Source organism: Tunturiibacter empetritectus, assembly GCF_013410875.1.
In the GTDB taxonomy this organism is placed as follows: domain Bacteria; phylum Acidobacteriota; class Terriglobia; order Terriglobales; family Acidobacteriaceae; genus Edaphobacter; species Edaphobacter empetritectus.
This window is the reverse complement of record NZ_JACCCU010000002.1, coordinates 515,366-746,051: the sequence shown is the minus strand read 5'-3', so window position 1 is coordinate 746,051 and position 230,686 is coordinate 515,366. Positions and strand designations below refer to the sequence as shown.

The 230,686-nt window shown below is 57.6% G+C and carries 169 protein-coding genes, 2 tRNA genes and 3 rRNA genes (2 of these 174 cut by a window edge); 76 read left to right on the top strand and 98 right to left on the bottom strand.

Going from position 1 to position 230,686, the window contains the following annotated elements; all coding sequences use genetic code 11:
• Positions 1 to 882, bottom strand: the 5' portion of a protein-coding gene (gene trxB / locus HDF08_RS15300; RefSeq protein ID WP_179639481.1) for a thioredoxin-disulfide reductase. 72 nt of this gene lie to the left of the window's left edge; the window shows 882 of its 954 coding nt (coding positions 1-882); its start codon is at positions 880 to 882; its stop codon lies off the left edge, out of view.
• An 84-nt stretch (positions 883 to 966) separates the two neighbouring features.
• Here trxB and HDF08_RS15295 point away from each other — a divergent pair, with 84 nt between their 5' ends.
• The 4 genes from HDF08_RS15295 to HDF08_RS15280 all read left to right on the top strand — a co-directional run bounded on the left by HDF08_RS15295 (position 967) and on the right by HDF08_RS15280 (position 6,543).
• Positions 967 to 1,167: an allantoinase gene (locus HDF08_RS15295; protein ID WP_179639480.1), complete on the top strand. Its 201-nt coding sequence runs from the start codon at positions 967 to 969 to the stop codon at positions 1,165 to 1,167.
• An 88-nt stretch (positions 1,168 to 1,255) separates the two neighbouring features.
• Positions 1,256 to 2,053 carry a hypothetical protein gene (locus HDF08_RS15290; protein WP_179639479.1) on the top strand — a complete coding sequence of 266 codons (798 nt, stop codon included), beginning with the start codon at positions 1,256 to 1,258 and terminating at the stop codon, positions 2,051 to 2,053.
• Complete coding sequence (locus tag HDF08_RS15285) at positions 2,040 to 4,982, top strand: IPT/TIG domain-containing protein (protein WP_179639478.1); 2,943 nt, start codon at positions 2,040 to 2,042, stop codon at positions 4,980 to 4,982. The genes HDF08_RS15290 and HDF08_RS15285 overlap by 14 nt, the downstream gene beginning before the upstream one ends.
• 181 nt (positions 4,983 to 5,163) lie before the next feature.
• Entirely contained in the window at positions 5,164 to 6,543 is a 1,380-nt protein-coding gene (locus HDF08_RS15280) for an NAD(P)/FAD-dependent oxidoreductase (RefSeq protein ID WP_179639477.1), read from the top strand.
• Positions 6,544 to 6,641: 98 nt separating this feature from the next.
• Here the strand turns inward: HDF08_RS15280 and HDF08_RS15275 are convergent, their stop codons facing one another.
• Together HDF08_RS15275 and HDF08_RS15270 are read right to left on the bottom strand one after the other, a co-directional pair.
• Positions 6,642 to 7,511 (bottom strand): aldo/keto reductase, encoded by an 870-nt coding sequence (locus tag HDF08_RS15275; protein ID WP_179639476.1) that lies wholly within the window; start codon positions 7,509 to 7,511, stop codon positions 6,642 to 6,644.
• 3 nt (positions 7,512 to 7,514) lie between these two features.
• On the bottom strand, positions 7,515 to 8,390 hold the full coding sequence (locus HDF08_RS15270; RefSeq protein WP_257031166.1) for an MBL fold metallo-hydrolase: 876 nt from the start codon (positions 8,388 to 8,390) through the stop codon (positions 7,515 to 7,517).
• Between the two features lie 188 nt (positions 8,391 to 8,578).
• On the opposite strand from HDF08_RS15270, the gene HDF08_RS15265 reads away from it, so the two are divergent.
• Entirely contained in the window at positions 8,579 to 9,652 is a 1,074-nt protein-coding gene (locus tag HDF08_RS15265; RefSeq protein WP_179639474.1) for a YihY/virulence factor BrkB family protein, read from the top strand.
• A 117-nt stretch (positions 9,653 to 9,769) separates the two neighbouring features.
• Here HDF08_RS15265 and HDF08_RS15260 read toward each other — a convergent pair whose 3' ends face one another.
• Positions 9,770 to 11,545, bottom strand: a complete 1,776-nt coding sequence (locus tag HDF08_RS15260; protein WP_257031165.1) for a M61 family metallopeptidase — start codon at positions 11,543 to 11,545, stop codon at positions 9,770 to 9,772.
• Positions 11,546 to 11,678: 133 nt separating this feature from the next.
• On the opposite strand from HDF08_RS15260, the gene HDF08_RS15255 reads away from it, so the two are divergent.
• Both HDF08_RS15255 and HDF08_RS15250 read left to right on the top strand, forming a co-directional pair.
• Entirely contained in the window at positions 11,679 to 13,730 is a 2,052-nt protein-coding gene (locus HDF08_RS15255; protein WP_179639473.1) for a M13 family metallopeptidase, read from the top strand.
• Positions 13,731 to 13,819: 89 nt separating this feature from the next.
• The gene (locus HDF08_RS15250) at positions 13,820 to 15,268 is read left to right on the top strand and encodes a sodium:solute symporter family protein (protein ID WP_179639472.1); all 1,449 of its coding nucleotides are present in this window, start codon (positions 13,820 to 13,822) and stop codon (positions 15,266 to 15,268) included.
• A 77-nt stretch (positions 15,269 to 15,345) separates the two neighbouring features.
• Here the strand turns inward: HDF08_RS15250 and HDF08_RS15245 are convergent, their stop codons facing one another.
• The gene (locus HDF08_RS15245; protein WP_179639471.1) at positions 15,346 to 15,591 is read right to left on the bottom strand and encodes a hypothetical protein; all 246 of its coding nucleotides are present in this window, start codon (positions 15,589 to 15,591) and stop codon (positions 15,346 to 15,348) included.
• Between the two features lie 66 nt (positions 15,592 to 15,657).
• Positions 15,658 to 15,912 (bottom strand): hypothetical protein, encoded by a 255-nt coding sequence (locus tag HDF08_RS15240; protein ID WP_179639470.1) that lies wholly within the window; start codon positions 15,910 to 15,912, stop codon positions 15,658 to 15,660.
• A gap of 238 nt (positions 15,913 to 16,150) precedes the next feature.
• Between HDF08_RS15240 and efp the strand changes: the two genes are divergently transcribed.
• Positions 16,151 to 16,726, top strand: coding sequence for an elongation factor P (gene efp, locus HDF08_RS15235; protein WP_179639469.1), 576 nt, complete (start codon positions 16,151 to 16,153; stop codon positions 16,724 to 16,726).
• A gap of 98 nt (positions 16,727 to 16,824) precedes the next feature.
• Entirely contained in the window at positions 16,825 to 17,736 is a 912-nt protein-coding gene (locus tag HDF08_RS15230) for an acyl-CoA desaturase (RefSeq protein ID WP_179639468.1), read from the top strand.
• Between the two features lie 100 nt (positions 17,737 to 17,836).
• Here HDF08_RS15230 and HDF08_RS15225 read toward each other — a convergent pair whose 3' ends face one another.
• The 3 genes from HDF08_RS15225 to HDF08_RS15215 all read right to left on the bottom strand — a co-directional run bounded on the left by HDF08_RS15225 (position 17,837) and on the right by HDF08_RS15215 (position 22,384).
• The gene (locus tag HDF08_RS15225) at positions 17,837 to 18,172 is read right to left on the bottom strand and encodes a hypothetical protein (RefSeq protein ID WP_179639467.1); all 336 of its coding nucleotides are present in this window, start codon (positions 18,170 to 18,172) and stop codon (positions 17,837 to 17,839) included.
• A gap of 33 nt (positions 18,173 to 18,205) precedes the next feature.
• Complete coding sequence (locus HDF08_RS15220) at positions 18,206 to 20,857, bottom strand: serine/threonine-protein kinase (protein WP_179639466.1); 2,652 nt, start codon at positions 20,855 to 20,857, stop codon at positions 18,206 to 18,208.
• A 372-nt stretch (positions 20,858 to 21,229) separates the two neighbouring features.
• Entirely contained in the window at positions 21,230 to 22,384 is a 1,155-nt protein-coding gene (locus HDF08_RS15215) for an alginate lyase family protein (RefSeq protein WP_257031164.1), read from the bottom strand.
• A 316-nt stretch (positions 22,385 to 22,700) separates the two neighbouring features.
• Between HDF08_RS15215 and lepB the strand changes: the two genes are divergently transcribed.
• A complete protein-coding gene (lepB, locus tag HDF08_RS15210) occupies positions 22,701 to 23,501 on the top strand; it encodes a signal peptidase I (protein WP_179639465.1) in 801 nt (266 codons plus the stop codon).
• 45 nt (positions 23,502 to 23,546) lie between these two features.
• Complete coding sequence (locus HDF08_RS15205) at positions 23,547 to 25,265, top strand: AsmA family protein (RefSeq protein ID WP_179639464.1); 1,719 nt, start codon at positions 23,547 to 23,549, stop codon at positions 25,263 to 25,265.
• 489 nt (positions 25,266 to 25,754) lie between these two features.
• Here HDF08_RS15205 and HDF08_RS15200 read toward each other — a convergent pair whose 3' ends face one another.
• The gene (locus HDF08_RS15200) at positions 25,755 to 27,713 is read right to left on the bottom strand and encodes a M1 family aminopeptidase (RefSeq protein WP_179639463.1); all 1,959 of its coding nucleotides are present in this window, start codon (positions 27,711 to 27,713) and stop codon (positions 25,755 to 25,757) included.
• Complete coding sequence (gene rlmB / locus HDF08_RS15195; protein ID WP_179639462.1) at positions 27,710 to 28,495, bottom strand: 23S rRNA (guanosine(2251)-2'-O)-methyltransferase RlmB; 786 nt, start codon at positions 28,493 to 28,495, stop codon at positions 27,710 to 27,712. The genes HDF08_RS15200 and rlmB overlap by 4 nt, the downstream gene beginning before the upstream one ends.
• 169 nt (positions 28,496 to 28,664) lie before the next feature.
• On the opposite strand from rlmB, the gene HDF08_RS15190 reads away from it, so the two are divergent.
• The 4 genes from HDF08_RS15190 to HDF08_RS15175 are packed head-to-tail and all read left to right on the top strand — an operon-like array spanning position 28,665 to position 31,037.
• Positions 28,665 to 29,300: an RNA polymerase sigma factor gene (locus HDF08_RS15190; protein ID WP_353070356.1), complete on the top strand. Its 636-nt coding sequence runs from the start codon at positions 28,665 to 28,667 to the stop codon at positions 29,298 to 29,300.
• A complete protein-coding gene (locus HDF08_RS15185) occupies positions 29,297 to 29,680 on the top strand; it encodes a hypothetical protein (protein ID WP_179639460.1) in 384 nt (127 codons plus the stop codon). The genes HDF08_RS15190 and HDF08_RS15185 overlap by 4 nt, the downstream gene beginning before the upstream one ends.
• Positions 29,677 to 30,225, top strand: coding sequence for a zinc ribbon domain-containing protein (locus HDF08_RS15180; RefSeq protein ID WP_179639459.1), 549 nt, complete (start codon positions 29,677 to 29,679; stop codon positions 30,223 to 30,225). Before HDF08_RS15185 ends, HDF08_RS15180 begins: the two co-directional genes overlap by 4 nt.
• Before the next feature lie 8 nt (positions 30,226 to 30,233).
• Positions 30,234 to 31,037 carry a LytR/AlgR family response regulator transcription factor gene (locus HDF08_RS15175; RefSeq protein WP_179639458.1) on the top strand — a complete coding sequence of 268 codons (804 nt, stop codon included), beginning with the start codon at positions 30,234 to 30,236 and terminating at the stop codon, positions 31,035 to 31,037.
• Positions 31,038 to 31,806: 769 nt separating this feature from the next.
• Here the strand turns inward: HDF08_RS15175 and HDF08_RS15170 are convergent.
• A complete protein-coding gene (locus tag HDF08_RS15170) occupies positions 31,807 to 32,475 on the bottom strand; it encodes a BON domain-containing protein (protein ID WP_179639457.1) in 669 nt (222 codons plus the stop codon).
• A 759-nt stretch (positions 32,476 to 33,234) separates the two neighbouring features.
• Positions 33,235 to 33,849 (bottom strand): outer membrane beta-barrel protein, encoded by a 615-nt coding sequence (locus tag HDF08_RS15165; RefSeq protein WP_179639456.1) that lies wholly within the window; start codon positions 33,847 to 33,849, stop codon positions 33,235 to 33,237.
• Positions 33,850 to 34,031: 182 nt separating this feature from the next.
• Between HDF08_RS15165 and HDF08_RS15160 the strand changes: the two genes are divergently transcribed.
• Complete coding sequence (locus HDF08_RS15160) at positions 34,032 to 34,295, top strand: hypothetical protein (protein ID WP_353069633.1); 264 nt, start codon at positions 34,032 to 34,034, stop codon at positions 34,293 to 34,295.
• A gap of 22 nt (positions 34,296 to 34,317) precedes the next feature.
• On the opposite strand, the gene HDF08_RS15155 is transcribed toward HDF08_RS15160, so the two are convergent.
• Positions 34,318 to 34,908: a hypothetical protein gene (locus tag HDF08_RS15155; RefSeq protein WP_179639454.1), complete on the bottom strand. Its 591-nt coding sequence runs from the start codon at positions 34,906 to 34,908 to the stop codon at positions 34,318 to 34,320.
• 26 nt (positions 34,909 to 34,934) lie between these two features.
• Between HDF08_RS15155 and HDF08_RS15150 the strand changes: the two genes are divergently transcribed.
• The 3 genes from HDF08_RS15150 to HDF08_RS15140 all read left to right on the top strand — a co-directional run bounded on the left by HDF08_RS15150 (position 34,935) and on the right by HDF08_RS15140 (position 42,734).
• Positions 34,935 to 35,264 (top strand): Mpo1-like protein, encoded by a 330-nt coding sequence (locus HDF08_RS15150; RefSeq protein ID WP_218884718.1) that lies wholly within the window; start codon positions 34,935 to 34,937, stop codon positions 35,262 to 35,264.
• Between the two features lie 241 nt (positions 35,265 to 35,505).
• Complete coding sequence (locus HDF08_RS15145; protein ID WP_179639453.1) at positions 35,506 to 42,168, top strand: Ig-like domain repeat protein; 6,663 nt, start codon at positions 35,506 to 35,508, stop codon at positions 42,166 to 42,168.
• 35 nt (positions 42,169 to 42,203) lie between these two features.
• Positions 42,204 to 42,734, top strand: coding sequence for a hypothetical protein (locus HDF08_RS15140; RefSeq protein ID WP_179639452.1), 531 nt, complete (start codon positions 42,204 to 42,206; stop codon positions 42,732 to 42,734).
• A gap of 79 nt (positions 42,735 to 42,813) precedes the next feature.
• Here HDF08_RS15140 and HDF08_RS15135 read toward each other — a convergent pair whose 3' ends face one another.
• From HDF08_RS15135 to HDF08_RS15085, 11 genes are all read right to left on the bottom strand, one after another.
• The gene (locus HDF08_RS15135; RefSeq protein WP_179639451.1) at positions 42,814 to 43,923 is read right to left on the bottom strand and encodes a glycoside hydrolase family 130 protein; all 1,110 of its coding nucleotides are present in this window, start codon (positions 43,921 to 43,923) and stop codon (positions 42,814 to 42,816) included.
• Positions 43,924 to 44,051: 128 nt separating this feature from the next.
• A complete protein-coding gene (locus tag HDF08_RS15130; RefSeq protein WP_257031162.1) occupies positions 44,052 to 44,408 on the bottom strand; it encodes a hypothetical protein in 357 nt (118 codons plus the stop codon).
• A gap of 167 nt (positions 44,409 to 44,575) precedes the next feature.
• A complete protein-coding gene (locus HDF08_RS15125; protein ID WP_179639449.1) occupies positions 44,576 to 45,202 on the bottom strand; it encodes a response regulator in 627 nt (208 codons plus the stop codon).
• Positions 45,195 to 48,167, bottom strand: coding sequence for a sensor histidine kinase (locus HDF08_RS15120; protein WP_179639448.1), 2,973 nt, complete (start codon positions 48,165 to 48,167; stop codon positions 45,195 to 45,197). The genes HDF08_RS15125 and HDF08_RS15120 overlap by 8 nt, the downstream gene beginning before the upstream one ends.
• 78 nt (positions 48,168 to 48,245) lie before the next feature.
• Positions 48,246 to 48,572, bottom strand: a complete 327-nt coding sequence (locus HDF08_RS15115; protein WP_179639447.1) for a c-type cytochrome — start codon at positions 48,570 to 48,572, stop codon at positions 48,246 to 48,248.
• Positions 48,569 to 50,716, bottom strand: a complete 2,148-nt coding sequence (locus tag HDF08_RS15110) for a tetratricopeptide repeat protein (RefSeq protein ID WP_179639446.1) — start codon at positions 50,714 to 50,716, stop codon at positions 48,569 to 48,571. The genes HDF08_RS15115 and HDF08_RS15110 overlap by 4 nt, the downstream gene beginning before the upstream one ends.
• A 173-nt stretch (positions 50,717 to 50,889) precedes the next feature.
• Positions 50,890 to 52,704, bottom strand: a complete 1,815-nt coding sequence (locus tag HDF08_RS15105; protein WP_218884717.1) for a CRTAC1 family protein — start codon at positions 52,702 to 52,704, stop codon at positions 50,890 to 50,892.
• A 222-nt stretch (positions 52,705 to 52,926) separates the two neighbouring features.
• Positions 52,927 to 54,663 carry a CRTAC1 family protein gene (locus HDF08_RS15100; protein ID WP_179639445.1) on the bottom strand — a complete coding sequence of 579 codons (1,737 nt, stop codon included), beginning with the start codon at positions 54,661 to 54,663 and terminating at the stop codon, positions 52,927 to 52,929.
• Positions 54,660 to 56,549 carry a CRTAC1 family protein gene (locus HDF08_RS15095; RefSeq protein WP_179639444.1) on the bottom strand — a complete coding sequence of 630 codons (1,890 nt, stop codon included), beginning with the start codon at positions 56,547 to 56,549 and terminating at the stop codon, positions 54,660 to 54,662. Before HDF08_RS15095 ends, HDF08_RS15100 begins: the two co-directional genes overlap by 4 nt.
• Positions 56,550 to 56,719: 170 nt before the next feature.
• The gene (locus HDF08_RS15090; protein ID WP_179639443.1) at positions 56,720 to 58,549 is read right to left on the bottom strand and encodes a tetratricopeptide repeat protein; all 1,830 of its coding nucleotides are present in this window, start codon (positions 58,547 to 58,549) and stop codon (positions 56,720 to 56,722) included.
• 16 nt (positions 58,550 to 58,565) lie between these two features.
• Complete coding sequence (locus tag HDF08_RS15085; RefSeq protein ID WP_179639442.1) at positions 58,566 to 59,150, bottom strand: hypothetical protein; 585 nt, start codon at positions 59,148 to 59,150, stop codon at positions 58,566 to 58,568.
• Positions 59,151 to 59,230: 80 nt separating this feature from the next.
• Here HDF08_RS15085 and HDF08_RS15080 point away from each other — a divergent pair, with 80 nt between their 5' ends.
• Entirely contained in the window at positions 59,231 to 61,747 is a 2,517-nt protein-coding gene (locus tag HDF08_RS15080) for an amylo-alpha-1,6-glucosidase (RefSeq protein ID WP_179639441.1), read from the top strand.
• Positions 61,748 to 61,801: 54 nt separating this feature from the next.
• On the opposite strand, the gene HDF08_RS15075 is transcribed toward HDF08_RS15080, so the two are convergent.
• Entirely contained in the window at positions 61,802 to 62,674 is an 873-nt protein-coding gene (locus HDF08_RS15075; protein ID WP_179639440.1) for a GNAT family N-acetyltransferase, read from the bottom strand.
• A 192-nt stretch (positions 62,675 to 62,866) separates the two neighbouring features.
• On the opposite strand from HDF08_RS15075, the gene HDF08_RS15070 reads away from it, so the two are divergent.
• Positions 62,867 to 63,673: a class I SAM-dependent methyltransferase gene (locus HDF08_RS15070; RefSeq protein ID WP_179639439.1), complete on the top strand. Its 807-nt coding sequence runs from the start codon at positions 62,867 to 62,869 to the stop codon at positions 63,671 to 63,673.
• Positions 63,674 to 63,689: 16 nt separating this feature from the next.
• On the opposite strand, the gene HDF08_RS15065 is transcribed toward HDF08_RS15070, so the two are convergent.
• From HDF08_RS15065 to HDF08_RS15055, 3 genes are all read right to left on the bottom strand, one after another.
• Positions 63,690 to 65,486: a glycoside hydrolase family 13 protein gene (locus HDF08_RS15065; RefSeq protein ID WP_353069627.1), complete on the bottom strand. Its 1,797-nt coding sequence runs from the start codon at positions 65,484 to 65,486 to the stop codon at positions 63,690 to 63,692.
• Positions 65,487 to 65,513: 27 nt separating this feature from the next.
• On the bottom strand, positions 65,514 to 67,373 hold the full coding sequence (locus HDF08_RS15060; protein WP_257031161.1) for a glycoside hydrolase family 13 protein: 1,860 nt from the start codon (positions 67,371 to 67,373) through the stop codon (positions 65,514 to 65,516).
• A gap of 74 nt (positions 67,374 to 67,447) precedes the next feature.
• Positions 67,448 to 68,644, bottom strand: coding sequence for a GntR family transcriptional regulator (locus tag HDF08_RS15055; protein WP_179639438.1), 1,197 nt, complete (start codon positions 68,642 to 68,644; stop codon positions 67,448 to 67,450).
• A gap of 510 nt (positions 68,645 to 69,154) precedes the next feature.
• Between HDF08_RS15055 and HDF08_RS15050 the strand changes: the two genes are divergently transcribed.
• The 6 genes from HDF08_RS15050 to HDF08_RS15025 all read left to right on the top strand — a co-directional run bounded on the left by HDF08_RS15050 (position 69,155) and on the right by HDF08_RS15025 (position 80,429).
• Positions 69,155 to 72,862, top strand: coding sequence for a TonB-dependent receptor (locus HDF08_RS15050; protein WP_179639437.1), 3,708 nt, complete (start codon positions 69,155 to 69,157; stop codon positions 72,860 to 72,862).
• Positions 72,863 to 73,062: 200 nt separating this feature from the next.
• On the top strand, positions 73,063 to 74,040 hold the full coding sequence (locus HDF08_RS15045) for a tetratricopeptide repeat protein (RefSeq protein ID WP_353069622.1): 978 nt from the start codon (positions 73,063 to 73,065) through the stop codon (positions 74,038 to 74,040).
• 306 nt (positions 74,041 to 74,346) lie between these two features.
• Positions 74,347 to 75,867, top strand: a complete 1,521-nt coding sequence (locus HDF08_RS15040; RefSeq protein WP_179639435.1) for a tetratricopeptide repeat protein — start codon at positions 74,347 to 74,349, stop codon at positions 75,865 to 75,867.
• A gap of 77 nt (positions 75,868 to 75,944) precedes the next feature.
• Entirely contained in the window at positions 75,945 to 77,711 is a 1,767-nt protein-coding gene (locus HDF08_RS15035) for a tetratricopeptide repeat protein (RefSeq protein WP_179639434.1), read from the top strand.
• Positions 77,712 to 78,106: 395 nt separating this feature from the next.
• Entirely contained in the window at positions 78,107 to 79,789 is a 1,683-nt protein-coding gene (locus HDF08_RS15030; protein WP_406703567.1) for a CRTAC1 family protein, read from the top strand.
• A gap of 58 nt (positions 79,790 to 79,847) precedes the next feature.
• Positions 79,848 to 80,429, top strand: a complete 582-nt coding sequence (locus HDF08_RS15025) for a YceI family protein (protein ID WP_179639433.1) — start codon at positions 79,848 to 79,850, stop codon at positions 80,427 to 80,429.
• 109 nt (positions 80,430 to 80,538) lie between these two features.
• Here the strand turns inward: HDF08_RS15025 and HDF08_RS15020 are convergent, their stop codons facing one another.
• The 3 genes from HDF08_RS15020 to HDF08_RS15010 form a co-directional block, all read right to left on the bottom strand.
• On the bottom strand, positions 80,539 to 80,715 hold the full coding sequence (locus HDF08_RS15020; RefSeq protein ID WP_179639432.1) for a hypothetical protein: 177 nt from the start codon (positions 80,713 to 80,715) through the stop codon (positions 80,539 to 80,541).
• A 43-nt stretch (positions 80,716 to 80,758) separates the two neighbouring features.
• Positions 80,759 to 81,301, bottom strand: a complete 543-nt coding sequence (locus HDF08_RS15015; protein WP_179639431.1) for a hypothetical protein — start codon at positions 81,299 to 81,301, stop codon at positions 80,759 to 80,761.
• A gap of 185 nt (positions 81,302 to 81,486) precedes the next feature.
• Positions 81,487 to 81,747: a GlsB/YeaQ/YmgE family stress response membrane protein gene (locus HDF08_RS15010; protein WP_179639430.1), complete on the bottom strand. Its 261-nt coding sequence runs from the start codon at positions 81,745 to 81,747 to the stop codon at positions 81,487 to 81,489.
• A gap of 339 nt (positions 81,748 to 82,086) precedes the next feature.
• On the opposite strand from HDF08_RS15010, the gene HDF08_RS15005 reads away from it, so the two are divergent.
• Complete coding sequence (locus HDF08_RS15005; protein ID WP_179639429.1) at positions 82,087 to 82,821, top strand: MgtC/SapB family protein; 735 nt, start codon at positions 82,087 to 82,089, stop codon at positions 82,819 to 82,821.
• 106 nt (positions 82,822 to 82,927) lie between these two features.
• Here HDF08_RS15005 and HDF08_RS15000 read toward each other — a convergent pair whose 3' ends face one another.
• The 3 genes from HDF08_RS15000 to HDF08_RS14990 form a co-directional block, all read right to left on the bottom strand.
• Positions 82,928 to 83,476 (bottom strand): cupin domain-containing protein, encoded by a 549-nt coding sequence (locus HDF08_RS15000; protein ID WP_179639428.1) that lies wholly within the window; start codon positions 83,474 to 83,476, stop codon positions 82,928 to 82,930.
• A 414-nt stretch (positions 83,477 to 83,890) separates the two neighbouring features.
• Positions 83,891 to 84,640: a hypothetical protein gene (locus tag HDF08_RS14995; protein ID WP_179639427.1), complete on the bottom strand. Its 750-nt coding sequence runs from the start codon at positions 84,638 to 84,640 to the stop codon at positions 83,891 to 83,893.
• A 70-nt stretch (positions 84,641 to 84,710) separates the two neighbouring features.
• The gene (locus HDF08_RS14990; protein ID WP_179639426.1) at positions 84,711 to 85,055 is read right to left on the bottom strand and encodes an STAS domain-containing protein; all 345 of its coding nucleotides are present in this window, start codon (positions 85,053 to 85,055) and stop codon (positions 84,711 to 84,713) included.
• Positions 85,056 to 85,447: 392 nt separating this feature from the next.
• Here HDF08_RS14990 and HDF08_RS14985 point away from each other — a divergent pair, with 392 nt between their 5' ends.
• On the top strand, positions 85,448 to 86,344 hold the full coding sequence (locus HDF08_RS14985; RefSeq protein ID WP_179639425.1) for a hypothetical protein: 897 nt from the start codon (positions 85,448 to 85,450) through the stop codon (positions 86,342 to 86,344).
• Between the two features lie 35 nt (positions 86,345 to 86,379).
• Here the strand turns inward: HDF08_RS14985 and HDF08_RS14980 are convergent, their stop codons facing one another.
• Entirely contained in the window at positions 86,380 to 86,580 is a 201-nt protein-coding gene (locus HDF08_RS14980) for a hypothetical protein (RefSeq protein WP_179639424.1), read from the bottom strand.
• A 231-nt stretch (positions 86,581 to 86,811) separates the two neighbouring features.
• Here HDF08_RS14980 and HDF08_RS14975 point away from each other — a divergent pair, with 231 nt between their 5' ends.
• The gene (locus tag HDF08_RS14975) at positions 86,812 to 87,099 is read left to right on the top strand and encodes a hypothetical protein (RefSeq protein ID WP_179639423.1); all 288 of its coding nucleotides are present in this window, start codon (positions 86,812 to 86,814) and stop codon (positions 87,097 to 87,099) included.
• Positions 87,100 to 87,263: 164 nt separating this feature from the next.
• On the opposite strand, the gene HDF08_RS14970 is transcribed toward HDF08_RS14975, so the two are convergent.
• Both HDF08_RS14970 and HDF08_RS14965 read right to left on the bottom strand, forming a co-directional pair.
• A complete protein-coding gene (locus HDF08_RS14970) occupies positions 87,264 to 89,675 on the bottom strand; it encodes a CHAT domain-containing protein (protein ID WP_179639422.1) in 2,412 nt (803 codons plus the stop codon).
• Positions 89,676 to 89,687: 12 nt separating this feature from the next.
• Positions 89,688 to 91,778, bottom strand: a complete 2,091-nt coding sequence (locus tag HDF08_RS14965) for a glutamine--fructose-6-phosphate aminotransferase (protein WP_179639421.1) — start codon at positions 91,776 to 91,778, stop codon at positions 89,688 to 89,690.
• Between the two features lie 236 nt (positions 91,779 to 92,014).
• On the opposite strand from HDF08_RS14965, the gene HDF08_RS14960 reads away from it, so the two are divergent.
• The gene (locus HDF08_RS14960; RefSeq protein ID WP_179639420.1) at positions 92,015 to 93,214 is read left to right on the top strand and encodes an acetate/propionate family kinase; all 1,200 of its coding nucleotides are present in this window, start codon (positions 92,015 to 92,017) and stop codon (positions 93,212 to 93,214) included.
• A gap of 75 nt (positions 93,215 to 93,289) precedes the next feature.
• On the top strand, positions 93,290 to 95,710 hold the full coding sequence (locus HDF08_RS14955; RefSeq protein ID WP_179639419.1) for a phosphoketolase family protein: 2,421 nt from the start codon (positions 93,290 to 93,292) through the stop codon (positions 95,708 to 95,710).
• Positions 95,711 to 95,794: 84 nt separating this feature from the next.
• On the opposite strand, the gene HDF08_RS14950 is transcribed toward HDF08_RS14955, so the two are convergent.
• Positions 95,795 to 99,127 carry a TonB-dependent receptor gene (locus HDF08_RS14950; RefSeq protein WP_179639418.1) on the bottom strand — a complete coding sequence of 1,111 codons (3,333 nt, stop codon included), beginning with the start codon at positions 99,125 to 99,127 and terminating at the stop codon, positions 95,795 to 95,797.
• 624 nt (positions 99,128 to 99,751) lie between these two features.
• Here HDF08_RS14950 and fabF point away from each other — a divergent pair.
• Positions 99,752 to 101,002: a beta-ketoacyl-ACP synthase II gene (gene fabF, locus HDF08_RS14945; protein WP_179639986.1), complete on the top strand. Its 1,251-nt coding sequence runs from the start codon at positions 99,752 to 99,754 to the stop codon at positions 101,000 to 101,002.
• Between the two features lie 5 nt (positions 101,003 to 101,007).
• Here fabF and HDF08_RS14940 read toward each other — a convergent pair whose 3' ends face one another.
• Together HDF08_RS14940 and HDF08_RS14935 are read right to left on the bottom strand one after the other, a co-directional pair.
• Positions 101,008 to 101,826, bottom strand: coding sequence for a glycosyltransferase family 2 protein (locus HDF08_RS14940; RefSeq protein ID WP_179639417.1), 819 nt, complete (start codon positions 101,824 to 101,826; stop codon positions 101,008 to 101,010).
• A gap of 98 nt (positions 101,827 to 101,924) precedes the next feature.
• Entirely contained in the window at positions 101,925 to 102,677 is a 753-nt protein-coding gene (locus HDF08_RS14935; RefSeq protein ID WP_179639416.1) for an FkbM family methyltransferase, read from the bottom strand.
• Positions 102,678 to 102,924: 247 nt separating this feature from the next.
• On the opposite strand from HDF08_RS14935, the gene HDF08_RS14930 reads away from it, so the two are divergent.
• Positions 102,925 to 104,472, top strand: coding sequence for an MFS transporter (locus HDF08_RS14930; RefSeq protein ID WP_179639415.1), 1,548 nt, complete (start codon positions 102,925 to 102,927; stop codon positions 104,470 to 104,472).
• Between the two features lie 8 nt (positions 104,473 to 104,480).
• On the opposite strand, the gene HDF08_RS22200 is transcribed toward HDF08_RS14930, so the two are convergent.
• Positions 104,481 to 105,716 carry a beta-ketoacyl-[acyl-carrier-protein] synthase family protein gene (locus HDF08_RS22200; RefSeq protein WP_179639414.1) on the bottom strand — a complete coding sequence of 412 codons (1,236 nt, stop codon included), beginning with the start codon at positions 105,714 to 105,716 and terminating at the stop codon, positions 104,481 to 104,483.
• Positions 105,717 to 106,166: 450 nt separating this feature from the next.
• Between HDF08_RS22200 and HDF08_RS14920 the strand changes: the two genes are divergently transcribed.
• Both HDF08_RS14920 and HDF08_RS14915 read left to right on the top strand, forming a co-directional pair.
• A complete protein-coding gene (locus tag HDF08_RS14920; RefSeq protein WP_179639413.1) occupies positions 106,167 to 106,745 on the top strand; it encodes a hypothetical protein in 579 nt (192 codons plus the stop codon).
• A gap of 44 nt (positions 106,746 to 106,789) precedes the next feature.
• Positions 106,790 to 107,683, top strand: coding sequence for a class I SAM-dependent methyltransferase (locus HDF08_RS14915; protein ID WP_257031159.1), 894 nt, complete (start codon positions 106,790 to 106,792; stop codon positions 107,681 to 107,683).
• Positions 107,684 to 107,847: 164 nt separating this feature from the next.
• Here HDF08_RS14915 and HDF08_RS14910 read toward each other — a convergent pair whose 3' ends face one another.
• The 5 genes from HDF08_RS14910 to HDF08_RS14890 form a co-directional block, all read right to left on the bottom strand.
• Positions 107,848 to 109,293 carry a PP2C family protein-serine/threonine phosphatase gene (locus HDF08_RS14910; protein ID WP_179639411.1) on the bottom strand — a complete coding sequence of 482 codons (1,446 nt, stop codon included), beginning with the start codon at positions 109,291 to 109,293 and terminating at the stop codon, positions 107,848 to 107,850.
• A 55-nt stretch (positions 109,294 to 109,348) separates the two neighbouring features.
• The gene (locus HDF08_RS14905) at positions 109,349 to 109,606 is read right to left on the bottom strand and encodes an acyl carrier protein (RefSeq protein WP_179639410.1); all 258 of its coding nucleotides are present in this window, start codon (positions 109,604 to 109,606) and stop codon (positions 109,349 to 109,351) included.
• Between the two features lie 88 nt (positions 109,607 to 109,694).
• Positions 109,695 to 110,888 carry an NAD(P)/FAD-dependent oxidoreductase gene (locus HDF08_RS14900; RefSeq protein ID WP_179639409.1) on the bottom strand — a complete coding sequence of 398 codons (1,194 nt, stop codon included), beginning with the start codon at positions 110,886 to 110,888 and terminating at the stop codon, positions 109,695 to 109,697.
• A 45-nt stretch (positions 110,889 to 110,933) separates the two neighbouring features.
• The gene (locus HDF08_RS14895; protein ID WP_179639408.1) at positions 110,934 to 112,010 is read right to left on the bottom strand and encodes a type III polyketide synthase; all 1,077 of its coding nucleotides are present in this window, start codon (positions 112,008 to 112,010) and stop codon (positions 110,934 to 110,936) included.
• Positions 112,011 to 112,171: 161 nt separating this feature from the next.
• The gene (locus HDF08_RS14890) at positions 112,172 to 113,053 is read right to left on the bottom strand and encodes a hypothetical protein (protein WP_179639407.1); all 882 of its coding nucleotides are present in this window, start codon (positions 113,051 to 113,053) and stop codon (positions 112,172 to 112,174) included.
• Between the two features lie 471 nt (positions 113,054 to 113,524).
• On the opposite strand from HDF08_RS14890, the gene HDF08_RS14885 reads away from it, so the two are divergent.
• On the top strand, positions 113,525 to 114,250 hold the full coding sequence (locus tag HDF08_RS14885) for a PEP-CTERM sorting domain-containing protein (RefSeq protein ID WP_179639406.1): 726 nt from the start codon (positions 113,525 to 113,527) through the stop codon (positions 114,248 to 114,250).
• 129 nt (positions 114,251 to 114,379) lie between these two features.
• Here the strand turns inward: HDF08_RS14885 and HDF08_RS14880 are convergent, their stop codons facing one another.
• A complete protein-coding gene (locus HDF08_RS14880) occupies positions 114,380 to 115,351 on the bottom strand; it encodes an SDR family oxidoreductase (RefSeq protein WP_179639985.1) in 972 nt (323 codons plus the stop codon).
• Between the two features lie 389 nt (positions 115,352 to 115,740).
• Here HDF08_RS14880 and HDF08_RS14875 point away from each other — a divergent pair, with 389 nt between their 5' ends.
• A complete protein-coding gene (locus HDF08_RS14875) occupies positions 115,741 to 117,108 on the top strand; it encodes a nucleotide sugar dehydrogenase (protein ID WP_179639405.1) in 1,368 nt (455 codons plus the stop codon).
• A 138-nt stretch (positions 117,109 to 117,246) separates the two neighbouring features.
• Here HDF08_RS14875 and HDF08_RS14870 read toward each other — a convergent pair whose 3' ends face one another.
• From HDF08_RS14870 to HDF08_RS14825, 10 genes are all read right to left on the bottom strand, one after another.
• Positions 117,247 to 123,612: a beta strand repeat-containing protein gene (locus HDF08_RS14870; protein WP_179639404.1), complete on the bottom strand. Its 6,366-nt coding sequence runs from the start codon at positions 123,610 to 123,612 to the stop codon at positions 117,247 to 117,249.
• Between the two features lie 899 nt (positions 123,613 to 124,511).
• A complete protein-coding gene (locus HDF08_RS14865) occupies positions 124,512 to 126,290 on the bottom strand; it encodes a hypothetical protein (protein WP_179639403.1) in 1,779 nt (592 codons plus the stop codon).
• A gap of 152 nt (positions 126,291 to 126,442) precedes the next feature.
• Positions 126,443 to 129,421 carry a putative Ig domain-containing protein gene (locus HDF08_RS14860; RefSeq protein WP_179639402.1) on the bottom strand — a complete coding sequence of 993 codons (2,979 nt, stop codon included), beginning with the start codon at positions 129,419 to 129,421 and terminating at the stop codon, positions 126,443 to 126,445.
• Between the two features lie 566 nt (positions 129,422 to 129,987).
• Positions 129,988 to 131,193 carry a glycosyltransferase family 4 protein gene (locus HDF08_RS14855; protein ID WP_179639401.1) on the bottom strand — a complete coding sequence of 402 codons (1,206 nt, stop codon included), beginning with the start codon at positions 131,191 to 131,193 and terminating at the stop codon, positions 129,988 to 129,990.
• A complete protein-coding gene (gene pelF / locus HDF08_RS14850) occupies positions 131,190 to 132,356 on the bottom strand; it encodes a GT4 family glycosyltransferase PelF (RefSeq protein ID WP_179639400.1) in 1,167 nt (388 codons plus the stop codon). Before pelF ends, HDF08_RS14855 begins: the two co-directional genes overlap by 4 nt.
• A complete protein-coding gene (locus HDF08_RS14845) occupies positions 132,331 to 133,125 on the bottom strand; it encodes a polysaccharide deacetylase family protein (RefSeq protein WP_179639399.1) in 795 nt (264 codons plus the stop codon). The genes pelF and HDF08_RS14845 overlap by 26 nt, the downstream gene beginning before the upstream one ends.
• A 170-nt stretch (positions 133,126 to 133,295) precedes the next feature.
• Entirely contained in the window at positions 133,296 to 133,544 is a 249-nt protein-coding gene (locus HDF08_RS14840; protein ID WP_179639398.1) for an acyl carrier protein, read from the bottom strand.
• A complete protein-coding gene (locus HDF08_RS14835) occupies positions 133,510 to 135,459 on the bottom strand; it encodes an HAD-IIIC family phosphatase (protein ID WP_179639397.1) in 1,950 nt (649 codons plus the stop codon). The genes HDF08_RS14840 and HDF08_RS14835 overlap by 35 nt, the downstream gene beginning before the upstream one ends.
• The gene (locus HDF08_RS14830) at positions 135,449 to 135,820 is read right to left on the bottom strand and encodes a serine O-acetyltransferase (RefSeq protein ID WP_179639396.1); all 372 of its coding nucleotides are present in this window, start codon (positions 135,818 to 135,820) and stop codon (positions 135,449 to 135,451) included. The genes HDF08_RS14835 and HDF08_RS14830 overlap by 11 nt, the downstream gene beginning before the upstream one ends.
• A gap of 418 nt (positions 135,821 to 136,238) precedes the next feature.
• Positions 136,239 to 137,768, bottom strand: a complete 1,530-nt coding sequence (locus HDF08_RS14825; RefSeq protein WP_179639395.1) for a lipopolysaccharide biosynthesis protein — start codon at positions 137,766 to 137,768, stop codon at positions 136,239 to 136,241.
• A gap of 465 nt (positions 137,769 to 138,233) precedes the next feature.
• On the opposite strand from HDF08_RS14825, the gene HDF08_RS14820 reads away from it, so the two are divergent.
• From HDF08_RS14820 to HDF08_RS14810, 3 genes are all read left to right on the top strand, one after another.
• Positions 138,234 to 139,340 carry a glycosyltransferase family 2 protein gene (locus HDF08_RS14820; RefSeq protein ID WP_179639394.1) on the top strand — a complete coding sequence of 369 codons (1,107 nt, stop codon included), beginning with the start codon at positions 138,234 to 138,236 and terminating at the stop codon, positions 139,338 to 139,340.
• A gap of 172 nt (positions 139,341 to 139,512) precedes the next feature.
• Entirely contained in the window at positions 139,513 to 140,742 is a 1,230-nt protein-coding gene (locus HDF08_RS14815) for an O-antigen ligase family protein (RefSeq protein ID WP_179639393.1), read from the top strand.
• A 57-nt stretch (positions 140,743 to 140,799) separates the two neighbouring features.
• Positions 140,800 to 141,963, top strand: coding sequence for a glycosyltransferase family 4 protein (locus tag HDF08_RS14810; protein ID WP_179639392.1), 1,164 nt, complete (start codon positions 140,800 to 140,802; stop codon positions 141,961 to 141,963).
• Between the two features lie 54 nt (positions 141,964 to 142,017).
• Here HDF08_RS14810 and HDF08_RS14805 read toward each other — a convergent pair whose 3' ends face one another.
• From HDF08_RS14805 to HDF08_RS14795, 3 genes are all read right to left on the bottom strand, one after another.
• The gene (locus HDF08_RS14805) at positions 142,018 to 144,315 is read right to left on the bottom strand and encodes a tetratricopeptide repeat protein (RefSeq protein WP_179639391.1); all 2,298 of its coding nucleotides are present in this window, start codon (positions 144,313 to 144,315) and stop codon (positions 142,018 to 142,020) included.
• A 121-nt stretch (positions 144,316 to 144,436) separates the two neighbouring features.
• Positions 144,437 to 145,099 carry an exosortase C-terminal domain/associated protein EpsI gene (locus tag HDF08_RS14800; RefSeq protein ID WP_179639390.1) on the bottom strand — a complete coding sequence of 221 codons (663 nt, stop codon included), beginning with the start codon at positions 145,097 to 145,099 and terminating at the stop codon, positions 144,437 to 144,439.
• A complete protein-coding gene (locus tag HDF08_RS14795; protein WP_179639389.1) occupies positions 145,096 to 146,004 on the bottom strand; it encodes an exosortase/archaeosortase family protein in 909 nt (302 codons plus the stop codon). The genes HDF08_RS14800 and HDF08_RS14795 overlap by 4 nt, the downstream gene beginning before the upstream one ends.
• A 464-nt stretch (positions 146,005 to 146,468) precedes the next feature.
• Between HDF08_RS14795 and HDF08_RS14790 the strand changes: the two genes are divergently transcribed.
• From HDF08_RS14790 to HDF08_RS14765, 6 genes are read left to right on the top strand one after another with little or no spacing between them, the layout of a single operon-like run.
• Entirely contained in the window at positions 146,469 to 147,173 is a 705-nt protein-coding gene (locus HDF08_RS14790) for a polysaccharide biosynthesis/export family protein (RefSeq protein ID WP_257031158.1), read from the top strand.
• A gap of 8 nt (positions 147,174 to 147,181) precedes the next feature.
• Positions 147,182 to 148,513: a BamA/TamA family outer membrane protein gene (locus tag HDF08_RS14785; RefSeq protein ID WP_179639388.1), complete on the top strand. Its 1,332-nt coding sequence runs from the start codon at positions 147,182 to 147,184 to the stop codon at positions 148,511 to 148,513.
• A 9-nt stretch (positions 148,514 to 148,522) separates the two neighbouring features.
• Positions 148,523 to 150,055 (top strand): GumC family protein, encoded by a 1,533-nt coding sequence (locus tag HDF08_RS14780; protein ID WP_179639387.1) that lies wholly within the window; start codon positions 148,523 to 148,525, stop codon positions 150,053 to 150,055.
• Position 150,056: 1 nt separating this feature from the next.
• Positions 150,057 to 150,974, top strand: coding sequence for an ExeA family protein (locus HDF08_RS14775; protein ID WP_179639386.1), 918 nt, complete (start codon positions 150,057 to 150,059; stop codon positions 150,972 to 150,974).
• Positions 150,971 to 151,954 carry a CpsD/CapB family tyrosine-protein kinase gene (locus HDF08_RS14770; protein ID WP_179639385.1) on the top strand — a complete coding sequence of 328 codons (984 nt, stop codon included), beginning with the start codon at positions 150,971 to 150,973 and terminating at the stop codon, positions 151,952 to 151,954. Before HDF08_RS14775 ends, HDF08_RS14770 begins: the two co-directional genes overlap by 4 nt.
• An 18-nt stretch (positions 151,955 to 151,972) precedes the next feature.
• Positions 151,973 to 153,349 (top strand): TIGR03013 family XrtA/PEP-CTERM system glycosyltransferase, encoded by a 1,377-nt coding sequence (locus tag HDF08_RS14765; RefSeq protein WP_179639384.1) that lies wholly within the window; start codon positions 151,973 to 151,975, stop codon positions 153,347 to 153,349.
• Positions 153,350 to 153,573: 224 nt separating this feature from the next.
• On the opposite strand, the gene HDF08_RS14760 is transcribed toward HDF08_RS14765, so the two are convergent.
• Positions 153,574 to 154,668, bottom strand: a complete 1,095-nt coding sequence (locus HDF08_RS14760; RefSeq protein WP_179639383.1) for a sigma 54-interacting transcriptional regulator — start codon at positions 154,666 to 154,668, stop codon at positions 153,574 to 153,576.
• A gap of 507 nt (positions 154,669 to 155,175) precedes the next feature.
• Here HDF08_RS14760 and HDF08_RS14755 point away from each other — a divergent pair.
• The 3 genes from HDF08_RS14755 to HDF08_RS14745 are packed head-to-tail and all read left to right on the top strand — an operon-like array spanning position 155,176 to position 157,501.
• Complete coding sequence (locus HDF08_RS14755; protein WP_179639382.1) at positions 155,176 to 156,621, top strand: sigma-54-dependent transcriptional regulator; 1,446 nt, start codon at positions 155,176 to 155,178, stop codon at positions 156,619 to 156,621.
• Positions 156,516 to 157,127 carry a DUF6982 domain-containing protein gene (locus tag HDF08_RS14750; protein WP_179638961.1) on the top strand — a complete coding sequence of 204 codons (612 nt, stop codon included), beginning with the start codon at positions 156,516 to 156,518 and terminating at the stop codon, positions 157,125 to 157,127. Before HDF08_RS14755 ends, HDF08_RS14750 begins: the two co-directional genes overlap by 106 nt.
• A 29-nt stretch (positions 157,128 to 157,156) precedes the next feature.
• A complete protein-coding gene (locus HDF08_RS14745) occupies positions 157,157 to 157,501 on the top strand; it encodes a cupin domain-containing protein (RefSeq protein ID WP_179639381.1) in 345 nt (114 codons plus the stop codon).
• A 129-nt stretch (positions 157,502 to 157,630) separates the two neighbouring features.
• Here HDF08_RS14745 and HDF08_RS14740 read toward each other — a convergent pair whose 3' ends face one another.
• A complete protein-coding gene (locus HDF08_RS14740) occupies positions 157,631 to 158,572 on the bottom strand; it encodes a branched-chain amino acid transaminase (protein WP_179639380.1) in 942 nt (313 codons plus the stop codon).
• A gap of 64 nt (positions 158,573 to 158,636) precedes the next feature.
• Here HDF08_RS14740 and HDF08_RS14735 point away from each other — a divergent pair, with 64 nt between their 5' ends.
• The 3 genes from HDF08_RS14735 (at position 158,637) to HDF08_RS14725 (ending at position 161,186) form a co-directional block, all read left to right on the top strand.
• On the top strand, positions 158,637 to 159,317 hold the full coding sequence (locus HDF08_RS14735) for a MarC family protein (RefSeq protein WP_179639379.1): 681 nt from the start codon (positions 158,637 to 158,639) through the stop codon (positions 159,315 to 159,317).
• Positions 159,318 to 159,452: 135 nt separating this feature from the next.
• Complete coding sequence (egtB, locus tag HDF08_RS14730; protein ID WP_179639378.1) at positions 159,453 to 160,853, top strand: ergothioneine biosynthesis protein EgtB; 1,401 nt, start codon at positions 159,453 to 159,455, stop codon at positions 160,851 to 160,853.
• Positions 160,854 to 160,994: 141 nt separating this feature from the next.
• Entirely contained in the window at positions 160,995 to 161,186 is a 192-nt protein-coding gene (locus HDF08_RS14725; RefSeq protein ID WP_257031157.1) for a DUF5522 domain-containing protein, read from the top strand.
• Positions 161,187 to 161,191: 5 nt separating this feature from the next.
• On the opposite strand, the gene HDF08_RS14720 is transcribed toward HDF08_RS14725, so the two are convergent.
• The 4 genes from HDF08_RS14720 to HDF08_RS14705 form a co-directional block, all read right to left on the bottom strand.
• Positions 161,192 to 162,085, bottom strand: coding sequence for a tetratricopeptide repeat protein (locus HDF08_RS14720; RefSeq protein WP_257031156.1), 894 nt, complete (start codon positions 162,083 to 162,085; stop codon positions 161,192 to 161,194).
• Between the two features lie 81 nt (positions 162,086 to 162,166).
• Positions 162,167 to 164,383 (bottom strand): VWA domain-containing protein, encoded by a 2,217-nt coding sequence (locus tag HDF08_RS14715; RefSeq protein ID WP_179639376.1) that lies wholly within the window; start codon positions 164,381 to 164,383, stop codon positions 162,167 to 162,169.
• Between the two features lie 17 nt (positions 164,384 to 164,400).
• Positions 164,401 to 167,943 carry a TonB-dependent receptor gene (locus HDF08_RS14710; RefSeq protein WP_257031155.1) on the bottom strand — a complete coding sequence of 1,181 codons (3,543 nt, stop codon included), beginning with the start codon at positions 167,941 to 167,943 and terminating at the stop codon, positions 164,401 to 164,403.
• A complete protein-coding gene (locus tag HDF08_RS14705) occupies positions 167,943 to 168,788 on the bottom strand; it encodes a hypothetical protein (RefSeq protein ID WP_179639375.1) in 846 nt (281 codons plus the stop codon). Before HDF08_RS14705 ends, HDF08_RS14710 begins: the two co-directional genes overlap by 1 nt.
• A 157-nt stretch (positions 168,789 to 168,945) precedes the next feature.
• On the opposite strand from HDF08_RS14705, the gene HDF08_RS14700 reads away from it, so the two are divergent.
• Complete coding sequence (locus tag HDF08_RS14700; RefSeq protein WP_179639374.1) at positions 168,946 to 169,677, top strand: VIT1/CCC1 transporter family protein; 732 nt, start codon at positions 168,946 to 168,948, stop codon at positions 169,675 to 169,677.
• On the opposite strand, the gene HDF08_RS14695 is transcribed toward HDF08_RS14700, so the two are convergent.
• Complete coding sequence (locus tag HDF08_RS14695) at positions 169,638 to 169,886, bottom strand: hypothetical protein (RefSeq protein ID WP_179639373.1); 249 nt, start codon at positions 169,884 to 169,886, stop codon at positions 169,638 to 169,640. The genes HDF08_RS14700 and HDF08_RS14695 overlap by 40 nt on opposite strands.
• 696 nt (positions 169,887 to 170,582) lie before the next feature.
• Complete coding sequence (locus tag HDF08_RS14690) at positions 170,583 to 171,134, bottom strand: DUF4337 domain-containing protein (RefSeq protein WP_179639372.1); 552 nt, start codon at positions 171,132 to 171,134, stop codon at positions 170,583 to 170,585.
• Between the two features lie 937 nt (positions 171,135 to 172,071).
• Here HDF08_RS14690 and HDF08_RS14685 point away from each other — a divergent pair.
• From HDF08_RS14685 to HDF08_RS14650, 8 genes are all read left to right on the top strand, one after another.
• Positions 172,072 to 173,571, top strand: a 16S ribosomal RNA gene (locus HDF08_RS14685).
• Positions 173,572 to 173,871: 300 nt separating this feature from the next.
• A tRNA-Ile gene (locus HDF08_RS14680) sits at positions 173,872 to 173,948 on the top strand.
• Positions 173,949 to 173,983: 35 nt separating this feature from the next.
• A tRNA-Ala gene (locus HDF08_RS14675) sits at positions 173,984 to 174,059 on the top strand.
• A gap of 397 nt (positions 174,060 to 174,456) precedes the next feature.
• Positions 174,457 to 177,407, top strand: a 23S ribosomal RNA gene (locus HDF08_RS14670).
• Between the two features lie 181 nt (positions 177,408 to 177,588).
• Positions 177,589 to 177,705, top strand: a 5S ribosomal RNA gene (gene rrf, locus HDF08_RS14665).
• The 16S, 23S and 5S rRNA genes sit together here with 2 tRNA genes alongside, the layout of an rRNA operon.
• Before the next feature lie 1,077 nt (positions 177,706 to 178,782).
• Positions 178,783 to 180,321 (top strand): serine hydrolase domain-containing protein, encoded by a 1,539-nt coding sequence (locus HDF08_RS14660; protein ID WP_179639371.1) that lies wholly within the window; start codon positions 178,783 to 178,785, stop codon positions 180,319 to 180,321.
• Between the two features lie 78 nt (positions 180,322 to 180,399).
• A complete protein-coding gene (locus HDF08_RS14655; RefSeq protein WP_179639370.1) occupies positions 180,400 to 180,930 on the top strand; it encodes a hypothetical protein in 531 nt (176 codons plus the stop codon).
• 216 nt (positions 180,931 to 181,146) lie between these two features.
• Complete coding sequence (locus HDF08_RS14650; RefSeq protein ID WP_373563203.1) at positions 181,147 to 182,091, top strand: SAM hydrolase/SAM-dependent halogenase family protein; 945 nt, start codon at positions 181,147 to 181,149, stop codon at positions 182,089 to 182,091.
• Positions 182,092 to 182,149: 58 nt separating this feature from the next.
• Here HDF08_RS14650 and HDF08_RS14645 read toward each other — a convergent pair whose 3' ends face one another.
• Genes HDF08_RS14645 through HDF08_RS14625 form a run of 5 tightly spaced genes read right to left on the bottom strand, consistent with a single transcriptional unit; the run spans position 182,150 to position 187,718 of the window.
• Entirely contained in the window at positions 182,150 to 183,985 is a 1,836-nt protein-coding gene (locus HDF08_RS14645) for a DUF4097 family beta strand repeat-containing protein (protein WP_179639369.1), read from the bottom strand.
• A gap of 3 nt (positions 183,986 to 183,988) precedes the next feature.
• Positions 183,989 to 185,251 (bottom strand): B-box zinc finger protein, encoded by a 1,263-nt coding sequence (locus tag HDF08_RS14640; protein ID WP_179639368.1) that lies wholly within the window; start codon positions 185,249 to 185,251, stop codon positions 183,989 to 183,991.
• Positions 185,248 to 186,270, bottom strand: coding sequence for an anti-sigma factor family protein (locus tag HDF08_RS14635; protein ID WP_179639367.1), 1,023 nt, complete (start codon positions 186,268 to 186,270; stop codon positions 185,248 to 185,250). Before HDF08_RS14635 ends, HDF08_RS14640 begins: the two co-directional genes overlap by 4 nt.
• A 33-nt stretch (positions 186,271 to 186,303) precedes the next feature.
• Entirely contained in the window at positions 186,304 to 187,122 is an 819-nt protein-coding gene (locus HDF08_RS14630) for an RNA polymerase sigma factor (protein WP_179639366.1), read from the bottom strand.
• 56 nt (positions 187,123 to 187,178) lie between these two features.
• Entirely contained in the window at positions 187,179 to 187,718 is a 540-nt protein-coding gene (locus HDF08_RS14625; RefSeq protein WP_179639365.1) for a superoxide dismutase family protein, read from the bottom strand.
• Between the two features lie 166 nt (positions 187,719 to 187,884).
• Here HDF08_RS14625 and HDF08_RS14620 point away from each other — a divergent pair, with 166 nt between their 5' ends.
• Together HDF08_RS14620 and HDF08_RS14615 are read left to right on the top strand one after the other, a co-directional pair.
• Positions 187,885 to 189,360 (top strand): S10 family peptidase, encoded by a 1,476-nt coding sequence (locus HDF08_RS14620; RefSeq protein ID WP_373563202.1) that lies wholly within the window; start codon positions 187,885 to 187,887, stop codon positions 189,358 to 189,360.
• Between the two features lie 151 nt (positions 189,361 to 189,511).
• Entirely contained in the window at positions 189,512 to 190,780 is a 1,269-nt protein-coding gene (locus HDF08_RS14615; protein WP_179639363.1) for a hypothetical protein, read from the top strand.
• 244 nt (positions 190,781 to 191,024) lie between these two features.
• Here the strand turns inward: HDF08_RS14615 and HDF08_RS14610 are convergent, their stop codons facing one another.
• Positions 191,025 to 191,996, bottom strand: coding sequence for a hypothetical protein (locus tag HDF08_RS14610; protein WP_179639362.1), 972 nt, complete (start codon positions 191,994 to 191,996; stop codon positions 191,025 to 191,027).
• Positions 191,997 to 192,071: 75 nt separating this feature from the next.
• Positions 192,072 to 192,686: a thymidine kinase gene (locus tag HDF08_RS14605; RefSeq protein ID WP_179639361.1), complete on the bottom strand. Its 615-nt coding sequence runs from the start codon at positions 192,684 to 192,686 to the stop codon at positions 192,072 to 192,074.
• A 423-nt stretch (positions 192,687 to 193,109) separates the two neighbouring features.
• Here HDF08_RS14605 and HDF08_RS14600 point away from each other — a divergent pair, with 423 nt between their 5' ends.
• A complete protein-coding gene (locus tag HDF08_RS14600; protein ID WP_179639360.1) occupies positions 193,110 to 195,197 on the top strand; it encodes a S53 family peptidase in 2,088 nt (695 codons plus the stop codon).
• A gap of 155 nt (positions 195,198 to 195,352) precedes the next feature.
• On the top strand, positions 195,353 to 197,092 hold the full coding sequence (locus HDF08_RS14595; protein WP_179639359.1) for a hypothetical protein: 1,740 nt from the start codon (positions 195,353 to 195,355) through the stop codon (positions 197,090 to 197,092).
• A 243-nt stretch (positions 197,093 to 197,335) separates the two neighbouring features.
• Here HDF08_RS14595 and HDF08_RS14590 read toward each other — a convergent pair whose 3' ends face one another.
• From HDF08_RS14590 to trpD, 7 genes are all read right to left on the bottom strand, one after another.
• The gene (locus tag HDF08_RS14590) at positions 197,336 to 198,100 is read right to left on the bottom strand and encodes a class I SAM-dependent DNA methyltransferase (protein WP_179639358.1); all 765 of its coding nucleotides are present in this window, start codon (positions 198,098 to 198,100) and stop codon (positions 197,336 to 197,338) included.
• An 84-nt stretch (positions 198,101 to 198,184) separates the two neighbouring features.
• Positions 198,185 to 198,625: a VOC family protein gene (locus HDF08_RS14585; protein ID WP_179639357.1), complete on the bottom strand. Its 441-nt coding sequence runs from the start codon at positions 198,623 to 198,625 to the stop codon at positions 198,185 to 198,187.
• 26 nt (positions 198,626 to 198,651) lie between these two features.
• The gene (locus HDF08_RS14580) at positions 198,652 to 199,047 is read right to left on the bottom strand and encodes a VOC family protein (protein WP_179639356.1); all 396 of its coding nucleotides are present in this window, start codon (positions 199,045 to 199,047) and stop codon (positions 198,652 to 198,654) included.
• A gap of 82 nt (positions 199,048 to 199,129) precedes the next feature.
• Positions 199,130 to 199,645: a DUF4142 domain-containing protein gene (locus tag HDF08_RS14575; protein ID WP_257031154.1), complete on the bottom strand. Its 516-nt coding sequence runs from the start codon at positions 199,643 to 199,645 to the stop codon at positions 199,130 to 199,132.
• 92 nt (positions 199,646 to 199,737) lie between these two features.
• The gene (locus HDF08_RS14570) at positions 199,738 to 200,106 is read right to left on the bottom strand and encodes a YbjQ family protein (protein ID WP_179639355.1); all 369 of its coding nucleotides are present in this window, start codon (positions 200,104 to 200,106) and stop codon (positions 199,738 to 199,740) included.
• 195 nt (positions 200,107 to 200,301) lie between these two features.
• A complete protein-coding gene (locus HDF08_RS14565) occupies positions 200,302 to 200,643 on the bottom strand; it encodes an L-rhamnose mutarotase (RefSeq protein WP_179639354.1) in 342 nt (113 codons plus the stop codon).
• Between the two features lie 53 nt (positions 200,644 to 200,696).
• Positions 200,697 to 201,767: an anthranilate phosphoribosyltransferase gene (gene trpD / locus HDF08_RS14560; RefSeq protein ID WP_179639353.1), complete on the bottom strand. Its 1,071-nt coding sequence runs from the start codon at positions 201,765 to 201,767 to the stop codon at positions 200,697 to 200,699.
• 102 nt (positions 201,768 to 201,869) lie between these two features.
• Here trpD and HDF08_RS14555 point away from each other — a divergent pair, with 102 nt between their 5' ends.
• The gene (locus HDF08_RS14555) at positions 201,870 to 202,721 is read left to right on the top strand and encodes a VWA domain-containing protein (protein ID WP_179639352.1); all 852 of its coding nucleotides are present in this window, start codon (positions 201,870 to 201,872) and stop codon (positions 202,719 to 202,721) included.
• 118 nt (positions 202,722 to 202,839) lie between these two features.
• Here HDF08_RS14555 and HDF08_RS14550 read toward each other — a convergent pair whose 3' ends face one another.
• Positions 202,840 to 203,271: a hypothetical protein gene (locus HDF08_RS14550; RefSeq protein WP_179639351.1), complete on the bottom strand. Its 432-nt coding sequence runs from the start codon at positions 203,269 to 203,271 to the stop codon at positions 202,840 to 202,842.
• Positions 203,272 to 203,538: 267 nt separating this feature from the next.
• On the bottom strand, positions 203,539 to 205,152 hold the full coding sequence (locus tag HDF08_RS14545) for a B12-binding domain-containing radical SAM protein (protein WP_179639350.1): 1,614 nt from the start codon (positions 205,150 to 205,152) through the stop codon (positions 203,539 to 203,541).
• A gap of 276 nt (positions 205,153 to 205,428) precedes the next feature.
• On the opposite strand from HDF08_RS14545, the gene sucC reads away from it, so the two are divergent.
• Together sucC and sucD are read left to right on the top strand one after the other, a co-directional pair.
• A complete protein-coding gene (sucC, locus tag HDF08_RS14540) occupies positions 205,429 to 206,607 on the top strand; it encodes an ADP-forming succinate--CoA ligase subunit beta (RefSeq protein ID WP_179639349.1) in 1,179 nt (392 codons plus the stop codon).
• A complete protein-coding gene (gene sucD / locus HDF08_RS14535) occupies positions 206,607 to 207,482 on the top strand; it encodes a succinate--CoA ligase subunit alpha (protein WP_179639348.1) in 876 nt (291 codons plus the stop codon). Before sucC ends, sucD begins: the two co-directional genes overlap by 1 nt.
• 419 nt (positions 207,483 to 207,901) lie before the next feature.
• On the opposite strand, the gene HDF08_RS14530 is transcribed toward sucD, so the two are convergent.
• Positions 207,902 to 210,733: a M16 family metallopeptidase gene (locus tag HDF08_RS14530; protein ID WP_179639347.1), complete on the bottom strand. Its 2,832-nt coding sequence runs from the start codon at positions 210,731 to 210,733 to the stop codon at positions 207,902 to 207,904.
• 149 nt (positions 210,734 to 210,882) lie between these two features.
• Here HDF08_RS14530 and HDF08_RS14525 point away from each other — a divergent pair, with 149 nt between their 5' ends.
• A complete protein-coding gene (locus HDF08_RS14525; protein ID WP_257031153.1) occupies positions 210,883 to 212,634 on the top strand; it encodes an alpha/beta hydrolase in 1,752 nt (583 codons plus the stop codon).
• 211 nt (positions 212,635 to 212,845) lie between these two features.
• Complete coding sequence (gene egtD / locus HDF08_RS14520) at positions 212,846 to 213,880, top strand: L-histidine N(alpha)-methyltransferase (RefSeq protein ID WP_179639346.1); 1,035 nt, start codon at positions 212,846 to 212,848, stop codon at positions 213,878 to 213,880.
• 1 nt (position 213,881) lies between these two features.
• Here egtD and moaC read toward each other — a convergent pair whose 3' ends face one another.
• The 10 genes from moaC to HDF08_RS14470 form a co-directional block, all read right to left on the bottom strand.
• Positions 213,882 to 214,445 (bottom strand): cyclic pyranopterin monophosphate synthase MoaC, encoded by a 564-nt coding sequence (moaC, locus tag HDF08_RS14515; protein ID WP_257031152.1) that lies wholly within the window; start codon positions 214,443 to 214,445, stop codon positions 213,882 to 213,884.
• Positions 214,446 to 214,454: 9 nt separating this feature from the next.
• Positions 214,455 to 215,690 carry a molybdopterin molybdotransferase MoeA gene (locus HDF08_RS14510; RefSeq protein ID WP_179639345.1) on the bottom strand — a complete coding sequence of 412 codons (1,236 nt, stop codon included), beginning with the start codon at positions 215,688 to 215,690 and terminating at the stop codon, positions 214,455 to 214,457.
• 101 nt (positions 215,691 to 215,791) lie between these two features.
• Positions 215,792 to 216,985: a tetratricopeptide repeat protein gene (locus tag HDF08_RS14505; protein WP_179639344.1), complete on the bottom strand. Its 1,194-nt coding sequence runs from the start codon at positions 216,983 to 216,985 to the stop codon at positions 215,792 to 215,794.
• A gap of 94 nt (positions 216,986 to 217,079) precedes the next feature.
• Positions 217,080 to 217,772 carry a 7-cyano-7-deazaguanine synthase QueC gene (gene queC, locus HDF08_RS14500; protein WP_179639343.1) on the bottom strand — a complete coding sequence of 231 codons (693 nt, stop codon included), beginning with the start codon at positions 217,770 to 217,772 and terminating at the stop codon, positions 217,080 to 217,082.
• A complete protein-coding gene (locus HDF08_RS14495; protein ID WP_179639342.1) occupies positions 217,762 to 218,094 on the bottom strand; it encodes a putative signal transducing protein in 333 nt (110 codons plus the stop codon). The genes queC and HDF08_RS14495 overlap by 11 nt, the downstream gene beginning before the upstream one ends.
• A gap of 20 nt (positions 218,095 to 218,114) precedes the next feature.
• Entirely contained in the window at positions 218,115 to 218,930 is an 816-nt protein-coding gene (locus HDF08_RS14490; protein ID WP_257031151.1) for a DUF3108 domain-containing protein, read from the bottom strand.
• Positions 218,931 to 219,002: 72 nt separating this feature from the next.
• Complete coding sequence (locus tag HDF08_RS14485; protein WP_179639341.1) at positions 219,003 to 219,578, bottom strand: methyltransferase family protein; 576 nt, start codon at positions 219,576 to 219,578, stop codon at positions 219,003 to 219,005.
• Positions 219,575 to 220,720: a glycosyltransferase family 9 protein gene (locus HDF08_RS14480; RefSeq protein ID WP_257031150.1), complete on the bottom strand. Its 1,146-nt coding sequence runs from the start codon at positions 220,718 to 220,720 to the stop codon at positions 219,575 to 219,577. Before HDF08_RS14480 ends, HDF08_RS14485 begins: the two co-directional genes overlap by 4 nt.
• Before the next feature lie 4 nt (positions 220,721 to 220,724).
• A complete protein-coding gene (gene lpxK, locus HDF08_RS14475) occupies positions 220,725 to 221,786 on the bottom strand; it encodes a tetraacyldisaccharide 4'-kinase (protein WP_179639340.1) in 1,062 nt (353 codons plus the stop codon).
• Complete coding sequence (locus HDF08_RS14470) at positions 221,783 to 223,078, bottom strand: 3-deoxy-D-manno-octulosonic acid transferase (RefSeq protein WP_257031149.1); 1,296 nt, start codon at positions 223,076 to 223,078, stop codon at positions 221,783 to 221,785. Before HDF08_RS14470 ends, lpxK begins: the two co-directional genes overlap by 4 nt.
• Before the next feature lie 133 nt (positions 223,079 to 223,211).
• On the opposite strand from HDF08_RS14470, the gene HDF08_RS14465 reads away from it, so the two are divergent.
• From HDF08_RS14465 to trmFO, 3 genes are all read left to right on the top strand, one after another.
• Entirely contained in the window at positions 223,212 to 223,838 is a 627-nt protein-coding gene (locus HDF08_RS14465) for a hypothetical protein (protein ID WP_257031148.1), read from the top strand.
• Positions 223,839 to 223,854: 16 nt separating this feature from the next.
• The gene (locus HDF08_RS14460; protein WP_179639338.1) at positions 223,855 to 224,382 is read left to right on the top strand and encodes a GNAT family N-acetyltransferase; all 528 of its coding nucleotides are present in this window, start codon (positions 223,855 to 223,857) and stop codon (positions 224,380 to 224,382) included.
• Positions 224,383 to 224,469: 87 nt separating this feature from the next.
• Positions 224,470 to 225,822: a methylenetetrahydrofolate--tRNA-(uracil(54)-C(5))-methyltransferase (FADH(2)-oxidizing) TrmFO gene (gene trmFO / locus HDF08_RS14455; RefSeq protein WP_179639337.1), complete on the top strand. Its 1,353-nt coding sequence runs from the start codon at positions 224,470 to 224,472 to the stop codon at positions 225,820 to 225,822.
• A gap of 51 nt (positions 225,823 to 225,873) precedes the next feature.
• Here the strand turns inward: trmFO and HDF08_RS14450 are convergent, their stop codons facing one another.
• Both HDF08_RS14450 and der read right to left on the bottom strand, forming a co-directional pair.
• Positions 225,874 to 226,191 (bottom strand): hypothetical protein, encoded by a 318-nt coding sequence (locus HDF08_RS14450; protein ID WP_179639336.1) that lies wholly within the window; start codon positions 226,189 to 226,191, stop codon positions 225,874 to 225,876.
• Positions 226,192 to 226,397: 206 nt separating this feature from the next.
• Complete coding sequence (gene der / locus HDF08_RS14445; RefSeq protein ID WP_373563201.1) at positions 226,398 to 228,317, bottom strand: ribosome biogenesis GTPase Der; 1,920 nt, start codon at positions 228,315 to 228,317, stop codon at positions 226,398 to 226,400.
• Between the two features lie 123 nt (positions 228,318 to 228,440).
• Between der and yoaA the strand changes: the two genes are divergently transcribed.
• Both yoaA and HDF08_RS14435 read left to right on the top strand, forming a co-directional pair.
• Positions 228,441 to 230,489 (top strand): DNA repair helicase YoaA, encoded by a 2,049-nt coding sequence (yoaA, locus tag HDF08_RS14440; RefSeq protein ID WP_179639334.1) that lies wholly within the window; start codon positions 228,441 to 228,443, stop codon positions 230,487 to 230,489.
• A 46-nt stretch (positions 230,490 to 230,535) separates the two neighbouring features.
• Positions 230,536 to 230,686 carry the 5' end (the start) of a glycoside hydrolase family 13 protein gene (locus HDF08_RS14435; RefSeq protein ID WP_373563200.1) on the top strand. 1,649 nt of this gene lie beyond the right edge of the window, so only the first 151 of its 1,800 coding nucleotides appear in the window; it begins with the start codon at positions 230,536 to 230,538; its stop codon lies beyond the right edge, outside the window.

The window sequence follows — 230,686 nt, the reverse complement described above, 5'->3', positions numbered from 1 at the left end:
GGCCTGGCGGTAGCGGCGATCCTGGATGTCTCCGCAGGCGAAGACGCCGGGGATGATCTCGCCGTTATGGGTGGTGAAGACGTTGTTGCGCGTCTGGATGTAGCCCTCGTGGTCGACGTCGATCATGCCGCGGAAGGCTTCGGCATTGGGGATGTGGCCGATGGCGAGGAACATGAAGGCGACGGGCAGAACGTACTGCTCGCCGGAGACCTGATTTTTGACGCGGAGGCCCTTGACGTCCTTCTCTTCTACGCCGAGGACCTCTTCGACGACGGTGCTGGAGAGGAAGCGGATGTTGGGGTGAGCCATGGCGCGGTCGAGCATGATCTTGGAGGCGCGGAACTTCTCGCTGCGGTTGATGATGGTGACCTTGGTGGCGAAGCGGGTGAGGAAGAGAGCCTCTTCCATGGCGGTGTCGCCGCCGCCGATGACGGCGATCTCCTTGCCTGAGGCGAAGAAGCCGTCGCAGGTGGCGCAGGAGGTGACGCCGTGGCCGATGAGGGCCTGCTCGGAGGGGAGATTCAGCCATCGTGCGCTGGCACCTGAGGCGATGATGAGGGTGCGGGTGTGGATGGTCTCCTTGCCGAGGTTGAGGGCAAAGGGACGCTTGGTGAGGTCGATGGAGCTGAGATGGGCGAGGCGGAGTTCGGCGCCGAAGCGGACAGCCTGTTTCTTCATGTTCTCGATGAGGTCGGGGCCTTGCACGCCCTCGGGCCAGCCGGGAAAGTTTTCAACCAGGGTGGTAATCGAGAGCTGGCCGCCGGGCTCGTGGCCTTCGAGGACGAGCGGCTTGAGGTTGGCGCGGCCGGTGTAGATGGCGGCAGTGAGTCCGGCGCAGCCTGAGCCGAGGATGACAGTGTCGTGCGTTATGTTTTCGGGCATATTAGCTCCACTAGTGTAAATGCGCCACGGGGGGAAAAGATGCAAAGCGGGGTTTTTGGCGGGATTAGTGAAACAATTGAGACTATGGCAAACCTGACCCTGGTGTATGGAATGAGGCTGTTACCTGCGGATGAGATCGCGTCCGTGGGCGAGGCGCCCGTAACCCTGAAGAACGGCAACGAGGCGCATGTGACGCTGCATGTGCTGGAGGGCAGCCGGGAGCAGATTGAGGCGCAGCTGCGGATGAGCATCGACGCGTTCTTCGACTTCTACCCGGAGATCTAGCTGCAAGGTGGCGCAGTGTACGGAAACAGGACAACCGTTCGTAACGTGACTCTCCTGACGAAGAACAAGGAGAGGACGGAGGGACGGGATGGCCTGCATGACTGGGATGCTGCGAGTTTTTTTTCGGCTGCGCGCCGTTGCTGTGACTGCGCTGCTGGCGGCTTCGATGGCCTGGGGCCAGGCGGCTCCCTCTGCGGGAGCGCAGATGGTTACGGATGTTCTACACGAGATGTCGGACCGGGCAGGCGTCATCTTCATGGGGCAGGTGCTGGCGGTGCGGCTTCCCGTCGGTGTTGGGCCAGCGTCAGGGGTCGTCGAGGTTGATTTTCGCGTCGATGAGGCGATTCTTGGGTGCAGAACCGGCCAGCCGTACAGGTTGCGGGAGTGGGGCGGGCTTTGGGCCGGTGGCGCTGAGCGGTATCGCGTGGGACAACGCCTGCTGATGCTGCTGCATGCTCCGAGCGCGGGCGGGATGAGCTCGCCGGTTGAGGGGCTTGATGGAGCTATTCCGATTCGCCAGGGCGCGGGGGTGAGCCCGGGGAAGGCCGGTGTCATGGCGGAGAGTTTGGTGGCTCCGCCATCTTCGTCGTCGTTTGTCGACCTTCGATGGCTGGGCGCGAGGTTGCCGCGTACGGTGACTTATCGCAGTGAGGCGGTGAGGCCAGCGAGTACGTTTCCTCAGCTGGGTGCGACTGGGCCGGGTGCGACTGGGCAGCAGGCCGGGCAGATGGTCGCAGCGGGATCGATTGGCAGGGACGTATCGCCGGTTCAGCCGCTTGGATACACCAATGCGTCGGATGCATCGACCCCCGCGCAGCAGGCTTCGGTGGATGTGGTGCTGGGGTTGTTGAACTCGTGGCAGAAGGCGCAGCATGTCACGCCCTGACCCCAGCTTACGAACTCGAACCGAGATACGACGGCAGACTCTTTGGGCGATGGCGATCTTGTGGTTCGCGAGCGCGGCGACGGTTTGGGCCGGTGGGCCGCGCTGGGTGACGGGGCCGCCGTACTTTACGACCTCCGGGGTTCCGGTGGTCTGGTACACGAATCAGCCGCTTTATTTTACGGACCCCGGCGATCTGAGCTCGAATGTGAACCATGCGGCTGCGGATGCTCTTGTTGCGGCGGCAGCCGCGGTGTGGAATGTTCCGACCGCGAGCCTGGTGCTTTCGCACGGTGGCGTGCTCGAGGAGCATGTGAGCGGAGCGAATGCTTTTCTCGGATCGAATGGGCCAATCTTTCCGGCGGATGTCGAGAGCAGCAACTACCTGGCCAAGCAGATTGCTGTGATCTACGACAGGGATGGTTCGGTCACGGATCTTTTGCTGGGCAGTGGAGCGAGCGACCCGTCGGGGTGCCTGCAGAACGGCGTGACCGAGAGCGTTGACTCGATTGTGCCGGCGGGTTTCATTCAGCACGCGATTCTTATCCTCAATGGCCGATGTGCCGGGCCTGCACCTCAGCAACAGATGCAGCTGCAGTACCAGTTGATGAGGGCGTTTGGGCGCGTGCTTGGCCTGGGTTGGTCGCAGACCAATGACAATGTCTTTACTGACAGCCCGCAACCTACGGTCAACCAGGCGCTGTACTGGCCGGTGATGCATCCGATCGACATCATCTGCGGCCCTTACACCTACCAGTGCATGCCGCAACCGTTTACCTTGCGGCCGGACGACCTGTCGGCACTGGCGCAACTTTACTTCATCGCTCAAGGGCAGGCGGGCCCGGGGAAGCAGGACAGCCTGCTGAATGCGAATGAGCTTAACGGTCATATGAGTTTTCCGGGCGTGGAGGGGATGCAGGGGGTGAACGTCGTCGTACGTCGATGGCCGCAGTTCACGCTGCTGGCGCAGATTGAAGACTGGTACGTTGCTTCCGGTGTCTCGGGTTCGTTGTACCGTCAATCGAATGGCAACCCGGTGACGGGTACGGATTCGTCCATGGCAGGGAGTCAGGGGACCCAGGACTCGTGGTACCAGGGATATACGTTGATTCAACGAATACCGATGCTCCCCGGCAGCTGGCAGCAACTGATTCTGGAGACCGAACCTGTCAATCCGCTGTATATGGGGCAATATGCGGTGGGACCTTACATCGCCAATACCGTGGCACCCTCCGGCTCGGACCCGGTGCTTACTGAAGGAATCTACGGCAGCTACGCGCAAGCGCATCTCGATTGGGAGACTGACAATCCAGTGACCGCCTGCAACTCTGGCACGGACGGGACGGAGGCTGCTCCCGCGGCAGTGCCGGCGCAGGGATGGTGGCAGGATCAGCTTTGCGAGTATGGGCACTCTGCGTGGTCTTCGCTCTCGGTCAAAGCCAATCGCTCGTTGACGGTTGAGGTGACGGCGGAAGATGAGCAGGGGTTCGCGAGCAACGTAAAGGCGATGCCGGTGATCGGCGTGTGGAACGCGACGGATGCGCTGGGCTCATTGCCTGGAGTTGCCAGTGCAGGTGAGGCCTTTAATGGCGAGGCAAACGGCATGACCAGGCTGGCCACCTCGTTTACGCAACCGAATCAGTTACGAATTGGGATCGCCGATCAGCGTGGCGATGGGCGGCCTGATTTCAACTATGGGGCGCGCGTGCTCTACGCAGACTCGTTGAGCCCAGCCACGATGAACGCGTCGGGAGGCGTGATTACCATCACGGGAATGGGCTTTCGCACCGGAGATACGGTGACCGTCAATGGGGTTGCAGCAACGGTTTCGAGTTGGACTGCGAACACGATTGTGGCGACGGCACCTTCGATTCATGCTCTGGGGTCCACGACCGGGCTGGTGGCCGATGTTGCTGTGACGGATCTGTCTACCGGGGGGACGACGGTGATGACGCAGGCGCTGAGCTACGCCGCACCGGTGCCTGTGATCAGCCTGGTGAGTGCGCCATCGGGCCTGGTGCAGCTTGGACTGAGTGCTGCGACGCCTTTTGCGGTGAGAGTGCTCGACGGCGATGGAGTGACTCCTGTAGCAGGTGAGGCTGTCACGTTCACTGCGACGGCGGGAACGGTGCAGTTCGCTACTTGTGGAGCGGCCAGTTGCACTGTCAACACGGACGCGAACGGTATGGCGTCGACGCTGGTGACTCCGTTGAGTTCGAGTACGATTGCGCTGCAGGCGGCTGGAGTCGATGGCATGGTGGCTGCTTCCTTCATGACGGCGGTGCGCGTTCAAACGGCGACTGCGGTGCAGGCGATGGAGTACATTGCTGCGGGCACAACCTTTGCATGGACTCCACAGGTCAGCGTGAGCGATAACTTTGCCGCTACTGCAGGGGTGCCGGTTGGCTGGCAGACGACTTCGGGTGTTGTGTCGGTGGCGCCGGCCAGCTCTGTGGTGAACTCGCAGGGGATTGCGCAGACGGTTGCGACGGCTGGCCCGTTGGCGGCGGGTGCTGAGGCGACGCTCTCTGGCTGTGCGTGGACGAACGTCTGCGATCCGTTTACTACAGCGGGCGTGGATCTTGCGGACCTGCGGGTGATCGCGGTGAGCGGAGCCAATCTGATTGTTCCGGCGAATGGAACAATTGTGCCGGTTGTTCTGCAGGTTACGGATACGGCGTCTCATCCTGTTGGGGGGGCTGTGGTCCAGATCTTTGAGACTGTGAGTGCCTGGCAACCGGCGTGTCCGAATCGGGGGCGTTGTCCTATCGCACCTGTGCTTGCCTCCTCGCAGTCTTTTGCTGTCTCGGACGCGAACGGACTGTTGACGGTTGTTCCGCAGCAGATCCCGGGCATAGCTGAGACGACGAACCTCGCCGTGGGTACAGGCACACAGGGCTTCCTCTCGCTTACCTTGCAGAAACAGCCCTAATTTTTATTTATCGAGTCTTGATCCTCTATTCTTTGATCTCCGATTCTTTTTGGTGTAAAGATTCGCTTTTTTGTAACCCCTTTGGGAGAAGATCGTCGAAGGAAGCAGAAAATTCCGGCAACGCCGAACAGCTCAATTCGGCATCAGATAGTGGATATGTCACACCGAGGAGCCTTGAACGATGGCGGTATCAACGGCAACAGGAAGCGGACCGGTACGAAAGCGAGTCGTGATTCTGGGCGGAGGCTTTGGCGGGGTCAATGCGGTGACGGCGCTGGGTAAACTGCCAGTCGATGTCACTTTGGTGGATCGCAGAAACTACTATCTGTTTCAGCCTCTGCTGTACCAGGTTGCGCTGGCGGTGCTCTCGCCTGCCGACATTGCGCAGCCTATCCGCACGCTGGTGCGGGATCATCCGAATGTCGATGTTCTGATGGATGAGGCTGTGGGCATTGACCTGGCGCAGCAGCGGGTTCATCTGAAGACCGGCGTGCAGCTTGAGTACGACTACCTGATCCTTGCGACGGGGTCGACGCACTCTTACTTCGGCAGGGACGACTGGGCCGTGCTTGCGCCGGGACTGAAGACGGTCGAAGATGCGACTGAAATTCGGCGGCGGGTGCTGCTGGCCTTTGAGCTGGCAGAGCGGCAGATGATGGAGACCGGAACACATCCAGCTTTGAACTTTGTGATCATCGGCGGCGGCCCGACGGGGGTGGAGCTTGCCGGGGCTATCAGCGATATTGCGCGGCTTTATATGGCGCGGGACTTTCGTCATATCGATCCTTCGATGGCGCAGGTTCTGATTCTTGAGGGCGGGCCGAATATTCTTGCCGCCTATCCTGAGGATCTGCAGCAGAAGGCTTTGCAGCAGTTAGCCGAACTTAATGTGAAGGTGCGCACCGGCGCTCATGTCAGCGATGTGCAGCCCGGCTATGTGATGGTCGGCTCAGAGCGGATCGACGCGGTGGTTACGCTATGGGCGGCGGGCGTGCAGGCTTCGCCGCTCGGAAAGATGCTGGGTGTCGAGATTGATAAGCGTGGTGCGGTGTTTGTAGATGGGCATCTGAATCCGCCGGGGCATCCGGAGATTTTTATCTGCGGTGATCTGGCTCACTTCGAGCAGGACGGGAAGCAGGTGCCAGGTGTGGCGCAGCCTGCGATGCAGATGGGCCGTTATGCCGCAAAGCGTATAGGAAGGCTGGTGGCCGCGGGGCTCGGCAGCGATGGGAGCGGCAAGGACGAACAGTTTCGCTACTTTGATAAAGGGGACATGGCGACGATCGGGCGCAAGGCGGCTGTGGCCAAGATCGAATGGCCGTTCAAGGCTCACTGGAGCGGCTTTCCAGCGTGGATGACGTGGCTGGTGGTTCACATTTTTTTTCTTATCGGCTTTCGCAATCGGCTTAGTGTCTTCAGGCAGTGGGCGTGGACGTATCTTACCTTCAGCGATGGGGCGAGGCTGATCACCGGCTCGCAGGAGCTGCCGGGGTGGAACTCGCAGGAGGACCTCGTTGGGGCTACGACGAAGCCACTGGATATGAACTCGCCGAAGACGTAAAGACCTTTGAAGCCAGGCGTAATTTCTGCGTAGCTTTTTGAAGAAAAGAAAAGAGCCGTGCGGTGGCGGCTCTTTCAGCGTGAACATGGAGTTCGCTATTATTTCGCGGAGTCTTCGATCTCTTTCCATTCGGCTGCAGACAGCTTGACGTCGGCTGCTGCCACGTTCTCTTCAAGATGCTGTACCGAAGTTGTGCCTGGGATGGGCAGCATGACCGGAGAACGATGGAGCAGCCATGCGAGGGAGAGCTGCGAGACAGTTGCGTTGTGTTGCTTTGCGGCAGCGTCGAGCTTGCCTCCCGGTTTGGCCAGTTTGCCTGCTGCTACGGGGAACCAGGGGATAAAGGCGATCTTGTGTTTGTCGCAGTACTCGACGACATCTTCATGCTGGCAGTCGCCGATGTTGTACTGGTTCTGCACGCTGACAATCTCAACGACCTTGCGGGCCTGATCGATCTCGTGGGGCTTTACTTCACTCAAGCCGATGTGGCGAATCTTGCCTTGCTGCTGAAGTTTTTTGACTGCACCGAGGGAGTCTTCGACGGGAACCTTGGGGTCAATGCGGTGCAGCTGCCAGAGGTCAATTCGTTCGACCTTCAATCGGCGCAAGCTCATCTCAACCTGCTGAGTCAGATACTCCGGCCGCCCTACCGGCAGCCATCTGTTTGGGCCCTGCCTGGTCAAGCCGCCTTTGGTTGCAATGACAATGCCACTCGCATAGGGAGACAGGGCTTCGCCGATAAGCTGCTCACTGACATCAGGGCCGTAGGAATCTGCGGTGTCGATAAAGTTGATGCCGAGCTCGACGACATGCTTAAGTACTTTCTTTGCGCCTTCTATATCTTTGGGCGCGCCCCAGACTCCGTCGCCGGTGATCCGCATCGCGCCGTATCCCATGCGATTGACCGTAAGATCCCCGCCTATCGAAAATGTTCCACTTGCTTTCGCATTTACTGTCGAAGTAGCCATACGTTATCGGATGCTGGCTGCCGGGCAAAGGTGCATCGTCTCACCCTCGGCGAGAATTTTTATTTTTCCTTTAATGCCCAGCCGCTCGCCCTCTGCTTCCAGCCTTTGCAGGGGTTCTTCCATCGGCTCGCGGCCCAGACGGAAGGTGCCATAGTGCATCGGCACCATTTGCTGTGCACCGAGTTCAACGAAGCCTCGTACAGCCTCCTCCGGGCTGGTGTGAACGGAGCGGTAGGTATCGGGAAAGTAGGCGCCTATGGGCAGAAGGGCTACTTCAGGTTTGAGTTTTGCACCAATCTCCCTGAATCCATCGAAGTAGGCGGTGTCGCCGGAGTGATAGACGGATTGGCCGCCGCCTTCTATGACATATCCGCCGTAGCCGCGATGGGTGTCGCGAAACATCCTCGCGCCCCAGTGCTTGCAGGGAGTCATCGTAACTTTCAGGCCCTGTACCTCGATCTGGTCCCACCATGCCAGGCCGTGGATCCTGGAGAAGCCTAGTCTTTCGACGAGATCCTCCACGCCGCGGGGTACTACGACCTCGGGGGTCTGGCCGGTCAGCCTGCGCGTTGCGCGAATAACGCGGCGGAGGGATGCCATATCGAGATGGTCCATGTGCGCGTGCGTGAGCAGGACCACATCGATGGGAGGAAGTTCCTCGACCATGACGCCCGGTCGCCGCTGTCGTCGAAGTACGATCAGGCGCTTTGAAAAGACCGGATCGACGAGCAGCTTTCGTCCGTTAACCTGCAGGAGAAACGAGGAGTGTCCGATGAAGGTGACTCCGAGCTCGTCTGGTTTTACCAACTGCACTGGCCGGGGAGTTCCGGTCATTGGCTGCTCGTGGCTCTCGCGCACCAGCCGCCAAAGCTGCTCCATCTTTCTCACCGCAAACGGCCGACCTCGCCATGTTCTATGCATTCATCTCACCAATAATTGGATGCTCGATCGTGATGTTATGCATTATTAGCCAGTGGAAAACGAGGTTTCCGCGGCTACCTCTTCGACAAGCGAGGCATCTACCTTGCGAGAATGCCTGCTTTCAGGGCCCTCGATATGCCGGTTCAATGAGCAAATCAGGGGCGATAGGAGCCGTAATCTCTTCCGGGGAACCCATACTCGATCCGGCTCACGGCACTCGCGTAGAGCGGCGCATCTGGGATCTTGTGTCGCGTTCCCCGCTTCACTCCCTATGGGATCTTAGAGGGATTCCGATCAAAGTAGTTGCGAAGCATACCTGGACTGCCTTCTTTGACGATAATCTCGTCGGACGTGCGGCGGAGCTAGGTTTCTACTTCATCTTCGCGCTCTTTCCCAGCCTCGTAACGGCTACTGCGCTACTCGGGCTCGCTGCGCGTTCGGCCTCCCATATCTACTACTCTCTGTTGGGTTATCTTTCGATTGTCCTGCCGCACGATGCGATGGGGATGGTGCTTGAGACCTTCAACCAGACTACGACTGCTACGACCAGTGGGAAGCTAACCTTCGGCCTGGTAGCCGCGATATGGAGCGCGTCTGTCGGGTTCTCCGCGATTCAAGATTCGCTGAATGTTGTTTACCGCGTCAAAGAGACTCGATCGTACTTCGCCGCAAGGCTGTCCGCGATTGGCGTGACCATTCTGCTCATGGGTCTGGTTACGCTGATACTGGCCTCCCTGCTGGGCGCAGACTTCTTCGCCCGGCTCGCCCATCTACATATCAACGTGCGCTTTGCGGCGGCGCTGGCGGCGGTTACGGTAAGAGGGATCGGCTGGCTCCTCGCGGCTGTTCTACTGTCGCTCTTTTTTGCGGTCATCTACTATTTTGCGCCGGACGTGAAGCGGAGCCAGTGGCATTGGTTTACTCCGGGTGCGGCCATCGGCATCGTCGGGTGGCTGCTAGCCTCAATGGGTCTGCGGCTGTACGTCCATCTCTTCAATAACTATTCGGTGACGTATGGCTCCCTTGGCGCGGTCATTATCCTTCTTACATGGTTTTATCTGACGGGTCTGATGCTCTTGCTGGGGGCTGAGATCAATAGCGAAATAGAGGCCGCCGCAGCGGCGAAGCGTCTGCTCGTTGCTGAGCAAAGCGGCCTCACCATTGCGGCGGCTCCTGGTTCGCCGGTTTCGATGTCGAGTGCTCCGAAGCCCGCCGCTTGATTGAGCGGATATTACTTTGCTGCAGGTTTCAGAATATCGTCCAGGCGATCCGGAACTGCAGTGACGCGTTCCAGCGTGGGATAACGTTCGCCTTCGTGATAGTCGAGTTTAACGACTTTATAGTAGCCAAGTGTTCAAGAGGATCAACTCAACTGCTGGACCAGAACCCTTCGCATCGTGAATCGCAGCTTTGAGCACATCGGGGGAGTAAGCTCGGCCGTTGACGGCGACGATCTTCATCCCTGGGCCAATACCGCTCTTGTCGGCGACTCCGCCCTTGAGAACATCGGAGATATTCCCAACCTTGTTCGCATGCAGGCCGATGGAGTACCAGAAGTTGAAAGTTTCTGACTGCTGATCTTCAAGCGTGCTCCAAGCGTTCGGCTTGTCGGTATAGCTGAGCTTATAGCCTCCATTCTCTAGACCGCCTAGTGGCGCGTGATAAGAGTTTGAGTCAAGGCGACTCCGCAGAAACATAACCCAGTCGTTCGCGACGACGCTATTCAGTCCCGCGACCACATCGTCAAAGGTGTAGGGCACAACCTTCGGTCCCGTGTCTCCGCCGAGCCCGTGGAACTTCGCGACGAAGTCGTCGATGGTTTTTTTGCCATTGGTCATCTTGCGGATGGTGGTGTCAACATCGAGCCAGACAAGTTCGCCCTCGTCGTAGTAGTCCACGCTAAGCCGCCAGTTGTCCCATCCGCCACCCGCGGCATAGAGGGTCTGCGCGGCAGTTGCGGTGTCCTGAATGTCGCGCCAGGTGCGGCCCGGACGATTGTCATACTCAGCGGCGATGGTGGAGAGCCGCTGCTTATATTGGTCGGGTGTCCAGATGCCGCAGCGCGCAGCGAGCACGTCGCCGAGGTACTCGGTCAACCCTTCGTAGACCCAGAGGAGATCGCCCTCCATCGGCTTCTGGTAGTTGCTGGTGGCAAGCCCAGCGGGACGACGGTACTTGGCGTTCCAGCTATGGGTGAACTCGTGCGGAAGCAGCAGGCCGTCGAGCACAAACTCGCGATCGTCGGTGAAGGTCGTTGCCATCACGCGGTCGTCGCTGGACTGGTGATGCTCAAGGCCGAAGTGCGCGACCTCGTCGCTGAGCGTGACGAGGAAGTGATAGGAGCCGTAGTGGCGCGACTTGTAGAGAGCGCCGGTCTCGCGCACCAGCTTGTCGAAGTCAGCGATGTGTTCCTTCGAGAGGTTGAGCTGCTCGGGGCCATCGGCGGCCATGTCGAGATAGTGTTTAGGCGAGATCTCCGGGGCGAGGGGAATCTCGCGGAAGTAGCGTCCGGCGAGGACCGGCGAGTCGATGAGTTGCTCGAGGCTGACAGTTTTGAAGTTTGAGGTCTGGCCTGAGCCGCCATCTTTATCCAGCGCGGTTCCGAGATTCCAACCACTCGGCAGCTTCACAGAAGGCGTGAACATTACCTTGTCTGCGTCGGTGTCGGCGGGGTAGACGAGCAGCGTATTCCAACTAAGTAGCGCGAGATTTTCGCTGGTCGATCCGCCTGCGGAGAACCCTGAGAGTGCGGAGGAGGCGAGGAAGTCGATCTTCATCTCAAGCTGCGTAACGCCCTGCGGGACGGTGAGGTGATAGGCAAACATATCCACCTTGTCGCGCTCCCACTTTACGGGCTGGCCGTTAGCGGTGATGAAGAATCCGGCCATATTTTCGATGGGGCCGGTCGGTCCGTGCTCGCCTGGAATCCACTTGGGATAGACGACGGTCAGCGGCCCGGCTGTCACCGGCATGACCTCGGTTGCGTGAAGGATCTTTCGGGGAGCGTCTGTGAGATCGACACTCAAGGTAATCGGCGCGGTCTGCGCTCCTGCTACCAAACTGCTTACGGCTGCGGCCAGAGCTGCTCCGGCACACTTCTTCCAACTCATCATTGTTTCGCCTCTCCACGCTGCTGTTGTTGTACGAAATCAAGTCTAACCTGCCTGAATCTGAGGTGCTTTCTTGAGCACGGAACTTGGCGTAAGACTGGATTTTGAGGGTAGGATGGTGCACACAGGAGAACCCATGCCTTCGAAGATTCCGGTAGCCCTGGCGGCCACTGCACTTTTGCTCGCCGCGATCCAGCTTCCCGCGCAACAGGCGGTTCAGCCCCTTGAATCAATGCCGTATTCGCCATCGCTTGACCTTTCCAGTCTGGATCGCAATGCGGATCCGTGCACCGACTTTTACAAATTCTCCTGCGGCGGTTGGGAGAAGAAGAATCCTATCCCCGCGGACCAGTCTGGCTGGAGTGTCTATGCCAAGCTCGGCAACGAGAATGAGCAGTTTCTCTGGGGCATTCTCGAAGCAGATGCGAAGGCCGCGAACCGCGACGCCGTGCAACAGAAGGTCGGCGACTACTTTGCCGCCTGCATGAACACCTCGACGATCGATGCGCTCGGCGTGAAGCCTGCGCTGCCGGGCCTCGCGCGCATCGACGCCTTGAAGACGCGGCCCGAGCTGGTGGCGGCCATCAGCTCGCTGCACCATGAGTATGCAGGTAGTTTTTTCTTCGACTCCGGCACGGATCAGGATGCGGTTGACTCTTCGGTTGAGATCGTGGCGCTGAGTGCGGGTGGACTCGGTCTGCCGGATCGCGATTACTACCTGAAGACCGACGACAAGAGTGTGAAGCTGCGTGAGCAATATGTCGCTTACATTCAGAAGCTGCTCACGCTGGGTGGGGAATCTTCCGACCAGGCAAAGTTCGACGCGGATGCGACTCTGCGCGTTGAGACGGCGCTGGCCAAAGCTTCGCTGACGAGGGTGGAGCGGCGCGACCCGCATAAGACGTATCACATGATGACGATTGCCGAGCTGAGCAAGATCGCTCCTGCCTTCGATTGGCCGCACTACTTTGAGACGCAGGGTGCGCCTGGGGTCGCGAAGCTGAACGTCGCGCAGCCTGAGTTCATGAAGACAGTGCAAGCGGAGCTTACGACCGAATCTGTCGAGGCACTCCGTGGCTATCTGCGATTTCACTTTCTGACCGCTGCAGCGCCCTACCTTGCTCATCCTCTACAGCAGGCTGACTTTGACTTTTATTCGACAACGCTGCGTGGCGTTCCTGCCATGCCGCCGCGTTGGAAGACCTGCACGCGTGGAGTGGACCGAGACCTGGGCGAAGCACTAGGTCAGGAGTTCGTCAAACGCACGTTCTCTGCCGACACCAAAGCCAAGACGCAGCTGATGACGGAGCAGATCGAGACCGCCATGAAGCAGGAGATCGAGAATCTGAACTGGATGAGCCCCGCAACCAAACAGGAGGCTCTGCGCAAGCTGCATGTGATTCGCAATAAGATCGGATACCCGGACCAGTGGCGCGACTACACCACGCTGGAGATAAAGCCCGGCGACTACATCGGCAATGTCGTGCGGTCCTATCGCTTCGAAGACGCACGCCAATGGCACAAGCTGGGCAAGCCGGTAGACCTGAACGAGTGGGGCATGACTCCGCCCACGGTCAACGCCTACTTCAATCCGCAGATGAACGACATCAACTTTCCTGCAGGCGTTCTGCAACCGCCGCTCTACGACACGAAGCTCGATGATGCTCCAAACTATGGAAACACCGGCGCGACCATCGGCCACGAACTCACGCACGCCTTCGACGATGAGGGCCGGCAGTTCGATGACAAGGGAAATCTTCGCGACTGGTGGACGGCGGCCGATGCCAAGGGCTTCGAGGATCGCATCAACTGCGTTCGCGATCAATACGCGCAGTACATCGTTGTGGACGACATTCATATCAACTCGAAGCTGACCAGCGGCGAAGACGTAGCCGACCTGGGCGGGACGCTGCTCGCCTACATCGCCTGGAAGAAACAGACGGCCGGGCAGCAACTGGCAAGCGCAGACGGATTCACTCCGGATCAGCGTTTCTTTGTCGGGATGGCGCAATGGGCCTGCGAGAATGAACGTCCGGAGGTGCTGCGGGTTCGCGCCATCACGGACCCCCACTCGCCGGGCTACGCGCGCATCAACGGGGTGGTCTCGAATATGCCTGAGTTTCAGAAGGCCTTCAGCTGTAAAGCAGGCCAGCCTATGGTGCACGCTCCAACCTGCAGGGTCTGGTAAAAGCTTCCTGCCGCCGACGGCTTCGCGATCGTATCTGCGAGGCCGTCGGTGCAGAAACAAGCTGCCAGACAGTACACTGACCTAACCTAATGAATCTCTACGCGATCGTTCTATCAGTTATTGTCGTAACTCTGCTCACGGTCTCGCTCACGCGTCTTGGCAAGGTGAAGACCAAGGCTGACTACCTTGTGGCGGGCCGCTCGCTGCCTGCCTTCGTGCTGGTCTTCACGCTGTTGTCGAGCTGGATCGGTTCGGGGTCGCTGCTTGGTGGAGCTGAGAATGCCTATAAGCACGGCTTCGCGGCGCTTTGGCAAGGCGGCGGCGGCTGGGCGGGCCTGCTACTGATCTACTTCATCGCGCCGCGTGCCAGAAAGTTTGCGCAGTTCACCATTCCCGATCTCCTGGAGGCGCGCTATAACCAGGCAGCGCGGGTTCTTGGGGTCGTTGCAATTCTCTTCTGCTACACCGCGGTCACCAGCTATCAGTTTGTCGGCGGCGGCGATATTCTGCACCTGATCTTCCCCGACCTGATCACCCCCGACTTGGGCAAATATATTATTGCTGCGTTCGTAATCGTCTTTACGGCGATTGCCGGTATGGCTTCGGTCGCATATATGGATGTTGCGATCGGCCTGCTCGCCACCTTTACGATGCTTATCGCGCTGCCTATCCTCCTTCATCACGCAGGTGGTTGGTCGGCGATCCATGCGAGCCTTCCTGCAACACACTTCCAGGTGCTGGGCGATCTCACGTTTATCCAGGGGCTTGAGCTGTTCCTCCCCACCTGCCTGCTGCTGCTTGGCAATCAGTCGATGTATCAGAAGTTTTTCTCTGCCAGGTCGGAGAAGGATGCCACACGCGCGGTAGTCGGCTGGATCATCGGCACCGTCATCCTGGAGACTGTTATCGTCGCGCTCGCGGTCACCGGCTCGAGCCTTTTTTCTAGCGGGGAAGTTCATGCACGCCCCCGCGAGATTCTCGCTTACCTTGGGCTTCACGGTTTCTCTGGCTCGGCGCCGCTTCGCCTGCTGGGGGCGCTGCTGATGGGAGCCATCTTCGCGAAGATTATCTCTACTGCGAACAACTGGCTCTTTTCACCATCGACCAACCTGGTCAACGACATCTATCTCCGCTATATCAATCCGCAGGCTTCGAACACAAAGACTCTCGCGGTCTCTCGTCTGATGGTGGTCCTGCTTGGTCTGTGGGCGCTCTACCAGTCGCTCCATATCGAGTCGGTGCTGAAGAAGTCGCTCTACGCCTACACGATCTATGGCGCTGCTTTGACGCCGGTTATCCTGGCCACCTTTTACTGGAGACGCGCGACTGCAGCGGGTGCGGTGGCTAGTATTGCAGTGGGCACCTTCGTTACGGTCTTCTGGGATACCGGCTTCGTCCACTCTCATCTTCCGGCGGTGGTCAGTGAACGCGACGCTATTCTTCCAGCTCTGGTCGCCTCGCTGCTGTGCCTGATCGCTGTCAGCCTGTTGACGAGCCCACCGACGGAGAAGCAGCTCCAACCCTTCTCAGAAGCCTGACGGTGGTTCATTCGCAGTCTATTCATGACGATGATCGATACTGATTCTTCACTTCCAGTGAAAACAAAGTTCCGTAGTCAAGCGCAGTCGATCAGGGCTGCATCGAGATTGAGGATGCCGACCAACCATAAATCAATAGACGCGTAAGAAGAGCCGGATTCACCAAACTTCAAATTCACGGAAAAGTGAATTTGCACACTCACTTTTTTCAGTCTGCTGCATCCTATCCCAGTACACATTTTCATCAGGAGATTTTTATGGCACTTGAGACCCGAACCTTCGACTTCAACGCAACCTTCTTCCCCTTGGGTCTGGATTTCCATGCCGCCTTTGAAGACAGCCCCTTTGGTCCCCTTGATGCACCCGGTCAGTACTCCACGTCCGAATCCTTAAACGTCGCAAAGAAAGCACTCGATGAGGAGGATGAGGACGACGACGAGGAGGATGAGGAAGAAGACGACAAGGAGGATGAGGACGAGTTCGAGGATGACGACGAAGAAGAAGATGAAGTAGAAGACGATGACGATGAATACGAAGATGATGACGAAGAAGATGACGACGAAGAAGAAGACGACGACGATGATGATGAAGATGTAGACGAGCTTCAGGTTGGACGAAGGCGCTAACCTTGTGGTCAAAGCCAAGGTAGGTCAAAGCCAAGGTAGGTCAAAGCCAAGCTGTCGCGACTGCGATGGATGCATCGCAACCTGGTTGCGACAAGCTAATTCTGCAGACGAGTCTGCCTGAATTCCATCTCCCACTTCTTTTGAAGATGCGGCAAGCTCGACACTTGGCAAGGCATGGCCCTGCTATCCTAAGGGCACCTTCAACCGGCACAAGCCCGTTCTAGGATCTCGCTCTCGATTGGTATTCAAGAAAACTATGGCTGCACTCATCGACGCCATCGACGTGAAACGCAAGATGTTCTTCGAGTTTGAAAATGCTCCCTTCTGCTGTCTGGAGTCGGATATCTCCACCCCGACGGCCCGCGGCGGCCAAACGCTGGTCCGTCTCAGGATGCGCAACATGCTTACCCGCGCGGTCTTCGATAAGACCTTCAAGGCCAGCGACAAGTTCAAGGAGCCGGATCTCGAGACGGTTGGAGCATCCTATCTCTACAGCGACGGAGATGGCTCATACTTTCTGGACCAGGAGAGCTTTGAGACTCTCTCCCTCAGCGGCGAGATGGTAGGGGATGCTCTGGACCTGATGATCGAGGGAATTCTAATTCAGATCGACAAATATAACGGCAATCCAATCGGCCTGCAGCTACCGATGCAGGTGGAGCTATCGGTCACCTACACCGAACCAGGCGTTCGCGGCGATACTTCGAGTGGAAGCGTCACCAAGCCAGCGAAACTCGAGACAGGTGTGGAGATTCGCGTCCCGTTGTTCATCAAAGAAGGCGAAAAGATCAAGGTGAACACAGAGACGCGAGAGTTTGCCGGGCGGGCCTGACTCGTCGCTGCTTTGCCTCAACTATTACCGAACTGTTACCTGCGCCCTATAGCCATGCCTCTCTTCGGGCGTTAGCCTCCAAATTAGAGGCAGGCGCCATGGCAACTCTTGTAACGCAACCGCAAAAAGCTGACAGTTCCCCAATCGTCGAAGTGGTACAGGCAAAGTCGGCCGAGTTCAACTGGGTCTTCTTCGTCGTCATCGCAGCATTTCACGTAGGAGCCGTAGCGGCGCTGTTTACCTTCCATTGGTCTTGTCTCGCCGTGTTTCTGGTGATGTGGGTCTTCGGCCAAAACGTAGGTATCGCCATCAGCTATCACCGCCAACTCACGCACCGCGGCTTCACCACGCCAAAGTGGTTGGAGTACGCCATGGCTATCTGTGGCACCATGGCGCTGCAGGGCAGTCCTACGTACTGGGTCTCCGTACACCGTATGCACCACCAGTACACCGACAAGCCGGGCGATCCGCACTCTCCCCGCGACGGCAAATGGTGGTCGCACATGGGCTGGATCCTGCGCGGCTCTCTTCACAGCGAGACCACCACGCTCTCCCGCTATGTCCCCGATCTGGAACGCGATCCCTTCTACCGCTGGCTGGCGGTCTGGCACTGGGTCCCGATCACCCTCGCAGGCGCTGCTCTGCTGGCTGGCGGCACTGCTCTGGGCGGATGGAAGCTGGGCCTCTCCTGGCTGCTGTGGGGAACATTTCTTCGCATCACGATTGGCTTTCACACCACGTGGCTGGTCAACTCGGCGACGCATCTGTGGGGCTCACGCCGCTTCATCACGCGCGACGACTCGACCAACAACTGGTGGGTCGCCCTCTTAACCGGCGGGGAAGGCTGGCACAACAATCACCATGCGCATCCCGTATCTGCCAGCCACGGCATGGCCTGGTGGGAGCTGGACTTCAACTACTGGGGCATCAAACTATTGGAAGTGCTCGGTCTGGCGAAGAACGTGAAAGTGACGCATCTCGCGCATCCCGATCGGGTCAACGAGCTTTGACCTCACGGCATAATCTCAAACGGCATACACACAACGGTGCTCGAGGAAGTTCGCGAGCACCGTTGTGTGTATGCCGTGACTATTTACTGCTCAAACCAGGTCAGCTATTTCCGATCGTTCCACCATCGACGTGTATTGTCCCCGGAGTTGATGTCAAATCAGGCTGCTTAACGCCGTCAGGCGTCCAGCTAAAGGTATAGGTTTTTCCTGCAGCATAAGGGTTAGGCTCGGTTCCTTCCGGATAATTTGTGGTGTTCGGCCATGTTTCATTCTGTTTCAAGGTTTTGGCATGGGGAAGATGTGGGCAGAAGTACTTCGAATAGGTGCTGGCGAAGGCACCCGAGACTTGAGCGACAAACTGAAGGGTGTCCGTAGCTCCAATATTGATTTCGATTGGATCGGTTGAATCAGTAAGAGAGACAACAACAATAGACAAGATGGTTCTCCTTGTGAGGTTAGTGTTTTCGGGTTAGAGTGACGATTTGCCGGTATGAAGTCCAGCATCTCGTAAAAGGTCCTGCATCTTCGGCTCATCCTGAAGTTTGTCGAGAGAAAAGCCCTTACGGATGGCGATCTGAAGATACTTAACAGCTTGTTTGCGGTCACCACACAGTTCGTAGGCTATAAAAATTTTAGACAGTACGTCTGGGTCGTCCGGTGCCAACGCCAACGCGGTCTGGACGTGTTCCAAAGCCTTCTCCCGCATCCCGTCCTCCGCCTGCATGATCGCCAGTAAGGATTGCGCCTCGGCATCTTGCGGTTTCAGCCGGATATTCTGTTCTAGCAGCGGTGCCATTCGTCTCCTGACAGCCTCCGCCTTTGCGCTGTCTCCACTCCGCTCGTAGTCGATGAGCAGGTTATTCCAAACCATGTAATCGTTCTCGTTTATTTGCAGAGCTTTCTCATTGATCTCTGCCGATTCCTTATACCTCCTCTGCGCAAGGTAAAGGCTCGCCAGATTTGCATACGCCGGATAACTTGGTTCGAGGGCGATTGATCTCTTCAGCGCCTGCTCGGCAGCCGGAAGTGCCGCAGCGTCTCCCGAATCGATATAGGTTGCGCCCAGATTGAGATACACCTCCGCGTTGTCCGGAGTCATCTCAATCGCTCTCTGCAACGCTTTGATCGCTTCGGGGAATCTTCCCTGGCGATCATAGAAGTTGCCGATCCGGTTGTAGCTCTCCCAATCGTCCGGCTTCAGCGCGACTGCCTTTTTAAACGCAGCTTCTGCATCGGGGACGCGGCCGGAGCGCTCATAGGCGCGCGCCAGTCCCCGCACCGCCAGCGCGTTTCGTGGGTCGATCGCGAGGGCATGTTGAAACTCCTGCAGCGCAAGGTCCCGCTTCCCCCTTACGTCGTGAATTTGCCCCAGGGTGACGTAGGCCGCAGGCAGACTGCCGTCGAGCTGGATCGCCCTCTCAAGGTTGCCCTGGGCTTCATCCAGCCAGTGTTGATCTTTGTCCAGTTGATACTTGAGCCGATAGGCCTCTCCAAGTTGACCGTAGCCAAGCGCAAACTTCGGATCGGTCTTGATCGACTCATTCAGTTGGTTGATCGCCCGATCCAGGTTTCCCGCTTTGTCGTAACGCTGCATATAACCCAGCGCAGTCAGGTAGTTCTCATACGCCGCAGGCACAACCGATCCGCCGGTATTGTGCAGCATCTCGGCGGAGACAGGCAGGTTCATCAAGTGCGCCAGTCGTGATACTGCTTCATCCTGCAGCGCAGAGAGATCTCCAGCCTGATCCACTACATCGACCGAACCGATTAGACGAAGATTCTCTGTATTGATCAGGTTGAGGTTGAGGTTGATGGCGGTTCCATCGCGCCGAATGCTCCCGTTGATCACCAGATTTGCGCCAAGCGTTTTGAGTGCGGCAGCGGGGTCCGTCACCTTGAGACGCCGAATCTCACTCGCTGGAATGACCCATAGCGCCTTGTTGCCAACATCAAGGTTGGAGAGCTTCCCGGACAGCGTATCCACCAGGCCCTCGCTCAGCGCGTCGTTCTCCGGATTGTTCCCAATGTTGGTAAAAGGAAGGACTGCGATGTGCTCTTCCCCCACGCTTATGCGGAAGCCAAAAAGTCGGTTGCGGACTTGGGGAATGAAAAACAAACTAGCCAATAGAGCAAGCCCACAGAGTCCGAGGCCCAGCGGCAGCCATCTGTTTCGAGGCTTCTGTGCCCTGGACCAGGTAGAGACGGAAGCCTGCTCCACATACTTGCGGATGTCATGGGACCGATGCGTGGTCTTTCTGTCAGTCGCTTCTTTCCGGCTGGTGGAATCGTTCGAAAGCTCTGTTCGTGCGGCCTGTAGATCAGCCAGCATCTCGGAGCAATGCTGATACCGCTTCTCGGCGTCCTTCGAGAGAGCGCGATAGATAATTCCCTGCAGTACGGTCGGCAAACCATCAAGCGACTGCGGCGGCTCATTGAGGATCGCAACCAGAATCGCCGGAATCGCACCGCGCTCAAAGGGATTTCGCCCTGTCAGCATCTCGGCCAGAACGACTCCGAGGGACCATATATCTGTTCGCTGATCGGTTCGATGGCCCAGCGCCTGCTCCGGCGAGACGTACTTGATCGATCCTACGATGCCGCTCGCGGTCGCCGTCTCGGCGCTCATCAGACGAGCCAAGCCAAAGTCGACGATCTTGACAGACCCTGAGTTCGCCAGCATCACGTTTGACGGCTTGATGTCGCGATGCACAATCTGATGCGCATGAGCTTCGCACAGCCCGAGCGCAATCTGAATCGCAACATCGACAGCCTCTATCGAGCTCAGCGGACCTTTGCCAATCCTTTGCGCCAGAGAGAGACCATCATAGAAGCCCATCACAATAAATGCACGGCCATCCGCCGTCTCTTCGATGCCGTGGATGACGCCGATGTTCGGGTGATCGAGGGACGAAGCCATTCGTGCTTCGAGAACAAAGTACTCCCTCTCCCGAACGTCAGCATTCAGCAGAGTGGGTAGAAATTTGAGCGCAACCTGACGCTCGAGCTTGGAATCCCATGCACGATAAACCACACCCATTCCGCCGGCACCGGCGATGCCCAGAATCTCGTAGTTATTCCCAACCAGTTCTCCCAGGGGGAGAGCGTTATTAACCTCTGCCATTTAAATTCGCTCATGCTCAGAAATAGGAGGCAGTTATTCAGGCTCGAAACCCTCCTAGGGTATCACTCGGGATCGCGTGAGCTGCAATGAGGCCTTGGCGTTGAACATTGCTTTCAAGACTGTCCTGCCAGACGGGCCTCCTGCGCGGAGGGCGGGCGTTCGCACGCCTTTTTAGAGCTTCGCCCGGTCCTCCCGTTGGTCGGAATCATCTTCCTCGCGACCAACGGGAGCGCCAACCGAAGGGGTATACAAGTCACGAAGTGACCGCCCCCGCGCGGGGCGCCCGTCCGGCAGGACAGCTTCTGACGGTACGAAGTCATCAAAAGTAAATCTTTGCAGCAAGCTGACCTGTCCGCGATCTTTGTCGCTCTGCTACACCCACAACAAAGGCTGGCGAACCGGATAGTTGCGAATGATCTCTCTGTCGGTGGGGTCCGGATCTTCGGTCTTCCAAAGCGAGACATACTCCAACTTTTCGCAGGCGAGTCCTGCGAACAACAGCCCTGGAGAGCGCACGGGCAGCGAGTCAAAGTGCTCCACATCCTTCGGATAGGGCCACGTGCTCTTATCCTTCAAGTAGGGATAGAGAAACTCCGCTGCCTTACAGAGTCCGCGCCCGTCGGCGAGCTTGAAGATCGTCAAATCCTGCCCGGCGCCCTTGAGCGATTGGCAGAGGCAGGCCATCACGTCGAAGTTAAAGATGGAGTAGCTGTAAGGCTTGGTTCGCGCCAGCTCCTTGGGGAAGGAGCCATCCGCTCCTAGCTGATTCGGCAGAAGAATATCCGTGTATTGCCGATGCACCTGGCTGCGTGTCTCTCCATCTCCAATCAGCCGCGCGAACTCCGCCGCCTGCAACGCCCAGCACATCGCATGATTGTTCAAAGCATCCCGCTCCTTCTGTCCCTTGTCGCTGGTCTTCATCCATTGGAGATAGTCCCGGAACCAACCCATGAGAGCCGTCGTCTCTTCCTTTCGAAGAAACTTGGCCGCAACCAGACTCGCTGCGCGGGCCACCTCGACGAGGTGAAGCGTGTCGATGATTCCGTAGGAGCGGCCGGTGGAGACGCCATGAACTCCCTGCGAGAACTCCAGGTTCGGATTCATGCGCGTCTCAGACGAGATGAACCATGCCCGCAGGTGGTTGCAGGCACTCTCTCCATAGCGGCGTTCTCCCGTCAATAGCCATGCCGACGTCAACGCCGGCATCTGGATTGAAAGCGCAATCATCGCCTTCCTGTGCTCGTTGAAGTTATCGGGATTGCTCTGGCCGTCCCGATTGATAAACGGGCCATTCGGATCCTTGGGGTTCGGCCAGAAGTAGTCCGCCTGCGAGAAAAAGTCATGAACGCCTCCCGGGCTGCGATCGGAGTGATATGAGGTGATCGTCACCGGCTTCTGCGTCAGATAAAGTGTTCCCGCCTTCAGGATCCGCTCGCGATCAGTCTGGGCGACGAGTCGATAGGCATCGCTTTTTGTCGTCCCTGCAGCGAGCCCGCGTAAAAACCCTCCAGACGAAAGAGCGCTCAAAGCGATAGCTTTGCAAAACCGGCGCCGGTCGATTCCTGATGGGGAAGTCCTTGAGGGCAAAATCGTCGAGGGCGAAATCATAGAAGGATAGATTGTCTTTCTCACTTCATCTCCTGGTGGTTCAGCGTTGGCCCACGGCACACTCCTCGTCGAAATGCGTCCTTGGCCAGTGACCAACCGTCTGTTACATCGCTGACTCGCGTTAAATCGTAGAAAGATTATAGTTCGCACTTTGGACAAACATGTAGATAACTCCCACTCTCCATCAGCGATACACTAATAGCTGAATCCATTTGAGGACGCTGGAGACCCAGTCTTGCCCGAAACCATCACCACCGAAGCCACCACCCCCGACGTCGCCCAGCAGGAGCAGGCCGAGACTCCACTCGAGTCCCTCGCCTCCATCTGCACCGTCCTCGCCATCGGTCTCTTCGTGATGACCTTCATCTTCCAGAACTTCGAGATCCCCTCCGCCTCCATGGTGCAGACCCTGCTCATCGGCGACCACGTCCTGGTAGACCGCATCTCCCTCGCCCCACCCGCAAAGTGGGCGCCCTTCACCTTCTATCGCGATGTCCGCCGCGGCGACATCATCGTCTTCTTCAAGCCCGGCGAGCCGGACCTCTTCCTCGTCAAGCGCACCATCGGCATCCCCGGCGACCGCATCCATCTCCGTAATGGCGTCGTTTACCTCAACGGCGTCGCGCAAAACGAGCCCTACGCCGGCATGCCCGCCAACGACGACAATCCCCAGCACGCCTTCGATCCCTACCGCGACGACTTTCCCGCCGTCCCGCCCGACAACTACGGCAACGTCACCGCCAGCTGGGCCTACGAGCTTCCCAACCACATTCAGGATGGCGACCTCATCGTCCCTCCCGGCAAGGTCTTCGCTATGGGCGACAACCGCACCGAAAGCCTCGACGGCCGCTACTGGGGCTTTGTCCCGCGCGAAAACATCGTAGGCCGCCCCCTCTTCGTCTACTGGTCCTTCCAAACTCCCGCCGACCAGATCAACAAGCAGAGCATCGGCGAGCGCCTCGGCTTCATGGGCCACATCATCGTCCACATCTTTGACGAGACACGCTGGAAGCGCACGCTTCATCTCATTAAATAGAGGTCCCTCTGGCACGGCCTAACCCACCACGCCGGACCATCGTTCATGCACGAAGCTGATCCCATCTACGAGCACTCGCTCGCCCCCAGCGACGCCGCGGACGCAGACACCGCTCCGTCCCTCAGCACCCACATGCTCCGCCGCCTGCTCTACCTGGCCTTCGCGGTTCTTGCCGTCATGCTGCTCGTCCTGCTGCCTCCTTACATCAGCGTCAACCGCTATCAGCGCCGCATCGCCACGAGCATCGGCGACAGCCTCGGCCGCCCCGTCCATCTCGACAAGGTCTCCCTCAACCTCCTCCCCCTACCCGGCTTCACGCTCGAAAACTTCGTCGTTGAAGAAGACCCGGCCTTCGGCTCCGAGCCCGTCATCCGCGCCAACTCTGTCCGCGCCACCCTTCGGCTCAGCTCCCTCTGGAGCCGCCGCGTCGAGTTCTCCACCATCAGCTTCACCGACCCCAGCGTGAACCTCGTCCACAGCTCCTCAGGCAAGTGGAACCTCGAGAGCATCCTCCTCCACGCCGCCCACATCTCCGCCGCGCCCACCGCGCAGAGGCAAGCCGGCCCCGCCCCGCGCTTCCCCTACATCGAAGCCACCGGAGCCCGCCTCAACCTCAAACTCGACCGCGAAAAATCCCCCATCTCCCTCACCGAAGCCGACTTCGCCCTCTGGCTCCCCGACCCCCAGCAGTGGCATCTCCGCCTCTCCGCTCACCCCCTCCGTACCAACACCGATGTCACCGACACCGGCATCCTCGAGCTCGAAGGAACCCTCAGCCGCGCCCCCTCCCTCGGCCAGGTCCCGATCAACCTGCGCGGCACCTGGCATAACGCTCCTCTCGGCGGAGTCAGCCGCTTTCTCCTCGGGCGCGACGCCGGCCTGCGTGGCGAAATGACCCTCACCGCCAACGCGCAGGGCACCGTCAGCAACAGTCAGATACAAACCCGCCTCCGCCTCACCGACGCCCGCCGCGCTGACTTCGTGCCCGCCCAACCCATGAACATCGATCTCCAGTGCCTGGGCGAAGCCAGCGGCGACTTTCACGCCTTCGACGACCTCCGCTGCAGTTGGCCTCCCGCCGGCTCCCCCAACCCTTTCAACGACGCTCCCATCCTCGCGGTCACCGGCTCTGTTCCCGATCTCCTCAACCCGAAGTCCGCCAACCTGCAGATAGGAACCCCTGGCCTCCCCGCCGCAACCCTCCTCGATTGGCTGCGTGTAGCCAGCGCTCGCGTTCCTGCCAATATCGCAGCCGCAGGTGCCCTCACCGGCAATCTCTCCTACGAGCCCGCCCCCGGGTCATTGCCCTGGAAGGGCGATCTCCTCGTCACCAACGCCAGCCTCATCAACCCCCAAGCGGGCGCTACCTCTCTGGTCATCGGGGATGTCGCCCTCCACTCCACCGTGCAGGCCTCCACTAAAGCCGCACCGGGCAAATATCGCAAACCCGCCCCTGCCATATCCGATGGCTTTCAACTGGTTCCTGTCTCTCTCGCTCTCGGCGGTAAGGATCCCGCAACCCTTGAAGGCCACCTCAACGCCGCGGGCTGCACCTTTCATCTCACGGGCATGGCCTCCACAGCACGTCTGATAGCTCTCGCAACTGCGCTTCCGCAGCTAGGCGATGGCCTCGCCGAAATCCTGCCCACCAACCGCGCCACCGGCCCCTACCGCATCGACCTCACCGCCACCCGGCCCTGGGGCCAACCCCAAACCTGGACCGACACCTCACCCCACCTTCCAGCTCCCCGACCCCATCGCTAGCTTTTCCTTTTTGCGCGCACTTGCTCTTACATCTCCACCCTACACAACACACATCGTCATTCTGAGCGAAGTTGCTCACGCCTTTGTGAGCAACGCAGTCGAAGAATCCCCGTATTTCGCATTTGCCGTTGCCTGTGTCCTTTTTGCCTTGTCTTTGTCTCTGCGTGTCCTTTTAGTTGTCGCGTCGCTTGTCGCTGCTAAAAATTCCTGTCAAGCCCCTCAATCACCTAACCCAAATCCACACAACAAGATACACGTGGCGTATTAGTTATGGTCAAACCTCTATAATAAAAACAACAAACAAAAACCCGGCAAATCGCTTGGGTTTTCCTATTTAATCCCGTAACTCGTTTGATTGCAAGAATCTGGGCGCAACTCGTTTGGAATGACATATTTACAGAGAGTTATTACCTGTAAATATATGAAAATAGGAGACTTACACGCTGGCAATAGGGGGGGGGAGGGGGACCCCTCCCGGAAAAGGAGAAGTCAATGCGCCACAATCTGCTTGGTATGGACCGAAGCCGTCACCTCCGGCACGCTGCCGTCATTGACGATCACCTCATCCGGCGTCCCCTCGAACACCAGCCGGGTCGACGCGCTCGACCGTCCCGCGATCCGCAGCCTCTGCGTGGAGGTCAACGTCCCCGACCGCACCGTCACCGGCACCTCCGCCGCCGCGTCCCCGTCGTTCTTCACCTCTACCGACACCAGGAACCCCTTGCCCTTGTCTCCAATCTTGTCGAGAGCACGAGGCGTCACGTTGGCGATGCTCAGGTCCGGCAGCCCGCGGTCGCGATACACCCAATCGTCAAAAAACCACGCCAGATCCCGTTTGGCGCTTCGTTCCAGAACCCGCTGAAACTCCCTCGGATCGCTGTCCATCTTGTCGGTCCGATAGGCCGCGAGCGCCCGCTTCAACGCATCGTCACCCACCACCGACCGCAGCATCCAAAGCACAGCCGCAGCCTTGGTCCGGTAGTAGACCTCATCGCTGGCCAGAATCAGGCTTTGCCCGGCATCGGAGTCGGAGGCGCCTGCCGACGAACTGGACGACGTTCCACTCGGCATTCCAACGGACGAGCCGGAAGAAGGACCAGGTTCCACCAGGGCCAGCGTATTCGCCGTCTGTTGCAGTTGCTTCACCGCAACCTTGCGCCCCTGTGCCTGCTCAACCCAAAGCAGCGAAGCGAACTGCGCCACACCCTCATCCAGCCACACATGAGCCGAGCCGAACCAGGCATGGCTCAGCGAATGCACCAGCGAAGGAGCCAGCACCTCAGCCGTCGCGGCACGCATCGGCACCACCAGCAGAGCATCGTCCTCAAACGGCTGCCCCGCATGGTCGAGGATGTTCAGCATGCGCAGCGGACCTGCTCCCAGCCACTCGGCCAGCAGCGGCTGCACCTTCGTCGAGGCCGCACTATAGCTCGGCAGCGCGTCGTAGTGGTCGGTCACCGCCGAGATCAGGCTGTTGTCCGTCACAGTACCCGCCCGGTCAGTGATAAACAGACTCGGCGAACGAAATCCCAGCGGCCGCTCGGTGAACTCAGCCGTAGCCACTCCCGGCGACTCAGCCACCGGCAGATTCTGATTCTCACTTACCTTCACCAGCTGCTCGCGCCGACCACAGAAGAACGCAGCGTCCGGCGCATCGCCGACGTACTCCACCGTCAGCCGCATACGCACCGTCGCCTCGGCCTGCCGCAGCTTGTTCAGCCCGACACTCTGGAACAGCTTCGCTCCATCGCCCAGAAACACCGGTGCCGCAGCCGTCGGATACCACAGAACATTGCCGAACCCGCGCAGCGCCGTTCGCTCCGCACCGATCAGATCCCAGTCCGCATTGGCTGCCTGGTCGAGCGGCGCGCCAATTCGCTCCAGCCGCTCCGCCGACTGCACCACCTCGCCGGAGTAGAAGCCCGTCAGCGCAAGGCTCGCACCCGGCTCGAGCGGCTGAGGCAGAGCAACCACAGCCTCGGTCGCCTTGCCCGTGTGGTCGGCATCCGTATCGATCGCATGTTGCGTGAATGTGAGAGGAGCCACACGCCCCTCACTCTGCACCGCAAAACTCTCCCAGCTCAGAGCCGAAGAGATCTGAAACACCAGCCGCGTGAGAGGCGCCTTCCCGGTGTTCTTCACGCCGAACCTCGCATGAACCGCAAGCTTCGACTCCGCGGGAGTCAGATGCACATCGAGATCATACGAGGTGAAGGTAAGCGACGTCCGCTCCGCATCGGTGACCTCGACTGCCACCTGATTTACCGGCGGCTTCTCCTTCTCCTTGGCCTCCGGCGAATCCAGATTCCGATCGAACAGCACCTTCCCTTGCGGCGGAGGAGGCGAATCAGCAGGTGGAGCCTCCTGGGCCGGCGCGAAACTCACTCCAAACACAGCCGCCAGAATGAGCCAGCGGCCTCCAGCCGAAACAACAGAAAAACTCTTCAAGATCCCAATCCCTTACGTTCTTTCACAGGCTTTCGTGCAGGCGGAGCTGCAGGTTGACGCCGTTGCCGCATCGCCTCATACATCACAATCGCGCCCGCAACCGACACATTGAGCGACGACACTTGTCCCGCCATCGGAATCCGCAGCAGGTGATCGCAGGTCTTCTTCACCAGGTCGTGCAGACCAGCGCCCTCGCGCCCCAGCACCAGAACGCAGTCGCCCTTGAAGTCATAATCGGTGTAATCCGGCGTTCCGCGCTCATCCAGTCCAAGAACCCAGACGTGCTTCTGCTTCATCTGCTCGAGCGCACGAACCAGGTTCGTCACCCGCGCGATCCGCACATGCTCCGATGCTCCCGCCGAGGTCTTGGCGACCGTCGCGGTCACCGGAGCTGAACGCCGCTCCGGCAGAATCACGCCATCGACGCCCGCTCCATTCGCAGTCCGCAGCAGCGCCCCAAGGTTGTGCGGGTCTTCGACACCATCGAGAGCCAGGAAGAATCTGTGGTGTCCCTCCGCCTTCGGAGTCAGCAGGTCCTCGATCCCCAGGAACTTACGCTCCCGCACCACCGCCAGCACGCCCTGATGTGCATCCGTCCGTGCCAGCCTGGTCAGCTGGTCCCGAGACTCCAGCGACACCCGAACCCCAGCTGTCCGGCACAGCTCGATCAGCCTCTCCAGCCGCTCATCCCGGCGCTCCCGCGCCACACTGACATGGTCAAGCTGCCGCCCCCCGGCCCGGATAGCCTCCTCAACAGGGTGCAGCCCATAAAGAACTTCCATTCCTCAAGTCTACCGCCCCCACCCGGAGAAAGGCAGCGAGGCCTTAGAATGTCTAAAGTAGGGGCGGCCCTACGGACAGAATCCAGGATCTCTCAAAGGAATCTCTCTTTTTATGAACCGTGTGGGCAAAAAGCGAGTCTTGTTCGACTCGAAGAACGTCTCTAGCAATGTGCAAAATGGTTCCATCTCGCTCGCCTCAACGCTTGGTGCTCAAACCTCAAGCGAGAATGCGGCGATTGCTCAGGGGTTAAAGAGGCAGAGTCCGGAACTTCTGGATACGCTTATTGAGCTCTATCAGCACCGTCTTCTTCGTTATCTGCTCTTCCTTACAGGGAAGCGTGAAGTTGCCGAGGATCTCTTTCAGGAGACCTGGATGAGGGTTCTACTGCGGGGAGCGCAGTACAACGGTAAAGCACGCTTCGACACCTGGCTCTTTACTATTGCGAGAAATCTGGTGATAGACCTGTCGAGAAAACGCGTGATGGCGAGTCTCGACGAGATGAGTGAAGGGAAAGATGACGATCGTCCTTTTGAGGTCGCGATGTCAGGACCTTCCCCGCTCGAGCAGTTTCAATCCCGCGAAAACTGCGCTGAGGTCGGCGAGGTTTTACTCAAACTGGAACCCAGCTATAGAGAGGTTCTGGTGCTTCGATTTTATGAAGAACTGTCATTGGAAGAGATCGCTACTGTAACCCGGGCTCCCTTATCGACGGTGAAGTCCAGGCTTTATCGCGGCCTGGCAACTTTGAAGCCGGAGATGGAGCAGCTTCGATCCTCTCGGTCCCATGCAGAGGTTGGGATATGAGCGACGCCTTCGAGAGACCGTTGTCGCAAGACGCTTCTGGATCGGTTCTCCGGGACGAAGTGACGGATTTGCGGATGGGCGCTCGTGCGTCTGTGGTCAATCGAACTCATCGTGTGGTCCGGGAGCGCGCGAAGGCGCTTGCAGTGCGGCGCAATCGCATTCGAAGCCTCTGGATTCCGCTGGCAATCTGCTCCTCGCTTTTTGTTATTATTTGCACCGCCGTGTGGAGTGCGCTAGATGCGTACGACGTGACACCGACTGGTGTTCCCGATGCGAGTAATCAGTTTTTAGTTCTCTGTTTGTGGTTCTTTCCTGTGTCGATGGCTTTGCTCGCTTTGGTATTGTTTCACCGTGCCCGTAAGCGCGAGGTGGCTGGATGATGAGGTTTTGGGGTCAGGAGTCGGATCGATTGCAGGGCACCCTGGCACGGGGCGACGATGAGTTGAGCATGATACCGACCTGGTCGGTGGTGCTGGCCATCTTGGTGTTTGGGGCGGTGCAGTATCTGTTCCACGGCGTGTTGCCGCACCATAAGCATGAGCTGCTGCCGATGCGGCTGCTGATGGGATACTCGTGGGGGACGGCGTTTGCGAGCTATGTGCTGCTGGTGGGGTATGTGAGCCGCGATGTGCGGCGGCGGCGAATGCCGGCTGGATTGTGGATGCTGATTGTGGTGGTGCTGCCGGGCGGGATCGGAGCTGTGGTGTACTTCCTGCTGCGGCAGCCGATGCTGATGCCTTGTCCGCACTGCAGTACGGAGATTACCTCGAGCGTGCACTTCTGTCCGCAGTGCCAGTTCCAACTGGCTCCTGTGTGCGGCCGCTGCTTCCGCGGGGTGCAGATTACGGATGTGTATTGCACTCAGTGTGGACATGATCTGGCTGAGGACCATGCGCCGGCGCGACTGCGCGTATATAGTGACTAGTTGCTAGCATGTCCCTGACTGCACTCATCATCGATGACGAACCTCTGGCCAGGCAGGAGCTGCAGTATCTGCTGGAGCGCGCGGGTGGGGTTGAGGTTCTGGCGCAAGGGACCAACGGGATTGAAGCGGTGGAGCTGATTCGGACGCATAAGCCGGATCTGGTGTTTCTGGATGTTCAGATGCCTGGACTTGACGGCTTTGGCGTACTGAAGAAGCTGCTGGACCGGAAGGTTCCGATGCCTGATGTGGTATTTGCTACTGCATTCAATCAATATGCGGTGCGCGCCTTTGAGGTGAATGCCATCGATTATCTGCTGAAGCCCTTCGATCGAAAGCGGGTGATGCAGACGATCGAGAAGGCGCAGGCGCGGAAGGTGGCACCTGCGGGGCCGGGGGACCTAGGGCTAGAGACCGGGGCCAAACTGGATGCGCTGCTGCGGCTGGTCGAGGAGCAGACCCAGACGCCGAAGGCCAACTCCGGCAAGGTGATCGTCAGGGCACAGAGCCGTTTGCTGCTGGTGGATCAGCGCGAGATCTGTTTTGCTTCGATCGAAGAGGGCACGATCAGCGTGGTGACCAAGGCGGTGGAGGGACACTCAAACTGCAGAACACTCGAGGAGCTAATGGATCAGCTCGACCCGGAGACGTTTTGGAGGGCGCACCGGTCGTATGTGGTGAATATTCAGCACATACGGGAGGTGGTGCCGTGGTTCAAGTCCAGCTATCAGCTGCGGATGGACGATTCCCAGAAGACGGAGATCCCGGTGAGCCGGGCACAGACGAAGCGATTGCGGGAACTGTTCAATTTGTAGGGGTGCTACCCCCCCCTATTACCCGCGTGTAAGTCTTTTGTTTTAAATGGTTTACGTGGTGTCTGTGTCTCCAAAATATTCATTCTAAATGAGTTACCTGCAGATTCGTGCAATCAAAGGAGTTAGCTGGCTGACCCTCCTGTTGTTAGGAGCACAAAGCCCCGCATTGGCGGGGACTTTTTTCCTCTCTTATTATAGCGATTTGACTGTAACTAATGCGCCACGTGCATCTTGTTGAGTGGGCTTGGCTTAGGTGGTTCTGGGGCTTGACAGAAATTTGCCAGGGACAACGATAATAGCAATCTTTCGCTTCCGCCCTTATGGGCTTTGCTCCGGCATGACACCCTAACGAGCGAAGAACACTCACGGGGGACCTCGCCTTCTGCAGAGAGGTGCCGCTTGCGGGGGTTGGTTCTTGCGGCACGGCTGAAGCGTTACCCTTAAGCGAAACAGGCTCTACCGCAGATCCCCTTTGGGGATGACAACAAAAAAGACACAGGCAAATGCAAAGACGAAATACGGGGATCCTTCGCTACGCTCAGGATGACGCACGAATAATTGAAGCCGCTGATGACTCACAAATGATTGAAGCCGCTATTGATAACGGAAACAGCAAAGGCAAATGCTGCCGGTTCTTCGATTGCGTTGCTCACAAAAGCGTGAGGAACTTCATTCAGAATGACAGTGTGTTTTCTGGGGGCTTGGGTTCGTTTGATGCGGGAGCCAGTTTTGGGACGGCTCCCGCATTGGGACGAGGGTTGGAGTAGTTTTATTTCTCTTTTAGTTTGGAGGCGGAGCCCTGGACGATGAGGTCGTTGTCGACGCTGAAGGCGCCTGGGGTTGAGTTTGCCTGCATTCCGGCGATGGAGGAGTCCATCTGGTTGAGCACGACGCCGTAGAGGGTGACGTTGCCGTTCTTCACGATGATGTGGATGGCGTGGAAGCCCATAGGCGGGGTGTTGGTGATGCCGCCGGCGGCGAGCGCGATTCCTGCTCCGGGCCCGATGGCGCGGCCGATGTTGCCCTGGTTGGCGTTATATTTGCGTAGCGAGGGCTGGGTGTAGATGCGGTTGTAGACGGCGGCGCGGATGCGGTCGTCCATTGGGGAGTTGGGCAGGACCTCGATCTGGTTGTCGACGGAGTCGATGCCCTGAATGCCTTTGACGGCGTTTTCGGCGTCACTCTTGAGGACGGGGCGGGAGGCGTAGCCTTTAAGGACGAGCGTTTTGCCGTGAATGCCGAAGGTAAGCCAGTCGAAGACTCCGAGGTTGGAGAGGCCGGCAAGCTTTTTCTGTACCTGCTGGACGATGCGGAGGGTATCTTCCTGCGACCAGGTGGGACCGGGCGTGGGTTCCTGGGCGATGATGGATGGGGCAGAAAGGGTGAAGACGAGAGATGCAGCAAGTGCCGGGAACACGCGACGGGTTAAGCGGGTCATCGATTTCTCTCCGGTTGTTTTGAATTTTGACTTCCGGCAAAAAGATACGCTATGGCAGAGGGCGAGTCCAGAGGGTGGCGATTTGGGTGGGCTTGTTCTGGAGGACGAGGTGTTTTCTGGTGGCGGTGAGGGTGAGGAGAAAGCCCCCCTGGGGTGGCATCGGAAAGACGGATGACGACAGTGGCGAGGACAGCCGGCGAGGAGGGCAAGGCAACGGCAACGGCAATGTAATGTCGCTTCGCCCTTCGGGCTTTGCTCCAGCCTTCGGCAGAGAGGTGTTGCTTGCGTGCGTTGGCTCTTGCGGCACGGCTGAAGCCGTGCCCTTAAGCGAAACAGATTCTCTTTAGCTCGGAAAGCCTCGATTCTCAATGGCAAACGGCAAAGGCAGATCCCCTACGGGGATGACAACAAAAGTACAAGCCAAAGCAGCGACAACAGCAAAGGCAGAGGCAAACGCAAACGCAAAGGCAAACGCAAACGCAAACGCAGATCCCCTTCGGGGATGACAACAAAGGGACAAGCAAAAGCAGCGACAACAGCAAAGGCAGTGGCAAACGCAACGGCAAAAGCAAAAGCAAAGGCAAACGCAGATCCCCTTCGGGGATGACAACAAGGGGTGATGGTTCTGCGCGGGCGGCGATTTGGGCGCGGCTTGTTTCGAGGATATTGGCGAAGTGGTGCGCTTCATAAGCCGCGGTCGTTACAGATTATGGGTCGCGACTACATAAGATGAGGGCGGTTCTATAACTTGGGTTGCGGCTACATCATGTGGCGATGGTGCGGGTTGAAGTCGAAGAGGTAGACGACGCCGAGGGTGGTGGCTTTGGGATGGATGCTGCCGGAGGGGACGGCGGGGGTGTTCCAGTGCTGATACTGGAAGTCTACTTTGACGGCGAGGTGATGGGTGAGGCTGTAGTCGAGGCCGACGCCGGGGGAGAGGACGAGGGTGTTGGAGTTGAGGTAGCGGAAGTTGCCGAAGATGTAGCCGCCCCTAAGATAGTCGATTGCGCCGCGGCCGATGAGGAAGTTGGCATAGGGGTGGAGGCGGCCGAGGGGATAGTCGATCTTGGGGCCGAGGAGGAAGTTTTTCTGGCTGCTGGTGGTGCCTTCGTCGATGGGGTAGGAGCCGCGGATCTCGGCGGCGGGGTGGAGGCGGCGTAAGGCGAGGAGGGTGATGTCGGCGCCGGCGGTGATGTCGAGGTTCTTTCCGCCGGCCAGGTTGGTGAAGGTGCCGGTGGCTCCGGCGAAGGTGGAGAGCTGAAGCTGTTGGGTCGCGGTGGGAGAGCTTTGTGCGTGTGCGTTATGGGCCGGGAGACATGGCAGAGAGAGCGTGGTGAGCAGGATCAACCGGGTCAATGACTCTTTAAAGTTCATTCGATCCTCTGCTCTCTCTTCTCTCTTGGTCGAACGCAACGCATGGCTCCGAACGCAGGCCGACTTCCTGAGCGAAGCGGGGGAGTTCACGGTCTTCGCTGAAGGAGTTATCGGCTCGTTGGCCGCAAAGCTTACTTCGTCTCTGTGCCATACTTTGGCTGATGGGACGATGGAGTGGGCGGGTGGTTCGATTGCTGGTGGCGCTGGCGGTTGCGGCCGGAGCGTTGTGGGTGGGGGATTGGGCGGTGCTGCGGGTGCGCGTCTCGCATGGGACGGCTTACGGGGTGGTGCAGGTGAACCAGTTTCTGGCTACTCCGTTGAAGGGCAGCAAGGTGGAGTACGACTATATGGGCACAGCTCCGGTGACGTGCAGCCGATCGATCTTTCCGCAGCAGGGGAATGAGGCGTGCTGGTGGCTGGAGCGGCACAGCACCCAGTGGCAGTGATGCACGGCGGGAGCGAGCGCGGCTAGACTTCGAAGAGTATCTGGACGATCTGCCTGGAGAGATCTTCGGGTTGATGGAAGCGCTTTGGGTTGTCGCCGAAGGAGTCCTGGAGGTAGAGGGCGTCGTCGTCGGTGACCTGGAAGGCGAAGTGCCGGGTTTTGCGATCGATGGCCGGGTCGCCGGCGATGCCTAGGCCTTTGGCGTAGTCGAGGAGGATGACCGAGTCCTGGTGGGTGATGAGGGCGTCGAACCAGGGGAAGCGGCTGCGGGTGAGTTTGATCTCTGCGGGCTTGATGGTTTGGATGGTGGTGTCGGAGGCGGTGACGTCGCCTTGAAGCTGGCGCTTGATCTCGGTGATGTCCTGTTCGAGAGTGAGGACGAGGGTGGTGAAGAAGGGTTTGCCCTGAGTGGTGATGATGCCGGCCTGGTGCTGGGAGCGCCCGTATTGTTCGGCAGCTTCGTGGGACTTTTGCTTGATGTCCTGGGCGAGATTCTCGATCCACTCTTTAGCCATGCTGACAGTTGCTCCTTCACCCGTCGCTTCGCCTGAGAGGCTTGCGATGTGGATGTTTAAGGTTTGACGGCGGCGAGGCGGGAAAAGCCGCTTGGCCATGATGTGGAGGATTTTGATTGCGGGCGGTGAGGAGGCGAGCGTATGGTGTCGCCATGCTTGGTGGACGTAGCTGGGAGAGCTGGATTGCGGAGTATTCGGAGAGCCACCAGCATCCGCTGAACAGGCTGACTCATACGTTTGGGATACCGATTATTATGCTGTCGCTGCCGGTGATGATGGCAGCGATTGTGTGGCACCGATTGCTGTGGGTGGGAGTTGGGCTGTTCTGTTTTGGGTGGCTGCTGCAGTTTGTAGGGCATGCGATTGAAGGGAAGCCGCCGGAGTTTCTGAAGGATTGGCGATTTTTGCTGGTGGGGTCGCGCTGGTGGGCAGCGAAGATGCGTGGGAAGGCCTAGGCTCTTCGAGTAACTCGGGTAGGTGATGCGAACTGGGGGCAGATCCGGCGACTGGCGATAGAGGCTTGTGAGCCTTTGTCGCAGATCTCGTGCAACTTACGGGTAATGTCCCATTGTTACGAAAAAACCTAAAGTCATGATTACCAAAGGGTCAGTGTTCCATCTTGCGATCTCTGGCGTTTCTTCCCCGACTTTGGAGCCACGTCGCAACCTTATCTCCGTTGAGCTCCTGAGGTAAAACATGCTCGCTCCTGTTCGATTTGATAGAAACTTTTTCTGCCGCTTCGGTGATCTGATCCTCCCAACTTGTACACGCCGCGAGGGACGGTCTCGGTTTACAGCGAAGTTATACTTCTGCTTCGCGCTTATCCTGTTTGGCGTTCCTGCGACTCACGCTTACGCCTCTCCTGTGACATTGCCGGGGGTGACGGCGGTTGGAAGCACGTCCGCTGTTCAGACGGTATCGGTTGTCGTGACGGCGAATGGTCAGTTGGGGAAGGTGAGCGCACTTACTGGAGGAGTTGCCAATCTTGATTTTGCTATTTCGGGGGCTGGCTCCTGTTTGACGGGAAGTACACTTGTTGTGGGGCAGACGTGCAGTTTTCCGGTTACGTTCAGTCCTAAATATCCTGGACAGCATATTGGTGCGGTCGCTCTATTTGACGCTTCGGGATTGCCGCTAGGAGATACGTGGCTGGTGGCGACGGGTGGCGGCCCGCTTGCGTTGTTTATTCCTGGCATCATCAGTACGGTCGCCGGGGATGTGTCGTGGATCTACCGTGGAGACGGGCAGCCAGCTACGTCTTCTCCGATCTTTCTTCCATTCGGAGTGGCGGTGGATCCGGCGGGAAACATGTTCATTGCCGATTCGAGCAACAATCGCATTCGGCGGGTGGATGCGGGTACGCAGCTGATGTCGACCTATGCTGGGAACGGCAGCGCAGGTAACAGCGGCGATGGAGGCCTGGCGACGCTGGCTTCGGTCAGCCTGCCGACTTCGGTTGCACTTGACGGTGCGGGCAATCTCTACTTTGCCGATAGCAATAATCATGCGATTCGTAGGGTGAGCGCGGCTACGGGAGTGATCACGACGATAGCGGGCGTTCTGGGAGCACAAGGGTACTCGGGCGACGGCGGGCTTGCAATTCATGCCCACCTGGATACGCCTGATTCAGTTGCGATCGATCCGGCGAAAGGCTATCTCTATATTGCGGACAGTGGAAACAATCTGATCCGGCGCGTGGATCTTTCTACCGGGATTATCTCTGTGTTCGCGGGGAACCGTGTGGCAGCTTATGCCGGGGATGGAGGGCCGGCGGTAGGCGCGAGTCTAAACGGACCGTGGGGTGTGACGGTTGGTCCTGATGGCCAGATTTACATCGCCGATCAGAACAATCACAGCGTGCGTAAAGTCGCGCTGGATGGGACGATTTCAACCATTGCGGGGAATGGAACTTCGGGGTTCGCGGGCGACGGCGGCCCAGCGAGCGCTGCTGTGCTGGATAGTCCGGCGGCGACAGCGATCGACGCGGCAGGAAATATTTATATTGCCGATGCAGGCAACAACAGAGTTCGTAAGGTGAATGCTGTTACAGGTGAGATCGATACGGTGGTGGGCAGCAATCAGGAGTCCTTTAGTGGCGACGGTGGGCCGGCGACTGGAGCGGGCATGTATGGACCCTATGGAATGGCGCTCGATGGATCGGGAAATCTTTATGTCAGCGATGTGTTCCACAATCGGATACGCCTGGTCAAGAGCATCAATGCGGTTCTGAATTTTCCGACGATCCGGGTGCAACGCGTTTCGGCAACACAGGATGAAGAGCTTGAAAACGATGGGAACGCGCCACTGAATATCTCCAGTCTGAATCCAGGAGTGAATACGCAGCTGGATCCTGTTGCTACAACCTGCTCGACCAGCGTGGCGATGGCTTCGGCTTTGAATTGCATCATCGGGGCTCAGTTTGCGCCGACGGTGATTGGCAACACGGTTACGGGAACGATTATTGTTACATCGGATTCGCCGACCAGTCCGCAGACGATCACTCTCAGTGGTAAGGTTTTGACGCTCGATCCATCGACCATCACGTTGAACACAAGCGGCTCTCCCTCTGCCACGGGGGCGCTGGTTACGTTTACTGTCGCGGTGACGAGCACTGGAGTGACACCGACCGGCATTGTTACTTTTCTTGATGGGGCGGCGACGATTGGGACCGCTACGCTCAATAGCGCCGGCGTGGCGCTATTTCCGACGCAAAGCCTGGCGAGTGGGACTCACATTATTACGGCGAGCTATGCGGGCGATTCGAATACCGCGCCGGGTACCTCTACCTCCGTAACTCAGATTGTCAAGGATGGGACGTCGGTTGCGCTGTCGTCGAGTCTCAATCCTTCCTCTCCGCAGGTCAGTGTGACTTTTTCAGCGCTCGTTGTGGGGACGTCGGGAGTTCCTACTGGGAGCGTCAGGTTTCTCGATGGGGGAGTTCTCCTGGGGACGGTGAATTTGGATGCAACGGGAGCAGCTAGTTTTAGTACGTCCACGCTGAGCGTTACGACCCATCGCATTACGGCGAGCTACAGTGGAGATGCCAATTCGATCGCGAGTACGTCGAACACGGTCAATCAGATCGTGGTCGCTTCTTCGACTGCGACCACCCTCACTACCAGCAACCCGGATGTATCTTTTGGGACTGCTGTTACCTTTACGGCGAACGTGACGGGAAGCGGATCTGTAACGCCAACCGGCACGATTTCCTTTCAGGAGGGCACTACGGTTCTGGGTACGTTGACCCTGGACATTCATGGCGCGGCTGCTCTTACTCTTTCCACTTTGTCTGTTGCGGCGCACTCGATTCGTGCCGTGTATGGAGGCGATGCAAACAATGGCGCTAGCTCCTCCGCGCCGGTGCAGGAGACCATCGAGCAAATCAATACTACGACGGCGGTCACTTCAAACGCGAGCACAGCGCCCGCCGGATCGAGTATTCAACTGAATGCGACGATCACACCTAAGTCATCGGTCCCATCGAGCCCGATCACTGGAACCGTGACGTTTATGGATGGGACGACGACACTTGGCGCTGCGACGGTTAGCGGGGGTACGGTGACGATCACTCTGAACTCGCTGGCAGTTGGGCAGCACACGATTTTTGCGATCTACGGCGGATCTTCCATCTATGCCGGGAGTATCTCCACCACGATTGTGCAGAAGGTGCAGCAGGCGGTCACGTCGGGCACGCTGATTGCGTCTGCCAACCCGTCGATCGCGGGGAAGAGTGACACGCTCACTGTTTCGATCACGAGCAATGGAGGCGTTCCTACAGGCGTTGTGACGTTTATGGATGGAACGACGGTGCTTGGTACGGCGGCTCTGAATGCGCAGGGCGTCGCGAGCTTTACGGTGCCTTCTTTCTCCACGGGAACTCATTCGATTACAGCCGTCTATGGAGGAGATAACAATAACCTTGGAACGACTCCCTCGTTGACTTTGACGGTGCAACAGGCGACAACGGGAGTTGTGCTTTCGACCTCTGGAAGCCCATCCACAGCGGGGTTGCCGGTTACTTTGAGCGCTACTGTGACGGGGAATGGATCCGCTCCTACTGGATCGGTTACTTTCTATGACGGCTCGGCTGCTTTGGGTTCGAGCCCAATCAACGCGGCAGGGCTTGGCACGATTTCGCTGTCTACTCTGACGGTTGGGCCTCATACTTTGACCGCAGCCTACTCCGGAGATGCTTATAACGGAACGAGTACGTCGCCTGCGATTACGCAGGTTGTTGTAAAGGCAACGACGACCACCACTCTGACTGCGAGCGCTTCGACGACACCGGTTGGAGCTCCCGTGACGTTCACCGCTACGGTGGCGGGTAGTTCGGGAGCGTTGAGTGGAACCGTCCAATTTATGGATGGCTCGACGGTGATCGGCAGCCCTTCGCTGGCGGCAAACGGAACGGCGGTGTTAAGTATTTCGACGCTGATTGTCGGACAGCACATTATCACTGCTGTTTATCTTGGCGATACGAATGATGCCGGCAGTACTTCGGCGGGCCTGACTCACATTGTTTCGCCGGTCACCGGGGTTGCGCTCGCGTCGAGTCAGAACCCTGTAAGCGCCGGCGCCAATGTGACGTTCACGGCGGCGGTTGGGGGTTCGGAGCCTGCGCCGACCGGAGTGGTTACCTTCCATGACGGATCGGCTACGCTGGCGGCGGTCACGCTGAATGCAGCTGGCGTTGCGGTCTTCAATACGACGAGCCTGGCTTTAGGAACGCACATCATTACTGCATCGTATGGTGGAGACGCTAACAATAATGCGGCTCTTTCTTTGCCGTTGAGCGAGTCGGTGCAGCGCGCGACCACTCAGACTTCGATGGCGGTCAGCGCGGTCACCTCAACGGTGAACTCTACGGAGACTTTGACTGTCACGGTTACAGGATCGGGCGGGATCCCCGGTGGACAGGTTACGTTCCTTGATGGCACCGCTGTGATCGGGACGGCAATTCTCAGCGCAAATGGTTCTGCGAGCCTGTCTGTGTCGAATCTCTCTCTCGGCCAACATACGCTGTCAGCTAGTTACGGTGGAGACACGAACGATGCAGCTTCCTCATCTCCGGCGCAAACGATTACGGTGAACAAAGGTGCGCCTGGTCTTACGTTGGTTTCAAGCAGCAACCCTTCCATAGCGGGACTTCAGGTTGTCTTTACCGCCAATCTTAGCGGAACGACTGTTGCTCCGACCGGCAGCGTTACGTTCACTGATGGCACGACGGTGCTTGGTTCTTCGCCGATTGCCGCGAATGGCAGCGCTAACTTCTCGACCTCGAGTCTCTCGGTCGGGCAGCATACGATCGTAGCGACTTACACCGGTGATGCGAATAATAGTGCTGCCAGTTCGCCGGGTGTTGTGGAGACGATTCAACCGTCGACGAGCACGGTCACGCTGAGCAGCAATAAAAACCCTGCGCTGATTGGAGACGCGGTTACGTTCGCGATGACGGTGAGTGGGACGGGATCTCAACCAACCGGCACGGTGATCCTCCGCGACGGGGCGAACAGTATCGGGACGACGGCGATCGGCGCGAGTGGCCTGGCTACGCTTACTGTGTCTAACTTGACGATTGGGGCGCATACGCTGATCGCGACCTACAACGGCGATTCGAGTCATCCTGGCAGCGTGTCGGGACCTCTGCTCCAGACGATTTTGCAACCGACTGCCAGCACTCTCATTTCAAGCAGCAATCCATCGTTGTCGGGTACCCCAGTGACGTTTACAACCGTGGTATCAAGCAGTGGCGGTTCGCCTGTTACGGGGTCTGTCACATTCCGCGATGGGGCGGTTATTCTCGGGACGAGCATCGTGGGGGCATCGGGGACTTCGACGTTCACGACGAATGCTTTGAGTCCGGGGCAACACTCGATTGTTGCGACTTATAGCGGCGACAGCGTGAGCCAGACGAGCAGTAGTCCGGTGCTGGTCCAGACGGTACAGAACAGCGGCACGACGACTGTGCTGACTACTTCGGGAACGCCCTCGATTGCGGGCGCTCCTTTGACTCTTACCGCGCAGGTGACTGGAAAGGGCGCGGCCCCCGCGGGTCCGGTGAGCTTCGAAGATGGGACTACGGTGATCGGGACCGCTTCGGTGGGAGTCAACGGCATTGCGACTCTTACGACGTCTTCGCTTGCTGCTGGTCAGCATATTCTGCTCGCAATCTATGAGGGCGACAGCAACACTTTGACCAGCACCTCTAATCCTGTGTTGCAAAACATAGAACAACGCACTGTCGTTGCGCTGACTGCGGTCAGTAGCCTGGGGACAATCAGCGGGACGAGTTCGGGAGGCGCTCTGATTGGCAATCCGATTACCTTTACCGCTTCGGTGACTGGCAGCAGCACAACCCCACCCACGGGGTTGGTCACGTTGTCAGATGGCTCTACTATTTTGGGGACGGCGAGTGTTAATGGCTCTGGGCTTGCAACATTCAGTGTTTCAACGCTTGCGCTGGGTCCACATACTTTGACTGCGACCTATGCCGGGGATACGCAAAACTTTCCGGGTACCTCGCCGGAGTTGACTGAAGTAGTGCTGCTGCATACTTCCAAAAATACTCTGACGATCTCTTCGAGTCCCGTGATCGAGAATCAACCGTTTACTCTGGTTGCGACCTTGCAGGGCGATGCTGCTGTGCCGCCGTCTGGTACGGTGGTGTTTAGCTCTGGGGGGAAAACGCTTGGCAGCGCGACTCTGAACGCGTCGGGCATTGCTACTCTGACTACGACCCTGGGGCTGGGGACCTACACTCCGATCGCTACTTATCAGGGAGACTCGCAGTATCTGGGTTCGGTGTCGAGCGCTGTGTCTTTGACGGTGATTCAAGCGACCAACTTCACGATTAGTTTGAATCCTCCGGCGATGCAGTTGAAGACGACGCAGCACAACACGATTCAGTTGACGCTGACTTCGATCCAGAACTTTACGGATGTCTTGTCGCTTGGATGTGTGGGCCTGCCGCGAGCGGCGACCTGCACGTTTACTTCTGACCAGGTGTCACTCGATGCGAACGGGCACCAGACGATCAGTCTGACGATTGATACAGGTTCGCCGCTGACTGCGGGGAGTATTGCAAAGGCCGACGAACCATCCGCTAGCCGGATTGCGCTGTGCTTCCTGCCGGGCGGGCTCATCCTCGGGTTGTCGCTGCTGCGTTCGCGACGTGCCGGTAAGCTGCTGAGCGGCCTTCTGCTTGCGTTGCTCTTTACCGGGGCGATGGCGATCACGGGTTGCGGCGGACTTGATGTACATGGAACTCCTGCAGGGACCTATACCTTCAATGTGACTGCTATCGGCGCCAAGACGGCGGTGACACAGTCTGCTCCGATGACTTTGACGGTGACCCAGTGATCGATTGGTCTGGTCCAGGACATCTCCGAAGATCGTTGCGGAAGCTTGTTGTTCTGCTGTTGCTTGCCGCTGCAACGTCGGCTCTGCACGCACAGGCGCTGCCGACGGCTACAGGGCCAGGGCCGCGGTGGATGGTTGGCGGGACTTACTCGTTCTTTGCGGCAGACTATGGCAAGCGTGACCTTGGCGGAGGGTCTGGCTTTGTCGATTACGCTCGTTCGGAGAGGATCAGCTACGAGGCTGAGGTTCGCTTTCTGACCATCAATGAAGAAGTTGGTACACATCAGTCGACTTACCTTATCGGGGGAAAGTTTCCCTATCGCAGGCGGTGGATGACTGCGTACGGCAAGATTCTTATCGGGGATGGGCGCTTTCATTTTCCGTACGATTACGCGGACGGCAGTTACTTTGTGCTTGCTCCGGGCGGTGGTGTAGATCTGGCGCTTGGAAACAGTCGGTACAGCGTTCGGCTTGTCGATTTCGAGTATCAGTGGTGGCTTAATTTTCCGTTCGGTACGCTGCGGCCTTATGGGGCCAGTACTGGAATCGCCGTTCACTTCCATTAGGCGGATTGAAACAGGTTTGTTTCGTCAGACCCTCAATTGGATATGCGGCTTTTTATTGCTATGAGGGAGTGAGTGCTATTTATTTATTGGGCGCCGTGACGACGGATACCAAAGAGTCGGCACAACCGTAGTAGAGAAACCAGCTGTTGTGAAAGTAGACCAAGCCTTCTGAGAAGGTTGTGCCCGCAGCGTATTGTCCTGTTTTCTCATATGGCATGGTTGGCCTGAGTACCGGATGCTCCGTCTGTTCGACGAGATGCGAGGGATCGCTGCCGCTAAAGAGCGCTTCGCCTACGGCGTAGGCATTCGGACCGAGATCTGGATCGCCTTCCCTCGCAGAATTTTTTCCGTTATACAGAACGACGATTCCTCTAGCAGTGAGGACTGGTGGCGGACCTGTTTCTGGGAAGGTGCTGTCGAAGTGTAACGGACGCGGGCGAAGGATCTCGATGGGATCACCTTGAGCGTTTTCTATGGGACTCCAGTGGATTAAATCGGTGGAAGTGGCCAGATGGATGGCACCCTCTCCCCAGTACATCCAGAACTTCCCGTTAATTTTTGCGGCAATGAGTCGTCCGTTGTCTAAACGAGTTACGATTCCTGCTGATTTGTACTTGAGCTGGTCATACTTGCCGTTCGATGCGCCTGCAAATGCCGGACCGTGTTTGACCCAATGCGTCAGGTCGGCTGAGGTTGCGATTCCCACGGAGTAGGTACTGCGATTCCATTGGGTGTAAGTGAGGACATAGCTGCCATCTAGTGTTTCGACGATCCGCGGATCTTCGACACCACCGGGCCATTCGCGAGATTGCTGCGCGTCTTTGGATGGGTAGAAGACCGGCTCAGATCGCCGCATGAAGTGAATACCGTCTTTACTCTCCGCCAGACCGAGCCGTGAGGTATGTTCGCCAATCTGCATCGTCCCGGAGTTATCTTCTGCGCGGTAGAGGACGTATATCTTGCCGTTGCGAACGATTGCTGCCGGGTTGAAGGTGTGGAGGGTCTCCCAGTTAACCAGGGCTCCGAGCACAGGATCGGTGAAGATGGATCGCGGACGAGGAGTGATGACCGGATTGCCGTTCGCTGGGCGTGTGAATGGGCCGATCTCCCATGTGGCCGCACTCTGCGCCTGGAGCACGTTCGCGACGAATAGTGTCACCACGACAATTACCACGCGATCAATTTTCATGCTGACTAAAGTACAGTGCTTGTGCACTGATAACAAGCTCTCGTTCCTCGGTGTCGATTACAGACTGTTGCGCCCGATGGTCAGGTCAAGATGTCTCTCTTCGTTTCGGCGGATCGTCATTTTGTGGGTTACTTTTCCAGGACGTAGGGGATTGCGAAGCGGCCGATTTGAAGGATTGAGTTGTTTGAGGGCGGCCAGATGCGAAAGGACTCTACACGTGATCCCGTTGCCAGACGATGAGCGGTGACGGTGCCCTGTTCCTTTCCTGTCACGGCCTCGTAGAATTTGACGACGAGGTCGTCTTCACCACGCTGCCATCCGATGACGTAGCTGCCGGCGGCGAGTGAGATGTCTCCGAAGGTGACGGGGGACTGGACTAAAAGGTAGTGGGAGTATTTTCCGTCAGCGGAGTACCCAGCAGTGATGAGGACAACCCCTGCGATGATCTTTCCGCGTGCGTCGATGATACCGGAAGCGGTGCGCATTTCTGTTTCGATGCGCTCCTTCTCGACTGGTGCGCGGGCGGGCAACACAGCCTGTAGTTCTGAAGGCGTCGCGGCGCGCCAGGATGATTTTGATTGCGATAAGGCGACTGAAGAGAGGCTAACGATCAGAAGGAAAGCTAAGAGAGCAGACTTTATTGGTTGCGTTGTCATTTGAGATGTACGATACCCCGCTGGAGAGCTACGGTTGCGGCGTGAGTGCGATCGCTGACGCCAAGTTTGCCGAGCAGGCTGTTGATGTGTGACTTGACGGTGGCTTCGCTGATCTTCAAGTCGGATGCGATCTCTTTGTTAGCGCGGCCGGCTACTATGCGCTCCAAGACTTTCAGCTCGCGATTGGTTAGGGGCTGCGTGCTCATCCGTTCGGCGAGTTTCTCTGCGATGGCGGGAGAGATCAGCGTCCTTCCGCTGTGAACTGCCTGGATGGTGGAGAGGAGCTCGTCAACGGTCATTCCTTTGAGGAGGTAGGCTTTTGCGCCGGCCTGGAGGGAGCGGAAGATATCTTCATCTCCGTCGAAGGTGGTGAGGACGATGAATCTTGCGGTGGAGTCGTCGGCACGAATCTTCAGGATGGCGTCGACTCCGCCGAGGTTAGGAAGCTGCAGATCCATCAACGTGATGTCGGGTTTGAGGGTGCGGTAGAGCTCGATGGCTTGGAGTCCGTCACTGGCTTCACCTACGACTTCAATGTTGGCCATGATGCTGAGCAGAGCAACGAGGCCCTGCCGTACGACGTGATGGTCATCTACTACAAGGATTCGAATGCGTTCAGCCATGGGTTGCTGTCTCTTTTCCTTCTGCGATGTGCGCTTCGAGGATGACGGTCGTGCCATCTTCGGGAGAGCTCTTTATCGTCAGTCGAGCATTAATTTGAGCTGCGCGTTCGCGCATGCCTTTTATTCCGAAGTGGCCGTTTGCTGAGAGATGCTCTTCGGCAAGCGAAAATCCGCTGCCGTTGTCGGAGATGCGTAATGTTAACCGAGTTGAATTGTAGTTGAGGTCTGCGGATACCTGAGTCGCGTTTGCGTGGCGTGCGGCATTCGCCAGAGACTCCTGGGCGATACGAAAGACCTCATCTTCAAAAGACTGGGCGAGAGGGCGGTAGGTGCCGGAGATATTGAGGCGGGTGTTGAGTTTCTTTTGGCTCCACTGTTCTGCAAGCTGCGTGAGCCGGGTGGGTAGGCTGTTCTGCGCAGTAATCGCGCGAAGATTCCAGATGCTGCGACGAGCGTCGGCAAGCCCCTCCCTGACGTAAGTTCTGGTGCGGTCGACCTGCTGGCTGGCGGCGGAGACTTGCGACTGAGCCAGCAGCTGAGAGGTGAGTTCGAGTTGTACGGAGACACCGACGAAGCTTTGGGCCAGGGTGTCGTGGATCTCGCGGGCCACACGGTTTCTCTCAGCGAGAACTGCCTGGAACTGTGATTCAAGCCGCCGAACGCGGAGGCGATAGAGGGCAAGCGCGATGGCGGCGATGAGAAGAAGAAGCAGCAGGAGAAACCAGAGGGTGCGATAAAAGTGCGGCCGCACAGAGAAGGAAATTTGAGCTCCGATTTCATTCCATACGCCATCGTTGTTTGCTGCTTGCACGCGAAAGCGATAGTGGCGCGGCGGGAGATTGGTGTAATAGGCGATACGACGTGAGCCGGCGTCGGTCCATTGCCTGTCGAACCCCTCGAGAATATAGCGGTAGCGAATCTTGGCAGGAGCTACGTAACTGAGGCCGGCGTATTCGAACGCAAAACTGGCATGGCCGGGGGCAATATTTTTCTCGGTCGCTCCTAGGGGAATCTCAACACCATCTACCGTAAATTGCTCGATGACGACTGGGGGAGGGATGAGGTTCTCGATGAGGTGGCTAGGATCGGCAACGGCAACCCCTTTGCGGGTGGCGAAGAGGAGCATTCCTTCTGTAGTTTTCCATGCAGAGGGATGACCCGCGCCGGAGGCTTCTTCGGTTGGCATGCCATCGGCGCGGCCATAAGAGACGGGATGAGGATTGCAGGTTGAAGACGAGCCGCATTTGACAAGCGCTGAAGCGGAGACGCGCGTGAAGCCTCGACCTGAACTTAGCCACAGGTTGCCGTGGCTGTCTTCGAGGATCGAGTCGATGGTTTGGGGCAGATCGTCTCGATGCAGCGGCGCGAAGCCGGCGGCGGGGGACATGACGCTGAGTCCAGCTGCTTTCGTTCCGATCCAAAGTGTGCCGGTTGGATCTTCGGCGAGAGAGGTGATGGTGTTTCCGGAGAGCCCATCTTTTGTAGTGAAGGTTGTGATGTTGCCTCTTCGGAGGCGCGAGAGTCCATTGAGTGTTCCTATCCAAAGGTCATGTTCGGAGGTGGCATGAGATCGGAGCAGAGCGCCTACGAGGTCACTTCCGAGACCGTCGGATTGAGTGAGAGTGACGAACTGGTTGTTCTGCCAGTGCGCCAGGCCGCGGCGGGTGCCGATCCAGAGTGAGCCGTCATCGTCGCTCAGCAGAGAGCGAATGAGGTCATCAGGTAGCCCGTCGGCAGAGGTGTAGGTTCGAACCTTCGCGCCCTCGATACGGTTCAGGCCGTCGGGGGTGCCGACCCACATGCTGCCGTCTCCAGCCGGGGCTAAGGTAAGGATGGTTTCGCTGAGAAGGCCGGTGCGGGTAGAGAGATGCTGAACGTTTTCCGCTTGCCAGCGGTTGAGGCCATCGCTGCTGGTGCCTGCCCACAGAGCGCCGTCGGATGCCTGTGCGATGGCCGTGATTGGGAGGTCGGAGAGGGCAGGAATGGCGCGGAAGTTTTTGTGCCTCAGGATTTGCAGGCCGCTGGTCTCTGTTCCTACCCAGAGATTTCCCTCTTCATCCTGCATGAGGGAGAGGATGCTGTCGGAGCTGAGGGCAGGGACGGGTTGTGGATGGTTGTTGATTTTGTCCAGGGTGAAGAGGCCTTTGTTGGTTCCTATCCATAGTTGGTTTTGATAGTCGACGAGAGAAGACTGTATGTGCGCAGCGGCCAGATCGCGGCTTAGTGGGAGTGTTCGGGTTTGGCCATTCTGCAGGACTGTGATGCTGGTTGCGGTGCGCAACCAGAGGCTGCGGTCGCGGAAGAAGCCGAGGCCTGTAATGTCTTTTTGCGCTGGGATAGAGTTGAGTGGTTGAGGAAGAACTCGGCCGCTTTGATATTGAAAGATTCCGGAGTTCGATGCGATCCAAACGCTGCCGTCGCGAGCGGTGGCGATTGCAGATGGGGCGGCGAAGGACGGAAGAGAGATGGTGGTGAAACGCTGACCGTCAAAGCTGGCGAGGCCATCTGTGGTGAGGATCAAGAGAGTGCCATCTTCTGCGGCGGCTAGGTTGAGGATGCGGCCAGTGGGTAATCCGTTCGCGGCGGAGTAACGGTGAAACGTTCCTGCCGAGTATCGGAGGAGACCGTCGGAGGTTGCGATCCAGAGTGGGCTGGCGTGGCTCTGAGCGAAGCAGCAGATGTCATCGCTGGTGATTTCGGTAGTGGTTTCGTGGTTGAAGACTTTGAAGTCGATGCCATTGAACCGAGCAACGCCGCCTTCGGTTGCGATCCAGATGTACCCGTCGGTGGACTGGAAGATCTGATGGGCGCTGTTTTGAGGAAGGCCGTTTTCCGTAGACCAGGATTGATAGCCGAAGTTATTCAGTGACTGGGAGTGTGCGGAGAGAGAGAGTACGGCGATTCCGCACGAGGTCCAGATGAGGGAAGAACGCACGACGAGATGGAGGCGCGAAAGTAAGTTCATGCGTAGGGTCGATACGTTCGAAAGCATGATGGACGGAGTCGCTTCAGCTTGGATGATACGTCCTCTGTCCGGGAGTACTTATGGATATTTCGGCTTTTTGTCACGGCAGGAGTGGAGGTAGGCGACGAGGTCATCCACTTCAGCCGTCTTCAGGATGTTGGCGAAGGATGGCATCTCTCGTCCCCCCTGAACAATCTGCGTTCTGATCTGAGTTTTGTTGAGCACGCGTCCTACCCCGGAGAGGTCGGGACCCTTGTCGCCGCCCACGTTGCGGATCGTGTGGCAGTGTTGGCAGCCGTTATTTACAAACAATGCTGCTCCGCGCTGCTTCGCGGACTCGGCGAATGCCGGGAGACAGGAAACGGCTGCGAGGGCAAAAAAGAGTGCAGAGCGCAGCAGATTCATCGAGCAGATGTTCCGGTGTTGGCGGCGGGCTCGACGGGGGAATCTGTGTGTGTGTGCCAGGGTACGGTCTCCGATGCGATTTCGTTGTGTTTGCGCAAGAACTCGAGCGCGTAGGTGCTGGCTGTGGGATCGTCTTTTTGATCTGCGAACATTGCGGCTTCGTGAGAGGCCTTATCTTTCATGCCGAGACGGCGGTAGACGATGGAGAGGATGTAGTGGGCAGCGAGATCGTCTGGGTCGATGGATTGGAGGGTCTCGTACTCTGTGCGAGCTTCGTCGTACTTGCGCTGCTGATAGAGTGAGAAGCCTAACTCTTTATGGGCGTCACGTGAGTTTGGAAATTTTTCGATGACCTGGCGAAGGTCTGCGATGGCGTTGTCAACCTGGCCCTGGTTGCGTTCGACTAGTGCGAGGTAGTACAGAGCGCGCGAGTTGTGAGGGCTGAGAGCGAGAGCTTTGTTGAGACTGGCGCGGGAGGCGTCGTAGCGCTCCCACTGGAAGTTGGCGATGGCAATGTTGATAAAGGCGTCGGCATAGTCGGGACGGAGTTTGGCGACCTGCTCGAACGCGCGGCCGCTCTCTGCGTACTGTTGTGCGTCCAGCATGGCGATGCCGTAGTTGTTCCATCGCATCCAGAGTTTGTTGTCCTGCGGGTCGACCGCGGGGGGATTCTCGCCGAGGGTGAAGGTGCGTGTGCGCTCGGACATGGCAACGACGGGCATCTCGTAGTGCTTGCCCATTCCGAAGTCCATGAAGTGCTGATCGAATCGGCGATAGTTGACCCGCGCGGTGACGGTGATGGGACCGGCTGCGTCCGCGGGTACTTTGAATTGGTAGCGGACGAGCTGTGATCGGCCTGAGGCGATGGTGTTGTTGTAAGCCACCACGCGATTATCCCAGACCTGGTGAAGATCGTTGATGGTCCCTTTGGTGTTTACGAGGCGATTGGTGAAGCTGTGTGCGCGAGGGTCTAGGTCACCGTTGGGTTGGATCGCGCCGGAGTGCATCAGGATACGGCCGGAGGAATCTTTGGCCTCGAATTCGACCCAGCTCTCGTACATATCGCGCTGCTCGGGTACGTGGCTGTGTGCGATGCCTTTGTTCTGAATGATGATCGTGGTGGTGAGGAGGTCGCCGGGCGAGACGGTGAAGTTGTCGCTGCCGAGAGGCGCGATGATCTTGCCTCCGTTTCTCTCGAGGCCGAAGATGTCGACGTTGAAGACACCTGCTTTGAGGAAGGCTATGGTCTTCTCCATCTGAGTGTCGTAGTTGTAGAACTTTGGAAGAACAGTGTTGGCACCTAACCATCGGTGAGAGGCAAGCTTGCCCTCTTTCGCGCCGGAGTCGGAGGTGGTGAGAGCTTCGCGGGTCATGTGGCAGGTCTGGCAGGTGGAGACCTGGTCTTTTACGTAGAAGGGAAGCGGCGACTGTTTTGCGAAGGAGGAGAGCTGCCACTCGTCGGAGAGGAAGATGGCGCGCTGCCATTTGTAGTCGTTGAGTTGTTTGGGGAGGGCGGCCTTATGACACGCAGCGCAAAAGTTGCTGGTGCGATAGAAGTCCTTCATGACGGCTTTAGAGTGGCGGTCGAGATGGGCGAGAATCTCCTTGTCGGAGACCTCGCCGTAGATGGGTTGATTGTTTTCGTCGAGCAGAGCTGCGGGCTGCGCGAGAACGTAGCTTCCTGTGCCGCGGGCGTCAACCTTCTGGATGGAGTGACAGACGGTGCAGGTGATTCCGTCTTCGTCGAACTTGCGATTTACCCGGGAGCCCTTGGTTAGCGCGCCAGAGACGAGGGCGATTGGGTTGTGACAGCCTTCGCAGTGGCGGGTGTATTCAATGCCCTTTTCCGCAGTGAGCAGGTTTGTGTTTCTGATGTACCAGGGGGCGCGAAAGGAGTTGGCGTGAGCGGACTGACGCCATTCTGTATGCGCTTCCTGATGGCAGTGGCTGCAGTATTTGGCAGTGGGGAAGGCTTTGGGGTTGATGAACTGGCCGGTTTCGGTGGTTGCATTTGACGGGAGGAAGGGCTGATCGGCGCCGAATCGAAAGTTGTAATGTTGTTTGACTGATTCGGTATAAACCTCACGTTGCGTGGGGGTCGTGACAGCATCAGATGCGAGAGCTCCATCACTTTTCAAGGCCATGAAAAATGAGGCGATTGCGCCGCACAGCACTGTACAGAGAAAGATGCGACCGATCCGGCTGTAGGGCAATTTCATAGCAACTGTGAATTCTATTGAAGCGGTAAGACTGTTAGCCATCCTCTTACGGGCTGATAGAGATCTCAACCAAAAGATTGAGTGGGGAGGGATGGAAGTTAGAGTCTTGCTCCTTTACCTTCTGCCAGAGTAACGATCTGGTCAACCTTGGTAACTGCGAACTTTTCTTTGACTCCGCTTGGCCAGCGAACTTCAACGGAGTCGATGGTTGTGATGTCGCCGAGGCCGAAATGCACGCGCGGGTCGTGGGTGGAGGCAAAGCTCCCACCAGAGGTAACGTCTCCGCGTTGTCTCTGGGTTCCCGCGGTGAGATAGACCGTGGCGCCGATGGCGTCTCTTGGGCTCTTTGGACCGCCTATCAGCTTCAGTTCGATCCAGTGGTGATGGTCTTGCGAGACGTTGCGGAGCAGGCCGGGGTGACCATCGAGGGAGTTGATGACGACATCCAGCTTGCCGTCGTTGAAGAGATCTCCGACCGCCATGCCGCGGCCAACGTAGAGGCTTGCGAGCGCGGTGCCTTCGACTGCAGGTTCGAAATCAAATTTTTTACCCTCGATGTTGTGAAAGAGGAGCGGTCGTTCTGCCCAGGTGGTCCCCCAGGATGTGTGATCGACCTGCGGATAGACGTGGCCGTTCGCGATGATCAGATCTTTCCAGCCGTCGTTGTCGAAGTCGAGGAATGCGGTCCCCCAGCCGAGAAAAGGAATTGTGGGTTCGGCGATGCCCATCTGATAGCTGATATCGGTGAAGTTGACGTCGCCGTCGTTGCGGTAGAGCGGGTTGTAGTCGTCAGAAAATGTGGTGTTGTAGATGTCGAGCAGGCCGTTATTTCGGTAGTCGCCAGTGGCGATGCCCATTGAAGCGGTCTCGCGGCCGTTCTCATTGAGTGCGTATCCGGAGGCGTAACTCACGTCTTCGAAGGTGCCGTCGCCTTTGTTGATGTAGAGGTAGTTCGGCGTTGAATCGTTCGCGACGAGTAGGTCGGGCTTGCCGTCGTTGTTGACATCGACGAAGACAGAGGCGAGACCGTAGAAGCCGTTTTTGTCGGAGACACCGGCTTTCTCGCTGACGTCAGTGAAGGTCCCGTCGCCGTTGTTGTGGAAGAGGTGGTCTGGCTCTCCCTTGAGACCGCGCGGACCGCACATGACCTTCTCGCCGCGAAACTGGCAGAAGCTGTAGGAGACCTCCTTGCCGCCAGATCCGGGCTGATTTGCGAGGTCGTAGTGAACGTAGCCGGGAACAAAGAGATCGAGTCGCCCGTCACCGTCGTAGTCACCCCAGGTGGCGCCGGTGGACCAGTTGCCAAGACTGACACCAGCTTTCTCTGCGACGTCGGTAAAGGTTCCGTCGTGGTTGTTGTGGTAGAGACGATTTTTGCCGAAGTTGGTGACGTAGATGTCGGGCCAGCCGTCATTGTCGTAGTCCGCTATGGCGACGCCGACGCCCCAGCGGTCATTGGTGACGTGTGCCTTCGCGGCGACGTCGGTAAAGGTACCGTCGTGGTTGTTGTGGAAGAGAGCGGCGTGGGGGGGTGTTGCTTTGCCGCTGATAGCGTCGGAGGTGGAACCGTTGACGAGATAGATATCGAGCCAGCCGTCGTTGTCGTAGTCGATGAGTCCGACGCCGGAGCCGATTGTTTCGATGATGAATCTTTTTTCGGGCGTGCCCATGGTGTGGATCCATGAGGCCAGTCCGGCTTTTGCGGCGATGTCCTGAAAGATGACTGGGCCACTCTTTACGAAGCCTCCGGCAGTGATGGGTCTCTTCTCTTCGTCGAGGACTGCGCGGTGAGCTCCGCCGGTGTTTGATCCTCCTGTTGCCGGAGCCTGGCCGCCCTCTTGAGGCTTGTCAGATTGCGCGTCGGAATGGGAGTTCGGGGATGTGGACTGAGCGATTGATGCCGCTGTGCTCAAAAAAAGTGTCGCGTAGAGAGCAAAGGTAATGGAAGGTGAACAATGGCGAGAACGATGGTGAACGGTCACGAGCGTGTCCTTATAGTCTTCCAGTTTCGAATTCGCAGGAGAAGCTAAGTCCTTCGTCTCTGCATCGGTTTGCCGGATGGTTGATGCAGCATCATGTCTACCATAGACCCCGAAAGAGTGGGTTGAGAGCACTGTTTTGCACTATCGCTGTTTTTAATTTGCCGATGGCACCCGGCCATCTCCCTCGGTCAGGTCGATCATGCGATCCACCGACGCGGGAGGGTCAAAGATCTCCATCTGGCCGTTGGGCCAGCGAATTTGAATGCTCGTGAGGTGCGTCTCCGTGCCGAGGCCAAAGTGGAGACGGAGATCGCTTGACGAGTTGTAACTGGAGCCGCTACGAACCTCGTCTACCCAGAGGCGCTTTGCGGATTTCAGGGTTACGCGCGCGCCAATGGCATCACGGTTGGAGGATGTACCTCTGAGATGAAGGCCGAGCCAGTGGTTCTGATTCCTCGCGAGGTTGACTAAAAGCATTGGACGATCGCTCAGGTTGTTAATCACGGCTTCGAGGCGTCCGTCGTTGAAGAGGTCCGCGATGGCAAGGCCACGGCTGGAGCGTGGGTCGACGAGCCCGGGGCCGGAGGTCTTGCTGATGTCGCGGAACTTTCCGTTGCCCAGGTTGTAGTAGAGGAGGCGAGGCTCGCGATAGGACGAACCTAGTTTGGCGGAGTCGACCTCGGGATAGACGTGGCCGTTCGCAACGAGAAGGTCGGGCCAGCCGTCGTTGTCGACATCGGCGAACATGGCGCCCCAGCCGAGGGCATCGGTGTTGATGCCAAGCCCTGCGGCGAAGGTCATGTCGGTATAGGTGCCGTCGCCATTGTTGCGATAGAGGGTGGAGGTGTCGTCGGAGAAGTTGGTTTTGAAGAGGTCGAGTCTGCCGTCGCCGTCGTAGTCGGCCGTGGTTGATCCCATCCCGGCCTGTTCGCGGCCGTCTTCGTTGAAGGCTACGCCGGCGTCGGCGGCAGTGTCCTTGAAGGTGCCGTCGTGGTTGTTTCGATAGAGGATGGCGGGTGTGGAGTCGCAGGCGACGTAGAGATCGGGCCAGCCATCGTCGTCGTAGTCGAGCGTGGTGATGGAGAAGCAGTAGTGGCCTTGTGTTCGTTCGAATCCACTGGGCTTGCTGACGTCTTCGAACTTTCCGCCGCCAAGGTTGTGGTAGAGGATGTTCGGTGCGCTCTCGAGGCCGCGTGGACCGCACATGACGGGCACTCCCTTCCAGATGCATCCTGAGGTTTGGCCCGGTGTTGGAGTGCGGGCAAGATCGAAGTGCACGTAGTTGGCGACGGCCAGGTCCAGCTTGCCGTCGCGATCGTAATCGACGAAGGCGCAGCCGGTGCCCCACTCCTTGCCTGTGCCGGCGACGCCTGCCTGCTCGGCTACCTCTTTGAAGGTTCCATTGCCCTGGTTGTGGAAGAGGCGGTTTTTGCCGTAGCCGGTGACGTAGATGTCGTCGAATCCGTCGTTGTCATAGTCTCCAACGCATGCTCCTTGCCCCCATCCAGTGGAGACCAGGCCTGCCTTTACGGTGACGTCGGTGAAGGTTCCGTCGCGATTGTTGTGGAAGAGATGATTGGTTGGCTTTGCCTGGCCGGCTGCAGAGGTTGTGCCGGGCAGGTTCGTGCCGTTGACGAGAAAGATGTCGGGCCAGCCGTCGTTGTCGTAGTCGAGAATGGCGACGCCGGAGCCGGTAGCCTCGATGATGTAACGCTTGGATTCGACGCTTCCGTTGACATCGCGAACAGTGATGCCAGCCTTCAAGGCGACATCCACAAACCAAGCGGGGGGAGGATGATCGGTCGTTGGCGGATAGGGCTGCTGCTCTCCGAATGCGGTCGCCGCAAAGAAGAAGATGGCCGCGGTTCGAAGAAAGGAGCTAAGCTTCATGGCTTTGGGGTCGTTGCTGGAGTGGTTGACGCTTTAGATTGCGAGGAGGCGCCCATGGCAACTGTCTTCAGAATCTTTCCGCCCTCTTGAATGACATAAAGATGATTGGCCGCAAGGTCTGTGAGTTTGTCGGTTGTGCCGGAGGGCCACTTGATTTCGACTGAATCTGCTTTAGCGGAGTGGTCGAGGCCGAAGTGGATGCGGAGATCGTTCTGGGAGTAGTAGCTGCCGCCGCTTCGAACTTCGTCGATTTGGATAAAGGGTTTGGCACCGTCTGGTGTTGCGGTTGTGACGCTGATCTTTGCGCCGATGCCGGAGAGGTTTGACTTTGTGCCTACGGTGCGGATCTTGATCCAGTTGCGGCCAGTCGTCGATTCGCAGCGGAGCAGCTGGGGAAGGCTGTTGATGCAGTTGACGACCACGTCCACTACGCCGTCGTTGTCGTAGTCGCCGAAGGCGCAGCCTCTGCCGGGGGCGGGTGTTGTGATGCCTGGACCACCTTGCGTGGTCACCTCTTCGAACTGCCCGTTGCGGAGATTGCGGTAGAGGTACTTGTGTTCGGCGTAGGGCGCGTCGATGGCGGTTCCGTCGACCTCGGGATAGACGTGGCCGTTGCAGATGAAGATGTCGGGCCAGCCGTCGTTGTCCATATCGAAGAAGCCGACGCCCCAGCCGAGATAGCGGGTGTTGACGCCGAGTCCGGACATGTAGGTGTGGTCGTCGAAGTTCCCGTCGCCGAGGTTGACGTAGAGGGAGTCGGTGTCGCCGGCAAAGTTCGTCTTGACGATGTCGAAGTGGCCGTCGCGATTGAAGTCGCCAATAGAGACGCCCATGCCGGCCTGCGGCTTGCCGTCGGGTGAGTAGGCGATGCCGGACTCAATGGCCACATCTTTGAAGGTTCCGTCTTTCTGATTCTGGTAGAAGGTGGCGGCGGTGGAGTCGTTGGCGACGTAGATGTCGGGCCAGCCGTCGCCGTCGATGTCCGAGACAGCTACAGATAAGCCGTAGGTGCCGATGGTCTCCCACATTCCGGATTTTTGTGAGACGTCGGTGAAGGTTCCGTCGCCGTTGTTGCGATAGAGGATGTTCTTGCCGCCCTGGAGACCGGGAGGACCGCAGGCTACCTGAATGCCTTTGTAGGCGCAGCCGGCGGCTTCGGGGAGGGGAGCTGTCTTGATGTCGAAGTCGATGTAGTTGGCGACAAAGAGGTCGAGATGGCCGTCGCGATCGTAATCGATGAAGGCACAGCCGGAGTTCCAGCGCGTCTTTGACTGGAGCAGGCCAGCCTTCTCGGTGACGTCGGTGAAGGTTCCGTTGCCATTGTTGCGATAGAGAACGTTCTGACCGTAGTAGCTGACGAAGAGATCGTTCCAGCCGTCGTTGTTGTAGTCGCCGACACAGCAGCCCTGACCCCAGCCAGCGCGGCCTACGCCAGCTTTGAGGGTGACGTCGGTGAAGGTGCCGTCGCGATTATTTTTGAAGAGGCGAGAGATGGGTTCCTGCCCCTTGGGAAAGCCGTCGAGCCGCGTGCCGTTGACCAGGAAGATATCGATCCAATCATCATGATCGTAGTCGTAGAAGGCCACGCCGCAGCCAGTGGTTTCGAGGAGATATCGATTTTTGTGTTCGCCGCCGTAGATCGTCTTTGCATTGAGTCCGGATTGACGCGCTACATCGATGAAGCTGATGCCGAGAGGAGTGCCTGCGACGGGTGAGGGAAGGAGTTTGGGAGCGGGTCGGGGTACGGCGTCGTAGGTGGGGCGCGATCCCATCTGCTGGGCCGGTTGAGAGGTTTGCGGCGCTGCCAGAGCCAATACGTCATCAAGCGAAAGAACCAGTGCGGTGGTCGAAAGCGAAGTAAGAAAGTTACGGCGAGACCAATTCAAATGGATGCTCCTGAGACAATGGCCCGGTACTGGCGTTCGAGGCTCTCTTCGCCGTGGTAATTGTAATCACAAAATCGAAGACGATTGAAAGAGTCTTGAAATCTGTGCGCGGTGTAGAGAATCTTTACGTGCTAAGGCAACAAACGCTTGTGAGTACCGTAGTGTCGATTCTATGGGCGAGCGGAAGGTGCCTCGCCTGGGGTGGAAGTATTCGCGAGAAGTTTTTTTGCTTTCTGTCGCTCTAGCGCGGCATCAGCGCTTCGTCCCTGCCTGTCGAGAGCGTCGGCCAAAACGGAGTGAGGCTCGCTGTAGTTCGGATCTGCATCGACTGCGGATTGCAACTGTGCGATTGCCTCGGCAATCTGACCTTGCTTGAGCAGAGCCTTGCCGCTATCGAGGGCAAAGTTGGCACGCTGGCGGCTGACAGCGATACGGCTGAGGGATGCGGCTTTTTTCCGTTCGGCTGCAGCGCCTTCAGAGTCTCCCTGCTGGCTGAGGATGGCGGCAAGGCTGATGTGTGGACTGGGCTGGTTGGGCAGAAGATCGATGGCAAGTCTCAAGGCGGCTGCAGCCTTTTCGGGATCGTTGTTATTTTTATAAACATTGCCGAGCAGCGCCCAGGCCTCACCGTTGTTGGGGCGCAGCGTGGTGACATTCTCCAATTCGGTCTGCGACTCTGCGAAGCGTCCGAGCTGCATGTAGAGTACGCCGAGTGTGTAAGGCGGATCAGGCAACCTGGGATCGAGTCGTTCGGCGCGTACGAACTCCGCGATCGCTGCGTTTGGATCGTCTTTCAACTTCAACGCCAGCCCAAGATCGTAGTGGAGATGTGAGTTGTCGGGTTCGACCAGGAGGCCTGCACGAAACTGCTCTATGGCGTGGTTGAGATCGCTCTGTTGAAGATAGGCGACGCCGAGGTCTTGGCGCAGGGTGGGATTTTTCTCATCCAGTACAAGAGCTCGAAGGTAGAAGAGGATGGCGCCCTTGGCGTCGCCTGTCTGCACAAGAGCGAGTCCGAGGTTTGTGAGTACGGCAGAGTCCTGCGGCCGGGCGGCGGCGACCTGTTGAAAGAGTGGAATAGCTTCGCGGGGATTGTCGTTCGCCTGAAGGGTAAGGGCGAGTTCGTACTTGATGTCTGTCGAGGCAGGATCAACAAGCAGCGCATGCCGAAGGACGGTGAGGGCCTTCTCTTCCTGTTCGTTCGCCCGTAGGGCGCGACCAAGTTGCAGCATGTATTCGACGTTTTCTTGAGAGATGTCATTGGCTTTGGTGAGTTCGCTGACTGCGTCTGCAAGGTTGCCTTGATTGAGAAAGACGGAGCCGAGGTGGTAGTGCGCGGATGCGAGCGATGGCTCCAGTGAGATCGCACGCTGAAACTGAACGGTGGCGTCACTGTAGGTTTGCTGCTGCGCGAGGACGGTGCCCAGGCTATCGTGCAGGGCAGCGTTGTCAGGGGAGCTATTGAGAGCTGCCTCCAAGTTTTTTTGAGCGGTGGCAGGCTCTCCCGTTGCTGCGAGGGAGGCGGCGTAGGCGATGGAGGCCTGTGGCGTGAGTGCCTGTACTGCATCGCTCTTCGTTTCGTTGAAGAGCTGAAACATCTGCACTGATTTTTGGTATTCCCGTAGCTGAGAGTAAGCGATCGCCAGGTTAAGGGTGGCATCTGAGTTCTGCGGATCGAGTTTATGCGCCTGTTCGAGTTGATCGGCAGCGTATGGGAGATCTCCCTCAGCAAGTAGTACGGTGCCAAAGGCGCTGTGGCCAGCCGCGACCTCAGGAGCTAATTTGACGACTTTTGCGAACTGAATGTGGGCGGAGAGTAGATCGTTTTTAAGATAGGCTGCGGACCCGGCACGAAATGCCTCTTCGGCCTCTTTCACTCTGTCGGTTGTAAGGGTCTGTGACGAAGCTGCCGGTGCGGAATTTGTCTGTGCCTGCGCCAGGGGAATCATCGTCGCGAAGGCGATACATCGCAGAAGCGGACGTGTCGGAAAGAGTTGCATCTGAGCCCGATTGTAATTACGGATGGAGGGAAGTGGGGTTGGTCGTTTTAGCTGGCGTCTGCGTAAAGTCGACATAGTCGCGACCGCCATAAAGGCGATATCCGGTGCCGTTGGGCGCGGTCAGGATCTGTAGAGGAGTCGGGCGGTGGAGGGTGGCGTCTTTGGTGGTGGGGGCGGAGAAGAGATCGTGGCCGCCGATGTCCATCACGACGAAGGTGTTGCCAGCAACAAAGCCGCAGCCGTATGCTCCAGGCCTGAGCGTGTGTCCTTCGATATCGATCGATGCCTCAGTGATGAGATAGGCCTGATATTTCTCCTGCACCGAACTGGAGTAGCCTGCGGTATCCACTAGTGCGACTAGAAGCAGCGCGTCTTTCGCAAATTGCACTCCGCTGGAGTTTCTGGATTGAATAGGCGCGCTCTGACCTCGGAAAAAGACGGTGGCGGGCAGGAACTTTGCTGCTTCAGCCGCAGTGAGGGTCTTGGATTCAGCGATGGTGGCTGAATCCTTCTGGTATCGACCGGCCAGTGGAGATGCGGCGTGTCCGAAGGAGATCGCGATAGCCAGCAATGAGAGGGAGCACAGGAATCTACGAAGCATGTGCGGCATCTTATCAGTCGCATCGTCGTTAGAGAACACGGCAGCATGTAGACTGGTGGTCTTTTGAGGTGGAGGGGCCGATGAGAGCTGCGTTTGCCGGGGTGGTCATGCTTGGGGGAATTGCGGCTGCGCAAACAGGGGCTCTGCGGCCGGTCGATGCTTTTCCTGTGGCCGATGGCGCGCTGACGATTCGACGTCACGTTGAGACCGGGAAGCCATTTACCGTGGCGGGGACCCGCGGCGTCATACTGGGGCAGCAGGAGGGGACTTTTGAAGCGTGGGTGTTGCCAGTCAAGCTGCTTAGCCACTTAGCGATTCGAGCAGAGGTAGAGGGCTACTCAGTGCCGATCGATCTAAATGCGGGTGCGGCGGAGATCGAGGTATCTCCCGACCACACCGTAATTACGTATTCGCATATTGCCTTCACGGTACGGCAGATCATGTTTGCGCAAGACGATGCGGAGGATGGGACGGGCGCGGTAGTGATGTTTCAGATCGACTCGACGAGGCCGATGGATTTGACCTTCAGCTTTACTCCGGAGATGCGGCCGATGTGGCCACAACGCAGCCAGGGAGTTCCGTCGGCGGAGTGGGTGAAGCAGCAGGATGGCGGGTTCTATGTGTTGCATACCGACTTCCCGAATCTCGCGGGAGCTGTGGCGATGCCGAATACTCAGCCGGGGATTCTGGCTCCCTATCAGGAGAAGCCGCGAGTTTACCCGCTGGAGCTGAAGCTGCACTACGATCCGAAGCGGGATACGAACCGCTACTTCCCGTTGCTGATGGCGATGGGAGATACTGTGGAGACGGCGACGAATGCCGCGCTTCAGGGGAAGCTGGAGCGGTTGAATGCTACTCTGCCGCAGGTGTATGCGAAGCATGCGGCGCGATATGCCGGGATGAGGGACAGCCTGACGGCGATTAGCACTCCGGATGCTGGATTGAACGATGACTTCGCCTGGGCTGAGATGTCAATTGAGCAGTTGAGGGCGAAGGCGCAACCAAGTGGGGAGATTGGTCTGGTTGCGGGATATTACTCGTCGGGCGATTCGGCGAGGCCTGGATTTGGCTGGTACTTTGGGCGCGACAGCTTGTATACACTCTATGCCGTGAATGGCTTCGGCGACTTCGGGTTGGTCCGCGACGAGCTTGAGTTCCTGATGAAGCGGCAGCGTGAGGATGGAAAGATCATGCACGAGTATCCGCAGACCGCGGCTTACTTTGACTGGAAGAACTTCTCTTACGCTTACGCTGCTGCTGATTCGACGCCGCTGCTTTTGACGGCGATGCTGGACTACGTACGGACCAGCGGCGATGTCGATTTTCTTCGGAAGCATCGGGAGACTGTTGAGAAGGCGTGGCGTTTTGAGACGACCCATGACACCGATGGTGACGGGATCTACGACAACTCTCAGGGGACCGGATGGGTGGAGAGCTGGCCGACCGGGATGCCGCATCAGGAGATCTATCTTGCGCTGCTGGATCAGCAGGCTTCGGCTGCGATGGCGAAGCTGGCTGGGCTGCTGGAGGACAAGGCAACGGCTGACTCTGCCGGTGCGCGGGGTGTCGAGTTAGCGAAGAAGATTGAGGCGGAGTACTACGATGCTTCGCGGCAGGCTTATGCGTTCAGCCGGAACGCTGATGGGTCGCTCGACCGCGCTGCTACGGTCTATCCGGCGATTGCATGGTGGGACGGCGGTGAAGGTTTGGCTCATGCGCAGGCGAGCTTTCGGCGGTGGGCTTCGCACGATTTTTCTACCGACTGGGGCCTGCGGGATGTCGCCGAGAGCGATCCTTTTTATGATCCGATCAGCTATCACCAGGGGTCGGTGTGGCCTCTGTTTACCGGGTGGGCGTCGGTGGCGGAGTACCGTGCGGGACATTCGCTGGCTGGGTACGCGCACCTGATGCAAAATGCGGATCTGACTACGGCGCAGGATCTTGGCGCGGTGACGGAGTTGTTGTCGGGTACGTTCTTCCAGCCTTTCGGGCGCAGCACGAGTCATCAGCTCTGGTCTTCAGCGATGGTGATTACTCCGATGCTGCGTGGTCTGTTTGGTGTCGATGTGGACGGGCTTGCAAACTCCATTCATCTTGATCCGCATCTCCCTGCTGACTGGGACCATGCTGCTGTCGATAGGCTTCATGTGGGTGCGTCTATTTGCTCGCTGGAGTACCAGCGTGAGGCGCGTGGCCTGGTGGTGAAGGTGAGTACGCTCTCTGGCCCGACGGTTCGGCTGGCTAGTACGGTGAAGGGTTCGCGGGCTTCGGCAGCTGGTTCGTCGGTGGTCTTTGCTTTGCCGGCGGTTGAGGTTGTAGTGCCGCATGGGTTGCCGCTGCCGGGAGCGCGGACGGCGCAGATGAAGGTGCTGAGCGAGGTCTCGGAGGCGCACTCGATGAAGCTGGAGTTCGAGGGACAGGCGGGCACGACCGTCGAACTGACGGTTCGGCGGAATGTGGCCAAGCTGAATCTCCACGTTGAAGGTGGAACGATTGTGGATGCGGCAGCCGGCAAGGGTGATGGGTTGGAGAAGCTGGTGGTGAAGTTTCCGCAGGGTACGGGGTATCAGCAGAGTGCTGTGACTTTGAGCTGGTAAAGGTATGCGTGCCGCCAGCGTTCTCGATGGATCGAACAGTGTGCCGGGCGGAGACTAGAACAGTATGGACGGCAGCCAGGAGCCGGCGGGATCGTTATACAGCCCGACGCTCATCAGCGTCATGGGCTGAACCACTCGCAGACCATTCTGCAGGCACCACCGCAACAATGCGCTATTGCGAGAGGGGACGAGGATTCCAGGACCGGCAAAGGAGTCTGCGGAAGCGATCAACGCCTGCATATCCGGATTTGTCTCCGATGATGAGTGGCCAAAGAAGGCGAGATGGGTTGTGTATCCGGTAACGCGCCCTTCTCGTTCGACGACCAGGGCTGTGCCTCGCGAGATGGCCTGTTGCAGGTCGACGGCGCGATCGAAGCCATGAACGCGGCGAGAGAGCGAGTTGCAGGCATCTTCGTCGGTCGGAGTAGCGGGCCGCACCTGGCATCCGGGAACGCTGCGCTCGCGAGTCTGTCCCTGCAGGCAGCAGAGCGGCTCACGGACGTCGAAGCCGCAGGAGGTATAGAGGGAGAGGGAGCGATTGTGAAAGGCCGCCTGGACCAACCGTACTCCGGCGGCTCCGCGATCATGGGCGCGATTCATCACGGCCTGCATCAGCAGACGGCCGACACCCCTGTTCTGTACCGCGGGGTCGATCGTAATGGGTCCGACGCCGCGGATGATGGAGCGCTCGTCAAGGACGTTGCTGCCGACGATCTGGCCGTCGATCTCCGCCACAACGCAGTAACAGTTGGGGTCTGAAAACATCGAGGAGATGGCACGTATCGCCATCTCAGGTCGGGGGAAGTCGGGTGGAAAACCATGAGCAGAGCTGATGGCAGTAAAGGCGTCATAATCAATCTGCCCACAGGTTGCGGCATCTTCGGCTGTGGCAGATCTGATAACGACAGACGTATCTTTCGACGGCATCGTGAAACGCCTCCAGTTTTGTGCGAGAAGTCTACCAGCGCAGCATTCAGCGTATAGGCCAGCAGAAGCAAGCTCAGCTTGTACATAATCAGGCTCGTTTGACTTTACGTCTTTTTGAAAATTCCAAAGTAGGTTGCTAGTCTGTTAGCCAATTCATCCACCAATAGAAACAGGCTGAGGAGGATCTCTAACGTGTCACAGAAAGTGGATCTCTATGACAGTGCATATGGAAATTATGTGTCGGATACGTACCGACATGTGCGCATCGAGACCTACGGCGAGGATTTTGGGCAAACAAGCTGGGTTACAACGGAAGAATCCAACGAAATCCCCCAACTGCTGGACCTGAGACCCGATTCGTTTGTGCTGGAAGTGGGGTTCGGTTCGGGTGGCTATGCGTTGCACCTTGCGGAAAAGGTGGGCTGCCGTCTCGTCGGGTTAGATATCAATCCATTGGGAGTTCGCAATGCGAACCAACTTGCGCTGGCAAGAGGCCTTGGTTCAATGGCCCGTTTTGAGCAGTGTGACGCTTCGAAAAATCTGCCTTTTGACGACGACAGCTTTGACGCTGTGTTCTCGAATGACGTTTTGTGCCATCTTCCAGGACGTCCCGAGGTGCTGGCTGAGATGTTTCGCATACTGAAGCCCGGCGGACGGATGCTGTTCAGCGACGCTCTGATAGTTGGCGGATTGCTTTCCAACGAAGAGATCGCCACGCGCAGCTCGATTGGTTTTTATGTGTACAGTCCGCCCGGAGAGAATGAACGACTCCTCGAGCGAGCAGGGTTTCGCCGGATCCGCGTAACCGACACAACCGAGAGTGCATCTCGGGTGGCGAAACAGTGGCATGATGCACGGGAGAAAAGGAAAGAGGAACTGGTCGCAGCGGAAGGCGATATCAACTTCGAGGGGCTGCAGCGGTTCCTTTCCTGCGTACATACCCTAACGGGCGAAAAGCGCCTACTGAGGTATCTGTACTTTGCGATTAAGGAATCGTGAGATGATCGGCCAGTGTTTACTGGACCTCTGCGATCCAGGTGGCGTACGGTGCGAGGGTGACGGGCTTAGTGAGTGGGGCGTGATTGATGACGGGGTCGTTGGTTTCGAGGGTGGCGGTTGCGCCTTTGGTGAGGCCTAACGCGGCATAGTCGTATTTCAGAGTTTGGGGTTTGCCGGAGAAGTTGAGCGCTACGAGGACAGAGGGTTTGCCGGGTGGCCCTTGGCGCAGGTAGGAGAGGACCTCTTCGTTGGGATTGAGGACGGTCATGCTGCCTGCGTAGAGGGCTGGGTTGGTGCGGCGTAGCTCGATGAGACGTTTGTACCAGTTGAGCATGGACTCGTGGTCGGGTGACTCGACGGCGACGTTGACGGTCTTGTAGTCGGGCGCGACGGGGAGCCAAGTGGTGTTGGCGGTGCTGAAGCCTGCATTCTTCGAGTCGTTCCACTGCATGGGAGTGCGTTCGCCGTCGCGGCCTTTTTGTTTGGGCCAGCCGGTGATGCCTTCGGGGTCTCTTACGTCTTCCACGCGAGTGGGAGTTGTGGTGACCATGCCGATCTCGTCGCCGTAGTACATCTGCGGGGTTCCTCGTGAGGTGAGGAGCAGAGTTGCCATCATGCGTGCGATGCGGGCCTTCATGGCGGGATCGGTGACGCCGATGCTGTAGCGGTCCCAGATGCGGTCCTGATCGTGGTTGCCGAAGAAGAAGTAAGGCTGGCCGTGAGCGGGGTTGTTCTCTACCTCTTTGAGGAGCTCGCGGAACTTTGGCGCGGAGAGCTCGTTGACGTCGGCTACCTGGAAGTCCATGGGGAGCTGGACCTCGTCGTTGTTGGCGCCGTACATCTTGGAGAGCTCGAAGATGTTGGGTTCGTCCGCTTCGCTGATGAGGACAGGATTGCCGGGGTATTGGTCGACGACCTTGCGCATCTCGCGGAGCATGTCATGAACTTCGGGGAGGTTGTCCGTGTATTTGTGAACGATGTTGGGGTCGCCGAAGGCGTTGGTACCCGGAAGGATGGGGTCGTCGTGGAGGTTGGGATCTTCGAAGAGGCGGGAGACGGCATCGATGCGGAAGCCGTTGACGCCTTTGTCCATCCAGAAGCGGAGGACGTCCATCATGGCCTTGATAACTTCGGGGTTGCGCCAGTTGAGGTCGGGCTGCTGGACGTAGAAGTGGTGGTAGTAGAACTGCTTCGTGGTGGCGTCGTACTCCCATGCAGAGTGGCCGAACCAGCTCTGCCAGTTGTTCGGGGGGGTTGGTTTGCCGTCGGCGGTGAAGCCCTTGGGGTCGCGCCAGATGTACCAGTCGCGTTTGGGATTGGTGCGGGAGGAGCGTGATTCCTTGAACCAGGCGCTCTGGTCAGAGGTGTGATTGGGAACGTAGTCCATGATGACGCGGATGTTGCGGCGTTTGGCTTCCGCGGTCATGTGCTCGAAGTCGGCCATGGTGCCGTACTGGGGATCGATGGCTGTGTAGTCGGCGATGTCGTAGCCGAAGTCGATCTGCGGCGACGGATACATGGGGCTGATCCAGATGGCGTCGATGCCGAGCTGCTTGATGTAGTCGAGACGGGAGGTGATGCCTTTGATGTCGCCAATGCCGTCGCCGTCGGTGTCCTGAAAGCTTCGGGGGTAGATCTCGTAGATGACGCCGTGCTTCCACCAGGGGTCGGCGGTGGTGTTCTTCTGGTCGGCTGCGGGGGGGGCCTGAGTTGCAGTTTGAGCAAACGCGCCCGGTAAGAGACTACCGAGCGCGAGGGCTGCACAGAGGAGGGAGTTTGCAATGCCTGAAGTGCGTAACGGCGTTTTGTTCACGAGCGACCCCTTTAGGCGTAGCTGTAGCTATTTGCTGGAGCCGATCTGGCCAATCTGTCCAATCCACGACGCGTACGGCGGTAGCGTGATGTTCTGCAGGCTGGTGTTTTGTTTGAGACCGGGTGCATTGGTAAGGACCGTGGTCACCGCCTTGCCGGAGCCGCTCGCTTTGCCGAGATCGAGCGAGATGGTCTGGGGTTGAGCGGTGAAGTTGAGCGCTACGACGACTGAAGGATGGCCGGCGACGCCTTCGCGAAGGTACGAGAGAACAGATGGATTCGACTCATCGAGTATGACCTGTTTTCCGTCGCGAAGTGTGGGATCGCTTTTGCGCATTGCGATGAGCTGCTTGTACCAGTTGAGGAGCGAGTCGGGTTCGATCTCTTCCGCCTTCACGTTGATGGTTGCGGAGTTGGATGGGACGGGAAGCCATGTGGTTGATGATTCGCTGAACCCGGCGTTCTTGGAGTCGTCCCATTGCATGGGTGTGCGCTCGCCGTCGCGGCCTTTTTCCTTTGGCCAACCTGTGACGCCGATGGGATCCTTCACATCTTCTTTGCGCTTGGGTGTCGAGGTGACCATGCCGAGCTCTTCGCCGTAGTACATGAGCGCGGCGGAGCGGGAGGTGAGGAGGACGGCTGCGAGGATTCTAGCGATGGCCTGATTGTGCTCACTGTCGCTGTAGCGATCCCAGGAGCGGACGTTGTCATGGTTGTCAAAGACGAAGAGGGGTTGCGAGCCATTGAGCTTGGTCTCGGCATCGTTAAGGAAGGTGCGAAAGCTTGCGGCATCGAGCTTGTCGTGGTCGCCGTGGAAGCCGAGGAGCATGTCCATGGGGAGTTGCAGCTCATCGTGCTTTGCGCCACCGTACCACTCGTTGAGCGCGGCGGTATCGGGAAGATAGGTTTCGCCGATGAGGACGCGGTTGCCGGGATATTTTTCTACCATGGTGCGCATGCGGCGCATGACATCGTGAACGTCAGGGAGATTGCTGGTGTAGATGTCTTTGAGGTTGGGATCGCCCTGGGCGTTGATGCCTCCAGCCTCGGGTTCGTTGCGGAGTTTGGGGTCTTCGAAGAGAGTTGGGATGGCGTCGAGGCGGAAGCCGGCTACGCCGCGGTCGAGCCAGAAGCGCATGGCGTCGAAGCAGGCCTTCTCGACGGCGGGATTGCGCCAGTTGAGGTCGGGCTGCTGCTTGTAGAACTTGTGGTAGTAGAACTGATGGACGGCCGGGACCCACTCCCATGCCGAGCCGCCGAAGCCGGAGACCCAGTTGTTGGGCGGGACGCGGCCTTCGTGCTCGAAGCGCTTTTGATAGGCAGTGACGTTGGGGCCGTTGGCGGGAACGCCGTCGTTCCAGACGTACCAGTCATGCTTGGGGTTGGAGCGAGAACTCGCGGAGTCGATGAACCACTGGTGTTTGTCTGAGGTGTGGTTGAGGACCATGTCGAGGATGACGCGAATGTTTCGCTGTTTGCCCTCGGCGATGAGGTGGTCCATATCGGCGACGGTGCCGTACTGCGGGTCTACGGACTGGTAGTCAGAGATGTCATAGCCGAAGTCGACCTGGGGCGAAGGATACATGGGCGCGATCCAGATGGCGTCGATGCCGAGGCTTTTGAGGTAGTCGAGGCGCTGAGTGATGCCGTTGAGATCGCCGATGCCGTCGCCGGTGGAGTCCTGAAAGCTGCGGGGATAGATCTCATAGAAGACGGCGTGCTTCCACCAGGGACCGTCATTATGTGTCGCGGCGGCGACGGATGAGGGCTGCGGTGTCTGACTGAGCGCGTGGCTGCCGTAGGTCCAGAGCGCGCTGGCGGCAAGGATTGCGAGCACACGCAGCCAGCTTGAAGTAGATGTGTTGGAACGGCGTAACTTAATCGTCAAAACAGGCCTCCGGGGAGTTCGCAACACTATAGCATTCGGGATGCAGGCTGCGACCTAAGGATATGGCATTTTGATTAGGTGAGTTTGTGAGTCGGGAGGGGATGGGTTCCACACGAGCTGCGCAGGACTGTTTTTGTCTGTAAAAGAATGTCGCGGGTGGGGAGGTCGGGTTTTTCGAGTCGCTGCAGCATGGTAGCAATGGCCATGGCGCCGATGTCGGCACAGTTCTGATGCTGCGTCGTGAGCGGCACAGGGAGGAGGCTCGCGTATTTCACGTCATCAATTCCGACGATGCGGATCTCCTCCGGGACGCGTATTCCGCGAGCAGTAAGACCTTGCATGATGCGGGCCGCAGTGATGTCGTTGGCGCAGACGATGGCATCCGGATGGCAGTCTTTGAGTATGGTCTGGAGAAACTTCGGATCTTCCGGATCGCCGAGGCGAACGAGGTCCTGTTGCTGGTTGCCTCCTCGCGCGAGCAGAGCCTCTCGATAGCCGGCGATTCGTCCGTGAACCGTCGAGGCCGAGAGGCGCCTGGCGACGAAGGCGATGCGTTTGGCTCCGTGCTGAAGCAGATGTTGCGTAATGAGAAAGCCTGCGCTGCGATTGTCGATGCCCACGAGGTCATACTTTGAGCGGCGGGGATACGGAGCGTAGCACCTGTCCAGCAGCACCACGGGGATTCCTGCACGATCGAAGGCAGAGGCGATGCGGCGGTTGACGATGTCTTTTTCGGGAGTGAACTCGAGCGGCGCAAAGAAGACGCCTGAGACTCTTTGCGCGATGTACTTATGGCAGAGCTGCTCGGCCTCCTTCTGCTGCTGGGCGAACTCGCCCATGGAGTGCCCCCACAAGAGGGAGTGCGGCCGTGAGAGAGGCGACCGCATCATGCCGTTGCAGATGGGCTCGAAGATTTCGGTTCGGCCGAGATCGGGAATGAGAAGCCCGAAGACATGATCGGCCGAGGCAAGAGGTGCGAGAACGTGGGTGCCTGCGCCTGGTCGTCGCGATACCAGGCCCTGCAGCTGTAGTTCATGAACGGCTTTAGCCACCGTGATGCGTGAGGTGTTGTAGCGCTCTCCGAGTTCGGCTTCGCTGGGAAGACGTTCTCCGCGACGAAGGGTTCCGGCTTTGATGGCGGAGTGAAGATCCTCAAAGACCTGGCGATACTTTGGCGTAGCAGAAGAGTCTTTTTTGTTGCGTGACCTGGGTTGCGATTCGACGGCTGGCGACGGCGAGGTGTCGATTCGGTGGACCGGCTTCTTCTTCATGTCGTCAACCCCGACGGATTGGTTTGAGGTCTGTCGCTAATGTATAGACAAACTTGTCTTCCGACGAGTTTGGAACTCAATTCGTTACTTTGAATGTGGTCAACCTTTTGATTGAGATTTTACTGCACCTGCGACATTGCTGGGTTTGTGAAAAATTACGCTAAACGTATATCTATCAGCAATTTATCGGTCTTATAAAACAAAACTACAGTAAGATTACCGAGCTAAAGGTAGGACCAATTTCTTGAATCTTCTTCATACTTTTCATAAAGATTTGTCCTGTCAACAACTTGCAAATTATTAACAGCTCTAGGTCGTTGACATTGTCTCGAGGCCGCGAGTATTTTTCGGTTCGATTCAAAAGGTCAGGAACTTCGGGTTTGAAAGGGCGACATTTGCCCTGACTACGTCGTGCAAGATTGATGCCGTTTGAATTCTGAAGTGATGTTCGGCAGCACTCAAAGATGATTGCCAACAGTTAGCAACGTGAAGCACTTTTGGAGGTTTGCAATGAGATTTGTGATGCGCGCAACAGTGGGGTTGGTATTTGCCGTGTGTGCTCTGGCGTCTTCGCCGGTGGCATATGGCCAGGCAGTTTACGGATCGATCTTCGGCTCGGTGACGGATACCACGGGCGCAGCGGTCCCAGGGGCGACTGTGACGGTGACCGACGAGGCCAAGGGCACAACTGTCACGGCAACCTCCAACGGGAGTGGCGAATTCACTATTGAACACTTGATTCCAGACCTCTACGACGTGAACGTGACCGCGCAGGGTTTCAAGGGATTTGAACAGAAGGGTATTCAGCTCTTTGCCGATACGTCGACCAAGGTAGTAGCGGCCATGACGGTCGGAGGTTCGGATCAGACTGTGGAAGTCGATGCAGATCAGGTTCCGCAGTTGAAGACTGACCGCGCGGATGTTTCTACAATCTTCGGCTCGAAAGAAATTGGCGATCTGCCGGTTGGTGGCCGGAACTTTACAAACCTTCAGCTTCTTCTTCCGGGTGCGCAGTTGCTTGGCTGGAGCCATGCTCCAGATGAAAACCCACAGGGGAGCGCCCAGATTCAAGTCGATGGACAGGCCTTCGGTGGCGTTGCTTTCATGCTCGATGGTACCGATAACCAGGATCCAATTCTTGGAATCATCGTGGTGAATCCGAATCTTGATTCACTTTCCGAGACCAAAATAACGACGCAGAACTTCGATGCAGAGTTTGGTAAGGCTGTCTCGTCGGTGGTGACTGCGCAGACGAAGTCCGGTTCAAATAAATTCCATGGTTCTGCTTTTGACTATCGCACCAGCACTGCAAACCTTGCGAAGGATCCCTATACACAGTTCCCTGCCGAGGGCGGCAACGCCGGCAGCGCCATTGCTCCAGGTCTGAAGAATTTGTTTGGGGGATCGATTGGTGGTCCGATTTGGAAGGATAAGTTCTTCTTCTTTGGCGACTACCAAGGTGCGCGTCAAAGAGTAGGAACCACCTCTTCGACCATCGTCCCTACTTCCCTGGTTACCTCCTCGTGTCTAAGTGGAAATGGTTGCAATTTCAGCGAATTTGTTAACCCTGGGTTAGGCCTGAATTACCCGGTGTATCACAACGTCGACGGCGCCTCGGTGCAGTATCCGGGGAATGTCGTACCACAAAGTGACCTTTCTGCTCCGGCCTTGAATTACATCAAGGCCATCGCACAGTACGCTCCAAACAAGATTGGGGCCAGTGGTTTGCTTGACACCTATGTCCAAGGTGGAACAGGTATCTTTAACAGCAATCAGTGGGACGTGCGATTGGATGGACAGATTACACAGAAGGCGCACGCTTTCGTTCGCTTCAGCCGGTTTACAGATACGCTGACTGGAACCTTGCTTCTTGGAGCGGCTGGAGGCCCAGGCTTTGGCCTTGGTGGATATGGTGGAAACTCCACAGGCGCAAACGACAGCGTGGCGTCGGGTATGGACATTGCTGTGAATTCAACACTCGTCACAGACTTCAGACTGGGCTACTACCGCTATAACATCATCGATTCGAAGTTCGACGCTGGAACGACGGCGGCCTCTGATCTCGGATTCGGCGGTCTCAATACGGCGGACCCTATTACCAGCGGTCTACCGGGCTTTCAGATCAATACGTTTACCGGCAATACTCAGACAGAGTGGGGAGCCGGTCTTAACATCAATCGCTGCAACTGCCCCCTGATTGAAAAAGAGGACCAGTATCAAATTGTTAATAACTGGACTAAGACAATTCGCAATCATGCCGTAAAGGTTGGAGTTGATCTTCGCTATGCACGAAACCTTCGGGTGCCGAGCGACAATGACCGCACCGGACTATTCAATTTCAATGGAAATGCAACTGCGCCCTCTGATGGTACGACTCCGGGCCTTGGCTTCGCCTCCTTCGTAAAAGGGGATGTAAATACCTTCAATCGATACGTCAGCACCTCGACCAACGCGAAGGAATTCCAGAAGCGTACGTTCTTTTATCTGCAGGACACCTGGCGCACGACCTCCAAGCTGACGCTCAATTTGGGCGTTCGTTACGAGCTCTACTTCCCTGAGGATGTCAACGGAACCGGCAACGGCTCTCTTCTAGATCTGACGACCGGCTACCTACACGTAGCGGGTGTTGGGGGCGTTCCAACTAACATGGGCTGGGGCGCAGCGAAGAACGCCTGGAATCCACGTGTGGGTGTGGCGTACCAAGCGACCGATAAGACTGTCGTACGCGCCGGCTATGGCAGAAGCTTTGATTTAGGCGTATTCGGCTCAATCTTCGGTCACGTCGTAACCCAGAACCTCCCTGTTCTTGCGAATCAACAGATTACGGCAGCGGGTTCGAACGCTGCCAGTTATGTCCAGCCGTTTGATCTCACAACCGGGCCTGTAGCAAATCAAACAGTTACAGTTCCTTCCAATGGTCTGCTGCCGAATCCTGGCTACGCCGTCAACACGAAAGCTCGTCCTAACCCTCTGAAGCTTCCAACACTTGATGCCTGGAATCTAAGTGTCCAGCAGTCCATTACGCCGACCTTGTCTTTGACAATGGCTTATGTGGGCAATAAAGGAACTAATACCTTAAGTGCAGGTGATGGAAACAACACAAATCCAAATGAGCCAGGGATCTTTCTACCGGCGGCAGACAGCGTGACGGGAACTCCGCTGCACTACGATCCGGCCGGCGGCAACTGCTGGCCTCTCGGTCCTAACTGCACGGCGGCTAATGTCATCAATTCCGCGACCGGAGCAGTATCTTCACAGAATTTCCTAAAACGCTACTATGGCGGCAGTGTTGCGGCTTGTAAGGATCCGAACTATTCGCAGCCCACGGGTGAAGGTCTCGCTCCAGGCGCTTGCGGATGGAATCAGCCCATCTCCTACTATGGAGACAACCAGAATACTCACTTCAATGCATTGCAGGTGACTGTAGCTAAGCAGATATCTCATGGGCTTTCATTCACAGCGAACTATGCCTGGCAGCGTGGGTTCAACTACAACAACAGTTATGCTACCTGGTTGAAACAGGCTGCCTATGGGCGCGACGATTCGATTCGTGAGCAACAACTGGTTGTTTACGGTCTCTATGAGCTACCCGTGGGTCGAAACAAGCTGTTGCTTCCTAACTCGAACCGAATTGTGGATGAGATTATCGGCGGATGGCAGCTAAGTCCGGTACTCAATATTTCGAGTGGTTTACCGTATAGCCTTTCGATGGCTAACTGCGCGTCTTCGGTTGGCGGAAGCGGGATCGGTGACAACAGTGGTCACCCCACTGCGGCACCATGCTATCCGAACGGTAACCCAGGAAATTTCCATCCCAAACAGGGTAGCTTCAACCCGGTCAGCCACTCCAGGCCGTACTTCACTGCTCTTCCGGCCTTGTGTCCCGCATCGGGAGCTGGTTCGGGTGGCTTTACTTGCCCGGGCCTGGATCAGATAGGAAACACGGGCCGGAACAGCAACTTCGGTCCGCATTTCTTCAACACCGACCTGGCAGTCCAAAAGACCTTCCCGATCAAGGAAAGCATCTCGGCGATGTTCAGAATGGATGCGTTCAACGTCTTCAACTACATCAGCTCAGGTACCCCGAATGGCAACTCTAATAGTCTCGCTATCGATAGTAACGCTGCCATCACAAATGGTATCGGAGGCAACGGTATAGGGCCTGTTGGGGCATCTAGTCCGCGCCAACTTTCGTTTACGGCGAGAGTCACCTTCTAGCCGAACGAATTGTGCGAAGAGGGGAGCTTCGGCTCCTCTCTTTTATTTTGAGTTACACTCGGTCCAGATCTTTTATGTGTCACCTGCTCAAAGTGGTTCTATTTCGTTGCTTCACTTTTTCTGCGGTGCTGTCGCTGCCATTTGGGTTTGCGCAAAGTTCGACGCCAACTTTGCCAACAGAACCGACGCCTGAGACAAGGGTGTCCGCTCCAGGAGCTGCTTCTGGCGATGCTTCGCTCAACTTGGTGCAGTTGCGGGCGATGATCGATCGGGGGCGTACTGAGGATGCTTTGAAGAAGTTGGATGTGCTGGCTGCAGAAAAGCCGGTGCAAGCAGGGGTCTATCGGGTGCGGGGGTTGGCACTGTATTCGCTGAATGATTTTACGGATGCCGATGTTGCGCTTACGAGTGCGCTAAAGCAGGACCCCCATGATGAAGAGTCGGCGCAGTTACGAGGCCTGACGCTGTTTCGCATGGGGCGGCCTGCGGACGCGATTCCTCTGCTCGAGTCCACGTCCAGCTGGACAACGCAGACCAAAATCGATCCTAACTATGTGCTCGCACTCTGTTATATCGACACCAATCAGTATGACAAGGCGCGTGCGGCATTCGCGACACAGTATGGCTTTGCTGCTGATTCGGCAGCGGCCTATCTTCTGGCTGCGCGAATGCTGCTACGGCGAGATGGCCTGCCAGTGGCGCAGCAGTTTGCTGCGAGGGCGCTGGAGTTAGACCCGCAGTTGCCGCTGGCCCATTTACTGCTCGGCGAAGTCGCGCTCGCCGGAGAGCATCTGGATACGGCGATCGCGGAGTTTGAGAAAGAACGGAGCCGTAATCCGCTGGATGGGAGCATCTACGATAGGCTGGGGGACGCGTATAGCCGGTCGGGGGACTATACGAAGGCTCAGCAATCGTTGCAGCGCGCGCTGTTGTTGGAGCCGAATTCGACGGGGCCTTATATTCTGCTTGGTAAGGTTTTACTGAAGCGACAGGATCCTGCCAGCGCGTTGATGTATTTGGAACGTGCCGAAAAGATGGACTCGAGCAACTACATTACGCATAGTCTGTTGGGACAGGCGTATCGATCGCTGGGCAGGACAGGGGACGCAAGTCGAGAGACCGAGATCTCGCACAAGATACAGGCAGCGAACGAACCCAAACTGGAAACGCTTCATTGAAGATAAGGGGCATGCTTGTCGCGGAAGAAGCCAATGCGGATCACATCGCAAGACAGGTCTTCTCGGCGCGATGGCGGATCGTTGCAGAAGCAAGTAGCCTGGCATAGGTCGGCGCGAGGCCTCAGTCGTTTCGTGGTAACGGCTGTGGTCGTTCTGTTGGTTCTTTTTTTTGGGTTTTCTAAGACAGGGGTTCGCGCTTCCGGCACTGATCAGGCGAAGGCTGATGGGGCTGTAACTTCGGCAAATCCCGATGCGATATGCGCGGGGTGTCACCGGGAGATCTACGAAAAATATGAACGAACTCCAATGGCGCGAGCTAGCGGGACTGCCATGGAGGGTTTGCTGCAAGGCGGCTTCCTACATACTGCTTCCGGAGTTCGCTACAAGGTGTTTTCCCGGGACGGCAGAGCCTGGATGTCTTATGACCGCGATGATGCGCCGGAGATATCGAAGGAGCGATCCGTTCTGGATGGAGAGAAAGAGCTGCTCTACTTCATAGGGTCAGGACATCGTGGCCGTACTTATCTTTATGAGGTGGAAGGGGAGTGGTTTGAGATTCCCATCAACTTCTACGGCAAGAGACAGTTGTGGGACATGGCTCCCAACTATGGCTCTGCGAAAACTATGCCTGCGGCTTTGCCGGTTGATTCGAATTGTCTCCATTGTCATGCTTCCTCGGTGCAGATAGCATTGCCTGGGGCGCGCAATCGCTATGAGGGGGCACCGTTCCTGCAGGGTGGGATCGGATGCTCTGCCTGTCATGGGGAGGCAGCGAAGCATCTGGAGGAGCAGGGGCGCGGGCCTATTGTGAATCCCGCAAAGCTGGATACCGCCAGAAGGGATAGCGCTTGTCTTCAGTGTCATCTTGAGGGAAATGTGGCTATCTACCGGGCGAGAAAATCGCTTGCGGATTTTCGAGTAGGGGATGATCTTGCCGACTATGTGGTTTATTCCGTCAGGGCAGATGCAAAGACTGGTGGCAGACGGGCAAGTAGCCAGTATGAAGCGCTTTTGCGGAGTGCCTGTAAGGCCGCTAGTGGAGACAAGTTGACCTGTACGACCTGCCACGATCCACATCGCTCCCCAAGCGCGGAGGAACGAGTTAACTACTTTCGCGAGAAGTGTCTTACCTGTCATACGGGCGTGAAGATGGCGACGGCACACCATCCCGAGCAGAGGGATTGCGCGGTATGTCATATGCCTACGCGCGAGGCCGCAGACATCTCTCATGAACAGGTGACTGATCACGATATTCAGCGTCACCCGCACTCAACAACGCCGATTGCGCGACTTCTGGATACTGCTGAGGCGGACGATTTGGTGCCGGTGGGAAGGGTATCGGCCGGCGATCGGGAGATGGGATTGGCGTATGCGCAGCTGGCCGCGAGCGGAAACCAAAAGGATGCGGAGAAAGCTTTGCGGCTGCTGCTGAAGGCAGAGAGAGAGGGATCGAGTGATGTCGAGTTGCATACGAAGCTTGGACTGATTGAGCAGATGTCTGCGGACAACAACGATGCTCGCAGAGAGTACGCGGCTTCCTTGAAGGAAGCTCCCTACGATGCTACGGCGCTGGGGAATCTTGCGATTCTGGACGCGGTCTCGGGGCACACGGCTGATGCGGTTAGTCTGCTGCAACGAGCGATCGATGCGGACCCCAGTCAACTGACGGCTGGGTTGAATCTGGCGTTCATCGAGTGCAGGGTTGGTAACAAGAAGAAAGCGTTACAAATACTGACAGGACTGACTCGGTTTGATCCCGATGATCCGACACTTCGCAAGTTTCTTTCGTCCGGCACGTATGCTGGCGAGCGATGCAGTCTTCTGTAGGGAGCGCGCAGGACAATAAGTGCAAGCGGGGAAGAGATTTGGCGTTTCATTGAGGAAGATGTGAAGAGATAGATCGTATGGGTAGGTTTCCTCAGAATGAGTTTGTTGCGGTGAAGGCGATATTGATTGCATGGATGGCGCTGTCGAACGCCGCTCTTTCGCAAGAGCCTTCGGCTGCGTTGAAGAAGGCGGATGCGGCGTACAGGGCAGGTCAGGCTGCGTTGGCTCAAAGAGATTTGAACGCCGCACAGGCTGACTTTGAGCAGGTAGTTAGACTCGCCCCGCAGGCCGAGCAGGGGCACAGTGCGCTCGGGGCAGTTTTGGTAAGCCGGGGGCTTGTGAAGGAAGGCATTGATGAGCTTGAAAGAGCGCTGGCGATAAAGAGCACAGACAATACTGCACAGATGAATCTTGCGATGGCGTATGAACAGATCGGTTTGCCGGCGAGGGCGATTCCATTATTTTCCAAATGCGAAGCAGAGGCGCGGCTCGAGAGGCGCACGCTGCCGCCTTACGTCCTCGCCGGATATGCGCGTGCGCTTGCGGCAAATCGTCAGGTTGGGCTTGCTGTGACAAAGATGAAAGCTGCGCTTGCCGCAGACTCACAGAACGCTGAGCTTCACGATGAGCTGGGTTCGTTGTATGCGCGGCAAAAAGATTGGCCTCACGCACGAGAGGAGTTTGTAACAGCCGTTGAACGTAATCCCAATCTTGCGGTCGCGCATTTGCATCTTGGGCTGGCGATGCAGGCCCTAGATGAAAAGGATGGGATCTCTGAGTTGATGCAGGCAGCACAACTGGCTCCGCAGGATGCGATGATTGCGTTTGAGTATGGCAAGGCGCTGGCGGCAGATGGAAAGGACACAGAGGCGATTCTGGCGTTCCAACATGCTCTGGAACTCGCGCCGGGCACCACTGCGGCTTCGTATCAGTTGGCTCTCGCGTTACAGCGGTCGAACAGAGCGCAGGATGCGATTGTGCTGCTGAAGAATGTAGTCGCCGCAGAGCCGGACAACGCAGAGGCGATGACGAACCTTGGGATGGCGCTATGCCAGGTGCAACAGGCGAAAGAGGCGGTGCCGATTCTTGAGCGCTCGATTGCAATTGCACCTGAGAGTGGGACGGCGCATCAAGACCTTGCGGCCGCTTATGTGCAGTTGAGCCAGTTTGGCGATGCGGTGGTGGAACTGCACCAGGCGTTGAAGCTGGCTCCTGACGCCCCTCAGCTGCACTACAACCTGGGTCTTGCGCTGAAGATGCAGGACGATGCGGCGGGCGCTATTCCTGAGCTGGAGACCGCGCAGAGGCTTGATCCGTCGGCGGCCGAGGCTCCTTATCTTCTGGGTGTGCTCTACATGCAGACCGGGCGGTATGAGGATGCAGCGCGTGAGATGAATATCTCGTTGAAACTTCGTCCTGAGAACGGAGATGGATGGGCGACGCTGGGAAGCGTCTACGACAAGTTGAATAAACTACCCGAAGCCACGTCGGCACTGCGAGAGGCAATCCGGCAACTTCCGGGGCAGCCCGATCCGCATTTGACGCTCGCGGGTGTGCTCGTCAAACAAAACCAGCCGGGTGAGGCTGCAACGGAGCGCAGAAAAGCAGCAGAGCTGATGCGGAGCAACATGAATCGTCAGCGCGCGGAGGTTGCTACCAACGCTGGAAACTCTGCGTTGAAAAACAACGACGTGGAGGGCTCGGTTACACAGTTTCAAGATGCATTGAGCTATGACGCGAACTACGCTGAGGCTCATCTTGGTCTTGCGGCGGCTCTCGACAGGAAGGGTAAGACCGCAGAGGCGGCGGCTGAACGTCAGAAGGCTGCGGCGGTGAAGCCTTAGCTGGCCTGTCGTAAGCCGGCGTAGAGTATTCCCAATTGCTGCTTGAAGGGCTTGTGTACAGTGCGTTGGAGCGTTCGCTATAATTCGGCGGACAGGGAATGGATGGCTTGTTACTGGCGTAACGCTTACAGTTGGCATACATCAACTCGCTGCATGTTATTCCCACTGAAACCAGGGTCACTTTGAGAACAGGATTCACTGACTTGAATCGCCGTAGATTTATCCGATCCCTTAGCCGAACCGCACTGGTGTTGCCATTTGCGGATATTCTGGCGCTGGCTTCGCCGTTGCAACAGCAGGCCCCGCCGCCGCCAAAAGGGATAGGTCCGCAAGAGCGCAGCTATGATGCGAAGACTGCTCCGCCTCCGCCTGGCGAGAGGTCTCCGATAGAGGATATGCCGCTTGGGGTAAGTTTTTTCGATGTGGCAAAAGAAGCTGGTCTGACAAGCAAGACGATCTACGGTGGGGAAGCAAAGAATAAGTATCTACTAGAGACGACGGGGTGCGGGTTGGCTTTTTATGACTACGACAATGACGGATGGCTCGACCTATTCCTTGTCAATGGGTGGCGCCTGGAGGGGTTTCCTGCGGGACAGGAGCCACGATGCCATCTCTTCAAGAATAATCGGGATGGAACCTTCACGGATGTCACCGCCGGCTCCGGCCTGGAGCACAAGACCGGCTGGGGGCAAGCGTGCTGCGTGGGGGACTATAACAACGATGGCAACGACGATTTATTTGTAACTTATTATGGTCAGAATGCGCTGTACCGGAATAACGGGAATGGAACCTTTACCGATGTGACGCAGCAGGCGGGCCTGATGCAGCCTGGGCCAAAGGTGCGTTGGAATACAGGATGCACGTTTGTGGATTACGACCGCGATGGGCATCTCGATCTGTTTGTCGCCAACTACGTCGACTTCGATCTGAAGACCGCGCCTTTGCCCGAGGATGGACCGTGTACGTATAAGGGGATACTGGTGGCGTGCGGTCCGCCGGGGCTGGCTGGCGGCAGGAACATCCTGTATCACAACAACGGTGATGGAACCTTTAGTGACGTTAGTGAGAAGTCGGGGATGTGGACTGCGGTAGGAACCTATGGGCTTAGTGTGGCCGCATCGGATCTGGACAATGATGGCTGGCCTGATATCTATGTTGCAAATGATTCGGCGCCAGCCACGCTCTATCTGAATCAGAAGGATGGAACCTTTCGCGATATCGCGATCGAGGCCGGGGCCGCGTTGTCGGCTGAAGCTAAACCCCAGGCGGGGATGGGTGTTTCGATCGGAGACTATAACCACAGCGGCAGCTTCGACATCGTGAAGACAAACTTCGCGGGCGATACCGATTCGCTCTACACCAACATGGGGGACGCGACATTTGAAGACCACACTTATCCCAGCGGATTAGGCGAGAATACGCGCCTGCTTGGATGGGGCGTTGGCTTCTTTGATATGGATAACGATGGGTGGCTCGATATTCTGATGTCGAATGGGCATGTTTATCCTGAGGTGGATAAGTCGAAGGCTGATCTTAAATATGCGGAGCACAAATATCTGTATCGGAACCTGCACAATGGCCGTTTTCAGGACGTCACCAATAAAGGTGGTCCAGGGATATTGGAGGATGTGCCTGCTCGCGGCTGTGCCTTTGGCGACTACGATAACGACGGCGACTTGGATATAGTCGTGAACTGCATTAACGCTGGACCGCAGCTTCTGCGCTGCGATTCGACGCTAAATCGTAACTGGATCAAGATCAAACTGGTTGGAGTGAAATCGAATCGTTCCGGAATTGGCACCAGAGTGATTGTGACCGCTACAACAACACCTGATGTGGCAAAGCCTTCCAGACAGCTTGATGAGCTAAGGAGCGGAGGCAGCTATTTTTCACAAAACGATATGCGGATGCACTTCGGGCTCGACCAGGCCAAAAAGGTGGATATGGTGGAGATACGATGGCTTAGCGGGCAGGTGGATCAACTCAAGAATCTTGAGGTCAACCAGCTTTATGTTGTTCAGGAAGGTGGAAAGATCTTAAAAGCCGGTCCACTGAAGGCAGCAAAACGGAAGGGTTAGACGCGAGGCTTTCCTTCTTGTTTGACAGCGGAGCGGAGACAGTTCAAACTCAGGCATCATGCGACTAGCCCTTCTCAGTCTTTTGACAATTGTCTTGCTGCCGACACCAGGCAACGCTCAAGCTCCTGTCTTCAAAACGACTCCGAAGGACAGCAGCATCAAGTTTTTCGTGAAGGCCTCTGTTTCTCTGGTCGGTAAATTCGAGAAGTGGGATGCCTCTCTGAAGTTCAACTCTTCGGATGTGACGACGGGTGTACTGGACATCAAGATCGCGGCGGCCACAGTGAACACCGGAAGCGGGATGAAGGACCAAAAGCTGAAGAGCAAGGATTTTTTCGACGTGGAACAGTCCCCGTCGATCACGTTCCACTCAACGAAGGTAGTGCAGACCGGCCCCGAATCTTTTGATGTTTTGGGAAATTTTTCCATACGAGGCGTGTCTAAGCCCGAGACTTTGAAGTTGACGGTTTCAGGCAAGGGCACGGGGACCGGCAGTATCAAAGGGTCGATGGCCTTTGACCGCAAGGACTATGGGATGACGAGTGGAATTCCTTTTGTGAAGATCGCCGACCCCGTTCAAGTGGATGTGGACCTGAAAGTAGAGCAGGTCAGCGGGCCACGGCTGGTTTATAAGCAGTAGTCTCCCCTGCTGCGAGTGGCCAAGAGTGAATGTTCGACTGTTGCATTGGCCAGCCGTCGCCTTGTGGGTGCGAAGCCGAGACGGACTTGCCCTTGCGCGAGGGTGAACGCTATTCGTTAGCGATCATCTCGCGCACTTCGGCGAGGTGCTGCTTGAGTTGCGAGATCTTGAGGGACCAAGAGCCCTCTGGGTCGGGATAAGGCTCACCGGCGGCGTAGAGACGCTCGGCTTTGGCGAGGCCTTCCGTAATGTGGGCTATGCGGTCTTGCAGGGTGGGGCCACTCATTGGGAAGAGCGTATCACTTTGCAGACCGAGGAGGAGTGAGTTTCTACCTTGAAAGAACAAGGGATTTGAGGTGGCTTCCGTCGTAGTAGAACCGGTTTGCGGGACCTACCAGTTTTTCGTAGACGAAGGACTCTCGTGAGATGGTCACTTTTTTGGCGCCGTAGAGATCCTGGTAGCTGCCGCGGTGGAGCTTCCAGACAACCATTGGGGCTGGAACCTGAGTGGGAGGAATGACCGGTACTGTGATGGGGCGGTCTTTTTTGAGGTAGACAAGGGTGAGTTTTTCGAGCTGGCTGGTCTGCTCGCCTGCCTGGGTGGGGTCGCGCTGAATGAGAGCGATGAGGTAGGAGGTCTTTCCTTTCGGATAAAAGTTTCCCGAGGTGACGCCGGGGCATTCGCCTGGGTGGTTGCCCTTCCATCGTTGCGGGTCGGTGCCGGCGAGATCCTGGGGTTGCAGGATGGTCCAGCTGTCTTGCTCGACGGCTGTGCGGATCGATGGAGGGAGGTTGTTCAGGCAGTCCTCTGCGCGGACGTTTGCCGAGAGGGAGAGGAGGGTTGCAAAGAGGATGCCTTTAGAGACGCTCATCGTACTAGCTTCGTCTGCCCTGAGGGGTTTAGCGATACTACCTTTAGGGGAGATAGCTTTGCGGTATACGAGGATTCGCGCGCCTTCGTACGAATGCCCATATCTTCGAAGACGGAGTCGAAACCGAGATCGAGATATGGGCACGCGGATTGGAGCGCTCGGAGGTATCCGCTTGGGCGGCCGACTTAGAGGTTTCGAGCTCGGTTGCCAGTGACGAGGCGAAGGAGCAGGGTAAGGAGGACTGCTCCGACGATGGCGACGATGACGGTGTAGATAAGGCCGCCGGACCCTGCGTAACCGAGCTTCTGCATGATGAAGCCACCTACGACGGCTCCGATGATGCCGATGACGATATCGCCAATTGCGCCGTAGCCGCTGCCTTTCATGAGCTTTCCGGTAAGGAAGCCAGCGATGAGACCAACAATAATCCACCAGATAATAAACATTTCATACTCTCCTGAGAGTTGAGATAGGGGCCCGCGCAGCTGTGTTGGAGTGGCGTTCGGATCGATACCTGCGGCTCACATCCGGGAATACAGTCTTTCAGAGAACATTCCGTTCCGGCGAGTTGTTCGTCTTTAGTATTTTGCGCCTAGATTCGATCCGTAGAGTTCGGAGAAGCTTATCAGGATCGGCGTTGAAGGGGAAGATCAACTTCTTGTGCCAGGGTAGTTCGTGATCGCCGCTCCGGGAAGAGGTTGCTCGTCAAAATCGAAGTGTGAACAAGGGTCGAGATTTGAGGGGGGAATGTGCAAAGCTATATGGGAAAGGGCGATAGGTAACTTATGGCGAACCCCTGGCTGCATTGGTGGACCGATTCGACGGCGCTTTTGCAACAGCCGACGTTTCCACGCCTGGTGGTGGCTCTGGTGCTCGGCGCCTGCGTTGGAGCGGAACGACAGTGGCGGCAGCGGGCGGCTGGGCTGCGCACGAATACGCTGGTGTGCTTTGGCGCCGCGGCGTTCGTCGATCTGGGTTTGACGATAGCGCCGGGAACGACGCAAGTGATTGCCTACGTGGTCTCGGGCGTGGGCTTTCTGGGTGCAGGGGCGATTATGAAGGACGGCGGCAATGTGCGCGGACTAAATACCGCTGCCACGCTGTGGTGTTCGGCCGCTGTGGGCGCATGTGCCGGTGCGGGGGAGCTGCTCGATGCGGTCTTTGTAGCGGTGCTGCTGGTAGCGATCAACTCCGTGTTGCGTCCACTGTCGCGGTATATCGATCAGCGGTCTCTGTCGGTCCTGGAGACTCACACGTTTTACAGGCTGAGGCTTTTTTGCGAGACAGAGTTCCAAGCGGAGGCTCTGTATCAACTGACGCGGGAGATTGCGGCGCGTTCCCTGGTACTGCGGAAGACGATCTCGGAGAAGGTCGAAGGTACGGAAAACTCGGTGGTCCAGGTCGTTCTTGAATCGCCAACGCATGATGCGACTGTTCTGGAGGGGATCGTTGACGAGCTGCGGGAGTATCCGTGGACTCAGTCGGTGGAGTGGACTGAGACCGGGAGCGAGGCTGAGTAGCTGATTCAGGGCGTTGCTCTGCGCGTGTAGATTTGCGCTTGTTGCTCTGGGTGGTTTGCCTTTCTCTCGAAGGGCTCTGGAATCTTCTGACTTGTTCCTCGGTGCGTCAGGAGCGTTGGAGCATCTCGGTTTTGTACTTTGGGTTGAGGGCTTCTACTTTGGCTTTGAAGGCTGCCTGGGCTGCTGCGTCCAGCTTTGGGGGTGGGGTGGTGCGGGTGGCGACGGGTACGCCGATCTCGGCGAAGAAGTCCTCCTGGCCGGCGGGTGAGCAGAGACAGAGGAGGCGTACGGGCTGATCGCTTGAATTGTGAAACTGGTGGGGTGCGTTGGCGGGGATGTGGATGGTTTCGCCAGCTTTTACGGTGGACTGCACTCCGCGAAAGGTGGCTTCCATCTCGCCTTCGACGAGGATGAAGGTCTCTTCGAAGTCGTGGCGATGAGGTGGGGGGCCGCCGCCGGGTGGGATGTGCATGTCGATGAGGCAGAAGCGGCCTGCGGTGTCTTTGCCTGAGAGAAGGACGGTGTAGGTGTCTCCTACTAATCCGATATGGGGCCGATTTTGGTCGTCGGCGCTGGCGAGGATCAGGCTGCGGGCTAGATCGTCGGGCGGTAGCAGGAGCGTGTTCTGGATGCCTTGATCGGAACTACTGGGCATGGTGCGCCCTCCTTGATGGGCCATTCGCTGCGCGCGTATACCTGTTCGATGGCCGAGTCTCAAGCGGGGTTGTGGGCTCGTCGCATTCGGGTCGCAAATTGATGGTGCAGTAAGAGAAGCGAATTACTGCTTTGTGCGAATTCGCTACTGAGGTGAGCCGCTGAAGTATGCGTACTATTTTGACAACTCATCTGTAGGGGGCTGTACGTTTCAGATGGAGATTTTGTTGGCGGGGAGTTGTGGTGTTTTTCAGGGGATTTCGGGAAAAGGGAGTGTTTTGTGGTGGTTTTTTGATGGTGAACACGTGGTGGATTGCGTGGCTAACGTGGTGTTTTGGCAGTCACTTTTTCGAGGTGAAAAAATACGCCAGGTTTTCCGGATTTATTTTTTGCAGGTTCTCTTTTTGGAAGGATGTTATTTGGGGCATGCGTCGGCGCAATACGATGCCGTCATGAGAAAGCCGACGGTCGCGATGGCGCATCCGATTCCGGCGGTTCCGCCGCAGATGATGAGAGCGGCGAGACCGGAGATTCCGTTGCACAGGGCGTGACAGTTGCGCTCGGCCCAGACGTGAGGATGGTCCTCTTTCTCGGGGTGGATGCCGGTGGTCTTCTCCAGGCCGTGGACTTTGTCCTGTACCGGCCCATTGAGTGGGGAAAGCTGCTCTTTGACGTTGCCGGGGAGGACGGAGTCGAGTGGGGGTGGATACTTTGCGTTGTCGGGGTTTGAGGAGCTGCCGATTGAGCCGGAGAACTCCTGCTTGTTGCCTGCCTGCTGCTCGATGACCACTCTGAAGGTGACCTGTGGGGGCTGGTTGGGTTGATTGGGAGACTGTTTCGCGTTGACCTGGATGTGGTAGGTGAACCCGTGCCCGTCGGTCAGGGTTTGAGAGGTGAGTGCCTCAGTTGGAGAGGTGTTGATGAGGGTTGTTTTGGTCTCGAAGAGCTTTGCGCCGTCTTTGGTGACGACAATGTGGACAACGTCGCGGCCGTTCTGCCTGGTTTCGGTGATGTGCATGTCGACGCCGCCGGCGTTGATGGTCTGGTCTGCGATGGGTGTACCAGAGGGTGTCTGCGCGAGGGCTTCCAAGGTGGCAGTTGCGGCGAGGGCAGAGGAGACGAGGCGAAGGGCTTCGCGGCGGGTGAGTTGTTTGATGGAGGACATTCTGTGCACACTCCTGAGCTGGAAGAGAAGTTGGCGGGGGGCCCATGTTGAGAGGCGGATCTATTATCCCTCACATTCTGATGTCGTGTTCGCCGACGATGGTGAAGGCTGGGAGGAGGTTGGTCATGATGAGGAGGTCTCGGACTTTTTTGCCGATGTGGCGGAGTTCAAGTTCGCAGCCGTGTTTGCGGGAGGAGACGTAGAGGCGGACGAGCGAGCCGAGGCCCATGCTGTCCATGTGGGTGAGGTCTGCGAGGTCGAGGATAAGGCGCTGGTGGGTGGGAAGCAGTTGGGACACCGGAGCGTGAAGGAGCTCGGTGGAACCCGCCAACAGTTTGCCGTGACAGCGTATGACGGCTGTGCTGCCGTGGTCTTCGATTTCGAGCGTGAAGGGCGGCGGGACGGATGCAGGCATGGGTGCTCCTTTGGGAGCCTATTCTATCGTTCGGAGTGGGGAGCGATTCATGCTTTCGCGCGAATTCTGGTTTCGTGGGGAGGAGGCATGAAATACGCGCCTAGCTTTGACAACTCATTTGCAGAGTTGTAGGTTTCATCTTATTCACAGATCTACTTGAAGCCGCAACGCAGGTATTCCGGGCCTTTCTCGCAGTCTCGAGTTACTCACGACTTTTGGAGGCGAAGATGTACTTTTCCGATCCGTGTGTTAAACGCGGTGTGTTTTGCTTCCAGACTCTGATTGCGTTCCTCGTCGTGGGCTGTTCTCATCCGACGATGATAGTGACAGGGCCAGGGCCTGCAGCGACTGCGCCCTCCTTACCAGGTCTGCCTTTTTATACGAAACATGGGGTGTGCAAGAGGGAGACGGTGTGGCTGGAGCCGCAGTACACGCTTAGTATCTCCGTGACTGCCGACAAACAGCTTCCGGTTACGAAGACCATGACGGTGACGCGCCAGGCTTATCTGAACGATGAAGTTCAGACGCTTATAACGACGATGAGTGCTTTGTCGGGTGAACACAAGCTCGATGCGAACGACGCCAGGGAGTGCCCATCGAGCGTGGGGGCTGTCTGGGATAAAGTGGCTGCCAACAAGTCGTACTCTCCTGTTGCCGCGTTGGAGACAAGTGGTGGGCTAGGTACTGCGGAGGCGGCTGGGAATATCGTTCGGGTGGGAGACACGGCAGCGGTTGTTACGGAGGTGGATTACAAGAATGTCTACTACCTGAATACGAAGTCTCCGTGGATAGGGACGGCGCAGGTGAATGCGAAGCTGGGTAGCGATGGGACACTGACAGAAGCAAGTGCACAGGTAGACGATGAGACCTGGTCTACGATTTTGAACGCCGCTACCTCTCTGGCGGGTGATTTCATTGGTGCGGGGTCTGCTGCGAGCGCTCCTGCGGCTGCTGCGGCGACGGCTCTTACGCCGCACACCTCCACTGCGAGCGGCCCGAGAGTCTCGTGTCCTGTGCTGGCCGGCTGGCCGACGCCCCAGGAGTCGGTCAGCTATAAGACTGCTGCGAAGACGACGGTCTATAAGCACGACCATACGGAGTTGTCAGAGTTAGATAAGCCTTGCGTGACGACCCGGGAGGGAGTTGTTGGTGGAAGCTTTACGGTTGTCGCAGAGGACATGGATGCTAAAGAGAAGAAGGACGACGCAGATACCATCTCGGTCAAAGGAGCGATCAAGCTGCCTAAGAGTTCGGATGATAAGGGGAAGGCAGGGAAGCAGGAGCAGTAGTGCTTTTTTGCGGGCTTCTTTGGATCGAGACGGCTCTAGATTTGTTCCCGGAGTAGCTGGGTTAATGCCTGAAGGCTGTGCTCGGAGAGGCTGGCATAGTGGCGTACCTTTGCCGGGTGCTCGGCTTCTTCGCAGATGAGGTAGATGAGGTTGGAGAGAGCTTCGGTGTGATTTGCTGCCTTGCGTAGAAATGCCGCGTGGGCCGTCTGAGAACTATTTGTCTCTCGATCATTCATCTAATGCCTTTTCCAGACGCGTGAGTAGCGTACGGCCAAAGCCTCGTTCCAATGGTTTAGAGATGCGATCGGTAAGCGTTGAGATGTATGGACTTATATGTCGGTTGCATGACATAGCCCCGAAGTCTAGACTCTTAGAACCTTCGCAGTTCCGGCCCCAGGTGGTCTTCCGTGTCTCGACAGATTATGGTGTGTGGAAACGAAGCATGGCTTCTAGAGACTCGCCTGCTCGTGCTTGAACAAGCGGGGTTCGCTGTCGTGTCGGCATGTTCGCAAGGTGAGATTGATTGTCTGCCACTGAATCCCGCAATCGAACTTGCGGTTCTGGGACATTCGCTGAGCGATGAGGAGCAGACCACCATCGCTGATGATTTGCGTGCCAAGTGGCCGAGCGCGAAGATTCTTCATTTGACTGAATATCAGGGTTCGCTCGAGAGGGTGGCTCAGAACGAGTATCGGTCGGACAGTTTTGATCCCAGTCAGTTTGTAGCGGACTGCCGTCAGATTCTTGGAGCTTAGGAGACGGTTCGTGCTTCCGCACGAATGCCCACTCATCCACCCCAACGAGCAAAGGCCGCTCGCTGGGGACCCCGGCATGCGGTGAGACTGCATGAAATGGGGGATCCAAGGTTGTGGGTTGGTTTTATGTATGGGCCACCCGCCCCGGCTCGTCCTTAGTTGTCCTAGAGTACTGACTTAATATCCTTTGCGTTTCGAGCGACCATTCTCTTCCTTGCCTGTGTAGCCGGTTCCCAGTCGCCGGGGCTACTGATAATACGAATCGTTTCTGGTGAACCTAAATGCGTAAAGAACATCGAGTGCGGGACCGACATATTCAATTTAGAGTATTGTCGGAACTCGTCCCCAACTTCTTTGTTGATGTAAGAAATCGAGGAAGCTAAAATTTCGGCGAATCGCTCGTAGGCCTCACGTGTTATACTTCCGAATTTTTTTATCAATTGATATAAAAATTCGTGGCCGACTTCTGGTGGAGCTGGTTTGGCTTTCCTACGCGCCTGATATTGGTTGAATCCGTGAAGCTCGTCTTTGTATCGGCTAATCAGCAGGGAACTCCCAACTACTGTGCTCCAGTTGTCTCGTCTATTTTGAGTGCTTATGGCTTCCATTAATGACGAGATGATATGTAAAAACATCTCAACAGTTCGATCGGCTTGAACGGGCAGTAAGGTTCCAAGGACTGCTCTGGACCCTAGCGCTAGGAAGGCGTTTGCCGGTGTAGTATGAGTCTCTGCTAGCGCTGCAGTATCGCAAGAACCTAGCAGAACGATTGGGGGAATATAGCTACCCTTCATGTCCCACAGCTTTGAATAGCTTTCGCGAAATTGAAGGTATCCAGAATTTTGAGCTCTATCGTATGTTCCATGCCCAAAATGGATAAGTATGAACGGTTTGTGTTCACTTAAAAGCGCTTTGTAGCTTTCAAGTGAACTTGCCTCAACATATGTGTGTTCGATATTGTGATCTGAAAATACGCGGCTCAAGTTTTTGGGATCATTGAATAATGGGTCAACCTGTTGGAGGCAGTTAACGATGAGCAGTCGTCTTGCTTCCACAAGTCCTAATCGCAACTCATTTTCGGCCTGCATGTAGTGGCCTAACGTAAGGCCCCCCGGGGTGAGGGGAACACGAGACACATAGCAGATGCAGTTGAGAGGTACACCGTCAACGTCCAGCCATTCCAAGGGCAAATCCGAAAACAGTCTTACAGTGTGTGGCCTACGATCTCTAATGAATTCGATTACGGCGCGCGGCAATGCATCACGAAGATGCACCCCGAATTCTGCTATTGCTCTATTTAGTGCGGGTACATTTTTTTCTTGATATCTTTGTCGTATTTCGCGAAGTTTTCCATGGAAAGAGCTTGCAACTCTTGGCACCCGAATGCTTGGTGACCTTTCGGCCAAAGTATAGAGGCACTGAAGATTGCTTATAAACTCAGACTCCTGTTTTTGAGTTTCAATCAAATGTTCAAGCATTTCGATATCTTTAGTATCTCTAGCCCAATTCTCTAGAACTACCTCACCGAAATTAGCATCTTCTTTTCCAAAGAGTAACCGGAGCAATCTACTTGGTATTCTTCTTGAGAGCGCCTCCGTTGTAAGTGTTTTATTGATACATGGAACCCATAGCGCGAGATGTAATGGTAAGCCATTTGTAATATTTTTCTCGTTCACCAGTCGCTCATATGCGACTCCGTTGCGTGTTATAAGGAAGGAATCTATGGCTTTTTCGAGGCCATGAGCAGTAAGCAGACCATCCTCTCTTATAGAGAGCAATGCATCGACTGCTTGCTGTTGAAAAACAAGTTGCATGGATTCCATCTGAAGTTGAACGATGTTGGCATTTTGGGAACTCAATCCGGGTGCCACATCAAAGACTCGGCGCATCTGGTTCGCTAAGAGTTCGTTTGGTAATGCGATGTGTGAATTGTGAGTCGGAATCGGGGGTAAAGATGAACTTTCAAAAATGTAGGCTTCAGGATGTTGAACAACCTGCAGGATCGGTTCTACCAATGCCGGGTCAAGATGAGGCAATGATTCCGAAAGCCAATTCAGCTTCGCGAGTGTCCGTATTTCACTATTAAGCTTTGGGCTTGTTGCCTCATCGAAACTAAGGACGCAGCAACCGTACTTCTCATAATCCTTGACTTGTGATTCGTTGCAAACTACAAGTGGCTTGACAGCTAATTCACCAATTTTTTTCTGCAGGTTCTCGTTTGCCATACCTTCTATGTAAATTATTTTGTAGGGATATAAACCAATATTTCCGAAGCCGCCAAATTCCACCGTCTTTTTCTGTGAAATTCGAATCGTGGGTTTCATTAATTCCTGCCGCATATGCGAGTTGATGCGATAGAAACGTGAATCGTAACATTGGATCACTGGCATTATCTCAGAAACCATTCTGAAGAAAGGTGAGAGATTACACAGAGACAATTCCACACGTATTCCCGGTGTGATCTGAACTTCGCCTTCGTCGTTTCTCAAACAAAGTAATTGAAGTGACCAGGGGCTGACACCCACGTCATGCATCCAATACTCATTTGCGCGAAACGTTGCCTTGCCGTCGTCCAAGTCTTACTTCCCCTACTCTACGGTGACACTTTTCGCTAGGTTTCTGGGTTGGTCTACGTCGCAGCCTCGACGGACGGCTATGTGGTAGGCGAGGAGTTGGAGGGGGACTACTTCTAGGATGGGAAGGAGTAGTTCGGGGGCCTGGGGGATGTAGATGGTCTGCTCGACGAGCTGGCTGATCTCGGTGTCGCCTTCGATGGCGATGGCGATGACGCGGCCAGAGCGGGCGGTGACCTCTTGAATGTTGCTGAGGGTTTTTTCGTACTTGAGGACGCTGGAGGGATCGTTGGGGTCCTTGGTGGCGATGCAGACGACGGGGAGGGATTCGTCGATGAGGGCGTTGGGGCCGTGCTTCATCTCGCCGGCGGGATAGCCTTCGGCGTGGATGTAGGAGATCTCCTTGAGCTTGAGTGCGCCTTCGAGGGCGATGGGGTAGTGGATGCCGCGGCCTAGGAAGAGGAAGTCGTCGGAGGTGTGGAAGAGGCGGGCGAGCTCTTCACACTGGGCGGAGAGTGGAAGGCGGACGGTGGAGCGGCGTTCTGTATCAGATGCCGCGGCGCGTGTGGAGGGGCGGATGGGTGCGGCGACGCCTTCGGAGGAGCCGGGGGCGTCGGGGGAGTTGATGTTGAGCATGGAGGCGAGCTTGCCGGGGAGTTTGGAGAGCTCGGTGACGAGGTGGAGGGATTCTTCGTCGGAGATGGTGCCGCGGACCTGGGCGAGGTGGAGGGCGAGGACGAAGAGGGCGGTGAGCTGGGCGGTGAAGGCTTTGGTGGAGGCGACGCCGATCTCGGGGCCGGCGTTGGTGGTGAGGGTGCCCTGGGCTTTGCGGGTGACGGCGGCGCCGACGACGTTGCAGATGGCGAGGGTTTTGGATCCTTTGGCGATGAGCTCGGCCTGGGCGGCGAGGGTGTCGGCGGTTTCGCCGGACTGGGTGATGAGGAGGCCGATGGCGCGTGGGTCGGCGATGGGGTCGCGGTAGCGGTACTCGGAGGCGTAGTCGACTTCGACGGGGAGGCGGGCGAGGCGCTCGATCATGAACTTGCCGGCGAGGCCAGCGTGCCAGGAGGTTCCGCAGGCGGCGATGGTGATCTGGCTGGCGTTGCGGAGGTCTTCGTCGGAGATCTGCATGGCTTCGAGGAAGACTTTTCCGGTGTCGAGGGAGACGCGGCCGAGGGTGGTGTCGCGGATGGCGCGGGGCTGCTCGTTGATCTCCTTGAGCATGAAGTGCTTGTAGCCGGCTTTTTCGGCCTGGATGGGGTCCCAGGTGATGCGCTGGACTTTTAGGGGGAGGGGCTTGGCGTCGAAGTCGGTGAGGGTGACGCCATCTTTGGTGAGGATGGCGAGTTCGCCGTCGGCGAGGAAGTGGATGTTGCGGGTGTGGTGGAGGATGCCGGGGACGTCGGAGGCGAGGAAGAATTCGCCGTCGCCGATGCCGATGACGGCGGGCGGGCCCATGCGGGCGGCGACGAGCTTGTTGGGTTCAAGTGCGGAGAGGACACCGATGGCGAAGGCTCCGGTGATGCGCTTGACGGCGATGCGGACGGCCGTTTCGAGGGAGATGGTGGGGCGGGTGCCGTCGGGGTTGAGGGTGGTGACGACGGCTTCGGACTCGTTGGCGGAGTTGGTGCCGGCGTAGGGGCTGGCGGTTTGATTGCGGCCGTGTCCGATGACTTGGGGGTGGCCGTTTTCGTAGGCGTCTTGGATGAGGTGGGCGATGATCTCGGTGTCGGTCTCGGAGACGAACTTGTGGCCTTTGGCGATGAGCTCTTTTTTGAGGGCGAGGTAGTTTTCGACGATGCCGTTGTGGACGACGACGAGGGTGCCGGAGCCGTCGCGGTGGGGGTGGGCGTTCTCTTCCGTGGGGCGGCCGTGGGTGGCCCAGCGGGTGTGGCCGATGCCGAAGGTGCCATCGATGGGGGAGGCGTGAATGGCGGTTTCGAGGTTGCGGAGCTTGCCGGGGGCGCGGCGGAGTTCGAGGCCGCTGGGGCCTCCGGCTACGGCGATGCCGGCGGAGTCGTAACCGCGGTACTCGAGGCGGCGAAGACCTTCAATGATGACGGGGACGACAGACTGAGGACCAATGTATCCAACGATTCCACACATGGATTGAGTTTAGATGGGTGGGGCAGATTTTGCGCGGGGAAGCGGGTGGGACTTTTGGGGGAGGATGTCAGGGGTGGCGGAGGTATGGACGAAGATGCCGTCGAGTGGAGTGGAGGGAGGGTTCGAGATGCATCCAACATCGGGTGACCTTGGTTGGAGGAAGACGCTTGAGGGAGAATTTACGGGCCTGTGATGGGCTGGGTGTAGCGTAGGCAAGGGTTTGCGACAGGAGTGCTGTGCACATACTCGTTATCAATAGCGGATCTTCGTCGATAAAGTTTTCCCTGTTTGAAGCTGAGGGGGATGAGATACGGTCGCTGTTTGAGGGGGAGGTGGCCGGCATTGGCGGGGCGAAGGGGAGTTTCAAATTTCGCGACGCGGGTGGACGGGATTTAAGCGGGGGGCGCAGCGAGGTAGAGGCTCAGACGGCAGTGGAGGCGATTGGGCTGGTAGTTGAGGCGGTAAGTGGGCAGGGTTTGCCAACGGTGGACGCGGTGGGATATCGGGTGGTGCATCCGGGAGCAAAGCTGGATCGGCATCAGCGGATTACCGGGGAGGTGCTGAAGGATCTCGAGGAGGCGGTGGTGTTTGCGCCGCTGCATGATCCTGCGGTGATTGAGGTGATCAAAGACATGATGGCAAAGTTTCCTGGGGTGGTGCACTACGCCTGTTTTGATACTGTGTTTCACGAGACGATGCCTGAGGTTGCGACGACGTATCCGATTCCGGCGGAGTATCGCGAGCGGGGAGTTCGGCGGTATGGGTTTCATGGGTTGAGCTGCGAGTCGATTGTGCAGCAGCTGCGAGCGGAGAAGGCAATTTCGTTTCCGAAACGGATGGCGATTGCGCACCTGGGCAGCGGGTGCAGCGTTACGGCGTTAGTGGATGGATGCTCGATCGACACGACGATGGGGCTGACACCGACGGGTGGTGTGGTGATGGGGACGCGGCCGGGGGATCTCGATCCGGGGCTGGTGCTTTATCTGTTGCGACAGAGGAAGGGTGACCAGGTGGGGGAGCTGGAGAAGATGCTGAACCATGATGCGGGGATGGTGGCGCTCTCGGGCATGCCGAATGATATGAAGGCGGTGCGGGAGGCCGTGATGAAGGGCGATGCTGCGGCGAGGCTGGCGGTGGAGATCTTTACGCGGAGTGTGAAGAAGGCTCTAGGCGGCTTCATTGCGTTGATGGGTGGGATCGATGCGGTGGTGTTTGCAGGTGGAATTGGGGAGCACGATACGCGGTCGCGCGCGGAGATATTAGCTGGAATGGATGGTTTGGGCATCTCTATTAATTCTGAGCTGAACGGGGCTAAGGGAGACGCTCTTCGACAGATAAGTGCATCTGATTCTGCAACGATGGTACTTGTCGTTCCGGCGAAAGAAGATTGGATGATCGCGGTGCATGTTCATCAAATGGCCCAATCTACAAGATAGTTCTTTAACGGTTACAAATTTTTGCAAGCTAACTTGTTTCCGACTTTACTGAACCATGACTGACGGAGTTTATCTATGAGCAACGTTTCCAAAGAGCTGGGTAAAGATAAGAGTCAGGGTGGTAAGCCGCTTTCGGCTGAGGAACTGCGGAAGGTGGATGCCTATTGGCGCGCCTGCAACTATCTTTGCGTGGGAATGCTGTATCTGCGGGCGAATCCACTGTTGCGAGAGCCGCTGAAACCGGAGCACATCAAGAACCGGTTGCTTGGGCACTGGGGATCGGATCCCGGGCAGAGCTTTATATGGGTGCATTTGAACCGTCTGATCAAAAAATACGATCTGGATCTGATTTACCTGTCGGGGCCCGGCCACGGGGCGCCTGCAACGTTGTCGAACAGCTATCTGGAGGGTGTGTATTCGGAAGTGTATCCGGATAAGAGCGAAGACGTTGTAGGAATGCAGAAGTTCTTCAAACAGTTTTCGTTTCCGGGTGGCATTGGGAGCCACTGTACGCCGGAGACGCCGGGGTCGATCCATGAGGGCGGCGAGCTTGGGTACAGCCTGTCGCATGGGTTTGGCGCGGCGTTTGATAATCCTGATCTGATTGTGACCGTAGTGGTTGGCGACGGGGAGGCTGAGACTGGGCCACTGGCCACTTCGTGGCACTCGAATAAATTTCTGAATCCGGTGCGGGATGGTGCGGTGCTTCCGATACTGCACCTTAACGGTTACAAAATCGCGAATCCTACTGTCCTGGCACGCATTACGCCCGAAGAGTTGGAGTGGATGTTCAAGGGGTATGGGTGGGAGCCGCATGTTGTCGAAGGAGATGATCCGGCGACGATGCATCAGTTGATGGCTGGAGTGATGGAGGATTGCGTGAAGGAGATCCGCGCGATTCAGAAGAAGGCACGGAGTGCGCCCAAGGGGACAGAGCCTGAGCGGCCGCGTTGGCCGATGATCATTCTGCGCTCGCCGAAAGGATGGACGTGCCCGAAGGAGATTGATGGACACAAGCTGGAGGGATCGTGGCGGGCACACCAGATGCCGATTCTTGATCCGGTGACGAATCCAAAACATTTGAAGCTTCTTGAGAAGTGGATGAAGAGCTATAAGCCAGAGGAGCTGTTTGATGATTCGGGTAAGTTGATCGCGGAGTTGAAGGAGATGGCTCCAGTAGGGCAGCGAAGGATTACTGCGAATCCGCATGCAAATGGAGGGCTGCTACGGAAGCCGATGGAGCTGCCTGATTTCCGCGATTATGCGGTTAAGGTTGAAAAGCCGGGGCAGATTGAGATTTCGCCTACTGATGTGCTGGCGCACTTTTTGCGCGACGCGATGAAAAAGAATATGACGAGCTTTCGCGTGTTCGGGCCGGACGAGACAGCTTCGAATAAGCTGCAGGTGATCTACGAGGGCAGCCACGGAAAGACGTGGATGGCGAAGATGCTCCCGGAGGATGCCGATGGCGGCGATCTTTCGCGTGAGGGCCGCGTGATGGAGATTCTGAGCGAGCATACGCTGGAGGGATGGTTCGAAGGTTATGTGTTGACGGGCCGGCATGGTTTTTTTTCGACGTATGAGTCGTTTGTGCACATTATCGATTCGATGTTCAATCAGCATGCGAAGTGGCTGGAGAAGAGCAAGCTAGAGCTGAGATGGAGGGCGCCGATCTCGTCGATCAATCTGCTGATTACTTCGCTGGTTTGGCGGCAGGATCATAACGGGTTTACGCATCAGGACCCGGGATTTCTGGATGTGGTGACGAATAAGAGCCCGGAGGTGACGAGGATTTATCTGCCGCCGGATGCGAACTGTCTGTTGAGCGTGGGGGATCACTGTCTGCGCAGTTCAAACTACGTGAATGTGATTGTTGCGGATAAGGCACTGCATCTGCAATATCTGAATATGGAGGATGCGGTAACGCATTGCACGAAGGGGATTGGGATCTGGGACTTCGCGAGCAACGATGCGGGGGAGGAGCCGGATGTTGTGATTGCGTGTGCCGGGGATATTCCAACGGAAGAGGCGTTGGCTGCTGTTGCGATTCTGCGGGAGCGCTGTGCGGATTTGAAGATTCGGTTTGTGAACGTGGTGGATCTGTTCCGGTTGATGCCGGAGACGGAGCATCCGCATGGGCTTTCGGAGAGAGAGTTCGATAGTTTGTTTACGAAGGACAAGCCAGTGATCTTCAACTTCCATGCCTACGCTTCGCTGGTCCATAAGCTGACTTACAAGCGGACGAATCATGAGAACTTTCATGTGCGCGGGTACAAGGAGAAGGGAAATATCAATACTCCGCTGGAGCTGGCGATTCTGAATCAGATCGATCGGTTTGATCTGGCGATCGATGTGATCGATCGGGTGCCGCGGCTGCAGATGACGGCGGCGCATACCAAGGAGTGGCTGAAGGGGCAGATTATCGAAGCGGTGAACTACGCGCATGAGAACGGGATCGATAGCCAGGAGATTCGAGAGTGGAAGTGGCCTTTGTAGGTTGATGAGTGGACGTGAAAAAGCCCCATCCGGCGATGCTCTGCGGGATGGGGCTTTTGGTTGCGCGCTGGGGTTAGCTCGGGGTTAGAAGATGATCTTTCCACCGAATTGAGTGTTGAAGGCTTCGCCGGCGCCGATGCCGGGTGCGCCGTTGTAGTCGCCGATGGTGTCGCTGAGTTGTGAGCTGCCGCCGACGGAGGGGGAAGGTGGAGCAAAGTTATTACGGTTGAAGAGGTTGAACATCTCTGCGCGAAGCTGAATGGTGAGCCGCTCGCCGATTCTCGTGTTTTTGAAGACCGAGAGATCAACGTCACTGTAGCCAGGAGCGAAGAATTGGTTGCGGCGAACGGTGCCGAACGTACCTGGATTGGGATCCTGGAAGGCGCTGAGGTCGATCCAGTTCGCAGTGGTGGACTGACCCTGATAGCCGGTGCGAGCAGGAGCGATCTGGACTGCGCGATCGTTGCCTTCGTTGGTTCCGCTGATGTCTCCGGAGGCGTGGACGGTGAAGGGCTGGCCACCATGGAAAGAAAGTAGACTGTTGACCTGCCAGCCACCAGTGAGGCGCTTCAGGTGCTGCGAGCCAGGAACTTCGTAGCTCACGAAGCTGACGAAGGTATTCCGAGTGTCGAAGTCTGAGTTGCCGTAGTCGCCTTTGAAGTTGGTACTGTCTTGAGGAAGAGCGCCGCGGTAGGCCGAAACTTCGTCGAGGGCGTGAGACCAGGTATAGATGGTTTGGGTGGAGAAGTGATGCCAGTTGGTGATGCGAATCTGCGCCTGGAGCGAGTTGTAATTCGCGGTGCCGATGCTTTCGATCTGGTTGATGTTGCCGTACTGCTGATAGGGGCCGTAGAACGGACGATGTTGCTGGCGTTTGAAGTCAGCGGACTCACCATTCGGTACCGTTGGTGGATCGCTTACATAGATGCCGGGAGTGGCCTGGTTGATGTCGAGGAGGCTGAGGAGATGACGGGCTGATGAGCCTACATAACCCAGTTGAAAGATTACGCTGGGTGCCAGGGTGTGCTCGAGGTTGACGTTGTAGTTCTCGTTGTAGGAGGGGCGGAAGTTGGGGTTGACGGAGAAGACGCCGCAGGGTGAGGTGGCAGCGCAGGGATATCCCACCGAGGAGGGGAAGATAGGAACTCCCTGCACGATGGTGGTGTTCGATCCGCCGTTTGCGGCTGAGACGGAGTAGACAGGGCTTGCGCCACCGGGGTTGCCTTCGACACCGTTCGGAGCCTGGTTGCCGGGACGGTTATCGAGGAAGGGGTTGAGATTGGGGGTGTCAGCGTACCATCCGTAGCCGGCACGGATGACGGTATTGGAATCGAGAGCATAGCTGAGGCCAACGCGCGGACTGAAGTTCTTGTAGTACTTCGGGTAGAGGGAGTCGATCTCGCTGCCCTGGAAGGCAAGACCATTGGTGGAGGTAAGAGCGGGACGGAAGACGGACATATCCTTGTACGAGTTGTGGAGCGGTCCCTCGTAATCGTAGCGGATTCCGTAGTTCACGTTGAGCTTGGGAGTGAGCTGCCAGGAGTCGCCCGCGTTGAGGAACCAGGTGTTGACGAAGACCTGACGCTCGGGGTCTCCGATGGTGATGCTGGCGGCGGATGTCGTACCGGCCAAAAAGTCAGCGAGGGAGTAGCGGTATCCGTCCAGACCATCTGGATTCGGTGTTGGCGCGTGGCCGCCGTTGTTGGCGGTAGCGACCGCAGTGGTTTGAGTTCCGTCGAAGGTGAAACTGCCGGTAGCATGGCGATGGTAAAACTCGTCGAGTTGTGCCTGACGGTATTCTCCACCGAAGCGCATCTGGTGCTTGCCCTTGGTCCAGGAGAGTTGATCGGTGAGGTGACCCGTGATGTCGTTACGACCCTCGGGAGGGGTCAGGCCGACGGGATCGAAGTTGCTGCTTGCGGCGCTTGTGCCGCCGCCGGTGGTGGCGGGCCTTCCGATAGTAATGTTTGGAGCGTTCGGGAAGGTGGCGCCAGTGATGAAGCCGAGACTTTGAACATCCTGACCCGTCTGGTTGTCGTTGAAGACCTGATTGAAGTAGTTGACGCCGGCGAGAATCTGGTTAGAGATGCTGGATGAGATGACACGGTTGTAGACGATGGCGATGTTCTGTACGTGAATTGGTGCGACTTCGTAGTAAGCGAGAAGCTGCGAGCCGACGGGCGCAACCTGGCTCCCTTGTCCCACAAACCAGTGGGCACTGATGTTGTCTTTGTCGCTGAGGCGATAGTCGACCTTACCTAGACCGTTCCAACTGTAGCCATACTCGGGGTCGCTGGAGTGGAAGTTGTTTACGGTGCCTACGGTGTCTTGCGCGAGGACATTTGTACCCCAGAGTCTGTTGAGAACGCTTTGCATGACTGGGTTAACCGCAATTCCGTTCTGCGCCAGGATTGCTTGTGCTTGACTCTGCCAACCTACGGAGGGCTCGGTTGCGTTACCGGATTGGCCGATGACGAAGCGTTGATGTTCGAAGGTGGCAAAGCCGAAGAGCTTGTCTTTGAGGAAGGGGCCGCCGACGGAGAAGCCAGTGTTGTAGTTGCGAACCTTCTGCTTGGTGGAGGCGAAGGGGCTCTTGGCGCCGAAGACTTCATTGCGATTGAAGTAGTAGGCGGTGCCGTGAAGCTGGTTGGTGCCGGAACGCAGGGTCAGGTTGACGGTGCCGCCAGGGTTGCGACCGCCTTCAGGGCCGGACTGAGTTTGTGCGGAGAACTGGTCGACCGCGTCGAGTGGAAGGATGATGCCGGCGATGCCGGAGACGCCGCCCTGATTGACAGCGGGAATGTTGTGCCAGAGGTCGTTGTTGTCGACGCCGTCGATCTGCCAGTTCATCTGGTTGGCGCGTGTTCCGTTGAGCGAGCCGTATCCGCCGCCGCTGTAGCCAGCGTAGCCGGGGGTGAGAGAGATCATCTGGGTGAAGTCGCGGCCGTTGAGTGGGAGGTCAGAGACGACCTTGGCGTCAAGCACGGTGGTTTGAGTAGTGGTCGTGGTATCGAGAGCAACGGCTGCAGCATCGACTTCGATGGTGGTGGCGGAGCTGGAGAGTGGGAGAACGACTGGCAGAGTGAAGATGACGCCGGCTTGCACGGAGATCTTGTCGGTCTTGACGGTTTGAAAGCCGGAGAAGGTGACGGTGACGCTGTAGTTGCCGAGGGGAAGATCCTGGAAGAGGAACTCGCCGCCGCTACTGCTGGTGGTGCTGTGCTTGACGTCGGTGTCGGTTTGTACGGCGACGACGGTAGCGTTGGCGATGGCGGCGCCGGTGCGGTCGGTGACGGTACCGTTGATTCCACCGCGGAAGGTCTGGGCGTTCGCGAGCGATGTTCCGAGGATGGTTAGCAGAATTGCGGCGAGGCTGTAGAGCACAGCCTGTACGGGTCTTACCGATTGCCTACGCATAGAACCTCCGAAAAAAGACAAAGAATCTCCCTGATCGCTCTGAAGCGATTTTTTGAATTCGTTTTAGACAACAAGCCGGCGTCGCAGCTGAAGCTACGGGTACGTCACTGTGTTCCAAGGGCCAAACGGCTGCTAGAAGTGTGGCGAAAACGGCAAATTAAGAAAGAGTGAGCCAACCCTAAATGGCTTTCGCGAATATTGCAAGAATTTTTTTGAGATATCACACAACGAGTTTCACGGCTGAAATACAGGAATCACTCAGGCGCAGGCGAGAGATTGATCTTTTTAGAGAGTCTTGAGGAAGGAGATTGCCAACGGATGACGCAATGCCGTCTCGTGGAGGCGTGAGTCGATAAACCTCTCCGGCTGCGGCTCCGGAATTACGCGTCGCCGTTTTTTTGTTTTCCGCTGGAGCTTCCTGCGAGTGCTGGGACGGACTTTGAGTAGGAGTTTGGTGGCTTAGTGTCAAGGTTCTCTCTGACTGAGCTTTGACAAAATAAATTATGATCATCCTGTAAATAAAGATGTTTTTCGGGATTGCTTTGTTTCGAAGGACAGTTCGACGTAGTGAGGTAGTGGCGACTCGTTGCGAGAAGAGGGAGCTGGATGACTTCGAAGGCAAAGATGAGAGAGCAGTTTCGCGTGGTGGTGACTGGTGTTGGGCTGGTGAGTCCGGTGGGAGTTGGCACTGAGGCAACCTGGGCCGCACTGCAAAGGGGAGACTCGGGAATCGATCGAATTTCGCTCTTCGATCCAGAGAGATTCAGCTGTCAGTTTGCCGGCGAGGTGAAGGGATTTGTTGCTGAGAACTTTGTCGACCGCAAGGACGTGAAGAAGATGGGGCGCTTCATCCAGTTTGCGATGGGGGCGGCGCAGTTTGCCATGGAGCAGTCGGGACTGGATATGTCGGCTGAGGATGCGGAGCGGGTGGGCGTGTACGTTGGGAGCGGGATTGGTGCGTTCGAGGTGATCGAGCGGGAGCATACGAAGCTGCAGAGCGGAGGGCCTGACAGAATATCGCCGTTCTTCATTACGGCGACGATCGCTAATCTGGCGGCGGGTCAGATCTCGATACGGTATGGGGCCACGGGGCCGAACCTGACGTGTGCCACTGCGTGTACGACCGGGGCGCATGGAGTTGGGGAGGCGTTCAGGATTATTCAGAGGGGCGATGCGGATGCGATGATCTGCGGCGGGAGTGAAGCAGCGGTCACACCGCTTTCAGTGGGTGGATTCGGTGCGATGCGCGCTTTGTCGACGCGCAATAACGATCCGGCAAGGGCTTCGCGGCCGTGGGATTGCGGGCGAGATGGATTTGTTGTGGGCGAGGGTGCGGGAGTTCTTGTGTTTGAGGAGCGGGAGCATGCCCTGAAGCGGGGAGCGACGATACTGGCGGAGATTGTGGGCTATGCTGCGAACTCGGATGCGTTTCATACGAACGCTCCGCCGGAGGATGGGCGCGGAGTTCGGCGCGTGATGCAGTTGGCACTAAAGGATGCCGGGCTGGAACCGAGTGCGATTCAATACTTGAATGCACATGCTACGTCTACTCCGCTGGGAGACAGAGCGGAGGCGAGGGCAATCTGCGAGACGTTTAGGGATCACGCGCAGAGTCTCCTGGTGAGTTCGACGAAGTCGATGACGGGACATCTGCTGGGTGGTGCGGGGAGTCTTGAGGCGGGTATTACGGTGCTGGCTCTGCGAGACCAGATTGCTCCTCCGACGACGAACATCGAAGATCTGGATGAGGTGGTTCAGTTTGGATTAGTGCGGGACAAAGCTGTCAGCGCGCCGATGGAATATGCGATGTCAAACTCTTTTGGATTTGGCGGCACGAACGCTTCGCTGATCTTCCGGGCACATTATCCCGATTGATGAGCTTATGCTCCGCCACTGCGAAGCTCTTTGGTCTTGAGGACGATGAGGTACTCGTAGAAGGCCTGGAGAGTGGCGTAGGTCAGGCCTGCAGCGCCGTCGAGGATCGCTCCGCGAAAGAAGACCATGTAGAGCCACTTGATGAGAGGGCGTCCGGGAAGGCGGTAGAAGATGGCCTTCTGGTGGAGGCGGCGTGTGTGGAAGTCTGGGTCGCGGAGAGCTGTGACGAATGACGGATTCTGCAGACCTTGGTTGCGGGCGATGAGCTCAGCTTCCATGGTGGAGTAGAGGTTGTGCTTCTCGATCCAGCGGGCTATGCCTTTGGAGAAGGGGTAGTGATCGAGTGGGTAGCTTAGTTCGGCTACGGGGCCGTCGATCTCGAGGACTTCGTTGATGGCGCGGGTGTAACGGGCGTGTTCGGGACGTACGAGGCGGATGTAGAAGGGAGAGATCTGCGCGTGTTTTAGCCAGGTGTCGAAGAGGAAGTCGCGACGGCGTACGCGGAAGGCTGCGGTTTGATCGGGGGCGGCGAGGGTGATCTGCTGCATCTCGCGGGATAGATCTGAGGTGGGGCGCTCGTCGGCATCGAGGATAAACACCCAGGTGTACTTGAAGGGGATGGTGGTGAGGGCGGCGTTGCGATGGGTGGCGTAGTCGTCGAAGGTGCGCGTGTGGATGTGGGCACCGGCGGCTTTGGCGATCGCCACCGTGTTGTCTGTGGAGTGAGAGTCGAAGACGTGAATGTCGTCGGACCAGGAGACGGAGGAGAGGCAGTCAGGGAGGTCGTGCTGCTCGTTGCGGGTGAGGATGAGGACGGAGATCATCTACTGGCTATGGTATCGCGATGACCTCCAGTTGAGGCTAAAAGCGCAAGCCGAGGCCGGTGGTGAGTTTGCGGGCTAATGTCACGAGCGCTCAAGGTCTAAGCGGGATTACTCACCGACGAACCTTGCTCGCGAGGAAGGAAGAAGTAGTTTGGGATCTTGTCGGCGGGAGTCACGATCCGGAAGGTACCGTCTTCGTAGATGTATGCATCGTAGTCGAGCGAGGCGAAGAGCTCGAAGGTGCGAGGGCTGGAGACCTCAACAACCCAGATGGGGCGGGAACGAGCGATCAGTTCGAGCGCGCCGTTGATGCATGGGACCTCGTGGCCCTCTACATCGCATTTGATAAGCCGCGGGTTGAGTGTTGGAAATAGGGTATCGAGCCGCGTGACCTTGACGGGAATGTCGCCCGTATCGGAGAGGGTGGACTCATAGATGTTTGCACCTCCGGAGGCGTACTGCGGCATGCTCATGGCGGCTTGGTCCTGATCGCGGTCCGATGCGGCAAGGTTGTAGCAGGTGACGTTGAGGAGGTTGAGGGCGCGGACGTTGGAGGTGAGGTAAGAGAAGGTCTCGGGGATCGGTTCGAGTGAATGAATCTGTCCAGTTGGACCGACAAAGTCCGAACAGAACCGAGTGTAGACACCGATATTGGCCCCGACGTCGAACACGACATCTCCGGCATGCAGAAGCGCCTTGCAGCCAAGGAGATCGGGCTCATCGTTGAGGTTGTAGTGCTTCAACTGATCCTGATAGTGACGGGCACGAACCGGCTTGAGGACAGAATCGGGAAGGTACTTCAGTGCGAACTGCTTTAGAGGCATCTGCTGCTCCATGGAATGAGGGCACATTCGGAAATCCTTACAAAACCGTTTCCATTGGCAGCAGTATAGCTCTCTGATAAGTATTTTTTAGTGCACCTTAAGAAGCAGAAGGAATTCTTCACGTACACGTGAAGGCCCTTGCTGATCTTTGAGGCTACATGAAGGTGTGTTGGGCAGCGAGAGACCCGCGGGCCTGGTAGGGAGTTGTTGGCTTGCCGCGGCAAGAGTGTCCTTGTCGATTGCTGTATGATCGGCGGCGGTGAGGGGAGAAAAGATGCCTAATTTGCCATGCGAAGAAGGTGCGATGCGCAGCGTGGCTTCTGCGCCGGCAAAGACGCGGGGTGGGGTGTGGGTGCTCGCGGCTACGATTCTTGGGTCGAGCATGGTGTTTATTGATGGGACGGTGGTGAATGTTGCTCTGCCGGCGTTGCAGAGCTCTTTGAACGCTACAGTGACTGACGTTCAGTGGGTGGTTGAGGCTTATGCGCTGTTTTTGGCGGCGCTTCTTTTGGTGGGCGGGTCGCTCGGCGATCTTTATGGGCGGCGGAAGATATTTCTGGTTGGAGTGGTGCTGTTTGCGGGAGCTTCGGCCTGGTGCGGGTTTGCTTCCGATGTTCGTGCGCTGATTGTGGCGCGGGGTCTGCAGGGAGTGGGCGGGGCGTTACTTGTTCCTGGAAGCCTTGCGTTGATCAGTTCTTCGTTCTGCGCTGAGGAGCGAGGGCGCGCGATTGGGACGTGGTCAGGCTTTACTGCGATTACTACGGCTGTGGGGCCTGTGCTGGGTGGTTGGTTGATCGAACATCTCTCGTGGCGTTGGGTGTTCTTTATCAACTTGCCGCTGGCGGTGCTGGTGGTGTTGATCTCTTTGGCACGGGTGCCGGAGAGTCGCGATGAGGAGATGGTTCAGAGGCTGGATGGGTGGGGGGCGGCTCTGGCTACGGTGGGATTGTGCGGGATTACGTTTGGGTTGATTGAGGCTGGCCACGGTGGGAGGAGGGCGTTGGTTGCTGCAGTGGTCGGTGCGGTGGCTCTTGCGGCTTTCTTTGTGGTGGAGTCGCGGTCTGAGTCTCCGATGCTGCCGCTGGGTCTGTTTCGATCGCGGACCTTCAGTGGGGCGAATCTGATGACGTTGTTTTTGTATGCGGCGCTGAGTGGGGTATTGTTCTTTTTGCCGTTGGATCTGATTCAGGTGCAGCACTATTCGGCTACGCAGGCGGGCGGGGCTTTGCTTCCGCTGATTCTTCTCATCTTTTTGCTGTCGCGCTGGTCGGGTGGGTTGATTGTGAAGTATGGGGCGCGGCTGCCGCTGATTGTTGGGCCGTTGGTTGCCGGGGTGGGATTTGGATTATTTCGGAGAGGCGGGGTGGGTGGGTCTTACTGGTCGACGGTATTTCCGGCGGTGATTGTGCTTGGGCTTGGGCTGGCGGTGAGCGTGGCTCCGTTGACGACTACGGTGATGAGTTCGATCGATCAGAGCCGGGCGGGTGTGGCTTCGGGCATCAATAATGCGGTGTCGCGCGTGGCTGGGTTGCTGGCGATTGCGGTGATGGGGCTGGTGTTTTCGATGACGTTCAATGCGAGGCTGGGGCGGGGGCTTGATGAGCTGGGGCTGCCGGCGGCGGAGCGGCAGAGTGTTGAGGCTCAGAGAGCGAAGCTGGCCGCGGCGAAGAGTGACGATGTGCGGGTGCAGCGGCTAATCGGGGAGTCGTTCGTGAGCGCGTACGGGGTGGTGTTGTGGATTGCGGTGGGACTTTCGGTGGCGAGTGCTTTGAGTGCGGCGTTGCTGATCGAGGGGAGGCCCACGCCGGTGCGGGTTGAGTGAGTTTTGATTTATTCGATGGAGCGGATGGCGAGCACGGCGTTGAGTCCCCCGAAGGCCAGGGAGTTGGAGAGGGCTAGTTTTGTCGAGGCTTTGCGGGGGGCGCCGAGGATGATGTCGAGGTCGATGGCCGGGTCGACCTGGGTGATGCCGATGTTGGCGGGGAGGAGACTCTCCCTGAGGGCGAGGATGGTGGCGAGTGCTTCGAGTGCTCCGCTGGCTCCGATGGAGTGGCCGTGGAGGGATTTGGTGGAGCTGACGGGGATTTTTGGGGCAAGTGGCCCGAAGACCTGATGGATGGCGGCGGCTTCGGTGACGTCGTTGACTAGGGTGCCGGTGCCGTGGGCGCTGAGGTAGCCGACCTCTTTAGGTGAGGCGCCGGCGTCTTTGAGGGCGGCGCGCATGGCGGCTGCTGCGCCGTCGGGGTGGGGCTGGGTAATGTGGCTGGCGTCGGCCGAGCTGCCGGTGCCTACGATCTCGGCGTAGATGGTGGCGTTGCGGGCCTTGGCGGACTCGAGGGTTTCGAGGGTGAACATAGCGGCGCCTTCGCCGAGAGTCATGCCGTCGCGGTCGGCGGAGAAGGGGCGGCACTGGGTGGGGGAGACGACGCGCATGCTGTCCCATGCGCGGAGGAAGCCGAAGGTGAGGGGGGCTTCGTGGCCTCCGGTGATGGCGGCGTCGATCATGCCGGCGCGGATCATCTGGAAGGCGAGGCCGATGGCGTGGGTGCCGGAGGCGCAGGCGGTGGAGATGTTGAGAGAGGGGCCGGTGATCTTCTGGTCGATGGAGATGTTGCTGGCTCCGGCGGAGGCCATGGTGCGGACGACGGTCAGGGGATGGACGCGGGCGTCGCGGGTGTAGAGCTTGTTGGTCTCGGTCTCTTCGGCCTGGCGGCCCCCGCAGGCGCAGCCTACGACGATGGCGATCCTGTCTGGTGCGTAGCGGCTGGTGAGCTGGGACTCTGCGGCGGCCTGGCGGGCGGCTACTACGGCGAAGTGTACGGTGCGGTCGGTGGCGGTGAGGATGCCGGATTCGAGGTGCTGGCGGGGGTCGAAGTCTTTGACGGCGGCGGTCTGGGTGAAGCGGAGGCCCTGGGTCTTGTCGTCAGCTGGGCGGGCGGGGGCTTCGGGGTAGGGGGGGAAGGGGGCGATGCCGGTGGTGCCGGCGAAGAGAGAGGTGCGGAAGTCCGCGACCGTGTTGCCGATGGGGGTGATGCATCCGAGGCCGGTGACTACGACACGATTCACTTCTTCTCCCTGATGGTGCTTTGATGATTGTAGATTCTTTGAGGGCTGCTCCCTCCCCCTCCCCCCAGGGGTATTTTGCGGCTAAAATACTTGTTTTGAGTAGTTTGCAGGTAGTGTGTATCTGCAAAGTATTGCATTGAAAGGGGTTACTTGCAAAATATTCCATCCAAAGGGGTTACGTGATCTTGTCGGTGAGTTGTTCATGATCGGCCCCCCCAAGCTATCAAAGCAAAGCCCCTGTTGGATCTCAGGGGCTTTTTTGTTCTGTTTCCATTATATCTGTCCGGACCAAACTCATACGCCACGCTTTTACGCTGGATTGACGGGGGGTTTTGCGACTTCGGGGGTTGACAAGGTTGGGGGAGGGGGCCGTGCGAGTGAAGAATACGGAACTTTGAGGTCCGACCCGGCGTAGTTGCTCTCAAATCTTGAGATACAGGACAGGACTCAATGCAGATTAGCCTTCCACGCCTCTCTGTCTTTCCCGCGCCGGTTGTTTTGGCAGCGATGCTCTTTTGTATTGCGGAGGGCCTTGTCGCCCAGAAGTCGGATGGAGGCGTTGAGCTCCATGCCAAGTCGAACATTACGGCGGCAGAGGTAGGCTTGCCCACTTATCCAGGCGCGACCTTGTTCAAAAAAGATGCGGATAACGATGCCGCGGTGGATATGGGACTGACCTTCGGAGACTTTCACTTCAAGCTGATGGCCGCCAGCTACGTGACGAACGACTCGCCGGCGCAGGTTCTGGCCTTCTACCGCAAGCCGATGTCGCGGTATGGGGAGGTGTTGGAGTGTGAGCATGGAAAGCCGGTCGGCGCTCTGACGGTTACGCGCAGTGGGCTTACGTGCTCGGACGATCACGGAGGCCATGTGCAGGTAAACGACTCCTCGAGCGATCATGAGTTGCGGGCGGGCTCCCCGCTTCGTTACCGGATCGTTGGCCTCGACAAATCGCAGCCGGGGGCTACCCACTTTGGTCTGGTTTATCTTGAGCTGCCGAAGGATAGTGACGAGAAGAAGAAGCAGTAGGGGATTGGCGTCGGGCGCACAATGGGAAGACGATGAGGGATGCGTTGGAACGCCTTGTGCGGCGGCTGGAAGAGGATAGGTCGCTGCTTGAACCCGATCGGCTTCGCGAGCGTCTGGAGGCGCTGGACCGGCTTGATGCTTCGCTTGCTTTTCTTCCTGATGTTTCTGAAGGAGTGCCTGGGGTTGGTTTGAAGGATGCGGAGCTCTCTGTTCGCGCGAGGGCTGTGTGTGCCAGGCTGGAGGCTGCGAATAGTGAACTCTACAAAGCCATTCGAGGGGAGATTCAGCTTGGGCGTGGGCCTGAGGCTTTGCTTCGGTGGGTTCAGGCTTCGTCGGTAGAGGCAGGGGGCGGTGCGGCCGCCAGTGGTGTGGGCTATGACACCCTGGATGAGCTGGTCAGTGGGGTGTTGCAGTTCGAAGAGCCTGACGCGGGAGATGTTGCAAGGGAGCCTGAGATGGTGTTCTATCAGCCCACTCCGGCGCGGCATATCTTTGACCTGATCGGCGGCGATCTGATCGGTTTGGGTGGGCTGGGTGCGGAGGATGTTGTTGTGGATCTTGGCTCGGGAATGGGCCATGTTCCGTTGTTGGTCTCGATCTGCACCGGCGCCAGCAGCGTAGGGATTGAGTTGGAGGCGGCCTACGTGGAACGTGCGCGGCAGTGTGCGCAGAGACTGAATGTGAAGAAGGCTACGTTCTTTTGCGAGGATGCGCGAGTGGCGGATCTTTCGCGCGGCACAGTCTTCTATCTTTACACTCCTTTTGTGGGGTCGATCCTGAGAGATGTGCTCGACCTGCTGAGGCAGGAGGCTGCTAATCGCCGGATCCGTATCTGCACCTATGGGCCTTGTACGGCTGTGGTTGCGGAAGAGCCGTGGCTTGAGGCTGCCAAGGCGCCAGAGATGGATTGGATCGTGCTGTTTCGCTCTCGCGATTAGAGCGGGGAAAGATCGGTCCTGCCGGACGGGCTCCCTGCGCGGGAGGCGGTCACTTCGTGACTTGTATACCCCTTCGGCTGGTCCTCCCGTTGGTCGGAGGGGGATGTTGATTTCGACAAACGGGAGAACCGTCGAGGTTCATCCTGCCGGGACCGGTACACGCGTCACGAAGTGACCGCCCCACGCGTAGTGGGCCCGTCTGGCAAGACCGATCTCTTACCAGAGAAGTAGTCGCAGACGAGGAGGGTGAGGTCGTCGTTCTGGGATTTGGAGGACCAGCGTTCGAGCGAGGAGAGGATGCTGGCGGCGGCGGCTTCGGCGCTGAGGCCGGCGGCCTCTTTGAGTAGGGTGTGGAGGCGGCCAGATCCGAACTCTTCTCCCTGGGCGTTGGTGGCTTCGAGGATGCCGTCGGTGTAAAGGAGGAGGCGGTCGTTGGATTGAAGTGCATGTTCGGCGGTCGTGTAAGTTGCGAAGGTAAACGCTGCGAGCATGAGGCCGTTTTCCGTGAGCTCGATCACGCTTCCTTCACGCAGTAACAACATGGGCGGGTGCGCGGCGGCGGAGTAGCGCAGGGTGGAGGATGCGGCGTCGAGATAGACGTAGGCGGCGGTGACGAACTGATCCTGCGTGTTGCCGCAGAGGACGGAGTTCATTCCGGCGAGGAGAAGGGCGGGATCGGCGGCGTTGGCGCGCTGGGAGGTGGCGGCGAGTTTGACCATGGAGGCGATGAGGGCGGCGGGGACGCCGTGGCCGGAGACGTCGGCGATGAGGAGGCCGGCCTGGGTTTGATCGGCTACGAGGAAGTCGTAGAAGTCTCCGGCGACGGCGGTCATGGGGACGTAGCGGGCGGCGACGTGGAAGTGGGCGGACTGGGGATAGGCCGGGGGGAGAATCGAGGTCTGGATTCGCCGGGCGATGTCGAGTTCTTTTTGTAGCTCGCTGAACTGCTGGTCGCGTTGGAGGCCGCGCTTTGCGGCTACGTAGCCGAGGATGGAAAGGAAGATGGTGAAGCCGATCGGTTCTATGAACACACGGTGTCCGAGGGCTCCGCCGATGTTATCGAAGAGGGCGAAGAGAACGAAGACGAAGAGGCCGCGGCGAGCGATGACGAAGTCTCTGTCTGTCTGCTTTCGTGTGAGTGATTGGATGATGAGGGCAAATAAGCTTGCGATGACGACCAGGTTGTTGGTCGTCTGAATGGCGGGTCTTAGACCGAATACCATCGTCGCGACGGCAAGACCCAGGAAGACGGCAGTGAGAGCGAGGATGATCTTGCGGCCAGACCGGCCGAGGAAGCCTGCCGCTTCGAAGTAGAAGAATCCGGGGATGGGGACCAGATAGTTGCCGATGGCGCGGAGGTCGTCGAAGAAGTGCGACGGAGGGATGATGAGGGCGAGGAGGCCGAGCTGGAGCCAGAGTCTTTGACCGTAGAAGATGGCGAAGAGAGCGAGCCAGAAGAGCATGGCGTCGAACTTGCGGCCTAGGAAGGCGAAGGCTATCGAGACGAGACCGACGGCGGTGAAGGCGGCGCCGAGGAAGAGGTAGAGCTCGTCGTGATGAAAGGTCCGCAGAACCTGACTGGCTGTCAGTTGAGGGTCGCCTACATACATACGAGCGAATGATACACGGCGTGGGGGACCGAGGGTGTTCGAGGAGGCAGGGTGTTCAGTGGGTGGTGATGTGGGCTGGGGCGGTGGTGAGCTTGGCGACGCCTTCGACCATGTCGCCTACGGTGCGGAGGGTGCTGAGGGCTTCGTCGGGGATCTCGATGTTGAAGGCCTCTTCGACCTCAAAGGAGATGTTGATCTTATCGAGGGAGTCGATGTTGAGCTCGTCGAAGGTGTTGGTGAGGGAGATGGAGTCCGCGGGGATGCTCTTGGATTTTGCGATGATGTCAATGCAGCGTGTGGCGATATCAGTCATGGAACTCCGGCGTCCTCGGGGATAGCCTGAACTTACAGTGAGGCGAGTGCCGCTGTAAAGTTCATTGGGGCTGCCGCCCAGGTCTAGTTTAGCTTGTCAGCAGGTGTAATCCGGTTGCCAGTAGTTCGTCAATACCTGGGAAGATGCAGGCGCGGTGGTCGATGTGGACCTCGAGGAGACGCTGGAAGAGGATGGGATAGCGTTCGAAGGTGTTGAGGACCCGGGCACGGAGGCGAGGGGATCGATCCATTTGAAGCAGGCAGCGGGACATGAGGCTGGGTGCGAGCTGGATGCGGCTGTGGGCATGCTGGTAGGAGTCGAGGTCGTCGGCGTTGAGGGCACGGGCGAGCGCGAGGGCCTGACGGAAGCAGAGGGCGAGGCCTTCGCCGGTGACGGCATCGACGGAGCCTGAGGCGTCGCCAAGGAGAGAGATGTTGTTTGCGGTGACTCGGCGGAGGGAGCGCCCCTGGGTGATGGAGCCGCGCGGCGCGCTGCTGGGAGTGGCTGCTGCGAGGTGGCGTTGCAGGGTGGGATAGTGGGCGAGGGCCAGATGGGGGCTGGGGATTTTTTTATTGGAGATGAAGGCGACGCAGACCTCGGTGGAGGAGGTTGGGGTAACGTAGGCCTGACCGTGGTTGCTCCAGTAGACTTCGACGAAGTTGGTCCAGGGGGCGATGGCGTAGTGCTGTCGGAGGCCGATGCGGCTGGAGTGGACGGTGGCGGCGGTGAGGCCGGCCCAGGCGGCGATGCGGGAGTGATGGCCGTCGGCGCCGATGAGGTAGCGGGTGCGAAGGGTTTGACGGTTGGTGTGGACGAGGTGGCCGATGGAGGCGGGCTCGATGCTTTGGACGGAGTTGTCCCAGTGAAAACGGACGCCGAGCGAGAGGGCGCGATCGAGCAGAAGCTGGTGGAGGACGGTACGGCGGATGCCTCGGCCGGGATTGGCGGGGAAGGTGGCTTCGGCGGTGGTGGGTGTGCGGTTGGGGTGCTCGTGATTGGGATGGTTGTTACTGGGATGCTCGTTGAGGAAGCGGATGCCGCTGAGGAGGTAGTTCTCGGTGTTGCACAGACCACGATTGAGGTGGAAGCCGAGGGCTTCGAGGGAATCGAGGGCATCTGGCATGAGACCTTCGCCGCAGGCCTTGTCGATGGGCGGCTGCCTGGCGTCGAGGACTTCGACCTGGAGGTCGCTGGTGGCAGAGGCGATGGCGGCAGCGAGGCCAGCTGGGCCTGCGCCAACGATGAGAACCTCCGCGGCGGATCGACCGTTGCGGAGGTTCATTGGGAATTTCTTTCAGGTTTGTCTAGTGCGCTGCAGAGGCTGCTGCTACCACTGCAGGAGAACGAGCTCGGAACAGAAGGCTGGCCCCATGGCAGCGAGGATGCTGTAGGTGCCGGGCTTGCCGGGGGCGTTGACGAGTACGTCTTCGAGTACGGCAAGGACCGAGGCTGCGGAGAGATTGCCGACCTCGCGGAGACTGCGCCACGAGGGCTCGAGGGCGTTGTCGGGGAGGTTGAGGGTGGTCTCCATAGCTTCGAGGACTTTGGGGCCGCCGGAGTGGAAGATGTAGCTCGAGATGTCATCGAGGGTTAGACCGTTGTCGGTGAGAAAGGATTCAACGTTGCCGCGGAGATGCTCGTTGACGACCTTGGGGACGTCGGGGGAGAGGACGATTTTGAAGCCCATATCGCCGATGTCCCAGCCCATGATGTGTTCGGTGTGCCGGTAGAAGGTTGAGCGGGTGTCGAGGATCTTGGGGCCGGAGATGCAGGTGGGGCAGGTGCGCTTGGCGAGTGCGGTTTCGCTGCCTGCGATGATGACGGCGGCGGCTCCGTCGCCAAAGAGGCCGCAGGAGATGAGGTTTGCGATGGACTGGTCGTTGTCCTGCCAGGTGAGGGAGCAGAGCTCGACGGAGAGTAGCAGGGCGTACTGGTTAGGGAAGGCGCGGACGTAGTCGGAGGCGCGGGAGATGCCAGCGGCGCCAGCGACGCAGCCGAGGCCGAAGATGGGCGTGCGCTTGATGCTGGTGGGGAAGGGCATGCGGTTGATGAGGCGGGCGTCGATGGTGGGGCTGGCGATGCCGGTGACCGAGGCGAAGAAGATGGCGGAGATGTCGGTTGGGGTGAGTCCTACGCGGGCGAGCGCGGTGTCGATGGCTTTTTCGCCAAGCTCAACGGCGGCGACGATCCAGGCGTCGTTGGTGGGGCCGAAGCCGGAGAGGTTCTCATAGACGTCGAGGGGGAAGACCAGGTTGCGAAAGTCCACCCCGCAGTTGACGAAGAGCCGGTTGATGAGCCGGGGCTCTTCCATGCGGTCCTGCCAGCGCGCGGTAAGTGCTTCTGAGATTTGTGCCTGGGAGTAGCGGTGAGGTGGATAGGCCGTGCCGACAGATGCAATGCGCATGCTTATGAGAACCCTTTGTGGTGACGTAAATTGAGCTGCGTTTCGTTCATGGTGCGTGGAAGTTAATAATGCAGCCTGCGATCGTCTCTGGAGGCGTGGGATGGAGCGATGGGTTAAAGGTACACGCTGAGTGAGGTTCAGTGTTGAATTTCGGCGGGAGGCTAATGAAGGCGGCCGATCTGGCGCTGGTAGAGGGTGTTTTTTGGGAACTCCTGGGAGAGGCCGATCAGGATCTGTTTGCCGGACTGGGTGCGGCCATCGCGAAGCTCTCCGACGGCGAGCATGAGGCGGGCGAAGGGAGCGAGATAGTGACCTCGTTCGGCGGTGAGTTTGAGGAGGCGGACGCCTTCGGCCTTGTTGGTGCCTGCTCCGGCCATGCCGAGGAACCAGCGGATGGGAGCAGCTTTAAGGCTGAGCATGTAGTTTTCGATGCCTACGGCCAGGTTGGCATCGTAGAGGGTGGGGTTGGCAGCGAGAGCCTGCTTGGCGTACTTGCTGGCTAGTTCGCTGTATTTGAAGGCGCCATACTCGTGACGGTCGATCAAGGAGGCCCAGTCAGCCTGCATGCCTGAGGTGACGGCTTTGCAATAGAGCGCGTTCGAGTCGCCGGGGTTGCGCTGGAGGGAGACATCGGCGAGGTGGTTGGACTGATTAATGCGATCCTCGAAGCCTTGCTTTATCGCCGGGTCGATGGCGGGGCGGGTGCGCGAGGTGAATCGGTTGTCGTCGGCGAAGAGCTCGATGTCGAGGACGCCGAGGCGGTTGAACTCGTCGAAGATGTAGCCGGCCGCGTCGGAGGCAGGGCCGAGGCAGTCGTCGGGATGAGCGCTCATCCATTGACCGAAGTGTCCGTGGGCGACGTTGAAGTCGAGGTTGTATAGGGCGTAGTAGCCGTCATTGAGCGGGGTGCCGGTAAGGGGTGCGCTGAAGGCGAGGACGGGTGTTGCCAGAAGGAGTAGCAGGAGGGATCCGGAGAGCGAGAGGCGCCGGGTGATTCTGGCCGAGAGTGGGGCGGTTCGGGCTGCCGGAGACGTGAGATGCATTCTTTTCTTTTACCTCATTGGTTTGAAAGTGCGCTTTGGTTTTAAAACTTTGCGAATGGAATTTGCCTGATTGAGGACGTTGCAGCGGTCTCTGTACTGAGATGCGATTTAGAGGGGACGCCGGTTCGGATCGACTGAAGCGGGTGTTCATTTTCAGAGGATCCGGGAAAAAAGTCTTGATCATCTGCGGCGACGCGCAATTTTTAGCAGTCAAGTGGCAAAGTTTGTCCTATTTGCATTAAAAGTGTGCATTTTATTGCACCTTGCAGCCTTGATGAATCTCTAACTGTTTCATTCAAAAAGGTTTTTGTTTGGGGAACAAGCTGCTTCAAGAGTTGCATGATTGCCTTCAAGACCCGCTGCGGTTCGCTTAGCCAAATTGAGGGTAGTGACAGGCGCACATGTACGAGACCGTGGCAAGCCATGGTTCAGGATCGAACCGCTTTAAGCGGAATTTCAGGAGGCCCTTTCATGAAACTGTTTTCGAAACTCTCTGCCTTAGGCGCGGTGTTCGTAGTTGCAACTACGTTCGCCTCTGCCGACACTCTTCAAATTGGAAGTTATGGCGTGTATGGCGTTGACGGCGTGACGGCTGGCGGTAACTTCGGCAATGTCAATTCGGTTTTGGGAGAATCCAACTATCCCGGCTTTTCGTTCAACGACGGATTCGGGTCTGGTCAGTTGCCAGGCACCCCTACGGTGGATCTTGCCTCCGATGGGTCGGTGTGGAGCGCTGCCCTGCCTAAGTCGAGCTGGGTCTCCTTTGGTGCGACGGGACCACAGTCGAGTTCGTTTTTCACTACACCAAATGGCAACTACTTCTTCACCAGTACGTTCACCCTTGAAGATAAGAACCCTACCGACGCAAGCGGCTATCTGAATATCTATGCGGACGATACGGTCGCGGTATTTCTAAACGGGAACCTGGAGAACACGCCGACGGGAGACTCATATCCGCATTGCTCGAACGGCGTTCCCACCTGCATCGGCGATCCTACGCTGGTCCAGCTTAATGCGAATGACTTCGTGAGCGGCGTCAATAAACTGACGTTTCAAGTGCTCCAGGCTGGCGGTGCGGAGTACGGTGTTGACTTTGCGGGTGAGGTCTCCACGGTTCCGGAGCCGAGTTCGCTGCTGCTTCTGGGAACGGGCCTGATCGGTTCTGCGGGTGCATTGTTTCGTCGGATGCGCGCGTAGGTTGAGTTGATCCAGATCGGAGGTTGCGGGAGCAGCCACTGGTGAGATGAATGTCATCGTGAGGGGCCGCCTGGTTGCTGGCGGCCCCTTCGTCTGGGGTTGAGTTGATCTCTTGCAGTCAGGCGCAGGTCAGGCTTTGAGCGCTGTAACTTCCTTTTTCTGCTTCTCTTCGAGGTACCAGGCGACGGTCTTCTTGAGGCCTTCGTGGAAGTGGGCTTTGGGTTGATAGCCCAGCTCGGCGGTGGCGCGGGTGATGTCGGCCAGTGAGTGCTGGATGTCGCCTGCTCTTGGGGGGCCGTAGATTGGCTGGGCGGTGAAGCCGAGATGTTCGGCGATGGTGGCGTAGACCTCGTTGAGGGTGTGGCTTTTGCCGGTGCCGATGTTGAAGACGCGGCCTGTGGCTACTTCGCTGGGCGCGAGGCAGGCGAGGAGGTTGGCACTGACGGCGTTGTCGACGTAGTTGAAGTCGCGGCTGGTGAGGCCGTCGCCGAAGATGGTGGGGGTGATGCCTTCCATCATCTTGAAGGTGAACTGGGCGATGACGCCGGAGTAGGGCGAGTCGGCAGCCTGGCGGGGGCCGAAGATGTTGAAGTAACGGAGGCAGACTCCTTCGAGGCCGTAGGCTCGGTAGAAGGACTGGATGTAGTACTCGCAGGTGAGCTTCTGAACGGCGTAGGGCGAGAGCGGCCGGGGGAGCATATCCTCCTGTTTGGGCTGGGTAGGCTGGTCGCCGTAGGCTGAGGAAGAGGCCGCGTAAACGATGCGGCGAACCTTGGCGTCGCGCGCTGCGATGAGGAGGTTCAGCGTGCCGTTGATGTTGGATTCATGTGAGGCGAGGGGATCTTTGACGGAACGCGGGACCGAGGCGAGGGCTCCCTGGTGGAGAATGTAGTCGATGCCTTCACAGGCGGACTTCATGCCGGCGGCGTCCTGGAGGTCCAGCTGCTGAAAGTCGATGGCGTGTCGGATGTCGGCGAGGTTGTTGAGGTCGCCGGTGGAGAGGTTGTCGATGCCGCGTACGTCGTGTCCCTGTTCGACGAGAGCGTGGGCCATGGATGAGCCGATGAAGCCTGCGATTCCGGTGATGAGATAACGGGCCATCATTCCTCCACCCAGACGTACTGTGCTGGGGCGTTGCAAAGATGTTTGTGACGTGATGCCACCCTTATTATCAGGGTTTGCAGGGCGAAAGCTAGTGTTGCCGACAGAGGAGCAGTTTGATTTAAGTTTGAGGAGCGGAAAGAGGCAAGTCAATGCGACTTTCGTGCGACGCGGACGACCGAAGAGGGCTGATCGATAGACGTCAGGATAAAGTAAAAAACAATCAGACGGATTCTGGCTATTCGGGGAATATCGTCCTGCATTGTTCCACGCGGTTTGCATGCGAAGTGTGAAGGTGATTGAGAAGGCGAATAATTTACTGGAAATGGGATGTTTTGATTGAGTTTCAAAATGATGAAGTGCGGAAGGTGGATGCGATAATCGAGACTATGTTGACACAAAGCCAAGTTATTTTGCCGAAGATTGCGCAGGAGCGCATGACGCGTCTGGAGAACCGTACCGCGAAGATCGGGGTGATCGGGCTCGGATATGTCGGGTTGCCACTGTCTCTGCTGTTGTCGGAGGCGGGTTTCAAGGTGACGGGATTTGATATTGATACTAAAAAAGTTACAGATCTAGAAGCGGGCAGGTCGTATATCTTTCGAATTCCCGCGGAAGAGATCCAGAGCGCGCGGAAGCAGGGCTTCCAGGCAACTGCGGACTTTGCCGGGCTCTCGGAGATGGACGCCATCATTATGTGCGTGCCGACGCCCTTGACCGAACATCGCGAGCCGGACCTGAGCTACGTGGAGAATACGGCGAAGGCCGCGGCTCCGTGGATGCAGGAGGGCCAGCTGGTGGTGCTGGAGAGCACGACGTATCCGGGGACGACGGAGGATCTGATGATCCCGATCCTCGAGGCAGAGAACCGCAATGGACTGAAGGTGCAGAGCAAGGGTACGGTGGCCGAACAAGGTGTCTTCTATGTGGCGTTCTCGCCGGAGCGTGAAGATCCGGGCAATACGACCGTGGCGCGGCACAATATTCCGAAGGTGGTGGGCGGCCATGAGGAGATTGCGACCGAGCTGGCGGCGGTGATGTACGAGGGTATCTTTACGCGGTCGGTGAGGGTGTCTTCGACGCGCGCGGCTGAGATGACGAAGCTGCTCGAGAACATTTATCGCTGCGTGAATATTGCTCTGGTCAATGAGCTGAAGGTGCTGGCGCTGAAGATGGGGATGGATATCTGGGAGGTGATCGACGCTGCGGCGACGAAGCCATTCGGGTTTCATCCGTTTTATCCCGGGCCGGGCCTGGGGGGACACTGCATTCCGATCGATCCGTTTTATCTGAGTTGGAAGGCGAAGGAGTATGACTTCAATACGCGCTTCATTGAGCTGGCTGGCGAGGTAAATGAGGCTATGCCTGCGCATGTGGTGCAGTATGTTGCGAAGGGGCTGAACCAGAATAAGAAGGCTGTGAACGGGGCGCGCATCCTGATGTTGGGGATGGCTTACAAGAAGGACATTGATGACCTGCGCGAGTCGCCGTCGCTGACCGTGATCGAGTTGCTGCGGGAGCAGGGCGCCGAGGTGCAGTACAACGATCCCTACTTCCCGACCGTGGGCAGAGGGCGGCACTACAACCTGAATATGACCTGCACGCCGCTCGATGATCTGGGGCAGTACGACTGCGTTCTGATCATGACTGACCATACGGACTACGACTACAAGGACATTGTGAACAAGTCGAAGCTGGTGGTGGATTCGCGGAATGCAACGAAGGGGATCAAGTCGGACAAGATCGTTCGTTGCTAGTAAGGTCTTGCTCGGCAATGCAGTGGTTCCGCTTTCCTGAGTGGCCCCCTTCGGATAGCTCGCTATCGGTGGGTTTATAGAGCGCAAAAGAGCCGGCCGCGTGTGATTGCGCGGCCGGCTGTGTGTTTATGGTTTTGTTTATGGTTCCATGGCTCCGATGGCTGGCGGGTTGGCTCTGGTGGCTCCGTTGTAGTCGGTGGTGATTCCTGAGATTGCGATTCCAGAGTTGATGGCCGCGCTGGAGGAGGTGAGGTGGGGGTCGAAGTGGTTGACGTCTGTCTCACTCGCAAAAGCAGGGTCCCCACAGGTGTAGATCTTCTCGTATCCCGCGGTGACGGAGTTGTCCGGGCAGCCCGTGTTCATCGTGCTCCAGAGATTGTGGTCGATCGCCGATCCGGAGTTGGCGAAGACATTTCCGGCGCCGAGGTAGATGCCGGAAGCGAGCCTGTTACCGTTTCCGGCATCGGGATAGCCCTTGTTGATGTTGTTTCTGAAGATGAACCTGGCTCCGTCGGCCACGCAGTTGGGAGCCTGAACGGCACATTCGAGGTCGAACATGGTGGTACCGTAGCCAACCGAGGTGTTATTCTCCAGCGTGATAACAGTTCCACCATTCATTTGGAACGCCCATTCGTTGCCGGCGGCGCGGCAGGTGTCAGCGCTGTCGAGAGCCCAGCCCGACGGGTTGAGGGGGAAGTTCGAGGCCGTGGCGAGCACTCGGCAGTTGCTGATGGAGACGTTGTTGATGGCAGAAGACGCAGCTCCGGCACCGAGCTTGAAGGTTTGACCGCCGTTGCCCTCCGACCAGGAGTCCGAGATGTGGATCGCCGGCGAGGTGGTCACGTCGTCGGAGAGGTGGAGCGAATCGAATCCGTCCTGGGTATTCCAGCGGAAGAAGCTGTGGTCCACGTTCAAGGTCATGTTGCCAGCCGCCACCTGCACAAAGCCGTCGCCGTAGCCTCCGTCTACCTGTCCGTAGCAGTAGTTGAATTTGTTCTGGGTATCGGGCTTGGTCATGTCGTACGGCTTGACGGCCATGCAGCCATTCCAGTCGACGATCACATGAGACAGGTTCATGGTCCCGACGGATTCGCAGTCATTGGCGGCTGAGCCATCGCAAGCTCCACCATCTCCATTCCAACCCGCTTGTCCGTTGCCGATCACGTATACGTCGCTCGCGGTAAAGACATCGCTGCTGGATTTGTTGAGATGGCTGCCAAGGATGCCGCTGCCAGAGACCCCAACTACAGCAAAGTCGGTGAGTGTGAAGTTGGACGGTCCCTGCGCGGTTAGGTACTGCAGGACAAGACCGCCGAAGCGCACTGCGTTAGGCACATTATTACCGCAATTGCCCGGTGCGCCGGTGCCCCCTGCCGTGGTGCAGGTGTCAGGCTGGGTCACTTCAATACAGGAGACATCAACATAATTACTGCCCTGTACGTCCAGCACCCAGTAGGCATTATCAATACCGCTCAACACGGTGGGATTGACTAAGTGAGTGTGTGCGGAGTCGTGGCAGTTGCCTGCGTTCTGACCGAGAATCCGGGTGTGTTGCCCGGCTGTGCCCGAGGGGGGAACAGGCAGGACGCATTCGAATCCCTGACTCTGGTTTGCATTCGGCTGAGGGCAGATTACGCTCAGTTGCGAATGCCAGTCGGTTCCTATTCCCGCATTCTGCTCGCCCATGTAATAGGTGTCGGACGTGCCACTGGTGTTCACAAACTGGATCGTGTCGCCGCCAGCAAAGCTGGTCCAGGCTCCCGACGAGTTCATCATCTGGTACGGGTGATTGAAGGCGCACGCCTGACCGCTGCCAGAACCTGGATAGGCTGCGTTGGTCTTGCCGGTGCACTGCGTGTTCGTGCCACCATCCGGGCGGATGTACCAGGTGGTCCCCGGACCAGGAGGTGGCTGCGCTGCGCTCAACGTGATCGAGACGGTGACCGACTTGGTCTGGACGGGAGTGCCGTTGTCGCTTACGGTTGCAGTGAAACTGGAGGTGCCGGTCACCGAGGGAGTACCGGAGATCACGCCGGTGGTTGCGGCCAGGGTGAGTCCAGCGGGCAGGCTGCCAGTGCTGATCGACCACGTGTAGGCAGGGGTGCCTCCGCTCGCCTGTAAAGTGCTCGAATAGGCTGTGCTTTCGGTGCCTGAAGGCAGAGTTGAGGTGGTAATTGTAAGTGGAGTTGCAGTGACCGCGAGTGAGATGGTGGCGGATGCGGTCTTGGCTGGGCTCTGGCTGTCGGTGACGGTGACGGAGATGGAGAAGTTGCCGGTGGCGGTCGGGGTTCCGGCGATGACTCCGTTGCTGCCGAGTGCCAGACCAGCGGGTAGGCCGGTGACCGACCAGGTGTAGGGAGCGGTTCCGCCGGTTGCGCTGAGAGTGGTGGTGTAGGGCTGGGTGGAGGTTGCTCCTGCGAAGGTGGTGGAGGTGATCGAGAGTGGGGCGATGGCGGCGGTGACCGCGAGTGAGATGGTGGCGGACGCGGTCTTTGCTGGACTTTGGCTGTCGGTAACGGTAACGGAGATGGAGAAGTTGCCAGTGGCGGTGGGGGTTCCGGCGATGACGCCGTTGCTGCCGAGTGTGAGACCAGCGGGTAGGCCGGTGACGGACCAGGTATAGGGAGCGGTTCCGCCGGTAGCACTGAGAGTGGTGGTGTAGGGCTGGGTGGAGGTTGCTCCTGCAAAGGTGGTGGAGGTGATCGAGAGAGGGGCGATGGCGGCGGTGACCGCGAGTGAGATGGTGGCGGACGCGGTCTTTGCTGGACTTTGGCTGTCGGTAACGGTAACGGAGATGGAGAAGTTGCCAGTGGCGGCGGGGGTTCCGGCGATGACTCCGTTGCTGCCGAGTGCCAGACCAGCGGGTAGGCCGGTGACGGACCAGGTGTAGGGAGCGGTTCCGCCGGTAGCACTGAGAGTGGTGGTGTACGGCTGGGTGGAGGTCGCTCCTGCGAAGGTGGTTGTGGTGATGGCGAGAGGGGCGATGGCTGCGGTGACCGCGAGCGGGATGGTGGCGGATGCGGTCTTGGCTGGGCTCTGGCTGTCGGTGACGGTGACGGAGATGGGGAAGCTGCCAGTGGCGGTGGGGGTTCCGGCGATGACTCCGTTGCTTCCGAGAGTGAGACCAGCGGGTAGGCCGGTGACGGACCAGGTATAGGGAGCGGTTCCGCCGGTTGCGCTGAGAGTGGTGGTGTACGGCTGGGTGGAGGTCGCTCCTGCGAAGGTGGTTGTGGTGATGGCGAGAGGGGCGATGGCTGCGGTGACCGAGAGCGGGATGGTGGCGGATGCGGTCTTGGCTGGGCTTTGGCTATCGGTGACGGTGACGGAGATGGAGAAGTTGCCAGTGGCGGTGGGGGTTCCCGCGATGACTCCGTTGCTGCCGAGGGTGAGACCAGCGGGTAAGCCGGTGACGGACCAGGTGTAGGGAGCGGTTCCGCCGGTGGCGCTGAGGGTGGCGCTATAGGGCTGGGTGGAGGTTGCTCCTGCAAAGGTGGTGGTGGTGATGGCGAGAGGTGCAATGGGTGCGACCACGGAGAGGCTGATGGTTGCCTTTGCGGTGAGTGTGGGCGAGCCAGCGTCGGTGATGGCGATGGCTATGGGGAAGCTGCCGGTGGCCGTGGGAGTTCCGGCGATGACACCGTTGCCTCCTAGGGTGAGGCCTGCAGGCAGGCCGGTAACGGACCAGGTGTAGGGAGCTGTTCCGCCGGTTGCACTGAGAGTGGTGGTGTAGGGCTGGGTGGAGGTTGCTCCTGCGAAGGTGGTGGAGGTGATGGAGAGCGGCGCGATGGCTGCGGCGACGGAGAGGCTGATGGTTGCCTTTGTGGTGAGTGTGGGCGAGCCAGCGTCGGTGACTGCGAGTGTAATGGGGAAATTGCCGCTGACCGTCGGGGTTCCTGAGAGAATGCCGTTTGTGGCGAGAGAGACTCCGGCGGGAAGCCCAGCGCCGGACCAGGTGTAGGGAGGTGTTCCTCCAGTCGCATTTAGTGAGGCACTGTAGGGTTGGTTGGCCGTCGCGCTCGCAAAGGCGCTGGAGGTAATGCTGAGCGGTTGGATGGCTGCGGCGACCGAGAGGGTCAGGGTTGCCTTCGTGGTGAGGGTTGGGGATCCGGCGTCGGTGACCGTGAAGGTGATGGGGAAGCTGCCGGTCGCGGTGGGAGTTCCTGCAACGATTCCGTTGCTGGCGAAAGAGAGCCCGGCAGGGAGGCCGGCCGCGGACCAGGTGTAGGGAGCAGTTCCTCCGGAGGCGTTGAGGGATGCGGTGTAGGGTTGGCTGGAGGTTGCGCTCGCGATTGCAGTAGAGGTGATCGTGAGGGGCTGGATTGGCGCGGTGACCGAAAGACTAAACGTAGCTTTTGCTGTCACGGCAGGCGCGCTGGAGTCAGTGACGTTTACCGTGATGGGAAAATTACCAGTCGCGGTTGGGGTTCCGGAGAGGATGCCGTTGCTGGCGAGAGAGAGTCCAGCGGGCAGCCCGGCGGCGGACCAGATGTAGGGAGCAGTTCCTCCAGATGCGTTGAGGGAGGCGCTGTAGGGTTGGTTGGCCGTCGCGCCTGCAAATGGAGTGGAGGAGATTGTAAGGGGTTGGATGGCCGCGGTGACGGAGATGCTGAGCGTAGTCTTGGCGGTCAGGGCGGGAGAACCGGCATCGGTGACAGTAAAGGTGATGGGGAAGCTGCCGGTAGCGGTCGGGGTTCCGGAGAGGATCCCGTTGCTTCGAAGACTGAGTCCAGCAGGGAGCGCAGTGGAGGACCAGGTGTAAGGGGCTGTGCCTCCGGAGGCGTCGAGGGAGGCGCTGTAGGGTTTGTTGGAGGTGGCGCTCGCAACGGAGGTGGAGGTAATGATGAGGGGTTGGATGTCCGCAGTGACGGAGATGCTGAGCGTTGCCTTCGCGGTTAGGGCAGGTGTCCCGGCGTCGGTGACAGTGAAGGTGACGGGGAAGCTGCCGGTAACGGTGGGGGTTCCGGAGAGGATGCCGTCGCTGGCGAAGATGAGTCCAGCAGGAAGCGCACTGGCGGACCAGGTGTAGGGAGCTGTTCCACCAGAGGCGTTGAGCGAGGCGCTATATGGTTGGTTGGAGGTGGCTCCTGCAAGGGTAACGGAGGTGACGTTAAGGGGCAGGATTGCTGCGGCGACTGACAGACTGAACGAAGTCTTGGCGCTGAGAGAGGGTGAACCTGCGTCGGTGACCGTGACAGTGATGGTGAAGACGCCGGTCGCTGTCGGGGTTCCCGAGAGGATACCGTTGTTGGTGAGAGCGAGTCCAGCAGGAAGAGCGCCGGCGGACCAGATGTAGGGAGCAGTTCCTCCTGATGCATCGAGCGAGGCGCTATAAGGTTTGCTGGAGGTGGCCGGTGCAAGGGAAGTCGAGGTAATGATAAGCGGCTGGATTGTCTCGACGATCGATAGAGTGAACGAAGCTTTTGTGGTCAGGGTTGGTGAACCGGCGTCGGTGACCGTGACTGTGATTGGAAAGTTGCCGGAGGCTGTTGGCGTTCCAGAGATGGTGCCGTTGTTTGTCAGAGTGAGTCCAGCGGGTAGGGCGCTGGTGGACCAGGTGTAAGGTGCTGTCCCTCCGTGTACCTGCAGTGACGCGGAATAGGGAGAGTTCGTCTGGGCGGCCGGCAGACTGACGATGGTAATTGTCAGAGGCGACGGGGTTACCGCGAGTATTGCAGTGACTGAGGCGGTCAAGGCTGGGCTGCTTGAATCTGCAACGGTAAAGGTTACAGTAGTGCTTCCACTTGAAGTCGGATCTCCAGAGATGGCGCCGTTGCTTGCGAGGCTAAGTCCTGCAGGCAACGCGCTCGAGGACCATGTGTACGGCGCGGTACCTCCACTTACCTGCAGCGAACCTGAATAGATCGACCCAACTGCACCAGCGGGGAGCGAAGGCGTGATCTGCAGAGGCGTGGGACTAACGGGTGGGGCTGCAGCAGCGGGTATATTCAAGCCAAATTGCATCGCTGCGGTTTGTGCGGGGGAACCGGAGTCAGTGACCGTGATTGCAAATGAAAAACTTCCGCTCGCGGTGGGTACGCCGGAGATAACTCCGGTCGAGGATAGGCTGAGTCCCGAAGGCAACTGCCCTCCTGTGACACTCCAGGTATATGCGGGTGTGCCTCCATTTGCGGTCAGCGCCACGCTATAAAGAGTGCCGAGGGCGGCCTGGGGTAAAGAGGTCGTAGAGAGCGTCAGGGTCGAAGCGGATGCACCGGTCGCAGGTGTCGTGATGACTACGGGTACTGACGATGAAGAAGCTTTTGTAACAGTGTTCTGTACCTGCAATTCCACCGTGGAAGGTGTTGCGACGATGTTGCTTGCAAGTGGGCTTGAGAGGGTATTCGAGTCGATGACCGAGGTGGAGAGTGCGCTGCCATTCCAGAGGATGACACTCTCGCTTGTGAAATGGCTTCCTGAGACCTTGATGGTCAGGTTCTTTGAACCCGCAGCGATGGTTTGGGGGACGACCTGGCTGATACTTGGCGCAACGTTTACCGGGACCAAGCCGGCTCCACAGCCGAGACAAAAGTGAAGGAGCGCGAAGCTTGCGGTCGCTGCAGTAGCCCTAAAAAGTTTCACCAAAATCGCACCTCGAGTTACATCAAGACTTATCGACACTGGAGCGGCTTAGCGTTGTAAAAAATTGCTCAAAGCCGTCGCATCAACTGAAAACTACAGTGAGAAAGTGGTTACTACAGCTCCCCGATAGGGGATGCGGGAGTGCCACTTCCGTGTGATTAAGGCAAAATTCTCTCGGCTTAAGGCGCAAAAAACGCCTTTGCAGAGAGAGGAACAAAGAGACAAGTGAAGCAGAGGTTCTAATTTGGTCGAAGACGAAAACCAAAGTAATGCGAGACAAGTATCGAGGTACAACCTCCCTCGGCGACATACCACGGAAGTAGTAGGGGAAGGAGTAAGAGCTGACGACGAAGTGTCTTTTTTTCGGACACTCTTGCCAGGAAAGGAGGTTTGTTCCCGGAGAGGTTACTTATATCCCCGAAGAATCACGGCTTTAGAGCAGACAGCGTAGGAGTGTTCCGCAGAGGCATACGGGCTCTCAACGTCTGCGAGTTGAAACAAGCTCGCATAAGTTTGTCGGAGAATTTGGTGTTTAGCTGTAGTTCGGATTGAGAAAGGATGGGGTGGTCAATGATCTAGAGTGCGTTCTTCAGCTTTTCTGCAGCTTCGGCTCAATGGCGGGGAAGAAGAGAAGCTTTTGTGATTAGGTGGGATGCGAAGGCCTGGAGTAGGGAGCAGTTAGTCGCAAGGCAGGTGTTGGTATGGTGCAGAGAACACTGATCTACAGAGGGAGAAGGGACCCAGTTGTGCTAACTCTTCATGCCTATAACCCCACGAACCGCAGGGTCACTCTTCTTAAATCTGATGAGACGTCCCAGCCCTAGTTAGACTTTGGTTGCTCGGTCACGCAGGTATCGCCACGCCTGCCATGCGCCGGTCACCAGCACTGCTGCACCCAGGGACTCGATCAAGGTAGAAGCATGCAAGGCTGCATGAGGTTCCGATGCGGGCGGTAACGAACTCTTGTCTACGGCTTTGATGGGTAAAACATCCCCGTAACCAAACGGATGCCATGTTTCATCTTTCAGGTGCGGGTTGCTGCAGCTACCACCTGTCTCATGCAGCTCGGTGGCGGGGCATTTCCAATCGCCTTTTGGATGGTAGGTGACATTGTTGTTAAAGCTGGCACCTGGATTGGTCAACATCTTCAGGTCGGTTTCGCCGTAGATCGGCGACGGGTAGTGTCCTTCAGAGTTGTGAAAGCCGACAAAGATGTTGTCGTCATATTTGAGTGCATGTCTGGGCGATGGGCGATCTCCCTCATATTCAACTTCCAAAGCAACGTGGTTGTTGGAGTAGATAACGTTGTGTTGGAAGATCGCAGGCCGGTCTTCGATTGTTTTGATGAGGATCGCGGTATCGCCGGCGCGGCAGAAGAGGCTGAGGTTAGCGTTGTACGCCGGCGGCGTGCCTGGGATCGGGTGGGACATAGCGTCGCAGTTTCCGACGACGTAGTTGCCGGTCAATGTCGTCAGCGAGCCACCTGCTTTAATCTGCTGTCCCATGTTGCTGAAGGCGAGGCTATCTGTAACGGTCATGCTGGAGCCGGCGCCGCCGATGTGGAGTGCGTCCAAACCGTCCTGGGTGTTATAGCTGGTGGTTCCCTTATCGAAGTGTACTTGCCATCCGGGAGGGTCACTGTCTTTTGTGGCCGTTCCGAAGCCGTCGCCGTATCCGCCATGGTCCTGATCGGTGCAGTCCCCATAGGGCAGAGGATGCACGATCGGATACTTTTCGGCGCAACCGTTCCAGCTGATGTCGTAGTGTTGCACCAGCAGGCTACCCTTGCCGGTGGTTCCGTCGTCGGCGTCCCAACCAGAACTGGCATTGCCCTGGATATCGATGTAGTCCATGACGACGCCGTCTCCGGTTGGGCCAGCGATTCCTGAAACAGCGAGGCCGTGAAGATGAAGATCGGTAAGCGTGAGGTTTGTCGTCTTATTGTTGAGTCGAATTCCAACCTGGGCGAAGTCCTGGCCTGAACCGCACCCGACCTTCTGCGCAGCTTTGCCGCAGGCGGAGAAGTCCGTAATGTCCAGACAAGCCACATCCACATACGATGTGCCGGAGAGATTAAGCACGTTGAGGGCTGCCCATCCGCCGTGAAGCTGTGTCTTAGCCGAAGCGCTTCGACATGAAGCATAGTTTTCGCCGAGGATCCGAGTGTGCTGCGCGGCAGTGCCCGATGGTGGCGGAGGAGCCCCGGAGCCGTAGGGGTCTCCCGTGAGGCCCCAGCACGGGTTCTTATCACAAGAATATGTGGGATGATCCCACCCGACCCTGTAGGAGACGCCGGTGCCGATCGAACCACGGATGATGACGGTATCGCCTCCCGCGATGACCCATCCCCAGCCTGGAGATTTCGTGCCATTGGAGTAGCTGCCATCCTGCCACAGCATACGAACATCCTTGAACGCGCAGTGTTGATTTTTTCCGCCAGAGGGTGCGGCGTCGGCTTTGCCATCGCATTGACCGTTAGAGACGTTGGAGGAGTATCGAGTTCCTCCATCCGGCCGCACATACCAGGTTGTTCCATAAAGCGGCAGGCATGCCCATCCGACGATCAGTACGCAAAGCGTCTTGAGACAAATGCGAACGTTCATAAGCTCTGGTCTCCGAGGGACTCTATGAGTTTTGCGAGCCTAGTATAGACGGTCGTGATTGGAGGTTGTTTGGGGATGGGAGAGAGGAAGAGCGCAAAAAAAGCCGGCCGCGTAGAGTTGCGCGGCCGGCTGGGTTGGGGTTGTGGTTTTGTTTATTTTTCCATAGCGCCGATGGCTGGCGGGTTGGCTCTGGTAACTCCGTTGAAGTCGACGGTGATTCCTGAGATGGCGATACCGGAGTTGATGGCGGGGCTGGAGGAGTTGAGGTTGGGGTTGATGGCGTTGATGTTGGACTCACCGCCCAGATTGGGATCGCCGCAGGTGTATATCTTCTCGTATCCCGCGGTGACGGAGTTGTCGGGGCATCCTGTATTCATCGTGTTCCAGAGGTTGTGGTCGATCTCCGATCCGGAGTTGGCGAAGACATTTCCGGTGCCGAGGTAGATGCCGGAAGCAAGCCTGTTACCGTTTCCGGGATCGGGATAGCCCTTGCTGATGTTGTTTCTGAAGATGAACTTGGCTCCGTTGGCCGCGCAGTTGGGAGCCTTAGCAGCACATTCGAGGTCGTACATGGTGTTGCCGTAGCCGACCGAGGTGTTGTTCTCGAGTGTGATGACGGTGCCGTTGTCCAACTGGAAGGCCCATTGGTCGCCGGCGGCGCGGCAGGTGTCAGCGCTGTCGAGAGCCCAGCCCGAGGGGTTGAGGGGGAAGTTCGAGGCCGTGGCGAGCACGCGGCAGTTGCCGATGGAGACGTTGTTGATGGCAGAAGAGGCTGCTCCGGCGCCAAGTTTGAAGGTTTGACCGCCGTTGCCCTCCGACCAGGAGTCCGAGATGTGGATCGAAGGCGAGGTGGTCACGTCGTCGGAGAGGTGGAGCGAATCGAATCCGTCCTGGGTATTCCAGCGGAAGTAACTGTGGTCCACGTTCAAGGTCATGTCACCGGCGGCGATCTGAACGAAGCCGTCGCCGTAGCCTCCGTCTACCTGTCCGTAGCAGTAGTTGAATTTGTTCTGGGTATCGGGCTTGGTCATGTCGTACGGCTTGACGGCCATGCAGCCATTCCAGTCGACGATCACATGAGACAGGTTCATGGTTCCAACGGATTCGCAGTCATTGGCGGCTGAGCCGTCGCAGCCTCCGCCGTCTCCATTCCAGCCCGCTTGTCCGTTGCCGATCACGTAGACGTCGGTTGCGGAGAATACATCGCTGCTGGATTTGTTGAGATGGCTGCCGAGGATGCCGCTGCCTGCCACACCGACCACGGCGACATCTTGAAGGGTCAGGTTCGACGGACCTTGATCGGTCCCGTAGTTGAGGACGAGGCCGCCGAAGCGCACCGCGTTAGGCACGTTATTACCGCAGTTGCCCGGTGAGCCAGCGCCGCCCGCCGTGGTGCAGGTGTCGGGCTGGGTGATCTCGATGCAGGAGATATCCACGTAGTTGGTTGCGCGGGTATCGAGCACCCAGTAGGCGTTGTCGATGCCGCTGAGCACGGTGGGATTGACTAAGTGAGTGTGCGCGGAGTCGTGGCAGCTGCCGGCATTCTGGCCGAGAATCCGGGTGTGTTGCCCGGCAGTGCCGGAGGGAGGAGCAGGCAGGACGCATTCGAATCCCTGGCTGTCGTTTGCATTCGGCTGAGGGCAGATAACGTTCAGCTGCGAATGCCAGTCGGTTCCTATTCCCGCATTCTGCTCGCCCATGTAATACGTGTGCGCCGCAGAGCTGGAGTCGGCAAACTGGATCGTGTCGCCCCCGGCAAAGCTGGTCCAGGCTCCCGACGAGTTCATCATCTGGTAGGGGTGATTGAAGGCGCACGCTTGACCGCTGCCAGAACCTGGATAGGCTGCGTTCGTCTTGCCCGTGCACTGGGTGTTCGTGCCACCATCCGCCCGGATGTACCACGTCGTCCCAGGGCCACCCGACTGCGGTGCTCCGGTTGTAATGGCGATGGAGGTGCTGGCGGACTTGGTCTGGTCCGGGTTGCTGCTGTCTTTGACTGTGGCTGTGAAGGTGGAGGTTCCGGTAACCGAGGGCGTTCCGGAGATCGTGCCGGTGGTTGCTGCGAGGGTGAGGCCCGCGGGCAGTTTGCCGGAGGTTATCGACCACGTGTAGGCAGGTGAGCCGCCGCTGGCCTTCAACTGCGAGGCATAGGCTGAGCCATCGGTGCCGGCAGCGAGCGTCGCCGATGTGATGGTGAGCGCAGCCTTACTGGCTGCTGAGACGGCCATTGAAATGGATGCGGATTTAGTGAGACTGGGACTCGAAGAATCCTTGACCGCGAAGGTGATGGGGAATGTCCCGGTAGCCGTTGGTGTGCCGGAGAGGGTGCCTGTGGTTGCGAGAGCAACTCCGGCAGGAAGCTTACCGGAGCTGATGGACCAGGTATAGGACGGTTTGCCTCCAGCTGCTTGCATGGAAGCCGAGTACTTGGTCCCCGTCGTGCCGGCGGGGAGGGCCGTGGTGGTAATAGAGAGCGGCGACGGAGTGGAACTTGTTGTTCCTACAACGATCGAAAGGGCGGAGGACTTGGTGAGGGCGGGGTACGAGGAATCCGTGACGGTAAAGCCTACGGAGTACGTCCCGGTGACGGAGGGTGTGCCGCTAAGGATTCCTGTCGAAGCAAACGTCAAGCCGGTGGGGAGTTTGCCAGAGCTGAGGGACCACTTGTAGGTCGGGGACCCTCCGGTTGCGGTCAAGGCCGCTGAGTACTTGGTCGACTTCTTGCTGGCAGGAAGCGAGGTCGTTGTAATAGAGAGAGCCGGGGCGACGACTACGACTGTTACTTTGAGAGTCTTGGTTTGAGCTGGGGAGGAAGAATCTGTCAGCGTGAAGGAGAGCGGGTACGTGCCGCCGGCAGTTGGCGTGCCAAATAACTGGCCCCCGCCTTCCCCGAGAGTGAAGCCTGGGACGTGCTTGCCGGGCACAGCTCTCCAGTGGTAAGGCAACGTGCCCCCGGTAGCTTTGAGCGTCGTGGTGTAGGCCTCACCGAGGGTCGCTTTTGGGACCGAGGTGGTGGTGATGGTTAGCGTGGTAGCGGCGCTTGCTGTCTGTGACGGGGAGAGCGAATCCAGACCGAAGAAGAGAAGCGCGAGGGAGAGGACGGCTACGAGGGTTTTGAAGATTTTTCGCAAAATAAGCTCCGTACAAAGAGGAATTGGTTAGTCAAATCGTGCTGCCCAGAGCCGAAAGTAAATCGGGGCCTGGACATCCGGATGAATATTTTGTTTTGAAATGGTTACTACAGTTACCCTCTAACGGAAACCGGGGCCCACTTCGTCTATCGCGAGGCAAAGTTCCTCATCTGCATGTCCAGCTTGGTTTGCATGCAGTGAGTTCGCAAATGACACAAAAAGGCAGAGCTTGGGGGGACTAAGAATTAATTACCAAAGTAACCTACCAAGTCAGTAAAGAATATATCAGGCCGGTACTGCTATCCCACATTCGTTGCACAGACGTTTGAGGCTCGACGAGGCATACGTCATGAGGTTCGTGGCGTGTCTTGGAGCCAACGAAGCAGGTCCATCGCGATGCTTGCTAGTAGGGAACAGAGAGGATACGAATTGAGTCGCTCTATATCGAATTGGTCTTGCCCGCCTGAGAAAGATTGCTCTTGAGAGAGCGATCTCCTAACTCATCAGAACCGGCAGAGAGAAAGAGCGACGACTTACAACGACGAACGCTTCAAAAAGGGAATTACTCATTTTTTATACCATAGCTCAGGAGGCTGGACGAATTTGTAACAGTCAATTGTTTTGTCCGCGATGGAAAGCCAGGACTCCTCGCCAAAGTTCATCTTTCGCACATTTTCTGCAAGTCGTTCTCTTAGAAGCGCATCGCCCAGAAGCTGAGTGATCGCGTCGGCCAGCTCGGCTGGTTTTTGGGGATCAAAAAAAAATGCAGTCTCGCGATCTGTGAGTAACTCACGAAAGACAGGGAGGTCGCTGGCGATGATGGTTTTGCCCAACGCCAGTCCAGTCGCGAGCGCACCGCTGGTTGTAATCGCGCGATAGGGATAGACCACGATGTCTGCCGCTCGGTAGAGAGCTACGAGCTCTTCCGTGGAGATGAAGCGTGGGTGAAGCTGGACACGTTGCAGCTTCAGGTTGCGAATCTGCTCGCGAATCTGGCCGATCAGCTCTGCCGGTCCTGTGCCTACAATCAGCAGTCGAGCGTCTTCAACGGATGTTTCCACGCTCTGCCAGGCCTCGAGCAGAAGATCGATTCCTTTGTAGGGGGAGAGGATGCCCTGCCATAGCACGAGCAATGTTCGCGGATCGAGCTCGAAGCTTTGCAGGGTTTGTTCGGCGGTTGCAGCAAGGTCGTAAAAGAATGGGCCGTGAGGAATGACCGTGACCTTTTCTTCCTTCGCTGCGAACTCAATCGCGAGTCTCTCTCGAATGCTTTCGGAGTGACAGATGATGCGGTCGACCATTTGATACAGATCGAGGAAGGTTTGCCTGTGGCTCTCGCCCGTGTTGTGGGGGAGTAGATCGTGAACGGTTAGCACGATCTTCGAGCCGCGTCGCTGGCAGAGGCGGACGAACCATAGATCGAGCGGCAGGGGCCCGGCCACCATCGGAAGAAACTGCACGTGAACGATGTCGGGTGGGGAGACGAGGAAGCGCAATGACAGCGCAGCGAGATTGAGGAGAGATTCCAGGAGCTTCAGGACTCTGCGCGGGAGCCGTGGCATTTGGAAGTTGCCGACGACGTTTATAAATCCCGAATCGAGCTTGATACCTCGATTTGAGAAACAACCTGGGTCGAGATAGTAGGAGATGGAACCGACGGTTAGGTTGACTCGCTTCTTCAGCAGCGCCTGTGAGAGATACGCCGTATAGTAGGGCACGGTGGCCAAGAGATCCATCATGAAGACGGTTGGTCTCTGCTTATCTTCGCTCACTTGGTCTTTCCTTGTGAGACGGCGGAGGAGATTGAGCCGGTGGCTGCGTGTTGCTTCTTCGTCATGATTGCTTGTTCGTAGATGTGGAGATAGTCCGCTGTCATTCGCTCGGCGGAGAACTCCGCTTCAATGAGTTTTTTTGCTGCTGCTCCGAACTGCTGTCGCTGCGTGGAATTAGTGAGTAGTTTTACGATCTCGGATGCTAGCGTCTCGGCGTCTTCCGCAGAAACGAGAACTCCCGTACGGCCATTGAGAACGATGGTTGGCACCGCGCCTACTGCGGTTGCAACTATGGGCAGGCTGCTTGCCATGCCCTCGAGGATCGCAATGGGCAGACCTTCTTGGCGAGAGGCGGAGACCATGATGTCGAGCGAGGCATAGATGGAAGGCATATCATCGCGGCGTCCGAGCATTAAAACATTCTCGCGAATCTTCAGCTCATCAATAAGTAACTCAAGTTGTTCGCGATCCGGTCCGTCGCCGACTACGACGAACTTCGTGGCTGGGAGTTTTATCAGGACCTGCGCGGCAGCTCGAAGAAAGATGTCGACTCCCTTTTCCGTGGCTAACCTGCCGATGAGTCCGACGATAGCGGAATGATCTTGGGATGAGATGTTGCGCAACGCCGGAGCGGCATCGTCAAAAGGACGCAAGTCAATGCCGTTCCGAACGATGTGGATCTTCTCTTCGCGAACGCCAGCCTTCAAGAGCCGTTTTCTTACCTCCTCCGAGACTGCGACTACTGCCGCGTAGCTTCGCAGCACCATTCGATCGACCATTCCGTAGAAAGAGAGCATGAGATCGTTGTCGTACCAGGTATGGCAGGTCGAGACGAGTGGAATACTTGATCTGCGCAAGGCGAAGTAGCAGTAAAGGTCGGCTTTATAGCCGTGGGCGTGGACGATATCCGCATCGGTGCGAACAGCAAGCTCTCGAATGCTCGAGGATACGGTGCGGTCGATCTGTCCGGCGCAAGAGATCAGATGCGATTCGACGCCTTGTGCGGTCGCAACTACGTGAAGCTGTAGATTCGGATTGGCGGAGTTCGAAAAAACGCCGAGGATGCTTGCGTGCGAGCTTTCATTCAGACTGCGCGACATGTTCAGGATTACGGCCTCTGCGCCGTACATTCCGCCGCTACTGATGATGTGCAGGATCTTCATAGTTTGCAGCGTCTCTCACGTCGGTAGACGGCTCCTGTCGGTTGAGAAGAGCCCAGAGTTTTTCGTAAAGGTGGTCGCCAAGTAGAGTTTTTGCGGTGGCTTTGATCTGATGTTGCCGTTGGAGACCGGACAGAACGCCGCTCTCGGGTTGGAATAGCTTCGCGATCCACTCCAGCGTCATGTCGCCACGAACGTTGAGCCTGCCCACGGTGGATCGTGCAGGTTGGGGCTCTGCTTTCGGGACCGACGTGAAGACCTGGGTATAACCGGCTTGTCGACAGGCAGAGAGGACTCGTTGGTTCGAACGGCCACCGGGCAGAGACATCGTGGTGATTGAAGTTCCCAGCTTGTCTTCGAGGGTGAGTCGAGCTTCGAGCAGTTCTTTTTGCAACTGTGACTGATCGCAATGAGTGAGCAGGGTGTGAGACCATCCATGTGCTCCGATTTGTTGGCCATCTTCATGCAGTGCGCGCAACTCTGGCCAGCCCATGTAGCCAGGTTTTTGGCCTGTCCAGCCTGTGGTGATGAAGAACCATGCCTTCAGGGCACGCGATTGCAGGATCGGCAGTGCGTACTCGAAGTTTGAGATGTGTCCGTCGTCGAAGGTGATCTCCGGATAGAAACCAGGTGCTTTCTCGACTTTTCTTAACTTGAAGAAAAGATCGATGTGTTTCTCGAACTGATCGGTTTCGACGACGTAAGAGTAATCGCTCCGGCTGGGCCGTAGTTCGTGATAGAGAAGGTAGAGTCTGTCTGGCGGCTGGGTCACCGGGTTCGTCTCGATTCAACGAGCAATGATTTTGTCTCAAACAGATTGGAGAAGCTTGGCTGAATCATACAGAGGTTGTATCCGATCGGAGCTTGAACGACTTCAAGGAGTGGACGGGTGCGCGCTAATCTCCTGCACATGGCGAAGTTTGGCTCTGAGATCCTCAACGTTCAAAGTGTCGCTCCCTTAGCGATTAGCTCCGCCTGGATGAGCGAGACAGTGGTCAGCTCCGCGATACGGGCGGGATCGAACTGAACGCTGTACTCGCCTTCGATGGCGAGGATCGCCTGCAGATGGCGAAAGGAGTCCCAGGTGTCGATGGTACCGACACCAAGCTCAGGCGTGACCTCTTCGGGCGAGATTTCGAGAACATCGGCGAGAATGTCACGAAGCGATGGCGGCACTTGCTGAGAACTCATTCGATTCATTTCCTTCCAGTGTTAGCCACTTGGGACTTTCGGGAGCCGCGGTGGCCAGGTCAAGTTGATAAAAGATGGAATCAGTAGAGGCGTCGCATGATGTTGCCTGCTGAAGAAAACCGTGGTCAAGATAGAAGTCGGCACAGGGGGCGTTTTTCTTGGTCGGAATGAACTCGCCCACCAGACTCTGGGCTCCTGCTCGTGTGGCGTTCGCTCCGAGATGGGCCAACAAAGCGGTTTCGATGCCACGGCCGATCACTCGGCACGATAACAGCAGGGAATCGATCGAACAAGTAGTCCCCTCTGTGCGCGCAAGAGCGAGGCCGACTACGCCGGCATCACCGAAACGGTCGCGCACGCGAACTGCGATTGCCTGACCACCTGCTGCGGAGGCGAACTCTTCCACCTCTGCTGCCGAGCGGCGGCGGGTGGTGAGATTGAATTGGTTTGTTTTGGCGAGGAGCTGGACCGAACGCGCTAGGGGCGCGTCCAAAGCGCTGAGGAAGGTGCAAACGATCTTCAGGGAGGCGAGAAATTCGTCGCGATTGCCTGCGCTGCTGGCTAACTCTGCTCGTTGGGCCTGCGCTTTGTAATCGTTCAAGCGATTGAGGTCGTCGTCTGTCACCAAGGCTGCGTCGAAGAACGGCTGTGCGGACAGAACCTCGACCAGCTTCCAGGGCTCTTCTACGGGGGCCGCGATGACGGCTACCTCAGGAAGCTGCTGGCGGATGGCTTCGCACTCCACAGGGTTGTCGTCGACGAAGACAAAGGAATCAAGGCCAAGAGAGAGCTCTTCGGCAAGTTCACGAATCGAGGCAGTTTTTTCATTCCAGCCTATCTTTGTTGCAACGAAGTCGTCGAGGGTGAGTCCGAGGTCGGCGGCGCGGATCTGGAAAGCCTCGCGAACATCTCCGTCGTTGTTCTTAGAGACGAGGGCCAGGAGAATGCCGCGAGACGACAGCTGCTTGAGATATCTCTGATACTCAAGGTAGCAGTTGCCCGGGAAGGCTGTTCCTGTGGCGATTCCTTCGGGGCCTTCTTCTCCGAGGACTCCGCCCCACAAGGTGTTGTCGAGGTCCGTACAAAGGACCTTTCGCGGAGCACGGAAGAGTGGCGAGAACGAACGAACGAGGCCGCGCGCATAGGCTCCGAAAGATGCCGAAGACAAAGGGAGTCGCGAAGCTAAAAACATTCGCACGTCGCGCCAGTTAGAGCGGCCATGACGTGCAGCAAGATGATCGACATCGAAGAAGACGCAGTCGGAGATGGTGCGACAGACCGCAGCGAGTCTCTGGTTTAACTGGTAGACGGCGTTGGTCAGGCTGTGGGGGAGATTCGCTTCACCGACATCGCCGAGCGAGGTGTGGTCCGGGACGACACAACCCTGGAAGAGAATCCGACCGGAGTTGATGGAGCGGAAGCTTCTTAGCAAGTTTGTTACGCGAGCAACGGATTCTTCGATCTCCGCTTCGACCGCGTCTCCGATGCCATCCGCGCACAGGGCTGGAAGCCGGCCAGCGATGTCTTCGAGATCGAGAAGAACGAAGACGAGGTCGGGGTTGAACTTGGCGAGGGCGCTCTGCGGATTGAGCAGTTCATCAACGTAAGACCCGTAGCCGCCTACGTCGAGGTCGAGCACGTAGTTCGAAAGCACCGCTTCGGTCTTCAGAAAGGGAATGATCGGTTCGATTGTGACGGAACGGACGATGTAAGTCTTAAGCCGTTTGGCACGCAGCTGGCTGGTGAGGGCTTCGGCTATCCCCGTAAGCGCTGAGGCGCAGAACATAACATCCGCCGGCTTGTTAGAGCAAGCAAGAAGACTTCGTACGTGAGTGACAGCGGTTCCCGCATCTTCCACGGCCGTGGCCTGTTTGATACGGTTGCGGAGATTCTGCCGATCGCTATCATTTAGCATCTATCGTCTCCGCTACTGGCAGGGCAGGGGATTCGACAGCCTTAGGGGCTCGCATGACGATGCGACCGGGTACGCCCATGACTGTCGCCCCATCGGGGATATTGCTCATGACGAGCGTATTGGCGGCAATCTTGACGCCATTGCCTATCTTGATCTTTCCGATTACCGTTGCGCCTGTACCAACGAAAACACCGTCGCCGAGGATAGGTGCACCCTTGCGACCCATCGCAGAGGCGCCGATAGTCACGCGATGGCCGATGTTGCAGTTACTTCCAATGATCGCCTGTGGGTTGATGTGAACGCCGCCGATGTGGCCGATGTATAGGCCGCCACCAATTATCGCGTGCGGATCAATCGACATTTCCATGACTACTTCGCAGAACATAGAAGCGAAAAAGTACACGGCCTTCAAGGGAAGGCGAATCAGGATAAAAGGCTTCGCAGAGTATAACCAATGACCCAATCGATAGGTTGCGACTGCCCAGACCGCCGGGTTCACCCAAAGACGTCTTCCGCTTAGGCCATCGGATCGATATCGTGCAATATCTTCGGAGAAGTTGGACATTTGAGGGCTCTTAGGCGCACTAAAAGTAGCTCGAATCACTCCAGCCATCGTAGCAGTCCTGTAACGATCGATTGGATAATTTTATCATTCCACCCGGGCACAAAATTATTCTGGTCAACGTTCGAACCGTAGGAGAGAACGATCCCTTCTGTTCGATCAGAGGATGCAAATTCTAGAGCGACGGGTGCCATGCAGTCCCCCATTCTGATCGCTTTCAGACCGTGCCCTGAAGCACGGGGCGCCGTGATGCCTGCCATCTTTTGAATGCGCTGAACACCTGCTTGTGGAAGATGGCAAGCACAGCAAGAAGATATATAGGCAAAGTCATCAAGACCTCAGCAAAAAAAGCCACGAGAGAGTGGGGATGTACACGGCGGTCCACTAGCAGGGATACAACTGCGAATGGGATGGAACACAACACGACCTTCCCCCACCCTTCCCAAAGGTAAGTTCCAGGCGAAACGCCGAATTCTTTCTTTACGAATCGTGGCCAGAAGATCAGGTGAATGACGGCCATCGAGATCGATGTGCCCCAAGCCACTCCATAAAGCCCGATCGTTTTCACCAGCACAAGGCTCAGGCTTAGATTGAAGACGGCTTCAATTGCTGACCACTTCGCGACTAACCTGTGTTTATCGACTCCGAATGCTATCTGCGACGCGGTCGAGTTGCCGATGGTGAAGAACTGGCTGATCATCAGGATCTGAAGAATCGTGCCAGAGATCTCGCTGAATTGCGGTCCCATCCAAAGGCCGATAAATGTTTTACCACGCAAGGCCAAGGTGAGCCCGATGGGCATCATGAGTCCAAGCATGGCCTGGGTTCCACGAGTCAGTAGTTTCTTCAGGCTATCCGAGTTGCCGCTTGCATCGAGACCGCTTGCGATGGGGATAAAGGTGGTCCCCATCGCAGTGGATATCTGCCCCGAATACATTGCCAGACTTCCAGCAATGGAATAAAAGGCGACGATGCTAACATTGAGAAAAGCCGCGACCACGATGTTGTCCGTATAAAAGATGACGTGCACGGCGATGATGATGATGAATGTCTTGAAGCTGTAGGACCAGATGCTCTTGAGGGTTTTCATATCGGGCCGGAAGACAAAAATCCGGCACGGCGGGTACAGTCTCAGCGCAAACACGAACTCTGAGATCGCAGACAAAAAAACGATTATGAATTCCCAGACGGCCAAGACTACGAGACCGTGACCACTGCGGAGAATAAGGATGACTCCGACAGCTCTTACCAGAGTCTGGGTCATAGTGATCGAGCTCAGAACATCGAAGCGATTGATCGCCCGGAGTACTCCGCCGTAGACGCCCGCGACCAACGTAGAGGCGACTCCTAAAGCACAGAGCAGAACCGTAATTTGTGCCGGGCGCACTAAGTCATGAGGGATTTTGAATATCGCGCCAAACCAGACACTCAACGCGATACTGATGATCACCATCACGGCAGCGATCAAGCCGCGAAACCAGAGGGTGGCGGCGATTGCCTTCTGCGCTGCCTGGGTATCGCCCTCGGTCGCGCTTTTTGAAACAAAGCGAGTAATCGCGCTCCGCAAACCCAGGTCCAGCATATTGAGATACCCGGCTGTCGAGACAGCTAGAATCCAGATGCCGTAGATCGTTGCGCCGAGATGACGGACAACGAAGGGAGCCAGGAAGAAGGGAACGACCATGCCGACTGCCATGGCGACCCAGTTCGTTACGACGTTGATTGCGAATCGCTTTTTGCTGGACATTGAACTCGAAGTAAACTTACTGGAAATCGCGCAAGGGTGATCTGTCTATTGGAAACGTTGTCGACCCGATCTGTACCCGATCATGGTCCTTTACTACGTCTCATGTCTGACTACGGGCGGTAGGGCTCGGTATCAGTTTAGTCGAGAGAATTGGATTTGCCAGCTGCGATCGTTACGCGAAGTCCCCTGAAAGGGGTAGGTGGCCCGTTTTGGAGTCGAAGTATCATTACGTGATGCTATAGCCGACTAAGAGAACGAAAATGCCATTCGGGTCGCATCCTGATCCGGCAGCATCGTTTAGTAGAATGACGTCAATCGAGGGATCGTGAAACCTGGAGCTGGTATTTTGAGGATTGCAGGTTTCGGCAGGTGGAGGCCGATTGTTTCCTCTGACGCGAACCAGTACTTTCGTTACCTATTTCATCTTTCTTTAACTGGCGGTGTTGGCAACAACGGGACTGAACGGTGAAGTTTATTTTCTGGATTTGCCTCGCGCTTACCGGCTATGCGTACTTTGGCTATGCCGTTCTGCTGTCGATCTGCGTGTACCTTCGAAAGCAATCCATCCGGAAAGCAGACTATACGCCTGGTGTTTCTATCATCATGGCTGCGCGCAACGAGGAGGTAAATCTTCCATCGAAGTTGGAAAACCTCCGTATGTTGAACTATCCAAAGGAGCAGTTCGAAATAGTTGTTGCCTCGGATGGATCGACGGATCGAACCGCCGAGATTCTTCTGGAACAGTCTCCGCCTGTTGTCGCTATTCTTCTGGAAGAGTCCGGTGGCAAGGCGCGGGCTTTGAATGCTGCGGTCAGTCGCGCCAGGGGGGAGATTTTGGTTTTTCTGGATGCGCGGCAGTCTCTTGAACTGAACGCGATCTCGGAACTCGCTTGCTGTTTTGCCGATCCAACTGTGGGTGCAGTGAGTGGGGAGTTGTTACTTGAGAACTCTGGAGTTCATTCGCACGAAGGGCTCGGCATCTACTGGAAGATCGAAAAGATGGTGAGGAAGCTTGAATCTGCTTCGGGGTCAGTGGTGGGAGTGACCGGCGCGATCTACGCGATTCGCCGGGAACTCTACGTCGCGATTCCTCCCGGTGCGATTCTGGATGATGTCTTTGTTCCGATGAATGTAGCGCGACAGGGGAAACGGGTTGTTTTTGAACCGGCAGCGATTGCGCGGGACCGATTTTTTAATGAAAAGGGGAAGGAGTTCTCTCGAAAGGTCCGTACCTTGACCGGGAACTACCAATTGCTGCAACTGGCTCCTTGGCTGCTCTCTCCGTCAAACCCGCTTCTCTTCCGCTTTGTCAGTCACAAACTGCTGCGGCTGCTGATTCCGATCTTTCTTCCGCTGATGTTGGTAGCTTCCGGTGTCGTGGGAGGGCCTTTTTACGGCGCAATCTTCTGGCTTCAAGTGCTATTCTACGTTGCAGCCGCGTGCGGATCCTTGATTCCGTCCGCCAAGAGATTCAAGCCCGTTGGCATCGCCAGCACCTTTGTAATGCTCAACGCGGCTGCGGCACTTGCCTTTTTTAACTTTGCGGCAGGGCGGAAAAAAGTATGGCTCTAATGGCTAACGCGGGTCTGTGGCGTCGAGTCTGTCTGGAAAGGTTTGCCGTCAGCGGGAAGGGTGAACTTTGGGACTAGGAATCGGACATTACATTCCGTTGGTCGCATACCTCGGGTTCTGGGTCATGTGTATCGTCTCTTTGACTGGACGCCCTTTGTTGGGCCTTTATTACATGATTCCTTTCCTGCCCTATCGCACGATGCGGGATCACTTTTTGGATTATCCGCTCGGCGGCAACGTGCTGACCATTCTGGTGTTTGCAGTCATCGTTGGTGCCCTGATCAAAGGGAAATCGATTCCTAAGTCGCCGCTCTATCCCCTATGGCTGATGTTCGGTATCTATCTTTACCTTACGATGTGGGTTGGTTCGGCACTCGGCACTGCTCCTCCGCCGATCTGGATCGACGACCAGAACTTTGCGGCGTGGAAAGACTACATTCTGATCCCGTTGATCTTCGCCGCGACTGGTATGGTCGTCGAGGATCGGAAGGCGGTGCGGATGGTGATCATGCTCACGGCGTTTTCCCTCCTGGCAATCGACAAGAGTTGTTTGCTGGAAAGCATGTCCCGGAGCTGGGGTTCCTTCGATGAGAATAAAAGAAGCGTGGGGCCGCTTGGGTACGGTTCGAATCAGACGGCAGCCTTTCTCGCCCAGTTCGCCGTGTTCTTCTGGGGTTTTGCCCAGTTTGTCAAAAAAATGAAGCTTAAGCTGATCTTCTATGGACTTGTTGCCTTGACGATCTTTGCCGACCTGTACACGTTCTCCCGAGGATCGTACGTGGCCCTCATCGTCAGCGTCGTCATTCTTGGACTATTGAAGGACCGCAAGCTTATCGTGATCGCTGCAGTCTTTCTCTTAACGTGGCAAGCTATTGTTCCGACTGCAGTCCGCGAACGTGTCGATATGACTCACAACTCCAACGGGAAGTTGGAGGATTCGGCTCAGGAACGGATTACCTTGTGGAAGGACGCAGAGGAATCCATTATCAGCTATCCGATCTTCGGCATTGGCTTCGCCAGCTTTGCCTTGTCGACTCACTTTGACGGGCTGAGAGACACCCATAACTGGTACGTCAAAGTGATGGTGGAGACAGGAATCGTCGGTACGATCTTCGTGCTTGTTTTACTGCAGCAGATGCTTGCCGTGGGATACCGGCTCTTTAAACGAGCCGAGGACCCGCTGTATCGGGGGCTCGGGCTGGGATTGTTTCTCGCCATGTGTTCCTGTGTCGTCGCGAATCTCTTTGGCGATCGATGGACTTATCTCGAGATTACAGGCTTGCTTTGGGTCCTTGTGGCAATCTCGATTCGAGCGCTTCAGCTGACCGAGACCGAAGCCGCAACGGAAGCGGCTATCCCCGAAGTGACCACGCCAACCAACCCGTTTTTGGCGTACCGGTGATGTGTCAGTCTGTCCGGCGCCCACAGCTTCCTTGGCTTTGGGAAACTCTGAACAAGCATGATTAGGCCGCTTCACCTTGAGGAATCGAGCGGGGACGCGGCGCATGCCGAACTGCCTCACGTGCTGCTCGTGCTCGATCAGTTCCCCAAAACACTGGGGGGCGGCGAACGGATCGTACTCAAGCTTGCAGCACTTCTGCCGCAGTATGGATACCGCGTATCGATCCTGACGTTCTCTGCCCATCCCGAAAGCGCCGGGCTGAAGTCGCCGCCATGCTCTATATATCTTTTGCCTCTGCAGCGCACGTACGATTTGACGGCGATGCAAGGCAGCTTTGATCTCAGAAGATTCCTCAAGAAGCAGCGAATTCGGATCGTTCAGACGTTCTTTGAAAGCTCCGATATTTGGGCAGGATTTGTAACCAAAGCGATGTCGAGCGCTAAGCTCATCTGGAGTCGAAGAGATATGGGCATCCTTCGAACCGGCAAGCATCATGCAGCTTATCGTCTGATGGCAGGCGCTCCCGATAGGGTGTTTGCCGTCTCCGAACAGGTGCGTCGGCACTGCATTGAGGTCGATGGCATCGATCCATCGCGCGTGATGACGGTCTATAACGGACTCGATCTGGCGGATTGGAATGCGAACGCCGGATCAGCAGGACGAGTTGGAGAATCGGTCGTGGCGACGGTTGGTAATATTCGACGGGTAAAAGGGCACGATGTTTTCATCCGCGCCGCCGCCTCTATCGCAGAGAAGTTTCCCGACGCTTCGTTTCGCATCGCCGGCGATGTTCTGGAGCCAGAGTATTTTGCGGAGTTGCAGAAACTGGTCAGCGAACTAAAGCTGTCCGACCGCTTCCACTTCGTTGGAGGCGTGACCAATCTGCAAGACTATCTCTCCACCGCCGAGGTCTTCGTGTTGCCATCACGGAGTGAAGGCTTTTCGAATGCGATTGTCGAGGCAATGGCTGCGTCCCTTCCTGTAGTCGCCACCAATGTTGGCGGCAATGCGGAGGCGGTACAGGATGGTGTGAGTGGAATTATTGTGCCGCCGGAGGATTCTGCTGCTCTGGCGGCTGCGATCATCAGCCTGCTCTCCGATAACGCGAAGGCAAAGCAGATGGGAATAGAGGGAAAGAGACTGGCTGCAGAGAAGTTCACGACCGAGGCCATGATGAGCCAGATCACCAGCGTCTACGATAGCTTGCTGCAGGGAGAGTAATCCTCCGGAGCCGTATCGGAGCCGATGGCAGTATCGGGAGCTCGAAAGAAGCGTTTAGCCTAACAGCGCGAGTTCTTTGTCGGCATCCTTCGCGGTCTGCGTGTTCGGAGCCAACGCCGCCGCCTTCTTCAGATGAGTCATGGCATCGGCGGTGTTGGACAGCTTGGTGTAGGTCATCCCGAGGTGATAGTGGATGGAAGCGCTGTTGGGAGCCGCCTTGAGGGCATCCTCGAGAAGATCCCGCGCGGAAGCAAAGTTACCCTTCTGATAGTAGATCCAGGCCAGGGTATCCGCTGTGTTTGGAGATGAGGGCATGGCGCGCCGCGCAATCTGGGCCAGAGAGAGAGCAACGTCGAGGTTCTGTCCAGTGTCCACCATCAGGTAGGCAAGATTGTTGGCGGCAATGGGCTGCTCGGGCTGGACGGCAAGCGCCTTTTTGTAGCTGGCCATGGCTCCGTTGCGATCGCCCTGCGACTCCTGCATGGTCCCCAGCATAGTGAAGCCCTGAGCATCGGTGGGATGGTCGGTGGTCCATTGCTGCCACTTGGCCACGGCCTTGGCGGGATCGCCAGCGGTGACTTCAGCCCGGGTGTAGGTGACGACCGCCGCGTTGTCGTTCGGGTTCAGCTGTAACGCTTTCTCTGACGAGGCAAGCGCGTCTTTCGCATCGCCTGTGCTCAGCTGCAGCTCTGCCAAAAGGTTGTACATGTCGCCGTTTTGCTGTGACTTGGCGATTTGGTCCTGCACTCGGCTGAGTGCCTTCGCTGGCTGCTTTTCAAACACGAGAGCAGAAGCCAGCAGTCGCAGAGCGCGGGAGGAGTTGGGATTCAGCTCGAGTGTCTGTTCGAGCAGGGTCTTGGCTTCAGGGATCTTCTGCTGGAAGAGGCGCAGCTGCGCAAGCTCCAGATAGCCAGTGGAGTTCTTTGGATCCAGCTTGATGGCCTGATGGAAGTCCGCGTCTGCTTTGTCGAACTCCTTCTGGCTGCCTTCGGCGATACCGCGCCAGATATAGGGCCCCGCGATCTGTGGGTTGATAGAGATGGCCGTATCGGCTACCTGATGAAGCGTGCTGAAGTCGTGGGTGTCGATCGAGATTTCGGCAAGACCGGCTTGCGCCTCCAGACTTCCCGGGCTGAGTTTGGCGGCATCTCGGAAACTCTGCTGCGCAACGCCCATATCGCCTTTGGCGCGGGCTGCCCGGCCGAGCCAGAGCTTGACAACCAGATTGTCGGGGTTGGCCTTGGCTGCCTTCTGCAGCGCGGCAAAGGCATCGGCCGACTTGCCATCGTTCAACAGAAGCATACCGTTGAGAACCGCAACCTCAGGAATATTGCTGTCGGTTTTAGATAATTCCGCGCCGACCGTCCTCGCCTTGGGAAGGTCTTTGTTCAGAATCAAAAGTCGCAGATAAGCGATCTTGAGTGGCGCACTCTTCGGATGTTTCGAGACGAGGTCTGCATAGGCGGTCTCCCCCGCGGCAAGCTGGTTGGTGCGGATGTAGTAAGTAGCCAGCATTCCTGCACCGCTCTCAGAGTCAGAGAGATCCTCCGATGCCTGGTGAAGAGTCTGCTCAGCCTTGGCCGTGTCCTTTTGCCGCAGGTAAAGATCCGCGAGGCTGGCGCGCGCCATTACGCTCTTCGGATCGGCAGCAATGGCTGCCTTCATCTGATCCTCGGCGCCCTGGAGATCCCCCTTCTTTTGTAGAAGCGACGCCAGGACGACACGCGCGGTTACGTTCTTCCCGTCGAGGGAAACGGCTTTGCGGAGCTGGTCTTCCCCGGCGGCAGCCGTGGTGGGATCGTTGCTTTGCAATAGACCGAGGGAGGCATGGAATGCTGCGCGATTTGGGTCTGCGGCCAGAGCCTGCTGAATTTGCGCCAGCGCCTCGATGCGATCCCCTTTGGCCGCGGCGATGCTGGAAAGAAGAGCATGGGCGTCGGCGTTATTGTTATCGATGGCGAGGACCGCGGTGGCCTGTGCGGAAGCCCGGTCGATCTGTTTGCCGGCGAGCAGTATGTTGCCCAGATCTATACGCGCTTGCAGGTTGCCCGGCTGCAGATCCACCGTGCGCATCAGCTCGCTGTACGCGGGCATGACCGAACCCTGCTTGAGAAAGACCTTTGAGAGCTGGTAGTGAGCGTCGGCGTAGTTACGGTCGACTTTGAGGGCGTTGGCGAACTGGATCGTCGCCTCTTTGAGTTTGCCCTGGTCGGCGTAGCGTTTGCCACTTTCGAGATAGCGCAGCTTCTGCTTGTTGGGATCGCGATGACAGCCCGCCGTGAGCCCAAGAGCCAGCGAGACGGCAAGCACTGTTGAGATTCGACGGGTTGCCAGGGGGAGGGTGGTTCGCATCACGCATTTCCTCAACTGTTCTTCTAACGGTCTTGTTATTCTCGCACTGTAATTGATACTGTCGCGGCCCGGCGTGGCTATGCGATATACAACTTATGTGAAAGATTGATCTGCCGGCTCTTTAGTCGGGAATGAACCGGGGCAGATTGGGTGCCATCTGTTGGGTGAACAGGGTGGCCCGGTCCCTGGCGCTGTCTAACGACTCTGACGGCAGGACCTGGGTGATGACCCGGACCAGGGCGCCATCCGTGCGGTTCGTGCGGATCGCGTCGGTGACCATGTAGAGCTTTGCTTTGTACTCGTTGGGAATGCTGCGGCCGTGCGCCTGATACCAGTAGATAACAAACTGTTTAATATCTCCGTTGCTGATAACGTATTCGCCAACGTTATATTGCTTGCCGTTGATGTCCTTGAGGCTGGTGTATCGCTGTGAGTCGAAGGTCCAACCGGCACCCGGCAGGCAGTTCTGCGGAGAGTGCATGGTCTGGCCGGTGCGCTGGCTGGCGAAGTAGCCGATAAAGAGGGTGATGGGGGCTTTTGTCACTGGGCTACCAACCGTCGTTGGTTGGCTCGCGTAGACGCGATTGAGAAAGTCGCCTTTACCTAGAACGGCAAGGGTATCGTCGGAGAGCGGGATATCCTGCGCAGTCCAGTCGCCGAAGCGCTCCGGCATCTGGCTAAGCGGCTGGCTCGCCGGGATGCGGTCGGCGTCGCCTCGGCTCTGCAGAATAAAGGCCGTCGAGATGAGTAAAAGGAGAACAAGCCAGAAGCGTGGAGATCTCATTTGGGTTGTGCCTTTACGGGGGAGATCAGCTGCATGGCCCGGTGAACCAGGTAGAGGCAAGCCAGAGAGATAACGAACATGACCCAGCCGGAGAATTCGTGGAAGAAGCCCAGCGCTTTTTCGGGATCCCAGTACTGGACGCACAAGCCGGTACCGACGATACGCGCCACGTTGGCCGCAACCGCGATGGGAATGCTGGCAAGAGCAAGAATAATGCGGCGCCGATTGGTCCGCTCCAGAAAATAGCCATAGAAGACCGCAAGGGTGAACAGGCTCATCAACGAGCGGATGCCGCTGCAGGCCTCGGCGACCTCCAGCTTCATCACCGGCAGCTCGATCACATTGCCTTCGTGGAGGGTAGGTACTCCGAGCAGCGGAAGAATGTCACTGGCGATCCGCGAGGCCAGCAACTGCAGCGGGAAGGTGATCTGGTTGAAGAGGATTGCGGGAAAGGGAATCGCGAGGACAAGAACCAGAAGAGGAAAGCGGAGGGCGCGGACCATCGCCCATCCAAAGAAGGTCCAGATCAGGCCTGTCATCAAGAAAATAAAGGACATGCGCGAAGTGAAGAGTTCGACGCCATAGACGCCAAGGATCAAAACAGCGATGGAAAAAACAACCAGCGGAACTCCAAACCAGCTTTGGCGAATTGGGATGGTCTGGAGCACCTTGCGCTTATCCCAGATGAGAAAGGCGGCGAAAAAGGGCACAAGGAAGCCATGAGAGTAATCCGGGAGCGTGAACCAGTCGTATACCAGTTTGATAGCGACGCGGTAGTACAGAACGACGATCAGGAGGACGATCGAGGCGTAGGAGATCCAGCCCAGCCGGGCTGAAGCGCCCGAAGGGGAGGTAAGGGGCTCTGGATTGGCCTCCTGCGCGGCTAGATCCACGGCATAGGGCATGATGTGAGTTGTCCCCGGTGTTGCTCGTATGACGTTATACTTCACCTGATCCTTGTAAGCAATTCACGTGCCTCTTCCTGGAACTTAGGTTTGTTCACAGGGTTAGAGTTTATCGACACAAAAGTGGTAGCAAGGATACGTCCTATGGGAAAAAGTTTTCATACTTGCACTGATAATCTGCACACCATGGGGAACTAAGGAGGGTAGCGCGGCAGTTTTCCCGTCAGATACTTATACTTTCCGGTTTTCTCGCGGGAAAAAGGACGAGGTGCAGATTTTGGCCATTGCGTTGCTAGAAGCTATAGTACCGCCGGTAGAAGATTCGGGGTCTTCACAGATCCTGAAGCGACGGGGTATTAGGGAGTATTCCCTGGGCATGAACTTCTAAATGGATTCAAGGCGATTTACCCTCACGCGCAAAGGGGATGCGTCAGAATAGATGAGTGAATCCACGGCGACTGGACATGAGGAAGGTTGAGGGCTATTCGATGAAGCGGTTTTGTTCCATAGGCGCGTTGCTGCTGCTGCTGCCGGTTGCGGCTGGGTCACTCGCAGCACAAGGCATACCAGAACCTGCGGCCACAAAAGGTGCAGCACCGAATGCTACGTCGGCGAACCAGCAGACGGCCGCCCCCGCCACGCCGAACGCTCCCGCAACGGCGAGTGCAAACTATGCAGGTCCGATGGAAGCGTCGCGTTATGTTATCGGTCCGGAAGATTCCCTGCAGATCACTGTCTGGAAGGAGCCTACGCTCTCGGGCACGATTCCGGTGCGGCCAGACGGAATGATCTCAATGGTGCTGGTGGGAGACATCCCGGCGGCCGGAATGACGCCGACTGGGCTTTCGACCGACATCAGCCAGCGGCTCAAAAAGTACATTCAGGATCCCGTGGTTACGGTGGTGGTCCTCGGAGTCAACAGCCAGCGGATCTTTCTGGTGGGTGAGGTCGTGAAGGTCGGCCCCGTCGTCATGACTCCAGGAATGACACCGCTGCAGGCGATCGTTACCGGCGGCGGTCTTACCCAGTTTGCGAACTCGAGACGCATCTACATCCTTCGAACCGTTGCCGGCAAGCAGCAGAAGATGCCGTTCAACTACAAGCAGGCGCTCAAGGGCGAAAATGCGGGGGTCTCGCTTCTTCCAGGAGACACAATCGTCGTCCCATGAAGGAAGGTATGAGGATTCAACCACTGATCTTTGGCTTGTTGCTGGCGATGGTTCCTTCCTTCGCACAGGGCCAAGCCGTGCCGACCGCAGAGTCGTCGATGTCCTCGACTTTGGGTCCAAATCTGCCCAATCTCGATGGTCTCTTTCATTACTCTCTCAGTGCCGGGGAGGTGATTCAGTTCGGATACTACGGGGCTGGGGAGACATCGTACTCGACCAATCTTACCGGCAATGCCGCTTACACCTCCCGCAGCACGGTGCGACCTTTCAGCCTGCTCGTCGCAAGCGGTGTTATCTTTGGCAACCAGGGGGGGCAGGGAACTAACGGCTTCGTGAACTTAGCGGTGTCTCAAGGATATGAAACCCGCCACTGGATCTTCAATATCTCGGACTCCTTTAGCTATCTGCCACAATCGCCCACGACGGGTCTATCCGGAATCCCTGGAGTAGGCGACCTCGGATCGATTCCCATTTCGGGTCCTGGCTCAGGACCAATCGGGACAATTCTGACGACTGCGGGCGATCGTATCGGTAACAGCCTGAGCGGCAGTGTCGAGCGGCAGCTCAACCACAATAATTCGATCAGCGGCAGCGGTACCTGGTCAGACCTTCATTATTTAGGCAGCGACGAAGAAGGGCTTGATACGAGCCAAGTCTCTGGCGTTGTCTCTCTGAATCATCGAATCGATGCGCGAAGCTCCGCCAGCGTCTCCGGCGTCTACTCGACGTTTTCCTACGGCAGCACGAGTACAGGCGTCAATCAACCTGACTTTCAAACTCGTGGTCTCAATGTTTCTTATCAACGGGTGTTGAGTCGAACGCTTAGCTTTAACGTCTCGGTCGGTCCGCAGTGGATTTCGAGCTCTGACAGTGCCCTTATTCCGGGCTCGACCAATGTATCTATCACAGCGGGACTCTCTTATAGTTATCAGAACTGGCACGCCGGCGCGAACTATGCGCGGGGAGCGAACGGTGGGTCCGGAGTCCTGCCAGGCGCCATCTCCAACACATTCTCAGGTTCTGCCGGCCGTAACTTTGGACGAGACTGGGTGCTTGGTTTAACTGCCTCTTACTCTCGAAGCTCCGGCCTGACGCAATACTCCACCGGTTCCTCCCCACCCTCGACCAATGAAACCTATGACACAACCTATGGCGGGGCTCAGCTTACCCGCCGGTTCAGTACTCATTTTTCTGGCTATGCAAGCTATACGGCAGCAAGCCAGTCATTCAACACCAATCTCGTGACGCCGGTCACACAAAACGTTCTCGACAGCAACTATCAAACAATTGGATTTGGAGTCACGTTTACTCCCCGTTCTACAAGTCTGGGGCAATTCTAAGGAGTCATCATGCTTGGCCATCGCGCATTGACGGTGCAGGACTACCTCACCATTCTGAAACGAAGATGGTGGATCCTTGCGATCCCGGCGATTATCTTTCCTATCGTTGGGTTCGCTCTCACGTTTCTGGTGCAGGCACAGTATATTTCGCAGACGCTGGTTCTGGTGGAGCAGCAGAAGGTTCCCGAATCTTACGTCAAGGCCGTCGTCACCGAGGACCTGAGCGGACGGCTGGCCTCCATGAAGGAACAGATCTTGAGTCGGTCCCGGCTGCAGCCAATCATCGAACGCTTCAACCTCTTCGCGAATGGAAAGCTGTCGATGGACGAGCGCATCGATCTGACCCGCAAAAACATCGGGATCACGCCTATTCAATCGGAGATTGCGCGAACGAACGGTCTGCCGGGATTCTTCATCTCCTTCAAGGCGAATGACGCGCGCACGGCCCAGTTGGTCTGCGGGGAGATTCAGTCGCTCTTCGTCAGTGAAAACCTCAGCGACCGGGCAGCATCGGCAGCAGGAACAACCGAGTTTCTGAAGAGTCAGCTGGCGGATGCTAAGGCCAAGCTGGACGAGCAGGATGCCAGACTCGCCAAGTTTCAGCAGACTTACATGGGCAAGCTGCCGGGCGCAGAGACGTCGAATATGAACATGCTGACCACCTTGAATACACAGCTGGATGCCGCGACCCAGGCACTGGCCCGCATGGAGCAGGATAAGAGTTATACCGAATCGATGTTGTCTCTGCAGCAGGCCCAACAGTCGCAGTCGACAGAGCGTGGAGCCCCGGCGCCGCAGACTCAACTACTGGAGTTGCAGCAGCTTGAAGCGCAGGAGTCTGAGCTCACGGCACGATACACCGATGACTATCCGGATGTCGTGACGGTGAGGAGAAAGATTAAGGAGTTGGAGCAGAAGATGGCTCAGGCCCCCGCCGCATCCGCGGCGCCACTTTCCTCGGCTCCTAAGCCGACCGACTCTCTCAGCGTACAGCAGATGCGCGCTCAACTGCGTGCAATGGAACAGGGGATTGCGCAGAAGAAGCGTGATCAGGCCGCGGTTCAAGCCGAGCTTAGGACCTATCAGGATCGCGTCGCCTCCAGTCCCGCCGTGGAGGAGGAGTACAAGAGCATTACGCGCGACACCAGCACTGCGCAGGCGTTCTACGACGATCTGCTCAACAAACTGAATCAATCCAAGATGGCAACCGACTTGGAACGTCGGCAGCAAGGAGAGCAGTTCCGAGTCATGGATGAACCTAATCTTCCTGAAGAACCCGCTTTCCCAAAGCGCTCAGTCTTCGCTCTGGGAGGCTTCGCGGTCGGCTTGGGATTAGGCTTGTTCATCATAGCCTTGCTCGAGTATCTGGATACGGCCGTTCGAAACGAGCGCGATATCTGGGCGTTTACCAAGCTGCCAACCCTCGGCGTCATTGGCTTTGCCGGCGAAGGGGAGCCGGTGGTCACGAAACGAAGCCTGTTCGGTCGTCGCAGCCCGGACGTAACCTCAGGCAGCAAGCCGTTGATGAATGCGGGGGGCTGAGATGTATAACACCTTCTTCAAACTTCAGAGTAGCCCCTTCGGAACTAGTCCCGACCCTCGGTTTCTCTACATGATGCCGCACACCCGGGAGGCGCTCGCCTGCCTGGAGTACGGTATCTCCGCACGCAAGGGTTTTACAGTCCTGACGGGCGAAGTGGGCACCGGCAAGACGACGCTGCTGCGCCGAGCGCTGAGCTCGTTCAGCGGCCGCAAGGTCTCGACGTCCTTCGTCTTCAACCCACGTCTGGACGTGCTGGACTTCCTTGAGTTTGTGCTCACAGACTTCGGCATTGTGCCGGCGACGCGAACCAAATCGGGCATGCTGCTGCAGTTGAATCGCTGGTTGATCGAACGCTTCCGCATGGAGGAGACCTGTGTGGTGGTCGTCGATGAGGCGCAGAACCTCTCTTGGGAGCTGTTGGAGGAGATTAGACTGCTGACCAATCTTGAAACCTCCTCAGAAAAGCTGTTGCAGATCGTGCTATCCGGGCAGCCGGAGCTAGACGAGAAGCTTCGCCACCCCAGTGTGAGGCAGCTCCGCCAGAGAGTCTCGCTATGGTGCCGTACGCAGGCTCTGACTGAGAGCCAGACCCACGCTTATGTAGCCGAACGCCTCAGGATCGCGGGTGCAAGCTGGCCGCTTTTTTCGATCGAGGCGCTTGATCTGATTCATCGTGCCAGCCGGGGAATTCCGCGCATCATCAACCTATTGTGCGAGCACTCGCTGATCGTCGCGTATGTCGAACAAGTGCAGCAGGTAACCGGGACTATTGTCGAAGGTGTAGCCGCAGAGCTTGAGCTGGAGGTGCAGCCGTTCATGATGTCATCGGCTGCCCTCGGCAACGGCGACAAACAGAACTCGAAGGAAGATAACTTTATGGCTGCTTTCAACAGAGAGCCGGGAGGGCACAATCGATGAGCCGCATCTACGAAGCACTCCAGAAGGCAGAGTCCGAGCGCAAGTTGGAGCGGCGCGAACCGGAGCGGCGCGAACCGGAGCCGCGCACTCCAGAGCAGTCGGTCCACTCCGCCATTTATGCGACCGCCGTGGCCACAGCCGAGGAAGAGCAGTCGAGTTTTACTTCGGCCGTTGAGCCTTATGTTGAGACGAGACCCTCGCCGGTCCAGCCACCTGTTCGGGTGGATCCAAATGCGCTTGATGTTAGTAAGATTCCCGTCCGCCCGTGGGCTCTGTCTCTTGAGCGTCTACCCTCCCTGCTGGAACGGGGTCCTGCAGTCGAGCAGTTTCGTAGCCTTCGCTCTCGAATCTTCGAACTCCGCGACATCACCCCGCTCAAGAGCATCATGGTGACCAGCGGCCTCCCACAAGAGGGCAAGAGCTTCATCTCGACTAATCTCGCATTGAGCCTGGCACGGCACAAGAGCAGCAAGGTGTTGCTGATCGACGGCGACATGCGGCGCTACACGCTCCATCAATTTCTCGGATGTGAGTCGCATCCCGGCCTCGCGGATTATCTTGCTGGCAAGGCGAGTCTGGCGGAGGTGATGCAGCGTTCGGAGCCGTTTGAGGGAATGACCTCGGGAACTGCCGCAATCACGCAGAACCTGACCTTTATTGCCGGCGGCAATGGCGGCGATAAGGCCGCAGATCTCTCCGGCAGCCCGCGCTTCGAAGAACTGATTCGACTGGCGGCGCCGCACTTCGACTGGATCATCGTCGACTCTTCGCCCGTCCTGCCCGTCTCCGATGCCGTCAACCTGGCCCGCGCCTGTGATGGCGTTCTGCTGGTGGCGCGCAGTGGACAGACGAAGTTTCCGGTTGCGCAACGCGCTCAGAGTGAGTTGAAAGCCTCAAACATCCTGGGGTTTGTCTTGAACGCTGTGCAGGAAGCGCCCCAGGTCGGCAGCTACTATGGATACGATGCCGCCAAACCGTAAGAGGGAGCGAAAGACCCGATGATCCGGCTTTTCAACGTGTATTATCCCACGCGTACCATCGTTCTCCTGTTGTGCGAAGCGCTGATTGTGAGTGGTTGCTTCCTGCTGGCGACGGTGCTGCTGCTGGGGCCGGATACCTATCTCGTTCTGAACTATGAGAACGGCGGCCTGAAGATTCTTGGCCTGACCATCCTGACGCTGCTCTCCTCTTACTACTTCGATCTGTACGAGCCGCAGCGCATCTCTGCAAGCTGGGAGATCTACTTTCGCCTGCTCCTGGTCCTTGGCTTCCTATCGTTTCTGCTCTCGGCGATCATCTATCTCTTTCCCGCAGCCGACATCGCCCACTATGTTCTGCTGCTTGGCCTGATCTTCCTCACCCTGGCACTGGTAGCATGGCGCAGCGCATACGAGTGGATCATCGGTCGGGAGATGTTCCGAGAGCGGGTTTATGTACTTGGTGCAGGCGAACGTGCCCAGACTATCGTCAACCTGCTCGAAGCTCGCAAAGACGCGGGCATGGAGGTCCTGGGCTGGGATGGCGTCGTCACCGACCGCGACCAGCGCAAAGAGGCTATCCACATTGCCCTGGAGAGATTCTCCGTACCCAGACCGCCCGTCGATCGTGTCATCGTTGCCATTGAAGATCGTCGCGGCGAGTTTCCCGTCCGAGAGTTGCTGAAGCTTCGGTTCAACGGAGTTGTCATCGAAGATGCTGGATCCCTGCTGGAGCGGCTTACCGGCAAGCTGCATCTCGATGGTCTTCATCCGAGCAGCTTCATCTACAGCGAAGGCTTTCGCGTGAAGCCATCCCAGCAGATTGCCCGGCGGATAGTCTCGACGCTGACAGCCGCGGTCGGTCTGCTTCTCTTCCTACCATTCTTCCCCATCGTCGTGTTGATGGTGCGGCTGTCCTCCCCCGGCCCGATCTTCTTCCGGCAGACACGGGTAGGTCTCGGCGGAAAGAACTTCACTGTCTACAAATTTCGTACGATGCGAACCGATGCAGAGGTCGCCGGAGCAAAGTGGGCGACCAAGAACGATCCGCGCGTGACCCGCGTTGGCATGTTTATGCGTAAGACCCGGCTCGATGAGGTCCCTCAGCTCTGGAATGTACTTCGCGGCGATATGGGCTTTGTCGGTCCACGCCCAGAGCGGCCAGAGTTCGTGCCGTGGCTCACCGAACAGATTCCGTATTTCAACCTTCGCCACATGATCCGCCCTGGTCTAACGGGTTGGGCGCAGGTGCGTTATGGCTATGGGGCGACGCTGGCAGAGAGCCGCGAAAAGCTGGAGTTCGATCTTTATTACATCAAGCACATGACGCTGGGGCTCGATCTGTTGATCATGTTCGAGACGATCAAGACGATCATCCGGCGACAGGGCGCGCAGTAGCTCCTGTCACAGACAACAAGCCTTACTCTTTCCGACCAACCCGAGGACCGGCGCACATCTATCCTCACGAAAAAAAGTATACAAGTCACGAAGTGACCGCGCGAATCGTGGTCCCCGGAACAGGCTTCGTTCTTGGTACAAAGCGCAGTAAACCGTTCGGCAGTAAATCTTTTACTAAACTCAACCGAATGCGAATCAGAAGCAGTTCACCTGAGGAGGCAGCATCAATAGATGCGCGTCCGCGAGGAGAGTGCAGGCTTCAGTGTCCGCTCTTCTTTCTTCACCAAGTGGGGGATCCGCAGAGGCCGCGGCGGAACCTCAGGCATGCCCACCTCGCTCAGCTTGTACAACAGAGACCGATAGCTGATCTGAAGCCACTTCGCCGTCTTCTGGCGATTCCAGCTATTCTCCTGCAGAACTTTCAAAATGATCTGCCGCTCGAGGTCCTGAGTCGCCTTCTTGGTAATGTTCTTCAGGGAGATTGGTTCGCTGAGGTCGATATCGGTAGTGATGCCTCCGCGCGGAGTCTCGGGCATAAGTTCCGCGACCAACGCCTCCTCGCTGCCGATCAGCACATAGCTGCGGATGAGGTTCTCCAGCTGGCGGATATTTCCCGGCCAGTGATAGTTCTGCATCAGGCGGACCGCGCTCTTAGAGAGTAATTCCGGTGCATTGTGGAAGATCTTTGCATAGTGGTCGATAAAGTAATCGATCAGGATAGGCAGGTCGGCGATCCGTTGGCGCAACGGAGGCAAGTTAATCGTGACCGCATTGATACGGAAGAGGAAGTCCAGGCGGAAGCTTCCATCCTCGACCTGGCTGCGAAGGTCCGTGTTGGAAGCTGAGACCAGCCGGGTTACAATGCTTCTCGGTTCGTGGCCACCCACGCGGACAAAGGTTCCGTCCTGCAGAACTTGGAGGAGCTTCGATTGAACTCCCAAATCAAGGCTTCCGACCTCATCCAGAAATAGCGTGCCATTGTGAGATTGTTCGACGCGCCCCAGCTTTGTGGACATAGCGCCTGTAAAAGCGCCCTTTTCGTAACCGAAAAGCTCGGTTTCGAGCAGCGAGTGAGGGATCGCCGGACAGCTTACTTTGACCAGAGAGCCTTTGGCCCGCAGAGAGAAGGCATGCAGCAGACGCACGCAAATCTCCTTGCCGGTTCCGCTCTCCCCCTGGATCAGCACGGGGACATCGGTTTCGGCGACTCGCTCCAACTTATTTCGAACCGCCTGCATAACAGCTGTCTTGCCAAAAAAGATCTCAAGAGGTGGCAAGTTAAGAGAGGCGGCGGATTCGGCGTGATGATCCAAGGTCATTTTTTCCTATCGGCGTTGTGCAGAAACCGCAAGTTTGCAATATCCTTCACACTGCACGTCAAGCGCCATTTCCAGGACACCGGGGAGAAACAATGAGGATTTCCCGGGCTCAACCGAAAAGCGAAATATACGGGCAAACCCCAAAATTGGATTGAAGTGGCGCTTTTCCATTGAATTTTGAGGTCACCGGGCGGCCCTTCACCAAAGTAACCCGCAAAAAAAAGTTCACATTTTTTTCGTTTTACTGATGCCAGTACCATGTAAGCTATGCCTACTCGATAGGAGAGTGGTAAACCTTTATCTCTTTTGTCGGCAAAGTTCGTAACATTTTTGTGCAAATGTTGTGTTAGTAGAGCTAGAATCTGCTGGCGCGGGTGGTTCGGATGACCCCATCCGCTTTTTGGCAACTGTCTGGATTGAGTACAGTCTGACCCTGGGGGGCCAACCGGGTTCAGGATCACCGCAGGTTTGGGAGACAGTCCACACCTGCAACTTGAGGTACTTTGTATGTCAGCTGCGCTTTCTTATCCCGTCCCTGCCTTGAAGCCCAATACGCGAACGCGTGCCCAGATTCTAATTCTGGAGCCGGATCTCGCCGTTCTGGATTATCTACGGTCCACCCTCGGCACCCGGTACTCGCTCAGTCTCTTCTCTGACGAGCAGACCCTGCTCGAGCGCCTGGACAAGGCCGAGCAGCCGGATCTGCTTTTGCTCGCCCTGCACACCAATCGCGACCCGCTGCCTCTGCTCACCCATATTCGTTGCACCAAGCCGAATCTCGCGGTAGTTGTCCTGTCGTGCTCCGCCGAACTCCGCGATCTGGAGATGGTCATTCGCCTGGGCGTCCGTGCCATTGTCATGAAGCCGTTTACCGGCAGCGATGTCGAGCAGGCCATTGAGGAACACCTGGCCTCTGCCGAAAAGAAGATTCCCGTCGCCGACGCCCTGAAGGAGATCCCGCTCAACGAGAGCCACTCCTTCGTGCGGTCCAGCAAGAGGATGCGCGAACTTGAGGCTCAGGCCGCCCTGGTAGCCCGCGCGGACATTCCACTCCTGATTCTGGGAGAGAGCGGGACCGGTAAGGAGATCCTCGCCCTCTACACCCACAAGATGTCGGCCCGCAGCCAGAACATCTTTCTCAAGGTCAACTGTGCGGCAGTCCCGGCCGACTTGCTGGAGAGCGAACTCTTCGGCTACGAGCAGGGAGCTTTTACCGGCGCGGTGAAGACTAAGCCCGGCAAGTTCGAGGTCTGCACCGGCGGAACGATCTTTCTCGACGAGATTGGCGAGATGCCCGCTATCCTCCAGGCCAAGCTGTTGCAGGTCCTGCAGGACGGAACCTTCTCCCGTCTGGGCAGCCGCTCGCCGATGAAGGTAGACGTCCGCGTGATTGCAGCCACCAACATTAATATGAAGGAGGCAATGGCCAACAAGACCTTCCGCGAAGATCTTTACTATCGTCTCAATGGATTTACCCTCAGCATTCCGCCGTTGCGAGAGCGCCGCGAGGAGATTCCCGTACTGTCGGAGTACTTCATGCGCAAGGGGGCCAAGCGGTACGGCCGCGATCCGCTCCCCTTCTCGCAGAACCTGCTGAACGCCCTGTCCGAGCACTCCTGGCCGGGCAACCTGCGCGAGTTGGAAAATGTAGTCAACCGTTACCTGGTGCTTGGCGAAGAGAGATCCATCGTCGACGAGCTCTCCCCCTCTACCGTCTATCAGGGGGGAGCAGCTACAGTAGCAGCAGCCCAGGAGGCGCCAAACGGCGCCGGGCTCAAGGCGATGGTCCGCAACCTTAAGGGGGATGCGGAGTCGACGGCAATTGCACAGGTACTGGAGGGAACTGGATGGAACAGGAAGGCCGCGGCAAACGATCTGCAAATCAGCTACAAGGCGCTCCTGTACAAGATCAAGCAGTACGACCTGTCGCCGCGGAACAACCACGCATCGTAAGGTCCTCAACCAGATCCCAGGTCGCCGAAAAAGAGCCATCCGACGCGTATCGTGTCGTCGTCCGCTACGAGAACCATGCAGTTCGCGGTCTCGCGGAACCCCAGGAGCTTGGTTCGATCGAACAGCTTCTACGCAACGATCCCGTCTATCCCCTGGACTCGATCCGGTTGAAGCTACTTGACTCGGACGTAGTAGAAGATGTCCCCACCAAGGATGCGAAGGCCGTTTTTTTCGTCAAAACCTTCGACGGCGATCTGCGCCACAGGGCTCTCCACTTTCACGAGCATGCGCCTGTCGTACCTGGCCTGTGGGTGCGCGTCTACTTCTACGACGGCGAGATGATCGAGGGCATCATCAGCAACACTCGGGACTTCGTGCTCGAGTCTGGTTTCTTCCTGCGACCGACCGATCCAAATGGAAATAACGCGCTCGTCTACGTTCTTAAGGGCGGCCTCAAGGACTTCCATGTCCTCGGAATGCGAAACGTTCCAAAAAGCCCTAACTAACTCGCAACCAGAGCGCAACGATCCTCTCGATGACTCAGATTGTCAGCCCGCAGACCGCCGAACACTACCAATGGGGAGAAGGCTGCGACGGCTGGCATCTCGTCAGAACAACCGATCTCAGCATCATTGAAGAACTCATGCCACCTGGCACAAGTGAGGTTCGACACCGTCACATCCGATCCCGCCAGTTCTTCTACGTTCTTGAAGGAGAACTGACCGTTGAAGTGGAGCAGAGCAACTTCGTCCTGCAAGCTGGCACAGGTGTCGAGGTCTCTCCCGGCCAGCAGCATCAGGTCTTCAATTGCGGTTCGACCCCCACCCGCATCCTCGTCACAAGCCAGCCACCGAGCCACGGCGACAGGATCACGCAGTAGCCGGAGCCTGCACACCGTCATGGTATGTTTCGGTTATCCAAGGCCAAAACAAACGCGAGGGGACCGCACACACAAGAAAGAGGCAGCCGCTATGGCTGCCTCTTCTCTATTCGTGACATTTTCAGTTGCTTATACGCCGACCGGTTCGCCGGCCTTCACATTTACCGGCGTCAGCCAATTATGGCGGTCGGGCAGTGTGCCGTGGACGATGCCGAAGAACTCATCGTGCAGCGCCTTGGTGATCGGACCCATCGTGCCGTCGCCCACCATAATCCGATCAACCGAACGGAGATGGGTCACCTCGGCAGCAGTACCAGTAAAGAACGCCTCATCGCAGATGTAGAGCATCTCTCGGGGAAGTGCCTGCTCGACCACTTCGATACCGAGCTGCTTGGCCAGGGTGAGAACGGAGCTACGGGTGATGCCGTTCAGCACCGAGTTCGCCAAGGGGGTGGTGTAGAGCACGCTACCACGCACCAGGAACAGGTTCTCACCCGATCCTTCGGAGAGGTAGCCATTCGTATCGAGGCCAATGCCCTCGGAGTAGCCGTTGATCTCGGCCTCCATGCGAATCAGCTGCGAGTTCATGTAGTTCGCACCGGCCTTGGCGAGCGTCGGCATCGTATTCGGAGCAAGCCGGCTCCAGCTCGACACGCAGACATCGGCTCCGGAGGTGCCCGGAACGTACTTGCCCCATGGGTAGTTCGCAATGTAAACCTCGACGGGCGACTTCAGCGGATTGACGCCAAGCTCGCCATACCCGCGGAAGGCGATCGGGCGTATGTAGCATGGAGCGACACCATTGGCTTCCACCACATCGATCACTGCGGTCGAGAGCTGTTCCACCGTGTAGGGAAGCGGCATTCGGTAGATCTTGGCCGAATCGACCAGCCGAGCCATGTGCTCCGGCAGGCGGAAGATGCTGTTGGCGTTCGGCTGGGCGTAGCAGCGGATGCCCTCAAAGACTGACGAGCCGTAGTGGACGACGTGGGACATAACGTGAATTTGGGCTTTGTCCCAGGGAATCAGGCTCCCGTTGTGCCAGATGTTCGTGGTGGTCTGTATGGGCATTCGTACGCTCCTAGGCGCTGAAGCATCATTATAACGGCTGCCCGGCATGGGAGAATAGAGAGTGATGTTCAATCCCCATGCCGTCAGCCTCGCGGGGCTGGAGCACTCGGCGTACGTGCAGTTTTCTGTTCTCGCGCTCAGCTCCATCTTCTTTCTCGTCGACCCGTTTGCCGCTCTGCCCACCTTTCTCGCGGTGACAGAGGGTGCGGATGCGGCGCGTCGACGAAAGATGGCCTGGAAAGCGTCGGTCACCGCACTGGTCGTGCTCAGCGCGTTCGCCGTGGCGGGGCAGTACATCTTCAGGATGTTCGGCATCACGCTTCCGGCCTTCGAGATCGCTGGCGGCATCATCCTCCTGCTCATCGGCCTGGACATGCTCGAAGCCAAGCGCTCGCCCACGCAGGAGTCAACCGAGGAGACCACCGAAGCCGCGCAGAAAGAAGACGCCGGTATCGTCCCGCTTGGCATTCCAATGCTCGCGGGTCCAGGCTCCATTACCAGCGTGATGGTACTGGTTGGCCAGGCACAGTCGAGCTGGCAGAAGATCGCCATTATCTTGCTTGCAATCTTTATCACAGCGGCGATCTGCTATCTGGTCCTCGGAAACTCCGACCGGGTGGCCCGCGCTCTGGGAGATACTGGCGTCAGGATTCTGGTCCGCATCATGGGTCTGTTGCTGGTGGCTCTCGCGGTGCAGTACTTTGTGAATGGCATGATCGATCTTGGTGTGATCAACAAGCCGTAAAGCAGCATTTGAAGCTGCGAAGGAAGCCCCTTTCAGCGCACACGGATCACCGGCCCAACGTAACTTTTCGGCAACTTCGCAGTCCTACAGGGCATCACATAACCATCCTCGATCTCTTCGTGAAGCGAGAAGAATATGTCTCAGACAGCTGAAACCACCGCCACTGCAGCATCGCTTCTCGCGCGATACCAAGCCGTTCGTCTGGCGAGCAAGCATCTTTGTAGTCCCTTATCTCCAGAAGACATGATGGTCCAGTCCTCTTCTGAGGCCAGTCCGGTCAAGTGGCATTTGGCCCATACCAGCTGGTTCTTCGAGACGTTTGTTCTCCGCGAGTTCGCTGCCGGCTACCAGCCCTTCCATCCTGACTTTCACTGGCTCTTCAACAGCTATTACAACTCGCTCGGAGAGATGCCGGAAAAAAAACTTCGCGCCTCCTTCTCCCGCCCCCCACTCGACTCCATCCTCGCCTACCGCACCCACGTAGACGCAGCCATGGCTTCCTTGTTGCAGCATCCCCTTGAAGACGAAGCTGCGCGCCGCATCGCTCTCGGCCTCGAGCATGAGCAGCAGCACCAGGAGCTCATCGCCACCGACATCAAGCACGCTCTCTTCACCAACCCGCTCCATCCTCCCTACCTCGAGTCACCCGCGAAGCAGAAGCTCGACGTCATCGCCCCGCCTCTGGACTGGATCGACTTCGCTGGAGGCATCACCGAAATCGGCTTCAAACTCGATCCCACTGACCCAATCCAGTCCGTTTCCGCATTCGCCTTTGACAACGAGACCCCCCGCCACCCCGTCTATCTCGCGCCCTATCGCCTCGCCACGCGTCTTGTCACCTGCGCCGATTACCTCGCCTTCATCGACCAGAACGGTTACAACCGCCCCGAGCTTTGGCTCTCCGAGGGTTGGACCACTAACCGTGCAGAAAACTGGCAGGCCCCCCTCTACTGGCGCCGCGACGAAGAGACCAACTCCGGCTGGTCCATCTACACCATGCACGGCTTCCGCTCGCTCGACGACCTCAGCGAGACCCCTGTCTGCCATCTCAGCTTCTTCGAAGCCGACGCCTTCGCCCGGTGGGTGGGCCACCGTCTCCCCACCGAGTTCGAGTGGGAGCACGCCGTCAGCCAGCTCGGTCTCCAGCGTAAAGAGATCAACTCGCAGCCCGCGCTCCTCACCTACCAGCCGGACCCCGCGCAGAGCCTCGCCGCCATCCCTGCCATTCAAGCCAATCTCCTGGAGACCGGAAACCTCCATCCAACCCCTGCATCTGCCCTCCCCGGCCTGCAGCAGATCTTCGGCGATGTCTGGGAGTGGACCGCCAGTGGCTACACCGGCTATCCCGGCTACAAGCCCCTTCCCGGCGCGCTCGGCGAGTACAACGGCAAGTTCATGTCCTCCCAGGTCATTCTCCGAGGAGGATCCTGTGTCACGCCAGCCACCCACATCCGTGCCACGTACCGAAACTTCTTCTCACCCGCAACGCGCTGGCAGTTCTCCGGACTCCGCCTCGCTCAGGACGCCACCAAATAACACCGACGACCTCAAGTCAGTCGATTCGAACCTGCCACTCGCCCATACCAGACTCTCTTTAAAAAAGAACTCCTGCGGCGGCCCGACCCGCAGGTCTTCAAACGGGTCTAGGATATTGATCTAGGACACTGGTCTAGGATCATGTCATCCATGCAGGACTCCATCAAACCCGCCGTCATTCCACCGCCTGTTCCACCCGCGGACGACGCGCCTAAGGAGCTCCTGCCCGAAGACTTCTACTACGAGGGTCCATACCTCGTGTTTACCGCTGCCTACCATCTCAGGCGCGGCTACTGCTGTAACTCAGATTGTCGTCACTGCCCCTATAAGTAATGCAATCAGTTGGGAACCTGCGGCAACAGTGGCGGTACACCGCCGCTTCGCGCATCCGCGACCGACGTCTTCGCGTTTCGCAGAGCATTCGCATTTTTCACCAGGCTTATCACGCGCGGATCTTTGCGATACTTCGCCAACACTTCGTCGGAACCCATCGATCCCAACACGTCGTATCCACCTTCGCTGGCGAGCGTAAGGTAGCGAAGCATATCCTCTTCATCGCCGCGATGAGCATAGAGTCGCGCTATCTCGAAGCAATAATGAGCATGATCCGCCGGCGAGAGCATATGAGCTTCAATCCCACTTGCTCCGTGATGCTGCATCATATCCGGATCTAGCGTCAGCGCGATATCGAACTGTTGTCGCGCCTTCTCGAAGCTCTTCTCTTCGAAGTATGCGGTTCCTAGATTGGAGTGATAGATCGCCGATTTCCTATCCAGCTTTATGGCCTTGCTGTAGTCGGAGATTGCCGTCCCATAGCGCCCATCTATATATTCGGCCGCGCCAAGATTGTTCCATCCCTGTGAGTTTTTCTTTTGTAGATGAACCACCCGCAGAAAATAAGTGCGCGCAACTGCTATATGTCGCAGGTCAAGCTCAGTTACGCCCATTCGGATGAGCAACTCCTGCTCCGGTCCGCCGCGCTGCAGCGCATATCCGTAATAGACCAGCGCATCTTCCGGAAAACGTCGCGCCCGTAGAACGTCCGCAGCGATCTCCAGCTTCTGCGGGCTCGCAGTCGCCGGATCGGGAAGATGAGGTTCGATGGCGAACCAGTCGGCGCTTTGGTGGCGTAGATCGCGCTGGGCATCAGGGGTGGCTGCAGGCGAAAGCTTCTGCGACGTCAGGGGAGGATTGGAAAGCGCTAAACCAAGAACTGGGAGAAGAAGAGTCAAGCGAAGTTGCGGTCTCATAAGAGGACCTCACGAATTCGCCATCATCATCGGCCTCAGGATTTAACACTGTCAATAGCCACTTCACTCCGGTTTGATAGGACCACCAGGGGAGACCGGCGCGGATGCAGAGGTTGCGGGAGCCACCACAGGCGCCGTCCCCGGCTCCACTCGCATCGCCATCCGGGGAAAGCTGAAGCTTCCGCCAGCATCATCGATCACGTTTACTTGGCAGATATAGGTCCCAGGTTTCAACGGAGTCAGCGGCACATCGAACTGGAACGCCACGGCGCCTCGCTCGGGGACATTCACCGTTTTGGCCTCAACCAGCGGCGTTTCATACACTTTCACGCCGCCAATCAGAAACTCAATGCTGGTCAACACCCGTACCGGGCCGCCCTCGCGCCGCGTTAACCCGGGAGAACTCGAGGGCTCCGCAGCACTCTTCTCCTTCGCCGGATCGTACACCTCGTACAGAAAGTAGAGGTGCTGGTCCTGCCGAAACACATGGGGAACATTCGGAATCCACTCCACTCCGTCCCGCACCAGGGGACTCGAGACCTTCTTGGCCGTGTTCGGCACCCGCTGGCTCGACAGCACAATCGAACTCAGCTTTAGTGGAATCTTCTTCAGATCAGGCACCTGCAGGTCGGTCTCAAAGCTGCCCATCGCGCCCGTCTGGTTCTCCCGCACCACAAACTTCAGGTGGTATCTTCCGGGAGCCAGCGTGAATCCAGTCGAATACTGAATCTTCTTCTGCTGGACCTGTTGCGCCGCATCCAGCGCCAGCTTCACCGTGTCGCGAACGTTCCCCACAACAATGCCCTCGGCGTTCTTCACCTGCCCGATCACATCGATATTGGCTTTATCCCGGTCGCCGTTCTTCACACTATGGATCTGCGACCCCGGAATGATCAGCGATACCGGAACAAAAAACTTGTTCTCCGCCATCCTGAAGTACAACGCCTGCAGATACACCGCAACATCGGTCGCCGGAAGATCGCTCCGCAACTCCTCCATCAAAGCCTGCTCCCGGTCCTGGGTCTTCTGGTGCTGAAAGTCGGCAGGGGCGTAGTAGCCCGGGCGGTAGTCGAGCTTTACATCGCTGCGATTCAACTTCACCGTCAGGTGCCGGAAGCTTCCATCCCGCGCCGTATTGGTCGAGCGGAACCCAACGATGTAGTAAGCCTCCGTATCATGCTGCACCTGCTGAAACGCCGGCGCAAAGTCGTTCGAATCGAAGAACGCCTTCCCGCCCGTGTCGGAAGAGAGCGTCGCCAGCGTCTCCTGCGAGCCGAAGTTCGCATCCAACTGGCTCTGCATCGCGCCGCCGCTGTAAGCCGCCGTCCCACGCAGGCTACCCGTCGAGGCATTTCCCACCGGCGGCAGAGCCTCCAACCCACGCGAGTCCACACTGTAGATGGCCATGTTGGCCTTCACAGCCTCGTTCGTAGCCGCCCGCATACTCGCCTGGTTTTCGATCCCCTGCCGCGTCAGCCCACCGCTGAAGTACAACAGGCTCTTTCGCTGATCGACCCTCTCAAGACTCTTCGCAATCGTTCGAATCGCATACAGCTCACGATCCGTATTCAGTGCGTTGTACTCGCTGTCATCGGAGCTAAAACTCGAAGCATCATCCGCCGTCCCGCCTGAGTTGCCCCCTTCATTGCCGTTCGCGAAACCCGTCCCCTCGGTTCCGTTGTACTTGCCCAACCCCTTGAGCAGCGCCGCCTTATCCGAGGTAAAGTCCTGATCCATGCTCAGGCCGGTAGCCATGCTCACCAGCGCCACCAGGTCCGCCTGCTGCATCTTCTTGTTCACGAAGTCCTGTGCCGACTCCACCGCCCGGTCGATATCCTCCGGCTGCATACTGCTCAAATCGAAGAACATCACGATCAGCCGATGATCCCGCAGCGTAGCTGGATTCGACGCAAACTCCCCATTGACCAAGTCCGCGATCGAAGCTTTTCCTATCACGGTCGACTTCTCCCGCAGCACCGCGGCTTCATCCACATTTTGATAGTCGAAGCTGGCAATCTTCTGCGGCTTCCCATTCTCCAGAATCGTAAAGTCGCTCTCCTTCAGTCCCTTCACAACCTCGCCCGTCTTCTTGTCCCGCACTATCACGTTGGTCAGCACAATATCGCTCTGCACCTTCAGCGTAAATCCACCCGACTGGTCCGGCTGCTGCGCCCACCCACCCGCCACAGGCATCCCGGCAACCACGCCGACCAGCATCGCAGCTACAATTCCACGCCAGGTCACCGCTTGTCGCAAGTTAGCCGCTAGTCGCAAACTCATAGCCTCGCCCCTCAATATCAAAACCGGTACCGCGCCAGCACCGTCAACCGCCGCATCGTCGCCGCCGAGGTCACCTGCCCAAACGTCTGCGAGTTCAGTGTCGTATCGATCCCCGAGTACTGCACCGTGTTGAAGACATTCGTCGCTGTCACTCTCGCCTCAAACGACCGCGTCTCGCCCAGTGCCACCGTTCGCGACAGCGAAGCATCCGCAACCGCAATCCCCGGCCCCTCAATCGACCCGCGCGACGCCGTCCCATACCCGTTCGCCGGAGCCGCGAACGCCGCCGCATTGAACCAGTTCAAGATCGTCCCCTGCCCAGGAATCGGCTGCGAAAAAACCCTGTCCGGCCGCAGCGTATTGTTGGTCCCCGTAGCTGTCTCCGCTACCGTCGAAACATAGTGCGGCGTGAAGTAAGTCCCCGAAGCAAACGTAAAGTCCCCCGACAGCGAGAACCCATCCAGCGCCCGCGACCAGAATCCCCCCTTCGTAAAGAAAGCCCGGTTCGGCCCAAACGGCAGCTCCAGCACCCAGTTTCCCGTCACCTGGTGCCGCACATCGAACGAGCTGTTCCCCTCTTCCGCATTCAAATCCTTATCGTTCTGCGCAGGAACCACTGTCGTCCCGCCAATCGACGAAGCGTTATCGATCGAGTGCCCATAGTGATACGTCGCCTGCAGCGAAACCCCCTTCTGCAGCCGCTTCCGCACATTCACGCTCAACTGCTGAAACCGCGAAAACCCCAGCGAATCCTCATAATTGAACGGCTGCGCCCCAGGATTCAGCACACCCGTCGCCGTCCGGTTCGGTGCCCGCACAATATCCAGCTCCCCACCCTTCGCTCCGTTGTATCCAACATTCGCCACAATCCCCAGCGGAAACGTCCGCTGAATATCCACGTTCCACACCTGCACATGCCCCAGTCGATAATCCAGATTAGCCGCGTAGTTGTTCTGCACCGGCGTCGTCGAGCAGCCGAACCCATTCGCCAGCGTCAGCGTCCCCGGAGTGCATCCCGTCTGCCCCACCACGTTCGTCTGCGTCAACGCAAACGGCACCTGCGCGGAAAGATTCCTCGCCACCGTCGCATACTGCCCCGTGTTGAAGTTGATCCCATACCCCCCACGCACCACCGTATCTTTGAAGATCTTCAGCTTCGGCCGATACGCAAACCCCAGCCGCGGCGAGTACATATTCCTATCCGGATTCACCAGCGACCGCACCGTCCCCGCCCCGCATGCCCCCGCAATCGCCACCGGACACACCGGCGTCACCACCGTAAAATCCGCATTGTGATCCAGATTCACCAGCCGATTATCCTTCTCCACATAAGGCGAAAAATACTCATACCTCAGTCCATAGTTCAAAGTCAGATTCGCCAACACCCGCCAATCATCCTGCGCATACCAGTCAAAGACATTCGCCCGCAGATAGGTCTTCTGCGTCGCCGCCTGGATCGCCGACTGCTGCGGCAGCCCCAGCAGAAGATCAGCCAACCCATATCCACTCGGCGCCACCACCGGGCAAGTCACCGTCGAGGACGACGTACACGCACTCACCGGATTCTGCGTCGCATATCCGGTAAACGTGAACGATCCCACCACATTCGTCCCACCCACCGTATCCGCATGCACTCGCCGAATATCAAATCCATACCGCATACTGTGTTTCTTGTATCTGTAACTCATAAAGTCCGAGAATGAGATCGTCTGATTCACCGCATCGTTCGGCAGAGCCTGCGTCAACCCGGTAAAGTTCGAGACGCTCACATTTGGCAGGCCGTTATAGATCCCCGCATCGCCGCCAATCACCGGCTTCGGAATCGTGATCCCCGTACCATCCAGCGGATCGCTCCCATTCGTAAAGTAGTTCCGCGCCGTAGCGTGCGACCGGTTCCAGTTGATCGAAGCGTTGTTGGTCAGCTTGCCATATCCGATCGTGTAACCGGCAGTCACGCCATATCCATTCGTCTCCGTCGCACCCCCCAGCGGCAGAAAGATATTCGGATTATCCGCAGCTGTGTGCGAGTAGCTCCCATTGAAGTTGATATTCTGCCGCAGCGTTGCAGGCCCGCTGCCTTGCTGCTCTCTGCGTCCACCGCCAAAGGTATTGTTCTGCCCAAAGTTCCGCACGTACCGGAGCGCCGCCGTCGTCGCGTTGTTTCCCGCAGTCGTAATTGTCTGGTAGTTGTACCCCTGCTGCCCCGTCGTTGCAATATTCGGTGCCGGATAAAAGTTCAGCAGCGCCGCCGCCTGTGGCGAGACGCTAAGCCCCGCGTTTGAAAATACGTTCGCCGGAATCGCCGCGCCGGTCGCCGGATTGTAGAGCTGCGTCGCAGACAATCCGTTCGTAGGCTGCAGCAGGGCAGAGAAGTCCCCACTCCGCTCAGCCAGCGTCGGCACCGTGCCGTAAAGGTTCGAGGGTGTAATATTCCGCTGCCCCGTCACGTTGAAGAAGACGAACTGCTTCGTACTCGCCTTCACCACTCCCGGAATAAACGGCGACCCCGCAAAGCTCACTCCAAATCTGTTCGTGCTGTAACCCGGCTTCACCACCGGCGCTCCCGTCAGCGAAAAGTTCGTTGCATCCAGCGCACCGTTGCCGCCCTGGTAGAACACCGCTCCATGCGGCTGCGTAGGATTGAACCCGCGAAACCCACCGCCGCCACCACCACGCCCGCCGCCGCCACCGCGACCTCCGAATCCCCCGCCGCCCGGCCCGCCAAATCCTCCCCCTCCCATCATCCCGCCCAGCATCCCTGCCACCGAACTCGCAATATCGCCCACCGCTCCACCCTGCCGCTGCGCCTGCGCAATCGCATCCTGCACCCGCTCCCGAATATCGTCTTCGCTGTATCCCGCAAGCCCATTTGTCTGTCCCGCTGCACCACTCACGGTCACCGAATCGCTCGCCGCCGCCTCGCCGCCCCCCATCCCCGCAAGCGACGGAAGCTGCGCTCCAGCGCCTCCTCCTCCAACCGTTGCATCCGCCGAACCCGACGCATCACCAGTCACACTCAAGGCCTGCAATCCCCGCATCACTCCAGCACTTGTCGCCGCAGCCTGGCGCTGCTCCTGCTGCTGCACCCGCGAGGCCAGCTGCAATCCAAACTCCGCCACCTGCGCAGGTTTGCCGCCATTCTGCCCGGCAGCGTTGATCAAAACCTCCTTCGTCTCCGCTGCGAACGCGGCCAGCTCAGCCCTCACCACATAGCGGCCGTTGCGCGGAACCGTCATCGCAAACGCGCCATTCCCATCGGTCGTCGTCGCATACCTCTTCCCGGTCAGCGTATTGCTCGCAGTCACGGCAACTCCGGGCAAGGGAACTGCTCCAGCCTTTACGGTTCCGCTGATCGTTCCGCCACTCGATTCAACCGCGGCAGGCGGCGTAGCCGCAGGGGGCGTCGCCTCTTGCGCCGGCGTAGCCGCATTCGGTTGAACCGGCGGCACAGCCTGTCCCCACGCACTCCCAGCCAACACCAGACCCAACGCCACTGATCGAATCGATCCCCGCACCTTTGCCTCGCCTCGCGCCATCACCGTCAAACAGATCGCCTGCATCACTGAGGAACCGCAGCAGGCTTCGCCGGAGCCGCACCCGCAGCAGGAGCAGCAGCTCCGCTTCCACTCAACTCACGCCGTCGCCTCCGCGTCATCGCGGCCGCATCCGAGATCCCAAGTTCCGTAGGCACAAACAATCCATTCTTCAGCGCTCCACGTCCGGCGACCGCATCTCCAACCTTCACGTCCGCAAGCGTAATGCTCTCTCCCCCCGCGCCCCCCGCACTCTCGCCAGCCCCATTGGCCGATCCCGCTCCGCCGCTCACTCTTCCACCCACCGGACCCATCTCAGTCACCCCCGCACCGCTCGCAAGTATCCCCATCCCACGCCCGCCGCGCTTGAACGAGGTCTGCTCATCCACCCCAATCACCTGGGTCACACCATCCGGACGCAACACCGTCAGCTTCAGCGCTTCCATGTCGATCGCCGTCACCCTTCCGGTGATGTAGACCTTGCCCATCCCCTCCCGCGCCTTCTTCACCTGTTCCGCATCCATCACGCCGACAAACACCGCATGAACCGTCTTTGTCGCCGGGTCGAGCACACCCATCGCCCCCACCCCATCCCCCGCCTTGATATCCGCAATCTTCACCGGCTGCCGGTCCTTACTCACCCGCGTATTTGCAGAAAAGACCACCTGATACACCTCGCCCGCCTCGGTCTTCACCGTCAGATGGTCCGCAGTCGCGGCGGTCACAGTTCCCCGAACCATCTGCCCACCCGCAAACACAACCCCGCCCTCGCCTTCGTCATCCCCCTGCTGGGCGCGCACTTGGGATGGCATAACCGCGAGAGCCATCACCAGCGCCATCGTCCCAAACCGGCCCATCCACGGCTGTCTCATGCCGCCATCCGCTTTGCTCTTTCTGCCACGGTCACCTGCTCCTACAGACGCTTCGGTTGCTCGAAAGACTCCCGGCAGCCTGCAAAAACATGCCCCGCACAACCATTACAGCCGGACGCTTCTTCCTCCCGCATAAAACCTGCACTACACTACCCCAATGCATGAGGTAGCGCACGCAACACACAGCCACGGCCCCCACATCGAAGGCCACTTCGAATCCACTGAGGCCGTCCGCGACATCGTCATCGGCCTCTCCGACGGTCTTACCGTTCCCTTCGCTCTCGCCGCAGGCCTCTCCGGAGCTGTCGCCTCTTCCCACATCGTCGTCCTCGCCGGACTAGCCGAAATAGCCGCAGGCTCCATCGCCATGGGTCTCGGCGGCTATCTCGCCGCCCGCGGAGACGCCGAACACTACGTCTCCGAGCGCGAACGCGAAGAGCGCGAGATCATCGAGCGCACCCGCGACGAAGAAGAAGAGATCTACGAGATCTTCGAGCACTACAACGTGGATCGTACCAGCGCAACTCCAGTCCTCAATGCGCTCAAACAGAACCCCACCGCCTGGGTCGACTTCATGATGCGTTTCGAACTCGGCCTCGAAAAACCTGCCGCAAACCGCGCCCACCGCTCCGCCCTCACCATCGCAATCTCCTACATCGCTGGCGGCCTTATCCCCCTGCTCCCCTACATGCTCGTCGCCGACAACCTCACTGCACTGAAGCTCTCCGTCGTCATCACGCTATTGGCACTAGCAGTCTTCGGAGCTTTGAAAGGAAAGCTGGTGGGCACTGGCTGGCTGCGCAGCGCTCTACAGACCGTCCTGATCGGTGGAGCCGCAGCCGCTGTCGCCTACACCCTCGCCCGTCTCCTAAACTCCCACGCAAGCTGATCCAATCTCTCAACAGCACGCCCACACGCTGTGGCTCGCCGTACGTTGTCATTCTGAGCGAAGCGAAGAATCCCCGCAGTTGTGTTGCTGTTGCAGTTGCCTTTATCGTTCTTGTTGTCATCCCCGCAGGGGATCTGCTGTTGGCTGTTGCTGTTGTTGTGCTGTTGCTGTTGGCGGTCGCCGTTGCCCACTGCCGTTGCTGTTGACATTGCAGTCGTTTGTTTCAGCCGGGTGTGCTGCTCGTTTTGACCTGCTAGAACCATAAAAAAAACCGTCATCTCGACCGAAGTTGTTCACAGTCTCACTGTGAACAGCGCAGTGGAGCTCCCCCGCATTACGCGTTCGCTCTCATCTCGCGATCGCACTTCTGGGTAGTTTCGCGATTTTCCTGCCAAATTCTGCTGTCAAGCCCCATCCAGACTCAATCGCCTTAGAATCAGTAGCATAAGCATGGCGCATCAGTTACCGCCAATCCGCTACACTAGATCTAGTACGAAAAATCCAAGGAGCCTCTGATCAAACCGCGCCTTTTGAAAGGCCGGGGGGCTTCACTGCACGTTGTTAAAAGGGCAGGACTTTAGTCCCGCGGCAAGTCGAAACGCATCAACGCGACTTTAGTCGCTGAGGGAATGCTAAGACACTCCGTCAAAGTCTCCCTGGTTACGGAAAACGACGCCATATACCGCTCTTTCAGAGGGTTGGTTAGCCGTAAGTCATTTCATTGCAGGTATCTGCACGCAACTCATTTGTTATGAAGTATTTACGAGTGTTTTATCCCCGTAAATCTATGATAATAAATAAGTTACACGCGGGCAAGGGGGGGGGGTACCCCTCTTGGACTCAGTAAGGGCAGAAGCATCCGCCACCCCCCGCGCAACGCAACAAAGCCACCCGAATACGTCGACCTAGCGGACCAGAAAAGCCGAACAGGCCACCACGATCCCTGCCGCCCCCAGTGAAAGTCCGAGAAGGAAGTAAGCCCGCTTCCGCGTGAACAGCGTAATCGAGCAGAGCACCACGGCAATCTGCAGCAGCGCCTCGCCCAGGTCATACCGGGAGGCCTTGGTCTCCGCGTGACTCACCTCAGCCTCGAACTCACGAGCCTTGTTCTGCTCCTCGGTCAGATCTTCCTTCCACTTTTCGATGTGAGCCTCGTACTCCTTACGCTTCGTCTCGGTAGCAGAAGCGTTGAGCGTAGGCTCCATCGCCAGCAGATCCAGGGTGACCGAGAGATTATCCATGCGAATCTTCTTCGCCTGGTACTCGTTCCACTGATCGCCCGCGCGAGACTGCATCAGCACCGCCTCAGTATGCGTGCGATGCCCAAGAACGGTGACCATTGCAACCAGCACCGCCAGAATCGAGATGCCAAGCGAGATGCTCTTCAGCGACTCTTCGCCCGACTCCCCCGACTCCTTCATCTGATTGGCAAACTCTGAGACTTCATTGGCTTCCATAGTGGACGATTCTAGACCGTATCCCCCGTATCCACGGTTCAAAAACGAAGATCGAGGAGTAATTTCAAACAACATGGTAAAGAATCGAAGATTTCTTACCCCGTCTTTGCTGGGCCAAACCCACTTTTCTACAGGAACTCCCGGTTATTCACAGCATTGAACTTGCACAGAGTCTCCGTCGCTGGTAACCTCAGGAAGTCGCAAAGAGACATACGGCAAGAGACGAAGTGGAAAGCATCAAGCTTGCACGGAGACGAAAAGCACGATACTCTAGTTGAGAAGTAAGTAGTACTGCTTCGCACCTTGGCTCTGGCAACACAAGAGCGAGTAACAAGGGAAGACGGAGCGCAGTCCAAGCGTTTGATATCGGTTGAAAGCCTAAAAGCTAACCGGCAATCCAACCCAAGCCACTGCAGTTGATTTTATTTTTACCAGGAGCTAAGTGCTCCGCGCTCATCTTCGAGCGTCACGATGTTTTGATATTTTGTGCTGAGCGAACAACATCAACTTATCTTCACCTTCTTTAGAATAGCTTGCAAAAGAAAGTAAAAAATAAAGTTGACATACGAGATGAAGATTGATAACCTCAGAAAGTTCGCTAAAACGTCACACGCTACTCAAATACTCCTCGAAAGCCTGAAGCAAGGCTAATAAAAACTAACGAGAGAGATGAAGCAGGTAGCAAACACAGACGACAACAGCGCATCAAGTTCGAGGACACGAGTATGGCTTATGCCGACTCAGTCCTTGATCCAAAGCTGCCCGCTTAGGTGGATGCAGTTCGGATCTTTGACAACATAGTTGAACGTGCCAGTCGTGAGATGATACGAAATTTGGTTTAGTCATTCTCACTAGTTATAAACCTCCGGGTGTTTTCGAGCACCGGGGGCGCTTGATCCGCACCGACCCCTGTCGATGTGCGGCAAGCAAACCAAGATTAAACGAGAGTTTGATCCTGGCTCAGAATCAACGCTGGCGGCGTGCCTAACACATGCAAGTCGCACGAGAAAGGGTAGCAATACCTGAGTAAAGTGGCGCACGGGTGAGTAACACGTGACTAATCTACCCTCGAGTGGGGAATAACTGAGAGAAATCTTAGCTAATACCGCATAACACTTACGAGTCAAAGCAGCAATGCGCTTGGGGAGGAGGTCGCGGCCGATTAGCTAGTTGGCGGGGTAATGGCCCACCAAGGCGATGATCGGTATCCGGCCTGAGAGGGCGCACGGACACACTGGAACTGAAACACGGTCCAGACTCCTACGGGAGGCAGCAGTGGGGAATTTTGCGCAATGGGGGAAACCCTGACGCAGCAACGCCGCGTGGAGGATGAAATATCTTGGTATGTAAACTCCTTTCGATGGGGAAGATTATGACGGTACCCATAGAAGAAGCCCCGGCTAACTTCGTGCCAGCAGCCGCGGTAATACGAGGGGGGCAAGCGTTGTTCGGATTTATTGGGCGTAAAGGGTGCGTAGGCGGTTTGGCAAGTCTTATGTGAAATCTATGGGCTCAACCCATAGTCTGCATAAGAAACTGCCGGGCTTGAGTATGGGAGAGGTGAGTGGAATTTCCGGTGTAGCGGTGAAATGCGTAGATATCGGAAGGAACACCTGTGGCGAAAGCGGCTCACTGGACCATAACTGACGCTGATGCACGAAAGCTAGGGGAGCAAACAGGATTAGATACCCTGGTAGTCCTAGCCCTAAACGATGATTGTTTGATGTGGCAGGTACCCAATCCTGCCGTGTCGAAGCTAACGCGATAAACAATCCGCCTGGGGAGTACGGTCGCAAGGCTGAAACTCAAAGGAATTGACGGGGGCCCGCACAAGCGGTGGAGCATGTGGTTTAATTCGACGCAACGCGAAGAACCTTACCTGGGCTCGAAATGTAGTGGAATCCGGCAGAAACGTCGGCGTCTAGCAATAGACCGCTATATAGGTGCTGCATGGCTGTCGTCAGCTCGTGTCGTGAGATGTTGGGTTAAGTCCCGCAACGAGCGCAACCCTTATCTTCAGTTGCTACCATTTAGTTGAGCACTCTGACGAAACCGCCTCGGATAACGGGGAGGAAGGTGGGGATGACGTCAAGTCCTCATGGCCTTTATGTCCAGGGCTACACACGTGCTACAATGGCCGGTACAAACCGCTGCAAACCCGCGAGGGGGAGCTAATCGGAAAAAGCCGGCCTCAGTTCGGATTGGAGTCTGCAACTCGACTCCATGAAGCTGGAATCGCTAGTAATCGTGGATCAGCATGCCACGGTGAATACGTTCCCGGGCCTTGTACACACCGCCCGTCACATCACGAAAGTGGGTTGCACTAGAAGTCGGTGCGCTAACCGCAAGGGAGCAGCCGCCCAAGGTGTAATTCATGATTGGGGTGAAGTCGTAACAAGGTAGCCGTAGGAGAACCTGCGGCTGGATCACCTCCTTTCTAAAAGAGAACGCCTCGACACACTTCAGTGCCCTGCGAATGCAGGCAGCTTGGTTTTGCGACCAAGTTGAGCTTGAAGTGACGTTGTCGAGAACCATCTTGATGAGCTTCGGCAAGTCTCGATGAGCCTGAACTAAACCTTCTTTTTTTCGCTATCTGTCAACACCGATGGTCAATGGCAGCTTAGCTGCCATGCACGTTCAACTGTGTCCTCGAAATCTTTCGAGAAAAACCAGCTAGTAGCTTCTAGCCGTTAGCTTTTAGCTAAGTGCTAGGAGCTTCGCGCAGGGCTGCTATTTCGGGCCTGTAGCTCAGTTGGTTAGAGCGCACCCCTGATAAGGGTGAGGTCGGTAGTTCGAATCTACCCAGGCCCACCACCTTTATCCCGACGGTCAGCTAAACTGACCATCAAGGGGCTGTAGCTCAGTTGGGAGAGCACCTGCTTTGCAAGCAGGGGGTCAACGGTTCGATCCCGTTCAGCTCCACCATAACTTCTCGATTGGCATATTCGACATGTAAAGCAAGCGATGTCTGCTTGAGGTTGAGCTTCCATTTGTGGAAGTTGAACCTTGAGCAGGAATGCTCAAGCCGCCTGAGGGCGCGAAGCAAGACGCAGCGAAGCGATTCGTGCAACTTTGCTCTAGGATTTTTGACAACTGAATAGATTGGGTAAATATAACTACAAGGCTGAGCAGCTAGCTCTCAGGTTGTCTCTGATAGCAACGCTGTCGTCAGTATTGAGTGTCTTTAGAATAATTTTCGTGTTATCGACCTGATTTTCGCAAGTTGAGATGAGGGTTGTACGACACAGGCGTGGACTATATCAAACGTAGATAGCTCTATGTTGCAGAGGTTGTCACTTTGCTGCGTGCGAGTAAATTCTATGGTCAAGCTACTAAGGGCGCACGGTGGATGCCTTGGCAGAAACAGGCGATGAAGGACGCGGCAAGCTGCGATAAGCTTCGGGGAGCGGCACACACGCGTTGATCCGGAGATTTCCGAATGGGGAAACCCACCCAGGTAAAACCTGGGTATGTCCTACTGAATTCATAGGTAGGAACAGGCGAACGGAGGGAAGTGAACCATCTCAGTACCTCCAGGAGGAGAAAGAAACCTCGATTCCGATAGTAGTGGCGAGCGAAATCGGAACAGCCCAAACCCGTACTATTTCGGTAGTTCGGGGGTTGTAGGGCCTGCAAAAGTAGAGTTACCAATCTGGTTGCTAGTCGAATCTTCTGGAAAGGAGATCCAAAGAGGGTGACAGACCCGTAGACGAAAGCGATCCAGACTCGAAGCAGGTACCTGAGTAAGGCGGGGCACGAGAAACCCTGCTTGAATCCACGGGGACCATCCCGTAAGGCTAAATACTCGTTTCTGACCGATAGTGAACCAGTACCGTGAGGGAAAGGCGAAAAGCACCCCATTGAGGGGAGTGAAAAGTACCTGAAACCGTGTGCCTACAAGCAGTGGGAGGACTATGCCCGTAAGGGAATGTCTGACCGCGTGCCTATTGCATAATGAGCCGGCTAGTTATTCTTGTCAGCAAGGTTAAGCGTGAGCGAGCCGCAGCGAAAGCGAGTCTGAATAGGGCGATAAGTTGGCAGGAATAGACGCGAAGCGGGATGATCTACCCTTGGCCAGGTTGAAGGTGAGGTAACACTCACTGGAGGACCGAACCGGTGTTTGTTGAAAAAAGCTCGGATGAGCTGAGGGTAGGGGTGAAAGGCTAATCAAATTCCGTTATAGCTCGTTCTCTCCGAAATAGCTTTAGGGCTAGCCTCGGGTGATTTGGATCGGTGGTAGAGACATGGATAGACTAGGGGGCTTTCCGGCTTACTGAATCTAATCAAACTTCGAATGCCGATCACAACCAGCCCGGGAGTCAGACTGTGGGGGCTAAGCTTCACAGTCGAGAGGAAAACAGTCCAGACCGCCTGCTAAGGTCCCAAAATTACAGTTAAGTGGGAAAGGAAGTCGGAACGCTCAGACAGCCAGGAGGTTGGCTTAGAAGCAGCCATCCTTTAAAGAAAGCGTAATAGCTCACTGGTCAAGCGGTCCGGTGCCGACAATACAACGGGGCTAAAACTGTATACCGAAGCAGCGGATGCACACCATTAGGTGTGCGTGGTAGGAGAGCATTCTGTCGTGGATGAAGCGCAACTGGGAAGATGCGTGGACATTACAGAAGAGACCCTGCCGGCATAAGTAGCGATAATGAAGGTGAGAACCCTTCACGCCGAAAGTCTAAGGTTTCCTGAGGAAGGTTAATCCGCTCAGGGTTAGGCGGTCCCTAAGCTGAGGCCGAAAGGCGTAAGCGATGGAAATCCGGTTAATATTCCGGACCTCCCAGTTTTTCGTTATTACGATGGGGTGACGCATAAGGATAGGCAGGACATTATATGGCTATGGTGTTCGATACGCGTAAGCTGGATTCTCTAGGCAAATCCGGAGAGTCTTAACAGTGAGGCGTAAAGCAGTAAGCCGAATGGCTGAAAGCTGCTGATTTCATGGTGCCAAGAAAAACCTCTAAGGAGAGAAATTGGGAACCGTACCACAAACCGACACAGGTAGACGAGGAGAATATCCAAAGGCGCTCGAGTGAAAGCTTGTTAAGGAACTCGGCAAATTAGACCCGTAACTTCGGGAGAAGGGTCGCCCTTCAGGGTGCAAGCCCAGAGGGGCCGCAGTGAAACGCGAACGGCGACTGTTTAACAAAAACACAGGTCTCTGCAAAGTCAAAAACGACGTATAGGGGCTGACTCCTGCCCGGTGCCGGAAGGTTAAAGGGAGAGGTTAGGGCGCAAGCTCGAAGCTTTCAACTGAAGCCCCGGTGAACGGCGGCCGTAACTATAACGGTCCTAAGGTAGCGAAATTCCTTGTCGGGTAAGTTCCGACCTGCACGAATGGAGTAACGATCGTTCGACTGTCTTAACGAGTTGCTCGGCGAACTTGTAGTACCGGTGAAGATGCCGGTTACCCGCAGCTAGACGAAAAGACCCCGTGCACCTTTACTATACTTTTACTATGAGTTACGGCCACTGCTGCGCAGGATAGGTGGGAGGCTTTGATACCGGACTTTTGGGTTCGGTGGAGCCAACGGTGAGATACCACCCTGCGGTTGTTGTGATTCTAACCTGCTCCCATTATCTGGGAGAGGGACATAGTAAGACGGGTAGTTTGACTGGGGCGGTCGCCTCCTAAATTGTAACGGAGGCGCGCGAAGCTACACTCAGGTCGTTTGGAAATCGACCGTCGAGTGCAAAGGCATAAGTGTGGTTAACTGCGAGACCTACAAGTCGAGCAGATGCGAAAGCAGGCCTTAGTGATCCGGTGGTTCTGTATGGAAGGGCCATCGCTCAACGGATAAAAGGTACGCCGGGGATAACAGGCTGATCGAAGCCAAGAGTTCATATCGACGCTTCGGTTTGGCACCTCGATGTCGGCTCATCACATCCTGGAGCTGTAGAAGGTTCCAAGGGTTCGGCTGTTCGCCGATTAAAGTGGTACGTGAGCTGGGTTCAGAACGTCGCGAGACAGTTCGGTCTCTATCTGCTGTGGGCGTAGGAGATTTGAAGAGGGCTGTCCTTAGTACGAGAGGACCGGGATGGACGAACCTCTTGTGTTCCAGTTGTCCTGCCAAGGGCACGGCTGGGTAGCGAAGTTCGGTTGTGATAACCGCTGAATGCATATAAGCGGGAAGCACGCTCTAAGATGAGATCTCCCAACCCAAAAGGGAAATGAAGGGCCCTAGAAGACCACTAGGTTGATAGGCTGGAGGTTGAAGTGCAGTAATGCATGTAGCTTACCAGTACTAATCGCCCGTTCGGCTTGTCCATAGAATTTACTCTGCGCAGTGAATTGATAGTCCGTAAAACAATACGGAGTCCACTGTTCTGGAGTCATTCAATACAAGCTTTGTAGTTATATCTTTTGGAAAAATACGCAGTAAATGCAACAAACGTCTAATCCCAATCTATTCAGTTGTGGAAGATCGCGAGAGCGAGATTTCAAAAGTTTGCCGGTGAGTTTACCGCGAGGGTCACACCCGTTCCCATCCCGAACACGGAAGTTAAGCCTCGTTGGGCCGATGGTACTGCACGCGTAAGTGTGTGGGAGATTAGGTGATCGCCGGCATAATACAGAGCCCCATCCTTTCGAGGATGGGGCTTTTTTATTGCCAGAGCTAGCCGCACTGGAAAGGCTAGCTATGCTTTTGCGGGCTTAGAAAGTCAATACCAGAGGACTGACCAATTGACTGTGGATAAAAACAGTCTTCGGCATTTGTGGTGAGTTCTGGTGGATTTCAGGTAATTAGGGGTATCAGTGCTGTTTTCAGACTGAGATCTTCTGCCTTTCTGGCGATCGGAAGAGCATTTTCCTATCGCAAAGTTGTGGTTGCAGCGTGGTGGATATGTGGTCGCATAGTGGTGTAACTGTGGTCTTTGAGAGTGGTGAGAATGGTTGTGCGAGAGAGGGGAGGTCACTTGCCAGAGAGTGGGGAAATGTTCGTCGAACTGGGCTGATCTTGTGAAATGCCCTCGATGCTACAACCTTAGCCTTGACTGACTCTTTGGTAAGGGCGGTTTGGTCCAGATTCCGACGTGGCCGAGCGGGTTGGGGGGGAAGCTTTAAGGGTGATGCGGACAGGCAAGGGTGCACTGAATGGGTCGGTAAATCCCCCGCTCACCCATCTTTGCCATGACTGCGCTACCCATCGATCGAGATTTTACATCCCACCCTTCGCAAGATTGCGAAGGATGGGCCCCGGCACCCGGATCGTTAGAGGTAGGTCAGAATTGGGTAGACATCTGGCGTATGTGGGGTCTCTTGCTTGAGTTTGGGTGAGATAAGGGTGCTTACTTAGTTATGGAGGGTATCCGGGGAATTTGCTGGTGGGAGGGTTCGAGCTTCGCTCGAAGGCCCACTCATGCGATGAAACTGCATGAATGGGGCACCCGGCACCCGGCAAGTGGTTCGATAGGTGTGCGCTGTTGTCTCTCTCTCCCCAGGCCTGTAGAAGTGGTTTCCGAATTTCAGAATCGTGAATTCCGTAAATGTGCGCTTCCAAGCGGTCAGTGACCCGAAGCTGACTGGTCTTTGCTCAACGGCAGCGCTGCCTGCTTCTGCACCCGTCGTTGTGCCAACGAACGGAGACGGATGTTTGTGCGTATCAAACTAGGCCATATGCTTTCCTGAAGGAGGCGGAGCTGTATGACTTCACCAACAAACCGTCGAGAGGTTCTACGTGCGCTGTTCGCCACGTCCGTTGGGGGCGTGCTTTCGACATCGCGGCTCTATGGGAGTCGTACGGAACTAACTGCAGGGGGCGGTGAGCAGCACGATTTTGCTCCTGTGCGACAGCGGATTCTCGAGGAGGTTGCAAGCGGCAAGGCCACCGGGGTCGCCGTCGCTGTGGTTCACAAAGGCCATCTCGTTTGGGAGGAGGGTTTTGGATTCTCCGATCGCGAGAAGAGTATCCGGGCAACCGCCCGCACGCCCTTCTGCCTCGCATCTATCACCAAACCCTTTACGACCACGATGCTGATGACGCTCGTTGCGGAGGGGAAGGTCGCTCTCGACGCGCCCGCGAATCAATATCTTTCCGGAGCCGGAATCAGAGGTCCAAACGGCAACCCCCATATTGCCACGGTTCGCTTGTTAGGGGCGCATGTGAGCGGATTGCCGGGGATGTTCTCAGGGTACTTCCAGGGCGGACCAACGCCAGCGCCAGATGCCAAGGCTGTTTTACAGGAATACGGCAGACTCGCCTATTCGCCCGGGTCGGTCTACGAGTACAGCAACATCGGCTTTAGTGCGCTGGGCGCGATCGCATCGAATGTGACCGGCACGGACTTCGGCACTTTAATGAAGCAACGAGTCCTGCAACCGCTCGGCTTGAATGACAGTTTCTTTAGCACCGATATTGCGCGGCTATCGACGCGCGCCATTGGATATGACGATGCGGGGAAGCCGATTCCGTATTACACCACGTCGACTCCCCCCTCTGGAGAACTCTACGTCAGCGCTCACGATCTCGCGTTCTTTGCGATGTGGAACATGAAGAACCATGTCCCAGGCCAGAAGAGAATTTTGGAGGAAAGGTGGATCGACGAACTTCATAAGCCGGTCTACGTTGGGCCTTCAGGCGTGGCAACCACGTTTGGTTGGTTTACCGGCACGTTGAAGTCAGGTTTGCCCTACGTGCTCAAAAGCGGCGGACAACCCGGCGTCGCTACCAAACTTTACATGGTGCCGTCAGAAGACCTCGCGTGCTTGGTGCTCACGAATCGAACTGATGGAACAGAGCTGGCTAACGGGATCTGTAACCAGATTCTCAAGAGCTACCTCTCCGAATGGACGCCACCGGAGGAGAACGCCGGGCCTCGGTCAAAACCCTTTGTGGCGACAAGCGAATTCATCGGCCGGTGGAAGGGCACACTGTGGAACGGCGGTGCAGAGGAGCCGCTCCGCTTGCAGGTGGACTCGAGCACTTCTGCAACACTCGCGCTTGGAACGGCGCCTGCAACAGAGATTCTCCAGATGCAATCGCAGGGCCCCGGTGTTGAAGGGGTGTCGACCGGGCTGATTGAATCAGACGGCGCTGGGGCCTTTGGAGTTCGCAAGTTGGTCGTCAAGCTCATTCCGCAGGACGGAAAGTTGGTAGGCAGGGTGATGGCCCGAGGTGAAAAAACCGGTCTGGTGTTCGCCAACCTGCCTTATGTTCTGACCCTGGACAGGGTCCTGGACTAGCTGATCCATTTGACTCGAATCGCGGGTCAACTCGAAGTGCCGGGAACTTTTATTGTGCGACTGGTGTCGAAGAGGGCTATGGAGAGCCGGGTTACTTCAACGGGGTCCAATGGCAACGAAGGGTTGATGATTTCTTTTGCGAGTTTAGAAGAGCGGGGAATCGAGTTCAGTTTTATGCTTTGGGGAGGAGTTCTGTCTCTGATGGTGTGCGGCGCTGCTCTTTTCGGACTGGAGCACGGAGCCAGTCATACGCCGGTCATCCATTCGATCTTCTATCGGAACAGTCTTCCATCGGTCGCGGGGGGCAAGGCAAAATCGAGAATCGTGCTCACGTGCGAATCAATTGAGTCGACTGGACGTTCGGTCGTCAAAGTGACCGCTGTTGTAGGCGGCGACGAAGATGGCCCGACACCGACAGGTCGGGTGAATTTTCTATTGGGATGGAATTCTTTCGAGATAGAACATCTGGCGAATGGTTTCATTACGATCGACATGAAGCTACCTGACAACAAAAACCTCCCGCTGCGGGCCATCTATCTTGGCGACGTCAATTACAACTCCGCCGGGTCATTTGATGAGAGCCCATCGCGATCTTGCTCTCGAAGTTAGTTCACGCTCGCCGAGCAAAAGCGAGTCCCATGGTCGTTACCGTGCCGAGACCAGGTATACAAGCCACGAAGTGGCCGAAGCGGGGTGACTAAGCGCAGACGGCCCGTCCGGCAGGACCTCTCAGTGCTTCGACACCATTCTCATACTGTTTGCTGGAACTGCTCGCTGACTGGGTATGATGGAGGAGATCCCTATTTCATTTCTGTGAGGCTGTTGGTGAGACAACTCAATTTGTTTAAGAGGATTTGTGTTCTGTTGCTGGTGGTGGGCTTCTTATGGGCGAGTTTTGTCCGCGAGGCTTCGGCACAGAGCGGCTCCGCTGGACCTGCTGGGGCTGGTGGAACTGTGCTGCGGACGATTGGTTTTATGACGGACTTCGATGTGAAGGACGATGCGGTTGGAATCTGCAAGGCGGTGATGAATGGAGTTGCGCCTGGGGTGCAGATTATTGATATCACGCACCAGGCGACGCCTTACGACATTGCGCAGGGTGCGCGATTTCTGGCGGGATCTTCGCCTTACTTTCCGAAGGATGCGGTGTTTGTTGTGGTCATCGATCCTACGGTGGGAAGTACGCGCAAGGCCATCATCGCCCATTCCAAACTGGGGCAGTATTTTGTGTTGCCGGATAACGGACTGCTGACACTGGTCCAGGATCGGGATGGAATTGATGGAGTGAGACAGATTACGAATCCGGAGTGGATGATCGGGGCGAAGACCTCCTCGACCTTTCATGGCAGGGATATCTTTTCTCCGGCAGGGGCGCATCTTGCGCGGGGCGATGACTGGACCAAGGCTGGACCCGCGGTGGAGGTGGCGAGTCTGGTGAGGCTCAGTATTCGTAGCGCGGTGGTGGATGCGTCAGGCCTGCATGGGGAGGTGATCGGGACCGATGGTCCGTTTGGAAACCTGGTGCTGAATGTGCCGGCGGAGACGTTTGCGAAGCTTGGGTATCGCGTAGGGGATGTCGTGCCGGTGCAGGTGGGCGATCATCTCTACCAGCTGCCGTTTGTGAAGACCTTTAGTGATGTGGCGGTTGGGAAGCCTCTGGCTTACATTGATTCGCGCGGCCGGTTGAGCCTGGGGATTAATCAGCGCAGTTTTGCCGATACGTATGGAGTTCGGGCATCGACTCCGATCTCGATTGCGGCGAAGCGTTGAGGTTGGTGCAGTGAGCTGATCCGGCATCTGATCTGGGTGCCGTTAGCAGTCACAGGAACTATTGGTTTTGATCTTTCTGCTGCTTGGCTTCGCGTTTGGCCTCGTCAGCGGCTTGTTTGGCCTCACGTTTGGCTTCATCTGCTTCACGCTTCGCCTCGTCTGCTTGCTGCTTTGCTTCGCGTTTCGCTTCGTCAGCTTCCTGCTTGGCTTCGCGCTTCGCTTGTTCTGCTTCTTGCTTGCCTTCCCGTTCCTCCTGCTTCGCGTCTTGAATAGCCTGGCGAGCCTCGGGAGGCATCATGGGAGACAGAGGCGGAAGGGGCATGACGGTGATCTTAGGCATGGGCGGCAGAGGTGGCAGGGGCATGACGCTCCCCTTCTTCAAGGAGATGTCGCCCTGGCTGGTAGAGATGTGAAAGAGCGGACCGCCTTTGCCTGAGGTGCCGCTAACAGTCTTCTTCTGGAGTCCGCCGTCAGGAATCTTGATGTCGGAGAAGTCGCTTTCGATATCGCCGTTGGTGGCGTCGAGCTGGTAGGCAAAACCTGCCTGCTCGGGCAGAGTGAGGTTGACGGAGCCGTTGCGATTTTCGACGGTGACATTGCCGAGAGGAGGCGCGCTGGTGAGGTCGACCGAGCCGTTGCGGTTGGTGACGGTGACGTCTCCGGCGATTCGGTCGAGGGTGACGTTTCGATTGCCTGCGGTGAGGGTCAAGGGGCCGACGGCCTCACTGGCGGAGATGTCGGAGTGGCTGATATCGATCTCGCCATCGAGACGGGCAAACTGAAGGTCGGTGCGGCTGGTGTGGAATTTGATGGGGCCGCGGATGCGCTCGAAGTGCGTGGTGCCGAAGAAGTCTCCGCTCATGGTGACGGGACCGCTGAGGTCGGAGAGTGTAGTGTCGTGGCCGCGGCCTTGAATGGTGAGGGGGCCGGAGACGCTGTGCGCGGAGAGGTCGGAGTCGCTGTTGTTGACGTGGGTGATGACGGGCCCGGTGATTCCGGTGAGCTCGATGTTGCCGTGGTTGGCGGTGACCTGAAGCGGGGCTTTGATCGCACTGACGTGCACGTCGCCATGATTGGCGGTGATGACCAGGGGCGCGGTCGCGGGGAGGGAGATGGTGAGGTCGGCGCGGGTTCCGTCGATGGTTGGAATGGAGAGCGCCAGGCTGTCTCCTGTGTTGGTCAGGGTTGGGCTGAGTTTTTGCGCTTTGCTGTCGGCGTCCGAGTCGGACCGGGTGTAGACGGCTTTGTGGACGGCGATGTGGATCTGGTTGTCGTCGCTGGTGCCGGAGATGGAGATGTCGCCACGAGGATTGTCGACGGTGAAGCCGCTGTTGGCGGGGAAGGTTTGCGAGAGGGTCTGGTCGCTCTCATGCTTGTCGCCAAGGAACTCGTCCAGATTGTCCTGGTTGAGATTGAGGCCGTTGAGCATGTAACTGTGGCCGTTACCATTTCGGACGCTGCTGAAGACGATGCCGGTGATGCCGAGGATCAGGAGCAGGGAAAAGACGCCGCCGCCAAGACGACGACGATAGCGTGGCTGGGTGTCATCGGATTGCATGTACTGGTCGTAGGCCCACTCGAGGAGCATGATGATGCCGGCGCCGACGAGCAGGATGGGCCAGAAGCGGGCGTACCAGTCCCAGAGGCTGTGCGCTGCGACGCGGCCGGTCTGCACCAGAAGAAAGAGGATGCCGATGGTGATCAGGAGCAGAGGGCCGAGGATGGAGCTGCGGCGAAGGCTGCGAGCCTGGTAGCGATAGGCGTCACGCTGGGCTTTGGCCATGTCGCGCTGGGCGCGGGCCTGCTCTTTGAGGACGCGGCGCTGATACTTCCAGTCGCCTCCGTAGGGAGGGCCGGGGGGTGGTGGGTAGGGTGGAGGAGGATAGCTTCCCATGGCCTAGCTCCCTTCCTGATCGTGCTGGTTGGAGGGCACGATGCTGGTGCTCGGAGTGGCCGGTGGGGGCGGAGTGATCGGGGAGGCCGGAGGAACCCCATAGGGATAGGCTACGGCTGCGGCTGAGTTGAAGGAGGTGCGCTGAAAGACGGCCATGAGACCGGCGACGATGATGAAGAGCGGCCAGCTGTGGGACCAGGAGAGGATGTCGAAGGAGTCGAGCAGGAAGAGGACACCGACGAGAATGACCCAGATGGAGCCGCGCAGTGCGCTGAAGAGGCGGTACTGGTAGGCGGGGGTGCCGTCGTCTGAGAGGCCGTTGCCGGTACCGGTCATCTTGTGGACGAAGAGCCAGACGCCTAGGCCGATCAGGAAGAAGGGCACGATACGGTGGATGGGGAAGTGGTGGAAGAGGCCGGCGTTGCCGATCAGGAAGATGCAGCCAAGGCCGATCAGCCAGAGGGCGCCGGAGGGGAAGCGGTTGCGCGGAAGGTTGGGATCGACCGGGTAGTCCGGTGTGCCGTAGGGCGGGATTGGAGGGATGGGTGGGGTGGCATAGTTCTCCCAGGGAGTTCCCCAGGCAGCGGAGGCAGGTTGCTGCGGCGGATAGCCGGAGGGTGGTGGAGTGTAGGCGCTGCCTGACGGGGAGTTGGGGATGTCGGAGGTGGGGTCGGCTGTTCCCTGCGGGATGAAGGGGGCTGCAGCAGATGATTGGCCGGAGCCGGGCCAAGATTTTCCGAAGCCCAGGCGCTCGCCGAGATCATTGAGGCCGAAGGGATTGGGGAGGGGAGTGCCGTCGCGGCGGGCTTTGGCGGTGTGGCCAGCCTCGATGACCTGATAGGCCACCCAGCCAAAGACTAGTAACAAGAAGATGCCGTGCTGGTCGGAGAGGCTGACGAGGATCGCGAAGATGACCAGGTGGACGACGCCCTTGGCGTACTGGCCGTTGTACATGGCGCCAACGCCGGGGATAAAGCCCAGAAGAGCGGCGAGGCCGGGGTTTGGAGCGCCTGGGGGCACAGAAGGCGGGATGACGCCGCTGTAGTTCGCACCGGCTTCGCTTGCGCTGTAGGGGTAAGACGTGCCTGCGGGGCCGGCAGCGTAGGTTCCGCCAGCGGGTGGAGCGGCACCGGCCAGTTTAGCGACGAGGCAGGGTTCGCAGAAGACAGCAGAGCCGACGGTGCGGGTGCACTCCTGGCAGAGTGGCTTTCCGCAGTTCTGGCAAAAAGCAACACGTTCACGATCAGGATGGTTTGCGCAAGTCATACCAATCCCCCTTCCGACTTAATGAGACTGGGAGTAAAGACAACAAAATCTTGAGACTGGAAGGGGAGAGGGGCCCGGGTACTGACAGACGCTACTAGCTGGACATTTCCGCCGGGAGTTTCGCGGCGGCTGGAGCCAGGGTTGGGTTTGGGGCTGTTCTTCTGGTCGTTTTTCTGGCCGGGCTTCTGGTCTTTTGGACTATCCGGATTATCCGGCTGAGCGCCCGCAGGCTTGCTGTTCGGCTGGGAGGAGTCGTTCTGGTTGGCTGGAGTGGTTGATCCAGACGATCCGGCTGCTCCGTCTTCGTTGGAGGAGCGCTGCAGATCGCGGACGCGGGACTCGAGTTCGTAGACAACGCGGAGGTTGTCGGAGTAACGGACTACCTTGGCCTTGGCCTCGTAGCAGCTACGCATGATGCTGGAGGGTTTGAGGTCGCTGGCGTGAAGCTGACCGAGGCGAATGCCGGTGAGGTTCATGGTGAGGGCGATGGAGAAGAAGGCCATTGCAGCAGTCATGGCAAGACGAGGCTGCAGCATGGTCTGGCCGAAAGAACGAAGCCCGTAGGCGACCCGGGTGCGGAAGGGAAGAACCTTGGCAGAGGCGAAGGGGCTGGCAGGGAGCGTTCCACCAACGGAGGGAAGCAGGGACGAATGGCCGGGGAGGGTATTGGGCGTGCGCAGGTAGTCGGTTCGGCCGAGGACGATGGGGGGCTGGTCTTCTTTGGCAGGGCCGAGGGCGGTCTTGCCGCTGGTCTGGGCGAGGATGCTCTCAAAGAGGGAGGCGGGAGGCTCGGGGCGGGGAGACTTGAGCATCTCTATCCATGCGGCTCCGCGCTGGGCGTCGGCGAGCAGGGTGGCGCAGCCAGGGCAGCCGATCATGTGGGTGTCGAAGGTGGCCTGGTCTGCCGTGGAGAGGGTGCCGTCGAGGGCATCGGCGAGCATGGCCTCGCACTGCGCGCAGTGCTGAGGATCTCCGGGTGCGCCTGGTTTGACGCTGCCGAATTGGTTGAAGTCTGCCACTTTAAACCACCTCTCTCTCTAGCACTATGTTCACTAACTTTCTATACGTTGCAGAAGCCTTGCCAGTTCCCCGCGACCGCGGCTGATGCGGCTTTTTACGGTTCCTTCGGGTATGCGAAGAACCTGTGATATCTCTTTGTAATCCATATCCTCGAGATCGCGCAGAATAACAGCTTCGCGAAGCTCTGGGGAGAGTTGTTTCAGCGCGTGCTGGACGCGAACTTTGAGTTCGAGGCCGGCCACGTGGTGTTCCTGGGAGGGCCGGGGGTCGGCGAGCCGATCGGCCATGGTAGGGCCGTCCTCTTCGCCGTCGAAGGTGGCGTCGAGGGAGTCGGAGGCACGCTCGAGGCGGGTCCGGCGGAAGTGGTCTACCAGGAGATTACGGGCCAGGGTGGTGATCCAGGTCTGAAAGCTGCCTTTTTGGGTATCGAAGCTGGAGAGGTTCTTGTAGAGCTTGAGGAAGACCTCTTGCGTGAGGTCCTCGGCGTCGGTACCTGAGCCGGTGAAACGGTAGCAGATGGCGTAGATACGGCGATGCTGAGAGGCGACGAGCTGCTGCCAGGACTGGGAGTCGCCAGCCATGCACTGGCGTACCAGTTTGGCTAGGGCTTCCTGCGCTGCTTCCTGTGCCGCATCCTGTTGTGGGGTACGCTCCAACTTCGCCTCAAGTGATTTTGTCGGTGGGAGAAGTGTACCGCGTGGAGCGGGGGATGGATTGATTTGTTGTTGGACTTGAAGGATTTCGGCACGCTGAGTAACGGGCTGTGCCGGGACTCGAGGCAGGCGGCGCAACGGGTACTTGAGCGCCGTGTACCGGCTCACTGTCGGAATCGCCATTTGCAGAACGCCCATGGATTGCTATACGCATGGGCGTTCCGGTTTGTTCAAAGATGGACAGTGAATGCGGGCTAAGGGGTTGGGGCGGGGATGACACCGCAGGCGATCCGATTACCGGAGTTTCCGGAGGGGTCGGTCTTCATGTCGTCGGCTTTCTCGTGAATGACGATGGAGGTTCCTCCGTTGGCGAGGATGCTGTTGGCCGCCGCGGGGTCCATCGAGAGATAGTTGACGTTGAAGATGGCCTGGCCCAGGTGGCCCTCGCCGATGGTGACGTTGTTTGGCAGGTCGCCGGCATGGTGGCCCATGGGGTTCTGGAAGCCGTGCTGCTTGTTTTCGGGGTTGAAGTGGCCGCCTGCGGTTTTGAAGTCGGGTGCGTCGCAGAGGGCTTTGGCGTGGATGTGGACGCCGTGCTCGCCTACGGGGAGGTTCTTGAGGTCGAGCTTGATGCGAACGCCCTTCTTCGAGGGGCTGAAGGTGGCGGTTCCTGCATCTTCGCCGGTGCCGGTCTTGATGGGAACGATAACGATGTTCTTTGGCTTGGCGAAGGCGGGGACGATGAGGGCGGGAACAACGAGAAGGCTGAGGGTGATGGCGAGGATGTTGCGCATGGGCTCTATTCTCCGAATCGGCTACGTGATGAGAATACCGAAGTATTTGTTTGGGTTGCGTGTTGGATGGGAACAACTATGTAAAATTTGGATCATGATTGCAACGCAGTGCGCGTCCCTGTCGAAGTTCGTTATTTTTTCATGCCTTCTTAGTGGTTTTTTCGCAGTGGCTCCTCTTTCTGCTGTTGCACAAGCCGCGCCGGATGCCAAGCCTGCCGACGCGAAGCCTGCGACTACGCCGGGAATGTCAGCGACGTTGCCTCCTCTTCCGGCGGACGCGCATGTAGAGCAGACCATGCAGCTTGAGGGCAAGACGCTGCACTATACCGTGACGGTGGGCACGCTGCCGGTACGGGACAGCAAAGGCGCTCTGAGCGGCGAGGTGGTTTATACGTCCTATGTCGTTGAGGGTAAGGACCGGCCGGTGACGTTTGCGTTCAACGGGGGACCGGGCGCGGCTTCGGTGTATCTGAACCTGGGGGCGATCGGGCCAAAGAGAGTGGCGTTCGGTGCGGAGGGGCAGAGTCCTTCGGATCCGGCGACGTTGATGGATAATCCGGGGACCTGGCTGGACTTTACGGACCTGGTGTTTATCGACCCGATTGGGACTGGGTTTTCGCGTTCGCTGGTGTCGGAGGAGGAGTCGAAGAAGCAGTTTTATGGGCCGGACCAGGACATTGCGTATCTCTCGCGGAATATCTACGACTGGCTGGTGAAGAACGGGCGGCTGCAGTCTCGCAAGTACATTGTGGGCGAGAGCTACGGGGGGTACCGCGGACCGCGGCTGACGGCTTATCTGCAGTCGCAGACCGGGGTTGCGGTTAATGGGCTGGTGCTGGTTTCGCCGGCGTTGTCTCCTCAGGGTGGTTCGCCGGATATCTCGCCGGTTCCGTGGATGATGACGTTGCCTTCGATCGTCGCGGCGAACTATGAGCGGCAGGGCAAGTTGACGAATGAGAGTATGGCCGGAGTGATCGACTACACGCGCGGGGAGTATGCGGTGGATCTGATGAAGGGCAACAGCGATCCTGCGGCGACGCCTCGTCTGGTGAAGAGGGTGACGGAGCTGACGGGACTTGATCCGACGTTTGTGAAGCAGTCCGGCGGACGGCTGGAGACGCAGGCGTTTTTGCGTGAGGAGTTTCGGGAGACGGGTAAGCTGGGCAGCCGGTATGACCCGAATGTGACGGCTTACGATCCGTTTCCTTATAACCCGACGCAGGAGACTCAGGACCCCATTTTGTTGAGCATTATTGCGCCAACGACAACCGCGATGGTGGATTTTGTGACCCGGACGGTTGGCTGGAAGACGGATGCTAGTTACAACGCGCTGTCGTTCGATGTGAACAGGATGTGGGATAACAGCGGACGCAATGGGGCGTTTTCGGGGTCGGCTTCCGCGACGGATCTGAGGGTTGCGGTGGCTACCGATCCGAAGCTGCGCGTGGTGATTGCGCATGGATGGGCGGACCTATCCTGCCCGTTTATGGGTTCGGTGTTGACGGTGAGCCAGATTCCGCCGATGGGTGATCCGACGCGAGTGCAGGTGCATGAGTATCCTGGGGGGCATATGTACTATGCACGGCCGGCTAGCTCGCTGGCGCTGCGCAAGGATGTGATGGAGATGGTGTCGAAGCATTGAAGGGGGTCCTGCCGGACGGGCCGCCTGCTCTCACTCTTGAGCCATCACAGCACAATCCAGGACCATTTGTGGCGCCTTGCATGCGGCTAAACTACAATTTCTAAAAACATCAATCGTTGCTTCAGCTTGGCTCGCGAGCTGTGAGGATTACATGAACAGGCTCCGCCCATCTGAACGTTTCCGCCCGTGGATTTCTCTCTACGTCACTGTGATTGCCACGGCAACCGCTCTCATCGGAATCAAGCAGATGCGCGAGAGAAACATCTGGTCCATGGGCGACTGGCTGGTGAACTATCAAGGTGGCTTCGTCCGTCGAGGGCTACCGGGCGAAGCAGCTTTTCGTCTCGGGCAACTGATGCACGTGTCGCCGGACGTCTTCGTTCTCATCATGCAGCTCGCGTGCTACGCAGCGATGTTTTACTCTTTCTATCGCTTGTTGATTGGCCTGCGCCTTAAGCTCTGGATGATACTGGTACTGGTCTCACCGGCAACATTGGCCTTTCAGCTGGAGGAGTATCCGAGCGGCTTCCGAAAGGAAACCATTCTCCTCGCTGGTCTTGGTCTGCTCATTCTCGTCCTCCTCCGCGGTTCAATACGTGACGCGTGGATCAGCGCATACACGACAGTCTTCGTCGCCATCTGCATTCTGAGCCATGACGCGCCCATACTCTACGGCGGATTGGTCCTCGCCGCGCTCGCCATTGAATTCGGGCTGAGCCGACGCTTGCTCAACGTCCTGATGTGTCCTCTCATCTGCATGTTCTGCATGCTGGCGTTGACGCTCACGCATCATGGCGACTCAAACACTACACGGCGGATTTGCGCATCTTTGGGCTACAACGTCGAAGAACGAATCCTCCCTGCACCATGCAGGGGCGAAATAGCGCAGATCGGTCTGACCCTCCAGGAAGAGCGCGCCGAGGCTCGTTATGAGCACCCGCTGTGGCATTACAACCGTCGATATCTAGTCTGTACGCTCTTAGCCTCTGTGCCATTGATCATGGCATTCGCCGCGCTTTGGAGATGGAAAGCAGGCAGGCCCTTGCTGAAGATATTGCTCTCGATGATTGCCTTAACCAGCTGTGCAATCGGCGTGCTGCTTTACATGACGATTGATTGGGGTCGTTGGATTTACATCGGCGTATTCGCCATCGCCTTGCTGTTGATGATGATTGAAAACATTCGCCAATCTGATCCATCTGAACGCGAGGCGGACGAACGCCAACGCGCATCCCGCACCCAGGTCTGGCAAACCAACATAGCGACTGTCCTGTTTGTTGCCTTCTATTCCCTTAGCTGGCACCTGCCACACTCACGCCCCAACGACTTCCGATTTGCAGGCTACACAGTTAGGGACTATACCTCGCTCGCGCTATCAGATCTGCGGCCGTCGCACTTCTGGCGCAGAGCCCACCGGTAAGATTTCGGCACGCGCCATCGTTTCTATGGCACCGTGGCCCTCGGATTACACGTTTTCAATCGCCTTCGTTGCTCGCCGCCTGGAAGCAAAGGTATCCTGGGGGCATATGTACTATGCTCGGCCGGCTGGCTGCGCTGCGCAAGGACGTGATGGAGATGGTTTCGAAGCACTGAGACCAGCATCGGTGGAAGGCGTTTTTAGCAGCTTGAGGCCGCCGGCGGATGGATGTTCGTCACGCTGCGTTTCAGGTGGCGGAGTCGAATCGGGCGCTCAGGAAAGATGCCGATACCCTGGCGGTGACCATGCACATAATCAGCAGGAAGGGCACATAGATGCGCGCTTCGGAGGCGAGGCCGAACGTGAAGTACATCGGTAGATAAAGAAGAGCAGACCCAATCGCCACTTTTTCCACGGCAGTTAGAGAAGGCCGATAGACGATCAACAAGAGTGCGAATGAGACGAACGGTGCCAAGATGATGGTGAGGATCTCGAGATTGTGAAAGGAAAAATTGGGCCAGAACTGGATGTCCAGGCTGTCCTGTGGATAGAGGATGTGCAGGTAAACCTGAATCCCCGCAGCGATGAGGGCGGTTAGACTGCCGATAACGATGTAGTCCAGGCTCGCGCGGAATTTACCTTGCGATCCCCGTTTGACGAGGGTCAAGAGACCAACGAAGGCGGTCGCAATCCCAAAGATAAGGGGTACGTCCGTCCGAACGAAGGTTTGAATCAGGACTGCAGCCAGAAGCGGGAGCGCCCACATCCGATTCTTTTCGATATTCGCTAGACAGAAGAGAGAGAACGCCAGGAAGAGAGCGGAAGGCATGGTCTCCGGCCGTTGCCAGGGAACGACCCAAGCAAGTGGAAATTGAATGATCGCCAGGAAGAGGAGGATCTTCAGCGCTCTGTCTTTCGGTCGGTCCGGCTCTTCCAGGGGGAGATCGACGGTCATTAAATACAAGAGGTAGAGTGCGGAGAACCCTGTTATCAAGTCGAACGCGGCGGCAGTAATGGACGTGTCGGCAAGATGAAAGATTCTGGTGGTCGTATTGATCAGAGCAGGAAGGGCAATACGAAAAGTCTCACCCTTTGGTGGTCTTGGGACCCGCGCGGTGTGCGCGTACGTATACCACCCGCTGTGCACGAAATGGGCTAGCTGCACACAGACGAAGAACAGGAAGATGCCAGTGAGGATTCTTTCTTGCTTTTTGCTCAACGTGATATCTCCGGGAAAGGTCGCTTCTTTTTATCATGCTCGCAAAGAGCTTTCCTGTTCGGTGTTTCTGCTTGCTTAGAGAGGCGTTGCGACGGTGGGAAGTTCGAGTTGTTCGGAGTGTTGGTCGTCGAGGAAGGGCTCGAAGTGAGTGCGGCAGCGGGCTTCGTAGAGACCAGCAGCGCCTACGAGGACGAGCTCCTGGCTTTGGCCTAAGCGCTGGGTGTGGATGGCGGGTGCGCCGCAGACCATGCAGACGGCGGAGAGCTTGGTGACCTCGTCGGCGATGGCCATGAGGGCGGGAATTGGGCCGAAGGGCTCGGCGTTGAAGGTGGTGTCGAGGCCGGCGAGAATGATGCGTTTGCCGAGGTGGACGAGCTCTACGGTGAGGGGAAGGATGGTGTCGTCGAAGAACTGGGCCTCGTCGATTCCGATGACGTCGATGTCGTCTAACTGAGGCAATAATGAGGCTTTCAGGTGCTCCACGTTGGTGACGGTGCAGGCTTCGTGGGTCTGGGAGCTGTGGCTGGCGATGGAGGTGCGGTGGTAGCGAAGGTCGATGTCGGGCTTGTAGCAGACGACGCGCTGGCGGGCGATGCGGGCGCGCTTGAGGCGGCGGATGAGCTCCTCGGATTTGCCTGAGAACATGGGGCCTACGATGCTTTCGATTCTGCCGGGAGTGGGGTGGGTCATCTGTTCGGGGGCCTTTTGGGTTGGTCTGGTTCCATTTTAAACGGGGTTGCGGTGAAATTTGTTGGGAGTTTTTTTCGGCTTGGGGAGTGGGGTTTTTGCTGGGGGTTTTCGAGAAAATGGTGTTTTGGTTTGTGGTTTTTGGGTGGTGAGAACGTGGTGGACTGCGTGGTGAACGTGGTGTTCTGGCAGCGTGTTTTTTGGCTTCGAAAGATGTGACAGGTTTTGAAAGTTTTTTTCGCCTCACGCAAAAGCAGTTTTGGAGCTTGACCTTGCCGGAGGAGGCCCGTAGTATTCGTCCACCGAAGTCACTTAGTACCAACGGCGATGCCTCGCAATCCCACGTTCGTTGTACGCCCACGCTCCTCTCACCACTGACTCACCACTGAACCGATCGATAAATCAATCTCATGAGGGTATTTTGCTATGAAGCAGCACTCTTTTCGTAATCATGCCTCTTCTCGCCTTACTATCGCCGCTGCGCTGGGAGCTTTTGCGCTGACGGCGGGTTCGGCATTTGCTGCCCCGGCCAGCCAGACGACGAATGTGGGCCCGGAAGACGAATCCAAGCAGATTTCAGTGAGGGTTTGGCTGAATCCGCATAACAAAGCGGCTTTGGATGCCGCGGTCGAGCAGATGTATGACAAGGGCTCGGCGAACTATCACCGGTTCCTGACGTTGAAGGAGTTCAACGAGAAGTTCGCGCCGACTGAGAAAGAAGCCGGCGTGGTTCGCGAGTACCTGGCGGCTCACAATATGAAGGTGACGTCGACGGAGAAGAATAACCGTTTTGTTGTGGCCGAAGGGAAGGTTGGGGACGCGCAGACGGCATTCAATACCAAGATCAACAAGGTGATGGTGAACGGAGAGGTCCACCATGCCAACGCGACGGAAGCATCGGTTGCGGGACCGGCGAGCGCGCTGGTGGCGACGGTGCAGGGGCTAAGCGATCTCAAATATCATGCGATGGTAAAGCCTTCGGTGAACCCGGAGAGCGGCGTGCCTTATGAGGGAGTCTCTCCCTCCGCGGCCGGCGCCGACGGACTGTTCTACAGCGCGGACTGTCTGCGTGGAGCCGCGTCGAAGGTCTTCAAGACAGATGGAGCATTTCCGGAGGCGTTTTATGCCGGCAATCTTTATGGAGCCAGCATCACGAATGCCAAACCGCCGAATCTGCCGCCGTGCGGCTACGATGCGGCTGAGATCCAAGAGGCGTACGGCCTGAAGCCGCTGTACAAGAAGGGCCTGGACGGGGCTGGACAGACCATCGTCATCGTCGATGCGTTCGGCTCGAACAGCATTGTGTCCGATGCGAATCTGTTCTCGCAGCTGAATGGATTGCCTGCGTTCACGTCTTCGAACTTTCAGATCGTGGAGCCGACCGGGCCCGCTACCTGCACCGCTACGAACGGGTGCATTGCAGGGAACTGGCAGTACGAGACGACGCTGGATGTGGAGTGGGCTCACGCGATCGCGCCGAATGCCAACATCGTGCTGGTGCTGACAGCGGACAACTCCTTCACCAATCTTGATCTTGGCAATCTTGCTGCAATTCAGAATGGATATGGCAACGTGATCTCGAACAGCTTCGGGATCTCGGAGATTGCGCTGAAGGACCTGGATCCATCGGAGCTGGTGGTAGAGAACGGCATTGCGCAGATCGCTGCGGCATTGGGGATCTCGCTGAACGTATCCACTGGCGACAGTGGGGATGAGCTGATCACGAATAATGCCGACTTCGGCATCAATGCGGTATCGGTGAACGCGAATGCGGACTCCCCGTATGCGACGGCGGTTGGCGGCACCAGTACGTTTCTGGATGCGCACAGCAACATCAAACTGCAGACGGGATGGGGCTTGAACCTTGCGCGAATTGCCAACCCCACTCCGAATCCTCCCGTGATTCCTCCGCTGCTGTTTGGCTTTCAGTCCGGTTCGGGGGGCGGCACCAGCGTTGTCTTCGCCAAGCCCAAGTTCCAGAAGAGCCTGAAGGGTAAGTTCCGTCTGTTGCCGGATATCTCGATGAATGCGGACCCGCAGACCGGCAACGAGATCATCGTTTCGCCTGACGGCAATCCCGCGAATGCGACGGTGCTGGTGTTCGGGGGGACGAGTCTTTCTTGTCCGATGTTCTCCGGCTACTGGGCGATTGCGAATCAGGCTGCGGGAGTTCCGCTGGGGCAGGCCGCGCCAATTCTTTATGAGTTGTCGGAGGGCGCCATCACGGACGTCAACGTAACGCCAGTCGATACGCTGCTGAACGTGTCGGGCCTCATCATCGATCCGCCGAACAGTCCGATCTTTGAAAGTCAGGCTGCTCTGGCACAACCATTGGAGAACACGAAGCTGTTTGTGAGTGCGTTGTACCAAAGCCCCAGCTCGACTCGCTGGGACGTGCTGACGTTCGGAACGGACTCCTCGCTGGTCACTGGACCAGGCTGGGACAATGTGACTGGGCTGGGCACGCCGAATGGTGCGACGTTCATCAATAGCGTTGTGAAGGCTGTGCAGTAGAAGTTGGACTGTTTTTTCCAGGCTGGTTTTGTCTAGCTGCTATCTAGCTGTTAGCTATCTAGCTGTAATCCGGGCCGGAAGTCTGTGGCGATACGATCTGCCAGAGACTCCGGCCGGAAGTACGTTCATCTTTGAGAACTCCACGAGGACACTATATGAACACTTCCCGTTTAATAACCCTGGCGATCTCCGCCGGGTTTGCGCTCACCCCGACACTACATGCCACCCAACAGAAGCACATCGATGTTCACAAGAAGGGAACGACCAGTATGGCTCAGGCCCGAGCGCTGGTTGAGTCTCCTGCGACTTCGGCACTGTATGCGATGAAGCCGAAGGCGATGCGGAAGCAGATGCCGAAGCCGTTCGTCGGCAGATCTCATGTGGAGCTGAATAAAGCGACAAGCGCGGGTCTTGTATTTGGCGGCTTTCCGATTGTGGCTCCCGATAAGACGTTCACGGGTTTCGACGGACTTGACTCGACCGACTCGGGCGAAGCGAATGGGTTTGTTGTGGAACCACCGGACCAGGGTCTTGCGACCAATGGCGAGGAGATTCTGGAGCCGGTGAACCTGGCGCTGCGGGTGTTTACGAAGACGGGAGCGCCTTTGACTCCGCCGGTGAGTTTGAATGCGTTCTTCGGCGTGCCGACGGCGCCCAATAAGGACGGCTCGACAGACCAGTTGTCCGATCCGCGGGCGTTTTACGATTGGGAGTCGAAGCGCTGGTTTGTGACGATCCTTGAATACGCCACCACGCCTGCGGGGGCTTTGGTTGGAGGTTCGGAGGTGATCGTTGCTGTCAGTGATACGAGCGATGTTCTGGGGACCTACACGGTGCAGTCCATCGATGTCTCGGACGCGGGCTTTGGGCAGTGCCCGTGCCTGGGGGACCAGCCGTTGCTGGGATTGAACAAGGATGGCGTGTATCTGAACACGAATGAGTACTCGAATACGACGGGGTTCTTTCAGACGGCACTGTTGATCGCGGTCAGCAAGCGCGATCTGATTGCGGGTTCGTCGAGCGTGGCTGCTGCAGGGTTTGACGGTCTGCCGGTGGCAGAGGGGCAGGCGTTTTCGATTCAGCCATCGTTTCCTTCGCCTGGAACTTCGACCACGGAGAATCGTGGGACGGAGTACCTTGTCAGTTCGCTCGACTTCACTGGAACGGTGGACAACCGTCTGGCGGTGTGGTCGCTCACCAACACCCAGAGTCTGAATGGAAGCGTGCCTAATCTGAACCTGCAGTTGACGGTAATTCCGACGCAGGAGTATGGGCAACCGGTTCCTGCAGTACAGAGAGTTGGAAGCTATCCGCTGGGGCAATCGCTGGGAGAGCCTGAAGAGGCGATTGATACGGGCGATGACCGCATGATGCAGGTGTTTTACTCGCAGGGCAAGCTGTACGCGGCGTTGAATACAGTTCTTCTCGACCCCAAAGGAGCGAGCGGACCACGTACAGGCGCTGCCTGGTTCGCGATCGATCCGAATGCTACGTTCAGTTCTGTTTCGGCGAAGATCTGGAAGCAGGGATTGATCGGGATCGCCAATGGGGCGGTGATGTATCCCGCGTTTGCGGTGAACGGTGAGGGCAACGGTGTGATTGCGTTCAGCCTTACGGGGGAGAACTACTTTCCAAGTACTGGGTATGTCGATTTCAGCAAGGGAAGCGTTTCGCCTAAGGTGCATCTGGCCGGGATTGGTCAGACGCCGGACGATGGTTTCTCGGGCTACCCGGAGTTTGGGGGCGGAGGAGTGGGTCGCTGGGGCGATTATTCCGCAGCGATGGTGAGTCCGAACGGAGATCTTTGGATGGCTGCGGAGTATATTCCGAATACGTTCTCTCGCCCACGGACCACGTATACGAACTGGGGAACCTTCGTTTATCAGGTGCATTGAGATGAGGGCGGGCGTTCTGATGGACGTCCGCCTTTTATTTGGTTGGCTGTAAAGGAACTGAGCGCCACTACTCGTGTGGTTGGTGACTGTCTTTCGGAATGTGTCGCTGTTCGCGGCGAATGGCGTGTGGGGACGCTACTATGTGTTCTGCTACAGCCAGCCGGCGGGTGGTGCTCCATGCATGGGCGATCCGTTGACTGGCCGGGCGTGTGGAACGTTATTTGCGGCTCGGATTGTGGAACGTCAGGGCCATCTTGCGAGAACAAGAGGCTGGTGGTAGTCACTCTCTCGGGGCATCAGCCAGACCGGCTCTTCAAAACCCACCGAGCGTAATGCATCCGAAAGTTCCTGCCGTCTGACGCACCGGTACTCCGACACGAAGTGGTGTGTAGTCCAACCCTGGTCGGCTTTGATTGTGATGTAGAGGTGCAGCGTGTATCTTGCTGCTTCGGTCCAGTCCCAGACCTGATGGACGATTCTTCGGCTACCTTTGCTGCCGAAGAACGCGGGTTCCTGCATGGCTGGTTTTTGCTGGAGGAGCAAGTCGTAGTCTCGAATACTTGCGATGAACAGTCCACCTGAGTTCAGCCGGCTTGCCATTGCTCTGACAGCATGGATTAGTTCGTCTGATGTGAGGTGGGGCAAGGCGTTATCGAAAGCTGCAACAACATCAAATCCGGTTTCGGGGATCTCCTTCAGATCCGTCATGTCCGAGACATAAAACTCGATGTTCAGGCCGCGCGCGTAAGCCTCTCGGGCAGCCCTTGTCACCTCCATAGGACTTATGTCGGAGCCAACAACATGATGTCCTCGTGCGGCGAGACCCAAAGCCTGGGTACCAATACCGCATGCGCAGTCCAGAATCCTCAAGTGCTGGTCGGGCAGTTCTCGCGAGATCACGGTGTCCAGAATCTTTGCCTGCCTCTGAATAGACCGATCCCAATCTTCAAAGATCAGGTGGTAGTAATCCGCCATCGAGTCATAGAAGCTCAGCGCCTGATCCGACATTGGCTTCCACCTGCCTTTCGCAGAAAGGATACCCACTACCCTCAACTCGTTTGCAGAAAACGGGGTTATCGGTAGGTTCAGGACCTAGTCTGGGTCAGAGTAGAGGGCTTCTTCCGGGGCGTCGGTGGGGCTCTCGAAGTCTAATTTGTAACCGTCGGGGTCCGGGAGGATGGTGACCCACATGGCGTTGCCTACGAAGGGGCGCTGAGGGTGAAGACCATTTGCGAGCGCTGCGCGATAGATGGCGAGGGCGTCGTTGCACTGGAAGCAGAGGGAGACTCCTTCGCCTGGTTTGGAGGATGGGGGCTTGTCGGGACGGTGCTCCTGCAGCATGAGGGCTGCGCCTTCGAGTTGCAGCCAGCACCAGCGGAGCTTGCCGCCGTCGATCCACTCTTTGGTCTTTTCGAAGCCGAGGCCGTTGATGTAGAAGCGCAGGGAGGCTTCAATATTTGAGACTGCGAGGAAGGGGACGACCTGCTGGATGTTCGGAGCTAGTTTTTCTTCTTTGCGTTGGAGAGTCGGCATCCGATTTCCTTTCGCGAAAAGATGACTTACTTGTCGGCGAGGGGCTGCCAGAGTTCGATGCGGTTGCCTTCGGGGTCGGTGATCCAGGCGAAGTGGCCGAAGTCAGCGCTTTCGCGTTTAGGGTCGATGGGGATGTTTTCGGCGGCGAGCTGGGTGAGGAGTTCGTCGAGATTATCGACGCGGTAGTTGATCATGGCTTGCTGTGGGCCTCTTTCGTTGCCGGGGCCGAAGTGCTTGCTGCTTTCAGAGAAGAGAGACCAGGTGGTGCTGCCTGTGGTGGCGGGTATCTCGTCCGTCCAGAGGAAGGTGGCTCCGCCATAGTCGGAGAGGGTGATGCCGAGGTGCTTGGCGTACCAGGCGGAGAGGGTTTTAGGGTCGCGTGCGCGAAGGAAGATGCCGCCGATGCCTGTGACTCGAGCCATGAGTGTCTCCTGATTTGAAGACGAGTATACAAAACCGGAGTTGAGGCGAGGGGCTCGAATCGCGAATGAGTGTCGGATGCGGTTAGTTTGTCTTGTCGGTGCCGTGGAGAGCGCCGATGTGACGCTTGACGATGAGGTCGGTTTTGGCGGCGAAGGCTTTGTATTCGCTGGAGCCGTCGATGGCCTCCTGGGCGAAGAGCTTTTCGTCTTTATCGTGGATCACGGCCATCTCGCTGAGATAGGTTTGGTCGAAGTCGGCGGCGGAGAGAGTTTTGAGATGGTCGAGCTTTTGCTGGAACTCTGAGTTAAGGACAGGGGCGATGAGGACTTTTTCTGCAGCGGATATGCGCTTTAGTTCGCTGTTGACGAGTTCGTGATCGTGCACCTCGGAGGTGGCGAGGTCTTTGACATCCTGAGCGACAGCCTTTTGAAGGGCGATCTTGCTGGCTTCTACTTCGTATCGGCCGCCCTGGGATACTTTGGCTACGAATGCCTTGTCGGTATCGGAGGCGGTGCTCTGCGCCAAGAGCTGCCCTGCGGAGGTAAAGGCGAAGAGTGCGGCGGGCAGGCAGAGGGCTGCGAGAGATTGCTTCATCATTGGGTGCTGGCTCCTGAATGAGTCCTGAGAACGATCGACACTTCTCTGGTTAGATGCAGGCGCAGAGGGTTTAGCCAGATGCCAGAAGAAATTCAAGCACTTTTGATGGGTTCTACGACGACTGCGGTGCCGTAGGCGAGGACTTCGGTGACTCCGTTCATGAGCTCGTTGGCGTCGTAACGGAAGGAGATGACGGCGTTGGCGCCTAGCTGGGCGGCGTGGAGGGTCATCATGGCGTAGGAGTCCTGGCGGGTTTTTTCGCAGAGCTCGGTGAAGATGGTGATGTCGCCGCCGACGATGGTTTGGAGCCCTGCTCCGATTGTGCCAAGGATGTTGCGCGAGCGAACTACGATGCCGCGGACGATGCCGATGTTCTGGACGATGCGGTAGCCGGGGAGCTCGAAGGCTGAGGTGACGAAGGCTGGGTGGATGGAGTTCGTGGGCGGTGGGTAGGTCGACATGTTGGAGCGACTCCTGAGTGGCTGGAGAAGATACGGATTGGGGGTTAGTTTGGTTCCGATGGTGGTTGCCGCTCGGTGTTGGAAGTGCTGTCGCCAGGGCAATTTGTCTGATGGTTTAGAGACTGCAACGCAGATTCCCTTCGGGAATGACAAACAAGAGAGCCAAGACGACTCTATATCAACCGTGGCGTTGCTCTAGTCGATGTGGAAGACTTCTTCGAGGGGGGACATGAGCTGGTCGGGGTCTTTGCTGGTGGTTTGGACGAAGAAGTCCTTCATCTCGGACTGCCAGAGGGCGTTGATGGGTTTGTCGCGCATTCTGGTCTGGGCTAGTTGGAAGTCGTTGGTTTCGAGGTAGCCGATGAGCTGGCCGGCGGGCGTGAGGAAGAGGGAGTAGTTGTGCCAGCCGGTGCGCTGAAGGGCGGCGATCATGTCGGGCCAGACGGCGGCGTGGCGGCGACGGTATTCGTCGAGACGGTCGGGCTTGATCTGGAGGAGGAAACAGACTCTTTGTCTGGTGGGGTGTTCTGGGGTCATGGGGTTCTCTTGTTGGTTGCTGGATGTTTGTGGCTCGATGTTTGTTGCTGGGTTCAGACGCGGAGGTTGGCGATGAGTCTGGTGACGGCTCCTGAGTCAATGGTTCTGGCGGCGAGGGCGATGCCGTTGGGGAGGTCGAGGGCGAGGTCGGCGGCGACGAGGACAGCGGCGGCGTTGAGCAGGACGATGTTGCGGCGGGGGCCTTGCTCACCGGAGAAGATGGCGGTGAGGATGGCGGCGTTGGTTTGCGCGTTTCCGCCTTGGAGGGTCTCGATGGGGGCGCGCTGGAGGCCGAGGTCTTCGGGGGTTGTGGTGATGATGGTGATTGCGCCGTTGTGCACTTCAGCGAGTTGGGTGGGGCCGCTGATGGAGATCTCGTCTAAGCTTCCGCTCCCGGCAGGACCCCCGCTCCCGGCAGGACCTTCTTCGCGGAGGGCGCTGCCGTGGACGACGAAGGCGTGATGGGTGCCGAGGAGACACATAGCTTCGGCGACGATGGGGACGAGATGCGCGGAGTAGACGCCCATGACTTGCGCGGAGGCTCCTGCCGGGTTGGTGAGCGGGCCGAGGATGTTGAAGACGGTGCGGACGCCGAGGGCGCGGCGGACGGGCATGACGGCCTTCATTGCGGGATGGAGGCTGGGGGAGTGGAGGAAGGCGAAGCGGTGGGTGCGGAGGGCGGTTGCGGCTTGCTCAGGGGTGAGATCGACGGGGATGCCGAGGGCTTCGAGGACGTCGGCTGAGCCGGTCTGGGAGGTAACGGCGCGGTTGCCGTGTTTGGCGACCATGAGGTTTGCGTCGGGAGTTGCGGCGGCGACGAGGGCTGCGGCGGTGGAGATGTTGAAGGTGCCGCTGGCGTCTCCTCCGGTGCCGCAGGTGTCGACTAGGTTGCTGCGCTCGGCGTTGGTGAGGGGGATGGGCGTGACGGCGGTGCGCATGACGTCGACGAAGCCGGCGATCTCGGAGGCGGTTTCGCCGCGGGCTGCGAGTGCTCCGAGGAGGGCGGCGATCTCGAGGTCGGCGAGCTGGCCGGCGAGGATCTGCTGCATGAGGTCGCGGGCTTGTTCGCGGGTGAGAGTGGAATGGGCTTCGACGATCTGCTTGAGATGGGGCTGGGGCGGCATCGGTTTAAGCGTAGCAGAGGCAGCGAGTTAGCGAGTCAGCTGGTTAGCGTGGGTTTCGCGGGTGGCTTTTTGTGAGGTCGCAGCGGTTATTCTGACTTGGCTATGTTCAGCGACCTTTTGATGGTCGGTTTGGTGCTATTGCTGCCACTGGAGAGTGGTGCGCCGCAGAACGTGGGGAAGACGCAGGGCGAGGCTGGTCCTTACACGCTGACTGTTCCGGTGGACGAGGTAAGCCTCACGTTTCACGTCTCTGATTTTCATGGGATGCCGATGGAAGATCTGACGGAGAGGGATCTGCGGCTGCTGGATGATGGAAAGCTGCAGGATCACATTCTGTCCTTTCAGGCGTACCAGAACCTGCCGATCCGGGCGGGCATTCTTTTCGATACGAGCAGGTCGATGGAGGGGCTGTGGCGCAATCAAGATATTGCGGCGATGTATGCCACAAGACTGATGAGGAAGGAGACCGACCAGGCCTTCGTGATGCGTTTTGATTCTGCGGCGAAGGTGAAACAGAGCTGGACGAACGATGCTGGTCTGCTGACGGAGAGCCTGAAGACGATTGGGTCGGACCGTGAGAGCCGATTGGGGGGCACGGTTCTGTTCGATTCACTCTATAAGGCTTGCAGGGATCAGTGGACGAGTGATCGTGATGTAGCTACGGGCAACTTTATTCTTCTTTTCACGGATGGGCTGGATAACGCCAGCCATACGCGGCTCGAAGACGTGATCGATATATGCCAGCAGGCGCGGACGACGATCTATGTCTTTAGCGATGAAGCGAAGTCGTTCCATGCGGAGGGACAGAAGACGCTAGAAGAGCTGGTAAAGAAGAGCGGAGGGCGAATTTTCTTTGATGCGACGGGGGCTGAGGTGTGGAATGATCTTCGGATTATGGAGAGCGATCAGAGGAGCCAGTACCGGATTGTTTACAAGCCTTCTTCGCTGAAGTAGGATGGATCGTTCCATCGCATTAAGCTGGATAGTCCTACTCGTGGAGGGGTGATTACTGCTCGTTCGGGATACTATGCGGCGCGGTAGGGCGTTGCCGTGCTGACAGGTAAGCTTTCTATCACTCCGGACGTAGGACAATGTCTATTCCGAACGACTTCGCATAAGCATCCACGACTTCTGCTGATTTTGGATATGTGACAGTTATTCGATTTGGTCCTTCCCAAACTGCGGTGGCCGCCCCTGGACCTACATTCTTTAGTTCAAGGATGGGTTCATACTCATAGCCCTTGTTGGGATTGCCCGTGCTTAGATAGGCAAAAAAGAAGTTGTACTGGCCGCAAGTTCTACGGAAACTCTTGAAGTTATGTGCCCCGCCATCCGGCGCATTCACAAGCCTCTGCTCGGTATCGGGGCTACAGTTTCCATCTGAGAAATGGCTCATTGGAACGATGAATAAAAAATAGAAAGCCAGCCATCCCAGGCCAGCGACCAAGGCAAGGCCACCGATGATTTCAAGCAAGATATGAACCCAACGGAATGACTTGGACACGTTACGATCTTAGCAAGGATGCTAAATGCGCCGACCTCCGGTTTACTGCCGGTCTCATCAACTTCCTCTAAGTCTGGTTTCGGAAACTTCGTCATTCCCTCTCAATGGACTTACGACCAGAAGCCCGTTGCGTGTGGAAGATTCCCTCGGCGACTGAAGTGGCATGGAGAGGGTTGGGTCTTATGACGTGGATACCCAAAGCTAAAGCATTGGGTACCCAGCCACGCCCTTTCAAATCCACGGCACTCTTAGTTTCAATGTTCTTCTTCAGGATTTTGTGATGACGGTGAAGGGAGACGGACTTTCCTGAGGGCCGAGGAAGGCGGGACGGCGGAGGTTGGCGGAGGAGAAGGCGTGCTCCCATGCGGGGGATTGGAGTTCGGGCATGGGTTTGGCGGAGAAGAGTTTGCGGCATTGCTTCGCGGTCCAGCGAGCCCAGGTTTTGGATTTCTTGCGGCGGGCGCTGTCGGTGGAGATGCCGGTGCCGGCGTACATCTGGCGGTAGAGCTTGGAGAGGAACATGAAGGCTACGCGGGCGCGGAGGGTGGGGGTGCAGGCGCTGCGCTGCCAGATGGAGGACCAGTCGTAGAAGCGGTCCCAGACTTTTTGGGTGCGTTGGCTAATCTCGGCGGAGGTCATGGATGGGTGCGGGGTGAACATCTTGGGGCGGATGACAGTGGGGATGAGCCAGTAGCGGGTGATGGGGATGTCGCCTGTGGGCGTTGCGACGACTTCGGGGGCTTTGGCTTGCTCTTTCTCCCAGCGGCCGAAGTCGACGGTGCCGGGGAAGGGCGTCATCATGACGAACTGGGCGAAGGTGACACCGGCTTTGAGGGCCATCTCGACGGTGGCGTCGAAGGTGGCGGGCTTGTCGGTGGGGAGGCCGAAGATGAAGGAGCCGAGGACGTGGACGCCGTGCTTCTTGAAGGTCTGGAGCTGGCGGGCGAGGGCTTCGCCGGAGTAGTTGAAGTCTTTGAAGACGGCTTTGAGGCCTTCGGGGGTGACGGCTTCTACGCCTACGAGTGCGCCCTTGATGTTGGCTTTGCGCATGGCGTCGAGGTACTCGCCGTCTTCGCCGGCTTCCATGGTGATCTGGGTGAAGAAGACCATGTCTTTGGGGAGCTTGGCGAGCTCGGCCATGAGGAGGAAGCGCTCGGCGCGGATGGCGGTGAGTTCGGCGAGTTTGGTTTCGTTATTTTGTTCGCGCGCGAGGCGGAGGTCGGTGAGGGTGACGGGGTAGAAGTTGTCGTCGGCGAGGGCGATGAAGCGGAAGCCGATCTGGCGAAGGTTGACGATCTCGTCGATGACGGACTGGTGCGGACGCTGGCGAGGCTGCTGGCCGTCGGTGCGCCAGACGCTGCAGAAGGAGCAGTGCTTGGGGCAGCCGCGGATGGTCTGGACGGAGGCCCACATGTACTTGTCGCGGGGCATGAGGTCCCAGCGGGCGGCGAGGAAGTCGGTGCCACCGATGCGGCCGCCCTCGTAGATTTTTTCGGGCTGGTTGCCGGAGAGGATGTCGGTTACGGCTTTGCCCCAGGCGATGTCGCCGTCGCCTTTGACTACGGCGTGGGCGTGGCCGCGCTCGAAGGCTTCTTCGGGAAAGAGCGTGGCGTGGATGCCTCCATAGATGACCCAGGCTCCGCGCTCGCGGGCGATACGACCGACCTCGTAGCCGCGGAGGGCGTTGCCGGTGTGGACGCTGATGCCGACGATGTCGCCGGACTGGATGGATTCGGGGATGATCTGCTCGATGGATTCGTCGATGAGGATGGGGTCGCCTGCGAGGGAGGGTGTGGCGGCGGCGAGGACGAAGAGCCAACGTGGCGTGATGACTGCGGTCCCAAAGGAGTTATCGCTGGGATTTACGAGATGAACACTCAAGAATCCAACTTTGCTGATGCAGGTGCAGTGGGTTCACAGAGTGTTTGAGAGTGGAACGAATCAACGCGGAGCTGCGGCAGGCGGTGAGTGCTGGCCGGGAAGATTCCCGCCGGACTAATGTCTTCTGTCGTCCATCATACAGAGGCAAGATGAAGAAAGGCTTAAGGTTACGCGGAAGAGAGGGTGCGATAAACGCACGGTTGTGCGAGTTTGCGATTGCGGGTGGTTACGGGACTCCGCTACACTTCTCGCGCGAGCGTAATTTCAAAGGCATCCATGAAAATTCACGAGTATCAGGCGAAAGAGATTCTGCGGAAGTACAGTGTGCCGGTTCCGGGCGGCGAGATGGCGACCACGCTGGAGCAGGCGGATACTGCGGCGAAGAGCTTGTTTGGCGCGGGGAACAAGGTTGTGGTGGTGAAGGCGCAGATTCATGCGGGTGGGCGCGGCAAGGGCGGCGGGGTGAAGCTGGCGAGGACGCTCGAAGAGGCGAATGCGGCGTCGAAGGCGATTCTGGGGATGCAGCTGGTGACGCACCAGACGGGGCCTGCGGGGCAGAAGGTGCAGCGGTTGCTGATTGAAGAGGGGTCGGCGATTGAGCGGGAGCTTTATCTGGGGCTGGTGCTGGACCGGGCTTCGGCGAAGGTGGTGTTTATGGCGTCGCAGTCGGGTGGGATGGAGATTGAAGAGGTGGCGCACGCTACTCCGGAGCTGATCTATAAGGAGTACATCGATCCGGCGGTGGGGTTTGCGCCTTATCAGGCGCGGAAGCTGGCGTTCAAGCTGGGATTGAAGACGACGCAGATTAATGATGCTGTGAAGTTTATGACGGGGTTGTACAAGGCGTTTGTGGAGACGGATTCGACGCTGATGGAGATCAATCCTTTTATTACGACGAAGGATGACAAGCTGCTGGCGCTGGATTGCAAGATCAACTTTGATGATAATGCGATGTTTCGGCATAAGAATCTGAAGGAGCTTCGTGACCTGGCGGAGGAGGATCCTCTAGAGGTGGAGGCTTCGAAGTTTGCGCTGAACTACATCAAGCTGGATGGAACGATTGCCTGTATGGTCAATGGCGCCGGGCTGGCGATGGCGACGATGGACATCATCCAGTATGCGGGTGGGAGTGCGGCGAACTTTCTGGATGTTGGCGGTGGTGCGAATCAGGAGCAGATTGAGAATGCGTTTGGGATTTTGTTGAGCGATCCAAATGTGAAGGCGATTTTCATCAATATTTTTGGTGGGATTTTGCGGGTGGATGTGCTGGCTCAGGGTGTCGTAAATGCCGCGAAGAAGCTGGGCGTGAAGATACCGATTATTCTGCGGTTGGAAGGCACGAACGTGGAAGAGGGCCGTAAGATTCTGGCGGATTCGGGATTGAACTTTCAGGTGGGCCAGACGATGAAGGAAGCCGCGGATCTTGCTGTGGCTGCTGCGAAAGGTGGCAAGTAATGGCGGTTTTGGTTGATAAGAATACGCGGCTGATTGTGCAGGGGATTACGGGGCGTGAGGGAACCTTTCACGCTAAGGGCTGCGCGGAGTATGGGACGAAGGTTGTGGGTGGAGTGACGCCGGGTAAGGGTGGAACCACGCATGAGAGTTGGCCTGTGTTCAACACTGTCGAAGAGGCGGTGAAGGAGACGGGGGCGAATGTTTCGGTGATCTTTGTGCCGCCGCCATTTGCCGCGGATGGGATTCTGGAGGCTTCGGCTGCGGGGGTGCCTCTGGTGATCTGCATTACTGAAGGGATTCCCGTGCTCGACATGGTGAAGACGTGGGAGTTTGTGAAGGGAACGAAGACGAGGCTGATTGGACCAAACTGTCCCGGGGTTATTTCGCCGGGTAAGGCTAAGGTTGGGATTATGCCGGGGCGGATTCATAAGGAAGGCTCGGTGGGGATTGTTTCGAAGTCAGGCACGCTGACGTATGAGGCGGTGTATCAGTTGACGACGCGGGGGATTGGACAGTCGACGGCGATTGGGATTGGGGGCGACCCGATTATTGGGACGACGCATATCGATGCGCTGAAGCTGCTGAATGAGGATCCGGAGACTGAGGCGATTATTATGATTGGGGAGATCGGCGGGTCGGCGGAAGAGGCTGCGGCGAAGTACATCAAAGAGCACGTGAAGAAGCCGGTGGTTGGGTTTATCGCGGGACAGACGGCTCCTCCGGGGCGGCGGATGGGTCATGCCGGGGCGATCATCTCCGGCGGCGAAGGTACGGCTGCGGAGAAGATGAAGGCGATGACCGAGGCTGGGATTACGGTGGTGAAGTCTCCGGCGGAGATTGGTGAGGCTATGGCGAAGGTGTTGGGGAAGGCTTAGTTTCTTCGGTTGCAGATGTGGCTGGGAGGAGAAGGCATACCCCAGGGGCTAAAGCCCCTTCTGCCGTGGTTGATTTAGAGACCCAAGGCTGAAGCCTTGGGGTACCTAGAGGCAAATGCAAAGGCAAAATGCGGGGGTCTCTCCACTGCGCTGCTCACGATGAGACCGTGAGCAGCTTCGGTCGAGATGACGTGTTTACGAGTTCGTAGTAAAGCAGCAAATACAAATGCAATAACAAACGGCGAGTGCAACAGCAAACGCAAATACAACAGCAAACGCAAATACAACAGCAAATGCTGAAGTTCTTCGCTGCGCTCAGAATGACGAGAGTTTCGAGGGTGTGTGAGGAGACGAAAAGGCCTCAGAGCAAATGCTCTGCGGCCTTTTTGTTGCGAGTGCTGATCAATTTTTGCGGGTGGCTATTTGATTGGGTTGCCGGTTGTGTCTCGGTATTCTATGGGACCGAGGTTCAGTTCCTTGAGGCTGGGTTCGATCTTTGCGCGGTCGCCTACGGCCATCAGGATGAGTTGGTCGGGATGGACGTCGGTTTGCGCGGCCTTTGAGACTTCGGCGGGGGTGACGGCTTCGAAGCGGGCGGGTAGCTTGGCGAAGTAGTCGGTTGGGAGACTGTAGATGAAGATTTGACGGAGGCCGCCGACGGAGGCTTTGGTGGTTTCAAAGTCGCCAGGGAGCGAGTGGAGGAGTGAATCCTTTGCGAGTTTGAGTTCGGCTTCGGTGGGTGGTTCGGTGCGGATGCGGTTGAGCTCGAGCATGAGTTGTTTGGCGGCGGGAGCGGTGACGTCGGTGCGGACCTGGGCTCCGCTGTAGAAGGGGCCTCCGGTGCGGTACATCATGAAACCTGAGCTGGCGCCGTAGGTGTAGCCGTGCTCTTCGCGCAGGTTCATGTTGATGCGACTGGCGAAGAGTCCGCCGAGGACGTTGTTCATGATCATGACGGCGGGATAATCTGGCGTGGTGCGGGGAAGGCCGAGGCCGATGGCGTAGAGCGCGGTTTGAGGTGCGCCGGGCTTGTCGACGATGACGACCTTCAGGCCGGGCGGGGCTGGGGCCGGCGGGACTGTGGTCGCTGTGGCTGCGGAGGCGGACCAAGGGGCGAAATACTTGTCGGCGAGGTGTTTGACCTCGGACTCGTTGACGTCGCCGGCGAGGACGAGCGCGGAGTCTTTGGGGCCGTAGTGGGCTGCCCAGAAGGTGGCGATGTCGTCGTGGGTGATGGATTTGATGCCGTCAGTATTGCCGATGGAGCGGATGCCGTAGGGGTGGTCGCCGTAGAGGGTGCGGAAGCCTACGCGCAGGACGGATGCTACGGGCTGATCGCCTTCCTGGAGGATGGCGACGAGGCGTTGCTTGCGGATGCGCTCGACTTCTTCAGGGGCGAAGGCAGGGTGCTCGATGACGTCGGAGAGGAGGTCGAGGCCTGCTTCGGTGTTGTTGCTGAGCGCGCTGAGGCTGGCGTTGGCGCTGTCGACGTCGGCGGCGGAGGTGAGGGTGGTGCCGATCTGCTCGGCGTTGTCGGCGAGTGTGGTGGCGGAGCGCTGGGTGGTGCCTTCGGTGAGGAGACGGGCGGTGAAGCCGGCGAGGCCAGCTTTGGCGGGCGTGTCGGATTCGCTGCCGGCGCGGGTTACGACTGCGGCGCTGTAGACGGGGAGGGAGTGATCTTCGAGTAAGTAAACCTGAAGGCCGTTAGCGAGGGTGAAGGTCTTTGGGACGGGGAGGTGGAAGGCGGTGGTTGGGCCGGGTGTGGGTGCAGTCTTGCGCCAGTTCTGTTGGTCTTCAAATTGAGCGGTGTAGGGGGCGGTGAGCTTGACGTCGGCGTCGGTGTTATCGGGGCTGCGGGGGACGTCGTCGACTATTTTCTTGCCGGGGACGCAGTTGACGACGACGCTTTGATCTTTGCCGAGGTACTGCGTGGCGGCCTGCTTGACGGAGGCGATGGTTGCGGCCTGGTAGCGGGCGATGTCTTTGGGGAGATAGCCGGGGTCGTCGAGGAACTGGTTGTAGCGGTCGAGGGTGTCGGCTACGCCGCCGAAGCCACCGAGGCGCTGGAGGCCGGTGATCTTGGCGGTGACGTCGACGGTGCGGGCGCGGTCAAGTTCGGCTTGCGTTGGGCCTTCGGATTGGAGGCTGGCTACTTCTTTCCAGACGGCGGCTTCGAGGGTGTCGAGCGAGACGCCGGGTTTGGCGGTGATGTCACAGTCGGCGATGGAGCCTAGCTTGAGGGCGTTGAGATTGCAGGTGACGGTTTGGGCGACTTGTTGCTCGTAGACGAGCTTGCGGTAGAGACGGCTGGCCTTGCCTCCGCCGAGGATGTGGACGAGGAGGTCGGTTTCGGCGTCGCCGGGGGTGAAGACGGGAGGGGTGAGCCATGCTACGGAGAGGCGTGGGAGCTGGACGGAGTCGGTGACCGTGGCGCGTTTTTGTGCGGTGATGGGCGGGGTTTTGACGGTGACGGGTTCGACCGCGGGGCCTTGCGGGATGGGACCAAAGTATTTGGTGAGGAGAGCCTTCAGTTTTGCGGGGTCGAAGTCGCCGGCGATGGCGATGCTGGCGTTGTTGGGGGTGTAGAAGTGCTGGTGGAAGTCGCGGATGTCGTTGATGCGGGCAGCTTCGATGTCGGCGTGGGAGCCGATGACGGAGGCGTAGTAGGGGTGCTCGTGCGGGAAGAGGAGGTGATAGGCCTGCTCGTCAGCGAGCGCGTAGGGAGTTCCTTCGCCCTGGCGGCGCTCGTTGCGGACGACATCGCGCTGGTTGGTGAGTTTGATGCGGTCGAGGCCTTCGAGGAGGAAGCCCATGCGGTCGCTTTCGAGCCAGAGGCCGAGCTCGAGCTGGTTGCTGGGGAGAGTTTCGAAGTAGTTGGTGCGGTCGAAGTCGGTGGTGCCGTTTATGTCGGTGGCGCCTGCGCCTTCGAGGTATTTGAAGTGAGCTTTTTCACCGACGTGCTCGGAGCCTTCGAACATCATGTGCTCGAAGAGGTGGGCGAAGCCGGTGCGGCCGGCGCGCTCATTGAGGGGACCGACGTGATACCAGAGATCGATGGCGACCAGCGGAAGGCGGTGGTCTTCGTGGGTGAGGATGACGAGGCCGTTGGGGAGGGTGTACTTCTCGTACTTGAGCTCGGGGAGCTTGAGGGGCTTCGCGGCGGGGAGATCGGCTGCGGCCATGGAGACAGATGCAAGGCCGCATAGAAGGGTCGCTGCGGCGATTTTCTTGAACGCAAACAGAGGTGTCATCTTTTCTCCACGGAGGGCCGGGCCAGGTCTTTTCGAGAGTGCCTGCGTACTCGGATAGGAACGGTGATAAGGATGATATCAACTCGGGAGGTCAGGTGGCCCGGAAGATATTGCCGTGTATCTGCTCGCAGGGTTTGTATACTGCCGCAATGCGTCTTCCTTCGATTGCTCCTGTCGTCATGCTGGTTGTTGCTTTTCCTTGGTTGAGCTCTGAGGCTGGAAGGGCTCAGACCGGTGTTCAGGCGGTTTCGGTGTCTTTTCCTGCTGGGCGGTCGGCGAAGCCTCTGGATGGGCGGGTGCTGTTGTTGTTGTCGAATGATCCGTCGGAGGAGCCTCGGATGCAGATCGACGATACGCCGCGGAGCCAGATGGTGTTTGGCGTGACGGTGGATGGACTGAAGCCGGGTGAGAGTGTTGCGGTGGATGACAAGGCTGCGGGATATCCCATTGGGAGTCTGAAGGATGTTCCGGCGGGGGAGTATACGGTGCAGGCGGTGCTGGATGTGTATGAGACGTTCCATCGCGCGGATGGGAAGACGATTAAGCTTTCGCCGGACCGGGGCGAGGGGAAGCACTGGAATCTTGCGCCGGGGAATTTGTACAGTAAGCCGGTGAAGGTGCGCGTTGGAAGGGGTGGGGCGCCGATTGCGATTTCACTGGATCAGGTAATTCCGCCAATTGTGCCTGAAGCAGATACAAAATATGTTCGGCATATCAAGATTCAGAGTGCGCTGCTGACGAAGTTCTGGGGGACGCCGGTGTATTTGAGTGCGGTGGTGCTGGTGCCGGAGGGATTCGATGAACATACGGAGGCACACTATCCGCTGATGATCTTTCATGACCACTTCGTGACGGGTTTCGATGACTTTCGGACGACGCCGCCGGATCCCAATTTGAAGCCGAACTACTCGGAGCGGTTTCATCTTGAGGGGTACAACCGGATTCAGCAGGAGGAGGCTTACAAGGAGTATCACCAGTGGATTGGTCCGAAGTTTCCGCGGGTTCTGGTGATGAAGATTCAACACGCGAATCCCTACTACGACGACTCGTATGCTGTGAACTCGGCGAATCTGGGGCCTTATGGCGATTCGATTGAGACGGAGCTGGTTCCGGCGGTGGAGAAGCAGTTTCGCGGGATTGGACAGCCGTGGGCGAGGTTTATGTATGGCGGCTCGACGGGTGGATGGGAGTCATTGGCAGTGCAGATCTTTTATCCGGACCACTACAACGGGGCGTTCGTAGCTTGTCCTGACCCGGTGGACTTTCATGCGTATATGACGCGGGATCTTTATAAAGACGAGAATATGTTTTACCTGCAGGGCGCGAACAAGCGGGTGGAGCAGCCGGCGATGCGGGATTATCTGGGGCATACGCTGATCTCGATGCGGGACAACATCGCGTATGAGGCGGCGCTGGGCGATAGGGGACGTTCGGGGGAGCAGTTCGATATCTGGCAGGCGGTGTATTCGCCGCAGGGGAAGGATGGTTATCCGGAGCCGATCTTCGATAAGGAGACTGGGGCGATTGATCACAAGGTCGCGGAGTATTGGAAGGAACACTACGATCTGAACGCGAAGCTGCAAAGAGATTGGGAGACGCTAGGGCCGAAGCTGCAGGGAAAGATTCACCTGTATGTGGGCAGCGACGACACATATTTTTTGAATAACGCGGTTTATCTGATGGAGGATTTTTTGAAGACGACCGGCACGCCTGGGCATGGTGTGCCCTATGACGGCGAGGTGCTCTATGGGCCGAGGGCGGAGCACTGCTGGAATGGCGATCCGACGCTGCCAAATGCGCTGTCGCGGCTGCACTACAACACGATGTATCTGCCTAAGATCATGGATCGGATAGCGAAGACGGCTCCGGCGGGGGCGGATGTGACGAGTTGGCGGTACTAGGGCGGCGCTCAGGGTTCCGAGCGGTCCTGAAGTTTGATTGCAGCAAATAAACGGGATTTTAGTATCGTTCTCTCGACTTTGGTTGTGCGGAATTCGCGCCAGTAAAGATTAAGTTGCACAAAACCCCGCGTAGATGCATCCAATTTCGACAGCGGTGGGGTTTCGACGCTTGCGCCTCCCACTCAGCTATTGATTTCCCGGGGGATTACACGTGCCATCAACGACCTTCGCGCTGGACGAACCGCTGATTAGTACTCTTGATGCCGTGGCGTATGAAGCTCGCACGGGCCTGTCTGCCACACCAAAGACCCTAACCCCCTGGCTCTTTTATGACGAGGCTGGGTCGCATTTGTTCGAACAGATTACGGAGCTGCCGGAGTATTATCTGACCCGGACTGAGCGAAGCATCTTTGCGGCCAGTGCCAGCGAGATTTTGAGTGAGGCTGCGCGGGGGCAGGGGCCCAGCGGAAAACTTACCTTGATCGAGCTGGGGGCGGGAACGGCGACCAAGACGGGCATACTGTTGGCCGAGGCTGTTCGGCAGCAGGGCAGTGTGGTGTATCAACCTGTGGATGTCTCCGAGACTGCTCTTGCGGAGGCGAGTGAGAATATCCTAGCGAACATTCCGGGGGTGACTGTTCGCTCTCAGGTTGCGGACTATACCCGCGAGGCGCTTCCGCTCAATCGTCTGCCGGACACGCGGACGCTGGCGCTTTACATTGGTTCGAGCATCGGGAATTTTATGCCGGAGGATGCGAAGGACGTTCTTCGCAATCTTCGCGCCCAGTTGCTTCCCGGGGATACTCTTTTGCTTGGCACAGACCTTGCCCCCAGTGGCGGCGCTGTCGCCAATAAGACTGTGGCCACACTTCTTGCGGCGTACGATGATGCGGCGGGGGTGACTGCTGCGTTCAATCTAAATGTGCTCACACGGCTCAACCGCGATCTTGGGGCTGATTTTTTGCCGGCGAACTTTCGCCATCGTGCTTGTTGGAACCCCGCTGAGTCACGCATCGAGATGCATCTGGAGTCGCTGATTGCGCAGTCTATTCATGTTCCTGCAAACTCCAGCGGCCCGGCGTTCATTGTGGAGTTCGCGCATGGCGAGAGTATTCACACCGAAAATAGTTACAAATTTACCTCGACTGCCGTGGATGCTCTGCTGGCCTCGACGAACTTCAGGAAGATGAAGTCTTGGCAGGATCCGCAGCATCTGTTTGCCGTTACGCTGGCGACTGCGGTTTGAATTAGAGGCGTTCGCGCCGATATTCGCCGCTCTTGCCACCGCTCTTGCGTAGCAAGACTACCTCTCGAATTCTGATTCCTTTGTCGAGCGCCTTGGTCATGTCGTAGACCGTGAGGGCAGCGATGGAGGCTGCCACCATAGCCTCCATCTCAACGCCGGTCCCGGCTATGGTTGCTGCTGTGGCTTCGATCGCGACGCCGCCTTCGACGATCTTTGTCTGAATGTCTACGAAGCTCAGAGCAATTTGATGGCACATCGGAATCAGGCTGGAGGTTTGTTTTGCGGCCTGGATTCCTGCGAACCGAGCTACTTCCAGCGGATTGCCTTTCGGATTTTGCGGCAGAGCTGCGAGCACTGCGGGGGAAAGCTCGACAAATGCTGCGGCGACTGCCTCGCGCCGGGTTAGCGTCTTCTCGCCGACGTCCACCATGTGCGCTTCGCCCGCCTGGTCATAGTGCGAGAGGTGCAGCGGCACGGGGGCCACGGCAGGAAAGTCCGCGTCGTTGCCCAACGGTTCCGGGTCGTCGTCCATCAGCTGTTCGGAGGTGTAGTCTACGTCGTCCATCTCACAAGCTTAACGCAGGAGAATCGTGATGACATCCCCGGCTGCGAAGTGATCTTTGTCGGGTGAGAGCACGGCGTAGCAGTTTGCCCGGGCGTTAGCGGCGAGGTCGCCCGATCCCTGCCACGCTACGAGTCTTACTTCTGGGCGAGTGCGATCCGAGGTCCATCTTGCGGGGAGTACACGCATCAGGCCGGTTTTTCCGGACACGTCCTCGGCCAGCGTTGCTTGAAGAAAGCGAGGGACCTGTGCGTCTGCACCGGCCATGGCACGGAGCATCGGCTCGACGAAGCAGTGGAAGGTGACCTGGGTGGAGACCGGGTTGCCGGGCAGTCCGAAGAAAAATTGTGGAGGGAGGTTGCTCTCATCTGGCAGGCGGCCGAAGACGAGGGGCTTGCCGGGCTGCATTCTGACGCCGGTGAAGAAAAACTCCGCGCCGAGCGCTTGCAGCACCTCTTCCACGAGGTCGTACTTGCCCATCGAGACGCCACCGGAGAGAAGCATGAGGTCGCAACGGCGCGCGGCACGGATGGTTTGTTCGAGTTCGGGCCGCTGGTCTGGAGCGATCGGGAGCTGTATTGGTTCTCCGCCTGCGCGACGGATCAGTTCGGCCAGACCGTAGCTGTTCGAGTTTCTGATCTGCTGGGGCGCTGGGTTGGCGGCGAGGTCCACCAACTCGTCTCCAGTTGCGACGATCGCTATCTTTGGCTTTCGAAATACTTGTAGCTTTGAGTATCCGCATGAGGCGGCGAGTGCGATCTCTGCGCCCTCGATTGGTGTGGCGGTGGGCAAAACTGTCTGGCCAGCGCGGGCCTCGCTTCCCTGGGGAACGATGTTCTCTCCGCTTCGAATGGTTCGTCCGGTGGACAGGCGGATCGAGTCGTGGTCGCGTTCGATATGCTCGATCATTACGACGGCATCGGCGCCTTCAGGAATGGGTGCGCCGGTCATGATTTCAATTGTGGCGTTGGGTTCGAGCGGGCTGCCGTGCCACTGCTCGCCGGCTCTGACCAAGCCGACTACCTTGAGCGGACCGGGTGTGTCGCTTGCGTGTAGAGCGAATCCATCGCGTGTCGATCGGTGGAAGGGTGGCTGATCGCGATCCGCTAAGACGGGTTCGGCGAGAATGCGACTTCCACACTCCAGCAGCGGAAGCGACTCGCTTGGCGGGAGCGGGAGATCGATTGCGTGCTGGAGGACCATCGCCAGAGCTTGATCGAAGTCCAGAACTGTGGCCGCTGGCGACATCGTCTCTCCTTGAGAGTAGGTATGGAGTGCAAAGTGGCTTAGAGCGTGGCAAACAAAAAGCCCCGAGCCGTGTCGCCCGGGGCCTCCTGCTGTTTGAAAGGCTACTTCTTTCCAGACTTGAAGCTCGACTTGACCGGTGCGCCGATGCCTTCGAGGATACCCTTCACGTCGGCAGCGTGGCCACCGTCCGGCGCCAGTTCAAGGTACTGCTGATAGGCTTCGACGCATCCCGGTGGGGCGACGATCTTCTGGGTTTTGGGATCGACGGTTGCCTGCGGAATGAGCGCCTGACCCTTGATGTAGTAAGCATCCGCTTTCTTGGGGTCGGCTGCGATGGCTTTGTCAGCGGCGGCGCCTGCTTCGGGAAGTTTACCGGAGTTGTAGAGGGTTGCGGCTTCGTTGAAGTAGTACATGCCGGCCTTTTCGGGCTGGGCTTTTGCGGCCTGTTCGTAGGCATCGGAGGAGGCTTTGGCGTCGCCCAAGCGAGCCTCTGCCTGTCCCAGTTGGTTGTAAGCCACACCTGCGGTTTCAGGGTTGGGCTTCTTGGAGGCGGCGTTCAGATCGGCAGCCTTTTTGTACGAGGTTGCTGCATCGGTGAACTTCTGCTGGACCGCTGGATCGGTGGGCGAGGTGCCTGCTGCCTTGGCAGCTTTTGCGGCGGCGTCTCCGCTGCCGAGCTGTGCATCGCCCAGGGTAACCCAGAGGATGCCCTCGTCTGGCTTGGTGTCGGTGGCCTGCTTCATGGCGGTAATTGCTGAGTCGTAGTTGCCGGCCTTGTTGTCTGCGCGTGCCTGAGTCAGCAGCGCATTCAGATTCTGAATCTTCGCGTTGGTGGCACTTACTTCAGAGTTTTTCTTCTTGTACTCTTCGATCTGCTTGCGCTCTTCCGGAGTCATCTTGCTGAGGTACTCTGGGCGGGACATATCGAAGTTGACCAGCTTGTCTTCCTCTTTGGCGATAGGAACACTTTCATTGAAGTCGAGGCTCTTGTCGTCCTGGAAGACGAAGACGATGTAGGTGCCGGCTACAATTCCTGAGCCTTTGTAGTCTCCATTGGCGTCGATCGGAAAGGTGTAAAGATATTTTCGATCTTTGGCCTCTGAGGTTCTATCGGTCGACAGGCGGACCTCCCCTTTGGTAAGGGGGAAGCCGGCTGGATTGAGGACGTGGCCATGAATGCTTGCGTTTCCTGCAGGCGGCGCGGCCTGTGCTTTCAAGAGGGTTGGCTGTGCCATCGCCAGGATTACCAGCAGAGCAGCTGCCAGGGTGCTTATCTTCCATCCGATACGTTTCATGCTTTGTCTTCTCCTGGCCCATGGGTTGCGGGCGTAAGTCTTCGTTGAAAAGCGGCTGCTGCTTCCTAGAAAAATCTGATGCAAAATGCGACGGTCACGCGACCGCATACGGTATGGGATCGACCGCTCCGGCCTCGCGAAATGCCCGCAGTCGCAGAACGCAGCTCTCGCAGACGCCACAGGCTTCGGTTTCGCCGGAATAGCATGACCAACTTACATGGAACGGTGCACCGAGTTCAACTCCCAGCCGGACGATCTCGCTCTTGCGCATCTGGATCAGGGGCGTGACGACCTGAATCTGTCCGTCTTTGGTGCCCATCCGAATTAGCTGGTTGAAGGCCTCGTAGTAGGCGGGGCGGCAGTCGGGGTATCCCGAACTATCCTGCTCGACTGCTCCGATAAAGACCTTTTCTGCGCCAAGAACCTCAGCCCAGCTTACCGCGGCAGAGAGAAAGTGCGCGTTGCGGAAGGGGACGTAGGTGACCGGGACTGCGTTTCCTATTGCCGCTTCGTCTCCTGCGACGGGTACGGCGATCGAGGTGTCGGTGAGAGCTGAGCCGCCGATCCGGCGAAATAAGTCGATCTTCAAATGCAGCAGCTCTTTTACCCCTACGATGCGCGCTACCTCCTGGGCGGAGTGCAACTCGCGGGCTTCTGTCCTCTGGCCGTAGCTGAAGTGGACGGCGAAGACCTCGTAGTCGCGGGCGGCGAGGGCAGCGCAGACGGAGGAGTCCATTCCGCCTGACAGGCAGAGTACGGCACGTGGGCGGCTGGGTTCAGTCGTCATCGCCCGCCTCGAGCTCGTGCTGTTCCGCCGGGGTCAGTTCATCTCCGGTCAACTCGCCGACGGCTTCGCCGAGAATCTCGCGTGCGGTTTCTTCGTCGTGCTTATGCACCAGGAGCCGCGCTCGAAACGCCAGCGCCAGCAGGCTATTGGCGTTCTCGCCCTGCAGGAAACACTCGATACTGGCGGACTCGAGCATCCCTTTCGCCATCTGGGCGTTCACGGGTTCGAGGAACTTGCCTACGGTCACGAACTTGTCTGGATCTTTGTCTGGATCGAATGCCGCATCGTGCTTTGGATCTGGCGTATTTGGCGTATTTGTCATCAAAAAAGCCGTCTTTCTTCTTATTTCGTATCGTACGACTGAAGGTGGAAGGTGATTGTTCCCCAGAACAGTCGTGCCTGGATCTGGACAGGCATGTGGCGCGCGTCGTCGGTGTACCAGACCCAGATGTGTCCGCGATTTTTTACAATGCCCTCATCCGCGGTCGGCTCTACCTTGAGGGTCTGGAAGGTTCCTGCAGGGGTCTTGATCTCTTCTTTGGACTCGATCTTCATCGCGACGGTGACGGTGCGCATGGAGTCGGCCAGGGGGAACCGGATGCTTTGACCGACCGCCATTGGCTGCGATGCCGCGTAGAAGATTGCGGAGAGCGAGTCGGTGACGCAGGCGGGAATGGAGGCCACCTGCTCTTTCGACGTGCCCTTGACGAGGTTCTTTTCGATCTGCTTCTGCTTGCCCTGGGAGTAGTCGAAGCTGAGCTCGCTTGAGACCTTGCGGCGTCCCTCCTGAAGCTGTTTGGTGAAGCCGGTGGAGCAACCTGTCTTCGTGTCGAATCCGGCCTGAAACTTGTCGATGACGGGGAAGAGCATGGTCACAGCACCGGTGGAGTCGGCGGTGGCAGCAATCTTTTGCACTGTGCCTTCCTGCTCAAGCTGAAAGACTGCGGTGCCTGCGGTGAAGACGCGCCAGTCCACGGTAAAGGTCAGGGTCTGTTTTTGGGGGAAGGCGAAACCAGGCTGCGGGGGCTGCAGGGTGGGAATGACAACGGGTGCCGGCTTGGGTCCTAACCCTAGAAGCTGCGCTTTCGCCGTTAGCGAAGCTGCGGAACACGACACCAGGAGAAAAAATGCAAGAAAAGACCGTTCCGGCTTCAGCAAAGGGCAGCACTCTCACCAGTTGAAGTTTGTAGGTTGCCCGAGCCTTCTACGCTTTAGCGCAGACCCTCTCCATTAACCACGGTGATGGAGAAAAAGCCGGACTGCCAGCGCCAGATAGATCGCGCCAGCACCCATGAGAGCATTGTACTCGCGGTGGTGCTGCCACTGCTCCCAGGAGAACCTGCCGCCGCTGGCGTTCTGATCTGCGGGAAAGGTCGCCGGGGTCAGTCGCGGCAACAGGCGAGGCACCTTGGCGGAGTAGTCATCGAAGCCCGCAAAGTGCTCTCGGAGATAGGCTTCCTCACTGTGGATGGTGGGGATGTAGATGGCTGCGAAGAGCGTGGTCAGTGCAATCAGGATCACCCAACTGCCTGCCGCTGCGGCGAATCCGAAGGCGATCAGCATGGAGCCCAGATAGAGGGGGTTTCGCGTGTAGGCATAGGGGCCGGTGAAGGTCAGTTCGGCGTTCTTGCGGACATAGCCTGCCGCATAGGCGCGGAGCCAGACGCCTGGCACTACCAGCAGGAGGCTCAGCAGCATGGTCTTTCCGGTCGGTCTGGCCAGCCATAGAAATACCGCGGCAAAGACGAATCCCAGCGGTACGCGAATCCGCCGCGCGATTCTCTGCCATGTGGTTCGTTCGCTCACAGCTTTACCTTATCCTGTCCGTCGCGCAGTAGCTCGAGGGCTGCTTCGACTACCTCCTCGGTCGATATCTGCATGAGCCCAGTCTCTGGGTCGGAGTGACGGGAGTGGTCTGTGCGGCTGGACTCGTGACGCAACACTCGCACCTTTGAACGGTCGAGCAGGTAGGGACCGGTTCGGGAGGGATCGGTGGGGCCGTATAGACCGACTACTGGGCGCTCCAACGTGGCCGCGAGATGCAGGGGTCCGGTGTCCCCGGCTATCACGACACCGGCTCGGCGCTGGAGAGCGATCATCTGCTCGACGGAGCAAGGAACGGAGATTGCGCACCCCTCACTTGCGGTAACGACTGCGTCTGCGAATCGATGGCCTGGGGCTTCGTTCACTAACGAGTGATATCCGGCCTGGCGCAGGGCAACAGCGACGGCGCCGTATCGCTCGGCGGGCCATTGCTTCGCACCCCAGCCGGCGGTGGGGGCGAGGAACGCGAATTTTTCTTCGGTCAGGGAGGTTTGAGCTAGAAGCCTGTCGCACCATAGCTCCGCCTTGGGGTCTACCGGAAGCGTCACTGTTGCTGGTCTCAGAGTTTCTCCGACGGCAGCGCTGAGCAACTCACATCCCTGCTCGACTACATGTTTCGCGCTGGTTGGTATTCGTTGGGTGTAGAGCAAGCGGGCGGGTGTCTCTCGCGGGTGCTCCGGGCCGGCGAATACGGGTGCGGATGCCATTCGGCCCACGAGTGCGGACTTGATCGAACCCTGCATGTCGACACAGATGTCATACCGAGATCTTCGGAGATCACGACGCGTCGTCTTGATCTCTGCCAGCGTAGAGAGAGCGAAGGGGTGCTTGCTCCAAGCTCTGGCGGGCAAAGAGTGCCATCGATCGATCAATGGTTTTCCGTCGCTGCGGTCGGTTTTTGGGGGAGTGCAGTTGAAGTCGGTTGAGGACTGCAGCAAAGCACTCCAGGCCGGCTCGATTGCCCAGCCGATAATCCACTCGGGGTGCTGTTGCCGCAGTGCAGCGACGGCAGGCATTGCGTGGAGCACATCTCCCATTGCGCCAATTCGTACAATCAGGACGCTTCGCGAATAGGCAGACGCGTGGTTTGCGACACTGCGCGAAGGCGTGAGTTCGGTGGCCAAGGTTTCATTTTCTCACGCAGGTCGATCGCAAGCGGCTCTCGCGGCGGCGGCGATCCAGTCGACCCACCATCGTTACTAACTGCTCCAGCGACTGCTTCTCGTCCAACAGTTCCACACAGAGGCGCGCGATCACAATGGGGCCTACCGTCTCGAGCCTGTCTCTGAGGATCGGTGTCAGCTTCACGGCGTCCTTCTCAGTGGTTACAAATCCATTGGCTTCGATAGCGCGCGCCTGCTGCATTAAGTGCGCGATATCGTCTTCGTTGTAAGCATGGTGATCGTCGAAGGTGACCATCCTGGCGGCCTCATATCCTTGCGCTGACAGCATCCGGGTAAAGTTTTCAGGTCTGGCAATTCCGCAGAAGGCAAGCGGCGTCGTGGGCAGAGCTAGGTCGCCGGCTTCTCCCAGGCTGAGCGTTCGGCGAATGGTCCAAATCGACGGCTTGTTACTCGACTTGCTCAACCCTTTGACGACGCTCCTGAGTGAGTCCGCTTCTTCTTCGCGGAGAACTACCACGTCCGCCTGTGCGATGGTCTCTAACGGTTCTCTCAGGTTGCCCGCCGGCAGAAGGGTATCGTCAACGTCTTCCTGCGTTAGGAGGACAATGTCTATGTCGCGCGCGAGGCGCCGGTGCTGGAATCCGTCGTCGAGCAGATGAACGACGAGCTTCTCCGAGGGCTCGCCTTGTTCGGCCATCACGCCAGCCTGATAGCGATCTGCTCCTACGTAGACCGGAACTCCGGAGCGCTGCGCCAGCAGGACGGGTTCATCCCCATGCCAGCGGGCGTCGTCGAATGGTTCGACCCTGGCAATCATCTCCGAACTGCGTTTGTAGCCTCGTGTGAGGATTCGCACCGCATAGCCGCGATGGCGCAGAATACCAGCCAGCATCAACACAAAAGGCGTTTTGCCTGCACCGCCCGCAGAGACGCTGCCCACGCTGATCACGGTACTTTCGAGGTGGCTGCGCTTCAGCCAGCCCCATGCGAAGAGCTGCTTCTTCAATGCAAGCGCGACGCCGTAGAGAGGAGCCAGCGGAAGCAGCCATGGCCGTCGCACGCTCATCGTGCGGTCCCCACGCTTTCCTTCAGCAGCGAAACGATGGCCTGTGCTGTTTGCGCTGTCGACCCTGACTGGGATTGAAATACTGCTCTTCCACGTTTCCCAAGTGCATGGGAGTCCTCTTTGTTTCGCAGCATTTCGATCAGCGTTTGGGTAAGCTTTTCTTTGGCTACTATGCGAATCGCGTCTGCTTCCTGCATGGTCTCAACGATCTCACGAAAGTTCTCGAAGGAAGGTCCCATGACGACTGGCACGCCAAACTGTGCCGGTTCCAGTGGGTTATGTCCGCCTCGGGGAACTAGGCTCCCACCGACGAAGGCCACCGATGCCAGGGCATAAACCGACGCAAGGTCTCCTATTGTGTCCAGAAAGAGGATTGTTCCGCCGACGATGTGGTCAGTGTGTTGCATGACTTCGCTGCATCGAACGAACGGGAATCCCTCTTTTCGAATCAGCTGTAAGACCTCATCGAAGCGATCGGTATGGCGCGGGGCGATCAGGAGCGTCGCGTCTGGAACAGCTTGGCGGATGGCAGGCCATGCAGCCAGGAGCGTCTGCTCTTCGCCGGCAAGGGTGCTACCTGCGACGATCAGCCTGGTTCCGGCCAGCGTCGAGGTGATTCGTCTCGTCATCTGGTTGTCGGTATTTGTTTGCACGTCATACTTCAGATTCCCGGTCACACGAACCCGCGTCTCCGGAGCGCCGATTTCTATTAGCCTGGCGGCGGTCTCGGGACTCTGTGCGAGGAACAGAGAGATCATCTCCAGGAATGGTCGCCAGAGACGCCGCAGCCGCATGTAGCGAGGGAACGAACGATCTGAGATCCGCGCATTAACCACTATGATCGGAGTTCCATCTTTTGCGCACTCGGTGATTAGGCGCGGCCACAGCTCGCTCTCCATAAGCACCAGTATCTGCGGCCTCAGCACGTTCAGGTACCGTCGGACCGGAGACTTGAGGTCCAGCGGCAGATAGAACACGGGCGAAGCTGGCAGCCTCTTCTTCGCGAGCCTCTGACCCGTCTCCGTGGTTGTTGAGACGGCCACTAACGCATTCGGCAGCCTCTCGTTGAGTTCGCGGATCAACCGGGTTGCGGCCATCACCTCGCCGACACTTACGGCGTGGAGCCAAATAATGCTTTGCCCGGCGACCGCCGCTTGCAAGCCCTTTGGCACCAGTCCTAGCCGTCCGCGCAGCCCCGCCCGGTATCGCCCGCTGGTTGCCATCCGTACCAGCCAGTAGGGAGCGCCCACTACCAGCACGGCTACCAGCAACGCGCTATAGACCACCATCATCACCGTCGCCGAGCCCTCGCTTTACGTTGTACGCCAGCGGAGATGATAATCAACCCTGGCCATGAAGTCCCACCGGTTCCCCACGATTCCGATCCTACTAGTAACTAGTTTCTGCTTTTTTGCAGGCAGCGCTTTGGCCGCCGACAAGAAAGCGCCGCCGGTAAAACCTGCGAACCAGTATGCTGCCTTCGAGACGCACCCCGACGAAAAGGTTACCGTTGCGGCGGAGCCTTGCGACGACCCGAAGGACTGCGACTTCTTCCGTCTCCCCTATATTCAGCACGGCTTTGTTGCTGTCCGTGTTATATTTACGAATGAAAGCGACGTGCCGCTCTCTCTCGACGACGCCCGCATCCAGTTCATCTCCATTAACAACGACAAGATTCCGGCTGCCACCGACGATGATCTTCAACGCCGACTTTTTTCTACTAAAGGTACGGCAGGCAAGAAGATTCCCCTCCCAATGCCCCTGCCGCCTATTACAATGCATGACAAACCTGTCGATAAGCAGATCACCAAGGACGACGGCGACTTTGGTTTCAATGGAACTACGGTCAATCCGCACAGCACTCTGGCCGGCTATCTTTTTTATGACGTTCGCGAACTGCCTGACCGACCATTGAAGGGCGCTGAACTCGACGTCAAGATGGTCCATACACTGGACGGCAAGAAGCAGCTCTTCGACTTCAATATTCCATTCGACAAATGGCTCGCCGCGCAACCTGGAGCGAAGTCGGCTGAGGCTACGCCTAAATTATGAACACAGGAATCAATCCATGACGACTATTACCCCTTTGAACCCCAACGGCACACTCAATCTGCGGGCTGCTACACCTGCGGACATTTCTCAGATTCTCGTCTTCGTTCGTGATCTCGCCACTTATGAGCGCGAACCGGATGCCGTTCTTGCTACGGAAGCCGATCTGCTCCGCGATGGGTTCGGGCCTGACAAACGCTTCGATTGCATCATCGCCGAGTTGGCTGATGGTGAGACGATCACGGCTGCCGGCTTCGCTCTTTATTTCTATAACTACTCGACGTGGCGCGGACATGCGGGTATCTATCTTGAAGATCTTTACGTCGACCCGAAGCATCGCGGGAAGGGAGTTGGGAAGGCTCTGCTTACTCGGGTCGCAGCTATTGCGGTTGCCGAGGGTTGTCCGCGGTTTGAATGGAGCGTGCTTGATTGGAATACGCCATCTATTGACTTCTACCAGCAGTTGGGAGCTGTGATGAAGTCGGAGTGGAAGGGAATGCAGGTTTCGGGGGAAGCTCTGGTTGCGCTGGCTGCACTATCGCAGTAGATCAAAGAGTGCCCTGGTAGCTCGTAAAGTTGTTCGACTGGGTTGACTGCGAAAAGCTTCCTCAAATTCCTCTATGCTTGAAGGAGCATGAAAAAGATAAAAGTCATCGGGGGCGGCCTGGCTGGCCCCGAAGCAGCACTCCAGGCAGCAAAACGTGGCTGCGAAGTCGATCTTTACGAGATGCGCCCGACGCGTTCGACGGAAGCCCATCAGACCTCCGATTTTGCAGAGCTTGTCTGTTCCAATTCGCTGAAGTCCGAGTCTGAAAATACTGCTCCGTGGTTGCTAAAGCAGGAGATGCGGCGGGCAGGGAGCATCCTGCTTGCCGAAGCAGATGCTACGGCTGTTCCTGCTGGACATGCGCTTGCGGTTGATCGCGTTGAGTTCTCTAAGCGCGTAGCCGAACGCATCGCGGCGGAGCCTCGCATACGTGTTCATCGTGAAGAGGTGACTACGCTCAACGATGCTGACCCTGATACTCTCACGATCCTTGCGTCAGGTCCGTTGACCAGCGCGGCGCTTGCCGGCGAACTTCAGCGCCTTACTGGGTCTGACCATCTGGCTTTCTACGATTCCATCTCTCCTATCGTTGACGCCTCGACCATCGATATGTCTAAGGTTTACTTCGCGGCGCGATATGACAAAGGCACTGCCGACTACATCAACTGTCCCTTCACCAAGGAAGAGTATGAGCGGTTTATGGAGGCTCTGACGACGGCGGAGGCTGTGGAATCGAAGGACTGGGAGAAGTTTCCTGCGACCGGGACGGCCGAGAAGCTTCAGTACTTTGAAGGGTGTCTCCCCATTGAAGAGACGGCTCGTCGTGGTCGTGATACGCTTCGTTTCGGTCCGATGAAGCCAGTCGGGCTCACCGACCCGAAGACAGGCCGCTGGCCTTATGCGGTCGTTCAGCTTCGCCAGGAGAATCTCCGCGCCGACTCTTACAACCTTGTAGGCTTCCAGAATCATTTGAAGTACGGTGAGCAAAACCGCGTTCTCAAGCTTATCCCGGGCCTTAAGGACGCTACTTTTCTGCGCTACGGCCAGATTCATCGCAATACGTACATCCATGCTCCGTCGCTGCTTACCGAAAGCCTCCAGCTCAAAGCTCATGCGGGCATAATGATCGCCGGCCAGCTCAGTGGCGTTGAAGGTTATACCGAATCGATTGCGTCTGGAATGCTTGCGGGAATCTATGCTGCGTCGATCGCGAACAGTAATGTGCCTGCGATTGCGCCTCGGCTGAGCGCTAATGGCTCGCTGACGCACTACATTACCCACGCAGAGACGAAAAAGTTTCAACCGGCTAACATCACCTTCGATCTTCTGCCATCTTTGGAAGAGGATCTCCGCAAAAAAATCCGCGACAAAAAAGAGCGCCACAAACTCCAATGTGATCGCGCTTTAGAGGCCTGGGGGGAGTGGCTCGCCGCCAACTAAGTGGGGCGAGCCATTGCGTAACAAGAACGTCTTCGTCTCTTGCCCACTCTATCAGGCAGTGTTTTTACTCATCTGCGTTTTGATCAATCCCACGATCGCCATGACTACCGCGCCGCCTACGCCGCCGCCAGCCACATTTCCTAGAATCGATGACATATCCATTCTGCCTGAGGCCGCGGCAGATGTAGCCGCACCGGCTGCCCCGCCTGACAACAGCATACTCAGCAATTGTCCACCGCCGGCACCGCCAACGAGCCCGGCAACTGTATTCCCGATGGGGCCCAGGTCGAATTTCTTCAACAACGCGCCGGCAATATTGCCGCCTACTCCTCCGGCGATCAAATCGGTAACAATACCTGCTACATTCATGGCGTTTTCCTCAGTGTTCCCGGGCCTGGTGGAGCATCTACACGTGCGTCTGCCAAAACAAGCTTGGGAAGTTCTTGGGGAGACTGATATTTACCCACTGATCGGGAAAGAATGCAACATTTATCTGAAAACTTGCTTTCCGCCAACTACGTGCCTGTGGTGCGAGGCGATTTTGCAGCAGTTGAGTCCCACTTAACTCTCATTTTCTATTCGGCTTTTTTCTTGTTTCGAGCTTTGATCTTGAACCAGATTGGGCTTCCGATAAAGCCGAAGTTCTCCCGGATCTGGTTGCCCAGAAAACGCTCGAATGAGAAGTGCATTTTTACGTCTTTATCGGTGAAGAGCACAAACGTCGGGGGGGCAACCGCAGCTTGCGTCATGTAGTAGATCCGGACGCGCTTGTTCATCGGCACGCTTGCCTTCTGGAAGTCCACCTTCTCGAGAAAACGGTTCATCTGGCCGGTGGTTACGCGCTTTCGTCTTTCACGCGCGACCAGCTCTACCTTTTTGAAGACGGACTCTATGTTTTTTCCATCGGCTGCAGAGATAAATAGCAGCGGCGCATATTCGAGGTACTTTAATTTATCCCGAACGTCCTGCTCGTAGAGCTTTTGATCGGCTGGTGGCTTGCCGTCGAACAGGCGCATGCCATCCTTGCCGATGCGGGTCATTAGATCCCACTTGTTGACGACGATAATTACGCTGCGGCCACTCTCGTGTGCGTAGCCGCCGATGTTCGCGTCGAGCGCGGCAACGCCCTCCGTCGCATCGATGACTAGCAAGGAGACGTCTGCCGCTTCCAAGTGCTTTCGGGCCATGATGACGGACAACTTTTCGGCCATCAGCTTCGTCTTGCCCTTTCGGCGAATTCCTGCGGTATCGACAAAGCGGAACGCATGACCGTCGCGCTCCACCACTTCATCGACTGCATCGCGAGTGGTTCCTGCGATGGGTGAGACGATGGCCCGCTCGGTTCCAGTGAGCGCATTGAGAAGCGTGCTTTTGCCGACGTTCGGTCGTCCGATGATGGCGATCTTTGTCTCGCGGCTCTCATACTCGCCGTGTGATCGGAGCATACGAGGGCGTCTCGGCGCGGTATTCTCTGACGCTTCCGATGCGAGGGTCGCAGCGGGAGAGACCGAAAAGTCCGGGCCCGTTTCATCTTCTTCGGCTTCGTCGTTTTCTGTGAGCATCACTTCAGGCTCTTCGATTCTCTCCTCAGGCTCCGGGAGCACTTCAAAGACCGCATCCAGCAGATCGCCCATTCCTGAACCGTGTTCGGCCGAGATGGGGAGAACATTTTTGAAACCAAGGCGCCGGAAGTTCTCCGCCTGTGACTGCATTGCGTCGGTGTCCATCTTGTTTACAGCGAGAAACACTGGTTTTCCGCCGCGCAAAAGCAGTCGCGCGAGTTCGAGATCGGGCGAGGCCAGCTCGGTGCGGCCATCCACGACCATCACAATGGCGTCAGCCTCTTCCAATCCAACCTTCGCCTGGCGGAATATCTCCGACGGGATCAGAGCCTCGTCGTCCGGTACTACGCCGCCCGTGTCGACGATTCTTGCGGCACGATTCATCCACTCGATCTCGCCATAGATGCGGTCGCGGGTGATTCCGGGTTCATCGCCTACGATCGATCGACGCGAACCGGTCAGGCGATTGAAGAGGGTGCTCTTACCTACATTGGGACGGCCACAGATGGCGATCAGCGGCAGTTCTCGCGCGTCTGCGCGCTCGGTCTCGGTGACCATCTGGGAAGCCAGCAACTCGATATCCCGCCAGTCGTCCTCGATTCGCTCGCGACCTGCGACGTTCGCCGAACGTGGCGTCTGTCGCCCGACGATCCCATCGGCTGGTCTCTCCAGCTTCGGACGAACTGCTCCCGCGGGCTTTCTGGGAGGAGGTCCGTCTGGGCGGATTGCCTTCCGCTTCTCCCGGTCAGGAGATTGCTTGGTGACTCGCAAAGCCTTGTCTACGGCGGCTCGCTTCGTCGAAAGGATCTTCCGCTTCCGCGGGTCGATGGCTCCTGTCGTTGGGGTGGACTTTGGAGCGCGACCTTTTTTTGGCCGCGTGCTGGCCTGCCTGTGCTTTTTGCCTAACCGCTTTCTATCGTCTTTCTGAGCCACGGAACGTCCAACTTTCTCCCGCGCACGCATCAGGCGGCCAGGCTTATTACGCTAATTCTTCGCTTCCCCCTCTATTATAGAAATTGCAAAGCCCCTGTGCCGCCGATCCTCCAGCAAATCGCCTTGTCTACGACCGCTCCCATCTCGATTACGCCTGTGAAGCCGGAGAATCTGCCGAATCTCCGTGATTTTTTTGCTCCGGGCGGTATGCTGTCTCGATCTTCGCTGGCCTTTGAGCATCGTCAAGGGCAGTACGACATGGCACGGGCTATTGAGTCTGCTTTCAAGGAGAAGCGTCACCTGATTGTTGAAGCCGGGACGGGAACGGGTAAGACGCTCGCGTACCTCTTGCCTGCCCTACGACTAGCCCGAGAGCGGGGCCAGCGGGTCATTATCTCGACTGGCACCAAGAATCTGCAGGAGCAGCTTTATTTCAAGGACGTTCCCTTTCTTGAATCCCTTCTTGGCCCACTCAAGGTTTGTTATATGAAGGGCCGCGCCAACTACCTTTGCCGGCATAAGCTCTACGCGCTCCGGGACAACCCTCTTCTGAATGGCCTGGAGGAGATCGATCAGTTTCATCAGATTGCTACGTGGGAGAAGACGACAGAGACCGGGGACCGGGCGGAGCTCGATCACCTGCCAGAGTCCTCCGCGCTGTGGCACAAGCTTGATGCCCGCACTGAAGTTTGCCTTGGCCAGAGCTGCCCGGACTGGGAGCGCTGCTTTGTCACCGGGATGCGGCGCAAGGCACTCGAGTCGGATATCGTCATCGTCAACCATCATCTTTTTTTTGCTGATCTAAATATCAAGCAGCAGGCTGCGGGTGCACCTGACGCCGGCATTCTGCCCGAGGCTGCTTGCGTCATCTTCGACGAGGCGCATGAGTTGGAAGAGATTGCCTCGAATTATTTTGGAATTGGGCTCTCTACTCAGCGGGTTGACGAGCTTACGCGCGATGTAGAGATGATGCTCAAGGCAAAACAGGCCAGCACGTCAGCGATCGAGAGCGCCTGCGCGACTCTGAAAGACCGCTCGCGCCTGTTCTTCTCTGTTCTGCCGACAGATCCTATGGGGATGCCGAATGGCGGGGGGCGCATGCCCTTTCTTCACCGCGAAGCTTTTCTGGAAGAGAGCGGCGATACCTACACGGCCACCCTGAATGCACTGACTCGACTCGAAGGCGAGCTCGATCATCTCAAGAATGTTGAAGAGGCTTCTGGTCTACGCAAGCGTGCGGCAGACATTCGCGCGCACCTGGCTTTTTTGCTCGAATCGACCGACCGAAACACCGTCTTCTGGATTGAGCGTCGGATCGCGGGTGGGGTTCGGAACTTTGCGCGCGGAGCGGGGCAAGCGAGCTTTCACACGCATCTGCAAGCGACTCCCATTGATGTCTCCGAGTTGCTCACCACATCGCTCTTCGATAGCTACAGCTCAATCATTCTCACTTCGGCGACGCTTACCGTCTCGGGAGGATTCGATCACATTCGCAGACGCCTCGGACTTACTTCGGCTCGAGAGCTGATCGTTTCGTCGCACTTTAATTACGAGAAGCAGGCTCTGCTCTACCTGCCGCCCAATATGCCCGACCCGCGTGAGCCAGATTTTCCCGAGCGTGCGGCCGAGCGCATCCGTCGGGTACTTGAGATTACGAAGGGCCGCGCCTTCTGCCTCTTCACCAGCTACGCGCAGATGCGCAACACCTACGAGCGACTACTCGTCGAACTGCCTTATCCGCTGCTGTTGCACGGCACCGCGCCACGTCACGTTCTATTGCAGCAGTTCCGCGATACGCCTAACGCCGTTCTGTTTGGGACTTCGAGTTTCTGGCAGGGAGTAGACGTCCAGGGCGAGCAACTATCCTGTGTCATCATTGACCGCCTTCCCTTTGCTGTTCCCTCCGACCCGATCGTTGAGGCGCGGATGGAGGCTATCGAAGCGCTCGGCGGCAAACCTTTCTTCGACTACCAGATTCCCAACGCCGTTATTACGCTCAAGCAGGGCTTTGGACGTCTGATCCGCTCGCTCAATGATCGAGGTGTCCTCATGCTCCTTGACCCGCGTATCCAGCGTCAGCGCTATGGCCGAATCTTTCTCGAGTCCCTCCCGCCTTACCGGCTCACGCAGGAGATTACAGACGTCGAAGAGTTCTTCGAACGCCCCGCTTGACTGACTCGCGCTTGACTGACTTGATCGATGCGTAGAGCATAGTCCGGTGAAGCCACCTACCCTCACCACGTTCGCTCTATTCCTGGCTACTTTAGCGCCTATGACCTTGCTGCAGTCACAGAGCTCGACTCCTGCGCCCGCTCTTGTGAACGGTTACCAGCCCACCTGGTGGAAGGAGGCAGTGGTTTATCAGATTT

Excerpts from the sequence above, each read along its gene's own strand:
- HDF08_RS15270 (WP_257031166.1), bottom strand. The coding sequence starts at position 8,390 with ATGGAGCAGCTTTGGCGGCTGGTGCGCGAGAGCCACGAGCAGCCAATG.
- HDF08_RS15220 (WP_179639466.1), bottom strand. The coding sequence starts at position 20,857 with ATGGCAGAGGTTAATAACGCTCTCCCCCTGGGAGAACTGGTTGGGAAT.
- fabF (WP_179639986.1), top strand. The coding sequence starts at position 99,752 with ATGAGAGAGCAGTTTCGCGTGGTGGTGACTGGTGTTGGGCTGGTGAGT.
- HDF08_RS14790 (WP_257031158.1), top strand. The coding sequence starts at position 146,469 with ATGAGGAAGGTTGAGGGCTATTCGATGAAGCGGTTTTGTTCCATAGGC.
- HDF08_RS15055 (WP_179639438.1), bottom strand. The coding sequence starts at position 68,644 with ATGAAGAAGAAGCCGGTCCACCGAATCGACACCTCGCCGTCGCCAGCC.
- HDF08_RS14795 (WP_179639389.1), bottom strand. The coding sequence starts at position 146,004 with ATGCCCTATGCCGTGGATCTAGCCGCGCAGGAGGCCAATCCAGAGCCC.
- HDF08_RS14990 (WP_179639426.1), bottom strand. The coding sequence starts at position 85,055 with ATGCCTGCATCCGTCCCGCCGCCCTTCACGCTCGAAATCGAAGACCAC.
- HDF08_RS14700 (WP_179639374.1), top strand. The coding sequence starts at position 168,946 with ATGCATGAGGTAGCGCACGCAACACACAGCCACGGCCCCCACATCGAA.
- HDF08_RS14815 (WP_179639393.1), top strand. The coding sequence starts at position 139,513 with ATGATTCCTTTCCTGCCCTATCGCACGATGCGGGATCACTTTTTGGAT.
- HDF08_RS14800 (WP_179639390.1), bottom strand. The coding sequence starts at position 145,099 with ATGAGATCTCCACGCTTCTGGCTTGTTCTCCTTTTACTCATCTCGACG.
- HDF08_RS14905 (WP_179639410.1), bottom strand. The coding sequence starts at position 109,606 with ATGACTGATATCGCCACACGCTGCATTGACATCATCGCAAAATCCAAG.
- sucC (WP_179639349.1), top strand. The coding sequence starts at position 205,429 with ATGAAAATTCACGAGTATCAGGCGAAAGAGATTCTGCGGAAGTACAGT.
- HDF08_RS15280 (WP_179639477.1), top strand. The coding sequence starts at position 5,164 with ATGGCGGTATCAACGGCAACAGGAAGCGGACCGGTACGAAAGCGAGTC.
- moaC (WP_257031152.1), bottom strand. The coding sequence starts at position 214,445 with ATGGACGACGTAGACTACACCTCCGAACAGCTGATGGACGACGACCCG.
- HDF08_RS14655 (WP_179639370.1), top strand. The coding sequence starts at position 180,400 with ATGGAGAGCCGGGTTACTTCAACGGGGTCCAATGGCAACGAAGGGTTG.
- HDF08_RS14830 (WP_179639396.1), bottom strand. The coding sequence starts at position 135,820 with ATGTCGATTGATCCGCACGCGATAATTGGTGGCGGCCTATACATCGGC.
- HDF08_RS14565 (WP_179639354.1), bottom strand. The coding sequence starts at position 200,643 with ATGACCCCAGAACACCCCACCAGACAAAGAGTCTGTTTCCTCCTCCAG.
- HDF08_RS14910 (WP_179639411.1), bottom strand. The coding sequence starts at position 109,293 with ATGTATGTAGGCGACCCTCAACTGACAGCCAGTCAGGTTCTGCGGACC.
- HDF08_RS14595 (WP_179639359.1), top strand. The coding sequence starts at position 195,353 with ATGAACACTTCCCGTTTAATAACCCTGGCGATCTCCGCCGGGTTTGCG.
- HDF08_RS14875 (WP_179639405.1), top strand. The coding sequence starts at position 115,741 with ATGTTGACACAAAGCCAAGTTATTTTGCCGAAGATTGCGCAGGAGCGC.
- HDF08_RS15005 (WP_179639429.1), top strand. The coding sequence starts at position 82,087 with ATGGCGAACCCCTGGCTGCATTGGTGGACCGATTCGACGGCGCTTTTG.
- queC (WP_179639343.1), bottom strand. The coding sequence starts at position 217,772 with ATGACGACTGAACCCAGCCGCCCACGTGCCGTACTCTGCCTGTCAGGC.
- HDF08_RS14715 (WP_179639376.1), bottom strand. The coding sequence starts at position 164,383 with ATGAGTTTGCGACTAGCGGCTAACTTGCGACAAGCGGTGACCTGGCGT.
- HDF08_RS14525 (WP_257031153.1), top strand. The coding sequence starts at position 210,883 with ATGCGTCTTCCTTCGATTGCTCCTGTCGTCATGCTGGTTGTTGCTTTT.
- HDF08_RS14585 (WP_179639357.1), bottom strand. The coding sequence starts at position 198,625 with ATGCCGACTCTCCAACGCAAAGAAGAAAAACTAGCTCCGAACATCCAG.
- HDF08_RS14615 (WP_179639363.1), top strand. The coding sequence starts at position 189,512 with ATGAACAGGCTCCGCCCATCTGAACGTTTCCGCCCGTGGATTTCTCTC.
- HDF08_RS14530 (WP_179639347.1), bottom strand. The coding sequence starts at position 210,733 with ATGACACCTCTGTTTGCGTTCAAGAAAATCGCCGCAGCGACCCTTCTA.
- HDF08_RS14780 (WP_179639387.1), top strand. The coding sequence starts at position 148,523 with ATGCTTGGCCATCGCGCATTGACGGTGCAGGACTACCTCACCATTCTG.
- HDF08_RS15110 (WP_179639446.1), bottom strand. The coding sequence starts at position 50,716 with ATGGCCTTGAAAAGTGATGGAGCTCTCGCATCTGATGCTGTCACGACC.
- HDF08_RS14605 (WP_179639361.1), bottom strand. The coding sequence starts at position 192,686 with ATGACCCACCCCACTCCCGGCAGAATCGAAAGCATCGTAGGCCCCATG.
- HDF08_RS15080 (WP_179639441.1), top strand. The coding sequence starts at position 59,231 with ATGAGAGCTGCGTTTGCCGGGGTGGTCATGCTTGGGGGAATTGCGGCT.
- HDF08_RS14995 (WP_179639427.1), bottom strand. The coding sequence starts at position 84,640 with ATGTCCTCCATCAAACAACTCACCCGCCGCGAAGCCCTTCGCCTCGTC.
- trpD (WP_179639353.1), bottom strand. The coding sequence starts at position 201,767 with ATGCCGCCCCAGCCCCATCTCAAGCAGATCGTCGAAGCCCATTCCACT.
- rlmB (WP_179639462.1), bottom strand. The coding sequence starts at position 28,495 with ATGGAAGTTCTTTATGGGCTGCACCCTGTTGAGGAGGCTATCCGGGCC.
- HDF08_RS14965 (WP_179639421.1), bottom strand. The coding sequence starts at position 91,778 with ATGTGTGGAATCGTTGGATACATTGGTCCTCAGTCTGTCGTCCCCGTC.
- HDF08_RS15275 (WP_179639476.1), bottom strand. The coding sequence starts at position 7,511 with ATGGCTACTTCGACAGTAAATGCGAAAGCAAGTGGAACATTTTCGATA.
- pelF (WP_179639400.1), bottom strand. The coding sequence starts at position 132,356 with ATGAAGATCCTGCACATCATCAGTAGCGGCGGAATGTACGGCGCAGAG.
- HDF08_RS15025 (WP_179639433.1), top strand. The coding sequence starts at position 79,848 with ATGCGACTAGCCCTTCTCAGTCTTTTGACAATTGTCTTGCTGCCGACA.
- HDF08_RS14895 (WP_179639408.1), bottom strand. The coding sequence starts at position 112,010 with ATGCGCATTGCATCTGTCGGCACGGCCTATCCACCTCACCGCTACTCC.
- HDF08_RS14625 (WP_179639365.1), bottom strand. The coding sequence starts at position 187,718 with ATGCGCAACATCCTCGCCATCACCCTCAGCCTTCTCGTTGTTCCCGCC.
- HDF08_RS15135 (WP_179639451.1), bottom strand. The coding sequence starts at position 43,923 with ATGAAAATTGATCGCGTGGTAATTGTCGTGGTGACACTATTCGTCGCG.
- HDF08_RS14890 (WP_179639407.1), bottom strand. The coding sequence starts at position 113,053 with ATGCATCTCACGTCTCCGGCAGCCCGAACCGCCCCACTCTCGGCCAGA.
- HDF08_RS14885 (WP_179639406.1), top strand. The coding sequence starts at position 113,525 with ATGAAACTGTTTTCGAAACTCTCTGCCTTAGGCGCGGTGTTCGTAGTT.
- HDF08_RS14825 (WP_179639395.1), bottom strand. The coding sequence starts at position 137,768 with ATGTCCAGCAAAAAGCGATTCGCAATCAACGTCGTAACGAACTGGGTC.
- HDF08_RS14640 (WP_179639368.1), bottom strand. The coding sequence starts at position 185,251 with ATGACTTGCGCAAACCATCCTGATCGTGAACGTGTTGCTTTTTGCCAG.
- HDF08_RS15250 (WP_179639472.1), top strand. The coding sequence starts at position 13,820 with ATGAATCTCTACGCGATCGTTCTATCAGTTATTGTCGTAACTCTGCTC.
- HDF08_RS15010 (WP_179639430.1), bottom strand. The coding sequence starts at position 81,747 with ATGTTTATTATCTGGTGGATTATTGTTGGTCTCATCGCTGGCTTCCTT.
- HDF08_RS14940 (WP_179639417.1), bottom strand. The coding sequence starts at position 101,826 with ATGATCTCCGTCCTCATCCTCACCCGCAACGAGCAGCACGACCTCCCT.
- HDF08_RS14805 (WP_179639391.1), bottom strand. The coding sequence starts at position 144,315 with ATGCGAACCACCCTCCCCCTGGCAACCCGTCGAATCTCAACAGTGCTT.
- HDF08_RS15000 (WP_179639428.1), bottom strand. The coding sequence starts at position 83,476 with ATGCCCAGTAGTTCCGATCAAGGCATCCAGAACACGCTCCTGCTACCG.
- HDF08_RS14570 (WP_179639355.1), bottom strand. The coding sequence starts at position 200,106 with ATGTCGACCTACCCACCGCCCACGAACTCCATCCACCCAGCCTTCGTC.
- trmFO (WP_179639337.1), top strand. The coding sequence starts at position 224,470 with ATGAAAAAGATAAAAGTCATCGGGGGCGGCCTGGCTGGCCCCGAAGCA.
- HDF08_RS15020 (WP_179639432.1), bottom strand. The coding sequence starts at position 80,715 with ATGAGTGGCCCCACCCTGCAAGACCGCATAGCCCACATTACGGAAGGC.
- HDF08_RS14510 (WP_179639345.1), bottom strand. The coding sequence starts at position 215,690 with ATGTCGCCAGCGGCCACAGTTCTGGACTTCGATCAAGCTCTGGCGATG.
- HDF08_RS15155 (WP_179639454.1), bottom strand. The coding sequence starts at position 34,908 with ATGGCCAAGCGGCTTTTCCCGCCTCGCCGCCGTCAAACCTTAAACATC.
- HDF08_RS14505 (WP_179639344.1), bottom strand. The coding sequence starts at position 216,985 with ATGAAACGTATCGGATGGAAGATAAGCACCCTGGCAGCTGCTCTGCTG.
- lpxK (WP_179639340.1), bottom strand. The coding sequence starts at position 221,786 with ATGAGCGTGCGACGGCCATGGCTGCTTCCGCTGGCTCCTCTCTACGGC.
- HDF08_RS14705 (WP_179639375.1), bottom strand. The coding sequence starts at position 168,788 with ATGAGACAGCCGTGGATGGGCCGGTTTGGGACGATGGCGCTGGTGATG.
- HDF08_RS15145 (WP_179639453.1), top strand. The coding sequence starts at position 35,506 with ATGCTCGCTCCTGTTCGATTTGATAGAAACTTTTTCTGCCGCTTCGGT.
- HDF08_RS14710 (WP_257031155.1), bottom strand. The coding sequence starts at position 167,943 with ATGCAGGCGATCTGTTTGACGGTGATGGCGCGAGGCGAGGCAAAGGTG.
- HDF08_RS15205 (WP_179639464.1), top strand. The coding sequence starts at position 23,547 with ATGCACGAAGCTGATCCCATCTACGAGCACTCGCTCGCCCCCAGCGAC.
- HDF08_RS15125 (WP_179639449.1), bottom strand. The coding sequence starts at position 45,202 with ATGGCTGAACGCATTCGAATCCTTGTAGTAGATGACCATCACGTCGTA.
- HDF08_RS15185 (WP_179639460.1), top strand. The coding sequence starts at position 29,297 with ATGAGCGACGCCTTCGAGAGACCGTTGTCGCAAGACGCTTCTGGATCG.
- efp (WP_179639469.1), top strand. The coding sequence starts at position 16,151 with ATGGCTGCACTCATCGACGCCATCGACGTGAAACGCAAGATGTTCTTC.
- HDF08_RS14740 (WP_179639380.1), bottom strand. The coding sequence starts at position 158,572 with ATGCCCATACAGACCACCACGAACATCTGGCACAACGGGAGCCTGATT.
- HDF08_RS14865 (WP_179639403.1), bottom strand. The coding sequence starts at position 126,290 with ATGAACGTTCGCATTTGTCTCAAGACGCTTTGCGTACTGATCGTCGGA.
- HDF08_RS15050 (WP_179639437.1), top strand. The coding sequence starts at position 69,155 with ATGAGATTTGTGATGCGCGCAACAGTGGGGTTGGTATTTGCCGTGTGT.
- HDF08_RS15035 (WP_179639434.1), top strand. The coding sequence starts at position 75,945 with ATGGGTAGGTTTCCTCAGAATGAGTTTGTTGCGGTGAAGGCGATATTG.
- HDF08_RS14460 (WP_179639338.1), top strand. The coding sequence starts at position 223,855 with ATGACGACTATTACCCCTTTGAACCCCAACGGCACACTCAATCTGCGG.
- HDF08_RS14900 (WP_179639409.1), bottom strand. The coding sequence starts at position 110,888 with ATGAACCTCCGCAACGGTCGATCCGCCGCGGAGGTTCTCATCGTTGGC.
- HDF08_RS14725 (WP_257031157.1), top strand. The coding sequence starts at position 160,995 with ATGTCATCCATGCAGGACTCCATCAAACCCGCCGTCATTCCACCGCCT.
- HDF08_RS15230 (WP_179639468.1), top strand. The coding sequence starts at position 16,825 with ATGGCAACTCTTGTAACGCAACCGCAAAAAGCTGACAGTTCCCCAATC.
- HDF08_RS14580 (WP_179639356.1), bottom strand. The coding sequence starts at position 199,047 with ATGGCTCGAGTCACAGGCATCGGCGGCATCTTCCTTCGCGCACGCGAC.
- HDF08_RS14950 (WP_179639418.1), bottom strand. The coding sequence starts at position 99,127 with ATGCGTAGGCAATCGGTAAGACCCGTACAGGCTGTGCTCTACAGCCTC.
- HDF08_RS14920 (WP_179639413.1), top strand. The coding sequence starts at position 106,167 with ATGCAGATTAGCCTTCCACGCCTCTCTGTCTTTCCCGCGCCGGTTGTT.
- HDF08_RS14840 (WP_179639398.1), bottom strand. The coding sequence starts at position 133,544 with ATGAGTTCTCAGCAAGTGCCGCCATCGCTTCGTGACATTCTCGCCGAT.
- HDF08_RS14470 (WP_257031149.1), bottom strand. The coding sequence starts at position 223,078 with ATGATGGTGGTCTATAGCGCGTTGCTGGTAGCCGTGCTGGTAGTGGGC.
- HDF08_RS15255 (WP_179639473.1), top strand. The coding sequence starts at position 11,679 with ATGCCTTCGAAGATTCCGGTAGCCCTGGCGGCCACTGCACTTTTGCTC.
- HDF08_RS15015 (WP_179639431.1), bottom strand. The coding sequence starts at position 81,301 with ATGAGCGTCTCTAAAGGCATCCTCTTTGCAACCCTCCTCTCCCTCTCG.
- HDF08_RS15030 (WP_406703567.1), top strand. The coding sequence starts at position 78,107 with ATGCCGCTTGGGGTAAGTTTTTTCGATGTGGCAAAAGAAGCTGGTCTG.
- HDF08_RS14495 (WP_179639342.1), bottom strand. The coding sequence starts at position 218,094 with ATGACAAATACGCCAAATACGCCAGATCCAAAGCACGATGCGGCATTC.
- HDF08_RS15245 (WP_179639471.1), bottom strand. The coding sequence starts at position 15,591 with ATGGAAATCCAGACCCAAGGGGAAGAAGGTTGCGTTGAAGTCGAAGGT.
- HDF08_RS14600 (WP_179639360.1), top strand. The coding sequence starts at position 193,110 with ATGAAGCAGCACTCTTTTCGTAATCATGCCTCTTCTCGCCTTACTATC.
- HDF08_RS14450 (WP_179639336.1), bottom strand. The coding sequence starts at position 226,191 with ATGAATGTAGCAGGTATTGTTACCGATTTGATCGCCGGAGGAGTAGGC.
- HDF08_RS15075 (WP_179639440.1), bottom strand. The coding sequence starts at position 62,674 with ATGCCGTCGAAAGATACGTCTGTCGTTATCAGATCTGCCACAGCCGAA.
- HDF08_RS14930 (WP_179639415.1), top strand. The coding sequence starts at position 102,925 with ATGCCTAATTTGCCATGCGAAGAAGGTGCGATGCGCAGCGTGGCTTCT.
- HDF08_RS15100 (WP_179639445.1), bottom strand. The coding sequence starts at position 54,663 with ATGAAGCTTAGCTCCTTTCTTCGAACCGCGGCCATCTTCTTCTTTGCG.
- HDF08_RS14645 (WP_179639369.1), bottom strand. The coding sequence starts at position 183,985 with ATGGGAAGCTATCCTCCTCCACCCTACCCACCACCCCCCGGCCCTCCC.
- HDF08_RS14745 (WP_179639381.1), top strand. The coding sequence starts at position 157,157 with ATGACTCAGATTGTCAGCCCGCAGACCGCCGAACACTACCAATGGGGA.
- HDF08_RS15265 (WP_179639474.1), top strand. The coding sequence starts at position 8,579 with ATGAGCAAATCAGGGGCGATAGGAGCCGTAATCTCTTCCGGGGAACCC.
- HDF08_RS15260 (WP_257031165.1), bottom strand. The coding sequence starts at position 11,545 with ATGATGAGTTGGAAGAAGTGTGCCGGAGCAGCTCTGGCCGCAGCCGTA.
- HDF08_RS14735 (WP_179639379.1), top strand. The coding sequence starts at position 158,637 with ATGTTCAATCCCCATGCCGTCAGCCTCGCGGGGCTGGAGCACTCGGCG.
- HDF08_RS14760 (WP_179639383.1), bottom strand. The coding sequence starts at position 154,668 with ATGACCTTGGATCATCACGCCGAATCCGCCGCCTCTCTTAACTTGCCA.
- HDF08_RS14750 (WP_179638961.1), top strand. The coding sequence starts at position 156,516 with ATGGAACAGGAAGGCCGCGGCAAACGATCTGCAAATCAGCTACAAGGC.
- HDF08_RS15165 (WP_179639456.1), bottom strand. The coding sequence starts at position 33,849 with ATGAACTTTAAAGAGTCATTGACCCGGTTGATCCTGCTCACCACGCTC.
- HDF08_RS14630 (WP_179639366.1), bottom strand. The coding sequence starts at position 187,122 with ATGGGCGTTCTGCAAATGGCGATTCCGACAGTGAGCCGGTACACGGCG.
- HDF08_RS14980 (WP_179639424.1), bottom strand. The coding sequence starts at position 86,580 with ATGAATGATCGAGAGACAAATAGTTCTCAGACGGCCCACGCGGCATTT.
- egtB (WP_179639378.1), top strand. The coding sequence starts at position 159,453 with ATGTCTCAGACAGCTGAAACCACCGCCACTGCAGCATCGCTTCTCGCG.
- HDF08_RS14785 (WP_179639388.1), top strand. The coding sequence starts at position 147,182 with ATGAGGATTCAACCACTGATCTTTGGCTTGTTGCTGGCGATGGTTCCT.
- HDF08_RS15170 (WP_179639457.1), bottom strand. The coding sequence starts at position 32,475 with ATGACCCGCTTAACCCGTCGCGTGTTCCCGGCACTTGCTGCATCTCTC.
- HDF08_RS14810 (WP_179639392.1), top strand. The coding sequence starts at position 140,800 with ATGATTAGGCCGCTTCACCTTGAGGAATCGAGCGGGGACGCGGCGCAT.
- HDF08_RS15130 (WP_257031162.1), bottom strand. The coding sequence starts at position 44,408 with ATGCGCACCGCTTCCGGTATCATCGACGCACGCGGAAAGATCATCGCA.
- HDF08_RS14755 (WP_179639382.1), top strand. The coding sequence starts at position 155,176 with ATGTCAGCTGCGCTTTCTTATCCCGTCCCTGCCTTGAAGCCCAATACG.
- HDF08_RS15285 (WP_179639478.1), top strand. The coding sequence starts at position 2,040 with ATGTCACGCCCTGACCCCAGCTTACGAACTCGAACCGAGATACGACGG.
- HDF08_RS14955 (WP_179639419.1), top strand. The coding sequence starts at position 93,290 with ATGAGCAACGTTTCCAAAGAGCTGGGTAAAGATAAGAGTCAGGGTGGT.
- HDF08_RS14935 (WP_179639416.1), bottom strand. The coding sequence starts at position 102,677 with ATGTGCCCTCATTCCATGGAGCAGCAGATGCCTCTAAAGCAGTTCGCA.
- HDF08_RS15290 (WP_179639479.1), top strand. The coding sequence starts at position 1,256 with ATGGCCTGCATGACTGGGATGCTGCGAGTTTTTTTTCGGCTGCGCGCC.
- HDF08_RS14695 (WP_179639373.1), bottom strand. The coding sequence starts at position 169,886 with ATGTCAACAGCAACGGCAGTGGGCAACGGCGACCGCCAACAGCAACAG.
- HDF08_RS14690 (WP_179639372.1), bottom strand. The coding sequence starts at position 171,134 with ATGGAAGCCAATGAAGTCTCAGAGTTTGCCAATCAGATGAAGGAGTCG.
- HDF08_RS14590 (WP_179639358.1), bottom strand. The coding sequence starts at position 198,100 with ATGTCGGATCAGGCGCTGAGCTTCTATGACTCGATGGCGGATTACTAC.
- HDF08_RS15085 (WP_179639442.1), bottom strand. The coding sequence starts at position 59,150 with ATGCTTCGTAGATTCCTGTGCTCCCTCTCATTGCTGGCTATCGCGATC.
- HDF08_RS15175 (WP_179639458.1), top strand. The coding sequence starts at position 30,234 with ATGTCCCTGACTGCACTCATCATCGATGACGAACCTCTGGCCAGGCAG.
- HDF08_RS14880 (WP_179639985.1), bottom strand. The coding sequence starts at position 115,351 with ATGGCCCGTTATCTCATCACCGGAATCGCAGGCTTCATCGGCTCATCC.
- sucD (WP_179639348.1), top strand. The coding sequence starts at position 206,607 with ATGGCGGTTTTGGTTGATAAGAATACGCGGCTGATTGTGCAGGGGATT.
- HDF08_RS14765 (WP_179639384.1), top strand. The coding sequence starts at position 151,973 with ATGATCCGGCTTTTCAACGTGTATTATCCCACGCGTACCATCGTTCTC.
- HDF08_RS14770 (WP_179639385.1), top strand. The coding sequence starts at position 150,971 with ATGAGCCGCATCTACGAAGCACTCCAGAAGGCAGAGTCCGAGCGCAAG.
- HDF08_RS14575 (WP_257031154.1), bottom strand. The coding sequence starts at position 199,645 with ATGATGAAGCAATCTCTCGCAGCCCTCTGCCTGCCCGCCGCACTCTTC.
- HDF08_RS14775 (WP_179639386.1), top strand. The coding sequence starts at position 150,057 with ATGTATAACACCTTCTTCAAACTTCAGAGTAGCCCCTTCGGAACTAGT.
- HDF08_RS15180 (WP_179639459.1), top strand. The coding sequence starts at position 29,677 with ATGATGAGGTTTTGGGGTCAGGAGTCGGATCGATTGCAGGGCACCCTG.
- HDF08_RS15090 (WP_179639443.1), bottom strand. The coding sequence starts at position 58,549 with ATGCAACTCTTTCCGACACGTCCGCTTCTGCGATGTATCGCCTTCGCG.
- HDF08_RS14555 (WP_179639352.1), top strand. The coding sequence starts at position 201,870 with ATGTTCAGCGACCTTTTGATGGTCGGTTTGGTGCTATTGCTGCCACTG.
- HDF08_RS15295 (WP_179639480.1), top strand. The coding sequence starts at position 967 with ATGGCAAACCTGACCCTGGTGTATGGAATGAGGCTGTTACCTGCGGAT.
- HDF08_RS14660 (WP_179639371.1), top strand. The coding sequence starts at position 178,783 with ATGACTTCACCAACAAACCGTCGAGAGGTTCTACGTGCGCTGTTCGCC.
- HDF08_RS15120 (WP_179639448.1), bottom strand. The coding sequence starts at position 48,167 with ATGAACTTACTTTCGCGCCTCCATCTCGTCGTGCGTTCTTCCCTCATC.
- HDF08_RS15040 (WP_179639435.1), top strand. The coding sequence starts at position 74,347 with ATGGCGCGAGCTAGCGGGACTGCCATGGAGGGTTTGCTGCAAGGCGGC.
- HDF08_RS14835 (WP_179639397.1), bottom strand. The coding sequence starts at position 135,459 with ATGCTAAATGATAGCGATCGGCAGAATCTCCGCAACCGTATCAAACAG.
- HDF08_RS15115 (WP_179639447.1), bottom strand. The coding sequence starts at position 48,572 with ATGAATCTGCTGCGCTCTGCACTCTTTTTTGCCCTCGCAGCCGTTTCC.